194 protein-coding genes, 5 tRNA genes, 2 pseudogenes and 1 riboswitch are annotated in these 222,677 nt (G+C 72.0%); of the genes and pseudogenes, 69 read left to right on the forward strand and 132 right to left on the reverse strand.

What is annotated here, in order from left to right; genetic code table 11:
• A partial coding sequence (locus tag ACF08F_RS26260; RefSeq protein WP_392300993.1) for a hypothetical protein occupies positions 1–306 on the forward strand: 306 nt, incomplete at its 5' end.
• Positions 307–372: 66 nt separating this feature from the next.
• Here the strand turns inward: ACF08F_RS26260 and ACF08F_RS26265 are convergent.
• The 3 genes from ACF08F_RS26265 to thyX form a co-directional block, all read right to left on the reverse strand.
• A complete protein-coding gene (locus ACF08F_RS26265; protein ID WP_392300994.1) occupies positions 373–2,058 on the reverse strand; it encodes a ribonuclease J in 1,686 nt (561 codons plus the stop codon).
• Between the two features lie 100 nt (positions 2,059–2,158).
• Positions 2,159–3,058: a 4-hydroxy-tetrahydrodipicolinate synthase gene (gene dapA, locus ACF08F_RS26270; RefSeq protein WP_392300995.1), complete on the reverse strand. Its 900-nt coding sequence runs from the start codon at positions 3,056–3,058 to the stop codon at positions 2,159–2,161.
• Between the two features lie 179 nt (positions 3,059–3,237).
• Positions 3,238–3,978 carry an FAD-dependent thymidylate synthase gene (gene thyX / locus ACF08F_RS26275; protein WP_055641032.1) on the reverse strand — a complete coding sequence of 247 codons (741 nt, stop codon included), beginning with the start codon at positions 3,976–3,978 and terminating at the stop codon, positions 3,238–3,240.
• 153 nt (positions 3,979–4,131) lie between these two features.
• Between thyX and ACF08F_RS26280 the strand changes: the two genes are divergently transcribed.
• On the forward strand, positions 4,132–4,371 hold the full coding sequence (locus tag ACF08F_RS26280; RefSeq protein ID WP_392300996.1) for a hypothetical protein: 240 nt from the start codon (positions 4,132–4,134) through the stop codon (positions 4,369–4,371).
• Positions 4,372–4,425: 54 nt separating this feature from the next.
• Entirely contained in the window at positions 4,426–4,983 is a 558-nt protein-coding gene (locus ACF08F_RS26285; protein WP_392300997.1) for a PH domain-containing protein, read from the forward strand.
• On the opposite strand, the gene ACF08F_RS26290 is transcribed toward ACF08F_RS26285, so the two are convergent.
• From ACF08F_RS26290 to eccD, 6 genes are all read right to left on the reverse strand, one after another.
• Entirely contained in the window at positions 4,973–5,425 is a 453-nt protein-coding gene (locus ACF08F_RS26290) for a hypothetical protein (protein ID WP_392300998.1), read from the reverse strand. The two genes, ACF08F_RS26285 and ACF08F_RS26290, sit on opposite strands and share 11 nt — an antisense overlap.
• Positions 5,426–5,430: 5 nt before the next feature.
• Positions 5,431–6,183 carry a 4-hydroxy-tetrahydrodipicolinate reductase gene (gene dapB, locus ACF08F_RS26295; protein ID WP_392300999.1) on the reverse strand — a complete coding sequence of 251 codons (753 nt, stop codon included), beginning with the start codon at positions 6,181–6,183 and terminating at the stop codon, positions 5,431–5,433.
• Between the two features lie 28 nt (positions 6,184–6,211).
• The gene (locus ACF08F_RS26300) at positions 6,212–7,591 is read right to left on the reverse strand and encodes a M16 family metallopeptidase (protein ID WP_392301000.1); all 1,380 of its coding nucleotides are present in this window, start codon (positions 7,589–7,591) and stop codon (positions 6,212–6,214) included.
• A complete protein-coding gene (locus ACF08F_RS26305) occupies positions 7,588–9,804 on the reverse strand; it encodes a polyribonucleotide nucleotidyltransferase (RefSeq protein WP_392301001.1) in 2,217 nt (738 codons plus the stop codon). The genes ACF08F_RS26300 and ACF08F_RS26305 overlap by 4 nt, the downstream gene beginning before the upstream one ends.
• A gap of 284 nt (positions 9,805–10,088) precedes the next feature.
• Positions 10,089–10,379, reverse strand: coding sequence for a 30S ribosomal protein S15 (rpsO, locus tag ACF08F_RS26310; RefSeq protein WP_024758243.1), 291 nt, complete (start codon positions 10,377–10,379; stop codon positions 10,089–10,091).
• A gap of 298 nt (positions 10,380–10,677) precedes the next feature.
• A complete protein-coding gene (gene eccD, locus ACF08F_RS26315; RefSeq protein WP_392301002.1) occupies positions 10,678–12,153 on the reverse strand; it encodes a type VII secretion integral membrane protein EccD in 1,476 nt (491 codons plus the stop codon).
• Between the two features lie 184 nt (positions 12,154–12,337).
• Between eccD and eccCa the strand changes: the two genes are divergently transcribed.
• Positions 12,338–16,291, forward strand: coding sequence for a type VII secretion protein EccCa (eccCa, locus tag ACF08F_RS26320; protein ID WP_392301003.1), 3,954 nt, complete (start codon positions 12,338–12,340; stop codon positions 16,289–16,291).
• 78 nt (positions 16,292–16,369) lie between these two features.
• Positions 16,370–16,645, forward strand: coding sequence for a DUF397 domain-containing protein (locus ACF08F_RS26325; protein ID WP_150265520.1), 276 nt, complete (start codon positions 16,370–16,372; stop codon positions 16,643–16,645).
• 65 nt (positions 16,646–16,710) lie between these two features.
• Here the strand turns inward: ACF08F_RS26325 and ACF08F_RS26330 are convergent, their stop codons facing one another.
• The 4 genes from ACF08F_RS26330 to eccB form a co-directional block, all read right to left on the reverse strand.
• A complete protein-coding gene (locus tag ACF08F_RS26330) occupies positions 16,711–16,998 on the reverse strand; it encodes a WXG100 family type VII secretion target (protein ID WP_390482975.1) in 288 nt (95 codons plus the stop codon).
• A gap of 53 nt (positions 16,999–17,051) precedes the next feature.
• Positions 17,052–17,402 (reverse strand): WXG100 family type VII secretion target, encoded by a 351-nt coding sequence (locus ACF08F_RS26335; RefSeq protein WP_392301004.1) that lies wholly within the window; start codon positions 17,400–17,402, stop codon positions 17,052–17,054.
• 190 nt (positions 17,403–17,592) lie between these two features.
• Entirely contained in the window at positions 17,593–18,876 is a 1,284-nt protein-coding gene (gene mycP / locus ACF08F_RS26340; RefSeq protein ID WP_392301005.1) for a type VII secretion-associated serine protease mycosin, read from the reverse strand.
• Between the two features lie 12 nt (positions 18,877–18,888).
• Positions 18,889–20,451, reverse strand: a complete 1,563-nt coding sequence (gene eccB / locus ACF08F_RS26345) for a type VII secretion protein EccB (protein WP_392301006.1) — start codon at positions 20,449–20,451, stop codon at positions 18,889–18,891.
• Positions 20,452–20,641: 190 nt separating this feature from the next.
• On the opposite strand from eccB, the gene eccE reads away from it, so the two are divergent.
• The 8 genes from eccE to ACF08F_RS26385 all read left to right on the forward strand — a co-directional run bounded on the left by eccE (position 20,642) and on the right by ACF08F_RS26385 (position 32,400).
• The gene (eccE, locus tag ACF08F_RS26350) at positions 20,642–21,946 is read left to right on the forward strand and encodes a type VII secretion protein EccE (protein ID WP_392301007.1); all 1,305 of its coding nucleotides are present in this window, start codon (positions 20,642–20,644) and stop codon (positions 21,944–21,946) included.
• Positions 21,946–22,758: a hypothetical protein gene (locus tag ACF08F_RS26355; RefSeq protein WP_392301008.1), complete on the forward strand. Its 813-nt coding sequence runs from the start codon at positions 21,946–21,948 to the stop codon at positions 22,756–22,758. Before eccE ends, ACF08F_RS26355 begins: the two co-directional genes overlap by 1 nt.
• A gap of 216 nt (positions 22,759–22,974) precedes the next feature.
• The gene (locus tag ACF08F_RS26360) at positions 22,975–26,391 is read left to right on the forward strand and encodes an SCO5717 family growth-regulating ATPase (RefSeq protein WP_392301009.1); all 3,417 of its coding nucleotides are present in this window, start codon (positions 22,975–22,977) and stop codon (positions 26,389–26,391) included.
• A gap of 180 nt (positions 26,392–26,571) precedes the next feature.
• On the forward strand, positions 26,572–28,449 hold the full coding sequence (locus tag ACF08F_RS26365) for an ABC transporter substrate-binding protein (protein ID WP_392301146.1): 1,878 nt from the start codon (positions 26,572–26,574) through the stop codon (positions 28,447–28,449).
• Between the two features lie 3 nt (positions 28,450–28,452).
• Positions 28,453–29,514 (forward strand): ABC transporter permease, encoded by a 1,062-nt coding sequence (locus ACF08F_RS26370; protein WP_392301010.1) that lies wholly within the window; start codon positions 28,453–28,455, stop codon positions 29,512–29,514.
• Entirely contained in the window at positions 29,511–30,422 is a 912-nt protein-coding gene (locus tag ACF08F_RS26375; protein WP_392301011.1) for an ABC transporter permease, read from the forward strand. The genes ACF08F_RS26370 and ACF08F_RS26375 overlap by 4 nt, the downstream gene beginning before the upstream one ends.
• Entirely contained in the window at positions 30,419–31,393 is a 975-nt protein-coding gene (locus ACF08F_RS26380; protein ID WP_392301012.1) for an ABC transporter ATP-binding protein, read from the forward strand. The genes ACF08F_RS26375 and ACF08F_RS26380 overlap by 4 nt, the downstream gene beginning before the upstream one ends.
• Positions 31,390–32,400, forward strand: a complete 1,011-nt coding sequence (locus ACF08F_RS26385) for an ABC transporter ATP-binding protein (protein WP_392301013.1) — start codon at positions 31,390–31,392, stop codon at positions 32,398–32,400. Before ACF08F_RS26380 ends, ACF08F_RS26385 begins: the two co-directional genes overlap by 4 nt.
• Positions 32,401–32,475: 75 nt before the next feature.
• On the opposite strand, the gene ACF08F_RS26390 is transcribed toward ACF08F_RS26385, so the two are convergent.
• The 9 genes from ACF08F_RS26390 to rimP all read right to left on the reverse strand — a co-directional run bounded on the left by ACF08F_RS26390 (position 32,476) and on the right by rimP (position 44,686).
• A complete protein-coding gene (locus ACF08F_RS26390; protein ID WP_392301014.1) occupies positions 32,476–33,441 on the reverse strand; it encodes a bifunctional riboflavin kinase/FAD synthetase in 966 nt (321 codons plus the stop codon).
• 40 nt (positions 33,442–33,481) lie between these two features.
• Positions 33,482–37,609 (reverse strand): trypsin-like peptidase domain-containing protein, encoded by a 4,128-nt coding sequence (locus ACF08F_RS26395; protein ID WP_392301015.1) that lies wholly within the window; start codon positions 37,607–37,609, stop codon positions 33,482–33,484.
• Positions 37,610–37,779: 170 nt separating this feature from the next.
• Positions 37,780–38,679, reverse strand: coding sequence for a tRNA pseudouridine(55) synthase TruB (gene truB, locus ACF08F_RS26400; protein ID WP_392301016.1), 900 nt, complete (start codon positions 38,677–38,679; stop codon positions 37,780–37,782).
• The gene (gene rbfA, locus ACF08F_RS26405; protein WP_392301017.1) at positions 38,676–39,116 is read right to left on the reverse strand and encodes a 30S ribosome-binding factor RbfA; all 441 of its coding nucleotides are present in this window, start codon (positions 39,114–39,116) and stop codon (positions 38,676–38,678) included. Before rbfA ends, truB begins: the two co-directional genes overlap by 4 nt.
• Before the next feature lie 30 nt (positions 39,117–39,146).
• Positions 39,147–39,440: a DUF503 domain-containing protein gene (locus tag ACF08F_RS26410; RefSeq protein WP_019889861.1), complete on the reverse strand. Its 294-nt coding sequence runs from the start codon at positions 39,438–39,440 to the stop codon at positions 39,147–39,149.
• 150 nt (positions 39,441–39,590) lie between these two features.
• Complete coding sequence (gene infB / locus ACF08F_RS26415; protein ID WP_392301018.1) at positions 39,591–42,686, reverse strand: translation initiation factor IF-2; 3,096 nt, start codon at positions 42,684–42,686, stop codon at positions 39,591–39,593.
• 148 nt (positions 42,687–42,834) lie between these two features.
• Positions 42,835–43,116 (reverse strand): YlxR family protein, encoded by a 282-nt coding sequence (locus tag ACF08F_RS26420; protein WP_150265552.1) that lies wholly within the window; start codon positions 43,114–43,116, stop codon positions 42,835–42,837.
• A 74-nt stretch (positions 43,117–43,190) separates the two neighbouring features.
• Entirely contained in the window at positions 43,191–44,186 is a 996-nt protein-coding gene (nusA, locus tag ACF08F_RS26425) for a transcription termination factor NusA (RefSeq protein ID WP_055641058.1), read from the reverse strand.
• Between the two features lie 2 nt (positions 44,187–44,188).
• Positions 44,189–44,686, reverse strand: a complete 498-nt coding sequence (rimP, locus tag ACF08F_RS26430; RefSeq protein WP_392301019.1) for a ribosome maturation factor RimP — start codon at positions 44,684–44,686, stop codon at positions 44,189–44,191.
• 169 nt (positions 44,687–44,855) lie between these two features.
• On the opposite strand from rimP, the gene ACF08F_RS26435 reads away from it, so the two are divergent.
• The 4 genes from ACF08F_RS26435 (at position 44,856) to ACF08F_RS26450 (ending at position 47,932) form a co-directional block, all read left to right on the forward strand.
• On the forward strand, positions 44,856–45,458 hold the full coding sequence (locus tag ACF08F_RS26435; RefSeq protein WP_392301020.1) for a hypothetical protein: 603 nt from the start codon (positions 44,856–44,858) through the stop codon (positions 45,456–45,458).
• Positions 45,455–45,871 (forward strand): ferritin-like domain-containing protein, encoded by a 417-nt coding sequence (locus ACF08F_RS26440; RefSeq protein ID WP_392301021.1) that lies wholly within the window; start codon positions 45,455–45,457, stop codon positions 45,869–45,871. The genes ACF08F_RS26435 and ACF08F_RS26440 overlap by 4 nt, the downstream gene beginning before the upstream one ends.
• Positions 45,872–45,942: 71 nt before the next feature.
• Positions 45,943–46,842 carry an aminoglycoside phosphotransferase family protein gene (locus tag ACF08F_RS26445; protein ID WP_392301022.1) on the forward strand — a complete coding sequence of 300 codons (900 nt, stop codon included), beginning with the start codon at positions 45,943–45,945 and terminating at the stop codon, positions 46,840–46,842.
• 67 nt (positions 46,843–46,909) lie between these two features.
• Positions 46,910–47,932: a slipin family protein gene (locus ACF08F_RS26450; protein ID WP_392301023.1), complete on the forward strand. Its 1,023-nt coding sequence runs from the start codon at positions 46,910–46,912 to the stop codon at positions 47,930–47,932.
• 73 nt (positions 47,933–48,005) lie between these two features.
• On the opposite strand, the gene ACF08F_RS26455 is transcribed toward ACF08F_RS26450, so the two are convergent.
• The 10 genes from ACF08F_RS26455 to ACF08F_RS26500 all read right to left on the reverse strand — a co-directional run bounded on the left by ACF08F_RS26455 (position 48,006) and on the right by ACF08F_RS26500 (position 61,279).
• Positions 48,006–49,709, reverse strand: a complete 1,704-nt coding sequence (locus ACF08F_RS26455; protein ID WP_392301024.1) for a proline--tRNA ligase — start codon at positions 49,707–49,709, stop codon at positions 48,006–48,008.
• Between the two features lie 108 nt (positions 49,710–49,817).
• Positions 49,818–50,363 (reverse strand): GNAT family N-acetyltransferase, encoded by a 546-nt coding sequence (locus tag ACF08F_RS26460; protein WP_392301025.1) that lies wholly within the window; start codon positions 50,361–50,363, stop codon positions 49,818–49,820.
• 28 nt (positions 50,364–50,391) lie between these two features.
• Positions 50,392–51,237 (reverse strand): GNAT family N-acetyltransferase, encoded by an 846-nt coding sequence (locus ACF08F_RS26465; RefSeq protein WP_392301026.1) that lies wholly within the window; start codon positions 51,235–51,237, stop codon positions 50,392–50,394.
• Between the two features lie 125 nt (positions 51,238–51,362).
• Complete coding sequence (ispG, locus tag ACF08F_RS26470; protein ID WP_392301027.1) at positions 51,363–52,520, reverse strand: flavodoxin-dependent (E)-4-hydroxy-3-methylbut-2-enyl-diphosphate synthase; 1,158 nt, start codon at positions 52,518–52,520, stop codon at positions 51,363–51,365.
• A 114-nt stretch (positions 52,521–52,634) separates the two neighbouring features.
• Positions 52,635–53,942 carry a M50 family metallopeptidase gene (locus tag ACF08F_RS26475; RefSeq protein ID WP_392301028.1) on the reverse strand — a complete coding sequence of 436 codons (1,308 nt, stop codon included), beginning with the start codon at positions 53,940–53,942 and terminating at the stop codon, positions 52,635–52,637.
• Entirely contained in the window at positions 53,939–55,189 is a 1,251-nt protein-coding gene (dxr, locus tag ACF08F_RS26480) for a 1-deoxy-D-xylulose-5-phosphate reductoisomerase (protein ID WP_392301029.1), read from the reverse strand. Before dxr ends, ACF08F_RS26475 begins: the two co-directional genes overlap by 4 nt.
• A 34-nt stretch (positions 55,190–55,223) precedes the next feature.
• Positions 55,224–56,459 carry a 3-phosphoshikimate 1-carboxyvinyltransferase gene (gene aroA, locus ACF08F_RS26485; protein ID WP_392301030.1) on the reverse strand — a complete coding sequence of 412 codons (1,236 nt, stop codon included), beginning with the start codon at positions 56,457–56,459 and terminating at the stop codon, positions 55,224–55,226.
• A gap of 144 nt (positions 56,460–56,603) precedes the next feature.
• A complete protein-coding gene (locus tag ACF08F_RS26490) occupies positions 56,604–58,529 on the reverse strand; it encodes an acyl-CoA dehydrogenase family protein (RefSeq protein WP_392301031.1) in 1,926 nt (641 codons plus the stop codon).
• 138 nt (positions 58,530–58,667) lie between these two features.
• A complete protein-coding gene (locus ACF08F_RS26495) occupies positions 58,668–60,113 on the reverse strand; it encodes an aldehyde dehydrogenase family protein (RefSeq protein ID WP_392301032.1) in 1,446 nt (481 codons plus the stop codon).
• A gap of 188 nt (positions 60,114–60,301) precedes the next feature.
• Positions 60,302–61,279: an EamA family transporter gene (locus ACF08F_RS26500; protein WP_392301033.1), complete on the reverse strand. Its 978-nt coding sequence runs from the start codon at positions 61,277–61,279 to the stop codon at positions 60,302–60,304.
• 153 nt (positions 61,280–61,432) lie between these two features.
• Here ACF08F_RS26500 and ACF08F_RS26505 point away from each other — a divergent pair, with 153 nt between their 5' ends.
• Positions 61,433–61,645, forward strand: coding sequence for a hypothetical protein (locus ACF08F_RS26505; protein WP_392301034.1), 213 nt, complete (start codon positions 61,433–61,435; stop codon positions 61,643–61,645).
• A 203-nt stretch (positions 61,646–61,848) separates the two neighbouring features.
• Here ACF08F_RS26505 and ACF08F_RS26510 read toward each other — a convergent pair whose 3' ends face one another.
• Together ACF08F_RS26510 and ACF08F_RS26515 are read right to left on the reverse strand one after the other, a co-directional pair.
• A complete protein-coding gene (locus tag ACF08F_RS26510) occupies positions 61,849–63,402 on the reverse strand; it encodes a PucR family transcriptional regulator (protein ID WP_392301035.1) in 1,554 nt (517 codons plus the stop codon).
• 84 nt (positions 63,403–63,486) lie between these two features.
• The gene (locus tag ACF08F_RS26515) at positions 63,487–65,706 is read right to left on the reverse strand and encodes an ATP/GTP-binding protein (protein ID WP_392301036.1); all 2,220 of its coding nucleotides are present in this window, start codon (positions 65,704–65,706) and stop codon (positions 63,487–63,489) included.
• Positions 65,707–66,104: 398 nt separating this feature from the next.
• Between ACF08F_RS26515 and gabT the strand changes: the two genes are divergently transcribed.
• From gabT to ACF08F_RS26535, 4 genes are all read left to right on the forward strand, one after another.
• Positions 66,105–67,439, forward strand: coding sequence for a 4-aminobutyrate--2-oxoglutarate transaminase (gabT, locus tag ACF08F_RS26520; RefSeq protein ID WP_392301037.1), 1,335 nt, complete (start codon positions 66,105–66,107; stop codon positions 67,437–67,439).
• Positions 67,440–67,641: 202 nt separating this feature from the next.
• Entirely contained in the window at positions 67,642–68,460 is an 819-nt protein-coding gene (locus tag ACF08F_RS26525) for a phosphatase PAP2 family protein (protein WP_392301038.1), read from the forward strand.
• Complete coding sequence (locus ACF08F_RS26530) at positions 68,403–70,919, forward strand: AAA family ATPase (RefSeq protein WP_392301039.1); 2,517 nt, start codon at positions 68,403–68,405, stop codon at positions 70,917–70,919. The genes ACF08F_RS26525 and ACF08F_RS26530 overlap by 58 nt, the downstream gene beginning before the upstream one ends.
• Complete coding sequence (locus ACF08F_RS26535) at positions 70,903–72,198, forward strand: McrC family protein (RefSeq protein ID WP_392301040.1); 1,296 nt, start codon at positions 70,903–70,905, stop codon at positions 72,196–72,198. Before ACF08F_RS26530 ends, ACF08F_RS26535 begins: the two co-directional genes overlap by 17 nt.
• Before the next feature lie 45 nt (positions 72,199–72,243).
• On the opposite strand, the gene ACF08F_RS26540 is transcribed toward ACF08F_RS26535, so the two are convergent.
• Positions 72,244–74,049 carry a chitinase gene (locus tag ACF08F_RS26540; RefSeq protein WP_392301041.1) on the reverse strand — a complete coding sequence of 602 codons (1,806 nt, stop codon included), beginning with the start codon at positions 74,047–74,049 and terminating at the stop codon, positions 72,244–72,246.
• Between the two features lie 288 nt (positions 74,050–74,337).
• A complete protein-coding gene (locus ACF08F_RS26545; RefSeq protein ID WP_392301042.1) occupies positions 74,338–74,817 on the reverse strand; it encodes a hypothetical protein in 480 nt (159 codons plus the stop codon).
• A gap of 240 nt (positions 74,818–75,057) precedes the next feature.
• Between ACF08F_RS26545 and ACF08F_RS26550 the strand changes: the two genes are divergently transcribed.
• Positions 75,058–77,445: an MMPL family transporter gene (locus ACF08F_RS26550; protein ID WP_392301043.1), complete on the forward strand. Its 2,388-nt coding sequence runs from the start codon at positions 75,058–75,060 to the stop codon at positions 77,443–77,445.
• Between the two features lie 52 nt (positions 77,446–77,497).
• Here ACF08F_RS26550 and ACF08F_RS26555 read toward each other — a convergent pair whose 3' ends face one another.
• The 6 genes from ACF08F_RS26555 to ACF08F_RS26580 form a co-directional block, all read right to left on the reverse strand.
• A complete protein-coding gene (locus ACF08F_RS26555) occupies positions 77,498–78,916 on the reverse strand; it encodes an NAD(P)/FAD-dependent oxidoreductase (RefSeq protein WP_392301044.1) in 1,419 nt (472 codons plus the stop codon).
• A 37-nt stretch (positions 78,917–78,953) separates the two neighbouring features.
• Complete coding sequence (locus ACF08F_RS26560) at positions 78,954–79,748, reverse strand: ABC transporter permease (RefSeq protein ID WP_392301045.1); 795 nt, start codon at positions 79,746–79,748, stop codon at positions 78,954–78,956.
• Complete coding sequence (locus ACF08F_RS26565; protein ID WP_392301046.1) at positions 79,748–80,683, reverse strand: ABC transporter permease; 936 nt, start codon at positions 80,681–80,683, stop codon at positions 79,748–79,750. The genes ACF08F_RS26560 and ACF08F_RS26565 overlap by 1 nt, the downstream gene beginning before the upstream one ends.
• Positions 80,684–80,774: 91 nt before the next feature.
• Positions 80,775–81,944, reverse strand: a complete 1,170-nt coding sequence (locus tag ACF08F_RS26570; protein ID WP_392301047.1) for an ABC transporter ATP-binding protein — start codon at positions 81,942–81,944, stop codon at positions 80,775–80,777.
• A gap of 43 nt (positions 81,945–81,987) precedes the next feature.
• The gene (locus ACF08F_RS26575) at positions 81,988–83,235 is read right to left on the reverse strand and encodes a PotD/PotF family extracellular solute-binding protein (RefSeq protein ID WP_392301048.1); all 1,248 of its coding nucleotides are present in this window, start codon (positions 83,233–83,235) and stop codon (positions 81,988–81,990) included.
• Positions 83,236–83,285: 50 nt separating this feature from the next.
• Complete coding sequence (locus tag ACF08F_RS26580; RefSeq protein ID WP_392301049.1) at positions 83,286–84,800, reverse strand: gamma-aminobutyraldehyde dehydrogenase; 1,515 nt, start codon at positions 84,798–84,800, stop codon at positions 83,286–83,288.
• A gap of 175 nt (positions 84,801–84,975) precedes the next feature.
• Here ACF08F_RS26580 and ACF08F_RS26585 point away from each other — a divergent pair, with 175 nt between their 5' ends.
• Positions 84,976–85,524, forward strand: a complete 549-nt coding sequence (locus tag ACF08F_RS26585; protein ID WP_392301050.1) for an NADAR family protein — start codon at positions 84,976–84,978, stop codon at positions 85,522–85,524.
• A gap of 78 nt (positions 85,525–85,602) precedes the next feature.
• Here ACF08F_RS26585 and ACF08F_RS26590 read toward each other — a convergent pair whose 3' ends face one another.
• A complete protein-coding gene (locus ACF08F_RS26590; RefSeq protein ID WP_392301051.1) occupies positions 85,603–86,268 on the reverse strand; it encodes a DUF4190 domain-containing protein in 666 nt (221 codons plus the stop codon).
• A 75-nt stretch (positions 86,269–86,343) separates the two neighbouring features.
• Between ACF08F_RS26590 and ACF08F_RS26595 the strand changes: the two genes are divergently transcribed.
• The 9 genes from ACF08F_RS26595 to ACF08F_RS26635 all read left to right on the forward strand — a co-directional run bounded on the left by ACF08F_RS26595 (position 86,344) and on the right by ACF08F_RS26635 (position 93,383).
• The gene (locus ACF08F_RS26595; protein WP_392301052.1) at positions 86,344–87,375 is read left to right on the forward strand and encodes an adenosine deaminase; all 1,032 of its coding nucleotides are present in this window, start codon (positions 86,344–86,346) and stop codon (positions 87,373–87,375) included.
• A 19-nt stretch (positions 87,376–87,394) separates the two neighbouring features.
• A complete protein-coding gene (locus ACF08F_RS26600) occupies positions 87,395–88,084 on the forward strand; it encodes a glycerophosphodiester phosphodiesterase (RefSeq protein ID WP_392301053.1) in 690 nt (229 codons plus the stop codon).
• Positions 88,081–88,860: an SAM-dependent methyltransferase gene (locus ACF08F_RS26605; protein ID WP_392301054.1), complete on the forward strand. Its 780-nt coding sequence runs from the start codon at positions 88,081–88,083 to the stop codon at positions 88,858–88,860. The genes ACF08F_RS26600 and ACF08F_RS26605 overlap by 4 nt, the downstream gene beginning before the upstream one ends.
• Positions 88,861–88,889: 29 nt before the next feature.
• Positions 88,890–90,047 carry a sensor histidine kinase gene (locus tag ACF08F_RS26610; RefSeq protein WP_392301055.1) on the forward strand — a complete coding sequence of 386 codons (1,158 nt, stop codon included), beginning with the start codon at positions 88,890–88,892 and terminating at the stop codon, positions 90,045–90,047.
• Entirely contained in the window at positions 90,044–90,721 is a 678-nt protein-coding gene (locus ACF08F_RS26615; protein ID WP_392301056.1) for a response regulator, read from the forward strand. The genes ACF08F_RS26610 and ACF08F_RS26615 overlap by 4 nt, the downstream gene beginning before the upstream one ends.
• Positions 90,722–90,849: 128 nt before the next feature.
• Positions 90,850–92,022, forward strand: coding sequence for a serine hydrolase domain-containing protein (locus ACF08F_RS26620; RefSeq protein WP_392301057.1), 1,173 nt, complete (start codon positions 90,850–90,852; stop codon positions 92,020–92,022).
• 80 nt (positions 92,023–92,102) lie between these two features.
• On the forward strand, positions 92,103–92,768 hold the full coding sequence (locus ACF08F_RS26625) for a Crp/Fnr family transcriptional regulator (RefSeq protein WP_392301058.1): 666 nt from the start codon (positions 92,103–92,105) through the stop codon (positions 92,766–92,768).
• A gap of 95 nt (positions 92,769–92,863) precedes the next feature.
• Positions 92,864–93,025, forward strand: a complete 162-nt coding sequence (locus ACF08F_RS26630) for a hypothetical protein (protein WP_392301059.1) — start codon at positions 92,864–92,866, stop codon at positions 93,023–93,025.
• A gap of 34 nt (positions 93,026–93,059) precedes the next feature.
• The gene (locus ACF08F_RS26635; RefSeq protein ID WP_392301060.1) at positions 93,060–93,383 is read left to right on the forward strand and encodes a hypothetical protein; all 324 of its coding nucleotides are present in this window, start codon (positions 93,060–93,062) and stop codon (positions 93,381–93,383) included.
• Positions 93,384–93,453: 70 nt separating this feature from the next.
• On the opposite strand, the gene ACF08F_RS26640 is transcribed toward ACF08F_RS26635, so the two are convergent.
• From ACF08F_RS26640 to ACF08F_RS26650, 3 genes are all read right to left on the reverse strand, one after another.
• Entirely contained in the window at positions 93,454–93,999 is a 546-nt protein-coding gene (locus tag ACF08F_RS26640) for a hypothetical protein (RefSeq protein WP_392301061.1), read from the reverse strand.
• A gap of 67 nt (positions 94,000–94,066) precedes the next feature.
• The gene (locus ACF08F_RS26645) at positions 94,067–95,230 is read right to left on the reverse strand and encodes a spermidine/putrescine ABC transporter substrate-binding protein (RefSeq protein WP_392301062.1); all 1,164 of its coding nucleotides are present in this window, start codon (positions 95,228–95,230) and stop codon (positions 94,067–94,069) included.
• A gap of 147 nt (positions 95,231–95,377) precedes the next feature.
• Positions 95,378–96,814 (reverse strand): gamma-aminobutyraldehyde dehydrogenase, encoded by a 1,437-nt coding sequence (locus ACF08F_RS26650; protein WP_392301063.1) that lies wholly within the window; start codon positions 96,812–96,814, stop codon positions 95,378–95,380.
• Between the two features lie 190 nt (positions 96,815–97,004).
• On the opposite strand from ACF08F_RS26650, the gene ACF08F_RS26655 reads away from it, so the two are divergent.
• From ACF08F_RS26655 to ACF08F_RS26675, 5 genes are all read left to right on the forward strand, one after another.
• Entirely contained in the window at positions 97,005–97,511 is a 507-nt protein-coding gene (locus ACF08F_RS26655) for an Lrp/AsnC family transcriptional regulator (protein ID WP_189510954.1), read from the forward strand.
• Positions 97,496–98,875 carry an aspartate aminotransferase family protein gene (locus ACF08F_RS26660; protein ID WP_392301064.1) on the forward strand — a complete coding sequence of 460 codons (1,380 nt, stop codon included), beginning with the start codon at positions 97,496–97,498 and terminating at the stop codon, positions 98,873–98,875. Before ACF08F_RS26655 ends, ACF08F_RS26660 begins: the two co-directional genes overlap by 16 nt.
• Before the next feature lie 235 nt (positions 98,876–99,110).
• Positions 99,111–99,839, forward strand: a complete 729-nt coding sequence (locus ACF08F_RS26665) for an ABC transporter ATP-binding protein (RefSeq protein WP_392301065.1) — start codon at positions 99,111–99,113, stop codon at positions 99,837–99,839.
• On the forward strand, positions 99,821–100,972 hold the full coding sequence (locus tag ACF08F_RS26670) for a hypothetical protein (protein WP_392301066.1): 1,152 nt from the start codon (positions 99,821–99,823) through the stop codon (positions 100,970–100,972). The genes ACF08F_RS26665 and ACF08F_RS26670 overlap by 19 nt, the downstream gene beginning before the upstream one ends.
• 177 nt (positions 100,973–101,149) lie before the next feature.
• Positions 101,150–102,127: a hypothetical protein gene (locus tag ACF08F_RS26675; protein ID WP_392301067.1), complete on the forward strand. Its 978-nt coding sequence runs from the start codon at positions 101,150–101,152 to the stop codon at positions 102,125–102,127.
• Positions 102,128–102,152: 25 nt separating this feature from the next.
• Here the strand turns inward: ACF08F_RS26675 and ACF08F_RS26680 are convergent, their stop codons facing one another.
• From ACF08F_RS26680 to rpsB, 9 genes are all read right to left on the reverse strand, one after another.
• Positions 102,153–103,193, reverse strand: coding sequence for an ABC transporter ATP-binding protein (locus tag ACF08F_RS26680; RefSeq protein ID WP_392301068.1), 1,041 nt, complete (start codon positions 103,191–103,193; stop codon positions 102,153–102,155).
• A complete protein-coding gene (locus tag ACF08F_RS26685) occupies positions 103,193–104,806 on the reverse strand; it encodes an ABC transporter permease (protein WP_392301069.1) in 1,614 nt (537 codons plus the stop codon). The genes ACF08F_RS26680 and ACF08F_RS26685 overlap by 1 nt, the downstream gene beginning before the upstream one ends.
• A 47-nt stretch (positions 104,807–104,853) precedes the next feature.
• The gene (locus ACF08F_RS26690; RefSeq protein ID WP_392301070.1) at positions 104,854–105,969 is read right to left on the reverse strand and encodes a thiamine ABC transporter substrate binding subunit; all 1,116 of its coding nucleotides are present in this window, start codon (positions 105,967–105,969) and stop codon (positions 104,854–104,856) included.
• An 83-nt stretch (positions 105,970–106,052) separates the two neighbouring features.
• Positions 106,053–106,163, reverse strand: a riboswitch (TPP riboswitch).
• 29 nt (positions 106,164–106,192) lie between these two features.
• Positions 106,193–107,305, reverse strand: a complete 1,113-nt coding sequence (rlmN, locus tag ACF08F_RS26695) for a 23S rRNA (adenine(2503)-C(2))-methyltransferase RlmN (RefSeq protein ID WP_392301071.1) — start codon at positions 107,303–107,305, stop codon at positions 106,193–106,195.
• Positions 107,306–107,513: 208 nt separating this feature from the next.
• On the reverse strand, positions 107,514–108,617 hold the full coding sequence (locus tag ACF08F_RS26700) for a phosphatidate cytidylyltransferase (RefSeq protein WP_392301072.1): 1,104 nt from the start codon (positions 108,615–108,617) through the stop codon (positions 107,514–107,516).
• Positions 108,617–109,174, reverse strand: a complete 558-nt coding sequence (frr, locus tag ACF08F_RS26705; RefSeq protein WP_055641105.1) for a ribosome recycling factor — start codon at positions 109,172–109,174, stop codon at positions 108,617–108,619. The genes ACF08F_RS26700 and frr overlap by 1 nt, the downstream gene beginning before the upstream one ends.
• A 97-nt stretch (positions 109,175–109,271) precedes the next feature.
• Complete coding sequence (gene pyrH, locus ACF08F_RS26710; protein WP_055646001.1) at positions 109,272–110,036, reverse strand: UMP kinase; 765 nt, start codon at positions 110,034–110,036, stop codon at positions 109,272–109,274.
• 164 nt (positions 110,037–110,200) lie between these two features.
• Positions 110,201–111,037 carry a translation elongation factor Ts gene (tsf, locus tag ACF08F_RS26715; protein WP_392301073.1) on the reverse strand — a complete coding sequence of 279 codons (837 nt, stop codon included), beginning with the start codon at positions 111,035–111,037 and terminating at the stop codon, positions 110,201–110,203.
• Between the two features lie 102 nt (positions 111,038–111,139).
• Positions 111,140–112,012: a 30S ribosomal protein S2 gene (rpsB, locus tag ACF08F_RS26720; protein WP_392301074.1), complete on the reverse strand. Its 873-nt coding sequence runs from the start codon at positions 112,010–112,012 to the stop codon at positions 111,140–111,142.
• A gap of 265 nt (positions 112,013–112,277) precedes the next feature.
• Between rpsB and ACF08F_RS26725 the strand changes: the two genes are divergently transcribed.
• Positions 112,278–112,775 carry a murein hydrolase activator EnvC family protein gene (locus ACF08F_RS26725; protein ID WP_392301075.1) on the forward strand — a complete coding sequence of 166 codons (498 nt, stop codon included), beginning with the start codon at positions 112,278–112,280 and terminating at the stop codon, positions 112,773–112,775.
• Here the strand turns inward: ACF08F_RS26725 and ACF08F_RS26730 are convergent.
• The 17 genes from ACF08F_RS26730 to ACF08F_RS26810 form a co-directional block, all read right to left on the reverse strand.
• Positions 112,756–113,304 carry a TetR/AcrR family transcriptional regulator gene (locus ACF08F_RS26730; protein WP_392301147.1) on the reverse strand — a complete coding sequence of 183 codons (549 nt, stop codon included), beginning with the start codon at positions 113,302–113,304 and terminating at the stop codon, positions 112,756–112,758. The two genes, ACF08F_RS26725 and ACF08F_RS26730, sit on opposite strands and share 20 nt — an antisense overlap.
• A gap of 72 nt (positions 113,305–113,376) precedes the next feature.
• A complete protein-coding gene (gene whiG / locus ACF08F_RS26735; RefSeq protein WP_392301076.1) occupies positions 113,377–114,213 on the reverse strand; it encodes an RNA polymerase sigma factor WhiG in 837 nt (278 codons plus the stop codon).
• A gap of 251 nt (positions 114,214–114,464) precedes the next feature.
• Entirely contained in the window at positions 114,465–115,616 is a 1,152-nt protein-coding gene (gene dprA / locus ACF08F_RS26740; RefSeq protein ID WP_392301077.1) for a DNA-processing protein DprA, read from the reverse strand.
• Positions 115,613–117,226, reverse strand: coding sequence for a YifB family Mg chelatase-like AAA ATPase (locus ACF08F_RS26745; protein WP_392301078.1), 1,614 nt, complete (start codon positions 117,224–117,226; stop codon positions 115,613–115,615). Before ACF08F_RS26745 ends, dprA begins: the two co-directional genes overlap by 4 nt.
• Positions 117,226–117,591, reverse strand: a complete 366-nt coding sequence (locus ACF08F_RS26750) for a YraN family protein (RefSeq protein ID WP_392301079.1) — start codon at positions 117,589–117,591, stop codon at positions 117,226–117,228. The genes ACF08F_RS26745 and ACF08F_RS26750 overlap by 1 nt, the downstream gene beginning before the upstream one ends.
• A gap of 104 nt (positions 117,592–117,695) precedes the next feature.
• On the reverse strand, positions 117,696–118,004 hold the full coding sequence (locus tag ACF08F_RS26755) for a DUF2469 domain-containing protein (protein ID WP_005311352.1): 309 nt from the start codon (positions 118,002–118,004) through the stop codon (positions 117,696–117,698).
• 55 nt (positions 118,005–118,059) lie between these two features.
• Positions 118,060–118,581: an NUDIX hydrolase gene (locus ACF08F_RS26760; protein ID WP_392301080.1), complete on the reverse strand. Its 522-nt coding sequence runs from the start codon at positions 118,579–118,581 to the stop codon at positions 118,060–118,062.
• Positions 118,578–119,393 (reverse strand): signal peptidase I, encoded by an 816-nt coding sequence (lepB, locus tag ACF08F_RS26765; RefSeq protein ID WP_392301081.1) that lies wholly within the window; start codon positions 119,391–119,393, stop codon positions 118,578–118,580. The genes ACF08F_RS26760 and lepB (ACF08F_RS26765) overlap by 4 nt, the downstream gene beginning before the upstream one ends.
• Positions 119,394–119,446: 53 nt before the next feature.
• Entirely contained in the window at positions 119,447–120,319 is an 873-nt protein-coding gene (lepB, locus tag ACF08F_RS26770) for a signal peptidase I (RefSeq protein WP_392301148.1), read from the reverse strand.
• 67 nt (positions 120,320–120,386) lie between these two features.
• Positions 120,387–121,325 (reverse strand): signal peptidase I, encoded by a 939-nt coding sequence (lepB, locus tag ACF08F_RS26775; protein ID WP_392301082.1) that lies wholly within the window; start codon positions 121,323–121,325, stop codon positions 120,387–120,389.
• Positions 121,318–122,070 carry a signal peptidase I gene (lepB, locus tag ACF08F_RS26780; RefSeq protein ID WP_392301083.1) on the reverse strand — a complete coding sequence of 251 codons (753 nt, stop codon included), beginning with the start codon at positions 122,068–122,070 and terminating at the stop codon, positions 121,318–121,320. The genes lepB (ACF08F_RS26775) and lepB (ACF08F_RS26780) overlap by 8 nt, the downstream gene beginning before the upstream one ends.
• A 68-nt stretch (positions 122,071–122,138) precedes the next feature.
• A complete protein-coding gene (gene rplS / locus ACF08F_RS26785; RefSeq protein WP_015036473.1) occupies positions 122,139–122,489 on the reverse strand; it encodes a 50S ribosomal protein L19 in 351 nt (116 codons plus the stop codon).
• A gap of 127 nt (positions 122,490–122,616) precedes the next feature.
• Positions 122,617–123,438 carry a tRNA (guanosine(37)-N1)-methyltransferase TrmD gene (trmD, locus tag ACF08F_RS26790; protein ID WP_392301084.1) on the reverse strand — a complete coding sequence of 274 codons (822 nt, stop codon included), beginning with the start codon at positions 123,436–123,438 and terminating at the stop codon, positions 122,617–122,619.
• Positions 123,435–123,992: a ribosome maturation factor RimM gene (gene rimM, locus ACF08F_RS26795; RefSeq protein ID WP_392301085.1), complete on the reverse strand. Its 558-nt coding sequence runs from the start codon at positions 123,990–123,992 to the stop codon at positions 123,435–123,437. Before rimM ends, trmD begins: the two co-directional genes overlap by 4 nt.
• Positions 123,993–124,109: 117 nt before the next feature.
• Positions 124,110–124,349 carry an RNA-binding protein gene (locus ACF08F_RS26800; protein ID WP_005311361.1) on the reverse strand — a complete coding sequence of 80 codons (240 nt, stop codon included), beginning with the start codon at positions 124,347–124,349 and terminating at the stop codon, positions 124,110–124,112.
• A gap of 2 nt (positions 124,350–124,351) precedes the next feature.
• Positions 124,352–124,795, reverse strand: coding sequence for a 30S ribosomal protein S16 (gene rpsP / locus ACF08F_RS26805; protein ID WP_030325634.1), 444 nt, complete (start codon positions 124,793–124,795; stop codon positions 124,352–124,354).
• Between the two features lie 155 nt (positions 124,796–124,950).
• A complete protein-coding gene (locus ACF08F_RS26810; RefSeq protein ID WP_024755886.1) occupies positions 124,951–125,544 on the reverse strand; it encodes a hypothetical protein in 594 nt (197 codons plus the stop codon).
• 389 nt (positions 125,545–125,933) lie between these two features.
• On the opposite strand from ACF08F_RS26810, the gene ACF08F_RS26815 reads away from it, so the two are divergent.
• On the forward strand, positions 125,934–126,671 hold the full coding sequence (locus ACF08F_RS26815; RefSeq protein WP_392301086.1) for a methyltransferase domain-containing protein: 738 nt from the start codon (positions 125,934–125,936) through the stop codon (positions 126,669–126,671).
• Between the two features lie 24 nt (positions 126,672–126,695).
• On the opposite strand, the gene ftsH is transcribed toward ACF08F_RS26815, so the two are convergent.
• The 6 genes from ftsH to ACF08F_RS26845 form a co-directional block, all read right to left on the reverse strand.
• The gene (gene ftsH, locus ACF08F_RS26820) at positions 126,696–128,618 is read right to left on the reverse strand and encodes an ATP-dependent zinc metalloprotease FtsH (protein ID WP_392301087.1); all 1,923 of its coding nucleotides are present in this window, start codon (positions 128,616–128,618) and stop codon (positions 126,696–126,698) included.
• A 183-nt stretch (positions 128,619–128,801) separates the two neighbouring features.
• Positions 128,802–130,355, reverse strand: coding sequence for a signal recognition particle protein (gene ffh / locus ACF08F_RS26825; RefSeq protein ID WP_392301088.1), 1,554 nt, complete (start codon positions 130,353–130,355; stop codon positions 128,802–128,804).
• 119 nt (positions 130,356–130,474) lie between these two features.
• The gene (locus ACF08F_RS26830) at positions 130,475–132,967 is read right to left on the reverse strand and encodes a [protein-PII] uridylyltransferase (RefSeq protein WP_392301089.1); all 2,493 of its coding nucleotides are present in this window, start codon (positions 132,965–132,967) and stop codon (positions 130,475–130,477) included.
• A 20-nt stretch (positions 132,968–132,987) separates the two neighbouring features.
• Entirely contained in the window at positions 132,988–133,326 is a 339-nt protein-coding gene (locus ACF08F_RS26835) for a P-II family nitrogen regulator (RefSeq protein WP_015036464.1), read from the reverse strand.
• Positions 133,323–134,669 (reverse strand): ammonium transporter, encoded by a 1,347-nt coding sequence (locus tag ACF08F_RS26840; protein WP_392301090.1) that lies wholly within the window; start codon positions 134,667–134,669, stop codon positions 133,323–133,325. The genes ACF08F_RS26835 and ACF08F_RS26840 overlap by 4 nt, the downstream gene beginning before the upstream one ends.
• A 357-nt stretch (positions 134,670–135,026) precedes the next feature.
• Positions 135,027–136,502, reverse strand: coding sequence for a hypothetical protein (locus ACF08F_RS26845; protein WP_392301091.1), 1,476 nt, complete (start codon positions 136,500–136,502; stop codon positions 135,027–135,029).
• 426 nt (positions 136,503–136,928) lie between these two features.
• Between ACF08F_RS26845 and ACF08F_RS26850 the strand changes: the two genes are divergently transcribed.
• Positions 136,929–137,582, forward strand: a complete 654-nt coding sequence (locus ACF08F_RS26850) for a bifunctional DNA primase/polymerase (protein WP_392301092.1) — start codon at positions 136,929–136,931, stop codon at positions 137,580–137,582.
• A gap of 160 nt (positions 137,583–137,742) precedes the next feature.
• Here the strand turns inward: ACF08F_RS26850 and ftsY are convergent, their stop codons facing one another.
• Entirely contained in the window at positions 137,743–138,969 is a 1,227-nt protein-coding gene (gene ftsY, locus ACF08F_RS26855; protein ID WP_392301093.1) for a signal recognition particle-docking protein FtsY, read from the reverse strand.
• A gap of 86 nt (positions 138,970–139,055) precedes the next feature.
• Between ftsY and ACF08F_RS26860 the strand changes: the two genes are divergently transcribed.
• Together ACF08F_RS26860 and ACF08F_RS26865 are read left to right on the forward strand one after the other, a co-directional pair.
• Entirely contained in the window at positions 139,056–140,513 is a 1,458-nt protein-coding gene (locus tag ACF08F_RS26860; RefSeq protein ID WP_392301094.1) for a cytosine permease, read from the forward strand.
• A 57-nt stretch (positions 140,514–140,570) separates the two neighbouring features.
• The gene (locus ACF08F_RS26865) at positions 140,571–141,542 is read left to right on the forward strand and encodes an LLM class flavin-dependent oxidoreductase (RefSeq protein ID WP_392301095.1); all 972 of its coding nucleotides are present in this window, start codon (positions 140,571–140,573) and stop codon (positions 141,540–141,542) included.
• A gap of 40 nt (positions 141,543–141,582) precedes the next feature.
• Here ACF08F_RS26865 and ACF08F_RS26870 read toward each other — a convergent pair whose 3' ends face one another.
• The 4 genes from ACF08F_RS26870 to ACF08F_RS26885 form a co-directional block, all read right to left on the reverse strand.
• The gene (locus tag ACF08F_RS26870; protein WP_392301096.1) at positions 141,583–143,016 is read right to left on the reverse strand and encodes a sugar porter family MFS transporter; all 1,434 of its coding nucleotides are present in this window, start codon (positions 143,014–143,016) and stop codon (positions 141,583–141,585) included.
• 192 nt (positions 143,017–143,208) lie between these two features.
• Entirely contained in the window at positions 143,209–146,772 is a 3,564-nt protein-coding gene (gene smc / locus ACF08F_RS26875; protein WP_392301097.1) for a chromosome segregation protein SMC, read from the reverse strand.
• 254 nt (positions 146,773–147,026) lie between these two features.
• Positions 147,027–147,245 carry a hypothetical protein gene (locus ACF08F_RS26880; protein WP_055641131.1) on the reverse strand — a complete coding sequence of 73 codons (219 nt, stop codon included), beginning with the start codon at positions 147,243–147,245 and terminating at the stop codon, positions 147,027–147,029.
• Between the two features lie 388 nt (positions 147,246–147,633).
• The gene (locus tag ACF08F_RS26885) at positions 147,634–147,915 is read right to left on the reverse strand and encodes an acylphosphatase (RefSeq protein ID WP_189510888.1); all 282 of its coding nucleotides are present in this window, start codon (positions 147,913–147,915) and stop codon (positions 147,634–147,636) included.
• 225 nt (positions 147,916–148,140) lie between these two features.
• Here ACF08F_RS26885 and ACF08F_RS26890 point away from each other — a divergent pair, with 225 nt between their 5' ends.
• From ACF08F_RS26890 to ACF08F_RS26900, 3 genes and pseudogenes are all read left to right on the forward strand, one after another.
• A complete protein-coding gene (locus ACF08F_RS26890) occupies positions 148,141–149,112 on the forward strand; it encodes a CAP domain-containing protein (protein ID WP_392301098.1) in 972 nt (323 codons plus the stop codon).
• A 171-nt stretch (positions 149,113–149,283) separates the two neighbouring features.
• Positions 149,284–149,387 (forward strand): annotated as a pseudogene (locus ACF08F_RS26895) (NADPH-dependent FMN reductase); the annotation flags it as partial.
• Between the two features lie 74 nt (positions 149,388–149,461).
• On the forward strand, positions 149,462–149,848 hold the full coding sequence (locus ACF08F_RS26900) for a winged helix-turn-helix transcriptional regulator (protein WP_392301099.1): 387 nt from the start codon (positions 149,462–149,464) through the stop codon (positions 149,846–149,848).
• Positions 149,849–149,872: 24 nt separating this feature from the next.
• Here ACF08F_RS26900 and mutM read toward each other — a convergent pair whose 3' ends face one another.
• The 9 genes from mutM to ACF08F_RS26945 all read right to left on the reverse strand — a co-directional run bounded on the left by mutM (position 149,873) and on the right by ACF08F_RS26945 (position 158,887).
• Positions 149,873–150,733 (reverse strand): bifunctional DNA-formamidopyrimidine glycosylase/DNA-(apurinic or apyrimidinic site) lyase, encoded by an 861-nt coding sequence (gene mutM / locus ACF08F_RS26905; protein WP_392301100.1) that lies wholly within the window; start codon positions 150,731–150,733, stop codon positions 149,873–149,875.
• 136 nt (positions 150,734–150,869) lie between these two features.
• On the reverse strand, positions 150,870–151,682 hold the full coding sequence (gene rnc / locus ACF08F_RS26910; protein WP_392301101.1) for a ribonuclease III: 813 nt from the start codon (positions 151,680–151,682) through the stop codon (positions 150,870–150,872).
• A gap of 20 nt (positions 151,683–151,702) precedes the next feature.
• Positions 151,703–151,876 carry a 50S ribosomal protein L32 gene (gene rpmF, locus ACF08F_RS26915; RefSeq protein ID WP_015036448.1) on the reverse strand — a complete coding sequence of 58 codons (174 nt, stop codon included), beginning with the start codon at positions 151,874–151,876 and terminating at the stop codon, positions 151,703–151,705.
• 2 nt (positions 151,877–151,878) lie between these two features.
• Complete coding sequence (locus tag ACF08F_RS26920; protein ID WP_189511089.1) at positions 151,879–152,532, reverse strand: DUF177 domain-containing protein; 654 nt, start codon at positions 152,530–152,532, stop codon at positions 151,879–151,881.
• A gap of 127 nt (positions 152,533–152,659) precedes the next feature.
• Positions 152,660–153,700, reverse strand: a complete 1,041-nt coding sequence (locus tag ACF08F_RS26925; protein ID WP_392301102.1) for a cell division initiation protein — start codon at positions 153,698–153,700, stop codon at positions 152,660–152,662.
• 110 nt (positions 153,701–153,810) lie between these two features.
• Positions 153,811–154,290: a pantetheine-phosphate adenylyltransferase gene (gene coaD, locus ACF08F_RS26930; protein WP_328947070.1), complete on the reverse strand. Its 480-nt coding sequence runs from the start codon at positions 154,288–154,290 to the stop codon at positions 153,811–153,813.
• A 26-nt stretch (positions 154,291–154,316) separates the two neighbouring features.
• A complete protein-coding gene (rsmD, locus tag ACF08F_RS26935) occupies positions 154,317–154,901 on the reverse strand; it encodes a 16S rRNA (guanine(966)-N(2))-methyltransferase RsmD (protein ID WP_392301103.1) in 585 nt (194 codons plus the stop codon).
• Positions 154,902–154,968: 67 nt separating this feature from the next.
• Positions 154,969–157,170 (reverse strand): ATP-dependent DNA helicase RecG, encoded by a 2,202-nt coding sequence (recG, locus tag ACF08F_RS26940; RefSeq protein WP_392301104.1) that lies wholly within the window; start codon positions 157,168–157,170, stop codon positions 154,969–154,971.
• A gap of 40 nt (positions 157,171–157,210) precedes the next feature.
• Positions 157,211–158,887: a DAK2 domain-containing protein gene (locus tag ACF08F_RS26945; protein WP_392301105.1), complete on the reverse strand. Its 1,677-nt coding sequence runs from the start codon at positions 158,885–158,887 to the stop codon at positions 157,211–157,213.
• Between the two features lie 269 nt (positions 158,888–159,156).
• Between ACF08F_RS26945 and rpmB the strand changes: the two genes are divergently transcribed.
• Positions 159,157–159,342 (forward strand): 50S ribosomal protein L28, encoded by a 186-nt coding sequence (rpmB, locus tag ACF08F_RS26950; protein ID WP_003957616.1) that lies wholly within the window; start codon positions 159,157–159,159, stop codon positions 159,340–159,342.
• Positions 159,343–159,479: 137 nt separating this feature from the next.
• Here the strand turns inward: rpmB and thiD are convergent, their stop codons facing one another.
• The gene (gene thiD / locus ACF08F_RS26955; protein WP_392301106.1) at positions 159,480–160,304 is read right to left on the reverse strand and encodes a bifunctional hydroxymethylpyrimidine kinase/phosphomethylpyrimidine kinase; all 825 of its coding nucleotides are present in this window, start codon (positions 160,302–160,304) and stop codon (positions 159,480–159,482) included.
• A complete protein-coding gene (locus ACF08F_RS26960; protein WP_141303005.1) occupies positions 160,301–161,263 on the reverse strand; it encodes a thiamine-phosphate kinase in 963 nt (320 codons plus the stop codon). Before ACF08F_RS26960 ends, thiD begins: the two co-directional genes overlap by 4 nt.
• A 233-nt stretch (positions 161,264–161,496) precedes the next feature.
• Here ACF08F_RS26960 and ACF08F_RS26965 point away from each other — a divergent pair, with 233 nt between their 5' ends.
• Together ACF08F_RS26965 and ACF08F_RS26970 are read left to right on the forward strand one after the other, a co-directional pair.
• Positions 161,497–161,730, forward strand: a complete 234-nt coding sequence (locus tag ACF08F_RS26965) for an Lrp/AsnC family transcriptional regulator (RefSeq protein ID WP_015036438.1) — start codon at positions 161,497–161,499, stop codon at positions 161,728–161,730.
• Positions 161,731–161,753: 23 nt separating this feature from the next.
• A complete protein-coding gene (locus ACF08F_RS26970; protein ID WP_392301149.1) occupies positions 161,754–162,248 on the forward strand; it encodes a DUF3515 domain-containing protein in 495 nt (164 codons plus the stop codon).
• A 223-nt stretch (positions 162,249–162,471) separates the two neighbouring features.
• Here the strand turns inward: ACF08F_RS26970 and ACF08F_RS26975 are convergent, their stop codons facing one another.
• From ACF08F_RS26975 to ACF08F_RS26985, 3 genes are all read right to left on the reverse strand, one after another.
• Positions 162,472–163,611, reverse strand: a complete 1,140-nt coding sequence (locus ACF08F_RS26975) for a D-alanine--D-alanine ligase family protein (RefSeq protein ID WP_392301107.1) — start codon at positions 163,609–163,611, stop codon at positions 162,472–162,474.
• Positions 163,612–163,712: 101 nt separating this feature from the next.
• On the reverse strand, positions 163,713–164,714 hold the full coding sequence (locus ACF08F_RS26980; RefSeq protein ID WP_392301108.1) for an NAD(P)H-dependent glycerol-3-phosphate dehydrogenase: 1,002 nt from the start codon (positions 164,712–164,714) through the stop codon (positions 163,713–163,715).
• Positions 164,711–165,463, reverse strand: a complete 753-nt coding sequence (locus ACF08F_RS26985; RefSeq protein WP_392301109.1) for a lysophospholipid acyltransferase family protein — start codon at positions 165,461–165,463, stop codon at positions 164,711–164,713. Before ACF08F_RS26985 ends, ACF08F_RS26980 begins: the two co-directional genes overlap by 4 nt.
• A gap of 126 nt (positions 165,464–165,589) precedes the next feature.
• Here ACF08F_RS26985 and cofC point away from each other — a divergent pair, with 126 nt between their 5' ends.
• Positions 165,590–166,237: a 2-phospho-L-lactate guanylyltransferase gene (gene cofC, locus ACF08F_RS26990; RefSeq protein WP_392301110.1), complete on the forward strand. Its 648-nt coding sequence runs from the start codon at positions 165,590–165,592 to the stop codon at positions 166,235–166,237.
• A gap of 10 nt (positions 166,238–166,247) precedes the next feature.
• The gene (locus tag ACF08F_RS26995) at positions 166,248–166,457 is read left to right on the forward strand and encodes a hypothetical protein (protein WP_392301111.1); all 210 of its coding nucleotides are present in this window, start codon (positions 166,248–166,250) and stop codon (positions 166,455–166,457) included.
• A gap of 99 nt (positions 166,458–166,556) precedes the next feature.
• On the opposite strand, the gene ACF08F_RS27000 is transcribed toward ACF08F_RS26995, so the two are convergent.
• The 4 genes from ACF08F_RS27000 to leuC all read right to left on the reverse strand — a co-directional run bounded on the left by ACF08F_RS27000 (position 166,557) and on the right by leuC (position 169,761).
• A complete protein-coding gene (locus ACF08F_RS27000; RefSeq protein ID WP_392301112.1) occupies positions 166,557–167,261 on the reverse strand; it encodes an HU family DNA-binding protein in 705 nt (234 codons plus the stop codon).
• Between the two features lie 143 nt (positions 167,262–167,404).
• Positions 167,405–167,632, reverse strand: coding sequence for a hypothetical protein (locus ACF08F_RS27005; protein WP_015036430.1), 228 nt, complete (start codon positions 167,630–167,632; stop codon positions 167,405–167,407).
• 104 nt (positions 167,633–167,736) lie between these two features.
• Entirely contained in the window at positions 167,737–168,330 is a 594-nt protein-coding gene (leuD, locus tag ACF08F_RS27010; protein WP_392301113.1) for a 3-isopropylmalate dehydratase small subunit, read from the reverse strand.
• Positions 168,331–168,336: 6 nt separating this feature from the next.
• Positions 168,337–169,761 carry a 3-isopropylmalate dehydratase large subunit gene (gene leuC, locus ACF08F_RS27015; protein ID WP_150265726.1) on the reverse strand — a complete coding sequence of 475 codons (1,425 nt, stop codon included), beginning with the start codon at positions 169,759–169,761 and terminating at the stop codon, positions 168,337–168,339.
• A 140-nt stretch (positions 169,762–169,901) separates the two neighbouring features.
• Between leuC and ndgR the strand changes: the two genes are divergently transcribed.
• A complete protein-coding gene (gene ndgR / locus ACF08F_RS27020; protein WP_017235973.1) occupies positions 169,902–170,618 on the forward strand; it encodes an IclR family transcriptional regulator NdgR in 717 nt (238 codons plus the stop codon).
• Positions 170,619–170,766: 148 nt separating this feature from the next.
• On the opposite strand, the gene ACF08F_RS27025 is transcribed toward ndgR, so the two are convergent.
• From ACF08F_RS27025 to ACF08F_RS27065, 9 genes are all read right to left on the reverse strand, one after another.
• Positions 170,767–170,839, reverse strand: a tRNA-Glu gene (locus ACF08F_RS27025).
• Positions 170,840–170,878: 39 nt separating this feature from the next.
• A tRNA-Gln gene (locus tag ACF08F_RS27030) sits at positions 170,879–170,950 on the reverse strand.
• Positions 170,951–170,964: 14 nt separating this feature from the next.
• Positions 170,965–171,037, reverse strand: a tRNA-Glu gene (locus ACF08F_RS27035).
• Between the two features lie 84 nt (positions 171,038–171,121).
• Positions 171,122–171,194: transfer RNA gene (locus ACF08F_RS27040), tRNA-Glu, on the reverse strand.
• Positions 171,195–171,236: 42 nt separating this feature from the next.
• Positions 171,237–171,308 (reverse strand) — tRNA-Gln (locus ACF08F_RS27045).
• 95 nt (positions 171,309–171,403) lie between these two features.
• Positions 171,404–172,126, reverse strand: a complete 723-nt coding sequence (locus ACF08F_RS27050; RefSeq protein WP_392301114.1) for an HAD family hydrolase — start codon at positions 172,124–172,126, stop codon at positions 171,404–171,406.
• A 160-nt stretch (positions 172,127–172,286) separates the two neighbouring features.
• Positions 172,287–173,801 carry a glutamate--tRNA ligase gene (gltX, locus tag ACF08F_RS27055; protein ID WP_392301115.1) on the reverse strand — a complete coding sequence of 505 codons (1,515 nt, stop codon included), beginning with the start codon at positions 173,799–173,801 and terminating at the stop codon, positions 172,287–172,289.
• Positions 173,794–174,579 carry a fumarylacetoacetate hydrolase family protein gene (locus ACF08F_RS27060; RefSeq protein ID WP_392301116.1) on the reverse strand — a complete coding sequence of 262 codons (786 nt, stop codon included), beginning with the start codon at positions 174,577–174,579 and terminating at the stop codon, positions 173,794–173,796. The genes gltX and ACF08F_RS27060 overlap by 8 nt, the downstream gene beginning before the upstream one ends.
• 91 nt (positions 174,580–174,670) lie before the next feature.
• Positions 174,671–174,883 (reverse strand): hypothetical protein, encoded by a 213-nt coding sequence (locus ACF08F_RS27065; protein WP_392301150.1) that lies wholly within the window; start codon positions 174,881–174,883, stop codon positions 174,671–174,673.
• Between the two features lie 572 nt (positions 174,884–175,455).
• Between ACF08F_RS27065 and ACF08F_RS27070 the strand changes: the two genes are divergently transcribed.
• From ACF08F_RS27070 to ACF08F_RS27105, 8 genes are all read left to right on the forward strand, one after another.
• Positions 175,456–179,355: a nitrate- and nitrite sensing domain-containing protein gene (locus ACF08F_RS27070; protein ID WP_392301117.1), complete on the forward strand. Its 3,900-nt coding sequence runs from the start codon at positions 175,456–175,458 to the stop codon at positions 179,353–179,355.
• 9 nt (positions 179,356–179,364) lie between these two features.
• Positions 179,365–179,778: a roadblock/LC7 domain-containing protein gene (locus ACF08F_RS27075; RefSeq protein ID WP_015036421.1), complete on the forward strand. Its 414-nt coding sequence runs from the start codon at positions 179,365–179,367 to the stop codon at positions 179,776–179,778.
• Positions 179,779–179,910: 132 nt separating this feature from the next.
• Positions 179,911–180,315 (forward strand): DUF742 domain-containing protein, encoded by a 405-nt coding sequence (locus ACF08F_RS27080; protein ID WP_017235980.1) that lies wholly within the window; start codon positions 179,911–179,913, stop codon positions 180,313–180,315.
• Positions 180,296–180,877 (forward strand): ATP/GTP-binding protein, encoded by a 582-nt coding sequence (locus ACF08F_RS27085; RefSeq protein ID WP_116158662.1) that lies wholly within the window; start codon positions 180,296–180,298, stop codon positions 180,875–180,877. The genes ACF08F_RS27080 and ACF08F_RS27085 overlap by 20 nt, the downstream gene beginning before the upstream one ends.
• A 372-nt stretch (positions 180,878–181,249) precedes the next feature.
• A complete protein-coding gene (locus tag ACF08F_RS27090; RefSeq protein ID WP_392301118.1) occupies positions 181,250–184,570 on the forward strand; it encodes a nitrate- and nitrite sensing domain-containing protein in 3,321 nt (1,106 codons plus the stop codon).
• Between the two features lie 7 nt (positions 184,571–184,577).
• Complete coding sequence (locus ACF08F_RS27095) at positions 184,578–184,991, forward strand: roadblock/LC7 domain-containing protein (protein ID WP_026057603.1); 414 nt, start codon at positions 184,578–184,580, stop codon at positions 184,989–184,991.
• Positions 184,992–185,083: 92 nt separating this feature from the next.
• Entirely contained in the window at positions 185,084–185,638 is a 555-nt protein-coding gene (locus ACF08F_RS27100) for a DUF742 domain-containing protein (RefSeq protein WP_392301119.1), read from the forward strand.
• Positions 185,619–186,200, forward strand: a complete 582-nt coding sequence (locus ACF08F_RS27105; RefSeq protein ID WP_017235983.1) for an ATP/GTP-binding protein — start codon at positions 185,619–185,621, stop codon at positions 186,198–186,200. The genes ACF08F_RS27100 and ACF08F_RS27105 overlap by 20 nt, the downstream gene beginning before the upstream one ends.
• A 149-nt stretch (positions 186,201–186,349) precedes the next feature.
• Here the strand turns inward: ACF08F_RS27105 and ACF08F_RS27110 are convergent, their stop codons facing one another.
• The 5 genes from ACF08F_RS27110 to ACF08F_RS27130 form a co-directional block, all read right to left on the reverse strand.
• Entirely contained in the window at positions 186,350–186,544 is a 195-nt protein-coding gene (locus tag ACF08F_RS27110; protein ID WP_392301120.1) for an acyl-CoA carboxylase subunit epsilon, read from the reverse strand.
• Between the two features lie 14 nt (positions 186,545–186,558).
• Entirely contained in the window at positions 186,559–188,142 is a 1,584-nt protein-coding gene (locus ACF08F_RS27115; RefSeq protein WP_392301121.1) for an acyl-CoA carboxylase subunit beta, read from the reverse strand.
• A 153-nt stretch (positions 188,143–188,295) separates the two neighbouring features.
• Complete coding sequence (locus tag ACF08F_RS27120; protein WP_392301122.1) at positions 188,296–190,617, reverse strand: polysaccharide lyase 8 family protein; 2,322 nt, start codon at positions 190,615–190,617, stop codon at positions 188,296–188,298.
• Positions 190,618–190,749: 132 nt separating this feature from the next.
• The gene (locus ACF08F_RS27125) at positions 190,750–194,625 is read right to left on the reverse strand and encodes an endo-alpha-N-acetylgalactosaminidase family protein (RefSeq protein ID WP_392301123.1); all 3,876 of its coding nucleotides are present in this window, start codon (positions 194,623–194,625) and stop codon (positions 190,750–190,752) included.
• Positions 194,626–194,801: 176 nt separating this feature from the next.
• Entirely contained in the window at positions 194,802–195,311 is a 510-nt protein-coding gene (locus ACF08F_RS27130; protein ID WP_392301124.1) for a hypothetical protein, read from the reverse strand.
• 229 nt (positions 195,312–195,540) lie between these two features.
• Between ACF08F_RS27130 and ACF08F_RS27135 the strand changes: the two genes are divergently transcribed.
• Positions 195,541–196,152, forward strand: a complete 612-nt coding sequence (locus tag ACF08F_RS27135) for a YceI family protein (protein ID WP_392301151.1) — start codon at positions 195,541–195,543, stop codon at positions 196,150–196,152.
• A 259-nt stretch (positions 196,153–196,411) separates the two neighbouring features.
• Here ACF08F_RS27135 and ACF08F_RS27140 read toward each other — a convergent pair whose 3' ends face one another.
• A complete protein-coding gene (locus ACF08F_RS27140) occupies positions 196,412–197,569 on the reverse strand; it encodes a serine hydrolase domain-containing protein (protein WP_392301125.1) in 1,158 nt (385 codons plus the stop codon).
• A 33-nt stretch (positions 197,570–197,602) separates the two neighbouring features.
• The gene (locus tag ACF08F_RS27145) at positions 197,603–197,854 is read right to left on the reverse strand and encodes a hypothetical protein (RefSeq protein WP_392301126.1); all 252 of its coding nucleotides are present in this window, start codon (positions 197,852–197,854) and stop codon (positions 197,603–197,605) included.
• Here ACF08F_RS27145 and dnaN point away from each other — a divergent pair.
• A complete protein-coding gene (gene dnaN, locus ACF08F_RS27150; protein WP_392301127.1) occupies positions 197,853–199,016 on the forward strand; it encodes a DNA polymerase III subunit beta in 1,164 nt (387 codons plus the stop codon). The genes ACF08F_RS27145 and dnaN overlap by 2 nt on opposite strands.
• 36 nt (positions 199,017–199,052) lie before the next feature.
• Here the strand turns inward: dnaN and ACF08F_RS27155 are convergent, their stop codons facing one another.
• From ACF08F_RS27155 to sigJ, 5 genes are all read right to left on the reverse strand, one after another.
• Positions 199,053–200,405, reverse strand: a complete 1,353-nt coding sequence (locus ACF08F_RS27155; protein WP_392301128.1) for a hypothetical protein — start codon at positions 200,403–200,405, stop codon at positions 199,053–199,055.
• Between the two features lie 67 nt (positions 200,406–200,472).
• Entirely contained in the window at positions 200,473–202,104 is a 1,632-nt protein-coding gene (cimA, locus tag ACF08F_RS27160) for a citramalate synthase (RefSeq protein ID WP_392301129.1), read from the reverse strand.
• Positions 202,105–202,386: 282 nt separating this feature from the next.
• Positions 202,387–203,727, reverse strand: coding sequence for an MFS transporter (locus tag ACF08F_RS27165; RefSeq protein ID WP_392301130.1), 1,341 nt, complete (start codon positions 203,725–203,727; stop codon positions 202,387–202,389).
• A gap of 75 nt (positions 203,728–203,802) precedes the next feature.
• Complete coding sequence (locus tag ACF08F_RS27170; RefSeq protein WP_392301152.1) at positions 203,803–204,348, reverse strand: TetR/AcrR family transcriptional regulator; 546 nt, start codon at positions 204,346–204,348, stop codon at positions 203,803–203,805.
• Between the two features lie 96 nt (positions 204,349–204,444).
• Entirely contained in the window at positions 204,445–205,356 is a 912-nt protein-coding gene (gene sigJ / locus ACF08F_RS27175) for an RNA polymerase sigma factor SigJ (RefSeq protein WP_392301131.1), read from the reverse strand.
• Positions 205,357–205,482: 126 nt separating this feature from the next.
• Between sigJ and ACF08F_RS27180 the strand changes: the two genes are divergently transcribed.
• A complete protein-coding gene (locus ACF08F_RS27180; RefSeq protein ID WP_392301132.1) occupies positions 205,483–205,878 on the forward strand; it encodes a hypothetical protein in 396 nt (131 codons plus the stop codon).
• On the opposite strand, the gene ACF08F_RS27185 is transcribed toward ACF08F_RS27180, so the two are convergent.
• On the reverse strand, positions 205,853–206,869 hold the full coding sequence (locus ACF08F_RS27185; RefSeq protein ID WP_392301133.1) for an agmatine/peptidylarginine deiminase: 1,017 nt from the start codon (positions 206,867–206,869) through the stop codon (positions 205,853–205,855). The two genes, ACF08F_RS27180 and ACF08F_RS27185, sit on opposite strands and share 26 nt — an antisense overlap.
• A gap of 303 nt (positions 206,870–207,172) precedes the next feature.
• On the opposite strand from ACF08F_RS27185, the gene ACF08F_RS27190 reads away from it, so the two are divergent.
• A complete protein-coding gene (locus ACF08F_RS27190; RefSeq protein WP_392301134.1) occupies positions 207,173–208,594 on the forward strand; it encodes a cytosine permease in 1,422 nt (473 codons plus the stop codon).
• 40 nt (positions 208,595–208,634) lie between these two features.
• Here ACF08F_RS27190 and ACF08F_RS27195 read toward each other — a convergent pair whose 3' ends face one another.
• The 4 genes from ACF08F_RS27195 to ACF08F_RS27210 form a co-directional block, all read right to left on the reverse strand.
• Positions 208,635–209,726, reverse strand: a complete 1,092-nt coding sequence (locus ACF08F_RS27195) for a branched-chain amino acid aminotransferase (RefSeq protein ID WP_392301135.1) — start codon at positions 209,724–209,726, stop codon at positions 208,635–208,637.
• A gap of 260 nt (positions 209,727–209,986) precedes the next feature.
• Positions 209,987–211,027, reverse strand: coding sequence for a 3-isopropylmalate dehydrogenase (locus tag ACF08F_RS27200; RefSeq protein WP_392301136.1), 1,041 nt, complete (start codon positions 211,025–211,027; stop codon positions 209,987–209,989).
• A 126-nt stretch (positions 211,028–211,153) separates the two neighbouring features.
• Positions 211,154–211,285 carry a hypothetical protein gene (locus tag ACF08F_RS27205; RefSeq protein WP_390483465.1) on the reverse strand — a complete coding sequence of 44 codons (132 nt, stop codon included), beginning with the start codon at positions 211,283–211,285 and terminating at the stop codon, positions 211,154–211,156.
• Positions 211,286–211,548: 263 nt separating this feature from the next.
• Positions 211,549–212,436 carry a LysR family transcriptional regulator gene (locus ACF08F_RS27210; RefSeq protein ID WP_392301137.1) on the reverse strand — a complete coding sequence of 296 codons (888 nt, stop codon included), beginning with the start codon at positions 212,434–212,436 and terminating at the stop codon, positions 211,549–211,551.
• 98 nt (positions 212,437–212,534) lie between these two features.
• Between ACF08F_RS27210 and ACF08F_RS27215 the strand changes: the two genes are divergently transcribed.
• From ACF08F_RS27215 to ACF08F_RS27225, 3 genes are all read left to right on the forward strand, one after another.
• The gene (locus tag ACF08F_RS27215) at positions 212,535–213,539 is read left to right on the forward strand and encodes a zinc-binding dehydrogenase (protein ID WP_392301138.1); all 1,005 of its coding nucleotides are present in this window, start codon (positions 212,535–212,537) and stop codon (positions 213,537–213,539) included.
• Between the two features lie 113 nt (positions 213,540–213,652).
• Positions 213,653–213,994, forward strand: coding sequence for a PadR family transcriptional regulator (locus ACF08F_RS27220; RefSeq protein ID WP_024756281.1), 342 nt, complete (start codon positions 213,653–213,655; stop codon positions 213,992–213,994).
• Positions 213,991–214,737 (forward strand): hypothetical protein, encoded by a 747-nt coding sequence (locus tag ACF08F_RS27225; RefSeq protein WP_392301139.1) that lies wholly within the window; start codon positions 213,991–213,993, stop codon positions 214,735–214,737. The genes ACF08F_RS27220 and ACF08F_RS27225 overlap by 4 nt, the downstream gene beginning before the upstream one ends.
• A 14-nt stretch (positions 214,738–214,751) precedes the next feature.
• Here the strand turns inward: ACF08F_RS27225 and ACF08F_RS27230 are convergent, their stop codons facing one another.
• The 3 genes from ACF08F_RS27230 to ACF08F_RS27240 form a co-directional block, all read right to left on the reverse strand.
• Entirely contained in the window at positions 214,752–215,291 is a 540-nt protein-coding gene (locus tag ACF08F_RS27230) for a GNAT family N-acetyltransferase (protein ID WP_392301140.1), read from the reverse strand.
• A 94-nt stretch (positions 215,292–215,385) separates the two neighbouring features.
• Positions 215,386–217,017: an L-glutamate gamma-semialdehyde dehydrogenase gene (pruA, locus tag ACF08F_RS27235; protein ID WP_392301141.1), complete on the reverse strand. Its 1,632-nt coding sequence runs from the start codon at positions 217,015–217,017 to the stop codon at positions 215,386–215,388.
• Positions 217,018–217,050: 33 nt separating this feature from the next.
• On the reverse strand, positions 217,051–217,977 hold the full coding sequence (locus tag ACF08F_RS27240; RefSeq protein ID WP_392301142.1) for a proline dehydrogenase family protein: 927 nt from the start codon (positions 217,975–217,977) through the stop codon (positions 217,051–217,053).
• 184 nt (positions 217,978–218,161) lie between these two features.
• Between ACF08F_RS27240 and ACF08F_RS27245 the strand changes: the two genes are divergently transcribed.
• Positions 218,162–219,274, forward strand: coding sequence for a PucR family transcriptional regulator (locus ACF08F_RS27245; protein WP_392301143.1), 1,113 nt, complete (start codon positions 218,162–218,164; stop codon positions 219,272–219,274).
• Between the two features lie 119 nt (positions 219,275–219,393).
• Here ACF08F_RS27245 and ACF08F_RS27250 read toward each other — a convergent pair whose 3' ends face one another.
• Together ACF08F_RS27250 and ACF08F_RS27255 are read right to left on the reverse strand one after the other, a co-directional pair.
• Positions 219,394–220,725, reverse strand: a complete 1,332-nt coding sequence (locus ACF08F_RS27250; RefSeq protein ID WP_392301144.1) for an MFS transporter — start codon at positions 220,723–220,725, stop codon at positions 219,394–219,396.
• A 115-nt stretch (positions 220,726–220,840) separates the two neighbouring features.
• On the reverse strand, positions 220,841–221,755 hold the full coding sequence (locus ACF08F_RS27255; protein WP_392301145.1) for a class I SAM-dependent methyltransferase: 915 nt from the start codon (positions 221,753–221,755) through the stop codon (positions 220,841–220,843).
• Between the two features lie 428 nt (positions 221,756–222,183).
• Here ACF08F_RS27255 and ACF08F_RS27260 point away from each other — a divergent pair.
• Positions 222,184–222,677 (forward strand): annotated as a pseudogene (locus tag ACF08F_RS27260) (RiPP maturation radical SAM protein 1); the annotation flags it as partial.

The following is a 222,677-nucleotide window of genomic DNA, read 5'->3' on the forward strand; positions in this document are numbered from 1 at the left end:
CCGAAGATGGACGGGGTATCAACTAATCTGGCGTTGATTTTTGGCACGCTGTTGAGTTCTCAAGGTGCGGACGCTTCCTTTGTACTCACCCTCGCAGGCTTTCCTCCGGGCTTTTCCTTCGTTCCGAAGCCTATCAGATGTTTTCCATCCGATTTCCTCGGCGCTTTCCGGTCCCTTTTGTTTTCACTCCGGGGGCCTTTCGGCGTTTCCGACTTTATCAGAAGTTCTGAGTCGGATTTCCCGCCTCCCGGAGAACCGTTCAGGCGCACGAAGGCGCCGGGGGTTCCCGATCTGGCGGAGCCGTAAACGTACTGGAGCGGGGCGCCCCGATGCAAATCGAGGGGCCCCGCTCCGGTGTGGCGCAGGTCAGGGTCAGACCTCGACGACGACCGGGAGGATCATCGGGCGCCGGCGGTAGGTGTCGGAGACCCACTTGCCGACGGTGCGGCGGATCAGCTGCTGGAGCTGGTGGGGTTCCACGACGCCGTCCTGGGCGGACCGGTTCAGGGCCTGGTCGACCTTGGGGATCACGGCGTCGAAGGCCGAGTCCTCGATGCCGGAACCGCGGGCGTGGATGTTCGGACCGCTCACGATCTTGCCGGTTGAGGAGTCCACGACCACGAAGACCGAGATGATGCCCTCGTCGCCGAGGATCCGGCGGTCCTTGAGGTGGGCCTCGGTGACGTCGCCGACCGAGAGGCCGTCGACGTACACGTACCCCGCCTGGACCTTGCCGACGATCTTGGCCTTGCCGTCGATCAGGTCGACGACGACGCCGTCCTCGGCGATGACGATGTGGTCCTTGGGGATTCCCGTCATCGCGCCGAGCTCGGCGTTGGCGCGCAGGTGGCGCCATTCGCCGTGGACCGGCATGAGGTTCTTCGGGCGGCAGATGTTGTAGAAGTACAGCAGCTCGCCGGCCGAGGCGTGGCCCGAGACGTGGACCTTGGCGTTGCCCTTGTGGACCACGTTCGCGCCCCAGCGGGTCAGGCCGTTGATCACGCGGTAGACCGCGTTCTCGTTGCCCGGGATGAGGGACGACGCCAGGATGACCGTGTCGCCGGGGACGATCCGGATCTGGTGGTCGCGGTTGGCCATGCGGGACAGCGCCGCCATCGGCTCGCCCTGGGAGCCCGTGCAGACCAGCACGACCTCGTCGTCCGGCAGGTCGTCGAGGGTCTTGACGTCGACGACGAGGCCGGCCGGGACGCGGAGGTAGCCGAGGTCACGGGCGATGCCCATGTTGCGGACCATCGAGCGGCCGACGAAGGCGACCCTGCGGCCGTACTCGTGGGCGGCGTCGAGGATCTGCTGGATGCGGTGCACGTGGCTGGCGAAGCTGGCCACGATGATGCGCTTCTGGGCGTTCGCGAAGACGTTCCGCAGGACGTTGGAGATGTCCTTCTCCGGCGGGACGAAGCCCGGGACCTCGGCGTTCGTGGAGTCCGAGAGGAGGAGGTCGATGCCTTCCTCGCTCAGACGCGCGAACGCGTGGAGGTCGGTGAGACGGCCGTCCATCGGGAGCTGGTCCATCTTGAAGTCGCCGGTGGCGACGGCCATGCCCGCAGGGGTGCGGATGGCCACCGCGAGGGCGTCCGGGATGGAGTGGTTGACCGCGATGAACTCGCAGTCGAAGGGCCCGAGGACCTCGCGGTCGTCCTCCTTCACCTCAAGGGTGTAGGGACGGATCCGGTGCTCCTGGAGCTTGGCCTCGATCAGCGCGAGGGTCAGCTTGGAGCCGATGAGCGGGATGTCCGGCTTGAGCCGGAGCAGGTAGGGGACGGCGCCGATGTGGTCCTCGTGGCCGTGCGTGAGCACGATGCCTTCGACGTCGTCGAGACGGTCCCGGATGATGCTGAAGTCGGGCAGGATCAGGTCGACGCCCGGCTGCTCCTCCTCGGGGAAGAGGACGCCGCAGTCGACGATGAGCAGGCGGCCGTCGAATTCGAAGACCGTCATGTTCCGGCCGATCTCGCCGAGCCCGCCGAGCGGGGTGACGCGCAGGGCGCCCTTCGGGAGCTTCGGCGGCGCGCCGAGTTCAGGATGCGGATGGCTCAAAAGACTCTCCTCACCACGCGCGCCACGTGCCGGTCGGGCACGTGGCGCGCATGACATTCGTGCACTTGCTGTTGTCAGTGTTCAGTTGTGAAGTCCGTTGTCAGAGTTCTACCCCGCCGGCGGCCAGGTCGACCTTGAGCTGCTCGGTCTCCTGGGCGGAGAGCTCCACGAGCGGGAGGCGCAGCGGGCCGGCCGGGAGGCCCTGGAGGGCGAGGGCGGCCTTGGTGGTCATGACGCCCTGGGTGCGGAACATGCCGGTGTAGATCGGCAGGAGGCGCTGGTGGATCTCGGTGGCCTTCTGGGGCTCGCCCGCCAGGTGGGCTTCGAGAAGGGCGCGGAGGTCCGGGGTGACGATGTGGCTGACGACCGAGACGAAGCCGCAGGCGCCCACGGAGAGCAGCGGCAGGTTGAGCATGTCGTCGCCGGAGTACCAGGCGAGGCCGGAGCGGGCGATGGCCCAGCTGGCGCGGCCGAGGTCGCCCTTGGCGTCCTTGTTGGCGACGATCCGGGGGTGCTCGGCAAGGCGGACGATCGTCTCGGTGTCGATCGGGACGCCGCTGCGGCCGGGGATGTCGTAGAGCATGACCGGGAGCTCGGTGGCGTCGGCGATGGCCGAGAAGTGCCGGTAGAGACCCTCCTGCGAGGGCTTGTTGTAGTAGGGCGTCACGGCGAGCAGGCCGTGGGCGCCGTCGCGCTCGGCGGCGCGGGCGAGCTCGAGCGTGTGGTGGGTGTCGTTGGTGCCGATGCCGGCGACGATGTGTGCGCGGTCGCCGACCGCCTCCAGTACAGCCCGTACCAGCTCCGATTTCTCCGCGTCGGTGGTGGTGGGGGACTCGCCGGTGGTGCCGTTGATGACGAGGCCGTCGTTGCCTGCGTCCACCAGATGGGTGGCCAGTCGCTGGGCACCGTCGAGGTCGAGTGCGCCGTCCGCCGTGAAGGGCGTGACCATGGCGGTGAGGACCCGCCCGAAGGGGGTCTGCGGAGTGGAGATCGGAGCCATGGGTAACACGCTACTCGCTGCTCAGCGCCGGGTGTCCCTGAGGGGGACAGGAAGAAGAGGAGCCCGGCACTGCCTGCTCGGGGGTTCAGGCAGTGCCGGGTCCGTTTGATCAGCCTAGATGAACTTCTCGAAACGCCGCAATACGGACACTTCGCGCGAGTGGCTCGGACATGTGTGCTCTACGGGGCCACACGGCCGTTCTTGTTGAAGGCGGCGTGGGTCAGCGGCATCAGCCGGGCCCAGTGCTCCTCCATCTTCTCGCCGACCATCTCGATCTCCCGCTGCGGGAAGGACGGGACCGCGGCCAGCTCGTGCTGGGTGCGCAGGCCCAGGAAGTGCATCAGCGAGCGAGCGTTGCACGTGGCGTACATCGAGGAGAAGAGGCCGACGGGGAGGACCGAGCGGGCGACCTCGCGGGCGACGCCGGCGGCCAGCATCTCCTGGTAGGTGGCGTAGGCCGTCCGGTACGACTCCTCCATCGTGCGGCTGACCACGTCGTGCTGTTCCTGGGTGCCCTCGACGAAGACGTACTTGCCGGGACGGCCCTCCTGGACCAGCTTGCGGGAGGTGTCGGGGACGTAGAAGACCGGCTGGAGCTCCCTGTAGCGGCCCGATTCCTCGTTGTACGACCATCCCACGCGGTGCCGCATGAACTCGCGGAACACGAAGATCGGGGCGCTGATGAAGAAGGTCATCGAGTTGTGCTCGAAGGGGCTGCCGTGGCGGTCCCGCATCAGGTAGTTGATGAGGCCCTTCGAGCGCTCCGGGTCCTTCTGGAGCTCTTCGAGGGACTGCTCCCCCGCCGTGGACACACGTGCGGCCCAGAGGACGTCGGAGTCGGTCGCCGCGCTCTTGACCAGATCAACGGTGACGTCGCTCCGGAAGTCGATCTTCACGTTCTCGGTGGGGGTGTCGGTCACCAGCGGTCCTTCCAGTCGGCTGTTGCAGCGCCCACTCTAACGACGTCCTACCGGAGGATGAGATTCGGCCGCTTTGGTGAAATAGGGCACCAAACCCCCGGTTCTGTCGTCTGTCTCTGTGAAGGACGACGACTACCGAGGAGAGTGGCCCTGATGTTCCGCCGGCGAGAGGCCGTACCGTTCGCGTTCGTCGCGGAGGCCGACCACTTCCGCAGTAACGTCACTCCGCCACCCCGGGAGCGCCCCAGCGCCTCGCAGATCGTGGGTCGTACGCTGCTCGGGCTGACCGTCGTCGCGGGGCTCGCCGGGTCGCTGATCTTCGGTATGCCCTCCCTCCAGTCGGGGGACGCCGCCACTCGTCAGCAGCAGTCCGAAGCCTCCGACAACCGCTGAGGTAGCCTCACCGGGCACCGCCCCTTCGAGCGTGCTTGTGAGTGAGGACCTGTCGTGCCCCTGCCCTTCCTGACGGCCGACCGTGCTTTTGACACGACCGACCACGTCGCCCTGCCGTTCGACGACCACGATCAGTGGCGCCGTCCCTACCGGCCGGGGTCGTGGCGGGTCGGGGCCGCGGCGCTCGCGCTGCTGCTCGCCTCGTTCGTGCTGCTCGCCGCCGTGATCATCGTCGCCGCCGGTGGCTTCGCCGCGGCCGGTGTCACCTTCGGCATCGCCGTACTCGTCATCGTCTCCGCCCTGCGGATGCTCCGCGTGGGCACCTGGGTGAGCCGCGCCGGTGTGCGACGCGTGGCCTTCTTCCGGACGTCCACCGTGCCGTGGGCGAAGGTGGCCTCCGTGCGGACCGTGCAGCAGCCGGTGCGCTGGCTGGGCCTCCCCCGGACCGTCCAGGGCCAGGCCCTGGTGCTCGACCGGCAGGGTGGTGAGCAGCTGCTGCTGCTCACCGACCACAATGCCGACTTCCTCTCCCGGGTCGAGGCCTTCGACCGCGCGACCGACACGGTCGAGGCCTGGAACGCCGAGTACGGCGTCGTCCCGGCTACGCGCTGACCGCACGTCCCTCGTGGAGGGCGATGGCCCGGAGCATCGCCTTGCGGGCCCGGGGGGTGTCGCGGGCGTCGTGGTACGCGACCGCGAGCCGGAACCAGCAGCGCCAGTCCTCCGGGGAGTCCTCCGCCTCGGCCTTGCGCCGGGCGAAGACCTCGTCGGCCGAGTCCCGGTCGATCCGGCCGCCCTGCGTGCGCTTCAGCTCGTCGACGGGCAGGCCGCCCTCGGCCTCCAGCTCCGCGGCCAGGCGGTTGGCCCGGCGCGCGAAGCGGGTGTTCTTCCAGAGGAACCAGCCGCCCACGGCCGGCAGCAGGAACGCCACCGCGCCCATGCCCATGGCCGCGGGCTCGCCCGTCAGGAGGAGCAGGACGCCCTCCATCGCCACCACGCCGAAGACGAGGACGAGGACGGTGGCGAGGAAGACGTACGTGATCTTTCCGCCCATGACCGTCAGCCCAGGTCCAGGAAGTGCTCCAGGCCGAAGGTGAGGCCCGGAGCGGTGGTCACGCGGCGGGCGCCCAGGAGGATGCCCGGCATGAAGCTGGAGTGGTGCAGGGAGTCGTGGCGGACGGTGAGGGTCTCGCCCTCGCCGCCGAGCAGGACCTCCTGGTGGGCGAGGAGGCCCGCCAGGCGCACGGAGTGCACGCGGACGCCGTCGACGTCCGCGCCGCGGGCCCCTTCGAGGCCGGTCTCGGTGGAGTCCGGCTGGGCGCCGAGGCCGGCCTCGGCGCGGGCCGCGGCGATCAGCTGAGCCGTGCGGGTGGCGGTGCCCGAGGGGGCGTCCACCTTGTGCGGGTGGTGCAGCTCGACGACCTCGACCGACTCGAAGTACGGGGCCGCGATCTGGGCGAACTTCATGGTGAGGACCGCGCCGATGGAGAAGTTCGGCGCGATGAGGACACCGGTCTCCGGGGAGTCGGCGAGCCAGGTCCGCAGCTGCGCGAGGCGGTCCTCGTTCCAGCCGGTGGTGCCGACGACCGCGTGGATGCCGTGGCGCACGCAGAAGTCGAGGTTCTCCATCACCGAGCCGGGGGTGGTCAGCTCGACGACGACCTGGGCGCCCGCCTCGGTGAGCGTCTCCAGCTTGTCGCCACGGCCGAGGGCCGCGACCAGTTCCATGTCCTCGGCGGCCTCGACGGCCCTGACCGCCTCGGAGCCGATACGGCCCTGGGCTCCGAGGACCGCCACGCGCAGCTTGCTCATTGGTCTTCTTCCTTAAAGGGGCTCGGGGTCAGGAGACCGCTTGGTGGAGGCGGTCCGCCTGCTTGTCCTTCAGCGGTCCTATCACCGACAGGGAGGGCCGCTGGTCCAGTACATCGCGGGCGACGGCCCGGACGTCGTCCGGGGTGACCGCGGCGATCCTGGTGAGCATGTCGTCGACCGACATCTGGGTGCCCCAGCAGAGCTCGCTCTTGCCGATGCGGTTCATGAGGGCACCGGTGTCCTCCAGGCCGAGGACGGTCGAGCCGGAGAGCTGGCCGACGGCGCGGACGATCTCCTCGTCGGTGAGGCCCTCGTTCGCGACCTTGTCGAGCTCGTCCCGGCAGATCCTCAGCACGTCGTGGACCTGGCCCGGCCGGCAGCCCGCGTACACCCCGAAGAGGCCGCAGTCGGCGAAGCCCGAGGTGTACGAGTACACGCTGTAGGCCAGGCCGCGCTTCTCGCGGACCTCCTGGAAGAGCCGGGAGGACATGCCGCCGCCGAGGGCGGTGTTCAGCACGCCGAGGGCCCAGCGGCGCTCGTCGGTGCGGGCCAGGCCCGGCATGCCGAGGACCACGTGGGCCTGCTCGGTCCTGCGGTTCAGGTGCTCGACGCGGCCCGCCGTGCGGATGACGCGGTGGCCGTCGCGGGGGGCGACGGGCACGGCGTCGGTACGGGTCAGGGCGCCGGCCTTCTCGAAGGCGCGGCGGACCTGGCGTACCACCGTGGCGTGGTCGACGTTGCCCGCGGCGGCGACCACCAGGTGGGTCGGGTCGTAGTGCTTCTTGTAGAAGCGGGCGATCTGGCCGCGGGTGAGGGCGTTCACCGTGTCGACGGTGCCGAGGACCGGGCGGCCCAGCGGGGTGTCGCCGAACATCGTCTGCGCGAACAGGTCGTGCACGACGTCGCCGGGGTCGTCCTCCGTCATCGCGATCTCTTCGAGGATGACTCCCCGCTCGGCGTCCACGTCCTCCTCGAGGACGAGTGCGCCGGTGAGCATGTCGCAGACGACGTCGATCGCCAGCGGCAGGTCGGTGTCGAGGACCCGGGCGTAGTAGCAGGTGTACTCCTTCGCCGTGAAGGCGTTCATCTCGCCGCCGACCGCGTCGATCGCGGCGGAGATGTCGAGGGCGGACCGCTCGTGGGTGCCCTTGAAGAGGAGGTGCTCCAGGTAGTGGGTGGCGCCGTTGAGGCTCGGCGTCTCGTCCCGGGAGCCGACGTGGGCCCAGATGCCGAAGGTGGCGGAGCGCACGGACGGGAGGGTCTCGGTGACGATCCGGAGGCCGCCGGGGAGGGTCGTACGGCGGACCGTGCCGATGCCGTCCTTGCCCGGGAGAAGCGTTTGGGTACGGGCGACGGCCCGCCCCTCCGAAGAGGGGCGGGCCGTCGTCACGGAACTACGGGACGTCACTGGTCGGTGTCGTCCTTCGCGTCGGAACCGTCCTCGTCCGCGATCACGGGGATCAGGGAGAGCTTGCCGCGCTGGTCGATCTCGGCGATCTCGACCTGGACCTTGGAGCCGATCGCCAGCACGTCCTCGACGTTCTCCACGCGCTTGCCACCGGCGAGCTTGCGGATCTGCGAGATGTGCAGGAGGCCGTCCTTGCCCGGGAGCAGGGAGACGAAGGCACCGAAGGTGGTGGTCTTGACGACCGTACCCAGGTAGCGCTCGCCGACCTCCGGCATGGTCGGGTTGGCGATGCCGTTGATCGTGGCGCGGGCGGCCTCGGCCTGCGAGCCCTGGGCGGCACCGATGTAGATGGTGCCGTCGTCCTCGATCGTGATGTCGGCGCCGGTGTCCTCCTGGATCTGGTTGATCATCTTGCCCTTGGGGCCGATGACCTCACCGATCTTGTCCACCGGGATCTTGACGGTGATGATGCGCGGCGCGTTCGGGGACATCTCGTCCGGAACGTCGATCGCCTCGTTCATCACGTCGAGGATGTGCAGACGCGCGTCACGGGCCTGCTTCAGCGCGGCGGCCAGGACCGAGGCGGGGATGCCGTCGAGCTTGGTGTCGAGCTGGAGCGCGGTGACGAAGGTCTTCGTACCGGCGACCTTGAAGTCCATGTCGCCGAACGCGTCCTCGGCGCCGAGGATGTCCGTGAGGGCGACGTAGTGCGTCTTGCCGTCGATCTCCTCGGAGATCAGACCCATGGCGATACCGGCGACGGGGGCCTTCAGCGGCACACCGGCGTTCAGCAGCGACATGGTGGAGGCGCAGACCGAGCCCATGGACGTCGAGCCGTTGGAGCCGAGGGCCTCGGACACCTGACGGATCGCGTAGGGGAACTCCTCGCGGGTCGGGAGGACCGGCACGATGGCGCGCTCGGCGAGCGCGCCGTGGCCGATCTCGCGGCGCTTGGGCGAGCCCACGCGGCCGGTCTCGCCGACGGAGTACGGCGGGAAGTTGTAGTTGTGCATGTAGCGCTTGCGGGTCACCGGGGAGAGGGTGTCCAGCTGCTGCTCCATGCGGAGCATGTTGAGGGTGGTGACGCCCAGGATCTGGGTCTCGCCACGCTCGAACAGCGCCGAGCCGTGCACGCGCGGGATGGCCTCGACCTCGGCGGCGAGGGTACGGATGTCCGTGATCCCGCGGCCGTCGATGCGGACCTTGTCCTTGATGATGCGCTCGCGGACCAGCTTCTTGGTCAGCGCGCGGTACGCACCGGCGATCTCCTTCTCGCGGCCCTCGAAGGCCGGGAGGAGCTTGTCGGCGGCGAGCTCCTTGACGCGGTCGAGCTCGGCCTCGCGCTCCTGCTTGCCGGGGATGGTGAGCGCCTGGGCGAGCTCGCTCTTGACCGCGGCGGTGAGGGCCTCCAGGACGTCGTCCTGGTAGTCGAGGTAGACCGGGAACTCGCCGGTGGGCTTGGCGGCCTTGGCGGCGAGGTCCGACTGGGCCTTGCAGAGGACCTTGATGAAGGGCTTCGCGGCCTCGAGGCCCGCGGCGACGATCTCCTCGGTCGGCGCCTCGGCGCCGCCCTTGACGAGCTCGATCGTCTTCTCGGTGGCCTCGGCCTCGACCATCATGATCGCGACGTCGCCGTCCTCCAGGACGCGACCGGCGACGACCATGTCGAAGACGGCGTCCTCGAGCTCGGTGTGCGTCGGGAACGCGACCCACTGGCCCTTGATCAGGGCGACGCGGGTGGCGCCGATCGGGCCGGAGAAGGGCAGGCCCGCCAGGATCGTGGAGGCGGAGGCGGCGTTGATCGCGACCACGTCGTACAGGTGGTCGGGGTTGAGCGCCATGATCGTCTCGACGATCTGGATCTCGTTGCGCAGGCCCTTCTTGAAGGAGGGGCGCAGCGGGCGGTCGATCAGGCGGCAGGTGAGGATCGCGTCCTCGGAGGGGCGGCCCTCCCGGCGGAAGAAGGAGCCGGGGATCTTGCCGGCCGCGTACTGCCGCTCCTCGACGTCCACCGTGAGGGGGAAGAAGTCGAGCTGGTCCTTGGGCTTCTTCGAGGCGGTGGTCGCGGAGAGGACCATCGTGTCGTCGTCCAGGTAGGCGACGGCGGAGCCGGCGGCCTGCTTGGCGAGACGGCCCGTCTCGAAGCGGATGGTGCGGGTACCGAAGGTGCCGTTGTCGATGACGGCCTCGGCGTAGTGGGTCTCGTTCTCCACTAGTGGGTTCTCCTACGTGTTCGTCTTTGCGTCCGGGGCCCGTGTGGCCGGGGACGGTGTCGACGGGGGCGGAGAGACGCGCCTTGGGTGCGGGCCGGTCTTCGATCGAAGCACCCGGCATGTTCCGGGGGCCACTACCGAGGACCGGCGGCGAGCCGGCGGCTCCCTCGCTTCGTCCGTCGTATGGGGTTGTGCGACCAGACTAAGTGCCTGTGTGCACTTTGTGCACGTACAGCAAAGGGAGCGGCCCCCTGAAAGTGGGAACCGCTCCCTTCACGGCGTCCTTACTTGGCGCCGCCGGCCGCACCGCGGCGGATGCCGAGGCGGTCGACCAGGGCACGGAAGCGCTGGATGTCCTTCTTGGCCAGGTACTGCAGCAGGCGGCGGCGCTGGCCGACCAGGATCAGCAGGCCACGACGGGAGTGGTGGTCGTGCTTGTGCTGCTTGAGGTGCTCGGTCAGGTCCGAGATGCGACGGGAAAGCATGGCGACCTGGACCTCGGGGGAGCCGGTGTCGCCCTCCTTCTGGCCGAACTCGGTCATGATCTGCTTCTTGACAGCGGCGTCGAGAGCCACGCTGGTCTCCTCTTAGGTGTTCGTGCGCCCGCGAGTGCCCCTGGTCTAGGTCTCAGGGGAAGCTTCTGTGACTCGGCGGGCGAAGGTCCGATGGGCGCAGCTTCCAGAGGCTTCCCGAGCATGTCGGGGGCTTTCCGGGAGCGCGTACACAAACGGCCGTCACACAGCGTACCAGTTCGCCGGAGCGGAGCCGGTGCCGGGTGCCTGATGCCTGATGCCGGGTGCCGGGTGCCGGGTGCCTGGTGCCGGGTGCCTGGTGCCAGTGGTGACCTTCGCCGTCCGCCGGGGGGGCCGGTCGCTACTTGCTCGTGAGGGAGCGGACCGCCATGAAGACGTCGAGGACGGCGAGGCAGAGGGGGACGAGGGAGAGGAGGACGAAGCCCTCGGCGAGGTCGAGGAGGCGGCCCCAGAAGGGCGAGAGGCCCTTCTTCGGGATGATCAGGCCGATGGCGGTGATCAGCGCGGCGCCGGCGGCGACGGAGGCGGTGAGCCAGATCGTACGGATGTCCAGGCCGCCGCGGTCCCCGTACATGAGGAGGTCCTTGACCAGGTCGACCGGCGGGTTGAGGGAGAGGCCGAGGACGAGCAGCGCGATGGCGGCGATGCCGGCGACCAGGACGCAGGCGACCTGCGAGGTGTAGCGGAAGAGGCGGGCGCGGAGCAGCATCGCGAGGCCGGAGGCGAGGGCGAGGAGCTGGCCCCAGAGGTTTCCGGCGAAGCCGAGGACGGCGGCGGAGCCGACGACGACGGCGGCGCAGCCGCCGACCAGGCCGAGGAGCATCTCGTGGCCGCGGCGGGCCTGGAGGGCGATGCGCTCGCCGTCGACGGGCTGGGCGTCGTCGCCGGACTGCTGGTGGTCGCCGAGGAACTCGTCGTCGGCGGCGCTGCGCGGTGCGGCGTAGCCGATGGGTAGCCGGGCGAAGCGGGCCGAGAGGCCGGGGAGGAAGGCGACCATGCCGATGGCGACGGGGGCGCAGACCGCCGCGGTCTCGGTGGCGGAGCTCTCGGTGAGGATCATCACGAAGGTGGCGAGGGTGCCGACGGTCGCGAGGAAGGTCGCGGCGACGAACGGGGCGTCTCCGCTGGGGGTGAGCGCCACGAGCGCGACGGAGGCGACGAGGACGGTGACGCAGCCCAGCAGGAACTGGAGGCGGCCGGGGCCCGCGCCCGCGTCGGGCCCGATGATGCCGGAGCCGGCGATGAGCAGCAGCGGCAGCGCGCCGAGGCCGAGGGCGACGGCGGTCGCCCGGTCTCCGTAGACACGGGCGCGGACGCCCGCGAAGGCGGTGAGGAGCAGGCCCGCGGCGCCCGCGATGATCCCGGGGAGGCTGTGCATGTCGTGGAAGACCGGGTCCGCGAACCAGAGGACGAAGCCCATGAGGACGAGGAGCAGGACGCCGCCGACGAGTCCGGCGCCGCGCAGCAGCTCGTCGCCCCACAGGTGCCGGTCGCGGGTGACGGCGGAGGCGACGGCGTCGGAGACGTCGTCGTAGACGGCGGGCGGCAGGGACTGGGCGAAGGGGCGCAGGGAGAGCACCTCGCCGTCGAGGACCTGCTGGCCGGCGAGTGTGCGGGCGCCGTCCAGGACGGAGCCGTCGCGGCGGACCAGGTGGTAGCCGGTCGGGGTGCCCGCCGTTTGCGTCTGCCCGGTGAGCCGCAGGATCTCCGGATAGACGTCGGCGACGGCGATGTCCTCCGGGAGCGCGACGTCGATGCGGCTGTCCGGCGCCACGACGGTGACGCGGCAGAAGCCGGTCGCTGCGGTCGTACTCACGTGTGTGGACCCCCTGATTCGCGGTTGCGCACGATGCGCGCGCCACCCTACCGGGGACGGCCGGTGGGGGCTGCAAGTAGGATCGCCGTCCCATGGGGGAAGTCCGCGCGCCCGGCCGCCGACCGGGGTGCCGGCGCGGAAGCTCCCGCCACGAGCCCGCCTCCTACGAGGGATTGATGCGCCGGTGAGCCAGATCGTCGTCAAACGCCCACCGAGGGCGCTTCCGCCGGAAGTGCCCGGTGAGGAACTGGTCCTGGAGTCTCCGCCGGAACTTCCGCGGGGGCAGCAGGAGTCGGCGTTGATGCAGCTCCTGCCGATGCTCGGCATGGGTTCCTCGGTGGTCTTCTTCTTCATGACGCCGTCGCCGATCATGCGGATCATGGGCGTGCTGATGCTGGCGTCGACGGTCGCGATGGCCGTCGCCCAGTTCGTCAGATTCCGTCGCGGTACGCAGGGGCAAATGGCCGATGTCCGCCGCGACTACCTCAAATACCTCGCGCAGACGCGGCGTACGGTCCGGCGGACGGGGCGCAAGCAGCGCGACGCGCAGTTGTATCTGCACCCCTCCCCCGAGCAGTTGTGGTCGGTCGTGGCCGAGGGCTCGCGGGTCTGGGAGCGCCGGGTCGGCGACCATGACTTCGGGCAGGCGCGGATCGGTCTGGGGGCGCAGCAGTTGGCGACCCCGCTCGTGGCGCCGGACACGGCTCCGGTGGACGAGCTGGAGCCGCTGTGCGCGGGCGCGATGCAGCAGTTCCTCGCTGTGCACGGCACCTTGGACGGGCTGCCGATGGCGGTCTCGATGCGGGCCTTCTACCACGTGACCGTGTCGGGCGAGCCCGAGTCGGCGCAGGCGGCGGCGCGCGCCCTCGTGGCGCAGCTGGTGACGCTGCACTCCCCCGACGACCTGATGGTCGCGGTGGTGGCGGCGCGGGCCTCGCAGGAGCGGTGGGACTGGACGAAGTGGCTGCCGCACACGCAGGTGCCGGGTCAGGTCGACGGGGCCGGTACGAAGCGGCTGTTCGGTGACGACCTCGGCGAGCTGGAGAACCTGATCCGCTCGAAGCTCGAAGGCCGGACGCGGTTCTCCCGGGACAGCCAGCCGGTGCTCGACCAGCCGCACGTGGTCGTGGTCCTGGACGGCGGCATGGTGCCGCCGGACTCGCTGCTCGCGGCGGCCGAGGGCCTCCAGGGCGTGACGATCGTGGAGGTCGTCTCGGGCGAGCTCGACGAGCCGCGCGGCGGTCTGTCCGTGGTGGTGCGGCCGGGGCGGCTCAGCCTGGAGTTCGGCGGCGGATTCGCGTACGAGGGGCTGCCGGACGGGATCTCGCTGCCGGCTGCCGAGGCGCTGGCGCGGCAGCTGGCGCCGCTGCGGATGGGCGGCGGGGACGACGACGAGCCGCTGCTCGCCAATCTGGACTTCACGGATCTGCTGAACCTCGGGGACGCCGAGTCGGTGGACGTGGCGCGGACGTGGCGGCCGCGGACGGTGGCCGAGCGGCTGCGCGTGCCGATCGGTGTCGGCGAGGACGGCCAGCCGGTCATGCTGGACCTGAAGGAGGCCGCGCAGGAGGGCATGGGCCCGCACGGTCTGTGCGTGGGTGCGACGGGTTCCGGCAAGTCGGAGCTGCTGCGGACGCTGGTGCTGGGTCTCGCGGTGACGCACTCCTCGGAGACGCTGAACTTCGTCCTCGCGGACTTCAAGGGCGGTGCGACCTTCGCGGGCATGTCGCAGATGCCGCACGTGGCGGCGGTCATCACCAACCTGTCGGACGACCTGACGCTGGTCGACCGCATGGGCGACGCGATCCGCGGCGAGCTGCAGCGGCGGCAGGAGCTGCTGCGCTCGGCCGGCAACTACGCCAACATCCACGACTACGAGAAGGCGCGGGCCGCGGGCGCTCCGCTGGAGCCGCTGGCCTCGCTCGTCCTCGTGATCGACGAGTTCTCCGAACTCCTCACCGCCAAGCCGGACTTCATCGACATGTTCATCCAGATCGGCCGCATCGGCCGCTCGCTGGGTGTGCATCTGCTGCTCGCCTCGCAGCGCCTGGAGGAGGGCAAGCTGCGGGGTCTCGACACGTATCTCTCGTACCGGATCGGTCTGCGGACCTTCTCCGCGGCGGAGTCGCGGACGGCGATCGGTGTCCCGGACGCCTACCACCTGCCGTCGGTGCCCGGTTCGGGCTATCTGAAGTTCGGTACGGACGAGATGACCCGCTTCAAGGCGGCGTACGTCTCGGGGACGCACCGGCCGGGCGGGCCGCGCCTGGAGATCGGGCATCTGCCGGTCGAGCGGCGCCCCGCGCTGTTCACGGCGTCTCCGGTGCCCGTGGTGTACGCGGCGCCCGACCCCGCGTATCTCACCGAGCGGCGCTCCGAGGAGGACGACGCGCTCGCGGACACGGTCCTCGACGTGATCGTGCGCCGCCTGGAGGGTCAGGGCGTGCCGGCGCACCAGGTGTGGCTGCCGCCGCTCGACCAGGCGCCTTCGCTGGACCAGTTGCTGCCGGGGCTCGCGCAGACGGCGGACCGTGGTCTCACGGCGACGGAGTACACGCGCCAGGGCGGGCTCACGGTGCCGCTCGGGCTCATCGACAAGCCGTTCGAGCAGCGCCGTGAGGTGCTGTACCGGGACTTCTCCGGCGCGGCCGGTCACATGATGGTGGTCGGCGGGCCGCAGTCCGGCAAGTCGACGCTGATGCGGACGCTCGTCTCCTCCTTCGCGCTGACCCACACGCCGGCCGAGGTGCAGTTCTACTGCCTCGACTTCGGTGGTGGCGGCCTGGTGTCGCTGGCCGATCTGCCGCATGTCGGCGGCGTGGCCTCGCGACTGGACCCGGAGCGGGTGCGGCGGACGGTCGCGGAGGTGCTGGGGGTCCTCAACCGGCGGGAGGAGTTCTTCCGTGCGCACTCCATCGACTCGATCGCGACCTACCGGCGCAAGCGGGCCGCGGGTGAACTCCCGGGCGAGGCCTGGGGCGACGTGTTCCTGGTCGTGGACGGCTGGGGCAGCTTCCGGAACGACTACGACACGCTGGAGCCGTTCGTCTCCGACATCGCGGCGCGCGGTCTGGGCTACGGCATCCACGTGGTGATCACCGCCGCCCGGTACATGGAGGTGCGGGCGGCGCTGAAGGACCAGATGCTGGGCCGGCTCGAACTGCGGCTCGGTGACGTCATGGACTCCGAGTTCGACCGCAAGGTCGCGGCGAACGTGCCGACCGGGGTGCCGGGGCGCGGCCAGGTCGCGGAGAAGCTGCACTTCATGGGCGCGCTGCCGCGGATCGACGGGTCGAGCTCGGCCGCCGACCTGGCGGAGGGCACGTCGGCGTTCGTCCAGGCCGTGCGGGCGAGCTGGACCGGGGCTCCGGCACCGGCCGTCCGGCTCCTGCCGCGCAGGCTGCCGGCGGAGCAGTTGCCGAAGGGCTTCGAGTACCCGCAGCACGGCATCGCGATCGGCATCGACGAGACGAACCTGGAGCCGGTGTTCGTCGACTTCGAGTCGGATCCGTTCTTCCTGATCTTCGGTGAGAGCGAGTCCGGCAAGACGGCGCTGCTGCGGCTGATCGCCAAGCAGCTGTGCGAGCGGTACACGCCGGAGCAGGCGCGGATCGTCGTGGGTGACTACCGGCGGACGATGCTGGAGGCGGTCGCGCCCTCGCATCTCCTGGAGTACGCGCCGATGGCCTCGGCCATGCAGATGCACATGGACGCCATCAACACGGTGATGACGAAGCGGGCGCCCAAGCCGGACATCACGCCGCAGCAGCTGCGGGACCGCAGCTGGTGGACGGGTCCGCAGCTCTTCGTGCTGATCGACGACTTCGAGCTGGTGGCCACCAACTCGGGCAATCCGCTGGCGGTTCTCGTCGAGAACCTGCCGTTCGCGCGGGACGTGGGCATCCGGTTCATCGTGGCGCGGAGCCAGGCGGGTGCCTCACGGGCGATGTACGAGCCGTTCATGCAGCGCGTCCGGGAGCTGGGGGCGCAGGGCGTGATCCTCTCCGGCGATCCGCAGGAGGGCGACATCCTCAGCAACGTCCGGGCGCGGCCGATGCCTCCGGGCCGGGGCACGTTCGTCTCGCGCAAGCGGGGGACGCCGCTGGTGCAGCTGGGCTGGCTGCCGGAGCAGCACTGAGCGGATTCCCTCCGTCCGGGTGCGGCGGTCCCACTACTGTGGCAGGGACCGCCGTACCACCGCGAAGGGAAAGCGCCGATGACCGACGCACACGCCACCACGACCGACGAGTCCCTCGCCGCCGAGAAGCAGCGCCAGAAGGACGAGTTGTACGCGCTCGACATCTCCGGCGTCGAGTGGGAGGGCGCCCCGGGCACCAGCCCCGACGAGGAGCGGGTGGAGATCGCGCGGCTGCCCGAGGGGGCGGTGGCGATGCGTTCGTCGCTCGACAAGGAGACGGTGCTGCGCTACACGAAGGCCGAGTGGGACGCGTTCGTCCTCGGCGCGCGGGACGGCGAGTTCGACCTGCGGTAGCGGTGAGTACGCGTGAGGGGGTGGCCCGTGGAACGGGCCACCCCCTCATGTGCGTACGCCGGATGTCACATGCGGAAACGGGCGGCGTTGCCCTTGTCGGTGTCCTGGTAGCCGACGACCGACTCGTCGAGGAGCTGGGCGATGCGCGCCAGGTCCTGGTTCATGCCGGCCATGTCGCGGGTCAGGCGGTCCTGGGTCTCGCGGTACGCGATCTTGGCCTCACCCTCCCAGTTGTTGGCGACGCGGTTGACCTCGGCCATGAGGTCGTCGAGCTTCTGGGTGAGGGTGGTGGAGGTCAGGCGGGTGTCGGCCGCCGCCTGCGTCACGGTGTCGTAATTGACCGCAGTGGTCATGGTGTTGACTCCTGGAGTGAGAGTGGCGCGGAGGACTGGTCGAGCCGGTGGGCTCAGACGCCGAGGATGGCGCTCTGGTTGCCGCCGCCGCCGGCGCCGCCGCTGGTGTCCATCGTGCGGAAGGACCGCAGACGGTCCTCCTCCTCGCGCGAGAACCCGTCGGCGCTCATGCGCATCATCTCTTCGAGCTTGGAGAGCTCCTGACGCATGCTGCGCAGACGCTGGTTCAGGTCGTTCTGGACCCGGTCGTACTCCTTGCTCGCAGCGCCCTGCCAGCCCGCCTGGACGCGGTCGACCACGCCGTTGAGGTTGGTGATGCGGGACTGGAGCTCGTCGGAGAAGTCCTGGATCCGGCCGGCGAGCCGAACCTGTTCGGCACTGGTTACGTTCAGGTCTTTCGACATCTTGCCCCTTCTTCCTTCGGTGGCGTCGACGGCCGGGCCGTCGGGCCATCCGGTCGTGATGCGGACGGGAATCTTCTGATGCCGCCCCCGTGCTGGGTTCGCACTGCCGTGCGCCCGACGGTCACTTTAGCCATTGGCGGCGGCAGTTCCAACTGCAAAGGAGGCACCGGATACTTGGCTCTCGCGCTGTTCACCGGACCCCTCTCCTGCGGCGGCTGTCGCGGATCACGACGGCCGTTCCGGCGACCACGGCCACCAGTACACCGCCGATCCCCAACGCATAGGTGGCGAGCCGTTCGGAGCGCTCCTGGGGAGTCTCCGACAGCGCCAGACGGGCCGGTTCGGGCGCCGGCGGTTTCGGTGGTACGGGGTCGGGCGTGGGCGTGGAGGGCGGTGTGCCCGGCGGCGCGTCGGCGAGCGCCTTCACCGGGTCGACCACTCCCCAACCGACGTAGTTGTCGCGGCCGTTGACCGAGCGGACGGCGGTCTGCTCGATCCGGGTGACGATCTGGGCCGCCGACCAGTCGGGGTACTTGGCCCGGAGCAGGGCGGCGACGCCGGCGACGTACGGGGCGGAGAAGCTCGTGCCGTTGTCGACGCACTGGCCGCCGCCGGGGACGGTGGAGACCATGTCGACGCCGGGGGCGGCCACGCCCACGAAGGTGCCAGGCTGCGAGAAGGCGGCCCGTTCGTTGTTCCGGTCGGACGAGGCCACGGCGAGAACACCGGGGAAGGCGGCCGGGTAGGTCGTCTTGAGCTTGCCGTCCATGCCGTCGTTCCCGGCGGAGGCGACGACCACGACCTTCCTCTGGATCGCCTTGGCGATCGAGACCGCCATGGGCGAGTCGGCCTCCAGCTTCTGGGTGGTGTCCTGCGAGATGTTGATGACGTGCGCGCCCTTGGCGACGGCCCAGTCGATCGCCTTGGCCATCGTGTCGGACTTGCCGCTGTTCTTCTCGTCGTTCTGGCGGATCGGAATGATCGTCGCCTCGGGGGCGAGGCCGACGAATCCGGTGCCCGTGCGGGGGCGGGCCGCGATGATGCCGGCGACCTTGGTGCCGTGGCCGACCTCGTCGACGGTGCCGTCGGTCTTGCCGCGCTTCTCGTCGCCGAAGCCGGGGTTGTTCTTGTCGGGCTTGAGGAAGTCCTTGCCCGCCTTGGCGTCGACGGCCTTGAGCAGCTGCGGGTTGACGTTGTCGACCCCGGTGTCGATGACGGCGACCCTGACGCCCTTGCCCTTGGTGTGCTGCCAGAGCTCGTCGAGGAGGACCCGCTGGAGCGGCCAGGGGGTGCCCTCGATCTGCTTCTTCATGGGGAAGGTGCACTCGCCGCTGCCGTCGAGCGTCCAGGCGTCGGGTGTGGCGGGCGCGGGCGCCTCCGCCGCCGCGGGAGCCGCCGCCGCGGGCGCCGCGAGGAGGCCCGTCAGGGTAGCGGCGGTCAGCAGGGCGGCCGCCGAGCGGTACGTCGTCGTCACCGGTGCCACCCCCTAGGAACCCTGCGGCTGACGCGCGCTGTTGGTGTCGAGTCGCGGCCCCTTCGACAGGAACTCCGACCATTCGATCGGGACGAGGACCGGCATGACCTTCTCGTAGCCGAGACGCTTCTGGGCCTCGGAGGGTTCCGGGCGTCCGTCGGTCTGCTTCTCCTGGTCCCCGGTGCCGATCTCGGAGCGGGCCGCGTCGCTGTCGCCGTTGGCCTGGACGGCGTACCGCAGTCCGGTGTCGGTGACGAGGAAGAGGGAGCCGTCGGGCGTCTTCTGCTGTCCCTGGCCCTGGACCTGCATGTAGAGCAGGCCGCTGCCCGGGGTGACGTACGTGCTGGTGCCGCCGGCCGTGATCTCGGCCGGGTACTTGGGGCCGGCCCAGGTGGCGAGGGTGGTCTCGCCCTTCTCGTCGACGTCGGTGAGGACGCTGCAGACGGTGTCGCGGGCGGTGTCGCCGGTCGTGGAGTTGACCGGGTGGGACCTCTGCTGCGGCCAGCGCACGTCCCCGTTGAAGACCTTCGGGTCCGGGACGAAGGAGGAGGCGTCGACGGTGGTCGCCTCGCCGTCCATGTCGAGCGAGCCCGTCTCCGGGGAGTTGATGAGCAGCCAGGCGGTGAACGCGGAGACGGGCTGGACCCGGCCGGGCAGCACGACGTAGTGCTGGGGCCCGGAGCCGGTCTGGGCGACGAGCACCAGGCCGATCCTGTTCTCGGTCCCGTCGAGCGTGCTGCCGGGGATCTCGGTGGGGGTGCCGACCTCGCCTTCGAGGCGCGGGAAGTCGACGGTGTCGCCGGTCTTCAGGGTGGCGAGCCAGTCGTCGGTGACGGGCTGCGGCTCCTTGACGAGGCCGTTGTCGAGGCCGACGAGGGCGGAGAGCAGTCCGGGTCGGTCGGCCTTCACCGGGTACTTGGTTCCGGTGTGGTCGACGATGAACTGGGCGGATCCCTTCTGGCCCTTGACGTACAGGATCTCGCCGTCGTCGAGCTTGTTCGCGCCCTCGGTGCGCGCGAGGTCGCGCTGGGCGAAGAGGAAGGTCGCCTTCTGGACGCTGGCGCCCTTGCCTCCGCCGGGCTGCTCGCAGACGGCCCAGCGCTTCTCGGTGCCCGCGTCGTCCGCGCCGGGCAGCCGGTCGGGGGCGTAGGGGATGCCGAGGATCGGACCGCGCTGCTTGTCCTGGTCGAGCTTCTTGTCGTCGACCTGGATCACCTGGAACTGGTCGGGGTTGAGCAGGAGACGGGCGGAGGCGAGGTTGAGGACGGGGTGGAGCAGCGTCTTCGCGTCCTTGCCCTTGCCGGTCTCCAGGACGACGTACCGGGTCGTCGACTGCTTGCCCACGATCACCCGGGTGCCGGGGACGTCCCAGCCCTTGGGCGCCCGCGGGCTGAACATGCCCCAGGCCCCGAAGCCCGCGACGACCAACGCGGCGACGATGAGGCCGGGGACGATCGCGCGCAGCGGCCTCGGCGCCCCCTCCTCCGTACCGGAGGGCGAGGGTTGGAGGAATGCCGCCACCGTGCGCTTCTTCGCAAAGGTGTACGCGTTGAGCTCGTCCCGGCGCGATGCCATGAGTCCCCATTCTCGTCAGGCGCAGTCTTCGCGCGGGATCCGGGGGAGGTGACACCCGGGCCCCGGCTGTCGGACCGGCCCCCTACTATGCCTGCTGTCCCGTGGGGTTCGTGGGGCGGGTAGGGTGATCCGGCCGCCAAAGCCCTGGCGGGCCAGGGTGATCGGGACGAATTGAGGGGGATTCTCCATCATGGCTTCCGCCACGCGGACGCGGCCCGGCGCGGCCACAGCTTCCGCACCCCCTTCCACGGGAACCGTTTCCTCGGTCGCACCGAGACTCCAGGCACGTCCCGGACACTTCGGTTCGTTCCGATTGCAACAGCTCGTACTGATAGAGGTGGCGGCGGCGTTGCTCGCCGTCGCCTGGGTCGTGGACCAGCTGATGCTGGTGCCCGCGGGCGTGGTCGCGGTCGTGCTCGTCCTGCTGGCGCTCGTACGCCGGCACAAGAGGTCCCTGCCCGAGTGGCTCGGCACCTTCCTGGCGCTGCGCGCCCGTTCGCGCCGGGCTGCCTCCTTCACCGTGCCGGAGGGCACGGAGCCGGGGCTCGCCCCGGTCGTGGAGTGCGACCCCGCGCTGCGGACGTACGCGTACAGCGACCGTGACCGCCGACCGGTCGGGATGATCGGTGACGGCACCTTCCTGACCGCCGTGCTGCGGGTCGAGTCGGACGGCACGGCGCTGCGGCCGGACCGTGCCGCGCGGCCGCTGCCCGTCGGCCTGGTGCGGGACGTCCTGAGCGTGGACGGCATCCGGCTGGAGTCCGCGCAGATCGTGCAGCACACGCAGCCCGCTCCCGCGCCGCACCTGCCGGCGCAGTCGATGGCGGCGCGCAACTACGGGCCGCTCCAGGCGCAGACGGGTTCGCCCGCCGTCCGGATCACCTGGATCGCGCTCAAGCTGGACCCCGAGCTGTGCCCGGAGGCGGTCGCCGCGCGCGGCGGCGGCATGACGGGTGCGCAGAAGTGCGTGGTGCGGGCGGCCGACCAGCTGGCGAGCCGTCTGGCGGGCGCCGGATTCCGGGCGAGCGTGCTGACCGAGCAGGAGCTGACCTCGGCGCTGGCGACCTCGACCTGCGCGAGCCCGATGGCGATCGCGCAGGCGGGCCGGGGGCAGGCGCAGTCCCGGCGGACGCAGGAGACCGCGCGGACCTGGCGGGTCGACGACCGGCGGCACACGACGTACTGGGTGGGGCGCTGGCCCCAGTTGGGCGGTCCCGGCGGCAGCGCGGGCGCCTCGATGCCGCAGCTCGTGGCCCTGCTGACCTCGCTGCCCGCGCTCGCGACGACGTTCAGCCTGACGCTGAGCGGCGGGGACCGGCAGGAGGTGACGGTGACCGGACACGTGCGGATCACCGGGCGCAGCGACGAGGAACTGGTCGCCGCGCGGCACGAGCTGGAGCGCGCGGCGCGCGGGGTGCGGACGGGCCTGGTGCGGCTCGACCGGGAACAGGTGCCGGGCATGCTCGCGACGCTGCCGCTGGGGGGTGCGCGCTGATGTCCCACTCCTTCGGTACGCCGTCGGGTGCCGGCGCGCCCTCCGGTGCGTCGCCCTCCCGCCGTGACTCCCGCTCGTCCCGCGCCGCCGGGCGTACGGGGCGGGAATCGCGGCCCCGGTTCGGCTTCGGGCTCGTCGGTCCGCGCCGTGACCGGCACTCCGTCCCCGTCGACCTGCTCGACGCGCTGGCCCTGCCCGTCGGCGACGACGGTGTGGTGATCGGCGTGGACGCCGAGAGCCGTCCCGCCGTGCTCGGCATCAACCGGCCCGTCCCCTACGACGTCACGCTCATCGGCGGTCTGTGGACCGCCCAGGTGCTCGCGCTGCGCGCCGCCGCCACGGGCGCGCGGGTGGCCGTCGAGACCGGCCGCGCGCAGGCGTGGACCCCGCTCGCGCAGGCGGCGGGCGGCGGGCAGCCGTGCGTCTCGCTGCACGACGTGGGCCGGGTGCCGCCGCAGGGCGCCTCGGCGGGCAGTCCGGTGGTCGTGGTGCGCGACTGCGGCATGCGGCCGCCGCGCGGCCGTGTCGTGTCGGCGCCCTGGCAGTCGGTCGTGACGCTGCTTCCGTACCTGAGCCCGGTCGCGCCCCGGCTCCTGGAGAAGTCCTCGCTGGTCGGCGTCCAGCGGGTCTCCCCGGACGAGGCCGCGCAGATCGGCCGCATCATGAGCCTCCCGCGCCACGAGTACGAGGCGCTGTCGACGCTCGCGGACGGGGTGACCCTCTGGTGCACCCCCGGCGACCGGCAGTTCGTGATGACGCAGGCGACGGACGCCGAGACCGGATTGTTGGGCGGCGCGCGCAGAATGGACTGAGCGGCACGAAGTCGTTCAAGTACGTCCGTTTTTGCATCGTTTTGAACGGTCGGGGTTCTCACTCTGCGGCGCGACCGGGTCACTTGGGGGCCTGACCCGGTCGTCCCGGCGGTCGCGGAGCGGCTGCCGGGCCTGCCCGCGGGATGCCGCGCCGATTAGGCTGGAAGAGCCCCGCCCACAACGGCACAAGGGTGCTCGACCACACCAGGAGGCAAAGTGAACGGCGATCGCGACGAGATCCACGGGGGTTGGAATCCGCCCGCCGACGATCAGTCCGACGCGGATCCCGCCGAGATGACGGGTGAGTTCACCATCGACTACACCCCGCCCGCCTGGTACACGCAGAACGCGTCCGGCGGTACCGCGGGGGGCGGGGTCACTCCCCCGCCGCCGAGCGGGGCGCCGGTCGCGGTCCCCGGACTCCCGGCGGGAAGCGGCTTCGAGCCCGGCTGGGGCGCGCAGCAGCCGCCGGCGCCGGTGCATCCCGTGGCTCCGGCTCCGATCGCCCCCGTGTCGCCCGTGGCTCCTGCCACTCCCCCTGCCTCTACTACTCCTGCGGCGCCGGGTGCTCCTGTGGCGCACGAGACGGGTGCGCCGGAGATGCCGGCGGCCGTGGTGCCGCCCGCGCCGCTGCCCGTGCCGGGACATGTGCCTGCCCCCGCTCCGGCGGCTGTGCCCGCGCCTCTGCCGATTCCCGCGCCCGCTGCCGAGTCGGCCGCGTCGGCTGGGGCGACCCCGGCCGGCGGTGTGCCGTTCGGCGGGGGCGACGTGGAGAGCGGCGCGACGATGCGCTTCTCGCCCGCCGCGCTCAAGCGCGAGATGGAGGAGCGCGCGGCCGAGGCCGCCGCCACCCCGTCTCAGCAGAACCCGGACGAGGACACGCCGGGCGCGGAGGGCTCCGAGGAGACCGACGGCTCGGCGTCCGCCGAGGCGGCAGCGGCGGCGGACGCCCCGGTCGCCGACGCCCAGCCGGAGGCCGCCGTCGACGCGGAAGCGGGCGCGGGCGCGGGCGCGGACCTGGCTGCCGCGTCGGGCGACAGCGCGGACTCCGGGTCGGTCGTGGACGCGAGCGCCGAGGTGTCCGGCGACGAGGCGCGTGCGGAGTCGGACGTCGACTTCTCCGGCCCGGACTCCGGCCCGGACTCCGGCTCGGACTCCGATTCCGGCGTCAGCTCCGGCTCCGACGACGTCGAGGCGGGCGGCTCTTCGGCCGCCGTGGCCGAGGCCGGAGCCGAGGACACGGGCACGGGCACGGGCACGGGCAGCGGTACGGAGCAGGGCGTCGGTCCCGCGCCGGCCGGGCTCCCCGTGGCGGACGCCGCCCAGGCGGACTTCGCGCAGGCGGCCCCGGGACCCTACCCGGGCGTCGCGCCGCAGGCCCCCTCGGTGCCCGGCGGCTACCCGCCCGCCGCCCCGCAGGGCGGAGCCGGCCTGCCGCCGTTGCCGCCGTCGTTCCAGCCGGCCGCGCCCGCAGCCGCACAGCAGTGGCCCGCGCAGCCCCTTCCGGGTGCCCAGCCGGTGCCGCAGGCAGCACCGCTGCCGCCCACCGCCGCCTGGCCCGCCCCCGCGACGCCCGGCGCCCCGGCTCCCGGCACCCCCGCTCCCGGCACCCCCGGCACCCCCGGACCCGGCGCCCCCGCGCCCGTACCGCCGCAGGCTCCGGGTGCGTACGGATACCCACAGCCCGGCGCCGTACCGCCGCAGACTCCGCAGGCTCAGCAGGGCGGCTACGGCTTCCCGCACCCCGGCACTCCCCCGCAGCCGGCGCAGGGCGGTTACGGCTACCCGCAGCAGCCCGGCGCAGCGGGCCTGCCGCCGCAGGCGCAGGCGCCGCAGGCAGCCGACGGGTACGGGTACCCGCATCCCGGTGCCGTACCGCCGCAGGAGGCGCAGCCGCCCGTCGACCCGCGGACCGGGGCCGCCTGGCCCTCGCCCGTGACGCACGATCAGCGCGAGCGCTCCGTGCCGGGCGCGCCGCTGGGCTACAACGCGGCCGTGGAGCTGTCCTCCGACCGGCTCCTGCGGAACAACAAGCAGAAGGCGAAGTCGAGCCGCAACCCCGGCGGCGCGGCGCGCTTCAAGCTCGGCGGCAAGAAGGAGGAGGCGGAGCGTCAGCGGAAGCTGGAGCTGATCCGCACGCCCGTCCTCTCCTGCTACCGGATCGCGGTCATCTCCCTCAAGGGCGGTGTCGGCAAGACCACGACGACGACCGCGCTCGGCGCGACCCTGGCGACCGAGCGGCAGGACAAGATCCTGGCGATCGACGCCAACCCGGACGCCGGCACGCTCGGCCGCCGCGTGCGGCGCGAGACCGGGGCGACCATCCGCGACCTGGTGCAGGCGATCCCGTACCTGAACTCGTACATGGACATCCGCCGGTTCACCTCGCAGGCGCCCTCCGGTCTGGAGATCCTCGCCAACGACGTGGACCCGGCCGTGTCGACGACGTTCAACGACGAGGACTACCGGCGTGCCATCGACGTCCTCGGCAAGCAGTACCCGATCATCCTCACGGACTCGGGCACGGGCCTGCTCTACAGCGCCATGCGGGGCGTGCTCGACCTCGCCGATCAGCTGATCATCATCTCCACGCCCTCCGTGGACGGCGCCTCCAGCGCCTCGACGACGCTGGACTGGCTCTCCGCGCACGGTTACGCGGACCTGGTGCAGCGCTCGATCACGGTCATCTCGGGGGTCCGTGAGACCGGAAAGATGATCAAGGTCGAGGACATCGTGCAGCACTTCCAGACCCGCTGCCGCGGTGTCGTGGTCGTGCCCTTCGACGAGCACCTGTCGGCCGGTGCCGAGGTCGACCTCGACATGATGCGGCCGAAGACGCGCGAGGCGTACTTCCACCTGTCGGCGATGGTGGCCGAGGACTTCGTCCGCGCCCAGCAGGCGCAGGGGCTGTGGACCGGCGACGGCCAGGGCGGGCTGCCGCCGCACATGGCCCCGCCGATGCCGGGCCAGCCGATGCCGGGCCAGCCGATGCCGGGCCAGCCGATGCCGGAGCAGTACGCGCCGGGTCAGTACCCGCCCGAGCAGTACGGGGGCGAGCAGTACGGGGCGGGGCGGCCGCTGCCCGGCCAGTTCCCGCCCGGTCAGTTCCCCCCGGGTCAGTTCCCCCCGGGTCAGCCCGCGCCCGGACAGCCGGCGCCGGGGCAGCCCGCGCCGGGGCAGTACGCCCCCGGACAGCCCCTGCCCGGACAGCCGGCGCCCGGACAGCCCCTGCCGGGGCAGTACGCTCCCGGGCAGCCCGCACCGGGTCAGCCGTACGCGCCCCAGGCTCCGCAGCCCGGACAGGCCTACGCTCCGCAGGGCCAGCAGCCCGGGCAGCCGTACCCCCAGCCGGCGTACCCCCAGCCGGGTCAGCCGGTGCCGGGCCAGCCGGTGCCCGGCCAGTACGCGCCGGGCCAGTACGCGCCGGGGCAGCCCGCTCCCGGGCAGCCGTACCCGGGCCAGGCCCCGCAGCCGTATCCGCAGCAGCCGGGTCAGCCCGGTCAGCCGGGTGTGCCGCAGGCCTGGCAGCAGCAGCCTCCGCAGGATCCGGCGCAGCCCCAGCCCGGGCAGCCGCTGCCCCCGCAGGCCGACCCGCAGGGGCCCGGGCAGGTACCGCCAGCCCCTCAGCAGTAGGGCGTCACAGGCTTAGACCAATGAGGCTCCGTATCGGTCGTCCGATACGGAGCCTCTTGGCATTCCCGCAGACCACAAGGGGTTTGACGCATCGTTGACGCGGTCGGCCGCCGCTGATAGACCTTCGCTTCACCAGTTGGCGCCCCCAAGATCCACGACACGAGGTCACGTCCTATGGTCATGGTCACGAAGGTCCCCTCCCGTCCGGCCGCCCCCCGAAGACTCCTCCGGCTGCTTCTCGCCACGGGTGTCGCCGCCACCGCACTCTCCGCCGTCCCCCAGGCCGCACAGGCCACACCGGCGGCCCCCGCCGCTCCCGTCGCACAGGCCACCGCCGATGACGCCAAGACCGGCGGCGCGACCCTCACGGTGGCCGTCTCGCAGAGCATCGACTCGCTGAGCCCGTTCCTCGCCCAGAAGCTCACCTCGACCAGCATCCACCGTCTGGCCTACGAGTACCTGACCAACTACGACGCGAAGGACGCCCGGACGATCCCGGGTCTGGCGACCGCCTGGTCGCCCTCGGCGGACAAGCTGACGTGGACGTACACGATCCGCGAGGACTCGAAGTGGTCCGACGGGAAGCCGGCCACCGCCGAGGACGCGGCCTGGACCTTCAACAAGATGATGACCGACCCGAACGCGGCCACCGCGAACGGCAGCTTCACCGCCAACTTCAGGAAGGTCACCGCCCCCGACCCCCGGACGCTCGTCATCGAGCTCAAGAAGCCGCAGGCGACGATGACCGCGCTCGACGTGCCGATCGTGCCCAAGCACGTCTGGGAGAAGGTCGGCGACTTCTCGAAGTTCAACAACGACCAGGCGTTCCCGATCGTCGGCAACGGCCCCTTCGTCATCACCGACTTCAAGGTCGACCAGTACATCAAGCTGAAGCCGAACAAGACGTTCTGGCGGGGCGCACCCAAGTTCGACGAGCTGGTGTTCAAGTACTACAAGGACGGTGACGCCGCCGTCGCCGCGCTCCAGAAGGGCGAGGTGTCCTTCGTACCGAACCTGACGCCCGCCCAGGCGGCGGCGCTGAAGACGCAGAAGAACATCAGGGTGAACGACGCTCCCGGTCGGCGCTTCTTCGCCATCGCCACCAACCCGGGCGCCCGCTCCCAGGACGGGAAGACCTTCGGCAACGGCCACAAGGCGCTGCTCGACCCGGCGGTGCGCAAGGCGCTCTTCCTCGCGGTCGACCGGACGACCATCGTCGACAAGGTCTTCCAGGGCCACGCCGTCGAGGGCGAGGGGTACATCCCGCCGCGCTTCGGCTCGTACTTCTGGAAGCCGGAGGCCGCCCAGAAGCGGGCCTACGACCCTGCCGCGGCGGCGAAGGTCCTCGACGCCGCCGGTTACCGGAAGAACGGCGCGGGCAAGCGGGTCGGCAAGGACGGCAAGGCGCTGGACTTCCGGATCCTGTGTCACGCCACCGACCCGAACGACAAGGCGATCGGCAAGTACCTCCAGGAGTGGTGGGGCGCGCTCGGCATCGGGCTGAAGGTCGAGTGCCTGGACAGCGTCTCCGACCCGTGGGTCAAGGGCGACTACGACCTGGCCTTCGACGGCTGGTCGGTCAACCCGGACCCGGACTACGTGCTGTCGATCCACACCTGCGGCACGCTCCCGGCGACGCCGAAGGACAGCGGCGCGACCGACAACTTCATCTGCGACAAGGAGTTCGACACGCTCTACGCGCAGCAGGCGGTGGAGTACGACGCCGCCAAGCGGGCGGATCTGGTCAAGCGGATGCAGTCCCGGCTGTACGACACGGGGTACATGAACATCATGGCCTACCCGAACGCCCTGGAGGCGTACCGCACGGACCAGATCAAGTCCATCACGACCATGCCGGAGGCCGCCGGCAACCTGTGGGGGCAGGACGGCTACTGGAGCTGGTGGTCGGCCGTGCCCACCGCCGCCGCCTCCGACGACACGGACGAGAGCTCCTCCCCCGGGGTGTTCATCGGCGTGGGCGCCGCGGCGGTGGTCCTGGTCGGAGCGGGTGTCTGGGCCGCCCGGCGCCGCCGCACGAGCGCCGACGACCGCGAGTAGTCCGTGACGACGGCAAGCACCCCCGCCGACGTGGCGCGGGCCGAACAGGCCCGCGTCACGGACGGCGCGACCCGCACCGGTTCCTCCCTCGGCTACCTCCGCCACGCGGCGGGGAAGCTGGGCGGCGCACTCGTCTCGCTCCTCGCCGTGCTGGTCACCAGCTTCTTCCTCTTCCGGATCATCCCCGGCGACCCGGTGAAGGCGATGACCCACGGCGTGCCCACCACGGCCGAGCAACTCGCCACACTCCGGCGCCAGTTCGGGCTCGACCTGCCGCTCTGGCAGCAGTTCACCGACTACTGTGCGAAGGCGCTGAGCGGCGATCTCGGCACCTCCTTCCAGTTCCGCGCCCCCGTCGGGGAGCTGATCGCGGAGAAGCTGCCCGCGACGCTGTTGCTGACCGGGGTCGCCGTGGTGATCTACTCGGCGCTCGGCCTCTGGCTCGGCACCCGCTCGGCCTGGCGCCACGGCCGCCTCGGCGACAAGCTGAACACCGGGATCGCGCTGACCCTGTGGTCGGTGCCGTCGTTCTGGCTCGGGCTGCTGCTCATCATCGTGTTCTCGGTCGGTATGGGTCCGATCCCGGGGCTCTTCCCGACCGGCGGCATGGAGTCCGGCACGGGCGAGACCGGCTTCGGGTACGTCCTCGACGTCGCCCACCACCTGGTCCTGCCCGTCGTGACGCTGGTGGCCGTGGGGTATGCGCAGACCCTGCTCGTGATGCGCTCCTCGCTCCTCGACGAGATGGGCGGCGACTATCTGACGACGGCGCGGGCGAAGGGGCTGCGGGACGACGTCGTACGGCGCCGGCACGCCGTGCCGAACGCGCTGCTCCCGACCGTCACCATGATCTTCATCAACCTGGGTCATGTGGCGGCCGGCTCGATCCTGGTGGAGACGGTGTTCTCCTGGCCGGGGCTCGGCGGGCTCTTCTACCAGGCGCTCAGCGTGCCCGACCTGCCGCTCGTCCAGGGCCTGTTCGTGGTCTTCGCCGGCGCGATGATCCTGATGAACCTGATCGCCGACCTGCTCTATCCGCTGCTCGATCCCCGGGTGGGCCGATGACGACCGCGAAGACGCCCGCCGCCACGACCTCGCTGGTGTGGCAGCGCCGCCGGGCCTCGGTGGCCCGCTTCTGGAAGCAGTACCGCACCCACCGCGCCGGGCTCTACGGCCTCGCCGCGCTCGCCGTGATCGCGCTGCTCGCCCTCACCGCCCCGCTGACCGTCGGCGCGGACGTCCAGTCGGTGACGGCGGCGCCCGGCGGGCCGCTGGAACCGCCGAGCGCCGAATTCCCCCTCGGAACAGACCAGTTCGGGCGCTCGCTGCTCGGGCTGCTGATCTGGGGAGCCCGGATCTCACTGCTCGTGGGGCTGCTCGCGGCGGCCCTCTCGGTCGCCATCGGCACCGTGGTCGGGGTCGTCGCCGGGCACTACGGCGGCTGGTTCTCGACGGTCGTCATGCGGATCACGGACTGGTTCCTGGTGATGCCGACTCTGGTCCTCGCGATCGTGCTCGCCACCGTCATGTCCCGGTCGATGTGGACGGTGGTCGTGGCGATCGGCGTGACCGCCTGGCCGACGACGGCCCGCCTGGTGCGGGCGCAGACGATCGCGGTCGAGTCCCGCCCGTACATCGAGCGGGCGACAGCGCTCGGCGGCGGCCACGGGCACGTCATGAGCCGGCACGTCCTGCCGAACGTGATGCCGCTGGTGCTCGCGCAGACCACGCTCGGCATCTCGACGGCCATCCTCACCGAGGCGACCCTCGCCTTCCTCGGGCTCGGGGACCCGACGGTGGTCTCCTGGGGCGGGATGCTCCAGGACGCCCGGGAGGCGGGCGCGGTCTCCTCCGGCCACTGGTGGTACCTGGCTCCGCCCGGCATCGCGATCGCGCTGGTCGCGCTCGCCTTCACCCTCTGCGGCCGGGCCGTCGAGGCCGTTCTCAACCCGAAGCTGGGGGTGGGGCGTTGACCGCCCGAAGCCTGCTCGAGATCAAGGACCTGCGGGTGACGTACGGCTCCGGCGCCGCGGCCGTGCCCGCCGTGCGCGGGGTCGACCTGACGCTGGAGGCGGGGAGCAAGCTGGGGGTGGCGGGCGAGTCGGGCTGCGGCAAGTCGACGCTCGCGCTCGCGCTGCTCCGGCTCCTCCCCTCCTCGGCGCGCATCGAGGGCGAGGTGCTGCTCGACGGGGAGGACGTCCTCGCGATGTCGTGGGGGCGGCTGCGGGCGGTGCGCTGGGCGGGCGCGTCGATCGTCTTCCAGGGCGCGATGCACTCGCTCAACGCGGTGCACCGGATCGGGGACCAGATCGCCGAGCCGCTGCTCGTGCACGGCAGGTCGACCCCGGCGGCGGCCCGCCGGCGCGTGGGCGAGCTGCTGGAACACGTGGGCCTGCCCGCCGCGCGCGCGGCCGCCTACCCGCACGAGCTGTCCGGCGGCCAGCGGCAGCGCGTGATGATCGCGATGGCGCTCGCCTGCGACCCGCGGCTGATCGTCGCCGACGAGCCGACGACCGCGCTCGACGTGATGATCCAGGCACAGATCCTGCGGCTGATCGAGCGGCTCGTCGCCGAGGAGTCCATCAGCCTGCTGATGATCAGCCACGACCTGGCCGTCCTCGCCGACACCTGCGACCGGCTGGCCGTGATGTACGCGGGGCGGGTCGTCGAGGAGGGGCCCGCGCGGGCCGTGTACGAGGCGGCCGAGCACCCGTACGGGCGGGCGCTGTCCTCGGCGTTCCCCCGGATCGGGGACCTCGCGTCCCGGCGGGCGCCGCGCGGCCTGCCGGGCGACCCGCCGGACCCGGCCGACCTGCCGGGCGGCTGCGCGTTCCATCCGCGCTGCGCTGTGGCGGTGGACGCCTGTACGGAGCTCGACCAGGAACTACGGGAGGCGGGCGCGGGCCATCGGGCCGCGTGCGTCCATGTGGGGAGCACGCCATGAGTACGGACACGGCCGTGGGCACGAGGACGTCGACGAGGTCGCTGCTCTCGGCACGCGGGCTGCACGTCACCTTCCCGGGGCGGCGGGGCGCGCCGCCCGCGCGCGCGGTGGACGGCGTGGACCTCGACGTCGGCGCCGGCGAGATCGTCGCGCTCGTCGGCGAGTCGGGGTGCGGCAAGACGACGCTGGCCCGCTCGCTCCTGGGCCTGGTGCGGCCCACCGCGGGCACGGTCGCCTTCGACGGGAAGCCGCTCGCGTACACCTCCGGGGCGCTCAAGGCCTACCGGAAGCGGGCGCAGCTGGTCCTCCAGGACCCGAGCGGTTCGCTGAACCCCCGGCACACGGTGTACGACGCGGTGGCGGAGGGGCTGCGGATCCACGGGTACGCGGGGGACGAGCGGGCGGCGGTCGCCGGCGCCCTCGCGCGGGCCGGGCTCCGGCCGCCGGAGCGGTTCTTCCTGCGCTATCCGCACGAGCTGTCCGGCGGCCAGCGGCAGCGCGTGGTCATCGCGGGCGCGCTCGTCCTGGAACCCGAACTGATCGTCGCCGACGAGCCGGTGGCCTCCCTCGACGCGTCCGTACGGGGCGAGATCCTGGCGCTGCTGCTGCGACTGCGGGACGAACTGGGGCTCTCGGCGCTGGTGGTGACGCACGACCTGGGGCTCGCGTGGAACATCGCGGACCGGGTGGCGGTGATGTATCTGGGCCGGGTCGTGGAGACGGGTCCCGTGGAGACGGTCCTGGCGGCCCCCCGGCACCCGTACACACAGGCGCTGTTGTCGGTGCTTCCCGAGTCGGCGGGCGCTCCGGTCGTCCTGACCGGAGAGCCCCCGGACCCCTCGCGCATCCCGTCCGGCTGCCGCTTCCACGCCCGCTGCCAGGTCCTCGCCTCGGGCGAGGCGGCCCCGGTCGCGGACCTCTGCCGGGGCGAGAACCTGCCCGTCCTCGACGGCGGAGGGGCACGCGCGGTGGCGTGCCACTGGGTGGCCCGGGAGACGACGGCCTGAGCCCGCCGCCTCGGGCACGGGCCCGCCGGAGGCGGCCCATCGGGCTCGCGGCTCCTGGAGTCCGACGTGCCGCCGCTACGGGGCGGGGTTCTCCCGGTCGTACGTCTCCGTCAGCTCGCGGCTCCGCTTCACGTCCGCCGCCATCGCCTGGAGCAGGTCGTCGAGGGTGTCGAACTTGAGCATGCCGCGCACGTACGCCAGGAAGTCCACGGCCACGTGGAGCCCGTACAGGTCGAGGCCCTCGCGGTCGATCGCGTACGCCTCGACCGTCCGCTCCGTGCCGTCGAACTGCGGGTTCGTGCCGACGGAGATCGCCGCCGGCATGCGCTCGCCGTCGGCGGTCAGCCAGCCGGCGTAGACGCCGTCCGCGGGGATCGCGGTGTGCGGCAGGGTCTCGACGTTGGCCGTCGGGAAGCCCAGCTCGCGACCGCGCTGCGCGCCGCGGACGACGATGCCCTCGACGCGGTGCGGGCGGCCGAGGATCTCGGCCGCCCCGGCCATGTCGCCCTCGGCGACGAGCCGGCGGGTGAGCGTGGAGGAGAAGGGCTGGCCGCCGCCGGCCGAGCCGCTGACGTACAGGTCGATGACCTCGACCTCGTAGTCGTAGGTCTCGCCCAGCTCGGCGAGGAACGCCACGTTCCCGGCGGCCCGGTGGCCGAAGCGGAAGTTGGGGCCCTCGATGACCGCCTTGGCGTGCAGCTTGTCGACGAGGACCTTGACGATGAAGTCCGCCGGGGAGAGCTGGGAGAACTCGGCGGTGAACGGCAGCACGAGCACCGCGTCGACCCCGAGGCCGCCGATCAGCTCGGCGCGCCGGTGGTGCGGGGCGAGCAGCGGCGGGTGGCTGCCGGGCCGCACGACCTCGGAGGGGTGCGGGTCGAAGGTGACCACGACGGAGGGGACGCCGAGCTCCCGGGCGCGCTCGACGGCACGCCCGATGATCAGCTGGTGTCCGCGGTGCACCCCGTCGTAGGAGCCGATGGTGACGACGCTGCGCCCCCAGTCCTGGGGGATGTCCTCCAAGCCACGCCAGCGCTGCACTGTGACCGCTCCTCGTCCGCCTGTTCGCCCTGTTCGCCGATTACGCAGGTCTAAGACTGCCATGCCCGCGCCCGTCGGTCCGCATCGGCATGGAAGTGCCGGGACTCCGCAGCACCCGGAGGGTCTCGGGACCGAGCAGCGGAGCCCACTCCCCCGGTACGGCGACGGTCCAGACGACGAGGAGCCCGGCGAAGCCGGGGCGTTCGCCGGCGAGCCCCGCCAGGACCCGGTCGAGCCGTCCCGCGCCTTCGGGGGTACGGGTGTACAGGGCGGCGGCCCGGTGGACGAGCTCCCGTGTGCGGGGCTCGCTGCGCAGCCCGGCGCCCTCGGCGGCGGCGGTCAGGAGCGCGTCCAGGACGGAGAGCTCCCCGGCCTCGGCCTCGTACCGCTCGTGGTCCAGGAGTACGTCGAGCAGCTCGGCCCGCAGATGGCGGGAGGCGCCCGTGCCGGGGGCGGCGAGCACGGGGGCGAGGGCGCGGCGGACCACGGCGGGGCGGCCCCGGATCAGCCCGGAGACCAGGGGGAAGAGGACGGCGCGGGCGGCCGGGCCGTCCTCGAACCGCCGGTCCACGTAGCCGGCGACGTGCGCGGCGCCCTCGGGGAGGCGGGCGACGTAGTCGCGGACGAGGGCGGCGACGCGCCGGGTGAGCGCGGGGGTGTCGATCTCGGCGAGGGCGCGCAGCGCGCCGGCGGCCTCCTCCCCCGTGCCGTGCAGCCGGGACCGGAAGGCGGTGAGGACCGGTCCCGGGTGGGTCGCGAGGGCCTCGGCGAGGGCGGCGGCGGGCACCCGGGGTTCGGCGATGGCGCGGGGCAGATGGCGGGCCCGGGTGTGCGGGTCGCGGACGAGCAGGCCGAGGGCGGGGCCGTGGAGGGCCTGGTCGCCGGGGCGGGCGAGCAGGGCGAGGGCGGCGTAGCGGAGGAGCTCGCGGTCGGCGGGGGCGGTGAGGCGGTCGGCGACCAGCTGTCCGTACGCGGCGGCGGCGACCCGGCGCTCGGGGCGGCCGTCGTCGTGGGCCCAGCGGTCGACGGCGCGGCAGAGCGCGGAGGGCTCGTCCTCGGCGAGGGCGGCGAGCAGGCCGTCGGCGAGCGGGTGGGCGGTGGAGACGAGCGCCTCGCAGAGGTCGTCGACGGCGAGTCCCCGGTGGGTGTGCAGGAGGGCCTGGGCTGCGGTGGCGACGGTCGCGTGCGGGGCGGCGGGCAGGGGGCGTTCGTCGCCGAACCAGCGGCACAGCAGCGGCTGGACGCCCCGGGGGTCGGCGACGAGCAGCGCGGCGACGGCGTCGAGGCTCCGGTCGCCGTCTCCCCCGGGCGTCCCGGCCTGGGGCGGGTCGGCGGGCACGAGCCGCCGCAGCAGGTCGATCCGCTCGTCCTCGCCGAGCGGGAGCCCCTGCCAGAAGGCCACGCCGAAGCCGGCGAAGACCGGGTGGGGCGCGGGGCGGCCGCCGATTCGGTCGGCGAGGAGCCGCAGGACGGGCAGGTACGGCCGGGGGTCGGGCACCCGGCGTGCGGTCTCCCCGAGGAGCCGGACCGCCCACCAGACGGCGTCGGCGTACGGGTGGGGGGCGCCGGTCCGGTCGCCGCCCCGCGCTCCCGCGTCCGCGAACCGGTCGAGGGACTCCACGAGCGCGGCGAGGCGCGGGGCGAGCGCGCCGGGCCCCTGCTCGCGGTGGAGGCGCAGCAGCGCCTGGAGGACGGGGCCGATGCGGTGGCGGGGCACGGGCAGGTGCTCGGCGGCGGGCTCGCCCGTCGCAGGGGTCCGCTGGCGGGGGACCTCGGCGCCGGAGCGGGCCACCGGAGCGGCGGGCTCCCGGCGGGCCCGGCGGGCCCGGCGGCGCCCGGTCGGCGCCGGGGGGACGGGGTCCTCGTCGGACGGCCGCGCGGGAGGTACGGCGCCGGGCTGCCCCGTCAGGGGCACGAGCGCCCCGTCGCTGGCGCCCGCCGGGGAGGCGCCGCCCCAGGCCGCCGCACCCGGGCCCGAGGCGGAGCCGGACGGAGTTCCGGAACCACCGCCCGGTCCGCCGTCGGGCGGTCCGCCGCTGTCCGGTCCGCCACAGGGCGGTACGTCGGAACCGGCCCCGGCCCAGGCACCGGCGCCCCGCGCGGAAGCGGAACCGCGCCCGGGACCCTGCCCGCGCCCCGGCTCCCGACCGCGCACGGGATCGCGCCCCGGCTCCCCACCGCGCACGGGTTCCTGCCCGCGCCCCGGCTGCCCATCGCGCCCGGGTTCCTGCCCGCGCCCGGAATCATCCTGCTCGTGCCACGTGGTGGAACCGGGTCCCGGGGTGGCACCCGGGCCCGGCGCGAAGCCCGCGCCCACGGCCGGGTCCATGGCCGTGGCCCGGCCCGCGAGGTCTGCCGTGGCCGCCGTCCCCCCGGCCTCCGCCCGGGACCGGGCGGGTGTCGGGGGGACGCTGCTGTGGACCAGGGCGTGGAGGGCGGTGTCCAGGTCGAGGTGGGCGGCCTGGAGCCAGTCGGCGAGTTCCTCGTGGGCGAAGCGGTAGCCGGAGCCGGCGGGGACGAGGAGGCCTTCGGTGAGGACGGCCGAGGCCCAGCCCTCGCGCCAGGGGAACAGCTCCTCGAAGGAGGCCCGGTCGAGGACGCCGTGGCCGGGGCCGAGACAGCGGCGGGCCGCCTCGTGGACCTGGCCGGCGACCCGGGCGGCGAGCAGCCGCACGGCGGTCCCCCGGGGGAGGGGCCGGGAGCCCGCGGCGACCCGGACGGCGACGCGCAGGCACATCAGGTCGACGTGGGCCGTGAAGATCTCCTCCCGGCCCGGCCGGCCCGGGACCTCGCCCGGGAGCGCCGCCCGGACCTCGGCGAGCAGCCGGAGGGCGAGCGGATGGCGGGCGTCCGCCTCGGCGAGGTCGGTCTCGCCGATCCCGTACCCCTGTCCGACGGCCCGGGCCTCGGTCTCGGTGTACGGGCCGAGCACGAGGGCGGCGGGCAGGTCGTCTCCGTTGCCCTGGGCCGGCCGGTGCAGGGCCCCGGGGCCGTAGAGCGCGCCGGCGAGGTCCCAGTGCTCGGGGCGGCAGGCGGTGACCAGGCGGGCCCCGTGGTCGCGCAGCCACCGCTCGGTGGCCCCGGTCCAGTCGGCGAGGCGGTGGGCGAGGAGCGGCGGCATCTCCTCGGGGCCGTCGAGGACGACGAGCAGGGGGCGGCCCGCGTCGCGGGCGAGGGCGGCGGCGCGCTCCGGGGTGGCGGTCGCGGTGTCGCCGAGCGCCCCGGCGGCGGCGACGATCCGGCCCGCCTGGCGCAGGGCGCGGCCGACGGCGTCGGCGAGCGAGCGGTCCTCGGCGCGGAGGTCGGCGCCGCGCAGCCGGACCGTGGGGGCGGGTGCGGCGCCCTGGGAGCGGCGGGCGCAGAGCGCGGCGAGGGCGGTGGTGCGGCCGGTGCCGGGGGCGCCGACGAGCGCGAGAACGGGTGCCTCGCCGGCCGTGAAGCGGGCGAACTCCCGGGCGCACTCGGGGCGTTCGACGGGCTCGGGCCAGGGGTCGGGTTCCCGCGCCGGGCCGGTGGAGGTGGCGGTGAGCTCCAGGATTCCGGCGAGGTTGAGGTCCGGTCCGTAGGCGGGGACGGTGGCCGCGTTGCGCCGCAGGAGGGCGGCGAGCGGGCCGTCGGGGCGGAGCGGCACCGCGTATCCGGCGGCCGGGCGCCTTCCGTGCAGGGCGGTGCCGAGGACGGCGACGACGGTGCCGGTGGCGGTGTCGAGGACGGGGCCGCCCGCGGCCCGGCCGCCGCGGCGGAGGGCCTCGGCGCCCTCGGTGCCGATGGCGAGTTCGAGGGCGTCGGCGAGGAGGTGGAAGCGGTCGGCCGCGGCGTAGGTGACGGCGGCGGGGCCGAGGACCCGGGCCTCGCGCCAGCCGTGGGCGGCGATCCGGACGTAGGTGCCGGGCTCGATCTCGGGGCGGGTCGCGAGCGCGACGGGGCGGATGCCGAGCCCCTCGGTCCGTACGAGCGCGAGGCCGCTCTCCGGCAGGGGGGTGACGGCCTCGGCCTCGGCGAGCCAGGTGAGGTCGCCTGGGGCGTGCAGGACGAGACGCGCGAGCCCGTCGACCGCTTCGTGGCTGGTCACGACCGTGCCGTGATGATCGGCGAGGAATCCGGTGCCGCGCGGCCGGCCCGCCGGATCACGGATTTCCACCAGCGTCGCCAGGTCCCCGCGTCCCATGGTGTCGACGGTAGGTCGACGGTGATCACCCGGAGAACCGAGTCGGGAAACGCGCCCCCCGACGCTCCCCCGTTTCACTCCGAGCGCCTCCCCGATGGGGTGAAATATCTCGGAAGACACGTGTAGGGCGGACACGCGTGCGTGTCCGCCCTACACGCGACGATCAGACCTCAGCCGAAGACGGCGAGGCTCTTGGCCTTCCCCCGCTGCGCCTCGACCAGCGCGAGGAGCTTCCCTTCGGGCCCGAAGACCGCGACGGGACCCGTCGGGTACTCCGGCATCTCCAGCCGGACCCCGTTCAGGAGCAGCCTGGCCCGCTTCTCGTCGACGTCCCAGCGCGGGAACGCCGCCGTGGCCGCCTCGGCGACCGGCATGACCGTGAGCTCCTCCTGGAGCTGGTCGAGCGTCCGGGCCGCGTCGAGCTTGTACGGGCCGACCCGGGTGCGGCGCAGCGCGGTCAGATGGCCGCCCACGCCGAGTCCGGCGCCGAGGTCCCGGGCGAGCGCCCGGATGTACGTACCGGAGGAGCAGACGACCGAGACGACCAGGTCGACGACGGCGGTGCCGTCCTCGGCCGTGGCTTCCCGGACGTCGTACACCTGGAAGGAGGAGACGGTGACCGGGCGGGCCGGGATCTCGAACTCCTCGCCGCCGCGGACCCGCGCGTACGACCGCTTGCCGTCGATCTTGATCGCGGAGACCTTCGACGGCACCTGCATGATGGCGCCGGTCAGCTCGGCCACGCCCGCGTCGATCTGCTCCCGGGTGACCTTCGAAGCGTCGACCGACGCCGTGATCTCGCCCTCGGCGTCGTCGGTGATCGTGGTCTGGCCCAGGCGGATGGTGCCCAGGTACTCCTTCTCGGTCAGCGCGAGGTGACCGAGGAGCTTGGTCGCCCGCTCCACGCCGAGGACGAGGACGCCCGTGGCCATGGGGTCGAGCGTGCCCGCGTGGCCGACCCGGCGGGTCTTGGCGATCCCGCGCATCTTGGCCACGACGTCGTGCGAGGTGAAGCCCGACGGCTTGTCGACGATGACCAGGCCGTCGGGCGTCTTTGCTGCGTTGCTCATTCGGAGGCTTCGTCCTCGCCCGGCTTCTTGTAGGGGTCGGCGTCGCCGGCGAAGGAGGCGCCCGAGGAGGCCTCCCGCACCTGGGCGTCCGAGGCCCGCGCCTTGTCGAGGAGGTCCTCGATCGTCCGCGCGTTCTCCGGGAGGGCGTCCGCCATGAACGTCAGGGTGGGGGTGAACTTGGTGCCCGCCGCCCGGCCCACGGCCGAACGGAGGATGCCCTTGGCGCTCTCCAGGCCGGCCGCGGCGCTCGCCCGGTCCTCGTCGTCGCCGTAGACCGTGTAGAAGACCGTGGCCTCCCGCAGGTCACCGGTGACGCGGGTGTCCGTGATGGTCACGTGCGTACCCAGGCGCGGGTCCTTGATGCCGCGCTGCAGCTTCTCGGCGACCACCTCCCGGATGAGGTCTGCCAGCTTCTTCGCCCGCGCGTTGTCGGCCACTGGTCCTTCTCCTTCTTCGCCTTGCTCAAATCAGTCTTCATCAGTGTGGAGCCTGCGGCGCACCGACAGCAGCTCCACCTCGGGACGCGCGGCGACGAGCCGCTCACAGCGGTCGAGCACGTCCGATACGAACCCCGGGTCCCCGGACACCAGCGCGACGCCCAGCCGGGCCCTGCGGTGGAGGTCCTGGTCGCCCACCTCGGCCGCGCTCACAGAGAACTTGCGCTGGAGCTCGGCGACGATGGGGCGGACCACGGAGCGTTTCTCCTTCAGCGAGTGGACGTCGCCGAGGAGCAGATCGAAGGACAGAGTCCCCACGTACATGCGGTGCCGGATGTCCCGCCGGTTCGGGTTCGGTGGCCTGCCGGGCCGTCGCTCGGCAGGGACACCAGAACCGTACACGCAACGGCCGGGGCCGATCGACGGAATAACTTCCACCGACCGGCCCCGGCTCACTGCTGCGATCGGACGCGATCAGGCGCGGGGCTTCTCGCGCATCTCGTACGTCGCGATGACGTCGTCGATCTTGATGTCGTTGAAGTTTCCGAGGTTGATACCACCCTCGAAGCCTTCGCGGATCTCGGTGACGTCGTCCTTGAAGCGGCGCAGACCGTGGATCGTGAGGTCCTCGGCGATGACCTTGCCGTCGCGGACGAGGCGCGCCTTGGTGTTGCGCTTGACCTCGCCGGAGCGGATGAGGACACCGGCGATGTTGCCCAGCTTGGACGAGCGGAAGACCTCGCGGATCTCCGCCGTACCGAGCTCGACCTCTTCGTACTCCGGCTTGAGGAGACCCTTCAGGGCCGCCTCGATCTCCTCGATGGCCTGGTAGATCACCGAGTAGTACCGGACGTCGACGCCCTCGCGCTCCGCCATCTGCGCGGCACGGCCGGCCGCACGGACGTTGTAGCCGATGACGATGGCGTCGGAGCCCATGGCCAGGTCGATGTCCGACTCCGTGACCGCACCCACACCGCGGTGCAGGACGCGGATGTCGACCTCTTCGCCGACGTCGAGCTGGAGCAGCGAAGCCTCGAGGGCCTCGACCGCACCGGACGCGTCGCCCTTGATGATGAGGTTGAGTTCCTGGACGAGACCGGCCTTGAGCACCTTGTCGAGGTCCTCGAGGGACACCCGGCGGACGCGCTTGGCGAAGGCGGCGTTGCGCTCACGCGCAGCGCGCTTCTCGGCGATCTGACGCGCCGTACGGTCCTCGTCGACCACCAGGAGGTTGTCGCCGGCACCCGGCACGTTGGTGAGACCGAGCACCAGGACGGGAGTCGACGGGGTCGCCTCCTCGACGTTGTTGCCCTTGTCGTCGAGCATCGCCCGGACGCGGCCGTACGCGTCGCCGACCACCACGGTGTCGCCGATGCGCAGCGTTCCGCGCTGGACCAGGACGGTCGAGACGGCACCACGACCACGGTCGAGGTGGGACTCGATGGCAATACCCTGCGCGTCCTGGTTCGGGTTGGCCCGCAGGTCGAGCGAGGCGTCGGCGGTGAGGACGACGGCCTCCAGCAGGGAGTCGATGTGCAGACCCTGCTTGGCGGAGATGTCGACGAACATCGTGTCGCCGCCGTACTCCTCGGCCACCAGACCGAACTCGGTCAGCTGACCGCGGACCTTGGTCGGGTCGGCACCCTCGACGTCGATCTTGTTGACCGCGACGACGATCGGGACGCCGGCGGCCTTGGCGTGGTTGAGCGCCTCGATCGTCTGCGGCATGACGCCGTCGTTGGCCGCGACCACGAGGATCGCGATGTCGGTCGACTTCGCACCACGGGCACGCATGGCGGTGAACGCCTCGTGACCCGGGGTGTCGATGAAGGTGATGCGACGCTCTTCGCCGTTGACCTCGGTACCCACCTGGTAGGCACCGATGTGCTGGGTGATGCCACCGGCCTCGCCCGCGACGACGTTCGTCTTGCGGATCGCGTCGAGCAGTCGGGTCTTACCGTGGTCGACGTGACCCATGACGGTGACGACCGGGGGACGGGAGACCAGAGCCTCTTCGCCGCCCTCGTCCTCGCCGAACTCGATGTCGAAGGACTCGAGGAGCTCGCGGTCCTCCTCCTCCGGGCTGACGATCTGGACGACGTAGTTCATCTCGTCGCCGAGCATCTGCAGCGTGTCGTCGGAGACGGACTGCGTGGCCGTGACCATCTCACCGAGGTTCATCATCACCGCGACGAGCGACGCCGGGTTGGCGCCGATCTTCTCGGCGAAGTCGGTGAGGGAGGCACCGCGCGACAGGCGGATGGTGTCGCCGTTGCCGCGAGGCAGCATCACGCCGCCCACGGACGGGGCCTGCATGGCCTCGTACTCCTGGCGCCTCTGACGCTTCGACTTGCGACCACGACGCGCGGGACCGCCGGGGCGACCGAAGGCGCCCTGCGTGCCACCACGTCCGCCCGGGCCACCGGGACGCCCACCGAAGCCGCCGGGACGACCGCCGAAGCCGCCGCCACCGCCGCCGGGACCACCCGGACGACCGCCGCCGCCACCGGGACCACCGGGACGGCCGGCGAAGCCGCCGCCGCCACCGCCGGGACCGGCCGGACGACCGGCGAAGCCGGGACGACCGCCACCGCCGCCGCCGGGACCACCCGGACGGCCGCCGGGGCCACCGGGACCACGGCCGCCAGGACCGGGGCGCGGGCCGGCAGCGGGACGCTGCGGCATCATGCCCGGGTTTGGACGGTTACCGCCGGGCGCGCCGCCCGGACGGGGAGCCTGCGGACGCGGCATGCCACCGGGGGTGGGACGCGCGCCGCCCTGGCCCTGCGGACGCGGGGCGCCACCGGGGCCGCCCTGCGGACGCGGAGCGCCCGGAACGGCGCCGGGGCCGCCCTGCGGACGCGGGGCGCCGCCGCCGGGACGGGGCGCCTGCGGGCGCGCCATTCCGGTGGAGCCACCCGAGGTGAAGGGGTTGTTGCCCGGACGCGGACCGGCCGGACGGGCACCGCCCGGACGGGGAGCACCCTGGCCCTGCGGACGCGGGGCACCCTGACCCTGACCCTGCGGGCGCGGGGCCTGCTGGGCGGGGCGGGCGGCCGGGCGGGGGCCCGGGGTCGCGCCGGCGGGACGCTGGGCGGCCGGGGCCGCCGGAGGCGCGGTGAACTCCGGGGTCGTCGGAGCCGGGGAGGCCGGCGCCGGCTTCGGCGCGGCCGGGGGCTTCGGACCCGGGGTGGGACGCGAGCCCGGAGTGGGCGCCGCGGCGGGCTTCTCCGCGACCACGGGCTTGGGCGCCGCCGGGGCGGGTGCTCCAGGCTTCGGGGCGGAGGGACGTACAGCCTGCGCCGGGGACGGCGCGGCGGGGGAGGCCGGCGCCGGCTTCGGCGCGGCGGGGGAAGGCGCTGCCTTGCGGGGCGCGCCGGGCTTGGCAGCGGTCTTGCCGGCGTTGCCACCGGGACCCTGCAAAGCGTCAGTCAACTTGCGCACGACCGGCGCCTCGATCGTCGAGGACGCCGAACGGACGAATTCACCGAGTTCTTGGAGCTTGGCCATGACGACCTTGCTCTCCACGCCGAACTCCTTGGCGAGTTCGTATACCCGGACCTTAGCCACTTCGCTCCTTTGAGGTCCGGTTACCGCCGGACCGTCGCTACTTCATGGGCGTACTCATCGCGTACTCATCGAGTGCTCATCGCAATCTCGACCTACTTCCAACTCGCGAGGTACCTGACCGCACGGTGATCCGTGCCGTACATCTTCATCACTGCGGTGCCGATGGCTCGACGTGGTGACGGAGTTCCGCGGTGTCGAGCGGGCCCTGGACCTTGAAGGCCCTGGGGAACGCTCGGCGGCGGACCGCCAGGTCGAGACAGACCACGGCGGGGTGCAGGTACGCACCCCGGCCGGGCAGCGTACCGCGATGATCCGGAACACACTCGTCCTTATTCACCACGATCCGCAGCAGATCGCTCTTGGCCGCTCGCTCCCGACATCCCACACAGGTTCGTTCAGGGCATACGCGGGCTTGCGTCCGGCCAGACACGATTAAGTCTACCTCCCCGTACCGACCTCACCCGTTCAGGGCAAGAATCGAACAGCTGTTGGCCAAAAACGGTCTCAGTCCTGCGGACCGGTCGGCTCGGTGTCCGGACGGATGTCGATCCGCCAGCCGGTGAGGCGCGCGGCCAGGCGGGCGTTCTGCCCCTCCTTGCCGATCGCCAGCGACAGCTGGTAGTCGGGCACCGTCACACGGGCGGACCGGGCGGCCAGGTCGACGACCTCGACCTTGGAGACCCGCGCCGGGGAGAGCGCGTTCGCCACCATCTCGGCCGGGTCGTCCGACCAGTCGACGATGTCGATCTTCTCGCCGAGCAGCTCCGCCATCACGTTGCGGACGCGGCTTCCCATCGGGCCGATGCAGGCGCCCTTGGCGTTCAGGCCCGAACGGGTGGCGCGCACGGCGATCTTGGTGCGGTGGCCGGCCTCACGGGCGATGGCCGAGATCTCGACGGAACCGTCGGCGATCTCGGGCACCTCCAGCGCGAAGAGCTTCTTCACCAGATTGGGGTGGGTGCGCGAGAGGGTGACGGACGGACCGCGGACACCGCGGGCCACCCGGACGACGTACGTGCGCAGCCGCAGACCGTGCGAGTAGTCCTCGCCCGGCACCTGCTCCTGCACCGGGAGGATGGCCTCCAGCTTGTCGTCCAGCCGGACCAGGACGTTCTTCGGGTCCTTGCCCTGCTGCACCACACCGGCGACGACGTCGCCCTCGCGGCGCGCGTACTCGCCGAACGTCACGTCGTTCTCGGCGTCCCGCAGCCGCTGCTGGATCACCTGGCGGGCCGTGCTGGCCGCGATCCGGCCGAAGTCCGACGGGGTGTCGTCGAAGTCCTTGGGCTCCTGGCCCTCCTCCAGCTCGGAGGGGTCTTCCTTCGCCCACACCGTCACGTGACCGGTCTGCCGGTTCAGCTCCACGCGCGCGTGGCGGCGGGCGTCGGGGGTGCGGTGGTAGGCGATGAGGAGGGCCGACTCGATCGCCTCGACCAGCAGGTCGAAGGAGATCTCCTTCTCATTCGCCAAGCCCTTGAGCAGCTTCACGTCGATGTCCACGGCTACGCCTCCTCTTCCTTCTTGTCCTTGCGGTTGAACTCGATCTCGACACGCGCCTTGGCGATGTCGGTGAACTCGACCCGGCGGGCGGTGGGCTTGCGCCCCTTCACGCCCGGCACTTCGAGGTCGAGGCCGTCCTCGTCCACGGCGAGGATCCGGGCGACGAACTCCTCGCCCGCGGCGAGCTGGAGCTTGGCCAGCCTGCCGGTGGCCCGCACGTAGTGGCGGTGCTCGGTCAGGGGGCGGTCGGCGCCGGGGGAGCTGACTTCGAGGACGTACTCGCCCTCGCCCATCACATCGGTCTCGTCGAGCTTCTCGGAGATCTCACGGCTCAGCTCGGCGCAGGCGTCCAGCTCCACGCCCTCTTCCGAGTCGACGACCACGCGCAGCAGTCCGCGACGGCCTGCCCGGGACACCTCGATCTCTTCCAGATCCAGGTCCTTCGCGTCGACGAGCGGCTCAATGAGTCCGCGCAGCCTGTCGCTCTGGGTGGTGCTCATCCGGGTGACTCCTCGGCCGCGTGTGCTGTTGTGGGTTCCGTCGCGTGTCAGACCAAAGGGTATCCGGTCCCGGAGGGTGTTGCCGTCCACCGCCCCGGGGCCCGCGGGTACGCTCGCCTGCGGTGATCTCGACGATCTTCGACGACGCACGACGGACGAGGGAGAGAGCGTGACGACGACGGGCAGGCGCGCACTCCTCAGGGCGGGCGCGGCCGCGGGCGCGACGGCCCTCGTGGGCTGCACCTCCGACGCCGGGGGCGGCGGCGGTACGCGGAGGCCGAGCGCCGCCGAGCTGGAGGCCGAACGGGTGGCCCGCGCCGAGGCGGCACTGCGGCTCCGCTCGGTGACCGCCGCGCGGGGCCTGCTGGAACGTTACGACGCGGTGCTCGCCACGCATCCCGCCCTCGCGCCCCGGCTGACGCCGCTGCGCCGTTCGGTGGCGGCGCACGCGCAGGCCCTGGGCGAGGGCGGGACGACGGCGCGACCCGCGGCCGCGACCCCCTCGGCCGCCGCGCCGACGCCCGCCTCGGCCTCCCCCTCCCCCGCCACGGCGTCCCCGTCGGCCTCCTCCGGACCGAAGCCGCCGCCGGTGCCGGTGGCCGCCGATCCGCGCGCGGCACTCAAAGAGCTCGCGGCGGCCGAGCGGGAGGCCTCCGACCGGCACACGAAGGCCCTGGTCACGGCCCCGCCCGAGTACGCGCGCCTGCTCGCCTCCGTGGCGGCGGCGGGCGCCGCGCACGCCTACCTGCTGACCGAAGGAGCACCGGCATGAGCGCCCTCGACGCCGCCCAGGCGGCCCTGGCCGCCGAACACGCCGCGGTGTACGGCTACGGGGTCGTCGGCGGCCGGATCGGCACGGCGCGCAGGGCCGAGGCCACCGCCGCCTACGAGGCCCATCGGGCCCGCCGGGACGCGCTGCGCCGCACCGTGCGCGACCTCGGCGGCACGCCGGTGGCCGCGGCGGCCGCGTACGAGCTGCCGTTCCGGGTCGCCGACCCGGCCGGGGCCGTGCGGCTCGCGGCCGTGCTGGAGGACCGGGTGGCCGGGGTGTACTCCGACCTCGTCCGGGCCGGGCAGGGGCCGCTGCGGAGCGAGGCGGCCGCCGCGCTGCGCGAGGCGGCGGTCCGCGCGGTCCGCTGGCGCGGCAGCGACGTAACCTTTCCTGGGCTCGCCGAGCGGGTGTGAGCCGGGCCCCGACCGGGCCGGCCGATCGTCGGACGGACCGTCACACCGAACGTCAGAAGGACAACGCACGCATGGCTTTCGAACCGCCGCAGCGACTCGTACGGGCGCTCGGTGAGACGTACGGGGAGACCGCGGCGAACGAGTGGCTCGGGGAGCTGCCGGAGCACGCGCGGGCCGTGCTCGACCGCGCGTCCCTCGACGCCGAGCGGGTGACGGCCCCCGGCGGGCGGAGCAGTCTGGTCCTCCTCGTCCGGCGCCCCGACGACTCCCCCGCGGCCCTGAAGATCGCGCCGCCGTTCACCCGGCCCGAGTGGGAGCGGGACGCGCTGGCGCACTGGAACGGCTGGGGTGCCGTCCGGCTGCTCGACGAGACCCCCGAGGGCGGCCTCGTCCTCGAACGGCTGCACCCCGACGTCTCGCTGCGCTCCCTGCCGGAGGCGAAGGCGCTCCTGGAGGCCGCCGGGACCGTGCGGAAGCTGTGGGTGGATCCGCCGGCCGGGCACGGTTTCGAGTCGGTGGCCGAGCGGACGGAGCGGCAGGCCGCGGCGATGGAGCCGTACCGCGCGGACCCGGCGGCGGCCGGGCTGACGGCGGCGGCGCTCGCCGCCCGCGAGGAGCTGGTGGCCGCCCCGGGCGAGTCGCTGCTGCTGCACGGCTGCTTCCGCCAGGGCAAGGTGCTGGGCGGCGACCGGGCCCCCTGGCTCGCCGTCGGGCCCGAGCCGCTCGTCGGCGAGCGCGCCTACGACCTGGCGCGGCTCGTCCGCGACCGGGTGGAGGACCTGGTGGGCGCCTCGGCGGGGGCCTCGATCGCCCGACGCCGGGTGAACAAGCTGGCGGACTCGCTGGACGTGGACCGGGAGCGGCTGCGCGGCTGGACGCTGTTCCGCGCGGTCGAGTCGGGGACGCGGGCGCTCGCGGCGGGGCGGCGGCAGGACGCGGAGCTCCTCATGGAGTTCGCGAGCTGGCTGTAGGGGAATACCCTTCTTGTAACGTTCGCCGGTCCTCGGCGTACGGCCGGCTCGGCTCCAGGGGGCCGTGATGATCGAAGAGCTGCTGATGGCGGCGGCCGCCGCGGCCGCGACGGCCGGGGTGTACGCGGCCGCGGCGGCGCGGGTCGTGAAGCAGTACGAGCGCGGGGTCGTCTTCCGCTTCGGGCGGCTGCGCGAGGAGATCCGCTCGCCCGGGTTCACGATGATCGTCCCGGTCATCGACCGCCTCCACAAGGTCAACATGCAGATCGTCACGATGCCGGTGCCGGCCCAGGAGGGCATCACCCGGGACAACGTCACGGTGCGGGTGGACGCGGTCGTGTACTTCAAGGTGGTCGACGCGGCGGACGCGCTGGTGCGGGTGGAGGACTACAAGTTCGCGGTCTCGCAGATGGCGCAGACCTCGCTGCGGTCCATCATCGGCAAGAGCGACCTGGACGATCTGCTGTCCAACCGGGAGAAGCTCAACCAGGGCCTGGAGCTGATGCTGGACAGCCCGGCGATGGGCTGGGGCGTCGCCATCGACCGGGTCGAGATCAAGGACGTGTCCCTGCCGGAGACGATGAAGCGCTCGATGGCCCGGCAGGCGGAGGCGGACCGGGAGCGGCGGGCCCGGGTGATCAACGCGGACGCGGAGCTCCAGGCGTCGAGGAAGCTGGCGGAGGCGGCCGAGGTGATGTCGGAGCAGCCGGCGGCGCTGCAGCTGCGGCTGTTGCAGACGGTGATGGCGGTGTCGGCGGAGAAGAACTCGACGCTGGTGCTGCCGATCCCGGTGGAGCTGCTGAGGTTCCTGGAGCGCGCGACGCCGGTGTCCGGGGCGTCCGGCGAGGAGGCCGAGGCGGTGTCGCCGGCACCGGACCGGAATCTCGCTCCGGCACCGGACCAGACCCTCGCCCCGGCACCGGACCAGACCCTCGCCCCGGCACCGCACCAGGCACCGCCGCATCAGGCACCCGCTCCGGCCCTGCCGCTGAGCGAGGCGTATCTCAGGGGCCGGGCGGCGGCGGTGGACGCGATCGAGGACCTGACGGGCGCCTCGGTGGATCCCGTGGCGCACGAGGACGCGACCTGAGACCTCCGGGCATGCCGGAGGGGCGGGGCCCGCGGCCCCGCCCCTCCGTCGCGTCAGGTCACGTGCCCCGCGGTCAGGCGGTGAGGCGGGCGATCGCCTCGTCGACCGTGAGCTCCTCGCGCTCGCCCGTGCGGCGGTCCTTCAGCTCCACGACCCCCTCGCCGGAGCGGCGGCCCGCGACCAGGATCTTCGGGACGCCGATGAGCTCGGCGTCCGTGAACTTGACGCCCGGGGAGACGCCCGCGCGGTCGTCGGTCAGGACGCGCAGGCCGGCGGCGGCCAGCTTGTCGGAGACCTCCAGGGCCAGCTCGGTCTGGAGGGCCTTGCCGGCGGCGACGACGTGGACGTCGGCCGGGGCGACCTCGGCGGCCCAGCACAGGCCCTTCTCGTCGGCGGTCTGCTCGGCGAGCGCGGCCACGGCGCGGGTGACGCCGATGCCGTACGAGCCCATGGTCACGCGGACGGGCTTGCCGTTCTGGCCGAGGACGTCGAGCTTGAGGGCGTCGGCGTACTTGCGGCCCAGCTGGAAGATGTGGCCGATCTCGATGGCGCGGTCCAGCTTGAGGCCGGTGCCGCACGCGGGGCACGGGTCGCCCTCCTGGACGACGACGACGTCGACGTACTCCTCGACCTCGAAGTCACGGCCCGCGACGACGTTCTTCGCGTGCATGCCCTCCTTGTTGGCACCCGTGATCCAGGAGGTGCCGGGCGCCACGCGCGGGTCGGCGAGATAGGTGACCTTCTCCAGGCCCTGCGGGCCGACGTAGCCGCGGACGAGGTCGGCGCGCTGCGCGAAGTCCTCCTCCGTCACCAGCTCGACCGTGGCCGTGGGGCCGAAGTGCTCCTCGACCTTGTCCATGTCGACCTCGCGGTCGCCGGGGACGCCGATGGCGACGATCTCGCCGTCGACCTTCACCAGGAGGTTCTTGAGCGTGGCGGAGGCCGGCACGCCCAGCGAGGCGGCGAGCGTCTCGATGGTGGGGGTGTCGGGGGTCGGGATCTCCTCGGCGGCGGGGACCGCGCTGCCGTCGACCGGCTTCACGGCCTGGTAGACGGCCTCGGTGTTCGCGGCGAAGTCGCAGTTCGGGCAGTCGGCGAAGGTGTCCTCGCCGGCGCCGGCCGGGGCCAGGAACTCCTCGGACTTCGAGCCGCCCATCGCGCCGGCGGTCGCGGCGACGATCCGGTAGTCGAGGCCGAGGCGCTCGAAGATCCGCTGGTAGGCCTGGCGGTGCAGGGCGTAGGACTGGGCGAGGCCCTCGTCCTCGGTGTCGAAGGAGTACGAGTCCTTCATGAGGAACTCGCGGCCGCGCAGGACGCCGGCGCGGGGGCGGGCCTCGTCGCGGTACTTGTTCTGGATCTGGTACAGGATGACCGGCAGGTCCTTGTAGGACGAGCACTGGTCCTTCACGAGGAGGGTGAAGATCTCCTCGTGGGTGGGGCCGAGGAGGTAGTCGGCACCCTTGCGGTCCTGGAGGCGGAAGAGCTCCGCGCCGTACTCCTCCCAGCGGCCGGTCGCCTCGTAGGGCTCGCGGGGCAGCAGCGCGGGCAGGAGGACCTCCTGCGCGCCGATGGCGTCCATCTCCTCGCGGACCACGCGCTCGACGTTGGCGAGGACCTTCAGGCCGAGGGGCAGCCAGCTCCAGATGCCGGCGGCGGTGCGGCGGACGTAGCCGGCGCGCACGAGGAGCTTGTGGCTGAGGACCTCGGCGTCCGCCGGGTCGTCGCGCAGCGTCTTCGCCATCAACTTCGACATGCGCTGGACCGGTGCGTTGGCCATGGTTCTCGTACTCCTGCCGGATGTGGGTCCCCCCTGCTCGAGCGCAGCCGAGAGCTCGGGGGAGGGTGATGGCCCCGAGGTTAGCCGGGCGGCACCGGACCGGGGAAATCAGTTCCGTCGCGGGAGGGGCAGCGGGGCGCCCATGACGGCGTACGGGCGGGCCGCGCTCGGGAAGTGGACCTGGCGGGCGAGGTCGTCGTAGCCGAGGGCGCGGTAGAGGCCGCGGGCCGGGGAGTCGGTGTCGATGGCGGAGAGGATCGAGCGCCGCTCGTCGGCCCCGTCGGTGATCGTGGTGATCAGTCCGCGGCCCACCCCGCGGCCCTGGTAGGCGGGGTGGACGTGGAGCTCGGTGATGACGAACGAGCCGTCGAGCCAGTCGGCGGTGCCGGTGGCGCGCAGGTACGGCTCCACGACGGTGGACCACCAGTGCGTACGGTCGTTGGGCATGCCGTACACGAAGCCGACGAGCCGCCCCGAGGGCGTGGTGGCGCCGTAGGCCCGGGCGCCGGGGCTCATGAGGTGGCGCAGCACGATGTGGCGGCGTACGGCGACCTCGTCCTGGTCCAGGCCGAAGGCGACCGCCTGCACGGCGAGGGCCTCGTCCACCTTGGCGGCGAGATTGACCGGTCCGATCATGACCTCTGCGTCATCCATGCGGCGCACCCTACAAGCGGCCGGGGTCTCAGAACAGCACGCTCATGAAGGCGCCGGTCTCGCGGAAGCCGACGCGGCGGTACGAGGCCCTGGCGGGGGTGTTGTAGTCGTTGACGTACAGGCTGACCACCGGGGCGACGTCGGCGAGGGCGTACTGGAGCACGGCGGCCATGCCGGTCTCGGAGAGGCCCTTGCCGCGGTGCTCGGGGGCGACCCAGACGCCCTGGATCTGGCAGGCCTGGCGGGTCGCGGCGCCGATCTCCGCCTTGAAGACGACCTTGCCGTCCTCGATCCGGGCGAAGGATCGGCCGGCGCCGACGAGCTCGGCGACCCGGGCCTGGTAGAGCAGTCCGCCGTCGTTGGCGAGCGGGGAGACGCCGACCTCCTCGGTGAACATGGCCACGCACGCGGGCATGATCGTTTCCATCTCGTTCTTGCGGACGCGACGGACCAGCGGATCGGGGACGACGGTGGTGGAGGGCTCCTCGGCGATCATCAGCGGCTGGCGGGCGCGGACGTCCCGCGCCGGGCCCCAGCTGGGTTCCAGGAGCCGCCACAGCTCGCCGGTGGGCTCGGCGGGGCCGACGATCGAGGAGCAGCGCCGGCCGATCCGGCGGGCCCGGTCGGCGAAGGCGCGGACGGCCTCGGGCGTGGCGCAGATGGGGACGAGGTTGGCGCCGGAGTAGCAGAGCGAGCGCAGTCTTCCCTCGGTGTACCAGCCCCACATCTCGCCGCCGAGCCGCCAGGGGTCGAGCCCGGCGACCTGGACGCGGGCGGTCACGAAGGCGTTCTCGACGGGGGCGCTCTCCAGGACGGCCAGGGCGGCGCCGAGGTCGGCGGGTTCGAGGACCCGGGTGGTGGTCTCTGTCAGCACGAGGGGGCCTCACGGTACGGATCTGCTGGTCTCCGCACTGTACCCCCGTGTGCTGTGGCGGGGCCCGTCACAGCACACGAAACCCCTCGGCCCGGCAGGGCGGAGGGGTTTCGTGGACGGCAGTCTCAGACGCCGATGGCGACCGACGGCTCGCCGCTGGCGACGCCGTCCTTCTCCATCTGCTCGGCGATCTTGAGGGCCTCCTCGATGAGGGTCTCGACGATCTTCGACTCGGGGACGGTCTTGATGACCTCGCCCTTCACGAAGATCTGGCCCTTGCCGTTGCCGGAGGCGACGCCGAGGTCGGCCTCGCGGGCCTCGCCCGGGCCGTTGACGACGCAGCCCATGACGGCGACGCGCAGCGGGACGGTCATGCCGTCGAGGCCGGCGGTGACCTCCTCGGCGAGCTTGTAGACGTCGACCTGGGCGCGGCCGCAGGACGGGCAGGAGACGATCTCCAGGCGGCGCGGCTTGAGGTTCAGCGACTCCAGGATCTGGTTGCCGACCTTGACCTCCTCGACCGGCGGGGCCGAGAGGGAGACGCGGATGGTGTCGCCGATGCCCTCGGACAGCAGCGCGCCGAAGGCGACGGCGGACTTGATCGTGCCCTGGAAGGCGGGGCCGGCCTCGGTGACGCCGAGGTGCAGCGGGTAGTCGCACTGGGCGGCCAGCTGGCGGTAGGCGTTGACCATCACGACCGGGTCGTTGTGCTTGACCGAGATCTTGATGTCGCCGAAGCCGTGCTCCTCGAAGAGGGAGGCCTCCCACAGCGCGGACTCGACGAGCGCTTCGGGGGTGGCCTTGCCGTACTTCTTCAGCAGCCGGGCGTCGAGGGAGCCCGCGTTGACGCCGATCCGGATCGGGGTGCCCGCGTCCTTGGCGGCGTGGGCGATCTCCTTGACCTTGTCGTCGAACTGCTTGATGTTGCCGGGGTTGACGCGGACGGCCGCGCAGCCGGCGTCGATGGCGGCGAAGACGTACTTCGGCTGGAAGTGGATGTCGGCGATGACCGGGATCTGCGACTTCCGCGCGATGACCGCGAGGGCGTCGGCGTCGTCCTGGGTGGGACAGGCCACGCGCACGATCTGGCAGCCGGAGGCGGTCAGCTCGGCGATCTGCTGGAGCGTGGCGCCGATGTCGGAGGTGCGGGTCGTCGTCATCGACTGCACGGAGACGGGGGCGTCACCGCCGACGGCCACGCTGCCGACCTGGATCTGACGGCTCTTGCGCCGCTCGGCGAGCCGGGTCGGGACGGTCGGGATACCGAGAGAAATCGCGGTCATCTTTTGTGCAACCTCAAGGTTGTGCGTCGGCGGGCTCAGGTCTCCGAGGTTACCGCCCTGGGGGCGGGGGCCCCGACACCAGCGGGTCGGAGCCCCCGGGGGCTGTGTCCGGAACTACGTCAGCCGCACCGGGTTGACGATGTCGGCGGCGAGGACGAGCAGCGTGAAGCAGACGAAGACGCCGGCCACCACGTACGCGGCGGGCATCAGCTTGGCCACGTCGAACGGGCCCGGGTCGGGGCGCTTGAAGATCCGGGCCGTGTGGCGGCGTACGGACTCCCACAGGGCGCCCGCGATGTGACCGCCGTCGAGCGGCAGCAGCGGGAGCATGTTGAACAGGAACAACGAGACGTTGAAGAACACCAGGAGGTTCATGAACATGACGATGATCCGCTCCGGCGGAGCGTCGACGGTCATGAGCTCACCGGTGAGCCGGGCGGCGCCGACGACACCGACCGGGGAGTCCGAGGCGCGCTCCCCGTCGCCGAAGGTGGCGTCCCAGAGTCCGGGGATCTTGCCGGGGAGGGCGACGACCGACTCGACGCCGTTCTCCAGCAGGTCGGACATCCGTTCGGTGGTCTCGCCGAAGCTGAGGGCACCGACCTCGGTCTTCGAGGCGAAGCCGAGGTAGCCGGCGTCGATGTACCGGACGGGCTGGACGACCTGGCCGTCCTCGTCCTTCATCGGCACCTTGTTGGTGACGAGGGTGGGGTGCAGGTCGACGCGCTGCCCGTCGCGCTCGACGGTGATCGTCGCCGCGCCGATGGTGTCGCGGATGCGGTCGGAGAGCGTGTCCCAGTCCCCCACCGGCGCGCCGTTGAAGGCGACGATCTTGTCACCCTCCTTCAGGCCCGCCTTGAACGCCGGGGAGACCGGGTCGCCCTGCTGGCACTTCTCGCGCTTCTCGCTCTGCTCGATGACGCACTTCTGGACGCCGGCGACCTTGGTCGTCTGGCCCTCGATGCCCAGCGTCATCATCGAGCCGAAGAAGAGCGCCGCCGCCAGGACCAGGTTCATGAACGGTCCGGCGAACATCACGATCACGCGCTTCCACGGCTTGCGCGTGTAGAAGAGCCGGGTCTCGTCGCCGGGCTTCAGCTCCTCGTAGGACGCCTCGCGGGCGTCCTCGATCATGGAGCGCCAGGGCGAGGTGGAGCGGGCCTCGATCTTGCCGTCCTCGCCGGGCGGGAACATGCCGATCATGCGGATGTAGCCGCCGGCCGGGATCGCCTTGATGCCGTACTCGGTCTCGCCACGCCTCTTCGACCAGATCGTGGGGCCGAAGCCGACCATGTACTGCGGCACGCGGATGCCGAAGAGCTTGGCGGTCGACAGGTGGCCCAGCTCGTGCCACGCGATGGAGACGAGCAGTCCCAGCGCGAACAGCACGATGCCGAGGATGTACAGGAGCACTTCGGTCATGCGCGCGCCTCCGCCGTTGCCTTCGCCGCCAGCTCACGGGCCCGGGCCCGGGCCCAGGTCTCCGCTTCGAGGACGTCCGGGACGGTGAGGGAGGTTCCCGTACCGGGAACGCCGTGCTCCGCGACGACCGCTGTGACCGTATCCATGATGCCGTTGAACGGCAGGCGTCCGGCGAGGAACGCCTCGACGCACTCCTCGTTCGCCGCGTTGAACACGGCGGGGGCCGTGCCGCCCAGCTCGCCGACGTGCCGGGCGAGGCCGACCGACGGGAAGGCCTCCGTGTCGAGCGGGAAGAACTCCCAGGTGGAGGCCTTGGTCCAGTCGAAGGCGGGGGCCGCGTCCGGGACGCGCTCCGGCCAGCCGATGCCGATGGCGATGGGGCCGCGCATGTCGGGCGGGGTGGCCTGGGCGAGCGTGGAGCCGTCCGTGAACTCGACCATCGAGTGGACGTACGACTGCGGGTGCACGACGACCTCGATGCGGTCGAAGGGGATGTCGTACAGCAGGTGCGCCTCGATGACCTCCAGGCCCTTGTTCACCAGGGTGGCGCTGTTGACCGTGATCACCGGGCCCATGGCCCAGGTCGGGTGGGCCAGCGCGTCCTCACGGGTCACATGGGCGAGCTGCTCGCGCGTCCGGCCGCGGAAGGGGCCGCCGGAGGCGGTGACGACCAGCTTGCGGACGTCGGCCCGGGTGCCGGCGGCGAGCGCCTGGAAGAGCGCCGCGTGCTCGGAGTCGACCGGGATGATCTGCCCCGGCTTGGCGAGCGCCTTCACCAGGGGGCCGCCGACGATCAGCGACTCCTTGTTGGCGAGGGCGAGCGTGCGGCCCGCTTCGAGGGCGGCGAGCGTGGGCGCGAGGCCGATGGAGCCGGTGATGCCGTTGAGCACGGTGTGGCACGGGGAGGCGGCCAGCTGGGTGGCCGCGTCCGGGCCCGCCAGGAGCTCGGGGAGCGGCTCGGAGCCGTAGAGCGCCTTCAGTGCCTCGCGAAGCTCCGGCAGCGCCTCCTCGCGGGCGACCGCGACCGCGGCGACCTTCAGCCGGTGCGCCTGCTCGGCGAGCAGTCCGACCCGGCCGCCGGAGGCGGCCAGGGCGGTGACCCGGAAGCGGTCGGGATTGCGCAGCACCAGGTCGATGGCCTGCGTGCCGATGGACCCGGTCGAGCCGAGGACGACGATGTCCCGGCGTCCTTCGGACACGTCGAAGGCGATATGGGGGTCGGCGAGAGGAGAGGGGCGGTCGCTCATGCCCCCCATTCTTGCCCCAAACGCTGTGCGGTCTTCACGGGGTGTGGACAAACGTGTCGAAGACCCGGTGGAAGTCGGGGAAGGTCTTCTTCACACAGCCCGGGTCGTCGAAGGTGATCCCGGGGGTCCGCAGGGCCGTGACGGCGAAGGACATCACGATCCGGTGGTCGCCGTGCGTGGCGATCTCGACGGGTCCTGCCGGGGTCCCGGGGTGGATCTCGATCCAGTCGGGCCCGGTGCGGACGGTGATGCCGAGGCGGCGCAGGTTCTCGGCGCAGGCGTCGAGGCGGTCGCACTCCTTGACCCGGGTGTTCGCGACGTCCTCGATGCGGACGGGGCCGTCGGCGAAGGGCGCGAGGGCGGCGAGGGTCGGCATGGTGTCGGAGATGTCGCGCATGTTGACGGTGAGGCCGCGCAGGGTGCCGGTGGAGCGGACCGTGGTGCCGGAGTCGGTGATCTCGACCTCCGCGCCCATGCGGCGCAGGACCTCGACGAAGGCGAGGTCGCCCTGGAGGGCGCCGGTGCCGAGGCCGGGGACGGTGACGGAGCGGCCCGGTTCGAGGGCGGCCGCGGCGAAGAAGTAGCTCGCGGTGGACGCGTCGGGCTCGATGCCGTACGTCCTCGCGCGGTAGCCGGTGGGGGCGACGCGGTACGTCCGGCCCTCCTGGCGGACCTCGGCGCCGAAGGCGCGCATCATCGCGAGGGTGATCTCGACGTACGGCTCCGAGACCAGGTCGGTGACGGTGATGTCGAGGCCCTCGGCGGTGAGCGGGCCCAGCATGAGCAGGGCCGTCAGGTACTGGGAGGACTGCCCGGCGTCCAGGGTGAGCGCGCCGCCCTTCACGCCGGAGGCGTGGACGCTGAGGGGGTGGTGGCCCTCCTTCTCCAGGTGCCGCAGATCGACGCCGAGATCGCGCAGCGCGGTGCTGAGCGGGCCGAGGGGGCGGCGGCGCATCTGGGCCGAGGCGTCGAAGCGGTACGTGCCGCGGCCCGCGGCGACGAGCGTGGGCAGGAAGCGGGCGGTGGTGGCGCCGTCGCGGCAGTACACGTCGGCGGTGTCCGCGCCGGGGCCGGCGGGGCGGCCCTCGATGTGCCAGGCGCCGGGTTCGCGGCGGACGGCGTAGCCGAGGGCGGTGAGGCCTTCGGCGAAGCCCTCGGTGTCGTCGGAGACGAGCGGCCTGAGGAGGGTCGTGGTGCCCTCGGCGGCGGCGGCGAGGAAGAGCGCGCGGGCCGTGACGGACTTGGAGCCGGGGATGTCGATGACGGTCACGGCGACCATCCTGCCGTGGCCGGCGGCGCGGACGTACCACGGTCCGGTCCGTGGACGCGGGTGCCCACGGAGGGGGCGGGGGCGGGCTCGGTCGCGGGTGGGCCGGGGGCGGCAGCGGGGGTGGGCTCGATGGAGGGTGGGGGGTCAGGGGAGGCGTCGGTGGAGATCGGGCCGGGTGGTGGGGCCGGGGGTCGCGTCCGCGATCCAGGGGCCCTCGCCGCTCGGGTCGACGATGCCGGCCTCCAGCCAGGCGTACGCGCCGGAGAGGACCCCGTCGACGACCTTGCGGTCGAGGTCGTCCGTGTTGGACCAGAGGCGGCCGAAGAGCTCCTCGACGCGGAGGCGCGACTGGTGGCAGAAGGCGTCCGCCAGCTGGTGGGCCTCGCGGCCGTGGTCCGTGGTGGTGCGGAGGAGTTCGGCCCGTACACAGGCGGCGCTCATGGCGAAGAGCTCCGCGCCGATGTCGACGATCCGCCCGAGGAAGGCCTGCTTGAGCTCCATGCGGCCCTGCCAGCGGGACATCGCGTAGAAGGTCGAGCGGGCGAGCTTGCGCGAGGTCCGTTCGACGTACCGGAGGTGGCCGGCGAGGTCGCCGAACTCCCCGTACGCCCCGGGCAGCTGTCCCGCCCCGGCGACGAGTCCGGGCAGCCAGCGGGCGTAGAAGCCGCCGGCCCGCACCCCGGCCCTCGCCTTGTCGGCGAGGGAGGTGTCGGGGTCGATGAGGTCGCCGGCGACGGAGAGGTGGGCGTCGACGGCCTCGCGGGCGATCAGCAGGTGCATGATCTCGGTCGAGCCCTCGAAGATCCGGTTGATCCGCAGGTCGCGCAGGACCTGCTCGGCGGGGACGGCGCGCTCGCCGCGGGCGGCGAGGGAGTCGGCGGTCTCGTAGCCGCGGCCGCCGCGGATCTGGACCAGTTCGTCGGCGATCAGCCAGGCCATCTCGGAGCCGTACAGCTTGGCGAGGGCGGCCTCGATCCGGATGTCGTTGCGGTCCTCGTCGGCCATCTGCGAGGCGAGGTCGACGACGGCCTCCAGGGCGAAGGTGGTCGCAGCGATGAAGGAGATCTTGGTGCCGACGGCCTCGTGGCGGGCCACGGGCCTGCCCCACTGCTCGCGGACGCCCGACCATTCGCGGGCGATCTTCAGGCACCACTTGCCGGCGCCCGCGCAGGACGCGGGGAGGGAGAGCCGGCCGGTGTTGAGGGTGGTGAGGGCGATCTTGAGGCCGCTGCCCTCGGGGCCGATGCGGTGTGCGGCCGGGACGCGGACGCCGTGGAAGCGGGTGACGCCGTTCTCCAGGCCGCGCAGCCCCATGAAGGCGTTGCGCTGCTCGACCGTGATGCCGGGCGAGTCGGCCTCGACGACGAAGGCGGTGATGCCGCCCCGGTGGCCCTCGGAGGCCGGCACCCGGGCCATGACGACGAGGAGGTCGGCGACGACGCCGTTCGTGGTCCAGAGCTTCACGCCGTCGAGGACGTACTGGTCCCCGTCGGGTACGGCGGTGGTGGCCAGGCGGGCGGGGTCGGAGCCGACGTCGGGCTCGGTGAGGAGGAAGGCGGAGAGGTCCGTACGGGCGAGGCGGGGCAGGAAGGCGTCCTTCTGCTCCTGGGTGCCGAAGAGTTTCAGCGGCTGCGGTACGCCGATCGACTGATGCGCGGAGAGCAGCGCGCCGACGGCGGGGCTCGCGGAGCCGACGAGGGCGAGGGCCCGGTTGTAGTACAGCTGGGTGAGGCCGAGCCCGCCGTACTTCGGGTCGATCTTCATCCCGAGCGCGCCGATCTCCTTGAGACCGGTGATCGTCTCGTCGGGGATGCGGGCCTCCCGCTCGATGCGGGCGCCGTCGATCCGCGTCTCGCAGAAGGTCCGGAGGGTCGCGAGGAAGGCCTCCCCGCGCCGGACGTCCTCGTCGGCGGGGAGCGGGTGGGGGTGGACGAGGTCGAGGCGGAAACGGCCGAGGAAGAGTTCCTTGGCGAAGCTCGGCTTGTGCCAGTGCTGCTCGCGCGCGGCCTCGGCGGTCTGCCGGGCCTCGCGCTCGGTGACCTTGGGCGGCTGCTGGGCGGGTGCGGACATGGACACCTCCTGCTCGGGCTTCCCTGTCCGTCGTACCCGATTTCCCGGGGTCCGGAAAGGCGAGAGGCGGCCCGAACCCCCGCACAGTGGGTTCGGACCGCCTGGTCTCGCGGTCGTACGAAGACGTACGTCCGGTGGTTAGAGCGCGAGGCCCGTCAGGACCAGGACGCGCTCGTACGTGTAGTCGTCCATCGCGAACTTGACGCCCTCGCGGCCGACGCCGGAGCGCTTGGCACCGCCGTACGGCATCTGGTCGGCACGGTAGGAGGGGACGTCGCCGACGATCACGCCGCCGACCTCCAGAGCGCGGTGGGCGCGGAAGGCGGTCTGCAGGTCACGCGTGAAGACGCCCGCCTGGAGGCCGAAGTCCGAGTCGTTGACCGCGGCGAAGGCCTCGGCCTCGCCGTCGACCTTGGCGATGGTGAGGACCGGGCCGAAGACCTCGGCACGGGCCAGGGTGACGTCGGCGGGGAGCTCGGCGAGGACGGTCGGGGCGTAGGTGGCACCCTCGCGCTTGCCGCCGGTGAGCAGCTTCGCGCCGGCGGCGACGGCCTCGTCGACCCAGGACTCGACGCGCTGGGCGGCGGCCTCGTCGACCAGCGGGCCGACGTCGGTGGCGGCGTCGGACGGGTCACCGGTGACCTGGGCCTCGACGGCGGCGACGATCTTCGGCACCAGGCGGTCGTAGACCGAGGCGTCGGCGATCACGCGCTGCACGGAGATGCAGGACTGGCCGCCCTGGTAGTTGGAGAAGGTGGCGATACGGCTCGCGGCCCAGTCCAGGTCGGCCTCGGAGGACCAGTCGGGCAGCACGACGGCCGCGGCGTTGCCGCCGAGCTCCAGGGTGCAGTGCTTGTGCGGCACCGACTCCTGGATGGCGTAGCCGACCTTGTCGGAGCCGGTGAAGGAGATGACCGGGAGGCGCTCGTCCTTGACCAGGGCGGGCATGCGGTCGTTCGGCACGGTCAGGATCGACCAGGAGCCGGCCGGCAGCTCGGTCTCGGCCAGGATCTCGCCCAGGATCAGGGAGGAGATCGGGGTCGACGGGGCCGGCTTGAGGATGATGGGGGCGCCGACGGCGATGGCCGGGGCGACCTTGTGGGCGCTGAGGTTCAGCGGGAAGTTGAACGGCGCGATGCCGAGGACGACGCCCTTGGGGACACGGCGGGTGAGGGCGAGGCGGCCCACGCCGCCGGCCTCGGTGTCCAGGCGCTGGGCCTCGCCGGCGTTCCAGCGGCGGGCCTCCTCGGCGGCGAAACGGAAGACGGAGACGGCACGGCCGACCTCGCCGCGGGCCCACTTGATCGGCTTGCCGTTCTCGGCGGAGATCAGGAGGGCGATCTCCTCGGTGCGCTCGGCGAGCCGCTTCGACACGTGGTCGAGGGCGGCGGCGCGGACGTGCGCCGGGGTGGCGGCGAACTCGTCGACGACGGCGTGCGCGGCGGCGACGGCCTCCTCGACCTGGGCCTCGGTGGGCACGCTGACCTTGCCGACCAGACGTCCGTCGAAGGAGTTCGTGACGTCGAAGGTGGCCTCGCCGGTGGCCTCGCGGCCGGCGAGCCAGAAGGCGTGGGTGGTCGTCATTGCGTCCCGGCCCTTTCCGTATCGGGGATGCGAGCGATCGCTCTCGTGACACGTTAGGGCCGGGAGGGCGGCGGGGCGTTTGTCCGGTGTGGAGTGGTGGGGGTGAACCTCTGTCCGCTTTGGCCGAACGGGGCGGATCGGCTGTGGCAGGCCTGGGTCGGCGGGCGCGCCAGGCCCCCTCACTCGCGTCAGGTGCGCCGCTCGGTCGAGACGATGAGCCAGACGCCGCCGACGACGATCGCGCCGCCGAGGACGATGGGCCAGGACAGGGCCTCGCCGAGGACGAGGGCGCCGAGGGCGACGGCGACGACCGGGTTCACGTACGCGTACGTGGCGACCAGCGAGAGCGGTGCGGCCTGGAGGAGCCAGGCGTACGCGGTGAAGGCGATCAGCGAGCCGAAGACGATCAGGTACGCGAGCGCGGCCCAGGAGCGGCCCGAGACCGCGGTCACGTCGAGGCCGTGCTGCTCGCCCCGGACGAAGGCCACGGTGAGGCCGCCGAGACCGCCCGCGATCATCTCGTACGCGCTGGCGGTGAAGGGGTTGCCGGGCATGGGGAGGCGGGCCGACGAGAACGAGCCGACGGACCACAGGAGCGTCGCCACGACGACGAGGACGACGCCGCCGACCTTCACCTCTCCGCTGAGCCCCGGCAGCGTGAGCACGGCGAGTCCGACGAGGCCGAGGCCCACTCCGGCGAGTCCGCCGGTCGTCGGCCGCTGACCGTAGGCGGCCTTCAGGAGCACGACCCAGGCGGGGACGACGGAGATCAGCAGGGCGGCCAGGCCGGAGGGGATGGAGGTCTCGGCGAGGACGACGAGCCCGTTGCCGCCGAGTATCAGGAGCAGGCCGACGAGGACGGCCGAGCCGAGCTGCCGGCGGGTGACCTTGAGGGCGGCGGGGCCCTGACGCCAGGCGATGATCCCGACGAGGAGCAGTCCGGCGGTGACGAAGCGGACGCCGGCGGAGAGGAAGGGCGGCATCGTCTCGACGACGATCCGGATGCCGAGGTAGGTGGAGCCCCACACGACGTACACGATGCCGAGCGCGGCCCATACGGCGCCGGTGATCCGGCGGGCGGCGGGCGCGGCGGTGCGCGTGCCGGCCTCGCTCGTGGTGGTGGCCTGCTGCGTCTCGGGGGCCGGATCGACGGCGGGGCTTGTCATGAGCAGGAGAGTAGGCAGCCTGCGGGCCCCTGACCAAGAAAACTGCCCGTATTCGGGCAGGGATCCCGGAATCCGGATGGCTGGAACGGGGTCGGCCCTCTGCCGAGGGGGTGGGAGGATGACCCGGACCACGTCAGCGAATGGGGGAAGAACATGATCACGATCGTCCTGATCGGCGTCCTGGCGCTCGCCGTCGGAGGGTGCGTCTGCGTCGTCTGGGCATCCCGGGGCGGCCCGCCCTGGGTCCGCGCGGTGGCGAAGCTGACCCTGCTGGGCGGCGAGCTGGCACGCGACAGCCGCCGGCGGAGCCGTACGCAGCAGGGTGACGGGGGCGTGGGGGGCAGCGGGGGCGCGGCGGGCGAGTAGGCGGGCGGGGGAGTAGGCGGGCGGGGGGCCGCGCTTCGAGGGTGCGGCGGCCGGCCATCGGGATCAGCCGTGTCCTCGCCCGCGAGGGTGCGCGGCGGCCGGCCATCGGGGTCACGCCGTGTCCTCGCCCGCGTGGGTGCGGCGGTCGGCCGCCGGGTCAGGCCGTGTCCTCGCCCGCGTGGGTGCGGCGGTCGGCCGCCGGGTCAGGCCGTGTCCTCGCCCGTCGCCTTCAGGGCCAGCCACAGCTCCATCCGTACGTCCGCGTCGTCCAGCGAGCGGCCCAGGATCTCCTCCACGCGCCGCATCCGGTAACGCAGGGTGTGCCGGTGGACGCCCAGGTCCGCCGCCGCCGCGTCCCACTGGCCGTGCCGGGAGAGCCAGGCGCGCAGCGAGGCCACCAGGTCGCCGCGCCCGGTCGCGTCGTGCTCCCGCAGCGCGCGGAGCATGCCGTCGGCGAAGGCGCGCACGGCGTCGTCGGCGAGGAGCGGCAGGACCGAACCGGCGGCCAGCTCCTCGTGCTCGACGAGCGCGCGGCCCCGCCGCCGGGCCACCGCGAGCGCCTGCTCGGCCTGCTTGTACGCGGTGCCCGCCGCGACCGGTCCGGCCGGGGCCGAGAGGCCGACGACGAGCCCGGTCTCCTCCGCCTCGCGCTCCGTGTACCCGTGGCAGGCCGTGACGACGGCGCCCCCGTCCCCGGCGAGGACGACGAGCCGGCTCTCGCTCTCCGGGACCGTGAGCACCGCCTCGCCCGCCCGGGCGGCGGCCGTCTCCAGGGTCTCGGCGAGGGCCGACAGCGGGACCTCCCCCGTCGGCACGCCCCCGGCGGGCTCGGCGACGAGCAGCCGGAAGGGGGCGTCGAGCAGCCCGCCGTACACCTCCCCGGCCACCGCGCGCGCGTGGTCCGGCTGGCCGGCGAGCATCAGCTTCAGGACCGCGGCGCCGAGCCGCTGCTCGGCCGCCTGGAGCGAACGGGAGCGCTCCGTGGTGAGGGTCAGCAGCGCGATCGCCGAGTGCACCGCGTACCGCTCGGCGGTGCCGAGGGGCGCGCCCGTACCGACCGCGAGCGCCCCGCGCACGCGCCGGCCGCTCCCGAGCGACTGGAGCTCGACGCGGTCGTCCGAACCACCCACGACGGCGCTCGCGGGCGCCGGGCGGTCGCGGAGCCGCTCCACGTCGGCAGTGAGCCGGGCGGCCCGGCGGGCGGCCCACTCGGGCGAGACGGCGACGACGGTGCCGGAGGTGTCGTACAACGCGGCCCAGCCGTCGACGTGCGCGGCGAGCCGGGCGACGACGGCCTCGGGGCCTTCGGCGAGCGCGGCGCGGGTCAGCTCGCGCTGGGCCTCGAAACCGGCGGTGACGGCGCGGTACTGATCGGCGGAGATGGCCGCGGAGACCGCCTTGCTGATCGCGAGGAACGGGGTCCTGCGGGGCACCTCCAGGAGCGGCAGGTGCTCCTCGCGGGCCGCGTCGAGGAGGGCCGGCGGGATCTCCTCGTAGTTCACGCCGACGGCGAAGCCGAGCCCGACGACCCCCGCCCCGAGCAGCCGCCGTACGTAGCGCCGCATCGACTCCAGGTCCTCGGCGTCCAGCGTGAGCGCGGTGGTGAGCAGGAGCTCGCCGCCCTCCATGTACGGGACGGGGTCGGCCAGCTCGCTGACGTGGGCCCAGCGGACGGGGGTGTCGAGGCGGTCCTCACCCGCGCGGACGATCAGCTTGAGGGCGGAGTGCTGCACGAGCGAGGCGAGGGTGGGCGGCATTGGGGACCGTCGGACCTTTGGGCGAGGGGGGCGCCGCTCAGCCGAGCGGCGCCCCCGATTGTGCCAGGGCCGAAAGTCCCCCGCTCAGCCGCGGAGCTCGACGAGGAGCGGTGGGGTGTGTTCGCCGCGCACATGGGTGAGCGAGAGGACGGCGTGGCCGGGCGGCACGGCGTGCGCGAGATCGGACGCGGACCACCGCTGCCGCTCCACCTCCCGGACGGTGACGGCCTCCGCCGTGGTCGCCTTGCCGGTCACCATCCGCCGCATCGCGTGGAGCGCCTTGGTGAGGGGCTCGTCGGAGATGATCTGCCGGTTCGTGACGTCCCTCGTCTGGACCCACTCGGTGCCCCAGGTGTCCGCGAACCGTCCGCCGTCCCAGGGTGCGAGTCCCGCGAAGGCCATCCGACAGCCGACGGCGCCGAGCAGCGGGCCGCGCAGCGCCTCGGGCACGTCCTCCAGGCTGCGCAGGGCGAGGACGACGCCGGCGTGCGCGGAGCGCAGGCGCTGCACGGCGCGGAGCGCCTCGCCGGTGACGGTGTGCGTGGCGTCGTCGAGGACCAGGCAGGCGAAGAGGGAGCGGTCCCGACGTCCGAGGGCGGCCTCCGTGAACTGGGAGAGGAGCAGCCGGGAGACGATCCGGGAGGCTTCGGCGTGGCCGCGTTCGGGGAGGTCGACCCGGACCCGGAGGGGGTGTTCGAGGGCGTGGAGGGAGAACTGCGGCCGTTCGTCCGGGACCGTGGCGAAGAAGGCGGCGAAGGCGGGCCGGTCGAGGAAGGCGATCCGCTCGGCGAGGAGGACTCCGGCGTCGTCGCCGCGCTCGGCCTGGCGCTGTCGGGCATCGAGCTCGCGGAGCTGCGCCGGATGGGCGGCGACGGCCGCCCGGAGGGCGTCGACGGCGGCGGGGGTGCCGGAGAGGAGTTCGCGCAGCTCGGGGACGGCGGGGAAGCGACCGTACGCGGCCCGGAACGGGCCGATGAGCTGCGCGAGCGCGGTGGCGGCCCTGCGGCTGTCGGCCACGAGGTCGCCGACGAGCGCCTCCGCGAGGATCCGGGCGGCCTCGTCGGGGTCGTCGGTGCCGCCGTACAGGTCGAGGTCGTGGGTGGACTCCGTGCGGCCGACGGAGACGACGACGTCGAAGGCCTCGTCGGCGCCGAGCGAGGCGCCGTGGGCGGTGACGGCGACGACGGCGGCACGGTTGGCGAGGGCCTGGAGGCAGAGCGACTCGACGACGGGCCGGATCAGCCGCGCGGTCTTGCCGGACCCCGCGGGCCCGACGGCGAGCAGCGAGGTCCCGAGCACGCCCTGCTCCAGGGCGACGCCTGTGGTGCGCCGCGCGTAGGGGTTGCGGGGATGGTCGGCGGCGGTCCCGATGAGGACCTGCCCGGTGGCGAGGTCGTGAGTGGCGGTACGGACGGGAAGGTCGCGCTTGCCGGAGGGGTGACCGCAGGCGGCTGCACCCCGGGTCCGCACGGCCTCGGTAAAGGCGGGCAGGCGGTCGGGGCGGGTCCGCACGCCTTGCCAGGCACGGTTGATCCGGGCGTAGTCGACATCTCCCAACGTCCCTTGCCGAGTCGCCTCGGCAAGGTGTGCTGCGGCCTCGACCAGGCCGGCGTCGCGAAGTTCGGGCCATCCGACCGGATCGGCGGTCGGCTGTGGCGGCGCGGGGAACGCCGCGGCGGCCGGACGCAGGCGCCGTTGCACGGGGGCCCAGGTGCCGACTCGCCCCAAGACCGTGACGAACGTCGCGACCAGGAGCACGTAGTAGAGGTTGGAGACCCAGGCGAGCCAGGTGACCGTCCGGGGCATCTCGCGCCAGACACCCGGAAGAAGCACGAACAGGGGCCAGATGGGCACGCCGTAGCGCTGCCAGACCTCCCGCCAGTTCCCGACGCGGCCAAACCCGACGGCGAAGAGGCTGAGAACGACCGCGTACCAGAGATAGGTCGCCGCGATGTACAGCGCGTAGTGAGGGCTGGCCGCGGACTGCCATTCGGCGGGCACGAGCCACAGCATCGGCAGCAGCCACCAGTCGTTGACGAAGATCCACCACCCCTCCAGGTATTCGTTCCACAGCAGCGACCACAGCAGCCAGCCGCACAGGTACGCCATCAAGGAACCGGTGAGCAGTTGGCGGCCGGGGACGAGGTTCGGTGCCTGCGCCGGCCGCTCGCGGTGCCCGAGACGCCAGACGCCGGGGGCCGCGTCAGGTCGCGGGACACGGAGCCACTCGGCCACCCCGACTCGTGTGGGTGCATGTGCGGGCGGCGGCGGCACGCGGGTCTGTGCGGCTGGATGGGGTGGCATCCCCGTCTGCCCGACCAGTGGCAGTGAAGGAGGCTGAGAGGGCGGCCCGGGCGGCACCGCCGGGTGGGGTACCGCGCTCTTCCTCGTGTCGTGTGACTCGTACGTGCCGTCGGTCTCCATGTACCCCTGCCCCCTGACCAGCCAGGTCGCCGCCTCTGTGCCCTCGTCAATCTAGTGGGCCCGGAGCGACCCGGAGGGGTTTCGCCCACCCGTACGGCCGATCGCCGCCGAGTGGCGGAAACCGTCACCCTGGGAGGTGGAAACGGGGTCGCCATGTCCATCCCGGACAACGACACACCCGTTACCACTCCCGATCGGCGCATGCCTCACCCCCTCCGCCGCGCCTAGCCTGCGGAGGAAACCCGCAAGTGCGTCCAGAACACCCCCAGGAGCCCCGCATGAACGCTGTCCCGCAGGAGCGGCGCGTCGTCACCGCCATTCCCGGTCCGAAGTCGCTGGAGCTTCAGGCTCGTCGGCTGGACACCGTCGCCGGGGGCGTGGGCTCCACGCTGCCCGTCTTCACGAAGCGGGCCGGCGGCGGCATCATCGAGGACGTCGACGGCAACCGCCTGATCGACTTCGGCTCCGGCATCGCCGTGACCTCCGTCGGCGCCTCCGCCGAGGCCGTCGTCCGCCGCGCCTCCGCGCAGCTCCGGGACTTCACCCACACCTGTTTCATGGTGACGCCGTACGAGGGCTACGTGGAGGTCTGCGAGGCGCTGGCCGAGCTGACCCCGGGCGACCACGCCAAGAAGTCCGCGCTGTTCAACTCGGGCGCCGAGGCCGTCGAGAACGCGGTGAAGATCGCCCGTTCGTACACCAAGCGCCAGGCCGTCGTCGTCTTCGACCACGGCTACCACGGCCGTACGAACCTCACCATGGGCATGACGGCGAAGAACATGCCGTACAAGCAGGGCTTCGGTCCGTTCGCCCCCGAGCTCTACCGCGTGCCGGTCGCCTACGGCTACCGCTGGCCCACCGGTGCCGAGAACTGCGGCCCCGAGGCCGCCGCCCAGGCGATCGACAACATCACCAAGCAGATCGGCGCCGAGAACGTCGCCGCGATCGTCATCGAGCCGGTCCTCGGCGAGGGCGGCTTCATCGAGCCGGCCAAGGGCTTCCTGCCGGCCATCGTGAAGTTCGCCAACGACAACGGCATCGTCTTCGTCGCCGACGAGATCCAGGCCGGCTTCTGCCGTACGGGCCAGTGGTTCGCGTGTGAGGACGAGGGCATCGTCCCGGACCTCATCACGACCGCCAAGGGCATCGCGGGCGGTCTGCCGCTCGCCGCCGTCACCGGCCGCGCCGAGATCATGGACTCCGTCCACGGCGGCGGCCTGGGCGGCACCTACGGCGGCAACCCGGTCGCCTGCGCCGGTGCGCTCGGCTCCATCGAGACGATGAAGGAGCTCGACCTCAACGGCAAGGCGAAGCGCATCGAGGAGGTCATGAAGACCCGCCTCACCGCCATGCAGGAGAAGTTCCCGATCATCGGCGACATCCGCGGCCGCGGCGCCATGATCGCCATCGAGCTCGTGAAGGACCCGGCGACCAAGGAGCCGTTCGCGGAGGCCGCGGGCGCGCTGGCGAAGGCCTGCCACGCCGAGGGCGTGCTGGTCCTGACCTGCGGCACCTACGGCAACGTGCTGCGTTTCCTGCCGCCGCTGGTCATCGGCGAGGACCTCCTGAACGAGGGCCTCGACGTCATCGAGAGCGCGTTCGCCCAGATCTGAGCTCCGGTCCCGTTGCCGTGCTCGGCCCCGGGCCGAGCACGGGTCCTGGTCGAGCACGCGTCCTGGCGAGCACGCGTCCTGGTCGGGTTCCGGTCCGGTCGCGGCCGGTTCTCACACACGGTGTGAAGACTCTGTGGGGGGCCGATGGCGGGATGCCGTTCCCGCTGTCGGCCCCCTCTTCTCTGACGTACGGTTTCTGCAGATGAGAGAAACACCCCGGGCGGAGCCTCCCCAGCCCCGTCCAGACCGTGCCTTGGCGCACACCGCTGGAGCCTCGTGCTCCGGGACTCCTCACCGATCGGATGGCCGCCCGCCCCACACCCCCCGGGGCGCGCGGCAGCCCGATCCCCTCGGCCGCCCTGGAACCACCCCCCCTGTTCCAGGGCGGCCGGCTCTCTTCTCGGCGCTCGTCGCCTTCGCCGTCGTGACCTGGCAGGTGCTCGTCCACGGCCCCTTCGCCAGGCTCGACGAGCGGGTGTCCCGCTCACTGGTGGACGCGGTCCCCCGGTCCTGGAGCGAACTCGCCTCCGACCTCGGCAACATGACGGTCGCTCTGCCGGTCCTCGCCTGCGCCATGGCGTACGCGGCATGGCGCGGCCGACGGCTCGCGGCCCTGTTCGCGGGGCTGGCCATGGTCCTCGTACCGCTCCTGGTGATCCCGCTGAAGGAGTGGACGGCCCGCCCCGGACCCCTGGAGCCCTGGGCCGCCGGCTACTACCCCTCGGGCCACACGGCCACCGCGATGGTCGCCTACTTCGGCGCGGCCTTCCTCGTCTCGAACCGGCTGATCCCCCTCGCCGCCGCCCTGACGGCCGTCACGGGGACCGGTCTGGTCCTGCGCGGCTACCACTGGCCGCTGGACGTGCTGGCGAGCGTCGCGCTCTGTCTCCCGCTTCTGCGGTGGCCGGTGTTCGCCGCGCGGTACGGTCGTGCCGCGCCGGACGCCCGGCAGGAGGAGGGGACATGGGGGAAGCGGTCCAGCGGTACGCGGTCACGGTCGGAGGACGGGCCCACGAGCTGACCCCGTCGGGCGGCGAGGTCGTCCTGCCCGGCCACGGCAGCAAGCTCCACCACGATCCGGGCTGCCCCCACCTCAGCGACGGCGGGACGCTCCCCCGCTTCGCCGATCCGGACGGCGTGCTGTGGCGCAGGGTGCTCGACGCCGCCGACCCCGCCGCCCACTCCACGGAGATCGGGCTGTTCAACGGCAAGGGGCGGCCGATCACCGGCGTCTGCTCCTGCGCGCTGCGCCCCGTGACCGACACGTACGCCGAGTCCCTGGAGTACTGGCCGGTCGACGATGCCCTGAAGGTCTTCGACCGCGACCGGCACCAGGCCGCGGTCGAGGCGGCGGACCGGGACGCGGAGGCGATCAGCGCGGCCTTCCCGTGGGAGGACTGGCCCGCCATGCCGGTCGAGCGCTACGCCCTCGGGCAGCCGGACGCCGACGGCCAGGTCTACAGCCATGCCCTGGAGTACGGCAGCAAGGCGCTCGGCAGCATCACCGGCGGCTCGGCGATGAAGCACCTCGTCTACTACAGCCGCAAGGACCACGGCTGGTGGCACGACAAGGGGTACGGCGGCGTCGACGAGGCCTGGGCGGCGGTCCGGTCCGGGATCGTGGAGGCGGTCACCGCCGCGCGGCAGGGCCGGGTCCGGGACATCGACGACCTGCCGGCCGTCCGCTCCGGCATCACCGTCGTCGCCAAGACGCTGCGGGTGTACGCCCCCGACGCGATCCTGCCGATCTACGCGGACAGCTTCACGCAGCACTATCTCGACCGGCTCGCCTTCCCCGGCGCCTCGGCGACGCTCCAGCCGTTCGCCCGCAAGGAGGCCCTCAAGTCCCTGCTGGACAAGGACCCGCGCTTCGCGGGCTGGCACCCCCAGCTCGTCTGGTACTTCCTCGACTGGTGGGCGCCGGTGCGCAGGACCGCGGCCCGGGTCGTCCGGATCGGGGTGCCGGACGCCGCGCGCTGGGACGGGTTCCGGGCGGCGGGGCACATCGCCGTCGACGCCGGGACGGCCGGGGACCTGCACGGGTACGCCGACCTGGACGAGTTCAAGGCCGCGTACGCCGAGGCGCTCGCCGGCGCCGGGATGCCGCCGGAGCGGGCCGCCGAGGGGGCCGCGGGGCGCGCGGCCGACCTGTGGCGGCTGCTCGAACTGCGCGTCGGCGACCGTGTCGTGGCGGCCTCCGGCCGCAGCCGCGTCCTCGCCGTCGGCCGGGTCGTCGGGGACGGCTACGCGTGGCGGGCGGAGCTGCCGGACCACCGGCACACGGTCGCCGTGGAGTGGGACGACTCCTGCGCCGGGACGCTCGACGAGCCGGTCGCGGAGTGGGCGGGGCGGACCGTCACGGAGGTTCCGTCCGCGCTGTGGCGCCGGATCCAGAAGCTGGCCGGCGCACCGCAGAGCCCCGCTCCGGGCGCCACGGAGCCGGCCGGGGCGGCGGCCGGGGAGTACGCGGCGGACGCGGCGTACGCGGAGGACGAGGCCGAGCCGGTGGAGATCCCGCCCCTCGACGCCGACCTCCAGCGGATCGACGACGCCCTGGAACGGCGCGGGCAGGCCGTCCTGTTCGGGCCGCCGGGCACCGGCAAGACGTACCACGCGCTGCGGTACGCGGTACGGCGGCTCGGCGAGCTCTCCGACGACGTGCCCGGGGTGGATCCGCTCGCCGACCCCGGCACGCCCGCCTTCCGGGCGACCGTCGACGCCCTCACCGCGTCGGGGCGGCTGACCGTGGTCACCTTCCACCCGAGCTACGGGTACGAGGACTTCGTCGAGGGGCTGCGCCCGGTCAAGGGCTCCTCCGGGTTCTCCCTGGAGCCGGTCCCGGGCGCCTTCAAGCGGGTCTGCGAGGCGGCCGCGGCGAACCCCGGACGGCCGCACCTGGTCGTCGTCGACGAGCTCAACCGGGGCAATCTGCCCCGCATCCTGGGCGAGCTGATCACCGTCCTGGAGAAGGACAAGCGCGGGCTGCCCGTCGTCCTGCCGCTCACCGGCGAGCCCTTCAGGGTGCCGTCGAACGTCCGGATCCTCGGCACGATGAACACCGCCGACCGCTCGGTCCGGATGCTCGACGCGGCGATCCGCCGCCGCTTCGCCTTCCTCGAACTCCTCCCCGACTCCGGCCCGCTGCTCGACCGCCGGGTCGGCGAGCTGGAGCTCGCGACCTTCCTCGACGAGCTGAATCGGCGGATCCGGGGCGCACTCGACCGGGAGAAGCAGATCGGGCACGCCTTCCTGCTGCCGGAGGGCGCGCCGGTGGCCGACCCGGCGGAGTTCGCGGCGGTGGTCCGGGGCGAGATCCTGCCGCTGCTCCAGGAGTACGCGTACGACGACTACACCCTGCTCGCGGGCTTCCTGGGCGAGGAGCTCGTCGATCCCGTCACGCACACGCTGCGGGACGTGACGGACGAGCGGCTCGTGACCCTGCTCTACGAGGAGCTGCAGGTCGGTGCCGGTGAGCGGTGACCGGGTCCTCGAACTGGGCGAGTACGGGAGCGCGGTCTTCCGGGGGGTCCGCCTGACGGACGCCGACCGGCGGCTCCTCGCCGACGGCGCGCTCGACGCGCGCCTGCGCGTGCGCGAACTCGCCGGGGAGAAGGTCGAGGTGACGGCCGCCCAGTACGTGGGGTCGGTGCGCCTCGACGGCTGCGAGATCCGCGTCCGGCCGAAGTACCTGGGCACGGAGCTCGACGTGCTGCGGATGCTCGACCTGGCGTGGGGGGCGGCGCGCGACCCGCTGCCCACCGGCCAGGAGTTCCGGGACGGCGCGCCGAACCTCCGGGACCTGGTCTGTCTGATGGTCGTCGAGCACGGCGAGCGGCTGCTGCGGCACGGGGTCCGGCGCGACTACCTGACCGTCGAGGACGATCTTCCGGTGGTACGGGGGCGGCTGCTGCCGGACCGGCAGCTGCTGCGGCACCACGGCAGGCTCGACCGGCTGGCCTGCCGCTTCGAGGAGCACGAGGGCGACATCGCCGACAACCGGCTGTGCGCCGCCGCGCTCGCCCTCGCGGCCCGTACCGCCCGGGCGCCCGGGGTGCGGGCCCGGGCGCGCCGGGCGGCCGCCGGGTTCGCGGCGCACGCGCCGACCCCGCCGGGGGACGTCCGGACGCTGCTGGCCGGTCTGGCGTACCACCGGCACAACGAGCACTACCGGCCCGCGCACCGCTGGGCCGGGCTGCTGCTGTGCGGGGGCGGTCTCGACGGCCTGTTCTCCTCGGGGCCGCTCGCGGCGCGGGCCTTCCTCGTCGACATGAACCGCCTCTTCGAGTCCTTCGTGACCCGGCTGGTCGAGTGGGGCGCGGCCGGTTCCGGACTGCTCGTGAGCCCGCAGGCCGGGCGGCGGGGGGTGCTGGTCGACGAGCGGGCCGGGCGCGACCACGGTGAGGTGCGGCCGGACCTGCTGGTGTCGGGGCGGCGGGACGGGGAAGTGTTCCGGCTGCCGGTGGACGTGAAGTACAAGCTGTACGACGAGCGGAAGCTCTCCCCCGCGGATCTGTACCAGGCGTTCCTGTACGCGCGGACGCTCGGCAGCCGTCCCGGGGGAGAGCCGCCGGTCTGTGTGCTGCTCCATCCCGGCGACCGGCCGGCGGGACGGGTCCGGGTCGCGGTGCGGGAGCTCGGCGGGCCGGTGGCGGGGCGGGTGCGGGCGGTGCCGGTGGATCTGCGGGCGGTGCTCGGTGAACTCGCCGGGCCGGGGCCCTCGCGGGCCGCGACCCGGCTGTTCACCGAGCTCCTCGGCTGACGTACGGGCCGCCGGCTCCCCTTGCGGGCGTCGGCGTTCGGGCCGTCAGCTCCAGTTGTAGGCGTCGAAGTTCTGCGAGAACTGCCACTGGTTGTAGCGGTCCCAGTTGATCGACCAGGTCATCAGGCCGCGCAGGGCGGGCCAGGTGCCGTGGGTCTGGTAAGAGCCGCAGTCGGTCTTCTTCGTGAGGCAGTTGAGGGCCTTGTTGACCTCGGCCGGGCTGGTGTGGCCGTTGCCCGCCTGGGTGGAGGCGGGGAGGCCGATGGCGACCTGCTCGGGGCGGAGGGCCGGGAAGAAGCGTTCGCTGTTGCCCGCGACCGGGAAGCCGGTGAGCAGCATGTCGGTCATGGCGATGTGGAAGTCGGCGCCGCCCATCGAGTGGTACTGGTTGTCGAGGCCCATGATGGAGCCCGAGTTGTAGTCCTGGACGTGGAGCAGGGTGAGGTCGTCGCGCAGGGCGTGGATGACCGGGAGGTAGGCGCCCGCGCGCGGGTCCTGGCCGCCCCAGGGGCCGGAGCCGTAGTACTGGTAGCCGAGCTGGACGAAGAAGGTCTCCGGGGCCATCGTCAGGACGAAGTCGGCGCCGTACTTGGCCTTGAGGGTCTTGACCGCCTGGATCAGGTTGACGATGACCGGGCTCGTGGGGTTGCGGAAGTCGGTGTCGCCGGTCTGGAGCGACAGGGAGTGGCCCTCGAAGTCGATGTCGAGGCCGTCGAGGCCGTACTCGTCGATGATCTTCGACACGGAAGAGACGAAGGTGTCGCGGGCGGCGGTGGTGGAGAGCTGGACCTGGCCGTTCTGGCCGCCGATGGAGATGAGGACCTTCTTGCCCGCGGCCTGCTTGGCCTTGATGGCCGCCTTGAAGTCCACGACGGACTCGACGTTCGGGCATTCGGTGGCGGGGCAGAGGCTGAAGCGGATGTCGCCGGAGGTCACGGAGGTGGGTTCGCCGAAGGCGAGGTTGATGACGTCCCAGGAGTCGGGGACGTCGGCCATGCGGGTGTAGCCGGAGCCGTTGGCGAAGCTGGCGTGGAGGTAGCCGACGAGGGCGTGCGCGGGCAGGCCGGGGTCGTCGCCCCCGCCGCCGCTGGTCGTGGTGGCGGTCACGGCGGCCGACTTCGGGGACTCGCCGGCGCTGTTCGCGGCGGTGACCTGGAAGGTGTACGGGGTGGAGGCCGTGAGCCCGGTGACGGTGGCCGAGGTGCCGGTGACCGTCTGGACCTTCGTCGTGCCGCGGTAGACGTGGTACGAGGTGGCGCCGGAGACCGCGGCCCAGGTCAGCGGCACGGTGGTGGAGGTCGGGGAGCCCGCGGCGAGGCCGGTGGGGGCGGTCGGGAGCTGGACCGGGTCGCCGCCGGGGCCGAAGAGGGAGAGGTCGTCGGCCTGGTAGGCGGGGGTGCCGTACCAGCCGTGGGTGTAGAGGGTGACCGAGGTGGTCGAGGCACCGGTGGTGAACCTGGTGGAGAGCCGCTGCCAGGAGGGGGCGGAGGAGGTCCAGGTGGAGACGTCGGTGGTGCCGGTGCCGGAGGCGCCGAGGTAGACGTAGCTGCCGCGGACCCAGCCGCTCAGCTCGTACGAGGAGTTGGGCTTGACGGTGACGGTCTGGGAGCACTTGGCGTTGTCGCTGCCGGCCGGGGTGGCCTGGAGCGCCCTCGTCCCGCCGTGTACGGGCGACGAGACGACGACGCCGCTGCCCGCCGTGCAGGTCCAGCCGTCGAGGCCGGCCTCGAAGCCGCCGTTGCGGGCGAGTTCGGCGTCGGCGGCCACGGCGGCCACGGGGGTGAGTGCCAGGAGCCCGCCGGCGGCGAGGGCGCCCGCCAACAGCAGGGTGAGGGGTCTGGTGCGGTCCACAACTGCCTCCGGGGGTGGGGGAATTCGAGGGGGAACGAGCGCGCCACAGCATGGTCCAGACCAATCAAGTGGTCAAGACCTCTGTCTCGCGCGGGACTCGCGCGGGAGCCGGAACCCGGCTCGCGTCGGCCCCCGGACCTGGCTCGGGTCAGGCCCCTGACCCGGCTCGCGTCGGCCCCCGGCCCCGGCTCGCGTCGGCCCCCGGCCCCAGCTCGCCTCAAGCCCCCGGCCCCGGCTCGCGTCGGCCCCCGGCCCCGGCTCGCCTCAAGCCCCCGGCCCCGACTCGCCTCAAGCCCCCGGCGATCCCCCTTCGCCCCTGGCCAGCCCGCCCGCCGCCTCGTGCATCGCCAGCTCCAGGAGCGCGGCGTCGTTGAGGGTGCCCGCCCCGTCCGGTGCCACCAGCCAGCGGACACCCCCGGTCGCCCGCCCCGGGTACGGGACGACGATCCAGGTGCCGGAGCCGGCGCTGCGCACCCCGGTGCCGAGCCAGCGGGCGGCGGTGCCCGGCGGGACGAAGAAGCCGATCCGGGCGTCGCCGAAGTCGGCGAGGACCGGTCCCGGCCGGTCCACCAGGCGGCCCAGCACGTCGAGGGTGGGATATCCGAGCTCCCCCGGGAGGATCAGGACGTCCCAGCGGCGGCCGGCGGGCAGCAGCGCGACCCCGTGCGGGTTGCGCTCCCACTCCCACCGGCAGGCATCGGGATCCGGTGCCACCGATGCCAGCCAGTCCACCGCACTCCTGGCGCCCGTGGCCCCCGTACCAGTCATCACAACGATCTCCTTCCGCGTGGACACGGTGTCCACCCGGAGAGAGCGGGGTCGGCGCCTTCTCTTACGCGACTTCGGGGCACGGGTTGAAAGTGATCCGGATCACGCGGCGTACGGCGGGCGTCCGATCGGGTGGACGGCCGCGGGCCGGGTGGGCGGGCTCCCTCGGTCGCCGGGCCCTCCGTGTTCGTATGGGCCTCCGTCCTGCCCAGTCGCACCGGCCTCGTTACGGGAGTACCCATGCCGTTTCCGCAGTCATCGGGTGGTACCGCGCCGGGTGGTGCCGCACCGGCCGGCAAGGCCGCCCGCAAGGGGTTGCTGCGGCGTACCGGCGAGTGGTCGGCCCGGCACTTCGTCGTCGTGCTGGCCGCCTGGGTGGTGGCCCTGGGCGCCCTGGTCGGGCTGAACCACGCGTACGGCGGCGAGTACTCGGACAACTACGCGCTGCCCGGCACCCAGTCCCAGGACGGGCTCGACGTGCTGCGCGCACACGAGCCCGCCGCCGGCGGCTACAGCGCGCAGGTGGTGCTGTACGACGGCGCCAAGCCGCTCACGGGCGTCAGCGACCAGATCTCGTCCGCGGTCGCCTCGCTGAAGAAGCTTCCGCACGTCCTGAACGCCACGGACCCGCTCCCGGCGCCCGGCAGCACCCCGCCCTCCCCTCCCCCGGGCACCCCGAACGTCGGCCCGCTGTCCACGGACGGCAAGACCGCGTACATCACCGTCCGCTTCGACGTCCAGCCCGGCACCCTCGGCGACGACTACCTGACCGGGGTGGACAGCGCCGTGGAACCCCTGCGCGCCGCCGGGGTGCAGGTCGAGTACGGCGGTTCGCTGGGCGAGCTGGCCCGGCCCGAGGCGGACGACCGGGTCAGCGAGATGATCGGCTTCGGGGTCGCGATCGTCGTCCTGATCATCGGCTTCGGCAGCCTCATCGCCGCCGTGCTGCCCCTGGTCACCGCCCTGGTGGCGGCCGTCTGCGGCCTCGCGGTGCTCGGTCTCCTCGCCTCCGTCTGGACCTTCGCGACCGTCTCGCCGACCCTGGCCACGATGATCGGCATCGGCGTCGGCATCGACTACGCGCTCTTCCTGATCACCCGGCACCGGCAGCTGCTGATGAACGGCCAGGACCCGGTCACGGCGGCCGGCCTGGCCACCGCGACCAGCGGCCGGGCCGTCCTCGTCTCGGGCTGCACCGTCATCATCGCCCTCTCCGGACTGTGGGTCTCCGGGCTGAGCTTCATCGGACTGCTGGGCCTGGCGGCGACGTCCACCGTGGTCACGGCCGTCGCGGGCGCCCTCACACTCGTCCCGGCGATGCTCGGGCTCATCGGCCGCCGCATCGACCGGCTGCACATCGGCACCCCCGTCGCCGAGACGGACCCGACGCCCGCCGCCGCGCCCGGAGGGGCGCGGCCCGGCGCGGCGCGGGCCGGCGCCGCGCAGGCCGGTGAGGTGCAACCCGGCGAGGTGCACGGCACCTGGCACCGCTACGCGCTCCGCGTGGAGCGCCGTCCCTGGTGGTTCCTGAGCGCGGGCGTCGCCGTCCTCGCCGTCCTCTCCATCCCGCTGTTCTCCATCCAGCTCGGCCACATCGGCGACGGCGCGGACCCGGAGTCCTTCACCGACCGGCGCGCCTTCGACCTGATGTCCGCGGCCTTCGGCCCCGGCTCCAACGGGCCCCTGACACTGGTCATCGACCAGACCTCGGTCCCCGCGGCCGACCGCTCCGCCCTGGCGAGCCAGGCCCAGAAGGCGCTCACCGGTGTCCCCGACGCCGCCCTGATCACCCCGCTCACCCCGACCTCGGACGGCGACGTCCTGATCGCCACGGCCTACTCGGTCGCCGCCCCGCAGGACCAGGCCACGACCTCCCTGACCGAGCACCTGTCCGACGACGTCCTCCCGCAGGCGGTCGAGGGCACCACCGCGGCCACCTACGTCACCGGCACCACCGCCGCGCAGGTCGACTTCCTGGAGATCGTCTCCGGGCGGCTGCTGCTCATCATCGCCGTGGTCGTCGCGCTCGCGTTCCTCGTCATCCTGATCGTCTTCCGGGGCCCGCTCGTGGCGCTCAAGGCGGCGGTGCTCAACCTGCTGTCGATCGCCGCCTCGTACGGCGTCGTCGTCGCCGTCTTCCAGTGGGGCTGGGGCGGACCGGCGCTCGGGGTCAACGGCGACGTGCCCATCGAGAGCTATGTGCCGATGATGATGTTCGCCATCGTCTTCGGCCTGAGCATGGACTACGAGATCTTCCTGCTGTCCCGGGTCCACGAGGCGTGGCTGCGCACCGGCGACGCGAAGGGGAGCGTGGCGCACGCGCTGGAGATCACCGCGCGGGTCATCACCTGCGCGGCGCTCATCATGGTCAGCGTCTTCGCGGCCTTCGTCCTCAACGACAGCATCGTGATCAAGATGATGGGGCTCGGCCTGGCCGCGAGCGTGCTCATCGACGCGACGGTCGCGCGGCTGCTGCTCGTGCCCGCGGTGATGACCCTGCTCGGGAAGTGGGCCTGGTGGACCCCGCGCTGGCTGGACAGGATCCTGCCGCACGTCGACACGGAGGGCGAGGGCGAGCTGGCGCAGGCGGGCGGGAACGGCGCGGCGGGGCCACGGCGGACGCCGTGACCCCGCCCAGCCCGGGAGGACGCGCGGGTTCTGACAGCCTCTAGGACAGGTCCTAGCTGTCGAAGCCCAGGCCCAGCCGGTCCATCGTCTTCAGCCAGAGGTTGCGCCGGCCTCCGTTCTCGTCGGCGCGGGCCATCGCCCACTTGGTGATGCCGATGCCGGCCCAGGCGATCGGCTCCGGCGGGAACGGCAGCGGCTTCGAGCGGACCATGTCCAGCTCGGTGCGCTCGGTGCGCTCGCCCGCGAGCAGGTCGAGCATGACGTCCCCGCCGAAGCGGGTCGCGCCGACGCCGAGGCCGGTGAACCCGGCCGCGTACGCGACCTTGCCCTTGTGGGCCGTACCGAAGAAGGCCGAGAAGCGCGAGCAGGTGTCGATCGCGCCGCCCCAGGCATGGCTGAAGCGCAGGCCCTCCAGCTGCGGGAAGCAGCGGAAGAAGTGCTCGGCCAGCTTGAGGTAGGTCTCCGGGCGCTGGTCCATCTCGGCGTCGAGCTTGCCGCCGAAGGGGTAGATCGCGTCGTAGCCGCCCCAGAGGATGCGGTTGTCGGCCGTGATCCGGAAGTAGTGGAACTGGTTGGCGGAGTCGCCGAGGCCCTGCCGGTTCCTCCAGCCGACGGAGGCGAGCTGCTCGGGGCTGAGCGGCTCGGTCATGAGGGCGTAGTCGTACACCGGGACGGTGTAGTGCCGGACCCGCTTGACCAGCGACGGGAAGACGTTGGTGCCGAGCGCGACCCGGCGGGCGAGGACCCGGCCGTACGGTGTGCGCACACCCATGCCCGCGCCGACGGAGACCAGCTCCAGGCCGGGGGTGTTCTCGAAGATCCGGACGCCCAGGTCGAGGCAGGCCCGCTTGAGGCCCCAGGCCAGCTTCGCCGGGTTGAGCATGGCGACGCCGCGGCGGTCCCAGAGGCCGCCGAGGAAGGTCGGCGAGTCGACCTCGGCCCGGACGGCGTCCCGGTCGAGGAGTTCGAGGCCGTCCGCGAGACCGAGCCGCTCGATCTCCTCGTACACCTCGTGGAGTTCCTCGACCTGGTACGGCTCGGTGGCCACGTCGATCTCGCCGGTGCGCTCGAAGTCGCAGTCCAGGGAGTAGCGGGCGACCGCCGCCTCGATCCCGTCGAGGTTCCGCTCGCCGAGCTCCTCCAGCTTGGCCAGCTCGCCCGGCCAGCGGGCGAGGCCGTTGCCGAAGCCGTGGGTGAGGGAGGCGGCGCAGAAGCCTCCGTTGCGGCCCGAGGCGGCCCAGCCCACCTCGCGGCCTTCGATCAGTACGACATCCCGGGAGGGTTCGCGCTCCTTGGCGAGGAGCGCGGTCCACAGTCCGCTGTAGCCGCCGCCGACGACGAGGAGATCACACTTCTCGGTGCCGGTGAGGGCGGGCAGGGCTCCGGGCTTGCCGGGGTCTTCCAGCCAGAAGGGGACGGGCTGGGCGTCGGAGAGAGATTGTGCAGCGAGACGCATGGCAACTGGGGCCATGGTTTCCAACTCCTTCGGTGCCTGAGCTTCTCTTCGCTCAGGCTGTTGCTGTTTTCTTGCGCCGGTTCGTAATGATTTGCCCGGCTACCACCATGACTACCGCGAGGACGAACATCGCGGTGCCGATGACGTTGATCTGAACGGGGGTTCCGCGCTGCGCCGAGCCCCAGACGAACATGGGGAAGGTGACGGTGGAGCCCGCGTTGAAGTTGGTGATGATGAAGTCGTCGAACGAGAGTGCGAAGGCGAGCAGCGCACCGGCGGCGATGCCGGGCGCGGCGATCGGCAGGGTCACGCGCAGGAAGGTCTGCACGGGGCCCGCGTAGAGGTCGCGCGCGGCCTCCTCCAGGCGCGGGTCCATGGACATGACCCGGGCCTTGACCGCCGTCACGACGAACGACAGACAGAACATGATGTGGGCGATCAGGACCGTCCAGAAGCCCAGCTCGATGCCCATGTTGAGGAAGAGCGTGAGCAGCGAGGCGGCCATGACGACCTCGGGCATCGCCATCGGCAGGAAGATGAGCGAGTTGATCGCGCCGCGCGCCCGGAAGCGGTACCGGACCAGCGCGAAGGCGATCATCGTGCCGAGGACGAGCGCGCCGACGGTGGACCAGGCGGCGAGCTGGAGCGAGAGGGAGAGCGACTCGCACATGTCGGCGACGCCGCAGGGGTCCTTCCAGGCGTCCAGCGAGAAGCGCTGCCAGGAGTAGTTGAAGCGGCCGTTCGGCTTGTTGAACGAGAACACCATGACGACGATGTTCGGGAGGATCATGTACGCGAGCGTGAGCAGGCCCGCGACGACGACGAGGTTCTTCCGGAGCCAACGCATCAGACCAGGTCCTCCGTGCCCGCTCGGCGGATGTAGACGGTGACCATGACCAGCACGATCGCCATGAGGATGAAGGAGAGCGCGGCAGCCGTCGGGTAGTCGAGGACCCGGAGGAACTGCGACTGGATGACGTTGCCGACCATCTTGGTGTCGGTCGAGCCGAGCAGTTCGGCGTTGACGTAGTCACCGCTCGCCGGGATGAAGGTGAGCAGGGTGCCGGAGACGACGCCGGGCATCGACAGCGGGAAGGTCACCTTGCGGAAGGTCGTCGCCGGGGAGGCGTAGAGGTCCTGCGCGGCCTCGTGCAGCCGGCCGTCGATCCGCTCCAGGGAGGTGTAGAGGGGCAGGATCATGAACGGCAGGAAGTTGTACGTGAGACCGCAGACCACCGCCATCGGCGTGGCGAGCACGCGCTCGCCCTCGGTCCAGCCGAGCCAGCTGGTCACGTCGAGGACGTGCAGCGCGTTCAGCACGTCGACGACGAGGCTGTCGTCCGCCAGGATCGTCTTCCACGCGAGCGTCCGGATGAGGAAGCTGGTGAAGAACGGGGCGATGACGAGGACCAGGAGCAGGTTGCGCCAGCGGCCGGCCTTGAAGGCGATCAGGTACGCCAGCGGGTAGCCGAGCAGCAGGCAGAGCAGGGTCGCGGTCCCGGCGTACAGCAGGGAGCGGACGAACTGCGGCCAGTACTCGGTGAAGGCGTCCCAGTACGTCTGGAAGTGCCAGGTCACCTGGAAGCCCTGCTCCAGGGAGCCGGTCTGGACCGAGGTCGAGGCCTGGTAGACGAGCGGCAGCGCGAAGAAGACGAGCAGCCAGATGATGCCGGGCAGCAGCAGCCAGTACGGGACGAGCCGCTTGCGGGTGGAGGGCTTGCGCAGAACCGGTTCCTCGACCGGCGCCGCACCCTCCGTCTTCGTCAGGGTGGTGGTGCTCATGCTGCACCTCCTTCGTTCGCTTCTCCGCCCGCGAGGCGCAGAGGTGCGGCCATCGTCGTCAACTGCGGGCCGGTGGCCTCGCGTGCGTCGCTCACAGGGAGTCCTCCACCGTCTCCACGCCCGCGTCGATGTCCTGGGCGGCGTCGAGCCCGAAGGTGTGCGCCGGGTTCCAGTGCAGGACGACCTCGGCCCCGGGGCGGAGTCGCGCGTCCCTTTCGATGTTCTGCTCGTAGACCTGGAGCTCCGCGCCCGCCGGGCTGTTCACCACGTACTGCGTGGAGACGCCGATGAAGGAGGAGTCGGCGATCCGGCCCACGACCCGGTTGCGGCCCTCGGCTATCGAGCCCGCGTCGTCGGCGTGCGCGAGCGAGATCTTCTCGGGGCGGACGCCGACGAGCACCTTGCCGCCCTGGCGGACGGCGGAGGTACAGCGGTCGCCGGGGACCCGGAGCTTGCCGCCGCCGGCCGTGACCACCACGTCCGAACCGGTCTCCAGGACCTCGGCCTCGATGAGGTTCGAGGTGCCGAGGAAGTTGGCGACGAAGGTGGTCTGCGGGTTCTCGTACAGGTCGGCGGGGGCGCCGAGCTGCTCGACCCGGCCGCCGTTCATCACCGCGACCTGGTCGGCCATGGTCATGGCCTCCTCCTGGTCGTGGGTGACGTGGACGAAGGTGATGCCGACCTCGGTCTGGATCCGCTTGAGCTCCAGCTGCATCTGGCGGCGCAGCTTGAGGTCGAGCGCGCCGAGCGGCTCGTCGAGGAGCAGGACCTGCGGGTGGTTGATGAGCGCGCGGGCCACGGCGACGCGCTGCTGCTGGCCGCCGGAGAGCTGGTGCGGCTTGTGGCGGGCCTTGTCGCCGAGCTGGACGAGCTCCAGCATCTCGTCGACCTGCTTCTTCACGGACTTGATGCCGCGGCGGCGCAGGCCGAAGGCGATGTTCTCGGAGATGTCCATGTGCGGGAAGAGCGCGTAGGACTGGAAGACGGTGTTGACCGGCCGCTTGTACGGCGGGAGGTCCGTGACGTCCTTGTCGCCGAGGAAGACGGTGCCGGTGCTCGGGTCCTCCAGGCCGGCGATCATGCGCAGGGTGGTGGTCTTTCCGCAGCCGGAGGCGCCGAGCAGGGCGAAGAAGGAGCCCTGCGGGACGGTCAGGTCGAGCGGGTGGACGGCGGTGAAGGAGCCGTACGCCTTGCTGATCCCGGTGAGACGGACGTCGCCGCCGCCAGTGTTCTTTCCGGTGTGAGCAGTCTTGTCAGTCATGGGTTGCTGTCCCAGGGAGTGAGAGAGGTGGACGACGTCGGGCTCAGGCGCCGATGAGCTTGGCGAACTTCTCCTCGTACGCCGTCTCCTCCGCGCTGGTGAGCGAGCGGAAGGCGCGCGACTTCTTGGCCATGGCCTTGTCCGGGAGGATCAGCGTGTTGTTCGCGAGCTCGGGGTCGATCTTGGCGAGTTCGTCCTTCACCCCGTCGACGGGGCACACGTAGTTGATGTACGCGGCGAGCTGCGCGGCGACGGGAAGCTCGTAGTAGTGGTCGATGAGCTTCTCGGCGTTGGCCTTGTGCTTCGCCTGCGCGGGGACCAGCAGGTTGTCGCTGGAGGTGATGTAGCCGGCGGACGGGATGGCGAACTTGATGTCCGGGTTGTCCGCCTGGAGCTGGATGACGTCACCGGCCCAGGCGAGGCAGGCGGCCAGGTCGCCCTTGTCCAGGTCGGAGGTGTAGTCGTTGCCGGTGAAGCGGCGGATCTGCTTCTTGTCGACGGCCTTCTGGAGCCGGCCTATCGCCTCGTCGTACTCGGCGTCGGTGAACTTCCCCGGGTCCTTGCCCATGTCGAGGAGGGTCATGCCGACGGTGTCGCGCATCTCGGTGAGGAAGCCGACCCGGCCCTTGAGGGAGGGGTCGTCGAGGAGCTGGGTGACCGAGTCGACCTTCTTGCCGCCGGTCGCCTTGGAGTTGTACGCGATGACGGTGGAGATACCGGTCCAGGGGTACGAGTAGGCGCGGCCCGGGTCCCAGTCGGGGCGCCGGAACTGGGCGGAGAGGTTCGCGAAGGCGTTGGGGAGGTTCGCGGGGTCGAGCCGCTGCGCCCAGCCGAGGCGGATCATCCGGGCGGCGAGCCAGTCGGTGACGCATATCAGGTCGCGGCCGGTGTCCTGGCCGGCCGCGAGCTGCGGCTTGATCTTGCCGAAGAACTCGACGTTGTCGTTGATGTCCTCGGTGTACTTGACCTTGATCCCGGTGCGTTTCGTGAACGCCTCCAGCGTGGGACGCGACTTCTCGTCCTCGCTGATGTCCATGTACTCGGTCCAGTTGGAGAACGCGATGCTCTTCTCCTTGGCCGAGAGGTCGGTGGAGGCGGGACCCTGTCCCTCCCGCTTGGCCGGCGGGATACCACAGGCGCTCAGGCCGGCGAGACCGCCGACCGTGAGCGCGCCGACGCCGCCCGCGCGCAGCATCGAACGGCGGCTGAGTGCACCCCGGCCGTTCGTCATGCTGCGCCGCATCGCCGCCAGCTGCGCGGCGGACAGGCTTTCGGGCTCGTACTGCTCCATGCGCTGTGCCCTTTCGGGAGGGGTGGGCCGCTGGTCGGGCGGCGGATCTGCTATCGGTCCCCGAAGATCGTGCGGTGCCAGTCCTTCGCGGCCACCGCGGTGTTGTCGAACATCACGTGCTTGACCTGCGTGTACTCCTCGAAGGAGTACATCGACATGTCCTTTCCGTATCCCGACGCCTTGGTGCCGCCGTGCGGCATCTCGCTGATGATCGGGATGTGGTCGTTGACCCAGACGCAGCCCGCCCGGAGCTCCCGCGTGGCGCGGTTCGCCCGGAAGACGTCACGGCTCCAGGCGGAGGCGGCGAGGCCGTACGGGGTGTCGTTGGCGAGCCGGATGCCCTCGTCGTCGCTGTCGAAGGGCAGGGCCACCAGGACCGGTCCGAAGATCTCCGACTGCACGACCTCGCTGTCCTGCGCGGCGCCGGTGATCAGGGTCGGACGATAGTACGCGCCGTCCTTCAGGTCACCCCCCGGGGCTTCGCCGCCGGTGACGACGGTGGCGTAGCCGCGGGCGCGCTCGACGAAGCCGGCGACGCTGTCGCGCTGGGCGTGGCTGACCAGCGGGCCGAGGTCGGTGGCGGCGTCGAAGGGGTCGCCGACGCGGACCGACTCCATCAGTTCGGCGACGCGGGCGACGAAGGCGTCGAAGAGCGGGCGCTGGACGTAGGCGCGCGTCGCGGCGGTGCAGTCCTGGCCGGTGTTGATGAGGGAGGCGGCGACGGCTCCGTGGGCGGCGGCCTCCAGGTCGGCGTCGTCGAAGACGACGAAGGGGGCCTTGCCGCCGAGTTCGAGGTGGAGCCGCTTCACGGTGGCGGTGGCGACCTCGGCGACGCGCTTGCCGACCGGGGTGGAGCCGGTGAAGGAGGTCATGACGACGTCGGGGTGGCCGACGAGGTGCTCGCCGACGACCCGTCCGGAGCCGCTGACGATGTTGATGACGCCGTCGGGGATGCCGGCCTCGGTCGCCGCCTGCGCGAACATCAGCGAGGTCAGCGGGGTGATCTCGGCGGGCTTGAGGACGATCGTGTTGCCGGCGGCGATCGCCGGGAGGATCTTCCAGGCGGCCATCTGGAGCGGGTAGTTCCAGGGGGCGATGGAGCCGATGACGCCGATCGCCTCGCGCCGGATGTACGAGGTGTGGTCGCCGCTGTACTCGGCGGCGGCCTGGCCCTGGAGGTGGCGGGCGGCGCCGGCGAAGAAGGCGGTGTTGTCGACCGTGCCCGGTACGTCGAACTCGGTGGTGAGGCGGAGCGGCTTGCCCGCCTGGAGGGACTCGACCCGGGCGATGTCCTCGGCCCACTCGGCGAGGACGCCGGCGAAGCGGTGGAGGGCGTCGGAGCGCTCGCCCGGGGTGGCGCCCGACCAGCCGGGGAAGGCGGCCTTGGCGGCGGCGACGGCCTCGTCGACGTCGGCGACGGAGGCGAGCCGGTAGGTGTAGACGCCCTCGCCGGTCGCGGGGTTGACGATCGTGTGTTCCCGGTCGGAGGTTCCGGCCCGGAGCCGTCCGCCGATGTACTGTGCGCCGTCCGCGAAGCGGTCCGTCACCTGGAAGCGGTTGCCCATGACGCTCTCCGTTGTCCCAGCTCGAATTGAGTGCCGATCCTGACATGAGGATGCCACCCCAACAAGTGATTCCGTTGTTGCCTTTTGGTTACGCAACGGAATCGGTCGACCATGTGTCGAGGTGGCCGGAAAATCTCCGTACGGAGTGTCCGTGGCGGATGCCAGACTCGCATGCATGAAAAAGATCGACGAGCTGACGCAGCAGGTCAACGCGGGTGAGCGCGTCAAATGGCTGCACTTCTGGGGCCACCGTCCGCACCCCGACGGGCGGCTCTCGGCGAGCTGCCTGAGCCAGTGGTGGCCGGCACCCTTCGTGGTCGACGGCAAGCGGTACGCGACCGCCGAGCACTGGATGATGGCGGCCAAGGCGCGCCTCTTCGGGGACGCGGACGCCGAGCGCTCGGCGCTCGCCGCACGCACCCCGGCGGAGGCCAAGAAGGCCGGCCGACTCGTGCGGAACTTCGACGAGACGGTGTGGGAGCGGGAGCGCCTCGGCATCGTCGTCGAGGGCAGCGTCCACAAGTTCTCCTCGGACGAGGCCCTGCGGGCGTACCTCCTCGGTACGGGCACCCGTGTCCTCGTGGAGGCGAGCCCGGTCGACCGGATCTGGGGCATCGGGCTCGCGGCCGACGACCCGGCCGCCCACGACCCGGCCCGCTGGCGCGGCCTGAACCTGCTGGGCTTCGCCCTGATGGAGGCCCGGGACCGGCTGCGCAACGGCTGAGTGCGCGGCGTACCCCCGGGACATGACAAGGGCCCCGCACCTCGGTGAGGTGCGGGGCCCTGTCGGCTGCCGGTGCGGTCAGCGGGTGCTCTCGACGACCAGGCTGTTGTACGGGTCCCCGTCCGAGGAGGCCGCGCCGCCCTCGGCGATCGCCCAGATGACGAAGCCGAGGAAGACGCCGCTCACCACGATGCCGATCGAGCCGAGGACGACGCCCGCGAGCGCCATGCCCCGGTTGGTCGCCTCGCCCCGGCCGGCCTTCTTCATGCCGATGATGCCGAAGATCAGCGCCAGGATGCCGAGGACGACGCCCAGGCCGTACATGCAGAAGCCGGCCACCGCGATGATGCCGAGCACCATCGAGGCGATGCCCATGCCGTTGGCGGGCTGCTGCCAGCCGGGCGGCTGGCTCCCGGCGTACCCCGTGCCGTAGGAGGGGTACCCGTACCCCGCCCCGGCCGGCGTGGTTGCCGGGGTGCTCGCGGCGGACGGGTACCCGTAGGAACCGGCCGGCGGAGTGGCGGCCGGGTAGCCGTAGCCGGGCGTGGCCGCCGGGCCGCCGGGAGCGACCGGCGGCGGCGGGACGTCGTTCACGGCCGGCATGGACGTGACCGTCATCTGGTCGTGCACCGCCGGGGTCGACGGCGACACGGGCTTGCTCAGCTCCACGCCGTCGCGGTTCGGCGGAGCCCACGGGTCCGCCGGGTCGTACCCGCCCTGCGGCTGGTCTCGGTTGTCAGACATGGGCCTCCCCCATCGTGGTCACGCCATGCTACGACCTCCCCCCTCGGAGGGAACCGCCCGGCCTACGATGATCCGATGACCGACCTCCATCCCTTCATCGCCGGCCTCCCCAAGGCCGAACTGCACGTCCACCACGTCGGCTCCGCCTCGCCCCGGATCGTCGCCGAACTCGCCGCCCGTCACCCGGACTCCAAGGTCCCGACGGACCCCGAGGCTCTCACCGACTACTTCACGTTCACGGACTTCGCGCACTTCATCGAGGTCTACCTCTCGGTCGTCGACCTGGTCCGCACCCCCGAGGACGTCCGGCTGCTGACCTTCGAGGTCGCCCGTGACATGGCCCGGCAGAACATCCGGTACGCCGAACTGACCATCACCCCGTACTCCTCCACCCGCCGCGGCATCGACGAGCGCGCCTTCATGGCGGCGATCGAGGACGCCCGCAAGGCGGCCGAGGCCGAGTTCGGCACGATCCTGCGCTGGTGCTTCGACATCCCCGGCGAGGCCGGCCTCGTCTCCGCCGAGGAGACCGCGCGGCTCGCCACCACGGACGGGATCCGCCCCGAGGGCCTGGTCTCCTTCGGCCTCGGCGGCCCCGAGATCGGTGTCCCGCGCCCGCAGTTCAAGCCGTACTTCGACCTGGCCCGCGCCGCCGGTCTGCACTCCGTCCCGCACGCGGGCGAGACGACCGGCCCGGAGACGGTCTGGGACGCGATCAACGACCTGGGCGCCGAGCGCATCGGCCACGGCACCAGCTCCGTCCAGGACCCGGCGCTCCTGGCCCACCTGGCCGAGCACCGGATCGCCCTGGAGGTCTGCCCGACCTCCAACATCGCCACGCGGGCCGTCGCCACGCTCGACGAGCACCCGATCCGGCAGATGGTGGACGCCGGCGTCCTCGTCACGATCAACAGCGACGACCCGCCGATGTTCGGCACGGACCTCAACAACGAGTACGCGGTCGCCGCCCGGCTCCTCGGCCTCGACGAGCGCGGTGTCGCCGCCCTCGCGAAGAACGCGGTGGAGGCGTCCTTCCTCGACGCGGCCGGCAAGGCCAGGATCGCCGCCGAGATCGACACGTACACGGACGGCTGGCTGGCCCGCTGACGACGGCGAGAATGGGGCCATGCGCCCTGTCACTGCCGTTGGTCACCGCGGCGACCCGTACCGCGTCCGAGAGAACACGCTCCCCTCGATCGCCTCGGCGATCGAGCGGGGGGCGGACGCGGTCGAGGTCGACGTCCGGCTCACGAGGGACGGCGTGCCCGTCCTCCTCCACGACGACACCCTCAAGCGGCTCTGGGGCCACGACCGTCCCCTGTCCGCCCTCTCGTTCGAGCAGCTGCGCGAGCTGACGCGCGACGGGGTGCCGACCCTGCGCGAGGCGCTCCTGACCGCGGGCGAGCACCGGCTGATGCTGGACCTGCCCGGCGGGAACGAGGACTCGGTCCGCCGGATCGTCGGCACGGTCCGCGAGTGCGGCGCCGGGGAGCGCGTCTACTACTGCGCCGGGGCCGTCGCGATGCTCCAGGTGCGTGCCGCCGACCCGGCCGCCGAGATCGCCCTGACGTGGACCACCCTCGCCCCGCCCCGGCCGGTGCTGCTCGACGCCGTACGTCCGCGGTGGCTCAACTACCGTTTCGGGCTGGTGAGTCGGGCCCTGACCGAGCGGGTGCACCGGGACGGCCTGCTCGTCTCGGCCTGGACCGCGGACACCACCCGCACCATGCGTAAGCTGATCTTCAACGGGGTCGACTCGGTCACCACGAACCGGGTCGACGCACTGGCCGCCGCCCTGCGAAAGGCTCGCGCATGAACGACCGGATCCGCACCGACATCGCCCACAACGCCCGGGTGTGGAACTACTGGCTGGGCGGCAAGGACAACTATCCGGTGGACCGCGCCGTCGGCGACCAGGTCACCGCCTTCTACCCGAGCATCGGCGAAGTGGCCCGCGCGGACCGGGCGTTCCTCGGCCGGGCGGTGACGCATCTGGCCGCCGAGGCGGGCGTACGCCAGTTCCTCGACATCGGTACGGGTCTGCCGACCGCCGACAACACCCACGAGGTGGCGCAGCGGGTCGCCGCCGACTCCCGGATCGTCTACGTCGACAACGACCCGATCGTCCTCACCCACGCCCGCGCGCTCCTGACCAGCGCGCCGGAGGGGGTCACCGAGTACGTGGACGCGGACGCGCGGGACCCGGAGACGATCCTGGCGGCCGCGGGCGCGACGCTCGACCTGTCCCGTCCGGTCGCGGTGCTGATGCTCGGCATCCTCAACTTCGTCCTGGACACCGGCGAGGCCCGGGCGGTCGTGAAGACCCTGATGGACGCCCTCCCCTCGGGCAGCCACCTGGTCCTGACCCACCCGACGCTGGAGCCGGAGCTCGGCGGCGAGGGCAACAGGGCCGCGATGGCCTTCTGGAACGAGAACGCGACCCCGCCGATCACCGCCCGCGGCCGGGCCGAGTTCACCTCCTTCCTGGAGGGGCTCGACGTGCTGGAGCCGGGCATCGTGTCCTGCGCCCGCTGGCGCTCCGAGGAGGGCGACGTGGTCGCGCAGTTCGGCGCGGTGGGCCGCAAGCCGTAATGGGGGTACGGGGGGAGACGCGGGGCGGCATGGCCGGGGCCGTGCGGAGAGGGTGGGAGCGGACGCGGCGCTGGGGCGCGGCCAACCCGTGGGCGGTGGACATCGGGCTCGCGCTCCTCGTGCAGGCGGCGATGACGATGCCGTTCGTGGTGCCGCGCCCGCCCGAGCTGGAGCCGGCGACCTGGCCCGCGTACGGTCTGACGACGCTCACCGTGCTGCCGCTGGTCTGGCGGCGGCGCGCGCCCTTCGCCGTCCTGCTCGCGATCCTCGCGGCGAGCGCGCTGTACACGCTCGCGCTGGAGGGGCCGGGGCAGCCCCTGCCGTACACCGGGCTCGTCAGCGTCTACACGATCGCCGTGCTGTCCCCGCCGTGGAAGCGGTTGACGACGGCGGCCCTGCTCATGGTCGCGGTGCCCGCGTCGGTCGGCCTCAACACCCGCTCCGTGCGGGAACTGACCTTCTCCCTCTTCGTGTTCGCCGCCGCGTACGTCTTCGGCAGGCTCCAGGACGCCCGGCAGCGGGAGCACCGGATCGAGGCCGAGCGGGCCGCCGCGCGCGAACGGGCCCGGATCGCGCGGGAGATGCACGACATCCTGTCGCACGCGGTCAGCCTGATGGTGGTGCAGGCGGAGGCGGGGCCGGTGGCGGTGCGGGCGGCCCCGGAGCGCGCGGAGGCGGCCTTCGACGCGATCTCGGCGACCGGCCGCGACGCGATGACCCAACTGCGCCAGATGCTGGGGGTGTTGCGCGAGGGCTCGGAGGGCGGGGGCGCCCCGCGCGAGCCGCAGCCCGACCTGGCGGGCATTCCCGGGCTGGTCGAGCGGGTCCGGAGCAGCGGCGGCCTGGCCGTCACCTACACCACCGAGGGCGGGGTGCGCTCCCTTCCCGCGGCGACCGGCGCGAGCGCCTACCGGATCGTCCAGGAGGCCCTGACGAACGTGGTCAAGCACGCCCGCGCCCGCACGGTGGACGTCCGGCTGGCCCACGAGGAAGGGGTGTTGCGCGTGAGCGTGACGGACGACGGGCGCGGCCCGCAGGCGGGTGCGGGCGGCCACGGCCTCGTCGGCATCCGGGAGCGGGCGGCCGCGCACGGCGGTACGGCCGTGATGGGCCCGGGGCCCGGCGGCCGGGGCTTCGAGGTGCGGGTACTGCTCCCCGTACCGTCCACGACGGAGGTGGCGGGATGACGGTCCGGGTGGTGGTCGCGGACGACCAGGAGCTGGTCCGCAGCGGTTTCGCGATGATCCTGGACGCGCAGCCGGACATCGAGGTGGTCGCCGAGGCCGGGGACGGGGCGGAGGCCGTCGAGGCGGTGCGCCGGCTCGCGCCGGACGTGGCGCTGCTCGACATCCGGATGCCCCGGACGGACGGCATCGAGGCCTGCCGGACGATCAGCGCGGAGTCGCGCTGCCGGACGGTGATCCTGACGACCTTCGACACCGACGCGTACGTGTACGAGGCGCTGCACGCGGGGGCGAGCGGCTTCCTCCTCAAGGACGTGCGCAGGGACGACCTGGTGCACGCGGTCCGGGTCGTGGCGGCGGGCGAGTCGCTGCTCGCCCCGTCCGTGGCCCGGCGGCTCGTGGAGCAGTACACGGCGGGCGGCCCCCGCAGGACGGCCCCGGATCCACGGCTCGACGTGCTGACCGGCCGGGAGCGGGAGACGCTGCTGCTGCTCGCGCGCGGACTGTCGAACGCGGAGATCGCGGCGGAGCTGGTGGTGAGCGACCACACGGTGAAGACGCACGTCGGGAACGTGCTGGCGAAACTGGGGCTGCGCGACCGGATCCAGGCGGTGATCTGCGCCTACGAGACGGGCCTGGTCGCGGCGGGCTCTCCCCCGCCCGGGGGAGGCCGGTAGCGCGCCCCTCCCCCGCGTCGGCGAGAAACCCGCCCCCGCGAGACCGCCGGTACGGGCGATCCGCGGATCCTCCCTGGTCAGCAGGATGGAGCCATCGAGAACAACGGCTCACACCACGGGAGTTGACCATGAAGAAGTCCGCCCGCACGCTGCTCGCCGCCGCCCTGGTCCTGGGGGTGGCGGCGGGACCGTCGATCGTCCCCGCCACGGCCGCGACCGCGCCGCCGGCCACCACCGTCGCGGCCCCGTCCCTGGAGACGGCGATGGCGGCCGCGATCGCCGGTCTCCCCAAGGCCGACGCGACGGCGGCGCTGGTCCGGGTCGGCGGCTCCGAGGGTTCCTGGCAGGGCAGTTCGGGCGTCCACGACCTGGAGAGCGACTCCCCCGCGGATCCGGCCGGCCGCTTCCGGGCCGGTTCGGTGACGAAGGTCTTCACGGCGGCGACCGTCCTCCAGCTCGCCGCCGAGGGCCGGATCGACCTGGACCGGCCGGCCCGCTCGTACCTCCCGAGGCTGATCCCCCGCGCGTACGGCGAGGTGACCGTCCGCCAGCTCCTGAACCACACGCACGGCATCCCGGCCCCGGACTTCCGGGGCGAGACCGTCGAGGAGTGGTACGAGAACCGCTTCCAGCTCCACGACCCGGAGGAGATGGTCCGCTCGGCGACGGCGAAGCCCCGCGAGTTCGGGCCGGGCGAGAAGCAGCACTACCTCAACATCGGGTACACGATCGCCGCCCTGATCGTGGAGCGGGTCACCGGCGACACGTACGAGCGGCAGGTCGAGCGGCGGATCCTGCGCCCGCTCCGCCTCCGCGACACCTACTTCCCGGGCACGGACCCGAGGATCGCCGGTCCGCACAACCACGGCTACCAGACGATGCGGCTCGACGACGGGACGACCGGCCTGCGGGACGTCACCGTGTGGGGGACGACGGACGGCTGGGCGGCCGGCGACCTGGTGTCGACCACCGCGGACCTGGAGCGGTTCACCCGGGCGCTGTTCGCGGGCCGGGTGGTGCGCGGACCGCTCCTGGAGGAGATGTTCACCTTGCCCCGGGTCCAGGACGCGAAGTCGGGCGCCCCGGCCGCCTTCTCCGCCGGCCTGTCGATGAAGCGGCTCGGCGGGCGCGAGGTGTGGGGCAAGACGGGCGGCCGCTGGGGCTACAACGCGGCGATCGCCTCGACCCGGAACGGCGAACGGACCCTCGTCTACAGCGTCAACTCCACCGACGCCAAGGGCCAGGACACGAACAAGACGGCCCTGAAGATCATGGTGGCCGCGTACGGCCTCCCGGGGTAGACGGGCGCCCGGATCGCCGCGCCAGGGAGCCACGTACGTGTATTCGCACACACTCCCATGCACAGAACTACACTCGGATGATGCAGAAGGATGCGACATCACCCCTCGAAGACGAGAGCCAGGTCCGCGAGCTGGAGAGCCTCGGCACCCCTGTCACCTTCCAGGCCGGGCAGACGATCTTCACGGAGGGGCACCCGTCCCACACCGTCCTCCTCCTCAAGGAGGGACACGTGATCGTGAGCAAGGCCGACGAGGGCTCGGAGATTCTCCTCGCAACCCGTGGCCCAGGGGCTGTGCTGGGCGACGAGGGCGTCCTCATGTCCGAGGTGCGGTCCGCCACCATTCGCGCGCTGACCAGGGTGTCCGGCGTGGACATCTCGGCCGACAAGCTCCTCCGCTTCGTCAATGAGAAGCACCTGTGGCCGGGAATGTACCGCAGCGCGGTGAAGCGCCGCCGGGAGTCCGACGAGGAACGGACCATTCTCGCGCGACACAGCGTGAAGGTCCGCCTGGCCCGATGGCTGGTCGCCGTGGCCGAGGAGATGGGCGAGCAGACGGGCGAAAACTGGTTGATCGACGTCGCGTTCTCCCAGCAGGACATCGCGAGCCGGATCGGATCCTCACGGGAGGGAGTCGCCACGGCCCTCCGCAACCTGAGGGAGGAAGGACTGGTCAGCACGGGCCGCCAGACGCTCACCCTGCACGACATGCACGCTCTGCGCGCCACGGCACAACTGAAGGAGTAGACACACACAGGGCTCTGTGTAATTCTGCACAGACGACAGTGAACTCCTGCCGTGGAGTTCACGCCTGCACACATGGGGGAGCTTTGACTCTTCAGGTGATCGGAGCCCTGTGCATCCTCGTCGCGCTGGTCGGCGAAGGCCTCAAGATCAGCGAGGTGGAGGTTCGCCAACTCTCACGAGCCCGCGCGATCACACTGGCAGCAGCAGGGATTCTCTTCATCGCCCTGCCGCTGCTGACGGGAGGCCCGACCTCCTGACCTGCACCCCCGTCCGACGAATCCGTGGTGGACCATGACAGAACAACTAGGCCCCTTCCAAGGCATATGGGATGCATGGACCGAGGCCGAGCAAGAGATCGCCCGGAAGCCCCTGTCACACTTCGAGCGAGCCACTCAGATCCAGTTCGAAGAGCTGAAGGAGCACCTCTCCCAAGGAAACCGTGAGGCGGCGGCCCGCGAGCTCATCGACGTGGTCAGCATCGCCCTGAACAATCTGAGGAACCTCGGGTTCACCCCCCAGGAGATCGCGGAGATCGCACAGGACCGGGCGGCCCGACGGATGAAGGGCCAGGCGAAGGAGATCCTGGAGAAGTACGGGGAAACCTACGGGATCTAGCAACGCCGACGCACAGGCGACTCTCCGGATCGCGTCGCGCGATCCGGAGAGTCGCTTCACGCGGCGCCGGTCAACGCGGCGCCGGCGCACCGATCGAGGGCGAGGTCACGACCACGGCCTCCAGCCGCTTGATCATCCGGCGTACGTGGAGCAGCGGCAGGATGCCGATGACGCCGAACGACATGTCGATGACCGACCACCAGAAGGGGATGCCCCGGATCGGCCCGCAGATCAGGGCGAGCGGGACGATGCCGACGCAGGCGATCATCCCGAACTCGACGACCCAGATGTTGCGGACGGGGTCGCGGTAGGCGCCGTAGAAGGCGACCGCGATGACGAGGTGTGCGAAGGCCAGCCAGTCGGTGCCGTAGAGCAGGTACGGCGCTTGCGCGTCGGCGGTTTCGAGACCGCCCCGCACCCGCTCGATCCACTCGGCGAGCCCCGGGAAGAGGTCGGCCACCGGCGCCGCCCAGCCGTCCAGCGCGGAGTCCAGGAGCCGGAGTTCCGTGACGAGCGGGAAGGCGGTGACCCCGCTCAGCACCAGACAGACGACGAAGACGACCAGCCAGACGCGAATGCGCGTGAGAAGGGCCCTGGGCCCGTTCGTATCGCTCATGACGGCAGCCTACGCCTGACCTGAACGTGTTCAAAAATGGGGGGCGGGTACCTCGGGGCGGGCTTCCTCACAGCCCCACGATCGCGTTCCACCTCTTCGCGAACTCCTGGCGCTCGTCGGCGCGGATGTCCCGGGCGATGGCGAGGCGGCCGCGCATCTCGGCGTCCGGGAAGATCAGCGGGTCCTCGGCGAGGGCCACCAGCTCCTCGTCGCCGGAGTCCGCGAGGACGTTCTGGGCGGCGGGGACCGGGCAGACGTAGTTGACCCAGGCCGCGAGCTCGGCGGCGACCTCGGGCTCGTAGTAGTAGTCGATCAGCTTCTCGGCGTTGGCCTTGTGCAGGGCCCTGTTGGGGATCATCAGGGACTCGGCCCACAGTTCCCCGCCCTCCTCCGGGACGACGAACTCGATGTCCGGGTTGTCGGCCTGGAGCTGGATGACGTCGCCGGAGTACGCCTGGCAGGCGAGCACGTCCCCGGTGGACAGGTCCTTGATGTAGTCGTTGCCGGTGAAGCGGCGGACGTGCTTCTTCCGGACGAGGCCCTCGATCTGCTCGCACAGGGCGTGGAAGTCGTCGCGCGTCCACCGGGTCACGTCCACCCCGTTGCCCTGGAGCAGCAGGGACATGGACTCGTCGAGCCCGGACAGCAGGGTGACCTTGCCGCGCAGGTCGTCGGCCCACAGCTCCTTCGTGGAACGGAGTTCGCGGCCGAGCTTCCTGCGGTTGTACGCGATGCCGGTGATGCCGGACTGCCAGGGCACGCTGTGCAGCCGGCCCGCGTCGAAGGCGGGGTCGAGCAGCTGCGGGTTGAGGTGCTTCGCGACGTGCGGCTGCGCGGTGCGGTCCATCTCCTGGACCCAGCCGAGCCGGACGAAGCGGGCGGCCATCCAGTCGCTGACGACGATCAGGTCGCGGCCGGTCTCCTGGTGGTTCATCAGGGCCGGGCCGATCTTGCCGAAGAACTCGTCGTTGTCGTTGATCTCCTCCGTGTAGCGGACGGAGATCCCGGTGCGCTCGCGGAAGGCGTTCAGCGTCGGGCGCCTGGACGTGTCGTCGTCATCGGTGTCGATGTAGAGCGGCCAGTTGGCGAAGTCGAGCGTCCGGTCGCGCGCGGACAGGTCGCGGCCGGCCCGGTCGCGCTCGTCGACGTACGCGGCGGGGACGCCACACCCGGCGAGCGCCGCGGCCGCTCCGACACCGCCGATGCCGCGCAGCAGGGACCGGCGGGACATGGTGTTCCTGGCTATCGCTCTCACCCGGACAGCATCCACACCCGCGGCCACCTGCGGCAATGGACGCTCCGTCGAGCGACGGCACGCGGCCCCGACACCCTGTCGACCAGGGTGCCGGGGCCGCGTTCACAGGAGGAACCGAGGGCGTCAGCCCAGGGAGGTCATGACGTGCTTGATGCGCGTGTAGTCCTCGAAGCCGTACGCGGAGAGGTCCTTGCCGTAGCCGGACTTCTTGTAGCCGCCGTGGGGCATCTCGGCGACGAGCGGGATGTGGGTGTTGATCCACACGCAGCCGAAGTCGAGGGCCTTGGACATGCGCATCGCGCGCGCGTGGTCCTTGGTCCAGACGGAGGAGGCGAGGGCGTACTCGACGCCGTTCGCGTACTCCAGGGCCTGGGCCTCGTCCGTGAAGGACTGGACGGTGATGACCGGGCCGAAGACCTCGTTCTGGACGATCTCGTCGTCCTGCTTGAGGCCGGAGACGACGGTCGGGGCGTAGAAGTAGCCCTTGTCGCCGACGCGGTGGCCGCCGGCCTCGACCTTGGCGTGGGCCGGGAGGCGCTCGATGAAGCCGGCGACCTGCTTCAGCTGGTTGGCGTTGTTCAGCGGGCCGTAGAGCACGTCCTCGTCGTCCGGCTGGCCGGTCTTCGTCTCGGCGGCGGCCTTGGCGAGGGCGGCGACGAACTCGTCGTGGATGGCCTCGTGGACGAGGACGCGGGTGGCGGCCGTACAGTCCTGGCCGGCGTTGAAGAAGCCCGCGACGGAGATGTCCCCGACGGCCGACTCGATGTCGGTGTCCTCGAAGACGACGACCGGGGCCTTGCCGCCCAGCTCCAGGTGGACGCGCTTGACGTCCTTGGCCGCCGACTCGGCGACCTGCATGCCGGCGCGGACCGAGCCGGTGATGGAGGCCATCGCCGGGGTCGGGTGCTCGACCATGGCCCGGCCGGTCTCGCGGTCACCGCAGACGACGTTGAAGACGCCCTTGGGGACAATCTGCCCGATGATCTCGGCCATCAGGACGGTCGACGCGGGGGTCGTGTCCGAGGGCTTGAGGACGACGGTGTTGCCCGCGGCGAGGGCCGGGGCGAACTTCCACACGGCCATCATCATCGGGTAGTTCCACGGCGCGACCTGGGCACAGACACCGACGGGCTCGCGGCGGACGATGGAGGTCATGCCCTCCATGTACTCGCCGGCCGAGCGGCCCTCCAGCAGGCGGGCGGCACCGGCGAAGAAGCGGATCTGGTCCACCATCGGCGGTACCTCCTCGCTCCCGACCAGGGCGGTCGGCTTGCCGGTGTTCAGCACCTCGGCGGCGATGAGGTCCTCGGCGCGCTCCTCGAAGGCGTCGGCGATCTTGAGGAGCACCTTCTGGCGCTCGGCCGGGGTGCTGTCACGCCAGGCGGGGAAGGCGGCCGCGGCGGCCTCCATGGCGGCATCGACGTCGGCCTGCCCGGAGAGCGGGGAGGTGGCGTACACCTCGCCGGTGGCCGGGTTGACCACCTCAATGGTGCGGCCGTCGGCCGCGTCGCGGAACTCCCCGTTGATGTAGTTACGCAGCCGGCGCAGCTCGGTGGTCACTTGCCACCCCTCCTGTCACGTTCTGTCTTCGCACGTCCTTGTGCGGTGTCCCGATGGGCGAGACACCTCAGCCTAGTCGCTCGACAGACGCTTTCAACAGCCCCGACCCTCCGCAACTTCGGATTCGGTGAGATCCAGAGCTCTTCGCAACGAATTTCATCGCTCTGGGCTTGCATGACTGCCCATCTCGGTGCACAGTGAAGTCGTGGCCAGTCGAAGCACAGACTCCAGAACCGGAACCGGTTCGTCCCCGACGATCGATGCCGTCTCCCTGGCAATCATCGAACAGCTCCAGCAGGACGGTCGCCGTCCTTACGCGGCGATAGGCAAGGCCGTAGGCCTCTCCGAAGCCGCGGTGCGCCAACGCGTGCAGAAGCTGCTCGACCAGGGCGTCATGCAGATCGTCGCCGTCACCGACCCGCTCACCGTGGGATTCCGGCGCCAGGCGATGGTCGGGATCAACGTCGAGGGTGACCTCGATCCGGTTGCGGAGGCGCTGACGGCCATGGCCGAATGCGAGTACGTGGTGATGACCGCGGGCTCCTTCGACCTGATGGTGGAAATCGTCTGCGAGGACGACGACCACCTGCTGGATGTGATCAACAAGCGCATCCGCACCCTCCCCGGCGTGCGCTCCACCGAGAGCTTCGTCTACCTCAAGCTCAAGAAGCAGACCTATATGTGGGGAACCCGATAGCCGTGAGCAAGGACCTCTCCAAGACCGCCTACGACCACCTGTGGATGCACTTCACCCGCATGTCGTCGTACGAGAACTCGCCCGTTCCCACCATCGTGCGTGGCGAGGGCACCTACATCTTCGACGACAAGGGCAAGCGCTACCTCGACGGTCTCGCGGGGCTGTTCGTCGTCAACGCCGGACACGGCCGCCACGAACTCGCCGAGGTCGCGTACAAGCAGGCCCAGGAGCTCGCGTTCTTCCCCGTGTGGTCGTACGCGCACCCCAAGGCCGTCGAGCTCGCCGAGCGTCTCGCGGACTACGCGCCGGGCGACCTGAACAAGGTCTTCTTCACCACCGGTGGCGGCGAGGCCGTCGAGACCGCGTGGAAGCTCGCCAAGCAGTACTTCAAGCTGCAGGGCAAGCACACCAAGTACAAGGTCATCTCGCGTGCGGTCGCCTACCACGGCACCCCGCAGGGCGCCCTGTCCATCACGGGCCTCCCCGCCCTCAAGGCCCCCTTCGAGCCGCTGGTCCCCGGCGCGCACAAGGTGCCGAACACCAACATCTACCGCGCCCCGATCCACGGCGACGACCCCGAGGCCTTCGGCCGCTGGGCCGCCGACCAGATCGAGCAGCAGATCCTCTTCGAGGGCCCCGAGACCGTCGCGGCCGTCTTCCTGGAGCCGGTGCAGAACGCCGGCGGCTGCTTCCCGCCGCCGCCCGGCTACTTCCAGCGCGTCCGCGAGATCTGCGACCAGTACGACGTGCTCCTCGTCTCCGACGAGACGATCTGCGCCTTCGGCCGCCTCGGCACGATGTTCGCCTGTGAGAAGTTCGGCTACGTGCCGGACATGATCACCTGCGCCAAGGGCATGACCTCGGGCTACTCCCCGATCGGTGCCTGCATCGTCTCGGACCGCATCGCGGAGCCGTTCTACAAGGGCGACAACACCTTCCTCCACGGCTACACCTTCGGTGGCCACCCGGTGTCGTCGGCGGTCGCGATCGCCAACCTCGACATCTTCGACAAGGAGGGCCTCAACCAGCACGTGCTGGACAACGAGGGCGCCTTCTACTCGACGCTGTCGAAGCTGCACGACCTCCCGATCGTCGGCGACGTCCGCGGCAACGGCTTCTTCTACGGCATCGAGCTCGTCAAGGACAAGGCCACCAAGGAGTCCTTCAACGACGAAGAGGTGGAGCGCGTCCTGTACGGCTTCCTCTCCAAGGCGCTGTACGACGCCGGCCTGTACTGCCGGGCCGACGACCGTGGCGACCCGGTCATCCAGCTGGCCCCGCCGCTCATCGCCGACCAGGGCACCTTCGACGAGATCGAGGGCATCCTGCGGTCGGTGCTGACGGAGGCGTGGACCAAGCTGTAGCAGCGGCCTGGACCGAGCAGCACAGGTCCCCCAGGCATCACGCCGCCCTCACGGCGTGACAACGGCCCGGGCATGCCGCCATCCGAGTGGATGGCGGCGGCCCGGGCCGCGTGCTGTCCGTACAAGCGGATCTGAATCCTTACGGTGCCGAGTGACCCACAGGCCCGTCTCCTCGTTCCCCCGTACGGGGGAACACGGGGGAATACACATCAGATCCGACATCGAGGTGTACGCGATGGCCCCACCGGACAACGACGTGCTCTGGGCGCGTTCCCTGCACTGCGCCCTGGGCGGTTCGGACGCCCTCAGTGGCGTCTCCCTCGGCGTCCGCGAGAGCGAGATCCTCGCGCTCGTCGGCCCGCGCGGCAGCGGCAAGACCACCCTCATGCGCTGCCTGTCCGGGCAGCTCGTCCCCCAGCAGGGCGAGGTCTGGTTCAACAGCAGCCCCGTCCACACCCTCGGCCAGGCCCAGCGCGAACGCCTCCGCCGCGACCGCTTCGGCTGGATCGCCCCCGAGCCGGGCCTCGTCCCCGAGCTCACCGGCTGGGAGAACGTCGCCCTCCCCCTGCTGCTGCGCGGCGCCTCCCACCGGGCCGCGAAGTCCGCCGCCGTCGAATGGCTGGAGCGCCTCGACATCGGCGTCTGCGCCCGCCGGCGCCCGTACGCGCTCACCCACTCCCAGCGCCAGCGGATCGCGATCGCCCGGGCCCTCGTCACCACCCCCTCGGTGCTCTTCGCCGACGAACCCACCGCCGCGCTGCACCGGGCCGACGGGGCGCAGGTCCTGCGCACCCTGACCGCCGCAGCCCGCTCGCACGGCATCACGGTGCTCCTCGCCACCCACGACAGCGAGGTGGCGGCGCTCGCCGACCGCACGGTCGCCCTCCTCGACGGGCGCCGGGTCGGCACCGTACCCCCGGCGTCAGGGGCGGAGGGCGTCACCGCGTGCTCGCTCTCCGTCTAGCCCGCGGGGCCCACCCCCTCGTCCTGACGCGGCGGCTCCTCGTCGCCGTCGCGGCCGCGGGCGTGGGCTTCCTGCTGCTCTGCACCCTCGGATACGCCGTCGGGCACCCGGCCCAGTCCTCGGACTCCGTCCTGCGCCTGCTGTGGTGCGTCCTGCCGCTCGCGGCCACGGTCCAGTTCGCCGTGGCCGTGGCCCGCACCGACCCCAGCACCCGGCCGCGCCCCGGACTCTCGGCGGTCGGCCTCGGCCCGGTCCGGCTCACGGCCGTCGCGGCGGCGTCGACCGCCGTCGCCTGCACGCTCGGCTCGATGATCGCGCTCCTCGTCTACCTGCACCTGCGCGGCGACATCACGGGCCTGCCCTTCGACGGGGCGGCGGCCGGGCTGCTCGCCGCCGACCAGCCGCTGCCGCTGGCAGCCGCCCTCACCCTGCTGGCGGTCCTGCCGGTCGTGGCCGCCACCGCGGCGGGCCTCGCGCTGCGCCCGCGCTCCGCTCCCGCCGAGCCCGAGGGCGTCGAGCGGCCGGTGCCGTCCGGGCTTCCGTGGGGCGTCGCCCTCGTCGCGGTCGGCCTGGCCATCGAGACGTACGCGGGGCGCGGCGGCTCCGGGGACGGCCTCCCCCTGCCGGGCCGCTTCGACGGCAACCCGGCGGGCGTCCTCGCGGGCTGGGTGCTCACCGCCTTCGGCCTCGCCCTCGCGGGCCCCGGGCTCACGTACGGCTGCGGCCGGCTCCTCCAGGCCGTCCGGCCCGGCGCCACCCGGCTGCTCGCGGGCCGCGTCCTGATGGACGAGTCCCGCCGTATCGGCCGCCCGCTCGGGGTGGTCTCCGCGGTCCTCTCCGGGACGCTCGCGGCGGCCGCGCTGTACGCCTCGAACTCGGGCCCGGCCGCTTTCGGGCCGCTCACCGGACTCGGCGCCGGCCTGGTCATGGCCTGCACCACGGCGACGCTCCTCACGGCGGCGCTGGAGTCCAAGCAGTGCCGCGCGCACACCACCGAGGCGCTCCTGCGCCTCGGCGCCCCGCCCACGGTCCTGCGGACGGCGGCCCTCATGCGGGCGGGCGCGCTCCTCGCCGTCTTCCTGCCGCTCACCTGGATCGTGGCGGAGCTGGCGGCCCTCCCCCTGACGGGCTGACCGCTTCGCACCGGCCGGACCGCTCTCGGCGTCCGGTGACACCGGAGCGGCTGTCGAAGGGCGCCTCGGTGCCTGACCGGAGCCACCCCTCGGGATGTCCCCGGCTCCGCCGCGCGGCGGAGCGGGACCCGCCCACGGACGGACGCGTCCTCGGTCCCGGGCCGGAAGGCTCGGGCCATGACACCGAAGACACTGGCGGCCACGTGGCCTTCCTGGGCGGGCCGCGCCGCTCTCGTCTGGTCGCTGCTGTACGCCTCGGGGGCGGCGCCGGCCGCCGTCACGGGCCCCGCATTCGGCTACGCGCTCTTCGGCAAGGCCACCGGCACAGGACCCGAGACGGCCGCGGCGGCGCTCTACGGGACCGCGGCCGTCCTCGCGTACGTGCTGCTCCGCCGACCGGGTGTCCGGTGGCTCCCGACCGCCGCCTGGGCCGTCGTCGCACTCTGTCTGACCTCGGGCTTCGCCGTCCTCCTCAGCCCCCTCCGCCTGCTGTTCCTGCTCTCCCGCAACCAGCCGCCGGTCGACTGGGCGGCCCTGGCCAACCAGACCGTCGCCGTCCTCGGTGCGACCCTCTGGGCCTGCGCCGCCCTCGCCCACCGCCGCCGCGCTCTCGGCAGCTGCCTCCACTGCGGCCGCCACCCCCGAGGCCGTGTGCCCGCGTCCCGCTCCGGTCTCGCCCCCCGCGCCGGCCTCGTCGCCGTCGCCGCCCTCGTCCCGTACACCGCTCTGAAGACGGCCTGGGCGCTGGGCGTCACGCCGGGGTACACGGGCACGGGACGCCCCGGCATCGATCCGCGGTACACCAGCGACCTGGGCATCCGGCTGTACGACCACGGCGTGGACGTCACCGCGGTCCTGGCCCTCCTGGGCATGGTCCTCGCCCTCGCGCTGACCCGCCCGTGGGGCCGGCGGCTGCCGCGGCTGCCGCTGCTCGCGCTCGGCTGGGCGGGGGCGGGCGCGCTCGTCCCGTTCGGGATCTTCCTGGCCGCCCTCGGCGCCCTCGCCTGGACCGGCGCGGTCGACGTCGGCATGGCCGACCACGCCCCCTGGGTCGTCGCCGTCGCCTACGGTTCCTTCTCCGGCTACGGCCTCGCCCTGGCCCGCGCCACCCGCGCGCACCAGCGGGCCACCCGCAGGCCCTGCGAACGGTGCTGAGGAGTGTCCTGCCGATCAGGCCCGATCAGGGAGCTGCGCTCGTGTCCGCGGCGCCCGCCAGCACCACCACGTCCTCCACCCGGAACTCCACCGCGACCCCGGCGCCCTCGTCCGGCGCCGCGCTCAGCGGGAACTCCGCCTCCAGCGCCGGACCGTCCGCCGGCCGCAGCCGTACGGCGACCCGGTCGCCCCGGAAGGTCCGGGACTCGACCGTCCAAGTCCGGGGTCCCTCCCCCGCGAGCCGCACCCCGCCCGGCCGGACGAGCAGCCGCCGCTCGCCCTGCGGGGAGCCCTCCGGCACCGGGATCCGGCCCCAGACGGTCTCCGCGACGGTGCCGCTCACCCGCGCCGCCACCACGTTGTCGAAGCCGAGGAAGCGGGCCACGAACTCGGAGGCGGGGCGCGACCACACCTCGACGGGCGCACCCGACTGGGCGATCCGCCCGTCCCGCATCACCACGACCCGGTCGGCGAGCGCGAAGGCCTCGCCCTGGTCGTGGGTGACGGCGAGGACCGTCGTCCCGAGCCGCCCGAAGAGCTGCCGCAGCTCGACGACGAGCCGCTCCCGCAGCCCCCGGTCGAGCTGCCCGAGCGGCTCGTCCAGCATGAGGAGCCGGGGCCGCGGCGCCAGCGCCCTCGCCAGCGCCACCCGCTGCTGCTCGCCGCCGGAGAGCGCCGCGACGGACCGCCGCTCGGCCCCCGGCAACCCGACGAGTTCGAGCAGCTCCCTGACCCGCTCTGCCTGCTCCGCCTTCCCGGCCCCGCGCATCCGCGGCCCGAAGGCGATGTTCCCGCCGACGTCCCGCTGCGGGAAGAGCTGGTGGTCCTGGAACATCAGGCCGACGCCCCGCCGGTGCACCGGCACGCCCGCCTGGTCGGCGCCGGCCAGCAGCACCCGGCCGCCGTCCAGCGCCTGGAGCCCCGCGACGGCCCGGAGCAGCGTGGACTTGCCGCTGCCGCTGGGGCCGAGCACGCACACGATCTCGTGCTCGGCGACCTCCAGGTCCACGGCGTCGAGCGCGGCCCGCTCCCCGAACCGTACGGTCGCGTCCTCGATCGAAAGCATCAGAACTCCCCGGAGGTCCGGTCGGTGCGCAGCCGTTCGAGCAGGAGCAGGGACACCGCGCACACCACCATCAGAATCGTCGAGAGGGCCATCGCCTGGCCGTAGTTGAGCTCCCCCGGCCGGCCGAGGAGCCGCGCCACCGCCACCGGCAGGGTCGGGCTGTCCGGCCGGGCGATGAAGACGGTCGCGCCGAACTCGCCGAGCGAGACGGCGAAGGCGAACCCGGCGGCGATGAGGAGCGCCCGCCGCACCAGCGGCAGGTCCACCTCCCGCCAGGCCCGCCACGGTGATGCGCCGAGCACGCCCGCGGCCTCCCGCAGCCGCTCGTCCACCGCCCGCAGCACCGGCAGCATCGTCCGTACGACGAAGGGGACGCCGACCAGGGCCTGTGCCAGCGGGACGAGGATCCAGCTGGCCCGCAGGTCGAACGGCGGCTCGTCGAGCGTGATGAGGAAGCCGAAGCCGACGGTGACCGCCGACACCCCGAGCGGCAGCATGAGCAGCGCGTCGAAGCCCCGGACGAGCCTCCCGGCCCGCCGGGTGAGGGCCGCCGCCGCGAGTCCGCCGATCAGCACCGCGATGGCGGTGGCGGCCACCGCGTACCGCAGCGAGTTCGCGATCGCCTCCAGCGGCGGAACCAGGAAGGTGCCGGACTCGTCGAGCGTGCCGAGCGCCCGGTAGTAGCCGAGGCCGTAGCCCTGGGGCCCGGCGAAGGAGCGCTCCACGAGGACGCCGAGCGGCAGCAGGATCAGCAGCGCCACCGAGGCGAGGACGCCGGCGAGCAGCGCCCACTGCCCGAACCCTCGCGGCCGGCGCGCGGTCCGCTCCGGCGGCACCAGCCTCAGGGCGGTCTCCCGCCGACGTACCGTCCGGGCGTGCACGGCCAGGATCGCCCCGACCGCCGCGAACTGGACGAGAGTGAGGACGGCGGCCGTCCGCAGGTCGAGCAGCCGGGCGGTCTGCCGGTAGATCTCGGCCTCCAGGGTGGAGTACGCGTCCCCGCCGAGGATCTGCACGACGCCGAAGGAGGTGAAGGTGAAGAGGAAGACCATCAGGGCGGCCGCCGACACGGCGGGCACGAGCGCGGGCAGGGTCACCGTCCGCCAGGCCGTCCAGCGCGAGGCGCCGAGGACCCGCGCGGCCTCCTCCTGGCGCGGGTCGAGCTGCGACCAGAGGCCGCCGACGGTCCGGACGACGACCGCGTAGTTGAAGAAGACGTGCGCGAGGAGGATCGCCCACACGCTGGTGTCGAGCCGCAGCCCCCACAGCTCGTCGGTCAGGCCGCCCCGGCCGACGAGCGCCAGGAAGGCCGTGCCGACCAGGACGGTCGGCAGCACGAACGGGACCGTGACCACGGCGCGCAGCACGCTCTTCCCGGGGAAGTCGAAGCGTGCGAAGACGTAGGCGCCGGGCAGCGCCACGAGCAGGGTGAGACCGGTGGAGGCGAGCGCCTGCCACACGGTGAACCCGAGCACGTCGAGGATGTCCGGCCGGCTCAGCGTCTCGCCGATCCGGCCGAACTCCCAAGTGCCGTCGGGCCGGAGCCCGCGCTCCACGATGGAGGCGACGGGCCAGGCGAAGAAGACCCCGAAGAACGCGACGGGCAGGGCCATCAGGCCCAGCCGCGCCGCGCTCCCCCTCAGGTCGCGAGGGCCGCGCCCTACTTCAGGACGAGCGACGACCACTGCTGGATCCACGGGTCACGCTTCTCGGCGATCTTCTCGGGCGCCATGGTCTCCGGCTTCTCGACGACCACACCGTGCTTGGTGAAGAGCTCCGGCAGGGCCGCGTCCTTCGCCACCGGGTTGACGAACATCTGGAGCGGCATGTCCTCCTGGAACTTCTTCGAGATCAGGAAGTCGATCAGCGCCTTGCCGCCCTCGGGGTTCTTCGCCCCGTTCAGCAGGCCCGCGAACTCGATCTGCCGGAAGCAGGTGCCGGTGGAGACCCCGGTGGGGGCCACCTTCGGCTGCGGCTCGCCGTACAGCACCTCGACCGGCGGGCTGGAGGCGTACGACACGACGAGCGGCCGGTCGCCCTTGGCCTGCTTGCCGCCGGCCGAACCCGAGAACTCCTGGTTGTAGGCGAGCTCCCAGCTGTCGACGGTCTTCACGCCGTTGGCCTTGAGCTTCTTCCAGTAGTCCTGCCAGCCCTCGTCGCCGTACTTCGCGGCCGTGCCGAGGAGGAAGCCGAGGCCCGGGGAGGACCGCTCGGGGTTCTCGACCACGAGCAGGTCCTTGTACGCGGGCTTCGCCAGGTCGTCGAAGGTCACCGGCGGCGCCAGCTTCTTGTCCGCGAACCACTTCTTGTCGTAGTTGACGCAGATGTCACCGGTGTCGATCGGCGTGACCCGGTTCTCCTTGTCGAGGCGGTACGTGGCCGGCACCCGGTCGACGCCCTTCGCCTCGTACGGGACGAAGATCCCGTTGTCGAGGGCGCGGGAGAGCAGGGTGTTGTCGACGCCGAAGAAGACGTCGCCCTGCGGGGAGCCCTTGGTCAGGATCTCCTTGTTGACGGCCTCGCCCGCGTCGCCGGCCTTCAGGACCTTGACCGTGAAGCCGGTCTCCTCGGTGAACTCCGCCAGCACCTCCTTGGAGGCGTTGAAGGAGTCGTGGCTCACGAGGGTCACGGTCTTGGGCGCGGGGGCGCCGGACTTTCCGGCGTCGCGGTCCTTGACGGCTTCCGTGCCGCAGGCGGCGAGGGTGGCGACGCCGAGCGCCGCGACGAGCGCGACGGCGGCCCTTCTCTTCGTGCTCGCCGGGATGGTGGTGCTCACTGAGATTCCTCCTGGGTGTGACCAGGAAGAGACGCGGCCCTGCCCGCGTCCGGCGGAACCGGACGCGGGCAGGGCGCAACAGCTTGAGTTAACGACCGAACTTCCTACCCCGAATGACCGGGGCAAGGTTCAGAGGGTCTGCGGTCCTACGGTGACCGCACTCTCAGCGCTGTGGCGCTCCCCTGTCGGAATATGGAGATGTGTTCGACCTCAGAGTACAAGGTCAGCGCTCGGAGGCCGCCAGCTGTCCACAGGCACCGTCGATCTCCTGGCCGCGGGTGTCCCGGACGGTCACCGGAACACCGTGGCGGGCGATGGCCTCGACGAAGGCCTTCTCGTCCTCCGGGCGGGACGCCGTCCACTTCGAACCGGGGGTCGGGTTCAGCGGGATCAGGTTGACGTGCACCCGCTTGTTCTTGAGGAGCCGGCCGAGGAGGTCGCCGCGCCAGGCCTGGTCGTTGATGTCGCGGATGAGCGCGTACTCGATGGAGACCCGGCGACCCGACTTCTCGGCGTACTCCCAGGCGGCGTCGAGGACCTCGCGCACCTTCCAGCGGGTGTTCACCGGCACCAGGGTGTCGCGCAGCTCGTCGTCGGGGGCGTGCAGCGAGACCGCGAGGCGGCACTTGAAGCCCTCGTCGGCGAAGCGCTGCATGGCCGGCACGAGACCGACCGTGGACACGGTGATCCCGCGCTGCGAGAGGCCCAGGCCGTCGGGCTCGGGGTCGGTGAGCCGGCGGATCGCGCCGACGACCCGCTTGTAGTTGGCGAGCGGCTCGCCCATGCCCATGAAGACGATGTTCGAGAGCCGCGCCGGTCCCCCGGGCACCTCCCCGTCCCGCAGGGAGCGCATGCCGTCCACGATCTGGTGCACGATCTCGGCGGTCGACAGGTTCCGGTCGAGCCCGGCCTGCCCGGTCGCGCAGAACGGGCAGTTCATCCCGCAGCCGGCCTGCGAGGAGATGCACATGGTGACCCGGTCCGGGTAGCGCATGAGCACCGACTCGACGAGCGTGCCGTCGTGCAGCCGCCACAGGGTCTTACGGGTGGTGTCGTCGTCGCACGAGATGTGCCGGACGACGGACATCAGGTCGGGCAGCAGCTCCCCGGCCAGCTTCTCCCGCGAGGCGGCCGGGATGTCGGTCCACTGGGCGGGGTCGTGGGCGTACCGCGCGAAGTAGTGCGTGGACAGCTGCTTGGCCCGGAAGGGCTTCTCGCCGATAGCGGCGACGGCTTCCTTGCGCTCGGCGGGCGACAGGTCGGCCAGGTGCCGCGGCGGCTTCTTGGCTCCCTTGGGGGCGATGAAAGTGAGTTCTCCGGGCACTGGACGGGCCACGATCGGGTGTCTCCTCAGACGGCACGAGGTCCGGACAGCCCCGCGTCGGCGGGCAGCGCGGCATGACGATGCCGAAGCCAGGAGACCTCACTGGAGCGCCCTCGCGGCGGCGAGGACGACGGAAGGGCCCGCGGCGCACGCGCCACGAGCCCTTCCAGAGTACCCGCTGTCCGTCAACCCGTTCCGACGGACGAAACCGACCGGCCGGTCAGCTCGTGCCGACGAACAACGCCAGCAGCAGCCACACCACCGGCGCCGTCGGCAGCAGCGAGTCGAGCCGGTCCATGATTCCGCCGTGGCCCGGGAGCAGCGTGCCCATGTCCTTGATGCCGAGGTCCCGCTTGATCATCGACTCGCCGAGGTCGCCGAGCGTCGCGCTCGCCGCCACCGCGAGACCGAGGAGCAGGCCCTGCCACCAGGTCCCGTCGTCGATCATGAACTCCATGCACAGCGCGCCCGCCGCCATCGCGAAGGCCAGCGCGCCGAGGAGACCCTCACGGGTCTTTCCGGGGCTGATCCTCGGAGCCAGCTTGTGCTTGCCGAAGCGCCAGCCGACCGCGTACGCCCCGGTGTCGCTCACCACCGTCAGGATCAGGAAGGTGAGCACCCGCTGCGGACCGTCGTCCGCGGTGAGCAGCATCGCCACGAACGTCGCCAGGAACGGCACGTAGAACGCGGCGAAGACACCCGCCGTGACGTCCTTCAGGTAGCCCTCGGGGGGCTCCGTCATCCGCCAGACGAGCACCGCGAGGGCCGTCAGCGCCATCGCCACCCAGGCGCCCTCGGGGCCCCTGACGTAGCCGGCGACGACCATCGCCGCGCCGCCGACCGCGAGCGGCACGAGCGGCGCCTTGATGGCCTTGCGTTCCTGGAGGCGGGAGGTGAGCTCCCACAGACCGACGACCACGGCGACCGCGATCACCCCGACGAACGCCGGCTTCCAGATGAACAGCGAGGCGATGATGACGGCACCGAGGCCGACACCGACCCCTATGGCCGCGCCCAGGTCCCGGCCCGCGCTCTTCTTCTGCCGTGGCGCCGTCGGCGCGGGCGGCGGAGGCGGGGTGGGGCTGGACATGGGCTCCTGCGGGTGCTCGTGCGGCGTCTCGTCACGGAACAGGGGACCGCCCTGGTGAGCGGCCCCCCGGCCGTGACCGTCCTGGAATCCGCCGGCGGGAACGTCGGGCACGATGGGCATGGGCCGAGTCTGCGCCGCCTGATGCCGATCGTATGCGGGACCCGCCGGGGCAGGCCCCTGGTCGGGTCCCCGGCGGCCGGTGCCGCCCGGGGCCCCCCAGGAAGAGTCGTTCATCAGACCTCGAGCAGCTCGGCTTCCTTGTGCTTGAGCAGCTCGTCCACCTGCGCGACGTACTTCGCGGTGGTGTCGTCGAGCTCCTTCTCCGCGCGGCGGCCCTCGTCCTCGCCGACCTCGCCGTCCTTGACGAGCTTGTCGATGGACTCCTTGGCCTTGCGGCGCACCGAGCGGATCGAGATCTTCGAGTCCTCGGCCTTGCCCTTGGCGACCTTGATGTACTCCCGGCGGCGCTCCTCCGTCAGCTCGGGGAACACCACCCGGATGATGTTGCCGTCGTTGCTCGGGTTGACGCCGAGGTCCGAGTCACGGATGGCCTGCTCGATGTTGCGCAGCGCGCTCTTGTCGAACGGGGTCACCACCGCCATGCGCGGCTCCGGAACGGAGAACGACGCGAGCTGGTTGATGGGGGTGATGGCGCCGTAGTAGTCCGCCACGATCTTGTTGAACATCGCCGGGTGCGCACGGCCGGTGCGGATCGCGGCGAAGTCCTCCTTGGCGACCACGACGGCCTTCTCCATCTTCTCCTCGGCCTCGAGGAGAGTCTCTTCGATCACCACATGCTCCTGCGTGTCGTCGCTTTGTGTCCTGCACGGTGGGTACGACCGGCAGGGCTCTGTCCAGCCCCTCGCGGGGCGGTTCCCGGTTCGGGTGTCAGGCCCGGGTGCCCTGGTCGCTCACGAGCGTGCCGATCTTCTCACCCTTCACCGCGCGAGCGATATTGCCCTCGGTGAGCAGTTCGAAGACGAGGATCGGGAGCTTGTTGTCCCGGCACAGGGTGATGGCGGTGGCGTCGGCGACCTTGAGGTCGCGGGAGAGCACCTCGCCGTACTCCAGCGCGTCGAACTTCACCGCGCCGGGGTTGGCCTTCGGGTCGGAGTCGTAGACGCCGTCCACGCCGTTCTTGCCCATGAGCAGGGCCTCGGCATCGATCTCCAGGGCACGCTGGGCCGCGGTGGTGTCGGTGGAGAAGTACGGCATGCCCATGCCCGCACCGAAGATGACCACGCGGCCCTTCTCCAGGTGGCGCACGGCGCGCAGCGGGATGTACGGCTCGGCGACCTGGCCCATGGTGATGGCGGTCTGGACGCGCGAGTCGATGCCCTCCTTCTCCAGGAAGTCCTGGAGGGCGAGGCAGTTCATCACGGTGCCGAGCATGCCCATGTAGTCGGAGCGGGCCCGGTCCATGCCGCGCTGCTGGAGCTCGGCGCCACGGAAGAAGTTGCCGCCGCCGATCACCACCGCGATCTCCGCGCCGTCGCGGACGACCGCCGCGATCTCACGCGCGATGGCGTGCACGACGTTGGGGTCGACGCCCAGGCCGGTACCGCCGGAGAAGGCTTCTCCGGACAGCTTCAGCATGTAGCGGCCGGCCTTTTTGCCGTTGTTGTCGTCGCCCTGTACGGCGCCCTGGTTCATGGAGATCTCCTCGTGCACATACGAAGGAGGCCATTGCCTTGGGTCCTCTCGGTATCCCAGTACGGCAATGGCCTCCTCGTCAGATCTGCGGTCGTCCTGCGCGGGGGCGGACGACTGCCTCAGACCCTACCGGGGTCCGGTGTCCGTCGCGTTCGCGGACGGACTCAGATGCCGACCTTGATGCGGCTGAAGCGCTTCAGGGTGACACCGGCCTCGTCCAGGACCTGCTGGACGGACTTCTTGTTGTCCAGGGCGTACGGCTGGCCGAGCAGCGTGGCGTCCTTGAAGAAACCGTTGACGCGACCCTCGACGATCTTCGGGAGCGCGGCCTCGGGCTTGCCCTCGGCGCGGGTGGTCTCCTCGGCGACGCGACGCTCGGTCTCGACGACCTCGGCCGGGACGTCCTCACGGGTGAGGTACTTCGGCGCGAAGGCGGCGATGTGCTGGGCGACACCCTTGGCGACGGCGGCGTCGGCCTTGTCGAACTCGACGAGGACACCGATCTGCGGCGGGAGGTCCGGCATCGTGCGGTGCATGTACGCGAAGACGAAGCCGTCGGCGTACTGCGCGAAGCGGTCCAGGACGATCTTCTCGCCGAGGTTGGCGTTGGCCTCGTCGACGAACGCCTGCACGGTCTTGCCGGCCTCGATCTCGGAGGCGAGCAGCGCCTCGATGTCGGCCGGGGCGGTGGCGGCGACGTGCGCGGCGAGCTGGTTGGCGACGGCCTGGAACTTGTCACCCTTGGCGACGAAGTCCGTCTCGCACTTCAGCTCGACGAGGACACCGGAGGTGTTGTCGTCGGCGATGAGGGAGACCACGGCGCCGTTCTCGGCGGAGCGGCCCTCGCGCTTGGCGACGCCCTTCTGGCCCTTGATGCGGAGCGCCTCGACGGCCTTGTCGACGTTGCCGTCGGCCTCGTCCAGGGCCTTCTTGCAGTCCATCATGCCGGCGCCGGTGAGCTCGCGGAGCTTCTTGACGTCAGCGGCGGTGTAGTTCGCCATGAGTCTGTTTCTCTCTCGAAGTCTGAAAGATCGGGCGGGTCCACGGGTGGACGGCGGGGGCTTCGTGAGCCCCCGCCGTCGTCACCCGAAGGTCCTGGAGGGTCAGGCCTGCTCGGCGTCCGCGGCCGGAGCCTCGGCGGCGGCCTCGGCCGGAGCGGCCTCGGCGGCGGGGGCCTCGACGGTCTCGTCGGCCTTCTTCTCACCCTCGAGCAGGTCGCGCTCCCACTCGGCGAGGGGCTCGCCGGCGGCCTTCTCGCCCGGCTTCGAGTCGCCGGTCGCGGCGCCGGAGCGGGCGATGAGGCCCTCGGCGACGGCGTCGGCGATCACGCGGGTGAGCAGGGTGACGGAGCGGATCGCGTCGTCGTTGCCCGGGATCTTGTAGTCGACCTCGTCGGGGTCGCAGTTGGTGTCGAGGATCGCGACGACCGGGATCTTGAGCTTGCGAGCCTCGCCGACGGCGATGTGCTCCTTCTTGGTGTCCACGATCCAGACGGCGCTGGGAACCTTGGACATCTCGCGGATACCACCGAGGGTCTTCTCCAGCTTGGCCTTCTCGCGCGAGAGGACCAGGAGCTCCTTCTTGGTGAGACCCGAGGCGGCGACGTCCTCGAAGTCGATCTGCTCGAGCTCCTTGAGGCGCTGCAGACGCTTGTAGACGGTGGAGAAGTTGGTGAGCATGCCACCGAGCCAACGCTGGTTGACGTACGGCATGCCGACACGCGTCGCCTGCTCGGCGATGGCCTCCTGGGCCTGCTTCTTCGTACCGACGAACATGATGGAGCCACCGTGCGCGACGGTCTCCTTGACGAACTCGTAGGCGCGGTCGATGTACGACAGCGACTGGAGCAGGTCGATGATGTAGATGCCGTTGCGCTCCGTGAAGATGAAGCGACGCATCTTCGGGTTCCAACGACGGGTCTGGTGACCGAAGTGGACGCCGCTCTCCAGCAGCTCCCGCATCGTGACGACGGCCATGGCCGTATCTCCTTGGGTTTCTCGGTTGTATTCCTGACGCCCCGACGCGCCATGCCCACAAGGGACCGAAAGGCGCTGCCACGACCGGTGAGGGTTGTGGCGGGGCGTGCGAAGTCGACCCGGTGACCCGAGTCGCCATAGGAAGTGTACGGGACCCCGGGAGCGGCGGGTGACGGCGCTGTCCACAACCGGCGGGTAGTCCACAGAAACCGTGCCCGATCCGTGCGAAGCGGTCGCCCCGGGGAGTCTTCCCCCCATGCACCTCATGACCTTGCTCCTGACCCTCGCCGCGCTGTGGCCGGTGGGGCCCGCGGGTCCGGCGGGGGCGCCCCCGCCGGAGATCCTCCGCGGCTGGCAGCCCCCGGCGGGGCCGTACGGCCCCGGTCACCGCGGTGTCGACCTGGCGGCGCCGCCCGGCGCCCCGGTGCGCGCCCCGGTGGCGGGCACGGTCTCCTTCGCGGGGCCGGTCGGCGGCCGGGGGGTCCTCACGCTCACCCTTCCGGGGACGGGCGCTCCCCCGCTGCGCACGACCTTCTCGCCGGTGACCCCGCTGGTGAGAGCGGGCACGCGGGTCGCCGCGGGCACCCCGGTCGCCCTGGTCGCGCCGGGGACGCACTGCCCGGAGACCTGCCTGCACTGGGGTCTGCTCCGGGGCGGGACGTACCTGAACCCGCTGGTCCTGGTCAGGCGGGCGCCGTCACGGCTCCTGCCGGTCGGCGACGGGTCAGGGGGTGCCGTGCCGATCAGGCCGGGGAGCCGTTGACGCCGTGGAGCGCCATGGCGACCGCCGCCTCGGCGATCCGCGTCGGCTCCTCCGCCGCGCCGAGCTCGATGCGGCGGACGGCCGCGTCGACGACGCCCTGGAGGAGCATGGCGCCCAGGCGGGGCTCGGACTGGCCGAGGGCGGCGAGGGCTTCGACGATCATGGCGACGAGGCCGCCGTGGGCCGCGCGGATCTTCTCGCGGGCCCCGTCGTCCAGCTCGCTCGCGGAGATGGCGACGACGGCCCGGTGGCGCCGGTCCCCGACCAGCGCCAGCTGGGTCCGGACGTACGCCTCGACCTTGCCCTCGGGCGTCTCGGCGCCGGCCATGGCGGTCTCGACCTCGGCGGCCCAGACGGGGAAGTCCACGGCGCACAGCTCTTCGACGACGGCGGCGCGCGAGCGGAAGTACTCGTACACCGAGGACCGGGCCAGGCCCGTGCGCTCGGCGAGTGCGGGGAAGGTCAGCGCCTCCGTCCCGCCCTCGGACAGCAGGGAACGCGCGGCGTCCAGCAGGGCGCCTCGCTGCATCGTCCGGTGCTCGGCCACGGAGGCCGCTCGAATCCTGGGCACGGCTCCACTGTACGACCGGCCCCGGACGGGTCAGCGTCCGACGTCGGCGAGCTTGGCGCGGAGCTGGAGGACCGACTTGGTGTGGATCTGGCTCACGCGGCTCTCGGTGACACCGAGGACATGGCCGATTTCCGCCAGCGTGAGGCCCTCGTAGTAGTAGAGCGTGACGACGGTCTTCTCCCGCTCGGGGAGCGTGTTGATCGCCCGGGCGAGCAGTCGGCGCAGCTCGCGGTCCTCCGCCACCTCCACGGGGTTGTCCGCCGCCGTGTCCTCCAGGGTGTCCATCAGCGAGAGGCGGTCGCCGCCCTCGCCACCGACGTGCAGCAGCTCCTCCAGGGCCACCACGTTCGCCAGGGACAACTGGCTGAATACCGCGTGCAGTTCCTCCAGCGTGACGTCCATCTCCGCGGCGACCTCGCTCTCGGAGGGGGTGCGCCGGAGCTGCGCTTCGAGGGTCGCGTAGGCCCGTTCGACGTTGCGCGCCTTCTGTCGGACGGAGCGCGGGATCCAGTCCAGGGCCCGGAGTTCGTCGATCATGGCGCCGCGGATGCGGGTGATCGCGTACGTCTCGAACTTGATGGCCCGTTCGACGTCGAACTTCTCGATGGCGTCGATGAGGCCGAAGACCCCGGAGGAGACGAAGTCGGCCTGTTCCACGTTGGACGGCAGCCCCACGCTGACGCGTCCGGCGACGTACTTGACGAGCGGCGAGTAGTGCAGGATCAGCTGCTCCCGCAGCCGCTCGTCACCGCTGTCCTTGTACGAGCGCCACAGCTCGTCGAGCGAGGTCGGCGCGGGTGGTCGCACGGCGCCCCGGGCTGCTGGGGGCACCGCAGCGCGGTCAGACCCGGAGGTGTGCTGGGGCATGCGTTGCCTTGAGCCGTTCTGCTGTCGGGTGTGTCGGTGGAGGTGTCCTGTGGGGTGTCCTGAAGGGAATCCTGGTGAGCGTAGCGTGAGTGCGCTGTCGCGGTGCGCGAACATCGGTGGATCGCGCCGGTGCGGGTGGACGCCGTCGGCCACATCTTCGAACCCGGGCCGCGGCGCGTGTCGGCCCCTCGGATTCGGCCGAGACAACTCGGTTGTTCATCGGCTTCACCCTGTCACCCGAATGCTCCAGGTCAAGTACCGCCTCGCCGCGCGTTCGACTGCTGTGTGGCCGTGTTCGTCAACTGCCAGCCCGCTCCGTACCGCTCGACGAAGCCGAGCGAATGCAGTTCGTACAGCTTCGCGAGGGTGTCGTCGGGGGTGGTCCCGGCTCGTCGGGCGATGACGGTTGTGGGGGTGGGGCCGCGTGCGGGGACGGCTTCGAGGATGTGTGCGGCGGCGGGTGCGAGCAGGTCGCGGGGCAGGACGGGTCCGCGCCGGGCGGGGGCGAGCTCGCCCATGTCGCCGACGAGTTCGACGATCTCCTGGGCGTCGGTGACGAGGGTGGCGTCGCCCCGGAGGAGTTCGTGGACGCCGGCGGAGAGCGCGCTGGTGACGGGGCCGGGTACGCCCATGGTGTGCCGGCCGAGGCGGGCGGCTGCGCGGGCGGTGACGAGGGAGCCGCTGCGGTGCTGGGCCTCGACGACGACGGTGCCGCGGGTGAGGGCGGCGATCACGCGGTTGCGGAGGATGAAGCGGCTGGGGGTGGGGTGGCTGTCGGGCGGCAGTTCCCCGACGACGAGGCCTTGTTCGGCAATGCGGCCGATGAGCCTGTCGTGGCCCCGGGGGTACGGGGTGTCGACGCCGCAGGCGAGGACGGCGACGGTGGCTCCGTCGGCGGCGAGGGCGCCTCGGTGGGCCGCGCCGTCGATGCCGTAGGCGGCTCCGGAGACGACGACCCAGCCCTGTCGGGCGAGGCCGGTGGCGAGCTCGGCCGCGATGTGCGCGCCGTACGGGGTGCAGGCGCGGGCGCCGACGAGGGCGACGGAGCGCAGGGCCCAGGTCCGCAGGTCGGCGGGGCCGCGGAGCCAGAGGCCGATCGGTCGGGCGTGGCCGAGGTCGTCGAGCTGACGGGGCCATTCGGTGTCCCCGGGGATGACGAACCGTCCGCCGATGCGGTGGACGGTGTCGAGGTCGCGGGCGGGTTCGGCGGTGGTCGCGCGTCGTCGCCAGCTGTCGACGCGTTTCGCCCCGGTGCCGGGGAAGGGGTCGTCGCCGGGGCGGCGGAGCCGGTCGAGGAAGTCGGCGGCTCCGTGGAGGTGGAGCCAGCGGCCGGCGTGCTCGTCGCCGGGTTCGACGGTCCGGCTGAGGGTCGCGCGGGCGAGTCGCTCGTCCGTGGCGGTCATGCGCGCTCCCCCGCTCCGACGGGCACGCCGCGGGAGACTCCGGTACGCATTTCGAGCGCGAGGGCGATGTCCCCGCTGTCGGGCCGGTCGTGGCCGGCGAGGTCGGCGACGGTCCAGGCGACGCGGAGGACGCGGTCGAGGCCGCGGGCGGTGAGGAGTCCGCGTTCGATGTCGCGTTCGGCCGCGGCGAGGGCGCCGGGTGCGGCGAGGTGGCGCGTACGGAGTTCGTGTCCGGGGATCTCGCTGTTGACATTCCAGGGGGTGTCGGCGAGGCGGGCGGTGGCACGGGCTCTGGCCTCCTGGACGCGGGCGGCGACGGTGGCCGTGGTCTCACCCCGCCCGCCCTGTCCGAGGAGGTCGGCTCGGGTGACGGGTTCGACCTCGACGCGCAGGTCGACGCGGTCGAGGAGGGGGCCGGAGAGACGGGCCTGGTAGCGGCGGACGAGGGAGGCGGGGCATTCGCAGCCGGCGCCGTGCAGGGTGTGCCGCCCGCAGGGGCAGGGGTTGGCGGCGAGGGCCATGAGGAAGCGGGCGGGGAGCCGGACGACGCCCGCGGCGCGGGCGATGACGACGTGTCCGGATTCGAGGGGCTGGCGGAGGGCGTCGAGGACCTTGCCGGAGAACTCGGGGGCCTCGTCGAGGAAGAGGATGCCGCGGTGGGCCAGGGAGACGGCGCCGGGCCTGGGGAGGCCGTTGCCGCCGCCGACGAGGGACTGCATGGTCGCGGAGTGGTGGGGGGCGCAGTAGGGGGCGCGGCGGACGAGGGGTTCGCCGGGCGGGAGGATGCCGGCGACCGAGTGGACGGCGGTGACTTCGAGGGACTCCTGCCGGGTGAGGGGCGGGAGGATGCCGGGGAGCCGCTCGGCGAGCATCGTCTTGCCCGCGCCCGGGGGGCCGGAGAGCAGCAGGTGGTGGCTGCCGGCGGCGGCGATCTCCAGGGCGCGGCGGGCCCGGTGCTGGCCTGCGACGTCGGCGAGGTCGGGTCCGGCGGCGGGGCCGGCGGCGAGTCCGGTGCCGATGCCGGCGCCGGGGACGAGGAGTCCGGCGAGCATGGCGTCGGGCCGTCCTTCCTCGGTGGGTTCCTCGTCGGGGACGGGTTCGTCGGTGAGGACGGCGATCAGCTGGCGGAGGGTCCGGACGCCGAGGACGGAGATGCCGGGGACGAGTGCGGCTTCGCCGGCGGTCTGTTCGGGGACGACGACCTGCTGGTACCCGGCGTCGGCGGCGGCGAGGACGGCGGGCAGGACGCCCCGGACGGGCCGGACGCGGCCGTCGAGTCCGAGCTCGCCGATGAGGACGAGGTCGGCGATGGCGCGGGGGTCGATCCGCTCGGCGGCACCGAGGACGGCCGCGGCGACGGCCAGGTCGAATCCGCTGCCGCTCTTGGGGACGGACGCGGGGCTGAGTCCGACGGTGAGCTTCTTCTGGGGCCATTCGGCACCGGAGTTCACGACGGCGGCCCGGACGCGGTCGCGGCTCTCGCTGAGGCTCTTGTCGGGGAGGCCGACGAGGGTGAAGGCGGCGACGCCGGGTTCGAGGTCGGCCTGGACCTCGACGACGACGCCTTCGACGCCGACGAGGGCGACGGAGCAGGTGCGGGCGAATCCCATCAGGCCACCCCCTGGGCGTGGGTGAGGACGGGGGCGCCCTTGCGGGGCAGGACGATGCCGACGAGGTCGATGCGGACACCGCCCGCGGGGGCGGGGGTGCCGGTGCGGTCGAGCCAGCAGGCGGCGAGGCGGCGGAGCCGCTCGGCCTTGCTCGGGGTGACGGCGGCCATGGGGTGCTCGTAGGCGCCGTGGCGTCGGGTCTTGACCTCGCAGATGACGAGGGTGTCGCCGTCACGGGCGACGATGTCGATCTCGCCGCCTCGGCCGCAGCGCCAGTTGCGGGCGAGGATGTGCATGCCGGTCGCGGTGAGCCGACGGGTCGCCAGCTCTTCTCCGTACCGTCCGAGGGCTTGGGTCCTGTTCATGCGGTACCACCTCCGTCACCGACTGTGACGGAGCGGTCCGGACCGTGTGCGGGCCTGTGGAGGGCCGGGGCGCTGTGGAGAACTCACTCACCCCTGGGGGTGATTCAGCTGCCGGGAAGTTCGAGGTCGCTCTTGTTGAGCTCCTCGATGTTCACGTCCTTGAAGGTGAGCACGCGGACCTGCTTGACGAACCTGGCCGGCCTGTACATGTCCCAGACCCAGGCGTCGGCCATGCTGACTTCGAAGAAGACCTCGCCCTGCACCGAGTGCACCTGCATCTCGTAGTCGTTGGTGAGGTAGAAGCGCCGCTCGGTCTCGATCACGTATTTGAACAGCCCGACGACGTCGCGGTACTCCCGGTAGAGCTTCAGCTCCATCTCGGTCTCGTACTTCTCGAGGTCCTCGGCGCTCATGGCATGTTCCCCTTCAGCCGTGCGTCCACCTATTGTGCGCCAGTCGGCCGCACCCCTAAACGATTTCCGGGGCGAGAACCACCGGAGCACTCGGAGGTCCCTCGTCGAGCAGCGTGCGCAGCAGCTCGGCGAGTCTGGTCGGGTACACCGTCTCACGGGCCGCCGACAGTTCGGCGGAGGTCCACCATCTGAGGCCCGCGAGGCTGCGGGTCTCCAGCTCCGTGAGGGCCTGGGGACGGGGCTCGGCCGCGGTCCGGGGGACGCGGGCCAGGTAGTACCACTCGTCCTGGTCCCAGCGGCGCCCGTCGAAGGGGAAGGAGCAGTACCGCTGCCACAGGACCGGCCCGAGCTCGGCGTCGGTGATGCCGGTCTCCTCCGCGAGCTCGCGGAGGGCGGCCTCCGCCCGGGTCTCGTCGCCCTCCAGGCCGCCGCCGGGGGTGAACCACCAGGTGTCGGCGGGGTCGTCGGGTTCGTACCCGTGCATGAGCAGGATGCGGTCGTCGGGGTCGAGGAGGACGACCCGGGCCACCTGTCGCACCGCGGGCTCCGGTGCCTCGGGGGAGGCGTGATCCGTCATGTCCCCACCTTCTCCCCCGCCGCGGGCCCCCGCGAGGCCCCCGGCCCGGACGTTGTCCCCGACTGCTTCCCGGGCCCCGTCCCGCCGCCCGGACGCCGCGTCAGGAGGCGCGCCACGGGCCCGTACGCGGCCCCGGCCAGGATCAGCGCGGTCCCGGCAACGATCGCCGTGAAGAGGGCCGTGAAGGGCCCCGGCCGGGAGATCCCGCCCGGCAGGCCGGCGAAGCCCTGCGCGGGCTCCAGGAGGCCCTCGGCGGGCCAGGCGACGGCGTCGACCCTGCCGACGACGGCGGAGCGGGGTACGGACCCCTGTCCGGCCTCCTGCATGTGCGAACGGGAGTCGAGGGAGGTGTGGCGGTCGTCGCCGAGCAGGAAGAGGTTCCCCTCGGGGACGGTCACGGAGAACTCCTGGCCGGAGGCGACGACGGCGCCGCCGGGTCCCCGCCTCAGGTAGGGCTCGTCGACGGGCTCGCCGTTGACGGTGAGCCTGCCGTCGGAGTCGCAGCAGGCGACGGTGTCCCCGCCGACGGCGACGACCCGCTTGACCATCGGGGAGGAGCCCCACAGGGCGTCGGTGAAGACGACGACGTCACCGCGCCGCACCTCGTCACCGTCGATGCGTTCGGCGAGGACCCGGGAGCCGACGGCGATCGTGGGGGTCATGGAGTCGGTGGGGACGGTGTACGGCTGGTACACCAGCGCTCCCCAGACGAAGCCCCCGAGGAAGAGCACACAGCCGACGGCCACGGTCAGCCCCGACAGCACGCTGCCGAGGCGACCGTGGCCGCCCACTGCACTTCTGTTTCCGCTCATGCGCACCCCAGAGGTCTGTCGACGGTCCGGGACGGCAATCTACCCGCGGGTCACTACTCGGCGGTATGCCCCGCGGTGCGCTTCCTGCGGCGCCACAGCACCAGCGGAAGGGCTCCCGCCAGGGCGGTCGCGCCCAGCGGAGCGGCGGCCGCGGCCTTGTCGAGCGCGGGCTGGTCGAAGATGTCGGGCACCGGGAGGGTGGCCCAGCGGGTGACCGGCCAGGCGATCACGACGGCGCGGCCCACGACCAGGTCGTTGGCGACGGTGCCGCCGCCGGGCAGCTGCTGGTGGAAGCGCGAGTCCAGCGAGTTCTGCCGGTTGTCGCCCATGACCCAGATACGGCCCTCGGGGACCTTGATCGGGCCGAAGGAGTCCTGACAGGGCACGGAGCCGGGGTAGAGGTACGCGCTCTCGTCCAGGGCCACGCCGTTGAGGACGACCTTGCCGCCCTCCTTGCAGGAGACCGTGTCGCCGCCGACCGCGATGACCCGCTTGATGAGGTCCTTCTCCTCGGCGGACGGCATGAGGCCGATGAAGCTGAGGAACTTCTGGACGACGTTCGGCTCGGGGGTCGTCTGGCCTTCCAGCCAGCCGCCCGGGTCGTGGAAGACGACGACCTCGCCGCGCTCCGGCTCGGAGCCGAACCACGGGGTGAGCTTGTCGACGAGGACCCGGTCACCGCGCTGGAGGGTGTTCATCATCGATTCCGAGGGGATCGAGAACGCCTGCACCAGGAAGGTCTTGATCAGGAGCGCGAGCACCAGGGCGATGCCGATGAGGAGGGGCAGTTCCTTCCAGAAGGAACGCGGCTTCTTCGGGCTCGCGCCCGACCTGCCCGCCGCCTCGGCGTCGCCGCCGTCGCCGCCGCCGTCGTCGTGCGCCCGCTCGTCGTCCGTCACATCGTCACCCGTCACGTCGTGGCCGATGGCCTCATCGGCCCTCTTCTCGGGCTCATCGTGTCCGGAACGTGCGCCGACGGCCAAATCCCCCACATCAACTCCTCACTCCGTGCGATCGCCTGCCCCCGACCAGGGACAGGCCCACCACTCCCATAACGAGCAGAAGTTCCGCAGGGGTCGGGAGCCCGGGCAATCCGTTCAGATCGCGCGGGGCCACACTATGCGACAGACCGAGCGCGGACCCGGAACCCGCACGCACGTCCGGTACGGCGGCGAAGGTCTCCCGCTCCTCCAGGCTCCGCCAGTTCCCGACGGGCCAGGCGATCACGACGGCGCGCCCCACGACCTGCTCCTCGGCGATGGTGCCGTGGTCCTTCTCGTCGAGGTGGAAGCGGGAGTCGGCCGAGTTGGAGCGGTGGTCACCGAGGACGAAGATCCGCCCCTCCGGGACCTTCACCTCGAAGGGGATCGTGGACGGCTGGTTCCCGGGGTGCAGGTACGGCTCGTCCAGGGGTACGCCGTTGACGGTGAGCCGGCCGTCCTTGCCGCAGCAGCGGACGGTGTCCCCTCCGACGGCGACGACCCGCTTGATGAGGTCGCGCTCGTCGGCGGAGGGCAGCAGTCCGATGAAGGTCAGGGCCTGCTTGACCTGCTTGACGCCGATCGGGTCCTCGGAGGCCGGCGCGGTCTCCTCCTGGAGCCAGTTGCCGGGGTCCTTGAAGACGACGACGTCGCCGCGCTGGGGACGGGAGCCGAACCAGGGGGTGAGCTTGTCGACGAGGACCCGGTCGTCGATGCGGATCGTCTGCTCCATGGAGCCGGAGGGGATGACGAACGCCTGGACGAGGAAGGTCTTGAGGACGAGCGCGATGAGCACGGCGACGGTGACGAGGATGGGGATCTCGCGGATCGCGGAGCGCTGCCGTCGGCGCTTGACCTTGCGGGCGAGCCTGCGCCGCTCGGCCCGTCCCGGCAGCGGCGCGGTGCCGGGAGCCCGGGCGGCCCCGCCCGGCGGGCGGCCGCGGCTACCCACGGGGGCCCGTGCGGTGCCCGCCGGCCGGCGCGGCCGGTACGGCGTCGAAGGCCTCCGTCCCGGGCACGGTGGACCAGCGGCCGAAGGGCCAGGCGATCCAGTCGGCGCGTCCGACGACCTTGTCGACGGGGACCATGCCGCCGCCGGGACTGCCGAGGTGGTCGCGGGAGTCGCTGGACTGGCTGCGGTGGTCGCCCATCACCCAGAGCCTGCCCTCGGGGACCACGATGTCGAAGGGGACGGCGGACGGCCGGTCGCCGAGCATCACGTACCGCTCCTCGACGGGGACACCGTTGACGGTGAGCCTCCCGTCCTTGTCGCAGCAGACCACGCGGTCGCCGCCGACACCGACGACCCGCTTCACGAAGTCGGTCTCGTCGGGTTCGGCGAAGCCGAGGGCGGCGGCGGCGTCGTGCAGGAGCCCGGTGAGCGGATTGCCGCCGAGGTCCTCGCGTACGAAGGAGCCGGTGCCGTCGAAGACGACGACGTCGCCCCGGGCCGGCTCACTGCCGAAACGGTACGCCAGCTTGTTCACGAGCATCCGGTCGCCGACCTGCAGCGTCGGCTCCATCGAGCTGCTGGGGATCAGGAACGGCTGGACGACGAAGTGGCTCAGGAGCAGCAGGAAGGCCACGCAGGCCGCGCCGAGCACGCCCGTACGCCGCCAGGAAACGCGCGCGGAGCGCGACCCGTCCTCCGTGTCGGTGGAGGGGTCGCGCTCCGTGTGCTGTGCTTCGGTGTCCATCGGGGACAGAGCCTATCCGGCCCGTCTGTGCGAGGACCTCAAGCGTCGCGTGAGCGAAGAGCCGGGGCTCAGCGGTCGCGCTTCTCCTTGATCTTGGCAGCCTTGCCGCGCAGCTCACGCAGGTAGTAGAGCTTGGCGCGACGGACGTCACCGCGGGTGACGAGCTCGATCTTCTCGAAGATCGGGCTGTTCACCGGGAAGGTGCGCTCGACGCCGACGGAGAACGAGACCTTGCGGACCGTGAAGGTCTCGCTGACGCCCGAACCCTGGCGGCGGATGACGACGCCCTTGAACTGCTGGATACGGGAGCGGTTGCCTTCGATGACGCGCACGTGGACGTTCACGGTGTCGCCGGGGCGGAAGGCGGGGAGGTCGGAGCGGAGGGAACCCGCGTTGACCTGGTCGAGCAGGGAGGCCATGGAGGTCTCTTTCCTCGCTGATGCCACAGGTCATCAGCGGTACGTTCGGATGATCGGGATGCCGTGCGTCCCAGGCGGGCGTCGGTCCCCCTGTGGCAGGGGCGCGCGCCGGACGTACGACAGCGGCCTATTGTTCCACGTCGGGGAGCCTGCGCCAAAATCGGCCGCCGGGTTCGGGTGCCCACCCCATCATCGAGAGGACCTCGCGGTCCTTCTTGTCGAACGCGGCCGGATCACAGCGCTCGATGAGGTCGGGCCGGTTGGCGACCGTACGCCGGAAGGCCTCGTCGCGCCGCCAGCGCGCGATCTTCCCGTGGTGCCCGCTGAGCAGGACGTCGGGGATGCCCCGGCCGCGCCACTCGGGGGGCTTCGTGTAGACGGGCCCCTCCAGGAGGTTGGCCATGGCGCCGGGGGCGAAGGAGTCGTCGCGGTGGGACTCGGCGTTGCCGAGGACGCCGGGCAGGAGGCGGGCGACGGCCTCGGTGACGACGAGGACGGCGGCTTCCCCGCCGGCGAGGACGTAGTCGCCGATGGAGACCTCGTAGACCGGCATGCGGGTCGCGTACTCGTCCATGACGCGGCGGTCGATGCCCTCGTACCGGGCCGGCGTGAAGATCAGCCAGGGGCGCTCGGAGAGCTCGACCGCCAGTTCCTGGGTGAAGGGCCGGCCGCTGGGGGTCGGGACGACGAGGACCGGGCCGTGGGCTCCGGCCTCGTACCCGTCGACGAGCGTCTCGTCGAGCGCGTCGCCCCAGGGCTCGGTCTTCATGACCATGCCGGGGCCGCCGCCGTACGGGGTGTCGTCGACCGTGTTGTGCCGGTCGTAGGTCCAGTCGCGCAGGTGGTGGACGTGGACGTCGAGCTGTCCCCGGGCGCGCGCCTTGCCCACGAGGGAGACGTTCAGCGGTTCGAGGTACTCGGGGAAGATCGTGACGACGTCGAGCCTCATGCGTCCTCACCCGGCTCGGCGTCGCGGGAGGAGACGATCTCGGCGCGGTCGTCGATCAGGCCGGGCGGCGGGTCGATGACGGCCCGCTGCTCCTCCAGGTCGATCTCGGTGACGATCTCCGAGACGAAGGGGATCATCAGCTCGGTGCCGTCGGGCCGCTCGACGATGAAGAGGTCCTGCGAGGGCAGGTGGGAGATCTCGGTGATGCGGCCGACCTCGGTGCCGTCGGCGAGGACGACGTCGAGGTCCATGAGCTGGTGGTCGTAGTACTCGTCCTCCTCCTCCGGCAGCTCGGCGGGGTCGATCTCGGCGATGAGGAGGGTGTTGCGCAGGGCCTCGGCGGCGTTGCGGTCGCGGACGCCCTCGAAACGCAGCAACAGCTTGCCGCTGTGGACCTTGCCGGACTCGATGGTCAGCGGCCCGGCGGAGGCCGGGTCGGTGAGCAGGACGGCGCCGGGGCCGAGCCTGAGCTCGGGCTCGTCGGTGCGCACCTCGACGGTGACCTCGCCCTTGATGCCGTGGGCGCGGCCGATCCGCGCGACTACCAACTGCACTGCTCCACACTCTCCTGTCACACAGCTCGTACGACGAAAACGACAACGGGCCGGGGTGGGCTCTTAAGCCCTCCCCGGCCCGTGCCGGACATCATTCAACCGATGCGGCCGACTTGCTCAGCGGACCTGGTCCACGTCGACGAGGTCGACCCGGATCCCACGGCCGCCGATGGCGCCCACGACGGTACGCAGCGCACGCGCGGTGCGGCCGTTGCGGCCGATCACCTTGCCGAGGTCGTCGGGGTGCACCCGGACCTCCAGCACGCGGCCACGGCGCAGGTTGCGCGAGGCGACCTGCACATCGTCGGGGTTGTCGACGATGCCCTTCACGAGGTGCTCGAGAGCCTCCTCGAGCATGCTCAGGCCTCGGTCGACTCGGTCGACGCGGCCTCGGCCTCGTCAGCCTTCTTGTCGGCCTTCTTGGCCTTCGGGGTGATGGCCTCACCCTTGTCGTCGCCGCCCTCGAGGGCCTTCGCGAACTCGTCGAACGACGCGCGCTTGGCCTCCTTGGTCGCGGGGACGAGCAGCGCCTTCTCCGGGGCCGGGAGGCCCTTGTGCTTCTGCCAGTCGCCCGTGAGCTTCAGGATGGCGAGGACGGGCTCGGTCGGCTGGGCGCCGACGGACAGCCAGTACTGCGCACGCTCGGAGTCGACCTCGATACGCGACGGGTTGTACGTCGGGTGGTAGAGGCCGATCTCCTCGATCGCGCGACCGTCGCGGCGGGTGCGCGAGTCGGCGACGACGATGCGGTAGTGCGGCTGGCGGATCTTACCGAGGCGCTTGAGCTTGATCTTGACTGCCACTGGAGTGGTGTCTCCTGGTCTTGACGTGGTTGGGCACTTTGAGATGCCACGTGGGGTTGCGGTACTCGGATGCCCGATGGACGCGTCAGCCGGAGGAGAGAGGGGTCCTGTGCGACTGTCGAGTACAGCTAGCCATTGTGCCACACCGCGAGAGGTCAGCTCGCGGCGCCCACGGTCTCCGGGATACGGAAGGGCTTGCCGCAGCCGCCGCAGACGATCGGCGCCTGGGCGAGCACCGAGGGCACCACGCGCACGTTGCGTCCGCAGTCGCAGACGGCCTTGACGCGGACGCCGCCGCCGGAGGAGCCGTGCCGGGCGGCCGGTCCCCGGAAGGAGCGCTTCGTGTCGGCCGCGGTCGCGACGGTGTGGGCCTTGAGGGCGCGCTGGAGGCGCTCGATGGTGGGTCGGTACCGCCGCCGCGCCTCCGGGTTGAGCGTGACCAGGGAGAAGCCGCTGCTGGCGTGTGGCTCCTCGGGGTGGTCGAGCCCCATCTCCTCGGCGATCGCGAGGAATCTGCGGTTGTGGTAGCGGCCGGCGCGGGAGGTGTCGCGGACCCCTCGGGCGGCGGCGATGCCGTGGACTGCCTCGTGGAGCAGTCGCTCGAAGGAGAGCTCGGCGCCGCAGGCGGACGAGGACTCTCCGATCAGGGACTCGGGCGCGGCAAGATCGGGCAGCTCGGGGTGGTGCCGCTGAATGTCGGCCCACGCCTGTGCCAGCTCTGCGGCGAGAACAGGTGGTGTCGTGCTCACGTCGTGTACAACGAGCCGATGTGCCCCCGGGTTCCATTCCGGGGCATCCCAAATATTTTGCACTTACCCGTCAGTTGCCGTTGATGCGTCCTGACGAGGGCCAGTGCGCCGATCTGCGGAGAAGCCGCGCAGGAGACGTCAAGCCGGTGCGTAGTGAGGCATACGCCCCGGCGCGCAACCATGGTGCGAGCGCCCCCTGGAGGGGCTCCTGGGACGTCCCGGGACGGGCGCGGGAATCGTTGCAGGGACATTACCGGGTCGGCGTACGCGGGCGCGCATCGGCCCTCCCCCGGACGAATCGGTGCGGTGCGAGCACTGGACGCGGCCGGGGTTGCGCAGTTCCCTGACTACGGGGGGCTGTCGTCCAGGCACGGATTGGGGCTCTTTCCATGACACCTACGCTCGTCCCGCACCACCCCGCGCGCGACTGGGCCGAGATCCAGGAACGCATGCTCGTCCCGCTCTACGACGCGGTGTACGACCGCGTCGGCGTGGGTGCGCGGTCCCGGCTCCTCGGCCTCGGCTCGGGCACCGGCCTGGCCCTGCTGATGGCGGCGGCGCGGGGCGCGCGGGTGGCCGGCGTGGACCGGGACCACGCGCGCGTGGAGCTGGCCAGGGAGCGCCTCCCGGAGGACGTACCGGTCGCGGCGGACGTAGCCGGCGTACCCGCGGGCGACGCCCCGTACGACGTGATCACGGCCTTCCACGCGACGGACGGCCTGCTCCCCGAACTCGCGGCGCTCACCCGAACGGCGCAATCGGGCACCGTGGTCGTGCTGGCCGGCTGGGGGCCGCCGGAGCGGTGCGCCACGGAGCCGGTGCTGCGGGTCGCGGACCGGCTCGCGGACCGGGCGCCGTCGGTCCGGGCCGACCTGGACGGACTGGTGGCCGGGGCGGGGCTCCGGCCGGCCGGCTCGGGACGGGTGGCGTGCCCCTTCGGGTACGCGGACGGGGCCAGCGCCGTGCGCGGGCTGCTGTCGACGGGCGCGTTCGACGAGGCCGTACGGGCGACCGAGCTCTCGCAGGTGGAGAAGGAGATCGAGGAGGCGCTCGCCCCGTACGTCCGGGCGGACGGGACGGTGTGGATGCCGAACGTCTTCCGGTACGTGCTCGCGCGGGTGCGCTGAGGCGCCCGTACCGGGTCGGTCCGGTCAGTCCTCCTGGCCGGCGCGGGGGATGCCGGCCGCGCGGTAGGCCGCGTCCTCCTCCAGCGTCTCGTTCGCGAGGAGGGCGGCGGCCAGGGCGTCCAGCCGGGGCCGGTGCTCGCGCAGCTGCCGTACCGCGCTCTCGTAGCACTCGTCGACGATCCGGCGCATCTCCTCGTCGACGGTGTCGAGGGTCGCGGGGGCGGCGGAGAGGCCGTACGCCTGCTGGGCGTCGCTCGGGATGGCGGTGAGGCGGCCGACGCGCTCGCTCATGCCCCAGCGTCCCGCCATGCCCCGGGCGATGCTGGTGACCTGCTCCAGGTCGCTCTCCGCGCCGGTCGTGACGACGCCGAAGACGACCTGCTCGGCCGCCATGCCGCCGAGGGCGCCGATGATCCGGCCGCGCAGGTAGTCCTCGGTGTAGGCGTACCTGTCGGAGTCGGGCGTCGAGAGGGTCACGCCGAGGGCCCGGCCGCGCGGCACGATGGTGATCTTGCGGACCGGGTCGGCGCCGGGCTGGAGCATGCCGAGCAGGGCGTGCCCGCTCTCGTGGTACGCGGTGCGGCGCCGTTCCTCCTCCGGCATCACCAGGGGCCGTTCGGCGCCGAGCTGGACCTTCTCCAGGGCGTCGGAGAGGTCGGACCGGGTGACGGCCTTCTGGTCGCGCTTGACCGCGAGGAGCGCGGCCTCGTTGGCGAGGTTGGCGAGTTCGGCGCCGGTCATGCCCGGGGTCGTCCGGGCCACGTGCTCCAGGTCGACGTCCTTGGCGAGCGGGATCTCCCGGGTGTGGATCTTCAGGATGGCCTCGCGTCCGCCCCGGTCGGGCGGGTTCACGTGGACGATCCGGTCGAAGCGGCCGGGCCGGGTGAGGGCGGGGTCGAGGACGTCGGCGCGGTTGGTGGCGGCGAGGACGATGACGCCCTCGGAGCCGGTGAAGCCGTCCATCTCGGTGAGGATCTGGTTGAGGGTCTGCTCGCGCTCGTCGTGGCCGCCCATGCCGGAGCCTCCGCCGCGGGCGCGGCCGATGGTGTCGATCTCGTCGATGAAGATGATCGCCGGGGCGACCTTGCGGGCCTCGGCGAAGAGCTCCCGTACCCGCGAGGCTCCGACGCCGACGATCATCTCGATGAACTCGGAGGCGGAGGCGGAGAAGAAGGGCACCCCGGCCTCGCCGGCGACGGCTCGGGCCAGGAGCGTCTTGCCGGTGCCGGGCGGGCCGGCGAGGAGCACGCCGCGGGGCATCTTGGCGCCCATCGCGCGGTAGGCCTGCGGGTTCTTGAGGAAGTCCACGACGTCGTTGAGCTCGCCCTCGACCTCGTCGATGCCGGCGACGTCGGCGAAGGTGGTGCGCTTCTCCCCGGCCTCCAGCTCGACGGGTTTGGGCGGGGTCTTGCGGCCGAGCATGCCGCCCGCGCCGCCCATGCCCGAACTCATCCGGCGGGCGATGAACACCCACAGGGCGACGAGCAGCAGCATCGGCGCGAGCGAGATGAGGAGGTTGGCGAGGAAGCTGCGTTCCTGGACGACCGGCTCGGCGGTGACGGTGACGTTCTGCTTGGTGAGCTGCGCCCACAGGTCGTCGTCGGCGAAGGCGGGCCGCTGGGTGGTGAACTTGGTGTAGTCGCCGTCGCCGTCGGGGACGGGCTGCTTGTTCTTCAGCTGCCCCTGGATCGCGTCGCCCTTGGAGTAGATCTTGGTGACGTTGCCGGCGGCGACCTGCTTGTCGAACTCGGTGTACGAGATCGTCGGACCGTCGCCGTCGTTGAAGAACGACAGCACGATGTTGGCGATCAGGTACACGGCGAGCGCGGTGAGGATGAGTCCGCCCCAGCCCCCCGGCATCTTCTTCTTCGGCGAGGGCGGCTGCGGGGCCCCTTCCGAGCGCCAGGGCTGATCGGTCCGGTCGCGCGGGGGTACGGGGTTGGCCACGTGACTCTCCTCGGGGCGGCAGTGGCCCCAGTATCGAAGAGCGGGAGGAACCCGGCATCGCGGGCGGACCGGTGGGGTGAGAACGGGAGTGAAAAGGGGCCCGGGGCGGTTTCACACCGCTCCCGGGCCCCTCGTCGGGCCTCACCCGGCGCCTCGGCCTCGGCCTCGACGCCGGTTCCGGCCTCAGCTCATGAACTTCTTGAACTCGTCCGGGAGCTCGAAGTCCTTCGGGCTCTGACCCGCGGCCGGGAGACCGAAGGCGCCGCCCTGCTGTCCCTGCTCGCGTCGCTCGGCCGCGGCCTGCTCCTCGGCCTTCCGCTTCATCGGGTTGCCGCTCTTGCGCTTGCCCTTGGCCTGCTTGACCTGCTTCTTCTGCCGGCCGGGTCCGCCACCCATGCCGGGCATGCCGGGCATCCCCGGCATACCGCCGCCCTGGGCCATGCGGGACATCATCTTGCGGGCCTCGAAGAACCGCTCGACCAGGCCCTTCACGGCGCTGACCTCGACGCCCGAGCCCTTGGCGATACGGGCGCGGCGGGAGCCGTTGATGATCGTCGGGTCCTGGCGCTCGCCCGGGGTCATCGACTTGATGATCGCGGCCGTGCGGTCGACGTCCCGCTCGTCGATGTTGGCGATCTGCTCCTTCATCTGGCCCATGCCGGGCAGCATGCCGAGCAGCTTGGAGATGGAGCCCATCTTGCGGACCTGCTCCATCTGCGCCAGGAAGTCGTCGAGCGTGAAGTCCTGGCCCTTCTTCGACGCGAGCTTCGAGGCCATCTTGGCGGCCTCTTCCTCGTCGAAGGTCTGCTGGGCCTTCTCGATGAGGGAGAGCATGTCGCCCATGCCGAGGATGCGCGACGCCATGCGGTCCGGGTGGAACGCGTCGAAGTCGTCGAGCTTCTCGCCGTTGGAGGCGAACATGATCTGCTTGCCGGTGACGTGCGCGATGGAGAGCGCGGCACCACCGCGGGCGTCGCCGTCGAGCTTGGAGAGCACGACGCCGTCGAAGCCGACGCCGTCGCGGAAGGCCTCGGCGGTGTTGACCGCGTCCTGGCCGATCATGGCGTCGACGACGAAGAGGACCTCGTCGGGGCTGACGGCGTCGCGGATGTCCGCGGCCTGCTGCATCAGCTCCTGGTCGATGCCGAGGCGGCCGGCGGTGTCGACGATGACGACGTCGTACATCTTGGTCCGCGCGTACTCGATCGAGTCCTTCGCGACCTGGACCGGGTCGCCGACGCCGTTGCCCGGCTGCGGGCCGTAGAAGGCCACGCCCGCGCGGTCGGCGACGACCGAGAGCTGGTTGACGGCGTTGGGGCGCTGGAGGTCGCAGGCGACGAGCAGCGGGGAGTGGCCCTGGCCCTTGAGCCAGACGCCGAGCTTTCCGGCGAGGGTGGTCTTACCGGCACCCTGGAGACCGGCCAGCATGATCACGGTCGGCGCGGTCTTCGCGAACCGCAGGCGCCGGGTCTCGCCGCCGAGGATGGCGATGAGCTCCTCGTTGACGATCTTGATGACCTGCTGGGCCGGGTTCAGGGCCTGCGAGACCTCGATGCCGAGGGCGCGCTCCTTGACCTGCTTGATGAAGGACCGGACGACCGGCAGGGCGACGTCCGCCTCGAGCAGCGCGATACGGATCTCGCGCGCGGTGGCGTCGATGTCCGCCTCGGACAGACGGCCCTTGCCGCGGAGGTTCTTGAAGGTCGCTGCAAGGCGGTCGGAGAGGGTGTCGAACACGGCGGTCGCGGATCCTCAGGTGTCGGGGGCGGTCGGATTGCCCTCCAGGGTATCGGGCCGCTCGGAAGATGTGCCCCCGCCCACCGGATCCGGTGGGCCGGGGCGGGTCGGTCACGGCCTCACCGCAGCGCCTCCTCCAGCGCTCGCGCCAGGTCGACGGCCTCCTCGTCCGGGAGCAGGGACCCGTCCGGACGGGTCACGTAGAGGGTGTCGACGGCGTTGGCCCCGAGGGTGGAGACATGGGCACTGCGGACCCGTACCGCCGCGCCCTCCAGCGCGCGGCCGATGCGGTGCAGCAGCCCCGGGGCGTCCTGGGCGCGGACCTCGATGACGGTGGCGAGGCGGGAGTCGGCGGCGGCGACGGTGACGCGGGGCGGTGGGGCGGTGAGGCCCCGCCGGCGCGGGTAGGCCGCCTCTCGCTCGGCGAGCCGGGCGGGGATGTCGAGGGAGCCGTCGAGGGCCCGCACGAGGTCGGCGCGGAGGCGGGCGGCCTCCGGCAGGGAGCCGTACTCGGCGGCGACCCGCCAGTCCAGTACGAGGACACCTCCGGCGCCGGAGCCCGCGCCGATCCCGGTGGGGAGGTCGACGGCCCGGAGCTCGGCGGCGCGGACGGTGAGCCGGTGGAGGGCGAGGACGCCGGCGACGGCGGGGAGGACTCCGGGCCGGTCGGGGAGGGCGATGAGGAGCTCGACACCGACGGGCTCGGGCTCCTCCGGCTGTGCGCCGACCGGTTCGGTGCGCAGGGTGAGGACGGGTTCGCCGGTGCGCAGGGCCTCGATCGCGAGGCGTTCCTGTTCGGCGCTGGGCGCGGCGGCCTCGGGATCGGGGAGGGGCTCGCCCGCGAGGACGCCGGCGACCCGTTTGACCAGGTCGGCGACGAGCGAGGCCCGCCAGGAGGACCAGGCGGCGGGGCCGGTGGCGAGGGCGTCGGCCTCGGTGAGGGCGTGGAGCAGTTCCAGGGTGCCGAGGGTGCCGACGGCCTCGGCGACGGACTGCACGGTGGCGGGGTCTTCGAGGTCGCGCCGGGTGGCGGTCTCGACGAGGAGCAGGTGGTGGCGGACGGCGGTGGCGATGATGCCGGTGTCGGTGCGGTCGAAGCCGATGCGGGCGGCGAGGTCGCGGGCGATGGTCTCGCCGGCGACGGAGTGGTCGCCGGGCCAGCCCTTGCCGATGTCGTGGAGGAGGGCGGCGACGAGGAGGAGGTCGGGGCGGCCGACGCGGCGGGTGAGGGAGGCGGCGCGTACGGCCGTCTCGACGAGGTGGCGGTCGACGGTCCAGGTGTGGACGGGGTTGCGCTGGGGGCGGCACCGCACGCGCTCCCAGTCGGGGAGCAGGCGGGTGATGATCCCCTCGGCCTCCAGGGCCTCCCAGACGGGCACGGTCGACTCCCCCGCGCCGAGGAGCGTGACGAGTTCCTCGCGGGCCTCGGCGGGCCAGGGCACGGGCAGGGGCTTGGCGGCGGCCGCGAGGCGGCGCACGGCGTGCAGGGAGATCGGCAGGCCGGACTGCGCGGCGGCCGCGGCGGCCCGCAGCGGGAGGACGGGGTCGCGCTCGGGTTTGGCGGTCAGGGCGAGGACGACCTCACCGTCCATCTCGACGACGCCTTCGGTGAGGGGGGTGCGCTCGACGGGCGCTTTCGCGCCGCCCGCCCGACCGCCGGCGCCCGCCCGGCCTCCGCCGCCCCGGCCGCCGAGGAGAGAGCGCAGCCGGGGCCGGGCCGAGCGGGCCTTGAGGACGCGGTTGACCTCGCGCCAGGTGACGTCGGTGGCGTACGAGATGATCCGCGCGGCCTCGTACACCTCGCGGAGCAGGGTGTCGGCGTCGAGCAGGCCGAGCTCCTGGGCGACCGCGTCCTGCTCCTGGAGGGCGAGCCGGTCGGTGGCCCGGCCGGTCGCGAGGTGGAGGGCGTCGCGGGCGTCGAGGAGGCGGCGTCGGGCGGCGTCGAGGCCCTCGCGGGGGGCGTCGGCGAGCCAGGAGGCGGCGACCGCGCGGAGCACCTGGGCGTCGCGCAGTCCGCCCCTCGCCTCCTTGAGGTCGGGTTCGAGGAGGAACTGGAGCTCCCCCATGCGGTCGGCGCGTTCGCGGCAGAGCTCGTCGAGCTCGGGGAGGCGCCGGGGGGCCTGGTTGCGCCAGTCGGCGAGGACCGTGGTGCGCAGGGCGGCGACGAGGCCGGTGTCCCCGGCGACGTGCCGGGCGTCGAGGAGGCCGAGCTGGACCTTGAGGTCCTCGCCGGCGGTGGTGCGGGCCTCGGCGGGGGTGCGGACGGAGTGGTCGAGGGCGAGTCCGAGGTCCCAGACGGGGTACCAGATCCGGTCGGCGAGGGCGGCGACGGCGGCCTTGTCTGCGCTGCCGTCGTGGAGCAGGAGGAGGTCGAGGTCGCTGCGCGGGGAGAGCTCGGCGCGCCCGTAGCCGCCGACGGCGACGAGGGCGGTCCCGCGGGGCGGTGCGGCGGCGGCGAAGAGGCCGGCCAGCCAGTCGTCGGTGAGCCGGGCGAGGGCGGCACGGCGCGGCGGCCCGGACCGCTCCTTCTCGTGGAGGAGGAGCAGCCGGGCCGCCGCGTAACCGCCGGGTCCCGAATCTTCGTTCTTCGTACGCGCTTCGAGGCTCGTCACCCGGCGGCTCCTTCGTGTGCTTACAGTGCGTCCGGACCGCGCTCGCCGGTGCGGACCCGTACGGCGGTCTCGACCGGCACGCTCCACACCTTGCCGTCTCCGATCTTGCCGGTTCGGGCGGCCTTCACGACGACGTCGATGAGCTGTTCGGCGTCCTCGTCCTCGACGAGGACCTCGATGCGGATCTTGGGGACGAGGTCGACGGTGTACTCGGCACCCCGGTAGACCTCGGTGTGGCCGCGCTGGCGTCCGTATCCGCTGGCCTCGGTGACCGTGAGGCCGTGGACGCCGAAGGCCTGGAGGGCCTCCTTGATCTCGTCGAGCCGGTGCGGCTTGACGACCGCGGTGATGAGCTTCATGCGTCCACCTTCTTGTTCTCCGTGACGGCCGGGGCGGGGGCGGCGGTGGAGCGCGAGGACGCGCCGCCACCGGCTCCGCTGAAGTCGTACGCGGTCTCGGCGTGCTCGACCTGGTCGATGCCGGAGACCTCGTCGTCCTCGCTGACCCGCATCCCCATCGTCTTGTCGATGATCAGGGCGAGGATCGCGGAGGCGATCAGAGAGTAGGCGAGGACGGCGAAGACGCCGACGGCCTGCTTGCCGAGCTGGTCGAGGCCGCCGCCGTAGAAGAGGCCCTTGGCCTCGGACTGGACGCCGCCGGTGGCGAAGAGGCCGACGAGGAGGGAGCCGAGGACACCGCCGACGAGGTGGACGCCGATGACGTCGAGGGAGTCGTCGTAGCCGAACTTGTACTTGAGGCCGACGGCCATGGCGCAGAGGAGACCGGCGATGGCGCCGACGGCGATCGCGCCGAGGGGGCTGACGGCTCCGCCGGCCGGGGTGATGGCGACGAGGCCGGCAACCGCGCCGGAGGCGGCGCCGAGGGTGGTGAAGGAGCCGTGGCGGATCTTCTCGTACGCGAGCCAGGCGAGCATGGCGGCGGCGGTGGCGACCTGGGTGTTGACGAACATCACGGCGCCGACGCCGTCGTCGTTGCCGAGCCACGAGCCGGCGTTGAAGCCGAACCAGCCGAACCAGAGGAGACCGGCGCCCAGCATGACCAGCGGGAGGCTGTGCGGCCGCATCGGGTCCTTCTTGAAGCCGACGCGCTTGCCGATGACGAGGATCACGCCGAGGGCCGCGGCACCGGCGTTGATGTGGACGGCGGTGCCGCCGGCGAAGTCGATGACGCCCATCTCGAAGAGCCAGCCGCCGGAGCCCCAGACCCAGTGGGCGACGGGGAAGTAGACGACGGTGACCCAGAGGGCGATGAAGAGGGCCCAGGCCGTGAACTTCACGCGGTCGGCGAGGGCGCCGCTGATCAGGGCGGGCGTCAGGATGGCGAACATCAGCTGGAAGACGGCGAAGACGTACACCGGGATGGTGTAGCCGTCCCACAGCTCGGTGACGCCGATGCCGCTGAGGCCGACGTACTCGGAGGACCAGCCGATGATCGATCCGGAGTCGGTGCCGAAGGCGAGGCTGAAGCCGTAGAGCACCCAGAGGATCGTGACGATCCCGAGGCTGATGAAGCTCATCATCAGCATGTTCAGGGTGGACTTGACGCGGACCATGCCTCCGTAGAAGAAGGCGAGTGCCGGGGTCATCAGCATGACCAGGGCGGAGCAGATGAGCATGAACCCGGTGTTGGCGGCGGACAGCTCGGGGGCGTCTGCTGCCAGGGTCGTGATGGCTGGTGCCATCGGCGTCTCCTCGTCGTCGGTGCGGCCTGTGCGGGGCGGGGCCGGAGAGCGGCCGGCCGCGAGGGGCGTGGCCGGTTATGGGCCAGAGATTCGCGCAGCGCGGTTTCGGTCGATGCCGCACGATGTTTCGCGACGGTGACGAAGGGGTGTGGCGTGTTACGCGGCCGTGAACGGCCGGATCACGGGGGTACGCGCCCGGGAACGGCCGCCGGGAACGCGAAAGCCGACCGCGCCGGGCGTCCGTGTGACCTTGCGGCGGGGGAGCCGAGTCGGGCAGTACGGGACGTCCGGCGCGGCCGGGGTCTGGGGTGGGTCCGGAAGGTCCGGGGCGGGGTCCGAGGCGGGGTCCTGGGCGGGTCAGACCGCTTCGGCGGCCTCCGGCAGGAGCTGGGTGAGGCGGTCGGTGAGCTGAACGACCTCGGCGACGTCGCTGTAGTTGCGGGCGGCGTGGTCGACGGTCTTGCGGAGGCGGGTGTTGACGCGCTCGGAGCGGATGCTGCGGGCGACGCCGAGGGCCTTCTCGGCGAGGACGACGGACTGCTCGGGCTCGCGCTTGAGGAGGTGGACGGTGGCCATGCCGATCAGGTTGAGCGCGTAGGACCGCTGGTGGTCGGGGTCCTTCTCGAAGAGCTCGACGGCCCGCTCCATGACGGGCTCGGCGAGGGAGGCGTAGGTCGGGGAGCGGCCGGCGACGTAGGCGAGGTCGCGGTAGGAGTGGGAGTTCTCGCCGTTGAGCTCGGCCTCGGAGAAGAAGCCGATCCAGTCGGGCTCGGGCTCGCCGTCGAGGCCGACGTCGGAGAAGGTGTCCTCGGCCATCCGGACGGCCCGCTTGCACTTGGAGGGCTGGCCCATGTTGGCGTAGGCGCGGGCCTCCATCGCATACAGCATGGCCTGGGTGCGGGGGGTGGCGCAGTCGCGGCTGCCGTACTGGGCGAGGTGGATGAGTTCGAGGGCGTCGTCGGGCCGGCCGAGGTGGATCATCTGGCGGCTCATGGAGGACAGGATGTACGAGCCGAGGGGCTTGTCGCCGGCCTCCTTGGCGGCGTGCAGCGCGAGCACGAAGTACTTCTGGGCGGTGGGCTGGAGGCCCACGTCGTAGCTCATCCACCCGGCGAGTTCGGCGAGTTCGGCGGCGCAGGTGAAGAGGCGCTTGGCGGTGGCGGCGGGCTGGGGCTCCTGGAGGAGGTCGGTGACCTCGTGGAGCTGGCCGACGACGGCCTTGCGGCGCAGTCCGCCGCCGCACTGGGCGTCCCACTTGCGGAACATGGCGGTGGTGGATTCGAGGAGGTCGAGCTCGATGTCGGAGAGCCGGTTGGGGCGGCGGCTCTCCACGAGGGACTCGGGGCGCTCGATGTCGGTGACCGGGGTGGGGACGAGCCAGCGCTGCATCGGCTCGATGAGGGCGGGTCCTGCGGCGAGCGAGAGCGAGGAGCCGAGGAAGCCGCGCCGGGCGAGCATGAGGTCGCTGCGGGAGAACTCGCTGAGCAGGGCGACGGTCTGGGGCCCGGCCCAGGGCAGGTCCACGCCGGAGACGGACGGGGACTGGTGGGCGGTGCGCAGGCCGAGGTCCTCGACGGCGACGACGGAGCCGAAGCGCTCGGAGAACAGCTCGGAGAGGATCCGCGGGATGGGCTCGCGGGGCTGCTCGCCGTCGAGCCAGCGGCGGACCCGCGAAGTGTCCGTGGAGATGTGGTGCGCGCCCATCTGGCGCGCCCTGCGGTTCACCTGCCGTGCCAGTTCGCCCTTGGACCAGCCGCTGCGCACGAACCACGAGCCCAGCTGCTCGTTCGGGCGCTTGCCGGCAGTCGTACCGTCTGCGCCGTTGCCGCCCACTGAACGCCCCCATCCACCTGATTGCCTGTCATGCGAACCCCTATCAGAATGCCGCCTCGCACGGCCGCTCGTCCGGGGTTCTCACTCCTTCGAACTGGAAACCGGGTTGCCTCCGGCATACCCGTGCGCGTGAGCACCCCGGGGTTCGAGTACCGAAAGTAATCCTACGATCACCCCTCCGGTGAGGGCGATTCAAGAAACGCCACCATTCGCCACCCCTTCGAATGAACTCGCCACGCGCCGAACGCGATTCACTTGACATGCAACGAACCGGAGTACGGCGGACGGATGCGCGGAGAGGCGCGCGCGGCGGCCCGCACCACCCCGCCCACGACCGCACCCCACAAAGGGCGACGGACCGTGACCAAAGGTGACGACGGCACTCCGGGTCGTAACCACCGGCGCGTTCGACCCGTTGGAGGGGGCATGGGCTTCACGATCGGCGGCATTCGTGAGATGCGGTCCGGCTCGCGCCGCCGCGTACGCACCACGGAGTGCACAGCGGTGGCCGAGTACACAGGACTGTGGGGCTGGGACGTGGTCCCCGGAGCGAGGGCCGTGTCCGGCCGGTGCTCCTGCGGGGATCCGGCGTGCACGGCTCCTGGCGCGCACCCTCTCGACTTCGCCGAACCGGTGCCGGCGGGCGCCGGTCTCGACGACGCGACGAAGGCGTGGGCGGAGTACCCGGGCGCGGCGCTGATGCTGCCGGTCGGCCGGGCCTTCGACGTCATCGAGGTCGCGGAGGCGGCGGGCCGGCGGGCGCTCGTCCGGCTGGAGCGGATGGGGCTCCCGTTGGGCCCGGTGTGCGCGACCCCGACCGGCCGGGCGCGCTTCTTCGTGGCCCCTGGCGCGGCGGCCGAGCTGCCGCGGCTGCTGTACCGGATGGGCTGGGACGACGCCGATCTGGACCTGCACTGTCTGGGGCCCGGCACCCACATCACCGCTCCCCCGTCGGACCTCGGCGGGCTCGGGCCGGTGCGCTGGCTGCGTCCGCCGACGCTGGACACGGCGGGTGCGCCGCCGGAGGCGCGGCTGCTGCTCGGGACGCTGGCGTACATCTGTCACCGGACGCACTTCTGAGGCTCCGGAACGACCCGCGAACCGGCCGCCGGGACGACCCGCGAACCGGCCGCGGGGACGACCCGCGAGCCCGCCTCGGGAACGGCCGCCGACATGCGTGAGGGCCCCCGCCGGGGTACGGCGGGGGCCCTCACGCGTCGCTGACTCGCGCGGGAGTCGGTCAGTCGCCGATCAGGGCGTCGACGAAGGCGCCCGGCTCGAACGGGGCCAGGTCGTCCGGGCCCTCGCCCAGGCCGACCAGCTTGACCGGGACGCCCAGCTCGCGCTGGACGGCGACGACGATGCCGCCCTTGGCGGTGCCGTCGAGCTTGGTCAGGACGATGCCCGTGATGTCGACGACCTCGGCGAAGACGCGGGCCTGGATGAGGCCGTTCTGACCGGTGGTGGCGTCGAGGACGAGGAGGATCTCGTCGAGCGGGCCGTGCTTCTCGACGACGCGCTTGACCTTGCCGAGCTCGTCCATGAGGCCGGTCTTGGTGTGGAGGCGGCCGGCGGTGTCGATGAGGACGACGTCGGCGCCCTCGGCGATGCCCTCCTTGACCGCGTCGAAGGCGATCGACGCCGGGTCGCCGCCCTCGGGTCCGCGCACGGTGCGGGCTCCGACGCGCTCGCCCCAGGTCTGGAGCTGGTCGGCGGCGGCGGCCCGGAAGGTGTCGGCCGCGCCGAGGACGACGGACTTGCCGTCGGCGACCAGGACGCGGGCCAGCTTGCCGGTGGTGGTGGTCTTGCCGGTGCCGTTGACGCCGACGACCATGACCACGCCCGGCACGTCCGCGGGGCTCTCGGTCCTCACCGTGCGGTCGAGGTCGGGGCCGAGGAGGGCGACGAGCTCCTCGCGGAGCAGGCCGCGCAGCTCGTCGGGGGTGCGGGTGCCGAGCACCTTGACCCGCTCGCGCAGCCGCTCGACGAGCTCCTGCGTGGGGGCGACGCCGACGTCCGCCGTGAGGAGGGTCTCCTCGATCTCCTCCCAGGTGTCCTCGTCCAGGTGCTCGCGGGACAGGAGCGTCAGGAGCCCCTTGCCGAGCGAGTTCTGGGAGCGGGCGAGCCGGGCACGGAGCCGTACGAGACGGCCGGCGGTCGGCTCGGGGACCTCGATCTCCGGGGCCTCGGGCGCGGCGACGACCGGGTCCTCGACGGCGGCCGGCGTCTCGACGGCCTCCTCGGCCGTCGGGAGCTCGACCTCCTCGACCGTGCGGCGTGGTTCCTCCCGCGGCGTCTCCGCCTCCTCGCCGACGTGCGGTTCGGCGGGCGGAGCGGTGATGGTCGGCGTGGTGGACGGCGGCTCGGCGGGCGGCAGCTGCTTCTTCTTGCGGCCGCTGATCACGAGCCCGCTCGTCACGGCGACCGCGACGACCAGAGCGATGACTACAGCAAGGATGAGTTCCATAACCCGACCAGTATCGGCCACGAGGGGCACAAAGGCGGAGCACGTACTCTGGATGGCTCCCCCATCTTTCTTCACGGAGTACCCCCATGCCCCACGACGCCTCCGAAGCCGTAGGCGCGACGCACGACGGCGCGATGGAGACCCGCGGTCTCGAACCCGTCCCCGACGCCGAGCGGACCGGTCGGGTCCGCGAGCTCTTCCCGACCTGGGTCGCCGCCAACATCAGTGTGCTGCTGCTCACGATGGGCGCGGGCCTGATCGTCTTCAACGGCCTGAACTTCTGGCAGGTCCTGACCGTGGCGATCGCCGCGCCGGTGCTGTCGTACGGGATCGTCGGCCTGATCTCGATCGCGGGCAAGCGTGGCGGCGCGCCGGGCATGGCGCTGTCGCGGGCCGTCTTCGGCCAGCGCGGAAACCTCTTCCCCGGCGCGCTGATCTGGGTCGCCCGGTGGGGCTGGGAGACCATCAACGCGGTGACCGGCGCCTACGCGGTGCTGACCGTGCTCGACCTGCTCTTCGGCGTGAAGTCGAACACGCTTCTCATCGTGGTGACGCTGCTGCTCTTCGTCACCTGCACCTTTCTGGTCTCGGGTCTCGGGATCAACGCGCTGCGGGTGTGCAGCAAGTGGTCCACGTACCTCTTCGGCGCCTTCTCCGTCCTCGTCCTGGTCTACCTGGTGGCGAACACGGACTGGTCCGCGGTCTTCGACAAGCCGGCGGGTTCGACCGCGATGATGGTCGCGGGCATCGGCACGATCGCGGCCGGCGGCATCAGCTGGGTCCCGTCGGGGCCGGACTTCACCCGCTACCTGCCCCGTACGGCCTCCTCGAAGGCGATGGTCGGCTCGACGGTCGGCGGCGCCGGGATCGTGGTCCTGCCGATGGTGCTGATGGGCGCGGTCATGGCCGTGTCGACCCCGGACCTGGCCTCGGCGCAGGACCCGGTCTCCTTCATCGGTGAGCTGCTCCCGATGTGGATCTCCGTGCCGTACCTGGTGATCGCGCTGCTCGGGATGCTGCTGATCAACTCGATGTCGATGTACTCGGCCGGCTTCACGGCGCAGACCCTGGGCATCAAGGTGTCGCGTGCGGCGGCGGTCAGTGTGAACGCCCTGATCAGCCTGGTCTTCGGCTTCCTGCTGATGGTGGTGGCGACCAGCTTCATCGGTTCGTTCATCTCGTTCCTCACCCTGCTCGCGGTGGCGTTCTCGGCGTGGATCGGGGTCTTCGGCGTGGACATGCTGCGGCGCCGGACGTACGACGCGGTGGCGCTGATGGACACCACCAGGACCAGCGCCTACTGGTACCGGGGCGGGTTCGCCTGGCAGGCGATGACGGCGTGGGCCGTGGCGCTGCTCGCGGGTCTGCTGTTCACGAAGGTCGACTGGTTCGCGGGTCCGCTCGCCTCCTCGTGGATCGGCGAGAACGGCCTGGGCTGGGCGGCGACGATCGTGGTGGCGGGCGTGCTGTACGCCGTGCTGCCGCGGACGCCCGAGAAGGCTACAGCGGCACCCGCCGAGGTGCGCGAGACCGTTTCCATCTGACGCGACGTCAGATAGCGTCCCCCTTCGCCGGATCCCACGAGCGGAGGGGGACTTCCCATGCCCTTCACAGTCGTACGGTTCAACCTCGTCGACCCGCGGGCGACCCCCGTCTCCCTCGCGGCCCGCTACCGGGCGGCCGTCGAGATGGCCGCCCACGCCGACGCGCACGGGGTCGACACGGTCCAGACCGAGGAGCACCACGGCGTCGCGAACAACTGGCTTCCCTCCCCCTTCGCCTTCGCGGGCGCGGTCTTCGGCGCGACGAAGAAGATCGCGGTGACCGTCTCGGCGATCATCGGGCCGCTGCACGACCCCCTGCGGCTCGCGGAGGACATCGCGGTCCTGGACCTGCTGAGCGGGGGCCGCCTGGTGACGGTGGCGGGGATCGGCTACCGGCCGGAGGAGTACGAGGAGCGCGGGGTCGACTGGGGCCGGCGCGGGAAGCTCCAGGACCTGCTCCTGGAGACCCTGCTGACGGCCTGGACCGGCGAGCCCTTCACGTACCAGGGCCGTACGGTACGGGTCACCCCGCGGCCGCTCACCCAGCCGCATCCGATGCTCCTGGTCGGGGGCTCGTCCCGGGCGGCCGCGCGGCGGGCGGCCCGCCTCGGGCTGCCCTTCTTCCCGAGCGCGCACCTGCCGGAGCTGGAGACGTACTACCGGGAGCGGTGCGCCGAGTACGGCACGGAGGGCTGGACGATGATGCCGGCCGAGGAGACGCCCCTGCTGCACCTGTCGGAGGATCCGGACCGGACCTGGGCGGAGTACGGCGAGCACTTCCTGCACGAGGCGCGGACGTACGCCTCCTGGCAGTCGAAGGACATCCGCTCAGCGGTGCGGTCGACGGCGACGACCGTGGAGGAGCTGCGGGCGGAGGGGGTGTACCGGGTGGTGACGCCGGACGAGTGCGTGGCGCTCGGTCTGGAGAGCCTGGTGCTGCATCCGCTGTGCGGCGGGATGCCGGTCGAGGAGGGGTGGCGGAGCCTGCGGCTGTTCTGCGACGGCGTACTGCCCCGGCTCAAGGACTGAGCCGGGGCAGTTCCGTGGGTGAGGAGAGGGGCAGCGGGGTTTAGCCCATCTCCTCCAACGCCTTGCCCTTGGTCTCCTTGACGTACCTGAGCACGAAGGGGATCGAGAGCACGGCGAAGACCGTGTAGATGACGTAGGTGCCGGAGAGGTTCCAGTCCGCGAGGGACGGGAAGCTCGCGGTGATGGCCCAGTTGGCGATCCACTGCGCGGAGGCGGCGACGCCGAGGGCGGCGGCGCGGATCCGGTTGGGGAACATCTCGCCGAGGAAGACCCAGACCACGACGCCCCAGGAGAGGGCGAAGAAGAGCACGAAGACATGGGCGGCGACGAGCGCCACGACGCCCTGGGTCTCGGGGAGCTTGCCGTCGACGAGGTCGGCGGAGAAGGCCCAGGCCTCGACGGCGAGGGCGAGCGCCATGCCGACGGAGCCGACGAGGGCGAGCGGCTTCCGGCCGACGCGGTCGACCAGGACCATCGCGATCACGGTGCCGATGATGTTGATGATCGACGTGGTGAACGAGTAGAAGAACGAGCTCGACGGGTCGATGCCGACGGACTGCCAGAGGGTCGCGGAGTAGTAGAACGCGACGTTGATGCCGACGAGCTGCTGGAAGACCGAGAGCCCGATGCCGACCCAGACGATGGGCAGCAGCCGGTACTTGCTGCCGGCGACGAGCAGGTCCCCGAAGGTGGACTTGTGCTCGCTGCGCATGGCCCGGTCGATCTCCTCGACGCGCGCGTCGAGGTCGACCCCGTGGCCCTCGACCTCGGCGAGGACCTCCTTGGCCCGGTCGGTCCTCCCGACGGAGATGAGGAAGCGCGGGGACTCGGGGATGGCGAAGGAGAGCATGCCGTAGAGCACGGCGGGGACGACCATCACACCGAGCATCCACTGCCAGGCCTCGAGGCCGCCGATCTCGCCGCGCTGGTCCCCGTCGGCGAGCTGGAGGATGCCGTAGTTGACCAGCTGCGAGATGGCGATGCCGATGACGATCGCGGCCTGCTGGAAGGAGCCGAGGCGGCCGCGGTAGGCGGCGGGGGCGACCTCGGCGATGTAGGCGGGGCCGATGACGGAGGCCATGCCGATGGCGAAGCCGCCGACGATCCGCCAGAGGGCCAGGTCCCAGAGGGCGAAGGGGAGCGCGGAGCCCACGGCGCTGACGGCGAAGAGGACCGCGGAGATCTGCATGCAGCGGATGCGGCCGATGCGGTCGGCGATCCGGCCGGCGGTCGCGGCACCGATGGCGCAGCCGATCAGGGCGATGGCGATGACCTGGGCGAGGGTGCCGGAGCCGATGTCGTAGCGGTCCCGGATCGCCTCGACGGCGCCGTTGATGACCGAGCTGTCGTAACCGAAGAGGAATCCGCCCATCGCGGCGGAGGCCGTGATGAAGATGACGTGGCCGAGGTGGTCGGGATGGGCCGCTCGCCCTTCGGACGGCGGCGGCGTGGGCGCCTGCGCGGGACTGGTCACATGGACTCCTGGGTGGGGGGCAAGCCCTTCCAGTGGCGCACAACTTCACGCCGCTCACCACGTGAAGGTAAAAGCAACGTTGCAGAGACTATGCCTTCAAGTTTCGAAGTCAATAGCCGATGTCGTATGACTTTAAGAACGCGATGGCATGTCATCGATTCAAGACTTGAAGAGATGAAGGGAGAGGGCCGCTCAGCGCAGTCGCTGGCTGATCACCTTCGAGACGCCGTCGCCCTGCATGGACACGCCGTACAGCGCGTCCGCGACCTCCATCGTCCGCTTCTGGTGCGTGATGACGATCAGCTGCGAGGACTCCTGGAGCTCCTCCATGATCCGGATGAGCCGCTGGAGGTTGGTGTCGTCGAGCGCCGCCTCGACCTCGTCCATCACGTAGAACGGGCTGGGCCTGGCCTTGAAGATCGAGACCAGCAGCGCCACGGCCGTGAGCGACCGCTCGCCGCCGGACAGCAGCGAGAGCCGCTTGACCTTCTTGCCCGGCGGACGGGCCTCCACGTCGACGCCGGTGGTGAGCATGTTGTCGGGGTCGGTGAGGATCAGCCGGCCCTCGCCGCCCGGGAAGAGCCGCGAGAAGACACCCTCGAACTCGCGGGCCGTGTCCCGGTACGCCTCCGTGAAGACCTGCTCGACCCGTACGTCGACCTCCTTCACGACCTGAAGCAGGTCGGCCCGGGTCTTCTTCAGGTCCTCCAGCTGCTCCGAGAGGAAGCGGTGCCGCTCCTCCAGGGCCGCGAACTCCTCCAGAGCCAGCGGATTGACCTTGCCGAGCTGGTGGTACGCCCGTTCGGCGGCCTTCAGCCGCTTCTCCTGCTCCGAACGGACGAACGGCCGGGCGGCCTCCGCCTCTTCGGGGTGCCCCTCGCCGTCGACGGACGGCGACGGGGGTACGGGCTGGTCGGGGCCGTACTCGGCGACCAGCGCGACCGCCTCCACCCCGAACTCCTCCAGGGCCTTGGCCTCCAGCTGCTCGATCCGCATCCGCTTCTCCGCGCCGAGCACCTCGCCGCGGTGGACCGAGTCGGTCAGCTTGTCGAGCTCGGCCTTGAGGTCCCGGGCACGGGCCCGGGCCACGGTGAGCCCCTGTTCACGATCGGCCCTCGCCGCCTGGGCCGCCACCCGCTCGCGCTCCGCGCGGCCCAGCGAGACCTCCGCGTGGGCCAGGAGCCCGCGGGCCCCGGCGGCGACGGCGCCCGCGACCCTCCGCTCGTGGCGGAGCCGGGTCCGGCGCTGCTCGGCACGCGCGCGTGCCTCGCGTTCGGCGCGGGCGGCCCGGTCGAGGGAGTCGGCGCGCCCGGCGAGCCCCTTGACCCGCTCCTCGTGGGTACGGACCTGGAGCCGCGCCTCCATCTCGGTCTGACGCGCGTTGGAGCCGTCGATCGAGAGCCGGTCGCGGACGGAGGTGTCGGGCTCGTCCTCGCCGTCCCCGTAGGCGGTGGCCTCCTGCGCGACGAGCAGCCGTTCGGCCAGCTCCTCCGCCTCCCCGACCGCCTTCTCCAGAGCCTCCTGGGCGCGGGCGACGGCCGCCGCGGTCCGCTCGGCCTCCCCCGCCGCTCCCCTGGCCTGACCGGCGAGCCGCCCCAGTTCCGTGGCGACGGCCGACTTCTCCCGCTCGGCGGCCCGGCGGCTCGCGTCCAGCTCCTCGACGAGCGCCCCGGCCCTCCGGCGGCGCTCGTCCGCCTCGCGCTGCGCGGTGGTCAACTCCTCGCACCGTACGGTCAGTTCGTCGAGCTCGGCGGCCGCCTCGGCCACCGAGGCCTGGACCTCCAGAAGGCTGGGCGCGCCGGCCGAGCCGCCGTGCGCGAAGTGGCCGCCGAGCAGGTCCCCTTCGGCGGTGACGGCGGTGAGCTCCGGCCGGGAGCGGACCAGCCGCTCGGCCTCGTCGAGGCCGTCGACGACGACCGTTCCGGCCAGCAGCCGGCGGACCGCGGGGAGGAGTTCGGCGGGGCCGCGGACCAGGTCGGCGGCGCTCGGGCAGCCCTCGGCACCGGGGCCGGGGCCGAGGCCGGCACCGGGGGGCGGCTCCGGGGCGTCGGTCAGGAGGAGGGAGGCGCGGCCGGCGTCCTGCTTGCGGAGGAGGCGCAGCGCCTCGGCCGCGGCGGCCGGTCCGGTGGCGGCGACCGCGTCGGCGGCGGCGCCGAGGGCGGCGGCCACGGGGATCTCGTACCCCGGGGTGACGGTGAGGAGTTCGGCGGCCGGGCCGAGGACGCCGGTGACTCCGGCGGAGAGCAGGGCGCCCGTGCCGTCCTTGCGGCGCAGGCCGAGGGCGAGGGTGTCGTGCCGGGCCCGGGTCGCGGCCCGGCTCCGCTCGGCGGTGCCGAGCGCCTCGCGGGCGGCGCTCAGCGCGCCCTCCGCCTCGGCGAGTTCGCGGCGGGCCGCCTCGTACCGCTCACCGTGCTCGCCGTCCGCGGCGTCGAGGCCCTCGACCTCCGCCGTGAGCTGCTCGTACTCCTCCTGGGCGGCGACCGCCCGGTCGGCCGCCTCGTCACGGGCGGCGGTCAGCCGGTCGATCTCGGCCTGGGCGGCGGCGGCGCGCGAGCGGGCCGCGTTCACCTGGCCGTGCAGGCGGGCGAGGCCCTCGCGCCGGTCGGCGATCGCGCGGGCGGCGTCCTTGAGGCGGCGCTCCTCCGCCGCGAGCTCGCGTTCGAGCTCGGCGCGGTGGGCGACGGTGTCCTCCAGGGCGCGCTCGGCGGCCTCCAGGGCCGCTTCCAGCTCGGCCTCCTGCTCGCGGACGCGGGCGGCCTCCCGCTCCAGGTCCTCGGGGTCGCGGCCGCGCCGCTCCTCGGCGGGGGCGTCCTCGGCGCTCTTCACGCGCGCGTCGGCGAGGGAGACCGTGCCGCGGACGCGTTCGGCGAGCTGGGAGAGGGCGTACCAGCTCTGCTGGGCTCGTTCGAGGCGGGGGGCGAGGGCCTGGACCTCCGCCTCGAGTGCCGCCTCGCGGGCGAGCGCCTCCCGCAGCTCGGCCTCGGTGGCCTCCTTGCGGGCGAGGAGCGCCGCCTCGTCGGCGACTTCGGCGGTGAGGGCCCGCTGGAGCCGTTCCAGGTCGTCGGCGAGGAGCCGGAGGCGGGCGTCGCGGAGGTCGGCCTGGATGACGACGGCGCGGCGGGCGACGGCGGCCTGCCGGCCGAGGGGCTTGAGCTGGCGGCGAAGTTCGTCGGCGAGGTCCTGCACGCGCGCGAGGTTGGCCTGCATCGCGTCCAGCTTCCGCAGCGCCTTCTCTTTCCGCTTGCGGTGCTTGAGGACGCCGGAGGCCTCCTCGATGAAGGCGCGGCGGCCCATCGGGTCGGCGTGCAGGACGGAGTCGAGCTGCCCCTGGCCGACGATGACGTGCATCTCGCGCCCGATGCCGGAGTCGGAGAGCAGGTCCTGGATGTCGAGCAGCCGGCAGGTGTCGCCGTTGATCTGGTACTCGCTGCTGCCGCCCCGGAACATGATCCGGGTGATGGTGACCTCGGCGTAGTCGATGGGCAGCGCGCCGTCGGAGTTGTCGATGGTCAGCGAGACCTCGGCGCGGCCGAGCGGGGGGCGCCCGGTCGTGCCGGCGAAGATGACGTCCTCCATCTTGCCGCCGCGCAGCGACTTGGCGCCCTGCTCGCCCATGACCCAGGACAGGGCGTCCACGACGTTGGACTTGCCCGATCCGTTGGGGCCCACGACGCAGGTGATGCCGGGTTCGAACCGCAGGGTCGTGGCCGAGGCGAACGACTTGAATCCGCGGAGGGTCAGGGCCTTGAGGTGCACCCCGGGGACTCTACCGGGGCCCGCGCGTTTCACTCGCGAGGGCGCAGGGCAGATCACCGGGTGAGGAGGGGTGGGCCCGGGGTGGGCCGTGGGGTGAACGGCGGGTGAAAGAAAGAAGGGACGCCGAAGCGCCCCTTGCATGTCCAGCTGCACTGCATGTCCAGCTGTTGCCTTGTCCTGCTACGCCGACGTGGGTTGCGCGGTCGGCGATGCCGGACGGAGTGTTTCCCACCTGGCCCCTGGGGGTTGAGTGATCAGGTGAGCGCAGGCTCCGCCTGGGGTACGTCGAGATCGATGCTGTCGAGCAGCGACTCTCCCTGGTGCTGAGCGGCGGCAGCCGCGAGCGTGTCGTTCTCGGACTGGATCCGTACCAGCTCGGATTCCAGGTCCTGGACGCGCTGCTGAAGCCGTCGCATCTCGGCGAGGAGTCGCGGGTCGGAGCCGCCGACGTAACCGAGAAGCGCCTTTGCCATGATGGATGGTCCTCCACACTGAGTGACCGACCGATTGCGGTGTGGGTCGTGAGGGATTCGCACCCGCGGTGCTCGGCAGTGCGATCGTGCCGGTTCTTACTGCCAAACAGCTAAGGTGCGCGGGGATTCCAGCGTCTCACCAAAAAGTTTGACGGTCAACACGATCACGCCCCGTTCGAAGGGGCGCCCGGGGAGTCGGCGCCCGCGCGACAAGCCGCGGCGCCTCTCGACCCGGCACCTCGGGGCGTGGCGATCATTCTTCATGGGCAGCCTTCCACGGCGCGCACTTCTTGGCAACCACCAGGCACTTCTCCCTCCCCGCCCTCGTCACGGGGTGTCCCCCGGGCACCCCTCCCGGTCACCGGGAGGGGTTCTTCCGTGGAGGACGTCAGCGGATCGCGAAGGACTCGTAGCCCCCGCGCGGTGTGCCCCATATCTCCGTGACTCCGTCCACGCGGCCGGGCGTGTCGCCCGTCCGGAGCCAGTCGAGAAGACGGTGGCAATTCTCACTCGGCCCTTCGGCCACCACCTGGACCCGGCCGTCGTCGAGGTTCAGGGCGAAGCCCACGAGGCCGCCGATCTCCAGTGCGTTTGCCCTGGTGAACCAGCGGAAGCCCACTCCCTGTACCCGGCCGCGCACCCAGGCGGTCATCCGTACGTCGTCACTCATGGCTGCACGCTAACCGGCGGATTGCCCGATGAGCACGTCGCCCCGGCGTCTCATCGCGTACAGTCCCGACGGAATGCGACTCACCCGTTCGGGCGCGCACCATTCGGCAGTCGGTCCGAAAAGCACCGACAGCAAAGATCAGCAAAGACGCAGCAAAGACCGGCACACGCATCAGCAAGGGTCCGCAGGGAACGGCGGAGCTCGCAGAGGAAGGCAGGGCAGTACATGGGACGCCACCGTCGCTCCGGCTCCGCACCCGCGGCAGAAGACTACGCGGCCGGTTCGGACCACCGACACCGGGGTGAGCGCCGCAAGCGGCGGACCGTGCGCACCGGACTCCTCGGCGCCTCCGCGGCGGTGGCGGTGGGAGCCGTGGCCGTCGCCTCGGGCCTCCTGCCCGGCGGGGACACCTTCACCGTCGGCAACGCCGGCTCTGACGAGCGCCAGATCCAGTCCCGGCAGGCCCCCGAGCTGACGACGCAGGGCGGGGCGACCCAGACCCCGGCCGACGGCGGCCCGGGCGGCGGCACGTCCACCACGGCGGGCTCCGGTGCGGGTACGAGCCCGAGCGCGCGCCCCAGCGCGAGCGCGAGCAGGTCCGCCTCGCCCTCGGCCACCCCGTCCTCCGCGAAGCCGAGCCCGAAGCCGACGCCCACCAGGACGACGGCACGCCCCAAGCCCGTGACCCCGAAGGTCACGGCCGCGCCCACGACGAAGCCGGCTGCGCCCACGACCAGGCCGGCCGCGCCGCGGCCCACCCCGGACCCGACCACCGAGGCGCCGGTCGAGACCCCGGCCGCGCCCTCCACGGCCGGCCGGGGCGAGGCCGCCGAGGCCGAGGTGCTCCGACTGGTCAACGTCGAGCGCGCCAAGGTGGGCTGCACCCCGGTCCGCGCGGACGGGCAGCTCGCGGTGCTGGCCGGGGCGTTCAGCGCGGACATGGCGGCGCGCGGCTTCTTCGACCACACGGACCCGGACGGGGACACCCCGTGGGCGCGCGCCGAGCAGGCGGGCATCACGGGCCTGGGCGGCGAGAACATCGCGCGCGGCCAGGCGGACGCGGCGGCCGTGATGGCGTCGTGGATGGACAGCGACGGCCACCGCGCCAACATATTGAACTGCGACTTCACGACGCTGGGCGTCGGCGTGCACTTCGGTGACGGCGGCCCCTGGTGGACCCAGGACTTCGGCCGCTGAGCCGTCCGTCCGTTCCCGTACGCGGAAGGGCCCCGTCACCACTCAGGTGAGGGGGCCCTTCCGGTTTTGCGGGAGGCGATGCGGGAGGCCACTCGGATCCGGCCAGGGATCGGCGGTCAGGGATCGCGGGTCAGGCGGGGACCTTGCCGGCGTCGGTGAACCCGGGAGCCGCTCGACTCCTCCGACGCGATCTCTTCGGCTCCCCGACCTACGTGGGTACTGCCTCGGGCGCCTTCCACCGGTTCGCCGAGGCCACCTCGAAGCGCCGGAGTACTATCTTTTTGAGAGCGCAAGCATGGGGTTAGCGCACTACAGACGGAAAGCGCTGTGCGCGAGTACGGTGGAGGGCATGACTGACGACCTCGCCTACGACGTCTTCGCGCGGGCCTGCCCCTCGCGCGGCACGCTGGAGCACGTGACGGGCCGCTGGGGCAGCCTGACCCTGGGCGCCCTGCACGACGGGACGTTCCGCTTCAACGAGCTGCGGCGCCGGGTCGACGGCGTGAGCGAGAAGATGCTGTCGCAGACGCTCCACGCGCTGGAGCGGGACGGTCTCGTCCACCGGGACGCGCAGCCCACGAACCCGCCGCGGGTCGACTACCGGCTCACCCCGCTCGGCCGCGAGATCGCGGAGCGGCTCATCGGCCTGATCGAGCTGGTGGAGGGCCGCATGCCGCAGGTCGAGGCGGCACGCGAGAACTACGACGCGGAGCGCGCGGCTCCGGTCACGGGCTGAGGGTCGGCCCGAGGGTCCGCCCCGTCACACGCCCGGGCGCGGCGGGCGCTGGCAGCGCGGGCAGAAGTAGCTGGAGCGGTTCATCCAGGGGCGCCGGCGCATCGGCGTACCGCAGCGGTGGCAGGGCTCGTCCTCGCGCCCGTAGGCGTCGAGCGAGCGGTCGAAGTAGCCGGACTCGCCGTTGACGTTCACGTACAGGCTGTCGAAGCTGGTGCCGCCGACCGCGAGGGCCTCGTTCATGACGTCCCGGGCGTGCCCGAGGAGTTCCGCCGAGCGCGGCCGGGTGAGTGTGGCGGTGGGCCGGTCGTAGTGCAGCTTGGCGCGCCAGAGCGCCTCGTCCGCGTAGATGTTGCCGACGCCGCTGATCAGCGACTGGTCGAGCAGGGCCCGCTTGACGGTCGTACGGCGCAGGCGGAGCGCACGGTGGAAGGCGGCCTCGTCGAACTCGGGGTCCAGCGGGTCGCGGGCGATGTGCGCGATGACGTCGGGCAGCCCGTCGGGGGTCTGGTCGTGCAGCGAGAGCCCGCCGAAGGTCCGCTGGTCGACGAAGCGGAGCTCGGTCCCGGCGGCGTCGTCGAAGCGGACCCGGATGCGGAGGTGCTTCTCGTCGGCGGCGTCCTCCGGCTGGACGAGCAGCTGACCGCTCATGCCGAGGTGGCCGAGCACGGAGGTGCCGGTGCCGGCCAGCGGCAGCCAGAGGTACTTGCCGCGCCGCCGTGCCACCTCGAACCGCTGCCCCTTCAGCCGGGCCGCGAAGTCCGCGCCGCCGGCCGGATGGCGCCGTACGGCCCTCGGGTGCAGCACCTCGACCTCGGTCACGGTCCGCCCGGCGACCCAGCGCTCCAGTCCGCGGCGGACGACCTCGACCTCGGGCAGCTCGGGCACGGCACTCCTCCGGACGACGTCGATCGACAGCGACTCAACCCTACCGGCGCAACGGCACCGGGTGGACGCCCGGGGAAAAGACGAGAACCCCGCCCTGGGGCGGGGTTCTCGGGAAGCGGTGGAGAGGGGAAGGCCGTCAGGCCGTCGCCCCGTCCGTGGTCGGAGAGGGGTCGGCGACCTCTCCCTCACCGGCATCGGCAGCGGCCTTGGCCGCCGCCACGCGCTCGTCCGCGGCCGCGCGAATCGCGCGCCACGCGGACTCCGCCGCCTGCTGTTCCGCTTCCTTCTTGCTGCGGCCGGTGCCGGTGCCGTACGAGACACCACCGACGCGGGCGGCAGCAGTGAAGACCTTCTCGTGGTCCGGGCCCTCTTCGGAGACGAGGTACTCCGGCACACCCAGGCCCTCGGCCGCGGTGAGCTCCTGGAGACTGGTCTTCCAGTCCAGGCCGGCACCGAGGCTTGAGGACTTCTCGATCAGCGGGTCGAAGAGCCGGTGAACCAGCTCGGACGCCGCGTCGAGGCCCTGGTCGAGATAGACCGCGCCGATCACCGCTTCAAGGGTGTCGGCGAGGATGGACGCCTTGTCCCGGCCGCCCGTGCCCTCTTCGCCCCGGCCGAGCCGGATGAAGGAGCCGAGTTCGAGGCCGCGACCGACCTCCGCAAGTGCGCGAGAGTTGACCACCGCGGCCCGCAGCTTGGCCAGCTGGCCTTCGGGCAGGTCGGGGTGGGTGCGGTACAGCGTGTCCGTGACCACCAGGCCGAGCACGGAGTCCCCGAGGAACTCCAGGCGCTCGTTGGTGGGCAGGCCGCCGTTCTCGTACGCGAACGAACGGTGGGTCAGTGCACGCACCAGAAGGGCGGACTCGAGCCGATAGCCGAGCCGCCCTTCCAGAAGCGTGTGGGACGAGGCATGGTCCGTCTTGTCGTCCGTCTTGCGGGACTCAGACATTGCGCCTCTCACCAGCCCAATCAGACCGAGAGGACCTGGCGCTTGTTGTAGGTGCCGCAGCTCGGGCACGCGATGTGCTGCAGCTTCGGCTCCTGGCAACGCTCACACGAAACCAGGGTGGGGACCGCAGCCTTCCACTGCGACCGGCGGTGGCGCGTGTTGCTGCGCGACATCTTCCGCTTCGGAACAGCCACGGCTACTTCTCCTGCTTCTCGGCGGCGCTTCGGACGTCCCCGTCAGAGGCTTTGCCGCTCATGTTGTCCTTCTCATCGGTTCCCAGCGAACCGGCGAGTCCCTGCAATGCCGCCCAACGGGCGTCGACGGCATCATGGTGGTGGTCCGGGTCCTCGTTCAGGTTGGCTCCACACTCGGAGCACAGACCCGCACAGTCGTCCCGGCACACCGGCTGCATCGGCAGTGCGAGCACCACCGCATCACGCAGCAGAGGTTCGAGGTCGAACATGCCGTCCTCGAGGGGGATCATGTCCTCGTCTTCCTCGGCTTCGTCGTCCGCGGCCGCCTTGGAGCGGCCCCGGTCGTCGGAGTCGGGGTACGAGAACATCTCCTGGAAGTCCACGTCGAGCTCCAGCTCGACGGGCTCCAGACACCTTACGCACTCCCCCTCGGCCGATGCACGGGCGGTGCCTGTGACAAGCACCCCTTCCATGACCGATTCGAGACGGAGATCGATTTCCACCGGAGCGCCCTCGGGCACCCCGATGACCCCTTCGACACCGAGGGCCGCGGGGGCCTCTACGGAGCGCGAGAGCCGCTGGAGGGCACCAGGACGCCGCCCCAGCTCGTGTGTGTCGAACACGAGGGGGTTGCGGTGGTCGAGGCGCGTGCTCAGGGCTCTTCCTGCTTTCGAATCGTGAGGGGGCCGCCAGAAGTGGGCAGCAAGGATCGCGGAACAGGCGCGACCGAAGAGCCAGGATACTGGACGCTTCGCTCAGGGCCCAATCCGGGCCCCGTGCCCCTCAGTGCCCCTGCTCGTACCGGCGCAGCTGCTCCAGGTCGATCATGCTCGTGTCGAAGAAACTGGTCTCGTCGAGCGCGGCGGCCTGCTGCTGCGGAGCCTGGGGCTGGTATTCGTGCTGCTGGTGCTGCGGCTGCTCGTAGCCGTACTGGCCCTGGTAGGCGTACGGGTCGGGCTGCTGCTGATAGCCGTACGGGTCGGGCTGCTGCTGATAGCCGTACCCCGGGTCCTGCTGGGGGTAGCCGTACGGGTCGGGCTGCTGCTGGGCCGGGATCGGCGCGGGGGCCTGCGCTGCGACGGGGGCCGGCTGGGGGTCGGCGAGCTCCGCGAGCCCGGCGAGGTAGTCGGCGTCGCTCGTGTGCACCGTCCCGCCGAGGCCGTCCTGCGCGGCCATGTGCTCGCCGAGGTCGTCGGTGGCGATCCGGCCGTGCAGCTTCTGCCGGCCGCGTCCGACGGCCTCCAGGGTCTTGCTGAGCACCGCCTCGAAGGCGCCGAGCTTGGCGTCCACGTACTCGTCGGCCCGGCTGATCAGCGTCTGCGGGTCCGCGCTGTACTCGGGGGCGTCCTCGTCGGGGTAGCCGTCCTGGTCGAGGCCCGGGCCGCGGCCGAGGAGCTTCTCGCGGCCCCGGTCGACGGAGCCGATGGTCTTGTTGAGGACGACCTCGAAGTTGGCGAGCTTGGAGTCGACGTAGTCGTCGGCCTCGGCGCGGACCTCCTCGGCCTCGCGGCGGGCCTCGGCGAGGATCCGGTCGGCCTCGCCCTGCGACTCCCGGGCGACCTGGGTGTCGGAGACGATCGAGCCCCGCTCGGCGTGGGCCGCCTCGATGATCCGCTCCGCCTCCTGGCGGGCCTGCTCGACCAGCTGCTCGCGGCCGCCGATCAGCTCCTGGGCCTGGGCGAGGGAGCCCGGCAGGGCGTCCCGTACCTCTTCGAGCAGGGCGAGCAGCTCGGCGCGGTTGACCACACAGGATGCCGACATCGGCATGGAACGGGCGCCCTGCACGGTCGCGACGATCTCGTCGAGCTTCTTCTGCACGTCCACCGGGTGCTCGCCACTCTCTACAGCTGGATGGAGACGGACGGGACGACTGTAAGGGCAGTCGGCTCCCGTCCGACACCAGGTGACGGAGCGTCAGCGGCGGTGGCCGCGCGTCACTTCTGCGCCAGGCGCTCGGTCAGCCGGGGCAGGACCGTCGGCGGGACCAGGTGGGAGACGTCGCCGCCCCAGGCCGCGACCTCCTTTACCAGCGAGGACGACAGGAAGCTGTAGGTCGGGTTGGTGGGGACGAAGAGGGTCTCCACGCCCGTGAGGCCGTTGTTCATCTGGGCCATCTGCAGCTCGTAGTCGAAGTCGCTGACGGCGCGCAGGCCCTTGACGATGGCGGGGATGTCCCGCTGCTTGCAGAAGTCGACGAGCAGTCCGTGGAAGGACTCCACCTCGACGTTGCCGAAGTCGGCGGTCACCTCGCGGATCAGCTCGATCCGCTCCTCGACCGTGAACAGTCCCTTCTTGGACTGGTTGATCATCACCGCGACGTGTACGACGTCGTACAGCTTGGAGGCGCGGGCGATGATGTCGAGATGTCCGTTGGTGATGGGGTCGAATGACCCCGGACAGACGGCGCGGCGCAACTTGGGTCCCTCGCTCTCCGGTCCGGTCATCGTGCGTCTTCGCACGTAGAGGCGGCGCGACCGTACCAAAACGTTCCCTCGCCGTAACGACGGGACCGCAGTGGTTCGAATCCGGCCGGCCAGCCGAACTCCCCGCCTCGGGTGCTGCGCTCCACGGTGACGAGGGCGTCGTCCGTGAGCCAGCCTTCCGAGCGGAGTGTGAGGAGGATCTCGCGAAGATCGTCGTCCGCCACGACGTACGGAGGGTCGAGGAAGACCAGGTCGTACGGGTCGGCCGGGGCCGGTCCCGTGACGATCTGCTCGGCCTTGCCGGTCCGGAGTTCGGCGCCGGGCAGGCCGAGTGTCCGGATGTTGTCGCGGATCGTCTTCGCGGCGCGCGGGTCGGCCTCGACGAGGAGCGCGTGGACCGCGCCCCGGGAGAGGGCTTCGAGCCCGACGGCGCCGGAGCCCGCGTACAGGTCGGCGACCCGGGTCCCGTCGAGGGTGCCGAGGAACGCCTCCCAGGTGGAGAAGAGGCCTTCGCGCGCCCGGTCGGAGGTGGGTCGGGTGCCGTTGCCGGGGGGTACGGCGAGTCGGCGTCCGCCGGCGGTGCCGGCGATCACGCGGGTCATCGGTTTCCTCGTTCTCCATGAGCCATTGCGTACGCATCAGCTTATGGCGGTTGCGCCCGCGGCGGGGTCAGCCCTTCTCCAGGTACTCCTCCCGGTCCTTGTCGAGCAGGGCTTCGAGGGCGGTGCGGAGTCCGGGGTGGGCGGTGAGGTCCGGGTCGGCGAGGACGAGGGCGGTGGCCTCCTCGCGGGCGGCGGCGATGACCTCCTCGTCGTCGATGACGGTGAGCACCTTCAGGGAGGAGCGGACGCCGGACTGGGCCTGGCCGAGGACGTCGCCCTCGCGGCGCTGTTCGAGGTCGATGCGGGAGAGCTCGAAGCCGTCGAGGGTGGCGGCGACGGCGCCGAGGCGCTGCCGGGCGGGGCTCGCCTCGGGCATCTCGGTGACGAGGAGGCAGAGGCCGGGGGCGGATCCCCGGCCGACGCGGCCGCGGAGCTGGTGGAGCTGGGAGACGCCGAAGCGGTCGCCGTCCATGATCACCATCGCGGTGGCGTTGGGGACGTTGACGCCGACCTCGATGACGGTGGTGGCGACGAGGACGTCGAGCTCGCCGGCGGCGAAGCCCCGCATGACCTCGTCCTTGTCGTCGGGGTGCATGCGGCCGTGCAGGACGGCGATCCGCAGGCCCGCGAGGGGGCCGGTACGGAGCTTCTCGGCGACCTCCAGGACGGCGAGCGGCGGGCGCTTCTCGGCCGCGTCCTCGGCGGACGCCCCGGCCTTCTTCTTCTGGTCCTCCTCGTCGCCGATCCGGGGGCAGACGACGTAGGCCTGGTGGCCGTTCTCCACCTCCTCGCGGACCCGCTCCCAGGCGCGCGCGAGGAAGTGCGGCTTGTCGGCGGCGGGGACGACGTGGGTGGCGATCGGGGAGCGGCCGGCGGGCAGCTGGTCGAGGACGGAGGTCTCCAGGTCGCCGAAGACGGTCATGGCGACCGTGCGCGGGATGGGGGTGGCGGTCATCACGAGGAGGTGGGGCGGCTGCTTGCCCTTGCCCCGGAGGGCGTCGCGCTGCTCGACGCCGAAACGGTGCTGTTCGTCGACGACGACCAGGCCGAGGTCGTGGAACCTGACCTTGTCCTCGATCAGCGCGTGCGTGCCGATGACGATCCCGGCCTCGCCGGTGACGAGGTCGAGGAGGGCCTGGCGGCGGGCGGCCGTGCCCATGGAGCCGGTGAGCAGGACGACCTTGGTGGCCCGCTCGGCGCCGCCGAGCATGCCGCCCTCGGCGAGCTCGCCCATCATCTCGGTCACCGAGCGGTGGTGCTGCTGGGCGAGGACCTCGGTGGGGGCGAGCATCGCGGCCTGCCCCCCGGCGTCGACGACGGCGAGCATGGCGCGCAGGGCCACCATGGTCTTTCCGGAGCCGACCTCGCCCTGGAGGAGGCGGTGCATGGGGTGTTCGGTGGCGAGGTCGTCGAAGATCTCCTCGGAGACCCTCCGCTGGCCGTCGGTGAGGGTGAAGGGGAGCTTGGCGTCGAAGGCGTCGAGGATGCCGTCGGGGACGGGCCGGCGGGCGACGGCGGGGAGTTGGGTGTCGGCGTGCCGTCGGCGCGCGAGGGCGACCTGGAGGACGAAGGCCTCGTCCCACTTGAGCCGGTCGCGGGCGTCGGCGATGTCCGCCTTGGTACGGGGGCGGTGGATCTTCCGCAGGGCCTCGGGCAGTTCGGCGAGGCCGCGGCCCTCGCGCAGCGCGGGGGGCAGGGGGTCGACGGCGTCCTCGGCGTGCGGCAGGACGGCGTCGACGGCCTTGGCGATCTTCCAGGACTCCAGCTTGGTGGTGGCCGGGTAGATCGGGATGAGGGCCCCGGCCCAGGTGCCGACGCTGTCGGCGGCCTCGTCGCCGTCGCCGCGGAGGAGTTCGTACGCGGGATGGGCGAGCTGGAGGCGGCGGTTGAAGAGCGAGACCTTGCCGGAGAACATCGCCCGGGTGCCGGGGAGCAGGTCCTTGTGCGGCTTGTGCACGCCCTTGCCGAAGAAGACCAGTTGGAGTCGGCCGCTGCCGTCCGTGATGGTCACTTCGAGGCGCTGGCCGCGTCCCTTGGAGCCGTTGAAGGTGTGGACACGGGCGTCGGCGACCTGCGCGACGACGGTGACGTGCTCGTCGAGCGGCAGGTCGGAGAGCGTGGTCAGCTCCCCGCGCTCGGCGTACCGGCGGGGGTAGTGGTGGAGCAGGTCACCGACCGTGTGCAGGTCGAGCGCCTCGGCCATGACCTTGGCGGTGGCGGGGCCGAGGGACTTCTTGAGTGGTTCGTCGAGCGCGGGCACGCGTTCCATTGCACACCACGGGACCGACAGTCGGGTGGTTCCCCTCGGGTCATTCCACTCCGATGAGCAGCGGCGGGGCTCCTTCGCCCGCGTGGTACGTGGTCGTGTCGACGGCCAGGTAGCCGCGGCGGACATGGCGTTCGAGGGTGGCGGCGAGGTCGGGCGGGGTGCCGTCGGCGACGATCAGGGTGACGAGTTCGCCGCCCGCCGAGAGCATCCGGTCGAGGACGGTGCGGGCGGTCTCGGTGAGGTCCTCGCCGATGACGGCGACGTCGCCCTCGATCAGGCCGAGGACGTCGCCGGCCTGGCAGACGCCGGCCGAGGTGAAGGACTGGCGCTCGGCGACGGCGAGTTCGGCGTAGCGGGTGGCGCCCGCGGCGGCCGTCATGGCGACGACGTCCTCGTCGAAGCGGCGGTCCGGTTCGTGGACGGCGAGGGCGGCGATGCCCTGGACGGCGGCCCGGGTCGGGATGAGGGCGACGCGGATGCCCTCCGCGCGGGCCCGTTCGGCCGCGGCGGCGGCCGTCTGGCGGAGCTCGGTGTCGTTGGGCAGGAGGACGACCTCACGCGCGTGCGCCCGGCGGATCGCGTCGACGAGCTCGTCGCCCGCGGGCTGTTCGCCGGGGCGTGTCTGGACCGTGGTGGCGCCCGCCTCGGCGCACAGTCCGGCCAGGCCCTCGCCGGGGACGACGGCGACGACCGCGCGCTGGGCCCGTGCCCCGCGCGCGTCGGTGTCCGTCTGCGCCGCGGCGCTCGCGAAGTGGGTGATGCGGATCCGGTGGGGGCGCCCCGCCTCGACGCCGGCCTCGACGGCGGCGCCGGCGTCGTCGACGTGCACGTGGACGTTCCAGAGTCCGTCGCCGCCGACGACGACGAGGGACTCCCCCAGCGCGTCGAGGCGGGACCGCAGCAGGTCCACGGCCGCGTCCCCGGCCTCCAGGAGGTAGATCACCTCGTACGCGGGGCCGTCCGCGGGGCCGCAGGCCTCCGGCGCGGCGGGCCCGACCGGCACGAGCACGCCGTGCGGGGCCGGCTCCGGCCGGTCCGGCGCCCGGCCGGTCACGGTCTCCACGAGCGCTCCGAGGACGGTCACCAGGCCCTGTCCGCCGGCGTCCACGACCCCGGCGCGGGTGAGGACGTCCAGCTGGCCCCGGGTGGTCGCCAGGGCGGTCCTGGCCCCCTCGTAGGCGCTTCCGGCCACCTCCGCGAGGCCGCCGCCGGCGGCGCAGGCCCGCGCGGCGGCGGAGGCGACCGTGAGGATCGTGCCCTCGACGGGGTGGGCGACGGCCCGGCGGGCCGCGTCGGCGGCCTCCGCGAGGGCGCGGGCGAGGTGATCACCGTCACGTCCCTCGGCGAGGACGGCCGCCATGCCGCGCAGCAGCTGGGCGAGGATGGTGCCGGAGTTGCCGCGGGCCCCGAGCAGGGCGCCGTGCGCCATGGCCCGTACGGCCTCGGCGGCGGCCGGCGGGGCGGCTCGCGGCCCGCCGTCGGTCCCGGCGGCGTCCGGCCCCGCGGCGGCGAAGAGGGCCTCGACGGCCTGGTGGGCGGCTTCCGCCGTCAGGTACAGATTGGTGCCGGTGTCCCCGTCCGCGACCGGGTAGACGTTGATCGCGTCGATCTCCTCGCGCTCCCGCCCGAGGGCGTCCAGCGCCCGTACGGACCAGGTCCGGAGCGCTTCGGCGTCGAGCTCGACGAGCTCCTCGAAAGGCTGAAGGGCTCGCGACAACAGGGGCCTCCTTCGGCGGTGAGCTCACCGCAGGGTAGACCCGGGGTGTCCTTCCCCCAAGCTCTCGGCTTCGCTCGAGCAGGGGCCCCAGTGACCTGGGCCGGGGGCGAGGTCCGCGCAGACCGTGGTAGTTTCGTTCCACCGGAGCAGGCGTTGTATGCTGCTTCGGTTGCCCGGTTCACACCGGGCCATCCCCCGGCAAGCCACTTCAGACTCCTGATTCCGGTGCGCCGGATTTCACTGTAATTCTGAAGTCTTTGGAGTGACCCGTGGCTGCCAACTGCGACGTCTGCGGCAAGGGGCCGGGCTTCGGCAACAACATTTCGCACTCGCACCGCCGTACGTCCCGTCGCTGGAACCCGAACATCCAGCGCGTGCGTGCCGTGGTCGGTCGGACGCCGAAGCGGCTCAACGTCTGCACCTCGTGCATCAAGGCCGGCAAGGTCTCGCGCTAATTGCGACGTTCCGTCGTAGCGCAGCCCCTGCGGTTGCCTTGAGAGGCCGGTTCACCTAGGTGAACCGGCCTCTTGCCATGCCCGGAAACATCCCCGGAAGCCCGGCGGCCGGGAGTCCCGGCCGCCCCGCCCCGTGACTACGTCCTGAACCGCCAGCCGTGGTCCACCGGCCCGATGCCCGAGCCGAGGGCGAATCCGGCGGCGATGGCCCCGGTCACGTACTCCTTGGCCCGCCGTACCGCCTCCGGCACCGCGAGGCCCTTCGCGAGCCCCGAGGCCACGGCCGAGGCGAGCGTGCAGCCCGTGCCGTGCGTGTGGCGGTTGTCGTGCCGGGGCGCGCGCAGCCAGTGCTCCTCGGTGCCGTCCGTGAGCAGGTCCACGGCCTCCCCGCCCGTGGGCAGGTGCCCGCCCTTGATCAGGGCCCACTCCGCCCCGTACGACAGGATCGCCTCGGCGGCGACCCGCATGTCGCTCTCGCGGACGACGTGGACGCCTGTGAGCTGCGCCACCTCGTCGAGGTTGGGCGTGGCGACGGTCGCGACCGGCAGCAGCTTCGTCCGGACGGATTCGAGGGCGGAGGCGGCGAGCAGCGAGTCACCGTGCTTGGAGACGCCGACGGGGTCCACGACCACCGGGGCCGGCGTCCCGGCGAGCAGATCCGCCACGGTCTCGACGAGCCCGGCGGAGGCCAGCATGCCGGTCTTCACGGCCTGGACGCCGATGTCGTCGACGACGGCCCGGTACTGGGCCCGTACGGCCTCCTCCGGCAGTTCCCAGGCGCCCTGGACGCCCCGCGAGTTCTGGGCGGTGACGGCGGTGAGCACGCTCATGCCGTGGACGCCGAGCGCGAGCATCGTCTTCAGGTCGGCCTGGATGCCGGCGCCGCCGCCGGAGTCGGATCCGGCGACGGTGAGCACGAGCGGCGGCACCGGGGCGGGCGCACGCGGTGGCGGAGCGGTCACTCCGTCTCCCCGAAGTGGTCCCAGCCGCCCGTGCTGTGCCAGGGCGCGCCGTCCACGGTGACCTGCGGCAGCGCCGAGGGGTGGAGGACCTCGCCGATGACCTTCCAGCGGGCGGGGAGCTTCACGTCCGGCGGGAAGGTGGCCACGATGGCGTGGTCCTCTCCCCCGGTGAGCACCCACTGCATGGGGTCGACGCCGACGGCCTGGCCGATGTCGTTCATCTGGGTGGGGATGTCGATGAGCCCGGAGCGCAGGTCGATGCGGACCTTGCTGGCCTCGGCGATGTGGCCGAGGTCGGCGATGAGGCCGTCGCTGACGTCGCACATGGCGGTGGCGCCGAGTCCGGCCGCGGCGGGGCCCGCGTGGTACGGCGGCTCGGGCCTGCGGTGGGCCTCGACGAAGGCCCGGGGCGAGCGGAAGCCCCGGGAGAGGACGGCGTAACCGGCGGCGGACCAGCCGAGCCAGCCGGTGTACGCGACCACGTCGCCGGGCTGGGCGCCGCCCCGGGTCACCGGGTCGTGGTTGCGCAGGTCGCCGAGGGCGGTGATGGCGATGGTGATGGTGTCGCCCCGGACGACGTCGCCGCCGACGACGGCCGCGCCCGCGACCTGACATTCGTCGCGCAGTCCGTCCATGAGTTCGACGGGCCAGGTGGCGGGGAGTTCGGCGGGGACGACGAGGCCGAGGAGGAGCGCGGTCGGGACCGCGCCCATGGCGGCGATGTCCGCGAGGTTCTGCGCCGCGGCCTTGCGGCCGACGTCGTAGGCCGTCGACCAGTCGCGGCGGAAGTGACGTCCTTCGAGGAGGATGTCCGTGCTGGCCACCACGCGCCGGTCGGGTGCGGAGACGACCGCGGCGTCGTCGCCGGGCCCGATCCGTACCGCCGGGGTGGAGGTGAGCCGGGACGTGAGCTCTCTGATGAGCCCGAACTCGCCCAGCTCTCCGACTGTGCCCTTCACCGCGTCTCACCTCGTGTCTTCGTGCCGGCCGGCGGGCGGGGGCGCGCCTGTGCGCGCCGCGGGTCGCGGGCCGTCACCGTGCTGGGTACCGTCAAGTAGACCGTCAACTTCTGTCGTGCGTACGCCACAACGCGAGTGCCCCGGGACGCGCGGGTCTCCCCGTGGCCCGCGGCGACGCGGTACCGTGGCGTCCCTTTCTCCCACAAGATCCTCGTGGTCGCCCTGGAGGTTCCGTGGTACAGGCGTACATCCTCATCCAGACCGAGGTGGGCAAGGCGTCGACAGTCGCCGACACCATCTCCAAGATCCCGGGGGTGCTTCAGGCCGAAGACGTGACCGGTCCCTACGACGTGATCGTGCGCGCGCAGGCGGACACCGTGGACGAGCTGGGCCGCATGGTGGTCGCCAAGGTCCAGCAAGTGGACGGCATCACGCGCACCCTCACCTGCCCGGTCGTTCATCTGTAGCCCCCGTCTACGCTTGGCCGGTGATGTCATCCCACCGGCCCTTCGGCCTGCCCGCCGCCGTCTCGGCGGCCGTCCTGCTGCTGGCCGCCACCGGTTGCTCCTGGACGGACGCCGGGGCGTCCGTGGCGGTTCCGCGCCCCCCGACGACGGAAGCAGCCCTCTGCCAGGCGCTGGACAAGGAGCTGCCCGACACCGTGGCGGGGCTGGAGCGGACCGATCCGGAACCGGGCTCCGAGCTGACCGCCGGCTGGGGTGACGGTGCGATCGTACTGCGCTGCGGGGTCCCCCGGCCCGAAAAGATGAGCGATCCGAAGTCCCAGGCCGTCGAGGCGAACGGCGTGAACTGGATGCTGGAGCGTCCGGAGGCCGGCGGGACCCGTTTCACGTCGGTGTACCGGAAGACGTACGTCGAGGTGGCGATGGACGAGCGGTTCCGGCACGACGCGACTCCGCTCGCGGATCTCGCCGCCGCCGTCTCGGGGACGATCCCCTGCGGACTGGATCCGGAGTGCGTCTAGGGCGTGTTGCGAAAGTAGCGCCGGCCGCCCGCAGGGCGGGCCCGACGGCGTCTGGTGCGTGCGATCGCAAGGCGGAGGGTCACCCCGATACTGGATGTATCGGGGTGATCCCGACAACGCGGCGAGCGTGCGTGCCAGGCGCCGTCGGGCAGGCGGGACTTTCGCAACACCCCCTAGGGCGTGTTGCCCTAGACGCACCCCGGACCGCCCCTGTCCGAGGTGCCTAGCGCAGGCCCGTGGAGCGGGTCAGCGCGGCCTGGATCAGCCGGTCGACGAGCTCGGGGTAGCCGACGCCGCTCTCCTGCCACATGCGCGGGTACATGGAGATGGGCGTGAAGCCCGGCATCGTGTTGACCTCGTTGATGACGAAGTCGCCGTCCTCGGTGAGGAAGAAGTCGGCGCGGACGAGACCCTCGCAGGAGATCGCCTCGTAGGCGGCGACGGCCAGGCGCTGGATCTCGGCGGTGGCCTCGTCGCCGATCGGCGCGGGCACGATGCCGGAGGCCGAGTCGATGTACTTGGCCTCGAAGTCGTAGAAGTCGTGGTCGGTGACCGGCGGGATCTCGGCCGGCACGCTGGCGCGCGGGCCGTCCTCGAACTCCAGGACGCCGCACTCGATCTCGCGGCCGCGCAGGAGCGACTCGACGAGGATCTTGGGGTCGTGGCGGCGGGCCTCCTCGATGGCCTCGTCCAGGCCCGAGAGGTCGTCGACCTTGGTGATGCCCATGGACGAACCGCCGCGGGCCGGCTTCACGAAGAGCGGCCAGCCGTGCTCGGCGGCGAACTCGACGATCTTCTTGCGGGCGGCGGCCGGGTTCTGCTCCCACTCGCGGGGCCGGATGACCTCGTACGGGCCGACCGGCAGTCCGAAGGAGACGAAGACCCGCTTCATGTACTCCTTGTCCTGGCCGACGGCGGAGGCGAGGACGCCCGCGCCGACGTAGGGGACGCCGGAGAGCTCCAGGAGGCCCTGGAGGGTGCCGTCCTCGCCGTACGGGCCGTGCAGCATGGGGAAGACCACGTCGACCTCGCCGAGGGCGCGCGGGACGGCGCCGGGCTCGGTGAGGACGACCTCGCGGTTGGCGGGGTCGACGGAGAGGACGACACCGCCCTCCTCGGACTCGGCCAGGTCGGCGACGTTGGGCAGGGCGCGGTCGGCGATGGCCATCCGCTCGGGGGCGTCGGCGGTGAGCGCCCAGCGCCCGTCCGTCGTGATGCCGATGGGCAGCACGTCGTACTTGTCCCGGTCGATGGCGCTCAGGACGGCGCCCGCCGTGACGACGGAGATGGCGTGCTCGGAGCTGCGACCGCCGAAGACGACGGCCACGCGCGGCTTGCGGGGGCTCTGGGTGTTCTCGCTCATATCGCGATGAGCGTACCTTGCGGCTCCCGAACTCCTGAGCGCCCCGCTGCCGCCGCGCGCGTACGGCGCAGCGCCGGCGGCGCCGCGCCGTCCCGCACGGGTCAGCGGCGCTCGGACTTCGCGCTGCGGGACATCAGCTCCTTGAGGGCGACGACCGGCGGCTTGCCGTCGTGGACGATCGACACGACCGTCTCGGTGATGGGCATGTCGACGCCGTGGCGGCGGCCCAGATCGAGCACCGACTCGCAGGACTTGACGCCCTCGGCGGTCTGCTTGGTGGCCGCGATGGTCTCCTGGAGGGTCATCCCGCGGCCGAGGTTGGTGCCGAAGGTGTTGTTCCGGGAGAGCGGCGAGGAGCAGGTGGCGACGAGGTCGCCGAGGCCCGCGAGGCCGGAGAAGGTGAGCGGGTCGGCGCCCATGGCGAGGCCGAGCCGGGTGGTCTCGGCGAGGCCGCGGGTGATGAGCGTGGCCTTGGAGTTGTCGCCGAGGCCCATGCCGTTGGCGATGCCGACCGCGAGGCCGATGACGTTCTTCACGGCCCCGCCGAGCTCGCAGCCCACCACGTCGGTGTTGGTGTACGGGCGGAAGTACGGGGTCATGCAGGCGGTCTGGAGGCGCTGGGCGACCGTCTCGTCGACGCAGGCGACGACGGCTGCGGCGGGCTGCCGGGCGGCGATCTCCTTGGCCAGGTTCGGGCCGGTGAGGACGGCCACGCGCTCGACGGGCACCTCGGCGACCTCGGTGACGACCTCGCTCATCCGCTTCGCGGTGCCGAGTTCGACGCCCTTCATGAGGGAGACGAGGACGGTGTCGGGGGCGAGCAGCGGCTTCCAGGCGGCGAGGTTGCCGCGCAGGGTCTGCGAGGGGACGACGAGGACGGTGAAGTCGGCGTCGTGGGCGGCCTCCGCCGGGTCGGCGGTGGCCGTGATCGACCGCGGGAGCTCGACGCCCGGCAGGTAGTCGGGGTTGACGCGGGAGGCGTTGATCTCCTTCGCGAGCTCCGCGCGGCGGCCCCAGAGGCTCACCTCGCAGCCCGCGTCGGCGAGCACCATGGCGAAGGCGGTGCCCCAGGATCCGTTGCCGAAGACGGCTGCCTTGGTCACTTGGTGCCTCCCTCGGCGGCCTTGCGCCGCTGTTCGAGGCGGGCCTTGCGGTGGTCGTACGGTTCGGCGGGCGCCTTCTCGCCGCGGATCTCCTCCAGGAGCGCGGTGATGGCGGCCATGATGACCTCGGTGGCCTCGCGGAGCACCTCGGGGGTCGGCTCCAGGCCGTCGAAGCGGGAGAGGTCGACCGGCGGACCGGCCTGGACGGTCAGCGTCTTGCGGGGGAACAGGCTGAGCTTGTTCTCCCGGGCGTACGGCGGCATCGCGAGGTTGGCGCCCCACTGGGCCACCGGGATGACCGGGACCTTGGTGAGGAGCGCGACGCGGGCGGCGCCGGTCTTGCCCGCCATGGGCCACATGTCGGGATCCCGGGTCAGGGTGCCCTCGGGGTAGAAGGCGACGCACTCGCCGCGCTCGATGGCGTCGACGGCGGCGCGGAAGGCGTCCAGCGCGTTGGTGGTCTCGCGGTAGACGGGGATCTGCCCGGTGTTGCGCAGCATCATGCCGACGAAGGGGCTCTTGAAGAGGCCCGCCTTGGCAAGAAGGCGCGGGACGCGGCCGGTGTTGTACTGGTAGTGCGCGTAGGACAGCGGGTCCAGGTACGAGTTGTGGTTGACCACGGTGATGAATCCGCCGTCGGCCGGAATGTGCTCCATACCGCGCCAGTCCCGCTTGAACAGAACCACCAGGGGGGGTTTCGCGATGACCGCCGCGAGGCGGTACCAGAAGCCGATTCTGCGGCGGGGCACTCGGACACCTTTCTCCGGGACTGGCTGGCAGGGGGTCAAGTGTCGCCCCATGCTCCTGGTCTGTCGAGGACACGGTACGCCCCGGGGCCCCCGGCGGACCGCGCGGGCGGGACAGAATGGGCCACGATGAACAGTGACGCGAACGACGACTGGCACCTCGTGTTACCGCTGAAGCCCCTTGCCCTGGCGAAGTCCAGACTGGCCGCGGCGACGGGGGCCCTGCTGCGCCCCCGGCTCGCCCTGGCGTTCGCCGAGGACACGGTGGGCGCGGCCCTGAACTGCGCGCGCGTACGGGATGTGGTGGTCGTCACGGACGACCCGGCGGCCGGCGCGGCCCTCGCGGCGCTGGGGGCGCGGATCGTGCCGGACCTCCCGGCGGCCGGGCTCAACGCGGCGCTGGAGCACGGGGTCCGCGCGATACGGGAGCGGCGGTCGCACGCGCGCGTGGCGGCGCTCAACGCCGACCTGCCGGCGCTGCGGACCACCGAGCTGACCCGTGTCCTGGACACCGCCCGGAATTTTCCCCGGGCATTTCTCGCGGATGCCACCGAAATAGGTACGACATTCCTCTCGGCAGGTCCGGGGGTGGAATTGGAACCGGCATTCGGAGGCGCGTCGAGACTGCGCCATTTGTCGACGGGCGCGGTGGAAATCCGGCTGACCGGGGTGGATTCCGTACGCCGGGACGTGGACACCGGCGAGGATCTGGCGGAGGCCCGGGCGCTGGGGCTCGGCCCGCGGACGGCCGCCCGGTGGCTGCCGGCGGCCGGATAGGCTGCGGTCCATGCAGGCGACCGCGTTCACGTACGACTCCGAGACCCGCAGCGGAAGTGTGCTGCTCGACGACGGCACCCCGGTGGGTTTCGGGGCGGAGGCCTTCGACGCGGGCGGGCTGCTGCTGCTCCGGCCGGGACAGCGGGTGCGGATCGAGGCGGAGCCGGGGACGTCCGGGGCCGGCCTGCGGATCACCCTGGTGACGCTCCAGACCTTCTGAGCCGCCGGGCCTCCGGGCTCCCGGGGTGTCCGGCTCCGAACGCGCCGCGGGCCGGGCTCTCCTGGTGGGGAGCCCGGCCCGGCGGTGGTACCGCTCGCCCTACTTCTTGGCGGCGGCCTTCTTGGCGGTCGTCTTGCGCGCCGTGGTCTTCTTCGCGGGCGCCTTCGTCGCCGTGGCCTTCTTCGCGGCCGGCGCGGTCTTCTTGGCCGTGGTCTTGACGGCCTTCTTCGCCGCGGCCGTGGTGGTCTTCTTGGCGGCGGCGGTGGTGGTCTTCTTCGCCGCCGTCGAGGCCTTCTTCGCCGCGGCGGTGGTCTTCTTCGCCGCCGCGGTGGTGGTCTTCTTCGCCGGGGTCGCCTTCTTCGCGGCGGCCGTCGTGGCCTTCTTCGCGGGGGTCGCCTTCTTCGCGGCGGCCTTCTTGGCGGTGGTGGCCTTCTTGGCCGCGGCCTTCTTCACGGTCGCGGAGGCGCCACCGGTGAGGCTGCCCTTGGGGGCCTTCTTGACGGAGACCTCGCCACCCTTGGGGAGCTTCTTCGAGCCGCTGACCAGGTCCTTGAAGCCCTGACCTGCCCGGAAGCGCGGCACCGAGGTCTTCTTGACCCGGACGCGCTCGCCCGTCTGCGGGTTGCGGGCGTAGCGGGCCGGACGGTCGACCTTCTCGAACGAGCCGAAGCCCGTGACCGAGACCCGGTCGCCCGCGACCACGGCACGCACGATGGCGTCGAGCACGTGGTCGACGGCTTCGGCGGCCTGCTGGCGACCGCCCATCTTGTCGGCAATCGCTTCTACGAGCTGCGCCTTGTTCACGTCTTCCCCTTCGGAGACATTGCCAGAACGAAAGTGTTCAAGCTTTTTCGCACGTTAGGCATGTATATACCGCAAATCAAACACGAAACGGGCTAATCACCCTAGTGCCGCAACGCAAAAGACCCGCTGCGGAGTTCCTGGTGTCAGTCGTCCTCTGGGAATCGGCCCTCGTCGAGGTCCTTCATCAACCGGTCCAGACGCGTTGCCGCGTCCTTGAGATCGTGCTTCGCCGCAGCCGTCACGACCAGCAGCTTCCGGGACAGCGCCATCCTTACGCCCTCCGGGACTTGCAGTGAGCGCACTCTTGTGTGCGCTTCCTTCAATCGGGCGGCGACTGCCTCGTAGAGCTCGAGTTGGCTGTCGCGTTCCATGCACCGATTGTGCCATCTAGGGCGAGTTGTCGCCCGACAGGGTCCCAACAAGCGACTGCGCCCCCCACCTGTCGGTGGGGGGCGCAGTCTTGGAAAAGCGCTGCTCAGACCGTAATTGTACGGGGCTTGTGGGACGGTCGCGCCGCCTCGTAGGCCGCGATGTCGGCTTCGTTCTGAAGGGTGAGGCTGATGTCGTCGAGTCCGTTCAGCAGACGCCAGCGGGCGTTCTCGTCGAGCTCGAAGTCCGCGTCGATCCCGGCCGCCAGGACCTTGCGGCGCTCCAGGTCGACGGTGATCTCGGCGGTCGGGTCGGCCTCGGTCAGCTCCCAGAGCGCGTCCACCGTCTCCTGCGGCAGGACGACCGTGAGCAGGCCGTTCTTCAGCGAGTTGCCGCGGAAGATGTCGGCGAAGCGGGCGGAGATGACCGCCTGGAAGCCGTAGTTCTGGAGCGCCCAGACGGCGTGCTCACGGGAGGAGCCGGTGCCGAAGTCGGGGCCGGCGACCAGGACCGAGGCGCCCTGCCGCTCGGGGCGGTTGAGGACGAACTCGGAGTCCTTGCGCCAGGCCTCGAAGAGACCGTCCTCGAAGCCGTCGCGGGTGACCTTCTTCAGCCAGTGCGCCGGGATGATCTGGTCGGTGTCGACGTTGCTGCGGCGCAGCGGGACGGCCCGGCCGGTGTGCGTGGTGAAAGCTTCCATGGTTCCTCAGACCCCCGCGGTGGTGGCGACGTCGGACAGATCGGCCGGGGAGGCCAGGTGGCCCAGGACGGCGGTGGCGGCGGCGACCTGGGGGGAGACCAGGTGGGTGCGACCGCCCTTGCCCTGCCGGCCCTCGAAGTTGCGGTTGGAGGTGGACGCGGAGCGCTCACCGGGGGCCAGTTGGTCGGGGTTCATGCCCAGACACATCGAGCAGCCCGCGTGCCGCCATTCGGCGCCGGCCTCCTTGAAGACCTTGTCCAGGCCCTCCTCCACGGCCTGCAGGGCGACCCGGACGGAGCCGGGGACGACCAGCATGCGGACGCCGTCCGCGACCTGGCGGCCCTTGAGGAGGTCCGCGGCGTTGCGCAGGTCCTCGATGCGGCCGTTGGTGCAGGAGCCTACGAAGACGGTGTCGACCTTGATGTCGCGCAGCGGCTGGCCGGCGGTCAACCCCATGTACTCCAGGGCCTTTTCGGCGGCGAGGCGCTCCGAAGCGTCTTCGTACGAAGCCGGGTCGGGGACGTTCGACGAAAGCGGCGCGCCCTGGCCGGGGTTGGTGCCCCAGGTGACGAACGGCGCCAGGGAGGCGGCGTCGATGACGACCTCGGCGTCGAAGACGGCGTCCTCGTCGGACTTCAGCGTCTTCCAGTACGCGACGGCGGCGTCCCAGTCCTCGCCCTCGGGGGCGTGGGCACGGCCCTCCAGGTAGGCGAAGGTGGTCTCGTCGGGGGCGATCATGCCCGCGCGGGCGCCGGCCTCGATCGACATGTTGCAGATGGTCATCCGGGCCTCCATCGAGAGCTTCTCGATGGCGGAGCCGCGGTACTCCAGGATGTAGCCCTGGCCGCCGCCGGTGCCGATCTTCGCGATGATCGCCAGGATCAGGTCCTTGGCGGTGACGTCCTCGGGCAGTTCGCCGTCGACCGTGATGGCCATGGTCTTCGGGCGGGCCAGCGGCAGCGTCTGGGTGGCGAGCACGTGCTCGACCTGGCTGGTGCCGATGCCGAAGGCCAGCGCGCCGAAGGCGCCGTGCGTGGAGGTGTGCGAGTCGCCGCAGACCACGGTCGTGCCCGGCTGGGTCAGGCCCAGCTGCGGTCCCACGACGTGGACGACGCCCTGCTCGACGTCGCCCAGCGGGTGCAGCCGGACGCCGAACTCGGCGCAGTTCTTCCGCAGGGTCTCCAGCTGGGCGCGGGAGACGGGGTCCGCGATGGGCTTGTCGATGTCGAGGGTCGGGGTGTTGTGGTCCTCGGTGGCGATGGTGAGGTCGAGGCGCCGCACCTGCCGGCCGTTCTGGCGCAGGCCGTCGAAGGCCTGGGGGCTGGTCACCTCGTGCAGCAGGTGCAGATCGATGAAGAGGAGGTCGGGCTCGCCCTCGGCGCGCCGGACGACGTGGTCGTCCCAGACCTTCTCCGCGAGTGTCCTACCCATCGCTTTCCCTCCGGCCGACGTCTACGCCGGCACAACTAGAGACCCGTTTCGCGGGCCGTTGTGCGGCCGCATCACCAGAGTGCCAAGGTCCTCGGAAAATTGAACTTGCGTTTCACAGAGTGAGACGCGAATATCGTTGCATGGACAACTCTAGCGGCGTAGGCGTTCTCGACAAGGCAGCCCTTGTCCTGAGCGCCCTGGAGTCCGGTCCGGCCACCCTCGCAGGACTGGTCGCGGCGACGGGACTCGCACGACCCACGGCACACCGACTGGCCGTGGCACTGGAACACCACCGGATGGTGGCGCGTGACATGCAGGGCCGGTTCATCCTCGGACCGCGCCTCTCGGAGCTCGCGGCCGCGGCCGGCGAGGACCGCCTGCTCGCGACCGCCGGCCCCGTGCTGACGCATCTGCGCGACGTCACCGGCGAGAGCGCCCAGCTCTACCGGCGCCAGGGCGACATGCGCATCTGCGTGGCGGCGGCCGAGCGGCTCTCGGGCCTGCGGGACACCGTCCCGGTCGGCTCGACGCTGACCATGAAGGCCGGCTCCTCCGCGCAGATCCTGATGGCCTGGGAGGAGCCCGAGCGGCTGCACCGCGGCCTCCAGGGCGCCCGCTTCACGGCGACGGCCCTGTCGGGCGTACGGCGCCGCGGCTGGGCCCAGTCGATCGGCGAGCGGGAGCCCGGCGTGGCCTCCGTCTCCGCGCCCGTACGCGGCCCCTCGAACCGCGTCGTGGCCGCCGTGTCGGTCTCGGGTCCGATCGAGCGCCTGACGCGCCACCCGGGCCGTATGCACGCCCAGGCGGTCATCGACGCCGCCGCCCGTCTCTCCGAGGCGCTCCGCCGCAACGGCTGACGTCTCCGCCCTCCTGGCACCTCTCCCGCCGATCCGCCCGAACGAATCCGGCCCACCGCTTCAACGCCGCAGCGGTGGGCCGGAGTTGCGCGTCCGACGCAGAACAGCGAAGAAGCCCTCCCCCGAAGGGAAGGGCTTCCTCGTTCTGTACCCCCGACCGGATTCGAACCGGCGCTACCGCCTTGAGAGGGCAGCGTGCTAGGCCGCTACACAACGGGGGCCTTGCGGATCAGATCCGCGGTGCAGATGAGCTCTGCGAGCTGGCCTACCTGGACTCGAACCAAGACTAACGGAACCAGAAACCGTCGTGCTGCCAATTACACCATAGGCCATGGTGGTTGCACCGTACCCCCGACCGGATTCGAACCGGCGCTACCGCCTTGAGAGGGCGGCGTGCTAGGCCGCTACACAACGGGGGCCCTAGCGATCCCACCCGGCATGAGCCGGGTGATGTCACCGCGGAGGCACCGGGAGCTACCCAGGTGTTCCGCGGGATGGATCAGTACCCCCGACCGGATTCGAACCGGCGCTACCGCCTTGAGAGGGCGGCGTGCTAGGCCGCTACACAACGGGGGCTTTGTGGATGCCATCCACAGGTTGCAGATAAAGCTCTGCGAGCTGGCCTACCTGGACTCGAACCAAGACTAACGGAACCAGAAACCGTCGTGCTGCCAATTACACCATAGGCCACCGTGGCAACCTCCCCCACCAGGGGGGATCTTGTCTCGGCTTGCGCTTTCCGGGTTCTTGCCTTTCGGCTTGTTCCCCTCGGCGCAGAAAGAACATTACCTGAAGGTGGACGGTGCTCCAAAACGGGTATGCCCGCGGAGCAGCGCGGGGAGCTGACGGAGGTCCGTGATCCGTCGCAGCTCGGGCCGTCCGCCGGTGTCCGCGCGGTCCAGCCAGATGCCCAGGAGCCCCGCCTCGGCCGCGCCCCGGGCGTCGGTGTCGGGCTGGTCCCCGACGTACGCGATCTCCTCCGGGGCCAGGCCCAGGGCCGTGCAGGCGGCGTGGAAGGCCTCGGGGGCCGGTTTGGCGACACCGAGCTCGGCGGCGCACAGGACGGCCTCGAAGCGGTCGCGTACGCCCAGGGCGCGGAGCTTGGGCTCCTGGGCGTGGATGCTGGAGTTCGACAGCACCGCGTGCCGGTAGTCGCCCGCGAGCAGGTCGAGGACGGGCAGGGCGTCGGGGAAGAGCTCCCAGGCCGCCCGGTAGTGGGTGACGTACCGGTCGAACCAGTCGTCGGCACCGGCGGCGGTGAGCTCCGGCGCCCCGAGGAAGTCCCTGACCCGGGCCCGCCGCTGGTCCTGGAAGTCGCCGCCCTCGGTCTCGAAGCGGCGCCAGTGCAGTTCCGTGAGCTCCGCCCAACGCGCGAGGGCCTGGTCGACGGAGTCGAACCCGTCGAGCAGGCCCTCGGCCGTCAGGTGCGCGCTCATACCGGCGCGGTCGGCTGTCGCGTAGTCGAAGATCGTGTCGTCCACGTCCCACAGGACGGCGCGGATGCTCATGCCACGACCGTACCGCCGTGCCCCATTCCCCCGCGGTCGTTTCCCCGGCGCCGGGAAAACGCCCCCGGGGGCGGGGGGGGGGGGGGGCCGCCCCCCCCCCCCCCCCCGGGGGGGGGGGGGCGGGCCCCCCCCCCGCCCCCGGGGGACGGAAGGGCGGGGCTCAGCCCGCGAGCTTCGCCAGGGTCGCGTCGATGCGGGCCAGGGACTTCTCCTTGCCCAGGATCTCCAGGGACTCGAAGAGGGGCAGGCCGACCGTGCGGCCGGTGACGGCGACGCGGACGGGGGCCTGGGCCTTGCCGAGCTTGAGGCCGTGGGCCTCGCCGGCGGCCAGGACCGCGTTCTTGAGGGACTCCGGGTCGCTCCAGTCGGCGTCCACGAGCTTCTCGCGGGCCGTGGTGAGGAGCGCGGCCGGCTCGCCCTTCATCGCCTTGTCCCACGAGGGCTGGTCGAAGACCGGCTCGGGGAGGAAGAGGAAGTCGACGTTGGCCGTGATCTCCGAGAGGACGGTCATCCGGGTCTGGGCGTACGGCGCGATGGCCTCCCAGGCGGCGCGGTCGAAGTCCTCGGGCGCCCAGTTGGCGTGCGGGGCCTGCAGCCAGGGCTCGCAGGCCTCGGCGAAGGACTTCACGTCCAGCATGCGGATGTGGTCACCGTTGATCGACTCGGCCTTCTTGAGGTCGAAGCGCGCCGGGTTGGCGTTCACGTCGGCGATGTCGAACTTCGCGACCATGTCCTCGATCGAGAAGACGTCCTGGTCGGCGGAGAACGACCAGCCGAGGAGCGACAGGTAGTTCAGGAGGCCCTCGGGGAGGAAGCCGCGCTCCCGGTAGAGGTTGAGGGAGGCCTGCGGGTCGCGCTTGGAGAGCTTCTTGTTGCCCTCGCCCATGACGTACGGCAGGTGACCGAACTGCGGGATCTCCTTGGCGACGCCCAGCTCGATCAGCGCCTTGTAGAGCGCGATCTGGCGCGGGGTGGAGGAGAGCAGGTCCTCGCCGCGCAGGACGTGGGTGATCTCCATCAGGGCGTCGTCGACCGGGTTCACCAGGGTGTACAGCGGGGCGCCGTTGGCGCGGACGATGCCGTAGTCGGTGACGTTCTCCGGCTGGACGGTGATCTCACCGCGGACCAGGTCGGTGAAGGTGGTCGCCTCGTCCGGCATCCGGAAGCGGACGATGTGGCTGCGGCCCTCGGCCTCGAACGCCTGCTTCTGCTCGTCGGTGAGGTCGCGGCAGTGGCCGTCGTAGCCGGAGGCGCGGCCGGCGGCGCGGGCCGCCTCGCGGCGCTCGTCGAGCTCCTCGGTGGTGCAGTAGCAGGGGTACGCGTGACCGCCGGCGAGCAGCTTGTCGGCGACGTCCTTGTAGATGTCCATCCGCTGCGACTGGCGGTACGGCGCGTGCGGGCCGCCGATCTCGGGGCCCTCGTCCCAGGTGAAGCCGAGCCAGCGCATCGAGTCGAGCAGCTGCTGGTACGACTCCTCCGAGTCGCGCGCGGCGTCGGTGTCCTCGATGCGGAAGACGAACGTGCCCTCGTTGTGCTGGGCGAAGGCCCAGTTGAAGAGAGCGGTGCGGACCAGGCCCACGTGGGGGTTGCCGGTCGGCGAGGGACAGAAACGGACGCGAGGGGGTACCCCCTGCTTGAGCGCGTTCGAGAGCTTGGGGGAGTTCGCGTTAGCCACGCTTGATCACCTTATTGGTGAGAGTGCCGATGCCTTCGATGGTGACGGCGACCTCGTCGCCGACGTTGAGGGGGCCGACCCCGGCGGGGGTGCCGGTGAGGATGACGTCGCCGGGGAGCAGCGTCATGGCCTCGGTGATGTGGACGACCAGGTCCTCGATGGAGCGGATCATGTCGCTCGTCCGACCCAGCTGGCGCTGTTCGCCGTTGACCGTGGCCTGGATGGCCAGGTCGCTCGGGTCGAGGTCGGTCTCCACCCAGGGGCCCAGGGGGCAGGAGGTGTCGAAGCCCTTGGCGCGGGCCCACTGCTTCTCGCGCGCTTGCGCGTCGCGGGCGGTGACGTCGTTGGCGCAGGTGTAGCCGAAGACGACGTCCTTCACGCGCTCGCGGGGCACCTCGCGGCACATCCGGCCGATGACCACGGCCAGCTCGGCCTCGTGGTGCAGCTCGTTGGAGAAGGAGGGGTACTCGATGGCGTCGCCGGAGCCGATCACCGAGGTGGTGGGCTTGAAGAAGGCGACGGGGACGTCGGGGACCTCGTTGCCGAGTTCGGCGGCGTGCTCCGCGTAGTTGCGGCCGATGGCCACGACCTTGTTGGGGAGCACGGGCGGCAGGAGCCGTACCTTGCTGAGCGGGACCTTGGTGCCGCTGAGCTCGAAGTCGGTGTACGGGATGCCCTTGATGATGTCGAGGACGAGGCCGCCGGACTCGACGGTTCCCTCGCCCTCGACGGCGCCGAAGGCCACATTGCCGTCGATGGAGAATCTGGCGATGCGCACGAGTGCTGTCGCCCCTCACTTGGTACTGGCTGGAGTCTGACGCTCCAGGCTAACGCGGCGAGGGGGCGGCCGACCGGCGGTATCGGCGGTGTCAGCGGGAGGCGGACACGTACGGAGCCGGCTCGAAGGGGGCGGGGGCGGTCATGAGGACCGTGCGGCGCGGGTTGGCCGTCTGTCCCGGGAGTTCGGTGGCGTACTCGGGCAGGGCGGGCCGGCCGAGCTGTGCGGCGTCCTCGAGGTGCGCGAGGGTGGAGCGGCGCGGGTTGGCCGTGGTGAGCAGCTGCGCGGTCTTCGTGGGGTTCATGGCGTTGTTCTGACCCTGTCCCGGGAGGGGCGCCCGTGCGGGCGCGAGCATCGTGTAAAGCGTCAGGCTAAGCATGCGATTCCCTTCGAATGCATGGCTAAGACATCGATCATCGTGTGAGTTTGCTCACCAATCACTCCACATTCCCGGCATTACGGACTGCCGCGAGCCGTCACGGAAACGGGCATTACGGCACTGAATGCTCCATTCCGCTCCTGATCATCGCGACTGGGACACACGGGCACGCGCTGCCATTGGACCGGAAAAGTCCGAATCCTCCGTGATCATCTTCTACATGGGGTGACGCGGCGGGCACACGTTGTCATCCCGTCCGAGGTCCGACACGCGGCCCTTGTTGGAGGTCCGGCACTGTGCTGGAATTCCACGCACCGTCGCGGGTTTCAAGCCGGCGCGCAGGGGGCGCAACGCAGCGCCGGTTCCGAGTGGCGGGGAAGGGGGAACTGCGCCGGTCACCGACGACCACCATGGGCCGCATCACGCGGTCCATACGACGCCGACACCGTCCTCTCCGTTCACCCGGAAGGACGCCTGGTCCAGAGGTTGCGACGCTAGTGCAGGGACGTTTCAAGAGGGATGGCTCGGGGTCTCCCCAGGCCCGTCAGGGCCGAGCCGAAGCTCCGGCGGAGCAGGAACCGCGTGCCGGGACCGACCGCGGTCCCTCGGCCTCGCACACCCCCAACCAGGGTCAGGGACCGTCCGGCGACGGCGGTGACGGCAGGCGCGCGAGCGCCGGCGCCGCACCGGCCGACGCCGCCGCGGCTCCCGACAAGGCCAAGGCCAAGCCCGAGAACCCGGTCGGCCCCCGAATAGCCCTGCGCAACTGGCGCATCTCCACGCGCCTGGTCGCCCTGCTGACCCTGCCCGTGGTCGCGGCCACCTCGCTGGGCGGTATCCGTATCAGCGAGTCGCTCCAGGACATCGAGCAGCTCGACCACATGCAGCTGCTGACCAAGCTGACGCGTGAGGCGACCGACCTCGCCCAGGCCCTCCAGGCCGAGCGTGACCTCTCCGCCGGCCCCCTGGCCAACGGCAGGCCCACCAGCGACTACCAGGTCGCGAACCCGCGCAAGAAGACCGACCGCGAGTACAAGGCCTTCCTCGACGCCACCGAGGAGATCCCGAGCACCGAGGACGACGAGGCGCTGCGGAGCATCCGCCAGAACGTCAACCAGATCGCCTCGCAGGTCATCGGCCTCCACACGATCCGCGGCAACGCCTACGAGAAGGGCGTCTCGCACTCGGTGACGGTCGAGGCGTACAGCCGTCTCATCCGCTCGCTGCTCAGCCTGTCCCAGGACATGGCCCAGGCGACCAGCAACCCCGAGATGATCAAGCGGACCCGGGCGCTCGCCGCCTTCTCGTCCGCCAAGGAGTACGCCTCCATCCAGCAGGCGATCATCGCCGGCGCGCTCCCCCCGAACGACCGGACCCCCGGCAGGATCCAGCAGGGTGACCGCCTCTACGGCGAGGCCGCCTTCAACTCCGAGGGCGTCGAGCTCAAGTCCTTCCAGGCGATCTACGAGTCGACCGGCGGTGACGCCGAGGAGATGACCGCCTTCCTCAACAACGGCGACCCGTCGATCACCGCCGCCGACAAGTACGCCGAGCGCGTGCTGAAGTCGGACGAGGCGATGCCCGGCACCACCAAGCGCGGTCACCTGAACTTCACCGACGAGTACGGCACCAAGATCACCGCCATGAACCGCACCGAGAACATCCTTCTCGGCAACATGGAGACCATGGCGCGTGAGCTGCGGCAGGAAGCCCAGCGCGACGCCATCATCAACGGTGCCCTGATCCTCCTCGTCCTCGGCGTCTCGCTCATCGGCGCCTTCGTCGTGGCCCGGTCCATGATCCGCTCGCTGCGCCGCCTCCAGGACACCGCGACCAAGGTCGCCCAGGACCGGCTGCCCGAGCTCGTCAAGCAGCTCTCCGAGTCGGACCCGCAGGACGTCGACACCACCGTCGAGTCCGTCGGTGTGCACTCCCGGGACGAGATCGGCCAGGTGGCCGCGGCCTTCGACGACGTGCACCGCGAGGCCGTGCGTCTCGCCGCCGAGCAGGCCCTCCTCCGGGGCAACGTCAACGCGATGTTCACCAACCTCTCGCGCCGTTCCCAGGGCCTCATCCAGCGTCAGCTCTCGCTCATCTCCGAGCTGGAGTCCCGCGAGGCCGACCCGGACCAGCTGTCCTCGCTGTTCAAGCTCGACCACCTCGCGACCCGTATGCGCCGGAACGGCGAGAACCTCCTCGTCCTCGCCGGTGAGGAACCGGGCCGTCGCTGGACCCGCCCCGTCCCGCTGGTCGACGTGCTCCGTGCCGCCGCCTCCGAGGTGGAGCAGTACGAGCGCATCGAACTGGCCGCGGTCCCGGCGACCGAGGTCGCCGGCCGGGTCGTCAACGACCTCGTGCACCTCCTCGCCGAGCTGCTCGAGAACGCCACCTCGTTCTCGTCCCCGCAGACCAAGGTCCGTGTGACCGGTCACGCGCTGCCCGACGGCCGCGTGCTCGTCGAGATCCACGACACCGGCATCGGCCTCTCCCCCGAGGACCTCGCCGCGATCAACGAGCGGCTCGCCTCGCCGCCCACCGTGGACGTCTCCGTCTCCCGCCGCATGGGTCTCTTCGTGGTCGGCCGCCTGTCCCTGCGACACGGCATCCGCATCCAGCTGCGCCCCTCCGACTCGGGCGGCACCACCGCGCTCGTCATGCTGCCGGTCGACGTCGCCCAGGGCGGCCGGAAGCCCATGCCGAAGCCCGGCGGCGCCGGCCAGGGCGCGATGCCCCCGGGTGCCCAGGCTCCCGGCGGCCGGCTCCCCGGCGGTCCCGGCGCGGCCGGCGGCCCCGGCGGCGGACGTCCCGGCGCTCCGGGCGGTGCCCCCTCGTCGGCGGCCGGCCGGCTCGGTGCCGCCGCCGGTGCCGCACGCGGCCAGGTCGGTGCGGGCGCGCAGCGCGCGGCGCTGCCCGGCCGTGAGGGCGCCCCGCTGACGGGCGGCCCCCAGCCGTCCCGCACCCAGCAGCCGCAGCAGGCCCAGCTGGACCAGACCGGGCAGCTGCCGCAGGTCCCCCAGGCGCCGCAGGCGCCCCAGGGTCCGCAGCAGGACCCGCTGCGTCCGGCGCCGGGCGCCGGTGGTCTCATCGGCGGTGCGGCGAGCGCCATCCCGTCCCGCACCGACGTGTGGGGCAGCCAGGGCAACCAGTCCGCGCAGGGCAACCAGGGCGGCCGGCAGGCCGGCCCCGGCGCTCAGCAGCAGGGCGAGCAGGCCGGTTACGGCGCCCCGCGCGCCGAGCTGCCGGGCGGCAACCCGCAGGCTCAGCGTCCGCAGGCCGCGAGCTGGGGCAACGACCCGGCGCAGCAGCCGGTCCGGCGCCCGCAGCAGGAGATGACCCCGCTGGACGCCCCGCGCGGCCACGAGGACCCGGAGACGGCGGGCCGGTACGCGGCTCCCGGCGCGCCCCAGGGCCCCGGCTCCACGGGCCAGTTCCCGCGTCCCGACTTCGGCGCGCCGCAGCAGGGACAGCAGCCGCAGGCCCCGCAGATCCAGGCCTACCCGGGCGGTGTGCAGGACCCGGCGTCGACGGCGCAGTTCCCGCGTCCCGACTTCAACGCGCCCCAGGGCCCCGGCTCCACGGGTCAGTTCCCGCGGCCGGACTTCGGCGCCGCGCAGGGTCCGGGCTCGACGGGCCAGTTCCCGCGCCCCGACCTCGGTGCGCCGCAGCACGCACAGCAGCAGCAGCAGCCCCAGGGCTACCAGGGCGGCCAGCAGCAGCAGTTCGGCCGGCAGCCCTACGTGCCGCAGGCGCAGCAGCAGGCCCCGCAGGCTCCGGCTCCGCGTCAGCGGACCGGCGGCCCGGACCTCGGCGCCCCGCGCCCGGGGAACGAGCAGGGCGAGCAGCCGCGTCAGCCGCAGCTCCAGCAGCCCCGCCGTCCGGAGGCGCTGCCGCCGGCCCCGGGCTCGGGCGACGGTCGTACCCCGCTGTACGACACGCTGGAGACCAACTGGTTCCACCAGGAGCAGGCCCAGCAGCAGGCCGCGCAGCAGGGTCAGGCCCCGGCCGCCCCGCAGGCGCAGGCCCCGGCCGCTCCGGTGGCGCAGCGTCCGGCCGGAGGCCCGGCCGGTGCCGGTGCCGGTGACGGCCGGCAGAACGGCGGGGCCGCCTGGCGGACCTCGCCCAACGACGAGCTGGTGCGTCAGGCCGAGCGGGTGCGCAAGCCCGCGGCCGGCGGCGTCACCACCTCCGGCCTCCCCCGGCGCGTGCCGAAGGCCAACCTCGTACCCGGGACCGCACAGGAGCAGGCGCACACCGCCGGCCCCCAGGTCTCGCGTGCACCCGACGACGTCCGCGGCCGGCTCACCAATCTGCGCCGCGGCATCCAGCAGGGCCGCCAGGCGGGCAACTCGACCACGGGTAACCACCACCTCGGCCCGAACCATCAGCAGGAGCGTTAGTTGAACGCGATGAGCCAGGCGGCGCAGAATCTGAACTGGTTGATCACCAACTTCGTGGACAACACCCCCGGGGTGTCCCACACAGTGGTGGTCTCCGCCGACGGACTCCTGCTGGCCATGTCCGAAGGATTCCCCCGTGACCGTGCCGACCAGCTGGCGGCGGTCGCGTCCGGACTGACCTCGCTGACCGCGGGCGCGTCCCGGATCTTCGAGGGCGGTCCTGTCGCGCAGACCGTGGTGGAGATGGAGCGCGGCTTCCTCTTCCTCATGCAGGTCTCCGACGGTTCCTCACTGGCCGTGCTCGCCCACCCCGAGTGCGACATCGGCCTCGTGGGCTACGAGATGGCGCTGCTGGTCGACCGGGCCGGCAGCGTCCTCACCCCGGATCTCCGCGCGGAGCTCCAGGGCAGTCTGCTCCACTAGCGGACCGACATCACCGACAGGGCGGTACGCCCCTCCGTACCGCCCTGAACATGTTCATCGTCCGGCCGCCCCACCCGGCCCCCCACCGGCCCCATCCGACGGCGGAAGTTCGCTGTCACGCCCGGAGGATTCATGACCCCGCCCCCCGCCTCTCACGATCCGTACGGCGCATCAGTCGACGAGTACGGACATGAGGGCGACCAGCCGCTGGTGCGTCCTTACGCGATGACCGGCGGCCGGACCCGGCCGCGCTACCAGCTCGCCATCGAGGCGCTGGTCAGCACCACGGCCGACCCGGCGCACCTCGCCACCCTGCTGCCGGAGCACCAGCGCATCTGCCACCTGTGCCGTGAGGTCAAGTCGGTGGCCGAGGTGTCGGCGCTGCTGTCGATGCCGCTCGGCGTCGCCCGGATCCTCGTCGCGGACCTGGCAGAGGCCGGCATGGTGGCGATCCACCAGCCGGGCAACGGAGAGACCGGCGGCACGCCGGACGTGACACTGCTCGAAAGGGTGCTCAGTGGACTTCGCAAGCTCTAGCGGCGGTGCAGCCCGCTCAACCACCAGCGCGAAGATCGTGGTGGCGGGCGGCTTCGGCGTCGGCAAGACCACGTTCGTCGGCGCCGTCTCGGAGATCAACCCGCTGCGTACCGAGGCCGTCATGACCTCCGCCTCGGCGGGGATCGACGACCTGACCCACACCGGGGGCAAGACCACCACGACGGTGGCGATGGACTTCGGCCGCATCACGCTGGACCAGGACCTGATCCTGTACCTCTTCGGTACGCCGGGCCAGGACCGCTTCTGGTTCATGTGGGACGACCTGGTCCGCGGCGCCATCGGCGCCGTCGTCCTCGTGGACACCCGCCGTCTCGCCGACTGTTTTCCCGCGGTCGACTACTTCGAGAACAGCGGCCTCCCCTTCGTCATCGCCCTCAACGGCTTCGACGGGAACCAGCCGTACCAGCCGGAGGAGGTCCGAGAGGCCCTTCAGATCGGTCCGGACACGCCGATCATCACGACGGACGCCCGCCACCGCGCGGACGCCAAGAGCGCGCTCATCACGCTGGTCGAGCACGCCCTCATGGCCCGTCTGAAGTAACGGGCGACGGGTCGGCAGGGACCGCCGGACAGCCGACGGGCCCATGCTTGTGTCATATGCCTGCCGTGCGGGGTGATCTGTGTCCTTCGACACGACCGCCCCCGCGTTCATAACGTTTCGACAGAGAATTGGGGCGCCTCGGACACCCGATGCATCCGATCGGTGTCACTGCGCTCACATGAGCCCCGTCATTTGGCGGGGCTCGCTCTTTATGCCCGTTTTATGTCGTCGCTGGATCACGGAAAGCGGTCGCTTCCCACTGTTTGGAACGGACCCCCTTCACGTGCTGCAATTCATGAACTCCCGAGTAGTACGGCCCTGAACGAAACACCGGCACAACGTAGGTGCCGACGCCGAGAGGTTGTTGGTCGAGTGAGGCGCAGCAAGGAAAGCTCCGCGGAGCAGGAGACACGGGGCAACTTCACCCCGCCGTCGCGCACAGCGGTGGCACCCGCGGACGTGCCCGTGACGCCGCCGCCGACGGTGGCCGCCCCGGGCAACTCCAGCAAGCTGTCGCCGCGGAACTGGCGGGTGCCCACCCGTCTGAACGCGATCCTGCTCATACCCGTGCTCGTCGGCCTCGTCATGGGCGGCTTCCAGGTCAAGGGTGCGATCGACACCTGGCAGGAGGCGCAGGACGCCGAGAAGACGGCCCTCATCGTGCGGGCCGCCTCGGAGTACAGCACCGCGCTCCTCAAGGAGCGCGACCTCACCGCCGGTCCCCTGCTGGCCGCGAAGACCCCCGAGGACCGCAAGGCCGACGAGGTCGAGCAGGCGTACGCCGCGACCGACGCCGCCCGTCTCAAGTTCGACGAGGCCGCCAAGAACCTTCCCTCGGGCCAGGGCCTGGAGCGCCGTCTCCGGCTCTTCAAGGACGAGGAGCCGAAGCTCGAAGCGCTCCGCAAGGCCGCGTACAGCCGCTCCCTCGACCCGGTGAACACCCAGCTCGGGTACACCGGCGTCCAGCACTACCTCACCGAGTTCTCCAACGAGCTCGGCCTCGGCACCGGCAACGTCACGACCTACGGCCGCAGCGTCTACGCCGTCCAGCTCGCCAAGGGCGCCGAGTCGCTCCAGCGCTCGATCGGCACGCAGCTCCTGGTCCGGCCCAGCCGCACCGAGGAGGTCTTCGCCCAGCAGTCCGTGGCGTTCAACTCGTACAACTACCTGGAGCAGATCGCCCTCGGCGAGTACGGCTCCGGCGCCCTGCCCGAGGACGTCGACCTCCTCAAGAAGGTCATGGCCGGCAAGGCCGCCGAGGGCGCGAAGCAGATGCAGGCCGCCGACGTCGAGCTGCCCAAGGGCAAGGACGGCTCCGTCTACTCCGGCGTGGCCTCCGCGATCGGCACCGCCAAGAGCCCCGAGGCCCTCGCGGCCCTGAAGTCGAAGGGCATCACGGCCGAGAGCTGGATGGCCGTGGCCACCGCCAAGTTCGACGGCTACACCGAGGTCGAGAAGGCGCTCGTCGACAAGGCCGTGTCCGAGGCCGCCAAGATCTCCTCCGACGCCAAGACGGACGCCTGGGTCATCGGCGCCATCGTCGTCGTCGCCCTGCTGACCGCCTTCATCCTCGCCGGGATGATGGCGCGCCAGATGAGCCGCTCGATGCGCGAGCTGCGCACCGCCGCCTTCGGCATCGCCGAGCAGCGCCTGCCGATGCTCGTCGACCAGCTGTCCCGTACCGAGCCCGGCCGGGTCGACACCCGCGTTCAGCCGATCCCGATCGACTCGCAGGACGAGATCGGCGAGGTCGCCCGCGCCTTCGACCAGGTCCACCGCGAGGCCGTCCGGCTCGCCGCCGAGCAGGCCATGCTCCGGGGCAACGTCAACGCGATCTTCACCAACCTCTCGCGCCGCAACCAGTCGCTGATCGAGGGCCAGCTGACCCTCATCACCGACCTGGAGAACAACGAGGCCGACCCGGACCAGCTGGAGAACCTCTTCAAGCTGGACCACCTGGCGACCCGTATGCGCCGCAACGGCGAGAACCTCCTCGTCCTCGCCGGCGAGGAGCCGGGCCGCCGCTGGGACCAGCCGGTCCCGCTGGTCGACGTCATGCGCGCCGCCTCCTCCGAGGTGGAGCAGTACGAGCGCATCGAGCTGGCCGGCGTGCCGGACGCCGAGATCCACGGCCAGGCCGTGACCGACCTCGTGCACCTGCTCGCCGAGCTCCTGGAGAACGCCACCACGTTCTCCTCCCCGCAGACCAAGGTGCGCGTCACCGCGACCCGTCTCCCCGACGGCCGCGTGATGGTCGAGATCCACGACAAGGGCATCGGCCTCACCGCCGAGGACTTCGCGGACATCAACCACAAGCTGGCCAACCCGCCGACCGTGGACGCCGCCGTCTCGCAGCGCATGGGCCTCTTCGTGGTCGGCCGCCTCGCCGACCGGCACGGCATCCGCGTCCAGCTGCGCCCCTCGGGCGAGCAGGCCGGGACGACCTCGCTCGTCATGCTGCCGGACGCGATCACCCACGGTGGCGGTGGCGAGCAGCCGGTCCAGGACGACTTCACGGTCTCCCAGATCATTCCGCGCCAGCAGCAGAGCGCCTTCGAGGCCCCGGCCCCGCAGGCGATGCTGACCGCGGCCGACCTCGGCTTCGACGACTCGCGCTACGAGGAGCAGGGCGAGGGCGAGCAGTCGCTCGACCCGGTCAACCGCTCCCTGAACCGCGAGGACCGGCGTGCGACGCTCAGCGACCGCGCGCAGGGCGGCGACCGGCCGCTGTACCGCGACGAGCCGGAGGCCGCTGCGCAGGAGTACGCGCAGGGCCAGGAGTACGGCCAGGGCCAGGAGTACGCGCAGACCGAGGCGTACGGCGGCCAGGAGTACACCGGCGAGTACGCGCAGCACCAGGAGCAGCCGCAGGAGTACGGGCAGCACCAGGAGTACGCGCAGCAGCCTCAGCAGCAGTACGGCCAGCCTCAGGGCCAGGGTCAGGAGTACGCCGGCGAGTACGCGCAGCAGGGTTACGAGGCGTACCCCCAGGCCGGCTATGCGGAAGCCTCGTACGAGTCTTCGACGGTCGAACACCAGCAGTACGGCAATGCGTTCGACGGTCAGGCCCACCAGGGTGAGTGGCAGGATCAGAGCGCTTACCAGGGTGGCTACGGACAGCAGTACGGAGCGGAACCGGAATCTGCTCCGCCCGCTCCCGAACAGGCCCGCGACCGCGTAGGCTTCGACCGTCCGGGTCCCACTCCGAACCCCGCCCCGGACGCCGGCCACGCACTGACCGACGCAGGTCTGCCGCGCCGCGGCAGCGTCGCCCCGCAGACGCAGCAGGCGCCGCGACAGGCACCGCCCGCGCAGACGCGGCAGCCCGCGCAGGCCCCGCAGCCGGCGCAGGCCGAGCGGCCGGCGGGGTCGGGAGAGCAGGGCGAAGCCGAAGGCTCCGACGCGTGGCGCTCGACCAACGACGAGCGCTGGCAGCGGGCCGGGAAGCTGAAGGACCCGAAGGCGGGCGGGGTCACCTCGTCCGGTCTTCCCCGCCGGGTCCCCAAGGCCAACCTGGTCGAGGGCACGGCGGAGCAGACGCCGCAGGGCGGCCCCCAGGTCTCCCGCGCACCCGAGGACGTACGGGGCAGGTTGAGCAACCTGCGCCGCGGCGTCCAGCAGGGACGCAGCGCGGGAACGGACACGAACGGATCGGGCCTCGGCCCGGGCAGTACCTACAACCAGGAGCGTTAGTGTGAGCATGAGCCAGGCGGCGCAGAATCTGAACTGGTTGATCACCAACTTCGTGGACAACACCCCCGGGGTGTCCCACACCGTGGTGGTCTCCGCCGACGGACTCCTGCTGGCGATGTCCGAGGGTTTCCCCCGGGACCGCGCCGACCAGCTGGCGGCCGTCGCCTCCGGACTGACCTCGCTGACCGCGGGCGCGTCCCGGATCTTCGAGGGTGGGGCGGTCAACCAGACCGTCGTGGAGATGGAGCGCGGCTTCCTCTTCATCATGTCGATCTCGGACGGCTCCTCGCTGGCCGTGCTCGCGCACCCCGAGGCGGACATCGGCCTCGTGGGCTACGAGATGGCCCTGCTCGTCGACCGGGCGGGCACGGTTCTCACTCCTGACCTCCGGGCGGAGCTTCAGGGAAGTCTTCTCAACTAACAGACAGACAGTGCGTTTCACGTCACCGCACCGTAAGGTGCGGTGGCGCGGTTCCAAGGGACATGGACCGCGAGGCAGTCGGAGGAGGAGACGTGGGAACACCACCGGGCGCAAGCCACTACAACGGGTACGACGCGCACCAGGCGCCGCTGGGCGACACCGCGCAGAACCGGTTCAACTTTCCCTCCACCCCGAGCAGACAGGGCGCGTCGCAGCCCTATCAGCAGCCGCAGGCCCAGCAGCACACGCCCGCGGGTTCGCCGAGCGCCCCGCGCGCCTCGTCCTCCGCGGGCGGTTCGGGCGGGCACAACCCGCTCGTGCGTCCGTACGCGATGACCGGCGGCCGGACCCGGCCGCGCTACCAGCTCGCCATCGAGGCGCTGGTCAGCACCACGGCCGATCCGGCCAGGCTGCACGGGCAGTTGCCCGAGCACCAGCGGATCTGCCGGCTGTGCATCGAGATCAAGTCGGTCGCCGAGATCTCGGCCCTCCTCTCCATTCCTCTCGGCGTCGCCCGGATCCTCGTCGCCGACCTGGCGGAGGCCGGACTTGTCGCCATTCACCAGCCAGGCGGCGACGAGGCCGCCGGCGGCCAGCCAGCCGTGACACTGCTCGAAAGGGTGCTCAGTGGACTTCGCAAGCTCTAGCGGCGGTGCAGCCCGCTCAACCACCAGCGCGAAGATCGTGGTGGCGGGCGGCTTCGGCGTGGGCAAGACCACGTTCGTCGGCGCCGTCTCGGAGATCAACCCGCTGCGTACCGAGGCCGTCATGACGTCTGCGTCCGCGGGCATCGACGACCTCACGCACACCGGCGACAAGACGACGACGACCGTCGCCATGGACTTCGGCCGCATCACCCTGGACCAGGACCTGATCCTGTACCTCTTCGGTACGCCGGGCCAGGACCGCTTCTGGTTCATGTGGGACGACCTGGTCCGCGGCGCCATCGGCGCCGTCGTCCTCGTGGACACCCGCCGTCTCGCCGACTGCTTCCCCGCGGTCGACTACTTCGAGAACAGCGGCCTCCCCTTCGTCATCGCCCTCAACGGCTTCGACGGACACCAGCCGTACCAGCCCGAGGAAGTCCGCGAGGCGCTCCAGATCGGCCCGGACACCCCCATCATCACGACCGACGCCCGCCACCGCGCGGACGCCAAGAGCGCGCTCATCACCCTCGTCGAGCACGCCCTCATGGCCCGCCTGCGGTAGTCCCGACGGACGTCCGTACGGATTCGTCACGCGAAGGCCCCGCGCACCGACCGGTGCGCGGGGCCTTCGCCTTGCCGGCTCCGGCCGGACACGGGTACGCCGAAGGCCCCCGCTCCGGGTGGGAGCGGGGGCCTTCGGTGGGGAGGGGGTCAGCCCTGCCAGGAGTGGGAGGGGCGGAAGCCCGACTGGCGCTCCAGACGGCGCCAGCCGGCCGTGGAGCGGCGGTCGTGCGTCTCGGTGGGCTGGGCCGACGCGCGGGCGAGCAGGACCGCGGTGATGGCGGCGAGCTCCTCGGGGTCGGCGTGGCCCTTCTCGACGCGGAGGAGGTTGGCAGGGGTGGTCACGAGTGTGGCTCCTCTTACTGAGGCGGGTTGCCGTGCTTGCGGGACGGCAGGTCGGCGTGCTTGGTGCGGAGCATCGCGAGGGACCGGATGAGCACCTGTCGGGTGTCCGCGGGGTCGATGACGTCGTCGACCAGGCCGCGCTCCGCCGCGTAGTACGGGTGCATCAGCTCGGCCTTGTACTCCTTGACCATGCGGGTGCGCATGGCCTCGGAGTCCTCGGCCTCGGCGATCTGCTTGCGGAAGATCACGTTGGCGGCGCCCTCGGCGCCCATGACCGCGATTTCGTTGGTGGGCCAGGCGTACGTCAGGTCGGCGCCGATGGACTGGGAGTCCATGACGATGTAAGCGCCGCCGTACGCCTTGCGCAGGATCAGGCTGATCCGGGGCACGGTCGCGTTGCAGTACGCGTAGAGCAGCTTGGCGCCGTGCCGGATGATTCCACCGTGCTCCTGGTCGACGCCCGGCAGGAAGCCGGGGACGTCCAAAAGGGTGATGATCGGAATGTTGAAGGCGTCGCACATCTGCACGAAGCGCGCGGCCTTCTCGGAGGCCTCGATGTCCAGGACACCGGCCAGCGACTGGGGCTGGTTGGCGACGATGCCGACGACCTGGCCGTCGAGCCGGGCCAGGGCGCAGATGATGTTGCGCGCCCAGCGCTCGTGGATCTCCAGGTAGTCGCCCTCGTCGACGAGCTCCTCGATGACCTTGTGCATGTCGTACGGGCGGTTGCCGTCGGCGGGCACCAGGTCGAGCAGGACGTCCGAGCGGCGGTCCGCCGGGTCCTCGGAGGCGACGGTCGGCGGGTTCTCGCGGTTGTTCTGCGGGAGCATCGACAGGAGGTAGCGGACCTCCGCGATGCAGGTCTCCTCGTCGTCGTACGCGAAGTGCGCGACGCCCGAGGTCTCGGCGTGCACGTCGGCGCCGCCGAGGCCGTTCTGGGAGATCTCCTCGCCGGTGACCGCCTTGACGACGTCCGGGCCGGTGATGAACATCTGCGAGGTCTCGCGGACCATGAAGACGAAGTCGGTCAGGGCGGGGCTGTAGGCCGCGCCGCCGGCACACGGGCCGAGCATCACCGAGATCTGCGGGATGACACCCGAGGCCTTGGTGTTGCGCTGGAAGATGCCGCCGTAGCCGGCGAGCGCCGAGACGCCCTCCTGGATACGGGCGCCGGCGCCGTCGTTCAGGGAGACCAGCGGGGCGCCGGCCGCGATGGCCATGTCCATGATCTTGTGGATCTTCGTGGCGTGGGCCTCGCCCAGCGCGCCGCCGAAGATCCGGAAGTCGTGCGCGTAGACGAAGACCGTGCGGCCCTCGACCGTGCCCCAGCCGGTGATGACACCGTCGGTGTAGGGCTTCTTCGCCTCCAGGCCGAAGCCCGTCGCCCGGTGGCGGCGCAGCTGCTCGACCTCGCTGAAGGAACCGGCGTCGAGAAGCAGCTCGATGCGCTCGCGAGCGGTCAGCTTGCCCTTCGCGTGCTGCGCCTCGGTGGCGCGGTCACTCGGGCCGCGGAGCGCCTGCTCACGCAGGACGTGCAGCTCGGCCACTCGGCCACGGGCATCAGCGGGCTCGCTCGGGATCTGGTCCACAACGGTCATGTACCGACCCTACGAAGTCGAGGAAGAAAACTCCGCCGTCGACTCCGTACAGTCTCCCGTGTCGATTCCTGGTGGGGCTGGACAGAACCGTCGCCCGTCCAGCCCGAGTCAACAGCCGGACACCCCCCGTGTTTGTGGGGTTCTCACATAGCGCTAGAGAAGGACCTCGCAACGGTGCGTGGCTCCGGCCGTACCGGGGGTGATCCGCAGACGGAGCGCCGCGCCCGCGCCGAGCACCTCCACCGAGGGGTCGTGGGCGAGCACCCGGCGGACCGGACGGTTCCAGACCAGCTCCAGCTGCAGGCCCGTGCGGGGAGGTTCGGCGAGCCTCAGGTCCAGGACCGAGCGGCGCCTGCGGGCGAGGACGCTCGCCGGGGCGGTGACCGTGAGGGGCCCCACCGTACCGGCCGTCCAGAAGTTCGCCGCGGTCAGTCCGAGGGACGGGACGGCGACCGCCTGGCGCTCGGCGGTGTTGTCGAGAACCTGCAGCCAGTCCGGGTCGGCGGCGCGGGCGGCGACCCGGTACCGGGAGGCCCCCGGCATCAGGAGGTACGCGTACGAGGCCGCGACCGGGTCCGTGCCGTGGTCCAGCCAGAGCGTCCGGTAGCGGCGGGCGCGGCGCTCGGTCGAACCGGTCGTGTTGATGTCGCTCCAGGCCCCGGTGCGGTCCTCCTGGACCGTGCGGAGGTTCCCGGTGCCGTCGGGGAGGACCCAGCCGCCGTGGCCCTCCAGGTGCGCCCAGCGGGCGCCGGTGGCGAAGGCCCGGGTGCCGGACTCGCCGAGGAGCCGGTTGTCGACGACCGTCTCGACGGGCACGCCGTCGGTCGCGGTGATCCCGGCGCCGAGGCAGATGACGGCGTCCGCCGCGCAGAACCAGGACTTGCGGGCCTCCAGGGTGGAGCCCAGGCCCTTGAGGTGCTGGCCGACGGCCGCGTACTCGCCGTCGGTGGCCCCGCCGACCCAGCGCACGGCCGGCCGGGGCGCGCCCCACTCGCCGCCCGCCCGGTCGGCGAGGCGCTTCGTGGAGACGGTGGTGCCGGGGAGGCGGTACGGGTCGACGGTGGGCCAGAACCAGTCGGTGTACTGGTCGCCGAGGCCGGGGGCCCACCAGGAGAGCATGCCGGCGCCGGTGTGCCAGCCGCGTGGGTTCTCGCCGTTGCCGCACTCGTAGTACGAGATCCGGTCCGAGGCCATGGCAATGTTCGCGGCCCAGCCGGGGCGGCGGTGCACGGCGCGGTCCATGGCGGTGAAGAGCCGGTGCCCGGTGGGTTCGGGGGCGGCGGGGACGGGGGCGGCTGCCACGGCGTGCAGCCGGGCGAGGTCGGCGACGCCGAACTGGCGGGCGGCGAGGACCGGGGAGACGGTGTCCCGCTGGATCCACCCCTTCACGCGCGCGTGCCAGCGGTCGCGCTCGGCGGGCGAGGCCCCGCCGGCGAGGAGGGCGATCGCCGCGATCACGCCCTGGCCGTGGAAGTGGTCGGAGCGCAGGATCTGCCGGTCGTCGTTCTTCAGGAGGCCGCGGCTGATCGCGCGGCCGTTGACGCTGTCCATCATCAGGCCGTCGTGGATGAGGGGCGCGTACGCCTTCTCGACGCTGTCGAGGACGATCTGCCGGTTCGGGTCGGTGACGGCCCAGGTGGACCCGGCGAGGAGCGAGAAGAGGCGGCCGAGGCCGTCGAGCATGACCTGGCCGTAGGTGCCGGAGTAGGCGACCCAGGTGTGCTGGACGAAGGAGCCGTCGGCGTAGAGGCCGTCGCCCTTGGTGACGTACGGGAAGACGGGCGAGAGGGCGTCGCGGGCCAGGGCGATCTTGGCCGGGTCCGCGCCGAGGACCCCGCGCAGGGCGACCGAGCGGCACAGGTCCACGCGGTTGGCGCCGGTGGAGGTGCCCGTGTAGTCGCCGAGGACCGAGTCGGGCACGAAGTGGTCGACGGCGGCGCAGGCGGCGGCGATCCGTTCGGCGCCGAGGTGCGGGTGGAGCGCGGCGACGACGTCCATGAGGAGGCGGGGGCTGCCGATCTGCCACTCCCACCAGTTGCCGTAGCGGGGGGCGCCCGCGCGGTAGACCGTGGCGGAGAGGTGGTCGAGGCCGCGCAGGACGTCGTCGAGCAGTCCGGCGTCGCCGGTCAGCCCGGTGCCGGGCTGGACGTACGCCTGGGTCATGGTCCACAGGCGGCTGTAGCTCTGGGTGATGCCGGCCGGCGGGTCGAAGGGGACCCCGGGCCAGAGCGAGGCGGGCGCCGGGGCCATGGCGGCGCGGAACGTCCGGGCGAGCGTGCCCGTCTCGGCGAGGCGGGAGGCGTAGGGCTCGGCCCCGGCGTCGAAGCCGGAGCCGAGCTGGAGGTCGAGCCAGCGGAGGCGGAGGACCTTGAACTCGTCGTCCGCCGCGGCTGCGGGGAGCGGGAGTCCGAGGGCCGCCGCCGTGGCGGACGCGGTGATCAGGAACGTACGGCGGGACCAGGCGGGGACGGGCACGGGAGCCTCCCGGGGGAAGTGGTGGAGACCGTTCGGCGCCTGGTGTAACACCGGTTTTCCGACGCAATCAATGAGCACGGCAGGGCTTGCGGCCGGACTGGGCGAAAGCGCTTGCTGCCTTCTGGCGCCCGGTCAGGGCGCGCAGTGGAAGCGGGCGTTCCCCCAGTCCGCGTGGTCGTTGCCGTTCCCGTCGCCGCCGTCGTCCACCACGAGCTCGACGTAGGAGGCGCCGGTGACGTCGGCGGTCAGGGCCCAGGCCGCGTCCGTGGCCTTGAGGACCGGGGACTTCGCCTTCTCCGTGCCGTCCGCGAGGACGCTGAACCGGACGGTGCCCCGGCTGGTCTGGACGTCGTCGACCCCGACCTCGGCGGTGAGGGAGGTGCACCTGCCGCCCAGGTAGTAGCGGACCTTGGCGGGGGCGTGGCTGCCGAGTCCCTTGGCGTACGCGACTCCCCCGATCCGCAGCGGGGAGCCGTCCCCTGTGCCGGTCTCGCCGTTGGAGAGGTCGCGCTCGACGGGGCCCCAGCCGTTGGTGGCGGAGGTCCAGTCGAGGTCGCTCGCCCAGCTGTCGGCGGTGGGCGGCGGGGGCAGGGTGCGGACGGTGGTGGCGGCGGTGAGCCTGCGGGCCGCTCCCCCGAGGTCGTACGAGACCTCGGCGCCCAGCGTGTACGGCCGGTAGGCGGCGTCCACGGGCGGGGTGACCCGCCAGGCGACGGTGGTGGTGCCGCCCGCCGCGACGGGGTCGAGGGCGACGGGCGCGGCCGGTTCGGCGCTCCAGCCCTCGGGGAGGGTGAGCGTGGCGCGGGCGCCGGTGACCGCGGCGGCCTCGTCGTTGGTGAAGGTCGCCCTGACCTCGTTGGCGCGGCCGGGCTCCAGGGTCTCCGGGGCGGTGACGGCGAGGGTGCCGCAGGCGGCCCGCTCGGCGGCCGGGCCGAGGTCGGTGACGGTGAAGGCGTCGAGGACGAAGTCCGCGCCGTCGGGGGCGTCGCCGCGCTTGCGGAGCCCGGTCCAGGTGTCGCCGCAGCCGGCCGTGACGGTCTCGGTGAAGTGCCCGGTGGTCCGCTGCTGAGGGATCGGGGTGCGGCGGGTCTCGACGGCCGGCCCGTCGCCGCTCGTCCGGTCGTAGCCGGTGACCCACTCGTACGCGCCCGCGTGGCTGGACTGGTAGTCGTACTCGACGCGGTAGCTGTGTCCGTCCTTCATCGGGACGGTCCAGGGTGCGGTCCGGTAGACGAGGCCGCTGTTCTCGTCGTGGGACTTGAGGGACTCGGCGCCGCCGATGACGTCGTCGGTCGGCTTTCCGTTCCAGCCGGCCTGGGTGTACGGGGCGTGCAGCTGGGCGATGTGGGTGCGCGGGTCGGTCGTCCCGCCGGAGTCGCCCTTGAGGAAGGGGCCCCAGCCCTGGTCGACGGCCTCGAAGTCCTCGAAGGCGGCGGCTCCGGCCTTGGTGGCCGGGGCGTTGGCCACGATCCGTACGTCGTCGATCCGGACGGTCGCCGCGCTGCCGGAGGCGGCCTCGATCCGCAGCGGGACGGAGCCGTCGGCGGGGGCGGTGAAGGTGACCTTGGCGCGCTGGAAGCGGGTGCCGTTCCAGTCGGAGGCGGCGACCCGGTCGTCGAGGGCGGAGCGCTGGACGGTGACGGCCCGGCCGCCGGCGGAGAGGGTGGTGGGGCGCGTCTTTCCTCGCTCGACCTCGACGAGGGCGGAGGCGGTGTAGCGCGCGCCGGGGGTGAGTCCGGTGATCCGCTGGCGTACGGAGGCGGCGGCCGCGCCGCCGAGCTTCGCGCTGTTGCGGCCCTGCGCGTCGGTGTCGCGGGTGACGGCGCCCGCCGTGGTCCAGGCGCCGAGCGCGGCGTCGTTGAAGCCGGGGTCCTTCACCGGGGTGCCCTGGCCCCATCGCGCGGGGCGCTGCTCCGGGGCGCGGTCGGGGTACAGGACGTAGGGCTGTCCGGCGACGGCGTCGAGGGTGATCCGCCCGCCGACGGGCCGCACGGTGGCGGTCTTCACGCGGCCGTTGTCGGTGAGCCGGTACACGGTGTACGAGCGGGTGCCGGCGGGGACGGCCCAACTGGTCGTGCCACCGGTCTTGTTGTAGTGGTAGAGCTTCTTCCCGCCGTCCCAGGGCAGCAGGTAGGTCTCCCCGTCGAGGACCTTGCGGCCGTTCTCGTGGAAGGTGCGGCGGCCGTTCTCGACGGCGCCGCGGACGCCGCCGGTGAAGGTGAGGTCGTTGCCGTCCCAGCGGGTGATCTTCTGCTGCTGGAGGTACTTGGCGGGCAGGTTGCGCTGCCAGATGTTGGCGGTGAAGTCGTTCCAGTCGGTCTCGCCGGTCCAGCCCTCGAAGTCGACGAGGGCGGTCTGGCCGAGGACCGGGTGGTTGTTCCAGACGTCCTTCTCGCCGTTGCGGACGAAGCGCACGATCTGGGAGTTGAGGCCCTTGTTGGTGGCGCCGCCGTAGTCGAGGTCGTTGGCCCAGTGGGACCAGAGGGAGGCCCGCTCGAACTTCTCGGACCATTCGGTGGCGACGTTCCAGCCCTGCGCCTGGACGGCCTGCATCGTCTTGTCGGCGATCCAGCCGTGCGTGTAGTAGACGTCGATGTAGAGCATCGACAGGTTGGGGTCGGTCTCGTCGCGCAGCTGCTGGAAGCGGCGGGCGAGGTCGCCGCTGTTCACGTCCCTGCGCTGGTCGATGTAGTAGCTCTGGTTGAGCCAGTTCCAGCCGGGCTTCGTCTTGTCGACGAGGGTCTCGCTGAAGTTCTTCGCCTCGGGGTACGACTCGGTGGCGTTGACGTGGACGCCGAAGCCCGCGCCCCACTTCCGGCCTTCCTTGAGGAGGGTGTTGAGGTCGGCGAGGCCGCCGGCGCGCTTGTTGTAGTTGCCGCCGTAGTCGGGGTGGGCGGAGTCGTGGCCCTCGGAGCCGTACCCCTTGAGCAGGGCGAACTGGCCGAGTCCGTCGGTGGCGAGCGAGATGCGCTTGACGTCGTCGAGGGTGCGCAGGAAGGGGTGGGTGGCCTGGGAGGCGAAGTTGAACGGGATGTGGGCGACGACCCGGTCGGGGGTCTGCTCGCTGCCGGGTGCCTTGATCCCGATCGTACGGAAGGCGATGGCGCCGTCCTGCCAGTCGGTGGCGCCGTCGGCGTTGGCGTCGGGGGTGACGACGACCTTGGCCCAGGGCATGCCGTCGCCGGTCTCGGGCGCCGGGGCGCCGCCGCCGCGGTAGGTCCACTGGCCTGACCAGACGCCGACGCGGGTCTCCGTTCCGCTCTTGCGGGCCTGGTGCCAGAAGCGGGCGCCGTCGCGGGCGGAGGCGCCGGCGGGCTTGTCGTAGCTGGAGTTGGACTCGACGGCGGCGGCCAGCCGCCCGGTGCTGACGATCGCGTAGCTCGCGCCGACCGGGTTCGCCTCGGCGGCGGTGGCGTCGGTGACCTGGGCGAAGACGTCGGCGGTGCGGGTGGAGTCCGGGTCGAGGCGGGTGAAGGCGGTGGCGGCGCCGCCGTCCGCCGAGCCCACGGAGACGAGGTCGTGGCCGGGGATGTCGAGGGTGCCGACGCGGAAGGTCTCGGTGTCGCGGACGGCCGTGACCCGGAAGGTGGTGGTCCGGCCCTCGACGCGGAGGCTCGCGTCGATCTCGACGCCGGGCAGGTCCGGGAAGGCGAGGGTGTACGCGGCGGCGGAGCCGGTCAGGATCGGGGCTCCCTTGGCCCGGACGGCGTGGGGGGTGCCGTTGAGGACGACCTGGGTGACCGGGGCCGTACTGCCGAGGAGGCGGGCGCCGGTCGCGCGGTCGGTGTACGCGAGGACGCGGGGGAAGTCCTCGGCGACGGCGACGGAGAGCTGGGCGGAGGTGAGGGCGGGGCCGGCCGTGGGGACGGGGCCGGCGGGACCGGCCGCCGGGGCCGTCGCGGCCGTGGCCGCGTCGGCGAGGGCGGGCCCGGACAGGGCCAGCACGGTGGCCGAGGCCACCGCGAGGGCGCAGGCCGCACGGATTCTTCGCGAAGGGGGGAGGGACATGCGGACCAGTCAGCCGCGCCCCGGCGGCACCGTCAACGAGATCGCGCCGCGCGGGCCCCTCCAGTCCAAGAACCCCCTCCGGTTAGTCCAAGTGACCACCGGAGGGGGCTCCTTGAGGGGCCCTGCGAGGCGCTTCACGAGGTCGCCCGCGAGGCGCCTGCGCGTTCCGGGAGCGGTCAGCAGCCGCCGCAGTTGTAGAAGGTCACGTCCCAGTGGTTGCCCTCGTCGGCGTAGACGTTGCCCGCGCCCGAGCGCCACTGCGGGGCGCCGTCACCGCGGACGCCGATGTAGGTGAAGGTGTTCTTGATGTAGTTCCCGACGCACGTGTACTTGCTGAAGTCGAGCTTGTAGCCGTTCCAGTGGGAGTACGTGCCGCTCGCGTGCCCGGTCTCGGTGCCGCCGGTGATGTTGAGGGCGCAGCCGCTGGCGCTCCTGAGGGTCTGGGCACCCTGGGCGGTGGCGAGGTTGAGCTGCTCGAAGGACGTGCAGGTCGCGTTGTTCCTGTTGGAGCAGTTGCCCGAGGACGACCAGGTGATGCCGGAGGAGCGGAACATCGAGGTCGCGGTGGCATGGCTGATCTTGGTGACCGCGTGGGCGTCGGTGGCGGTGGAGAGGGCGCCGAAGCCGGGGGCGAAGAGGGCGCCGAGGACGAGGGCGAGTGCGGTGAGGACGGAGCGGAGCTTCACGGGGGATTCCTCCTGCTGGTGACCGTGACGGGTGGGGACGGCTGTGCAGGTGGTGCTCGTCGCGCAGGGAGATGGTGCCGCAGTTCTACGCGCGTCCGATAGAGGGCCTCGGGCGACTTTCGGAGCCGTACGGGTGAACATCCTCCACAGAAGTTGAAACTTGAACGGAATAGGTCTACAGTCGTTCTCGTTGAAGGTTCAACAAACACCGATCAAGGAGCTGAACGTCATGGGTCTCTTCAACCGCAAGAGCAACGAGTCCGCCGTCGCCGTCGCCACCCTCCCCGTGGACCCGGCCCTGGCCGCCCTGACCGGCGACTACAGCATCGACCCCGCGCACAGCAGCATCGGCTTCACCGTCCGCCACGCCATGGTCACCAACGTCCGCGGCACCTTCGCCGAGCACGAGGGCGCGCTGAAGCTCGACGGCTCGAACCCGGGCGCCTCCACCGCCTCGATCGACATCAAGATCGCCTCCATCGACACCGGCATCGGCGACCGTGACGGCCACCTGCGCAGCGGTGACTTCTTCGACGCCGAGCAGTTCCCGCTGATGACCTTCCGCTCCACGGAGGCCGCGCAGCTGGGCGGCGACAAGTACCGGGTCACCGGTGACCTCACGATCAAGGACGTCACCAAGCCGCTCTCCATCGACCTGGAGTTCAACGGCTCGGCCACCGACGTCTACGGCAACGAGCGCGTCGGCTTCGAGGGCTCGGCCGAGATCCTGCGCTCCGAGTGGGGCCTCACCTGGAACGCGGCGCTGGAGACCGGTGGCGTGATGGTCAGCGACAAGGTCAAGCTGAACTTCGACATCTCCGCGATCAAGAACGCCGCCTGACCCCGGACGCCCTTCCGGACACACGAGCGCGCCCGCCCTCCGCAGCAGCGGAAGGCGGGCGCTCGGCGTTTCCCGGGCGGGGGCGGACGGCCCTCCACCCGGCGGACGCGGGCGGCCTCCGCCGGACGGGGCTCAGGGGGCCTGCCGGACGAGGCTCAAGGCCGCCCTCCGCCGGACGGGGCTCGGGCGCCCTCCGCCGGACCGGGCTCGGGCGGCCTGCGCCGGACGGGGCTCGGGCGGCCTGCGCCGGACGGGGTGCTCAGGCGGCCTTCGCCGCCGCCTCGACGACCGCCGGGACCAGGCGGGCGTTCTCCGCCGCGCCCGGGCCCGCCAGGAAACCGAAGCGGCGGCGGGCGTAGCTGTACGCGAGGCCGGTCGCCGGGTCCGCGAAGGACTGGGAGCCGGGGGCGCCGCTGTGGCCGACGGCGGCCGGGCTCAGGGAGGGGTAGCGGGTGGCCAGCGGGACGAAGCCGAGCCCGAAGGCGTTCTCCTGTCCGGTCACGAGGTCCTTGCCCGCCGAGTGGACGCGGGCGAACTCGGCGAGGGTGCCGGCCGCGAGGAGCGGGGGCCGGCCGTCGAGCTCGCCGGCGATCGTCGCGTACATCCGGGAGAGGCCGCGCGCGGTGCCGACGCCGCCGCCGGAGAGCGGCGCCCGCTCCCGCACCGCACGGGAGTTGGCGTAGCCGACCATGTCGAAGGGCGGGTCGGCGTGGAAGTTGAACGCGATGGCCATGAGGCTGTCCGGGGCGATCGGGTTCGCCTCCAGGAACGCCTGCTCGACGGAGGTGGGCAGCATCGGCAGCGCCGTACGGAAGCGGGGCTCCAGCTCCTCGGGCAGGCCGAGGTGGTAGTCGATGCCGTACGGGGCGCGGACCCGCTCCTCGTAGAGCTCCTGGACCGTCCGCCCGGTGGCCCGCAGGACGACCTCGCCGACCAGGGCGCCGATGACCAGGGCGTGGTAGCCGTGCCCGGTGTCCGGCTCCCAGTGGGGGCGCTGCCCTGCGAGGCGGGCGGCGGTCAGACGGTCGTCGGCGAGCTCCTCGGCCGAGAGGCCGCCGTCCGCGCCGATCACGCCGGAGCGGTGGGCGAGCAGCTGGCGGAGCGTGATCCGCCCCTTGCCCTCGGCGGCGAACTCGGGCCACCAGAAGGCGACCTCGCGGTCGAGTTCGAGGACGCCCTCCTGGACGAGGAGGGCGGTGATCAGGGCCATGGCGCCCTTGGAGGAGGAGTAGAGCGCGAGCAGGGAGTCCCCGTCGACGCCGTCACCGCCCCAGAGGTCGACGACGAGGCGGCCGCGGTGGTGGACGGCGAGCTGTGCGCCGCCGTCCCGCGCCTCGTTCGCGGCGACCGCCGCGAACACCTCCCGTACGGACTCGAATCCGGGCTCCACGGTGCCGTGGACGCGGGCGTCGCTCATGGTGCCTCTCCCCCTTGCGTGCTGTCGTCGTGGTCAGACCGTAGAACGATCAAGGGCGGCGTTCCCTTCCCGCGCGGCCGGACCGCCGGCCGGCCGGGTCGCGGCGCCGTGGGCCCGCCGGCGGGCGGACTCGACCCCGGCGCCCTCGCCGAACTCGTCTGGAGCGCCCTGCACGGCCTCGCCACCCTCGACGCCGCCGGACGCCTCCGCCCCTAACTCGCCGAAGGACGCCTGGAACTGCTGGTCGACGCCGTTGTCAGTGGCGGCGTCTAGCGTCGGTGGCATGGAATTCCGTATCGACAGCGCTGTGTTGACCGACGCCGTGGCCTGGGCCGCGCGCGTCCTGCCGGCCCGTTCCCCGATGCCCGTGCTCGGCGGGCTGCTCCTTGAGGCGGCGGAGGGACGGCTGCGGGTGTCCGGGCTCGACCACGAGGCCTCCGCCCGCGTCGAGGTCGAGGCCGACACGGTCGTCGAGGGGCGGGCCCTGGTCCTCGGGCGAAGACTGCTCGACATCTGCAAGGTGCTCCCCCGGGGGTACGCCGGGCTCGCCGTCGAGGACGCCCGCCTCTCGGTGACCTCCGGTGACGCCCGCTTCGGCCTGTCCCTGCTGCCGCTCGACGACTACCCGGCCCCGCCTTCGCTGCCCGAGTTCCGGGGCCTGGTCGACGGTGACGCCTTCGCCGCGGCGGTCGGGCAGGTGGCCGTGGCGGCGGGCCGGGACGACTCGCTGCCCGTTCTGACGGGGATACGGCTCGCCCTGGACGGCCCGACGATGACGGTGGCGGCCACCGACCGCTACCGGTACGCGGTCCGCACCCTGGAGTGGTACCCGGACCTCGGCGTGGCGGCGGGCGGCCCCGGCGACACGACCGGCCAGGCCGACACGACCGGCCCCGCCGCCGGCTTCGGCGAGCCCGCCGACGTGGTCGTCCCCGCCCGTCGGCTCACCGAGATCGCCCGCTCCCTCGCGGGCGGCGGACCGGCCCGCCTCGCGCTCGACTCCGGGTCGATCGGCTTCGAGAGCGGCGGCATGCGCACCACCACCCGGCTGCTCGACGGCCGGCTCCCCCGCCACGACAAGCTCTTCGCCCTCGGCGACCACGCCCTGGCGGTGACGGAGCGGTCGGCGCTGACCGAGGCCGTCAAGCGGGTGGCGGTGGTCGCCGAGGGCGACAGCCCCGTCCAGCTGACCTTCACCGCCTCGGGGGTCCACCTCCAGGCGGGCTACGAGGACGACGTGGCCTCCCAGCGCCTGCGGGGCGGTCTCACCGGGGCCGAGTCCATGACGGTCGCCTTCAACCCCGGCTACCTCCTGGACGCGCTGACCTCGCTCGACGCCGCAGAGGTCCGTTTCCATCTCCTCGGCCCCGGCCAGCGGGCCCTGCTCACCGATGCCGAGGAGCCCGCCCACCGGCACCTGCTGATGTCGGTGAAGCCGCTGGTCTGATCACCCGGCCCGGCACGGCACGGCGTCACACCGCGGTCAGAAGCCTCCGCCGCCGTCGAAGCCGCCGCCCCCGCCGAAGTCACCGCCGCCGAAGCCGCCGCCCGAGCCGAAGTCACCGCCGGAGAAGTCGGAACCCGAGAAGTCGGCGCCGGAGAAGTCACCGCCGCCGAAGTCACCGCCGCCGTACTCGGAGGCGTACGCCGGGGTGGACAGCGCCGAGCCGAGCATCGTGCCCACGAGGAGGCCGGGGAGGAGGCCGCCGCCGAAGTAGCCGCCGGCCCAGGGGCCGTAGGCGGGGCCCGCCTCCCAGTAGGGGCGGCGGCCCGAGTCGGTGTCGACGGTGCGGGCGAGCGGGTCGAGCCCGTCGTCGAGGCGGGCGGCGTCGGCGGCGCAGACCGGGACCTCGCGGGGGGCGCTGCCGGACGGCCGCCAGGTGCGGTCCTCGGTGGAGAGCCCGTGGCGCGGGTCGAAGAAGCAGGGGGCGCGCCGCTCCGGCAGCGGGCGGGACTCGCGGCGGGCGGCGAGGAGGGCGAGCGAGAAGCGGCCGTCGTCCAGGGCCTGGGTGACCCCGCGGACGTCGTGCGGATGGGCCGCGGAGGCCATGAGCGACTTGGCCTTGTCGTACGAGTCGAGGGCGCGCTCGTAGTCGCCGCGCTTGGCGTCGTCGGCGCCGGGTTCGGCGGGGTGGAAGTCGAGGCGTTCGAGCTCCTCGCCGAAGGCGGTGATGTCCTCGTCGACGACGACGCGCAGCCTGTCGAGGGCCTCCCGCTCCTCGGCCTCCTTGCGGAGCCTCTTGCGGCGCACGACGGCGTAGGCGGCTCCGCCGCTCACGGCGACGACCGCGCCGAGGGTGACGAGTCCGGCGACGGGGACCCCGGAGTCCGTGCCCACGGAGCCCCAGGAGGCGGGGGCGGAGCCGCGGAGCGTGGGGAGGGCCTGGTCGGCGAAGTTGTTCAGCTCGGTGGCCGCGTCCACGCCCGGCTGGCGCACGGAGGTGACGAGGTTCTGCACGGCCTGCTGCGACATGACCGAGGAGTCGGCCTTCGCGTCGAAGCCGTCGCCGAGGCGGATCGCGTACAGACCGGTGATGCCGGTCTCGGTGCGCAGGTTCTGGAAGAGGTCCTCCGGCGGGAACTCGGCGTTCGCCGGCAGGACGGCCATGAAGAGCGGCTTGTCCGCGTCCTTGATCTTCTGGGCGAGGGCGTCGGCGTCGGCCTGCGAGAGCTGGTCGGCGGCGCCGGGGTCGACGTACACCGGGCCCTGCTTCAGGGCGGCGGCCGCGTCGGAGATCCCCGAGGCCCTGGCGCCCACGGAGGGGGCCAGGGCCAGGAGCAGCAGAAGGATCAGCCCGGCGAGGGCCGACAGGAGGGGAAACGGCCTGGTCCTCATGTATTGAAGCTACCCGAATGGCGCCAAACAAGACATAGGTGGCGAATCCACTTCTCCTCCGAGGCGGCTACTCGGCGGGGTTGACCCCGGCCCGCAGCAGCCCGTACGTGAAGGCGTCCTCCAGGGCCTGCCAGGAGGCGGCGATGACGTTCTCGCCGACGCCGACCGTGGCCCACTCGCCGTTCCCGTCGCTGGTGGTGATCAGGACGCGGGTCGTGGACTCGGTACCGTGGCGGCCCTCCAGGATGCGGACCTTGTAGTCGACCAGCTCGAACTTGGCGAGCTGCGGGTAGATCCGCTCCAGCGCCACCCGCATCGCCAGGTCGAGGGCGTTGACCGGGCCGTTGCCCTCGGCGGTCGCGACGATCCGCTCACCCTTGGCCCAGAGCTTCACGGTGGCCTCGTTGGCGTGGGTGCCGTCGGGGCGGTCCTCGACGATCGCGCGCCAGGACTCCGTACGGAAGTAGCGGCGGGCCCGGCCCTCGGCCTCCTCACGGAGCAGCAGCTCGAAGGAGGCGTCGGCGGCCTCGTACGTGTAGCCCTGGAGCTCGCGCTCCTTGACCCGCTCGACGACACGGGCGACGAGGGCGCGGTCGTCGCCCAGGTCGACGCCGAGCTCCTTGCCCTTGAGCTCGATCGAGGCGCGGCCGGCCATGTCGGAGACGAGCATCCGCATGGTGTTGCCGACGAGCTCGGGGTCGATGTGCTGGTAGAGGTCGGGGTCGACCTTGATCGCGGAGGCGTGGAGCCCGGCCTTGTGCGCGAAGGCGGAGACGCCGACGTACGGCTGGTGCGTGGAGGGCGTGAGGTTGACGACCTCGGCGATGGCGTGCGAGATCCGGGTCATCTCGGCGAGGGCGCCCTCGGGGAGGACCTTCTTGCCGTACTTGAGCTCCAGGGCCGCGACGACCGGGAAGAGGTTGGCGTTGCCGACCCGCTCGCCGTAGCCGTTGGCGGTGCACTGCACGTGGGTGGCGCCCGCGTCGACGGCGGCGAGGGTGTTGGCGACGGCGCAGCCGGTGTCGTCCTGGGCGTGGATGCCGAGGCGGGCGCCGGTGTCGGCGATGACGGTGGAGACGACGGCCTGGATCTGGGCGGGGAGCATGCCGCCGTTCGTGTCGCAGAGGATGACGACGTCGGCGCCGGCCTCGTGCGCGGCGCTGACCACGGCCTTCGCGTAGGCGGGGTTGCCCTTGTAGCCGTCGAAGAAGTGCTCGCAGTCGACGAAGACGCGGCGGCCCTGCGAGGTCAGGTACGCGACGGTGTCGCGGACCATCTCCAGGTTCTCCTCCAGCGTCGTCCGCAGCGCGAGTTCGACGTGCCGGTCGTGGGACTTGGCGACGAGGCAGATCACCTCGGCACCCGAGTCGAGCAGCGCCTTGACCTGCGGGTCCTCGGCGGCGTTGCCACCGGCCCGGCGGGTCGCGCCGAAGGCCACGAGCTGCGCGTTCCTGAACGCGATCTCCTGGCGGGCGCGGGCGAAGAACTCCGTGTCGCGCGGGTTGGCGCCGGGCCAGCCGCCCTCGATGAAGCCCACGCCGAAGTCGTCGAGGTGGCGCGCGATGGTCAGCTTGTCGGCGACGGTGAGGTTGATGCCCTCACGCTGCGCCCCGTCGCGCAGCGTCGTGTCGAAGACGTGGAAGCTGTCGTCGACATGGCGGCCGTCGAGGCGCGGGCTCTCGTCGTTCTCCGTGGTCATGACTGTGATGGCTCCTGTCGGATGTGGCTCCGGAAGGTCTGGATCCACTTGCCCCCATTCTCACGCGCTGTCCGTTTCCGGCGTGGGTGGGGCCGGAAAACGAAAAAACCCCTCGCGGGTGCGAGAGGTCTGCGCGCGGGTCTGAGGCACGGTGTCCACTGCCGCGGGGGTTGTGCCGCGGTTCAGTGGCCACTGCGGACCGGCGCGCTGCTGCCGATAATCATCGTGGTAGCAAGCACGCCGGAAGTCTGACACAGGTGGGGGGCCGCCGGTTCGGCGGTCTCACGATACGGGCAGCTGATCCCGCTTCTGTCCGGGCAGGGTGCCGGGGCCGCCGGATCCGGAGCCGCCGACCCGGCCGAGGTCGATGTCGCGGGTCTCCCGCATCGAGAGGTACACGACCAGGGAGACGGCCGCGCAGCCGGCCACGTACCAGGAGAAGCCGGACTCGACGCCCGCGTTCTTGAACCAGAGCGCCACGTACTCGGCGGTGCCGCCGAAGAGGGCGTTGGCGACGGCGTACGGCAGGGCGACGCCGAGGGCGCGGATGCCGGTCGGGAAGAGCTCGGCCTTCACGCAGGCGTTGATGGAGGTGTAGCCGGTGACGACGAGCAGCGCGAGCAGGGAGAGGCCGAGGGCGGGCCAGAAGGAGCCCGCGTGCTTCAGCATCGCGAGGATCGGCACGCTGAGGAGCGTGGATCCGACCGCGAAGGTGATGAGGAGCGGGCGGCGGCCGATCCGGTCGGAGAGCCGGCCGGCCAGCGGCTGCAGACAGGCGAAGACGATGAGGGCGCAGAAGGAGACCAGGGTCGCGGTCTGCTTGGGCAGTCCGGCGGAGTTCGAGAGGTACTTGGTGAGGTAGGTGGTGTACGTGTAGTAGGCCACGGTCCCGCCCATGGTGAGGGCGACCACGAGGAAGGCCTCGCGGCGGTGCGCCCAGAGCGCCTTGAGGGTGCCCTGCTCGCCGGCGGCGACCCCGTCGCCCGCGCTCTCCTCGTACACCTCCGTCTCCAGCATCGCGCGGCGCAGGTAGAAGACGACGGCCGCGGCGAGGGCGCCGATGACGAACGGGATGCGCCAGCCCCAGCTGTGCAGGGCCGCGTCGGACATCGTGCGCTGGAGGACGATCAGCAGGCCGAGGCCGAGGATCTGTCCCGCGGTCATCGAGACGTACTGGAAGCTGGAGGCGAAGCCGCGGTGCTCCGGCGCCGAGGCCTCCGTGAGGTAGGTGGCGCTGGCCGCGTACTCGCCGCCGACGGAGAGGCCCTGGAGGAGGCGGGCGACCAGGAGGACGGCGGCGCCGCCGTAGCCGGCGACGGCGTAGGTGGGGGCCACGGCGATCAGGAGCGCCGAGGCGGACATCAGGGTGACGGTGAGGGTGAGCGCCGTCTTGCGGCCCTTGCGGTCGGCGACCCGGCCGAGGAGCCAGCCGCCGACGGGCCGCATGAAGAAGCCGACGGCGAAGATGCCGGCGGTGTTCATGAGTTTGGCGGTGTCGTTCCCCTCGGGGAAGAAGGCCCCCGCGAAGTAGGTGGCGAAGCTCGCGTACACGAACCAGTCGAACCACTCGACCATGTTGCCGGCGGAGCCGACCCAGATCTTCTTCCACTGCTCTCGTCCCATGGACCGGAACCGTGCCGGAGATCACGCGCGGGCAACAAGGCTGTAGCGCACAACGATCCTGTGTACTTACGTGCGTTACGGTCGCGGCAGCAGTTCCTGATCGATGAACTCCCGTACGTGTTCCAGGACTTGCTCGCGTCCCGTGCCCGGGATCCCGACCGCCACATGCACACTGAAGCCGTCGAGCAAAGCCCTCGTCCGGGTGGCGAACCGGTCCGGGTCGACCGGCCGGAACTCGCCCCGCGAGACCCCTTCGGCGAGGATCGCGACCAGGTCCCGGTGCCAGGCGCCCTCGATGGCGGCCTGCCGGACCCGGGCGTCGTCGTCGGCGTTCTGCGAGCGGTTCCAGACCTCCAGCCACAGCGTCCAGTGCGGGTCGCGCGGGCCGGCGGGCACGTACACCTCGACGTAGCCGTCGAGCCGCTCGCGCGCGGTGCCCGGCCGGGCGAGCAGCGCGCTCCGCGCGGCGCCGAGCCGGCCCTCGCTCCACTCCAGGGTCTGCAGCAGCAGCTCGTCCTTGGTGCGGAAGTAGTAGAGCAGGTGCCCGCTGCTCATCCCGACCTGCCGCCCGAGCCCGGCCATGGTCAGTCCGTCGAGCCCGCGCTCGGCGATGGTGTCCATGGCGGCGGCCAGGACGTCCTCGCGGGGCGGGGCGGCCTGGTTGCGGCGGCGGGGGTGGAGTGGGGTCGGGTCGCTGCTCTGACTCACCCGTATGTTCTACAGGATCGCCCGGGCGGGGCCGTTCCCGGTCCACGCGCGGAGCTTCTCCGGGTTGCGGACGGCCCAGATGCGGGTGACGCGGTCCCCGTCGAGGTCGAACGCGGCGACGGTCACGGTCACCCCGGTGTGCTGGGCGACGAGCCCGGGCCGGCCGTTGACCGTCCGCTCCAGGAGCCGCAGCCCCGGGGCCTTGTCGGCGATGTGGATCAGGTACGCGGCGATCTGCTCGCCGCCCTCGACCGGGTGGAGGACGGTGCCGACCAGGCCGCCGCCGTCGGCGACCATCGCGGCGTCGGGGTCGAGGAGACCGACGAGCGCCTCGATGTCCCGGGCCTCCCACGCCTCCTTGAAGTGCCGCACCAGACCGGCCTGCCCCGCCGACGGGGCCGCGGGGGTCCGCTCGGCGCCCATGCGGCGGCGGCCCGAGGAGGCGAGCTGCCGGCAGGCCGCGGGGGTCCTGTCCAGGGTCTCGGCGATCTCCGCGAAGGAGTACCGGAAGACGTCGTGGAGGACGAAGGCCACGCGCTCGGCGGGGGTCATGGACTCCAGGACGACGAGGAAGGCCATGCTCAGCGACTCGTCCAGGGCGACCCGGTCGGCGGGGTCGTCCGCGCCGCCCCACTCCGCGCGGTCGGGGAGCGGCTCGGGTATCCACGCCCCGACGTACCGCTCGCGCCGCGCCCGCGCCGATCCGAGCACGTCGAGGCAGACGCGGCCGACGACCGTGGTGAGCCAGGCGCCGGGCGAGGCGACGGCCTCCCGTCGCGGCGGGGACATCGCGTACCAGCGGGCGTACGCCTCCTGCACGGCGTCCTCGGCCTCGGCGAGCGAACCGAGCAACCGGTAGGCGACACCGGTCAGATGACGCCGTTCGCCGGCGACGGCGCCCGGATCCGACTGCGTGCTCATGATGGCGACCGCTCCCCCACGTCTCCCCGTGGCCCGACGCCCCGCCTCACATTCCGCGGGGCTGTGTCGTCGGACTGTCGAGAGCGTACCGAGCCGCCGCCACGCGGCAGAAGAGAGGACCACATCATGGCCGTACAGACGACTCCGGCACCGGGCAGGTTCACGTTCGCGCAGGTCGCGATCGCCTTGCAGACCCTGGCTCTCTTCTTCCAGGCCGTCACCGCCGGGGCCCTGCTGTCCTCGTCCCTCGGCTACCAGCTGCACGACATCGGGTCGAAGGTCCTGTACGGCGCCTCGATGGTGTACGTGCTCGCCGCGGTCCTGGCGTGGCGACCGGGCGGGGGCTCCCCCCGCCCGGTCCTGTACGCCTCCGGCTTCCTCGCGCTCGCCACGGTGCAGGTGGTGCTCGGTGTCGCGCACATGTCGGCGTTCCACGTCCCGCTGGGCATCGTGATGTTCGCCCTGAGCGTGCTGGCCCTGGCGGCCGCGCTGCGTCCTACACGCGCGGCTGCTGCTGGGTGATGCAGTGGATGCCGCCGCCGCCCGCGAAGATCGTGCGGGCGTCGACGAGCGTGACGGTGCGGTCCGGGAAGAGGCGGCGGAAGATCTCGGCGGCGAGTTCGTCGTGCGGGTCGTCGAAGGCGCACAGGATCACGCCGTCGTTGCAGAGGTAGTGGTTGATGTAGGAGTAGTCGACCCACTCGCCCTCCTCGTCCCTGAGGACGGTGGGGGCGGGGATCTCGACGACCTCCAGGGGGCGGCCCTGGGCGTCCGTCTGACCGCGGAGGATGCTCACGTACATGCGCGAGCGCTCGTAGTCCGGGTGGGCCGGGTCCTGCTGGCTGTGGACGAGGACCGTGCCGGGGCGGGCGAAGGCGGCGACGATGTCGACGTGGCCCTGGGTGCCGTAGAGGCCGTAGTCGCCGGCGAGTCCGTGCGGGAGCCAGATCGCCTTGGTGGTGCCGAGCTTGGCGTGGATCTCGGCCTCGACCTGCGCGCGGGTCCACTCGGGGTTGCGGCCCGCGCCGAGCTGGACGGTGTCGGTCAGCAGGACCGTGCCCTCGCCGTCGACGTGGATCGCCCCGCCCTCGTTGACGAGGGGGGAGGACAGGACGGGGACGCCGGCCGTGTCCGCGACATGGCGGGCGATCTTGGAGTCGTGCTCCCAGCGGGCCCAGTCCTGGCCGCCCCAGCCGTTGAACACCCAGTCCACGGCGGCCAGTTCGGTGCCGTTCGTGACGAAGGTCGGGCCGATGTCGCGCATCCAGGCGTCGTCGAGGTCCCGCTCGACCAGGTCGACGTCCCCACCGAGGAGGGCGCGCGCGGAGTCGGCGTCACCGGGGGCGACGACCATCGTCACCGGCTCGTGGCGGCGTACGGCCCGGGCCACGGCCGCCCAGGCGGCGCGCGCCTCGGCGAGCTCCTCCTCGTTGGTGAAGGTCGGGTTGGGGCCGGGCCAGGCCATCCAGGTGCGCTCGTGCGGCATCCATTCGGCGGGCATGCGGTACGTCATGGTTCTGGTCCTAGCGGAAGTAGCGGCGGTTGAGGAAGGTCCGGCGTACGGTCTCGCCGGTCCTTCCCCACCCCTGGGCGTTCCGGTCGCGTTCCATGGGAGTCGGTCGCACGTCCGAAACATCTCCTGTTTGAGCGCCACTCTAAATGTTGACGAGCGTGATGCCAAGCATTGACGCGACCGGCAGCCATGGGCCACATTGAGCGTCACTCTAAATGTGCGAGCTACTCGCGTCCCGCTCCCCCGGGCCACCCGTGTCCCGCCCCCGGGCGCTCGCCCCCGCTCCCCTCCCCAGGAGTCCTCATGCCGATAGAACAGCGCGGAGTCGACACCGTCCCCGAGGCCGAACGCACCAGCGGCCCCCGTGACCTCGTGGCGATCCTGCTCGGCTCCAACCTCTGTCTGGGGGTGATCGTCTTCGGCTGGCTCCCGGTCTCCTTCGGCCTCGACCTCTGGGGTTCGGTCACCTCCGTCGTCACCGGAACCGTCGTCGGCGTCGCCGTCACCGCCCCGCTCGCGCTCGTCTCCCTCCGCACCGCCACCAACCTCTCCACCTCGTCCGGCGCCTTCTTCGGCGTCCGCGGCCGGCTCGTCGGCTCCGTGGTCGGACTGCTGCTGTCGCTCGGCTACACCGCCCTGACGCTCTGGATCGGCGGGGACGTCATGGTGGGCACGCTCGCCCGGCTGGTCGGCCTGCCGACCGGCAGCGCCTCGCACGCCGTCGTGTACGCCCTGCTCGCCGCCGGCACGGTCGTCGCCGCGGTCTACGGCTACCGGCTGCTGCTCAGGCTGAGCAAGGCGCTCGCCGTCGGCATGACCCTGCTCCTCGCGATCGGGCTCTTCGCGTACGCCGGGGACTTCACCACCGCCGCCGTACCGGACACCCCGTACCTGCTCGGCTCCTTCTGGCCGACCTGGCTGCTCTCCGCCGTCGCCGCCGGACTCAGCGGCCCGGTCGCCTTCATCACCCTGCTCGGCGACTACACGCGGTACGTCTCGCCCGCCCGGCACAGCGCGAAGAAGGTCTGGTACGCCACCTGTCTCGGTCTGCTCGTCGGCCTGCTGGTCCCCCAGCTCTTCGGTACGTACACGGCGCTCGCCGCCCGCGGTGCCCTCGACTACGCGGGGCCTCTCGTCGCCGCCTCCCCCGCCTGGTACCTGGTGCCGCTGCTCCTCGCGGCGACGGCCGGCTCCGTCGGCAACGCCGGGCTGATGCTGTACTCGATGGGACTCGACCTCGACGCGATCCTGCCCCGCGCCACCCGGGCGCGCGCCACGCTCGTGGTCGCCGTGGTGGCGACGGCCTTCGTCTTCCTGGGTCATTTCGCCTCGGACGCCCAGACGGCGATGACCTCGTTCGTCCTGCTGCTCACCGCGATCGGCACGCCGTGGGCCGTGATCACCCTGATCGGGCACGCGCGCTGCGGCGGGACGTACGACCCGGAGGCGCTCCAGGTCTACAACAACCGCTCGCGCGGCGGGATCTACTGGTTCTCGGCGGGCTGGCACCCGCGCGCCACCGCCTCCTGGGCGATCGGCGCGGCGGTCGGCCTGGCCGGGGTGTCGACGCCGCTCTACGAGGGGCCGCTGCTCGCCCTGACGGGCGGGGTCGACTGCAGCTTCGTGCTGTCGGGCGTGGTGGGCGGCGCGCTGTACGCCGTACTGACGCCGAACAGGGCCTCCGGGACCGTCACGGCCCCGGAAGCCCTGGCTGCCGCTGAGTAGCGGCTGCCCCTCCGGCGGAGGGGCAGCCGCTGCGGCGTGGCTACTGGCCCAGCTCGTGCATCCAGCCGTGGGTGTCCTCGGCCCGGCCGGTCTGGACGGCGAGCAGCGCGTCGCGCAGCTTCATCGTGACCTCGCCGGGCTCGCCGCCCGACTGCTGCCACTCGCCCCGCTCGGACTTGACCGTGCCGACCGGGGTGATGACGGCGGCGGTGCCGCAGGCGAAGACCTCGGTCAGGGTGCCGTTGGCGGAGTCCTCCTGCCACTGGTCGATGGAGACGCGGCCCTCCTCCGGCTTCAGCCCGAGGTCCGCCGCCAGCTTGAGCAGCGAGTCACGGGTGATGCCGGCGAGGAGCGAGCCGGTGAGGGTCGGGGTGACCAGCTTGTCGCCGTACACGAAGTACAGGTTCATGCCGCCGAGTTCCTCGACCCACTTGTGCTCGACGGCGTCGAGGTAGGCGACCTGGTCGCAGCCCTTCGCCGCCGCCTCGGCCTGCGCGAGCAGGGAGGCCGCGTAGTTGCCGCCGGTCTTGGCGTCGCCGACGCCGCCGGGGACGGCGCGGACGCGGTTCTCGGAGAGCCAGATCGAGACGGGCTTCACGCCGCCCGGGAAGTACGGGCCGGCCGGGGAGGCGATGACGACGAAGAGGTACTCGTTGGCCGGGCGGACGCCCAGGCCGACCTCGGTCGCGATCATGAACGGGCGCAGGTAGAGCGAGGCCTCGCCGCCGTGCTCCGGAACCCACGCCTTGTCCTGCTTGACCAGCAGGTCACAGGCCTCGACGAAGGTCTCGACGGGCAGCTCCGGCATGGCCAGCCGACGGGCCGAGGCCTGGAAACGGCGGGCGTTGGCGTCGGGGCGGAAGCTGGCGACCGAGCCGTCGGGGCGACGGTAGGCCTTCAGACCCTCGAAGATCTCCTGCGCGTAGTGCAGGACGTTGGTGGCCGGGTCCAGGTGCAGCGGGCCGTACGGCACGAGCTGGCCGTCGTGCCAGCCGCGGCCCTCGGTCCAGCGGATGGTGACCATGTGGTCGGTGAAGTGGCGGCCGAATCCCGGGTTGGCCAGGATCGCCACGCGCTCCGCGTCGGACAGCGGGCTGGAGGAGGGCTTGAGCTCGATCGTGGGCGTCGTCATGTCTGCGTGTCCTTCACCGGTTGTGTGTGTAGGACCGCGTGCACGACTCGGTCATCGACCGAAGTCCATGACTGCGTGGACGTCCGAGCATGCCCGTATGCCACGGCCCCACGTCCGATTATCGCTCGCGGGGACCGGTGCGGAAAACGGGTGAACGCGGTCCAGGGTTCGATGGTGGCACCCTGCGGCCGCACAGGTACAGCCGCCGGGTGCAGGTTGCGACCCGGCGGCTGCTGTCAGATGTCAGTCGGCTGCGCGGGTCAGCTCGCTACTCGCGCGGCGAGCGCGTCGCCGACCTCGGCCGTCGTACGGACGGCGGTGCCACGCTCGGTGAGGTCGGCCGAGACGGCCTCCTCGACCCGGACGGCCTCGGCCTCGTGGCCGAGGTGGCGCAGCAGGAGGGCGACGGAGAGGACGGTGGCCGTGGGGTCGGCCTTGCCCTGGCCCGCGATGTCCGGCGCGGAGCCGTGGACCGGCTCGAACATGGACGGGAACTCGCCGCTCGGGTTGATGTTGCCCGAGGCCGCGACGCCGATGCCGCCGGAGACGGCCGCGGCGAGGTCGGTGATGATGTCGCCGAAGAGGTTGTCGGTGACGATGACGTCGAAGCGGGCCGGGTCGGTGACGAGGAAGATCGTCGCCGCGTCGACGTGCAGGTAGTCCGTGGTGACCTCGGGGAACTCCGCGGCGACCTTGGTGAAGATGTTCGTCCAGAGGTGGCCGGCGAACGTCAGCACGTTGTTCTTGTGGACCAGCGTCAGCTTCTTGCGCGGACGGGCCTGGGCGCGGGCGAAGGCGTCCCGGACGACCCGCTCGACACCGAAGGCGGTGTTGACCGAGACCTCGGTGGCGACCTCGTGCGGGGTGCCCTTGCGGATGGTGCCGCCGTTGCCGGTGTACGGGCCCTCGGTGCCCTCGCGGACCACGACGAAGTCGATCTCGGGCTGTCCGGCGAGCGGGGTGGCGACGCCGGGGAGCAGCTTCGAGGGGCGCAGGTTCACGTGGTGGTCGAAGGCGAAGCGGAGCTTCAGCAGGAAGCCGCGCTCCAGGACGCCGGACGGCACCGACGGGTCGCCGATGGCGCCGAGCAGGATGGCGTCGTGCTTCTTGAGGGAGGCGAGGTCGGCGTCGGTGAGGGTCTCACCGGTGGCGTGGTAGCGCTTGGCGCCGAAGTCGTACTCCTCGGTCTCCAGCTTCACGTCCTGGGGAAGGACGGCCGAGAGGACCTTGAGGCCCTCGGCCACGACCTCCTGGCCGATGCCGTCGCCGGGAATGACTGCGAGATTGATGCTGTGAGACATGTCGGCACCCTACTCTTCGTCCCATCGTCTGACACGTTCCGTCCATCATGTGGACGAACGGACAGCCCGAACGGGCGACCGGAGCTCCGCCGGGGTCCCGTGCGGGGGACCCGGCGGAGCTGCGGATCAGTGGCCGGTGGAGCCGCCGTTGTCACGGCGGTCGAGGGCGCGCTGGAGGGCGGCGGCGGCGTTCTGGCGGGCTTCGTCGCTGGTGCGGGCGGCGGAGTGGCGGACGCGGCGGGCGGTCTGAGTTGCCATGAGGGATCGACTCCTAGAGATCAGTGATGATCCGAAAGTGCGGAGATCAGTGATGATCGAAGGCGCCGGCAGGGGCGGGGAGCGCCGCCGCAGGGGTTGCCTGCACAGGGGCGTCGCGCTCTCGACCGCCATTCGCTGATGTAGCGAGACGTTCGGCTTCTACAAAGCTAGGGCAGAGCAACGCATCTGTCTCCACAGTTACTCGGACTTCCTACTATCTGAGACGGCGCGGGACCGAGAGTCCTCCCGGGGTCTCACGAGGGTCACCCCGCGGCGGCGCGCAGCTCCCGGATGAGCGCCCGTACGGCGAGCGAGGCGGCCAGCTCAGGGGTGGTGACGTAGCCCACGGAACGCGTCGGTCGCTCCGGGCCGAGGTCGGTGACCTCGACGGAGGGCGGTGCGCCGACCAGGGAGAGCTCGGGCATCACGGCCATCCCGTAGCCGGTGCTCACCAGCGAGAGCACCGCGCCGTCGTCCTCCGCCTGCACCGTCGCGGGCGGCAGCCACTCCTGCCCGGCCCACCATTCCCTGGTGTACGAGGTGCAGTTCTCGGTCCAGTCGACGAGCGGCAGCGAGCGCGGCGCCGGGTGCCCGGCGGGGTGCACCAGCGCGTACCCCTCCTCCAGCAGGACTCCCCCGACCAGCTCGGGCGGCACCGGCGAGGTGGTCCCGATGGTCGCGATCCCCAGGTCCGCCCGCCCGTCGAGGACTTCGCCGGCCGTGCCGCGTCCGACCTCCCGCACGATCCGCACCTCGGGCACGAGCTCCGGGTGGCGCGCCGTCAGCCGCCCGAGGACACGCGGCAGCAGATGCAGCGCCGCGCTGCGGAAGGCCGCGATGCGCAGCGGCCCGGCGAGGACGTCGGGCTCGGCACCGCTCCGAGCGCCGCGCACCTCGGCCGCCATCACGTCCAGGAGCCGGAGCACCCGCCGGGCGTGCGCGACGGCCCGCCCGCCCGCCTCCGTCGGGGTGGCGCCGCTCCGCCCGCGCTCGAACAGGACGGCGCCCAGCTTGCGTTCGCTGCCGCGCACCGAGTGGGAGACGGCCGACTGGGTCATGCCGAGGGCGACGGCGGCGGCGGAGAAGCCGCGCTCGCGGTCGACGGCCACCAGGACGCGCAGTTCGCGCGGGGCCAGGTCCTCGGTCGTCACGGTTCCCACCTCGTCGTATGAGCGGCGTTCATGGATGGGCCGCTGCCATCGACGCTACCCCCTGCCCGGGCCCCGAACTGCCTCCTACGGTCTGGTCCATGACGAACGACACCATGATCACCGTCCAGCAGACCGCCCGCCCCGACGGCTTCCCGAGGCCCGACCACTTCGCCTTCGTCGAGGCCCCCGTCCCGGCACCGGAGCCCGGCACCGCCCTCGTCGAGAACGTCCTGTGGTCCGTCGACCCGTACCACCGCGAGGCGATGGACTCGGACGAGATCTGGACCCTGGACTCCCCGATGGAGGGCCGCACCCTGGGCCGGGTGCTCGACTCCCGCGACCCGGCCCTGCGCCCCGGCGACCTCGTCCTGCACCGCAAGGGCTGGCGCACCCACGCCCTGGTCACGAGGGACGAGGCGCGCCCCGTCCCGGACCTCGGCCCCGGCGTCCCGCTCGCCGCCCACCTGAGCCTGCTCGGCGGTACGGGCCTGTCGGCCTACGTGGGCCTGACCCGGATCGCGCGGCTCCAGCCGGGCGAGGACCTCTTCGTCTCCGCGGCGGCGGGCGGGGTGGGCGCGGCGGCGGGGCGGCTCGCCCGGCTGCTGGGGGCGGGGCGCCTCGTGGGCAGCGCGGGCTCGGCGCGGAAGGTGGCGTACCTGACGGAGCGGGTGGGCTTCGACGCGGCCTTCGACTACCACGACGGTCCGGTCGGCGAGCTGCTCGCGAAGGCGGCCCCGACGGGGCTCGACGCGGTCCTGGACGGGGTGGGCGGCGATCACCTGGAGGCCTCGATCGCGGCGCTGCGGCCGTTCGGCCGGATCGCCTGGGTCGGCGCGGTGGGCCAGTACCACTCGCTCTCCGCTCCCCCGCCGGCCCCGCGCAACCTCTTCGACCTGGTCGGCAAGAGCATCCGGCTGGAAGGCTTCCTCGTCAGCAACCACACGGACGCCCTGGAGGAGCTGTACGACCTCGCCGTCCCCCACCTGCGCAGCGGGGCGCTGCCCCTGGACGTGACGGTGGTGGAGGGCTTCGGGAACATCGTCGAGGCGTTCCTGGGGATGCTGCGCGGCGAGAACCTCGGAAAGATGCTGGTCGCAGCGTAGGCCCGACACCCACACCCCGACACACACCCCGAAACCCGCCCCGCCCCTCCACCCCTCACCTCTCCACTCCTACCTAGTTTGCATTCCTACCTAGCTGGTGCTCCAATACAGCCATGGCCGCAGACCGCAGATCCAGCTGGCTCAAGGGAGTCCTCGACCTGCTCGTCCTCTCCCGCCTGACCGACGGCGAGAGCTACGGGTACGAGATCGCCAAGGCACTCGCCGAGGCGGGACTCGGCGAGATCAAGGGCGGCACGCTCTATCCCGTGCTGAACCGCCTGGAGGAAGCCGGTCTGGTGGAGGCCGAGTTCCGCGCCGCCGAGCGCGGGCCGGGCCGCCGCTACTACCGGCTCACCGAGCGGGGGCGCGAGCACCTCGCCGCCGAGAGCCGCGACTGGCTGCGCTTCCACCGCGCCGTCGAGACCACGCTGCACCCAGGGGGAAGAACGACATGAGCACGAGCACGGACTCCGAGCGGTACTTCACCGAGCTGGCCGAGGCCCTGCGCGCCGCGGGCGTGCCGGAGGAGCAGATCACCACCACGGTCGAGGACCTCCGCGGACACCTCGCCGAGACGGGGGCGCACCCGGAGGAGGAGTTCGGCCCGGCCGCCGCCTTCGCGGCGCAGCTCGGCGGGATCGCCCCGCGGCCCGCCGAGCCGGACGAGCGGGCGGAGAACTGGACCTGGACGGCCGACATCTTCAACGACGTCCGCATGCTCGGCGTCCACGGCGACGAGGGCTGGGAGGTGGAGTCCCTGGACTCGCTCGGCCGGTTCGTCTGCCGTCGCTCCACGACCGCGGCGCTGCGCTGGGAGTACCGCCGCGAGGTCGTCACCGGCCGGCGCCGGACGAAGGTCCTGGCCGAGCTGGAGCCCGAGGGCTGGGAACTGTGCGGCGAGTGGCTGGTGTACGGCTACTTCAAGCGGCCCCGCGCGGCGACGGCGGGCCCGGCGGGCGCCCTGCAGGCCCCGCCGGACACGCCTCTCCGGACGCTGTTCCTGAGCCGCCGCGGCAAACTGGCGCTGGCGGTGTGGCTCGTGCTGGTCAGCGCCGCCGCGGCGGCCTGCTTCATCGGGGTGCTGGGCACGGGCGGGATGGCGATCACGATCGCCCTCGTCTCCATGTTCTCGTCCCTGTACACGTCCCGCCTGGAGACGAGCAAGGGACACGAGGAGCAGCGCCGCCCCGCGTCCTGACGCTCCCTCTCGCCTCACATGACGTCGCCGTCCCGCCAGTCGAAGACGAGCGGGGCGGCGCGGTCGGGCAACGGGCGCCCTGCGGCGGGGCGCAGGAAGGTCGACCCCTCCTCCCCCGCGAGCCGGACGATCCCCTCGGGAGCCAGGACCTCGATCCGCCCCTCCCAGACCTGCCAGCCGCGCGACCGGTAGAGCGCGGCGCCCTCGTCCGAGGCGCTGAGCGCCCCGAAGGCGTACGCGCCGTCGATGACCCGCTCAAGACCGTCCATGACGGCCCCGCCGAGCCCCCGCCGCCTGAGGTCACCGCGGACGGCGACCCCTTCGACGTACCCGATCCGGTACGAACGCCCCTGGTGGAGCACCCGCCGCAGGACGACGGCACCGTGCGCGGCGATGCCCCGCCCGTCCTCGATCCAGGCGTGGACACCGCCGAGGGCGTGGTCCCAGTCCTCGTCGGCGAAGTCGCCGTCGAAGGCGGAGTCCAGCATCGCGCGGACGGAACGGAGCCGGTCGGCCCCGAGCTCGTGGGTGGGAGCGATCCTCAGGTCGGCCATCCCCCCACCCTCCCACGCATGAGAACCGCCCCCGTCCTCAGTTGGGGGACCGAGGAGGGGGGCGGTGATCAGGGGCCTCTGGGAGGCGGGGGCGTCAGCCCATGTGGGGGTAGCCGTACTCGGTCGGCGGGACCAGCGTCTCCTTGATGGCGCGGGTCAGCGTCCAGCGCATCAGGTTCTGCGGGGCGCCGGCCTTGTCGTTCGTACCCGAGGCACGGCCGCCGCCGAAGGGCTGCTGGCCGACGACGGCGCCGGTCGACTTGTCGTTGATGTAGAAGTTGCCTGCGGCGAAGCGGAGCTTCTCCATCGTGTACGCGGCGGCCGCGCGGTCGCCGGAGATGACCGAGCCGGTGAGGGCGTAGTCCGAGACCGACTCCATCTGGGTCAGCATCTCGTCGTACTTCTCGTCCTCGTAGACGAGGACGGCCAGGATCGGGCCGAAGTACTCGGCCTTGAAGACCTCGTTCTCCGGGTCGGTGCACGCGATGACGGTCGGGCGGACGAAGTAGCCCACCGAGTCGTCGTAGGTGCCACCGGCGATGATCGTGCAGGTCGGGTCGGCCGCGGCGCGGTCGATCGCGGCCTTGTTCTTGGCGAACGAGCGCTCGTCGATGACGGCGCCGATGAAGTTCGACAGGTCGGTGACGTCACCCATGGTGATGCCGTCGACCTCCGCCGCGAACTCCTCCTTGAAGCCGTCGTTCCAGATGGAGGCCGGAACGTAGGCGCGCGAGGACGCGGAACACTTCTGGCCCTGGAACTCGAAGGAGCCACGGGTCAGCGCGGTCTTCAGGATGGCGCGGTCGGCGCTCGGGTGCGCGACGACGAAGTCCTTGCCGCCGGTCTCGCCGACGATCCGCGGGTACGAGCGGTACTTCTCGATGTTCGTGCCGACGGTCTTCCACAGGTGCTGGAAGGTCTTGGTCGAACCCGTGAAGTGGATGCCGGCCAGGTCGGGGTGGTTCAGGGCCACCTCGGAGACGGCGATGCCGTCGCCGGTCACCAGGTTGATGACGCCCTTCGGCAGGCCGGCCTCCTCCAGGAGCTCCATGAGGAGCACGGCGGAGTGGGTCTGCGTCGGGGACGGCTTCCAGACCACCACGTTGCCCATGAGGGCGGGGGCGGTGGGCAGGTTGCCCGCGATGGCCGTGAAGTTGAACGGCGTGATCGCGTAGACGAAGCCCTCCAGCGGGCGGTGGTCCAGACGGTTCCACACACCCGGGGAGTTGGCCGGCGGCTGCTCGGCCAGGATCTGGCGGGCGTACGCCACGTTGAAGCGCCAGAAGTCGACGAGCTCGCACGGGGTGTCGATCTCGGCCTGCTGGGCGGTCTTCGACTGGCCGAGCATCGTGGACGCGGCCAGCGTCTCGCGCCACGGGCCGGCGAGCAGCTCGGCGGCGCGCAGGATGATCGCGGCGCGGTCGTCGAAGGACATCGCGCGCCAGGCCGGAGCCGCGGCGAGGGCGGCGTCGACGGCGTCCTGGGCGTCCTGCGTGGTGGCGCCGCGGAAGGTGCCGATGACGGCCCGGTGGTTGTGCGGCTGGACGACCTTGAACTCCTCGCCGCCGCCGAGGCGCTTCACGCCGCCGATGGTCATCGGCAGCTCGCGCGGGTTCTCGGCCAGCTCCTTGAGCTTGACCTCGAGACGGAGGCGCTCGGGGGAACCGGGGGCGTAGCTGTGCACCGGCTCGTTGACCGGAGCGGGGACCTGGGTGACAGCGTCCATGAGTCGCAGTACTCCTTGTGAGAGGTGGGGGGCTCAGCCCTTGGTGAGGATGGAGCGGACGAAGAAGAGCAGGTTGGCCGGCTTCTCCGCGAGACGGCGCATGAAGTAGCCGTACCAGTCGGTGCCGTAGGCGGTGTACACGCGCATGCGGTGGCCCTCGGCCGCGAGCCGGTTCTGCTCCTCGCTGCGGATGCCGTACAGCATCTGGAACTCGTACTCGTCCAGCTTGCGCCCGGCACGGCGGGCCAGCTCCTGGCCGATGGAGATCAGACGCGGGTCGTGGGAGCCGATCATCGGGTAGCCCTCGCCGTCCATCAGGATCTTCATGATCCGGACGTACGCCTTGTCGATCTCGGGCTTGTCCTGGATGGCGACGGAGGCGGGCTCCTTGTAGGCGCCCTTCACGATCCGGACGCGGGAGCCGTTCTCGGCGAGGCGCCGGGCGTCGTCCTCGGTGCGGAAGAGGTAGGCCTGGATGACGCAGCCGGTCTGCGGGAAGTCCTTCCGCAGCTCCTCGTGGATGGCGAACATCGAGTCGAGGGTGGTGTGGTCCTCGGCGTCCAGGGTGACCGTGGTGCCGATCTCGGCGGCGGCCTCGACGACCGGGCGGACGTTCGCGAGGGCCAGCTCGTGGCCGCCCTCCAGCGACTGGCCGAACATCGACAGCTTGACGGACATCTCGGCGCGGGCGCCGAGGCCCAGCTCCTTGAGGCGGCCGATGAGCTCCAGGTACGCGTCCCGCGCGGCGTAGGACTGCTCGACGGTGGTGATGTCCTCACCGACGACGTCGAGGGTGACCTCCAGGCCGCGGTCCGTCAGCTCCTGGACGATCGGGACGACGTCGCCGACCGTCTCGCCGGCGATGAAGCGGGCGACGACCTGCTTGGTCCCGGGGGCGGCCGACACGAGTCGGCGCATCTTGTCGCTGCGCGACGCAGCAAGGATCACGGGACCCAGCACGGGGCACCTCCAGAAGGACAGGGTGACGAAGAGTGCTCTACCCGATCTTTCGGAAGAAAACGGGAACAGCACGGAGAACCACCGTGAAACCTATGGATCGGTCCGATCCTCTGCCATCGACAGCTGTCACGCATCCGTACGCGGCATCTCATACACATGTCTGAAGGGGTGCGAGAATGGCGCTGTGAAGGGCGATTACCAAGAACTGGTCGACGAGATCTCCGCGCTGCTGGGCGCCCCCGCGACGCTGGAGAACCGCGACTTCGGGCTGATCGCCTTCGGGGCGCACGACAGCGACGACGACACCGCGATGGACCCCGTCCGGACGCGGTCGATCCTGACCCGCAGGTCGACCCCGGCGGTCCGCGCCTGGTTCGAGGGCTTCGGCATCACCCGGGCGACGGGCCCGGTCCGCATCCCGGCGGCCCCGGACGCCGGGGTCTTCCGGGACCGGATCTGCCTTCCCGCACGTCATCGGGGTGTCGTCCTCGGATACGTCTGGCTGCTGGACGCCGAGCCCGGCCCCGCGCCCGCCCAGCTCACGGCCGCGATGGAGGTCGCCACCCGGATCGGCGGGCTCCTCGCCGACGAGGAGCGGGCGGACGCCGACCTCTCACGCGAGTTCGCCGCGGTCCTCACCGCCGGGCGCGGCTGGCAGAGCGACATGGCCGTGGCGGCGCTCCGGGCGGCTCTGGGCCCCAGCGCGGACGGGCTGCACACCCTCGTCTGCGTGACCCCCTGGCAGGGCGAGGCCCCCTCGATCCGGGCCGTCCCCGGCGCGGCGGCGGTCGCCACCCTCCCGGAGGCCGAGTCCCTCGCCGTGCTCGTGCGGCTGCGCACGGCGGAGGACCTCTCCCCCGCCCACACGGCCGCGGAGCGGCTGCGCGGCGCGGTGCCGGCCGGCATCGCGAGCCCGCGCCGCGGCCTCGCGGAGCTCCCGGCGGCCTGGCGCGAGGCCAGCACGGCGGCCCGGGCGGCCACGGCGCAGCCGACGCTCGGCCCGGTCGCGGAGTGGGCCGGGATCGGCCCGTACCGCCTGCTCGCGGCGCTCTACCACCCCGAGATCGACCCCGTCGTCGCGCCGCTGCTCGCCCCCGCCCACAGCGAACTGGCCCGCACCGCCGAGGTTTTCCTCGACAACGCGGGCCAGGCGGGCCGCACGGCCGCGGCCCTGGGCATCCACCGGCAGACGCTCTACTACCGGCTGTCCCGGGTCGAGCAGCTCACGGGCCTGGACCTGGACGACGGCGAGGACCGCCTGCTGCTCCACATGTCGCTGAAGTCCGCGAAGCTGTAGCCGGCACGGTCGCCGACGGCCCGACGGCCCGACGGGCCCCGGCCGTACGGACCTTGGCCCGACGGATCTTGGCCCGACGGGTCTTGGCCCTGCTGACCTCGGCCCGGCGGCCGGCGTGCTCAGCCGGTACGGCCGGCGGCCGGGTCCGGGCCCGCGGTGGCGGCGGCCTGCGGGACGTCGGAGCCGGGCGCCTGCGAGGGAACCGGGGGCGCCGAGGCGCCCGGACCGGACTTCGGGCCGTCCAGCCGGCGCAGCGCCGGCACGACGAGGAGGAGCACCGAGACCGCGCACCACGCGACGGCGAGGGCCACGCCCGTCTCGCGGAGTCCGGCCCACTCCACCACCAGACCGGCGAGCAGCGTGCTCACCGGCACGGCCGTCATGGACACGGCGTTCTGGAGGCCGAGGACCCGGCCCCGGACGTCCTCCGGGATGCGCTCGCTGACCAGGACGAGGAACAGCGCGGGCAGCGGACCCGCGCCGATGCCGGCGAGCACCGCGCAGGCGACGAGCACCGGCACCGGAGGGAGCAGGGCGAGCCCGGCCACGCCGACGGTCGCGACGAGCTGCGAGACGACGAGAACCGCGCGGCGGGAGAGCTTCGGCCCGATGGCCGCGTACAGCACGGAGCCGGCGATGCCTCCGACGGCCAGACAGGACACGACCAGACCGAACCCGCCCGGGGAGTCCTCGCCCACCAGGTGGACGGGGAGGACGAGGTTCTGGAGCGGGGCGAGGACCGCGATGCTCGCGGCCGACACGAGGGTGATCGTGGCGATGGTCCGGTCGCCGCGCAGCACGCCGAGGCCTCGGCGGAAATCGGCCCACGGCCCGGAGGACCCTTCGGAGCCGGGCCCGACGGCCCCGGTGGCTTCGGTGGCTTCGGTGCGGCGGCCGAGGCGCTTGGGCAGGGTGAGGGTGACCAGTCCGGCGAGGGCGGAGCAGGCCGCGGTGACCCACAGCACGGTGCTGGGGGCGACCAGGAGGATCAGGCCGCCGGCCGCCGCCGGGGCGACGACCACGACGGCACCGCCCACGCCCTCGCGGAGCCCCGCCAGACGGGCCATGTCCACCCCGGCGGCCTCGGCCACGTCGGGGGCCAGGGCCTCGCGGGCGGTCATGCCGGGGACGTCGATGAGCGCCCCGGCCGCGCCGAGGACGACGAACCAGACGAGGGTCAGTCCGATCAGGCCGTCGACCACGGGCAGCGCCGCGACGCAGAGGGCGGAGGCGAGGTCGGCGCAGACGGAGAGCCGGCGGCGGCCGACCCGGTCGATGAGCACACCGCCGACGACGGCGGAGAGCAGCATCGGGACGGCGCAGGCGGCGGCCACGAGGCCGACGGCCGACGCGTCACCGGTGCGCTGGAGCACCAGCCAGGGGAGGGCGATGCTCGCCACGGTGTTGCCCAGCAGGGACAGTCCGTGGGAGAGGAGGTAGGCGATCAGCATGGGAACTTTCTGGCGAACCGGCCGTGACGGCCGGTCGGATCGATGGACGACGGGAGGAATCGAAGAGAGGTCGAGGGAGCGGGTCGGGGGCGGCGAACGAGGGACGGGGGGCGGCTCAGCCCCGCCGTGGCACCCCGAAGGAGTGGCGGGAGAGATGGCCGACGCTGCCGAGGACCGGAAGCCGGGCCATGATCTGCGTGTCGACCAGCATCCGGGCGCGCAGCTTCGCCGGCAGTCCGCTCAGGTCGACGCCCTTGGCGGTGCCGTAGGCGCTGACCGATCCGACGAGACGCAGCCCGGCCACCTGGGCGGGGAGTTCGCGGGGGTGGTCGACGCCCCAGGCGAGCTGGGCGCCGGTGCGGCGGAAGAGGGCGAAGCGGCGGGTGGAGCCGACGGCGAACCGCGAGTACGTGTCGAGGACGAGTTCGCCGTACGGGAAGCGGGCGACGATCCGGCGCAGCGCGCGCGGGCCCTCCTCCGCCTTCAGGTACATGGACAGGCCCTCGGCGACGACCAGGACGGGGCGGTCCGTGGGTATGCGCTCGGGCCAGTCCGGATCGGTGACGGAAGCGGCGAGGGTGTGCCTGCGCGGGTGTTCGGGATGGACGCGCCGGTGGAGGTCGATGACCTCCGGCCGGTCGAGGTCGTACCACGCGACCCGGGGGCCGGGGCCGAGGCGGGTGTACCGGTCGTCGAGGCCGCAGCCGAGGTGGACCACGGTGGCGGCGGGGTGCGCGGCGAGGAAACGGCGTACCTGACGGTCGAACCAGAGGGTGCGCAGGGCCACGCCGACGGCGTTGGTCTCGTTGATCCCGAGGCGGCCGAATTCGTAGTCCGTACGGGCGACCAGCTCGGCCGCCGCGAGGTCGGCGAGCAGGGGGTGGGGCGATCGGGCGTCGAGCGCCCGCGCGTACAAGGGGGCCAGCAGGGTCTCGGCCACGCCGGTGAAGGTGATCCGTACGGGGTCGTCCGCGGAATCCGGGACGGCACCCCCCGCGACCTGCCGTAATCGGTGAATCGGCTCGGACACGCGCTCTCCTCGTTCCTCATGACGCCGGGCGGCGAGTGGCAGGAAAGGGCCGCACCGGAATACGGGTAAAGGGATTCCCAAGGCGCAGCAGTCGGTGGACCCTATGGCGCGCCCCGGCCCGCCGCAAGCGGATATCCCCCTCCCCGGCCGGCCCTCCGTTCCCGCCCCGGAGCCCGAGACAGCACTTCTGGCCTGCGAAAACGCACAGAACGCCGACGCACCCGCCCACCACCGGAAGCAGTGGTTCCTTCACCCCTCCTTCACATGTGCGCTTCCGTGATGACGTTTGTTTTCAGCCGTTGCTTTGCCAGCGCTTTTGACTGCCTTGACATGCCTCTGCGCCACCGCAGAAGCTTTCGAGGTATTGCCGAAACGAACACCTGAGGGGAGATTCCGTGCCTGGCGAACGAAAGGCCACACTGGTTTCGATGCCGTGGAACAGTGCGGTACGCCCTTCGATTCAGGTCGGTATTCTCCGGTCGGTGGCGGAGGCCGAAGGATGGGAAGTCAGCGCGCACTACGCGTATCTCGACTTCTACGGCCTCGGCCGCTCCTCGCTAGGCCTTTCCGACGAGGTGTGGGCGGACGCCTACGAAACCGTGTCGGAGAAGCTCTACCATCTGGCGGCCGGCGACTGGGTGTTCGCCCGGCGCCATGCGGAGGCCGCGGAGCGCGACGCCTATTTCGAGGTCCTGCGCGCCCACCGGGCCGACGAGAACACCATCGAACTGATCGATTCCCTCAGGGCGGTGGCGGAGGCGCACGTGGAGCGGACGGCCCGGGCACTGCTCGCGGAAGAACCCGCCGTCATCGGATTCACCTCCATGTTCAGCCAGAACGGGCCGACGCTCGCGGTCGCCGAACGACTGCGCGAACACGGCTACACCGGCGTCATCGTCATGGGCGGCAGCAACTGCGAAGG

Origin of the sequence: Streptomyces sp. NPDC015130 (genome assembly GCF_043080005.1) — a bacterium.
GTDB lineage: Bacteria > Actinomycetota > Actinomycetes > Streptomycetales > Streptomycetaceae > Streptomyces.

Excerpts from the sequence above, each read along its gene's own strand:
- dapA (WP_392300995.1), bottom strand. The coding sequence starts at position 3,058 with ATGGCTCCGATCTCCACTCCGCAGACCCCCTTCGGGCGGGTCCTCACC.
- ACF08F_RS26280 (WP_392300996.1), top strand. The coding sequence starts at position 4,132 with ATGTTCCGCCGGCGAGAGGCCGTACCGTTCGCGTTCGTCGCGGAGGCC.
- ACF08F_RS26290 (WP_392300998.1), bottom strand. The coding sequence starts at position 5,425 with ATGGGCGGAAAGATCACGTACGTCTTCCTCGCCACCGTCCTCGTCCTC.
- dapB (WP_392300999.1), bottom strand. The coding sequence starts at position 6,183 with ATGAGCAAGCTGCGCGTGGCGGTCCTCGGAGCCCAGGGCCGTATCGGC.
- ACF08F_RS26325 (WP_150265520.1), top strand. The coding sequence starts at position 16,370 with ATGACCGACGCACACGCCACCACGACCGACGAGTCCCTCGCCGCCGAG.
- ACF08F_RS26330 (WP_390482975.1), bottom strand. The coding sequence starts at position 16,998 with ATGACCACTGCGGTCAATTACGACACCGTGACGCAGGCGGCGGCCGAC.
- ACF08F_RS26335 (WP_392301004.1), bottom strand. The coding sequence starts at position 17,402 with ATGTCGAAAGACCTGAACGTAACCAGTGCCGAACAGGTTCGGCTCGCC.
- eccB (WP_392301006.1), bottom strand. The coding sequence starts at position 20,451 with ATGGCATCGCGCCGGGACGAGCTCAACGCGTACACCTTTGCGAAGAAG.
- eccE (WP_392301007.1), top strand. The coding sequence starts at position 20,642 with ATGGCTTCCGCCACGCGGACGCGGCCCGGCGCGGCCACAGCTTCCGCA.
- ACF08F_RS26355 (WP_392301008.1), top strand. The coding sequence starts at position 21,946 with ATGTCCCACTCCTTCGGTACGCCGTCGGGTGCCGGCGCGCCCTCCGGT.
- ACF08F_RS26365 (WP_392301146.1), top strand. The coding sequence starts at position 26,572 with ATGGTCACGAAGGTCCCCTCCCGTCCGGCCGCCCCCCGAAGACTCCTC.
- ACF08F_RS26375 (WP_392301011.1), top strand. The coding sequence starts at position 29,511 with ATGACGACCGCGAAGACGCCCGCCGCCACGACCTCGCTGGTGTGGCAG.
- ACF08F_RS26385 (WP_392301013.1), top strand. The coding sequence starts at position 31,390 with ATGAGTACGGACACGGCCGTGGGCACGAGGACGTCGACGAGGTCGCTG.
- ACF08F_RS26395 (WP_392301015.1), bottom strand. The coding sequence starts at position 37,609 with ATGGGACGCGGGGACCTGGCGACGCTGGTGGAAATCCGTGATCCGGCG.
- truB (WP_392301016.1), bottom strand. The coding sequence starts at position 38,679 with ATGAGCAACGCAGCAAAGACGCCCGACGGCCTGGTCATCGTCGACAAG.
- ACF08F_RS26410 (WP_019889861.1), bottom strand. The coding sequence starts at position 39,440 with ATGTACGTGGGGACTCTGTCCTTCGATCTGCTCCTCGGCGACGTCCAC.
- rimP (WP_392301019.1), bottom strand. The coding sequence starts at position 44,686 with ATGAGCACCACCCAGAGCGACAGGCTGCGCGGACTCATTGAGCCGCTC.
- ACF08F_RS26440 (WP_392301021.1), top strand. The coding sequence starts at position 45,455 with ATGAGCGCCCTCGACGCCGCCCAGGCGGCCCTGGCCGCCGAACACGCC.
- ACF08F_RS26445 (WP_392301022.1), top strand. The coding sequence starts at position 45,943 with ATGGCTTTCGAACCGCCGCAGCGACTCGTACGGGCGCTCGGTGAGACG.
- ACF08F_RS26450 (WP_392301023.1), top strand. The coding sequence starts at position 46,910 with ATGATCGAAGAGCTGCTGATGGCGGCGGCCGCCGCGGCCGCGACGGCC.
- ACF08F_RS26455 (WP_392301024.1), bottom strand. The coding sequence starts at position 49,709 with ATGGCCAACGCACCGGTCCAGCGCATGTCGAAGTTGATGGCGAAGACG.
- ACF08F_RS26460 (WP_392301025.1), bottom strand. The coding sequence starts at position 50,363 with ATGGATGACGCAGAGGTCATGATCGGACCGGTCAATCTCGCCGCCAAG.
- ispG (WP_392301027.1), bottom strand. The coding sequence starts at position 52,520 with ATGACCGCGATTTCTCTCGGTATCCCGACCGTCCCGACCCGGCTCGCC.
- ACF08F_RS26475 (WP_392301028.1), bottom strand. The coding sequence starts at position 53,942 with ATGACCGAAGTGCTCCTGTACATCCTCGGCATCGTGCTGTTCGCGCTG.
- dxr (WP_392301029.1), bottom strand. The coding sequence starts at position 55,189 with ATGAGCGACCGCCCCTCTCCTCTCGCCGACCCCCATATCGCCTTCGAC.
- ACF08F_RS26490 (WP_392301031.1), bottom strand. The coding sequence starts at position 58,529 with ATGTCCGCACCCGCCCAGCAGCCGCCCAAGGTCACCGAGCGCGAGGCC.
- ACF08F_RS26495 (WP_392301032.1), bottom strand. The coding sequence starts at position 60,113 with ATGACGACCACCCACGCCTTCTGGCTCGCCGGCCGCGAGGCCACCGGC.
- ACF08F_RS26500 (WP_392301033.1), bottom strand. The coding sequence starts at position 61,279 with ATGACAAGCCCCGCCGTCGATCCGGCCCCCGAGACGCAGCAGGCCACC.
- ACF08F_RS26505 (WP_392301034.1), top strand. The coding sequence starts at position 61,433 with ATGATCACGATCGTCCTGATCGGCGTCCTGGCGCTCGCCGTCGGAGGG.
- ACF08F_RS26510 (WP_392301035.1), bottom strand. The coding sequence starts at position 63,402 with ATGCCGCCCACCCTCGCCTCGCTCGTGCAGCACTCCGCCCTCAAGCTG.
- ACF08F_RS26515 (WP_392301036.1), bottom strand. The coding sequence starts at position 65,706 with ATGCCACCCCATCCAGCCGCACAGACCCGCGTGCCGCCGCCGCCCGCA.
- gabT (WP_392301037.1), top strand. The coding sequence starts at position 66,105 with ATGAACGCTGTCCCGCAGGAGCGGCGCGTCGTCACCGCCATTCCCGGT.
- ACF08F_RS26525 (WP_392301038.1), top strand. The coding sequence starts at position 67,642 with ATGAGAGAAACACCCCGGGCGGAGCCTCCCCAGCCCCGTCCAGACCGT.
- ACF08F_RS26530 (WP_392301039.1), top strand. The coding sequence starts at position 68,403 with ATGGGGGAAGCGGTCCAGCGGTACGCGGTCACGGTCGGAGGACGGGCC.
- ACF08F_RS26545 (WP_392301042.1), bottom strand. The coding sequence starts at position 74,817 with ATGACTGGTACGGGGGCCACGGGCGCCAGGAGTGCGGTGGACTGGCTG.
- ACF08F_RS26550 (WP_392301043.1), top strand. The coding sequence starts at position 75,058 with ATGCCGTTTCCGCAGTCATCGGGTGGTACCGCGCCGGGTGGTGCCGCA.
- ACF08F_RS26555 (WP_392301044.1), bottom strand. The coding sequence starts at position 78,916 with ATGGCCCCAGTTGCCATGCGTCTCGCTGCACAATCTCTCTCCGACGCC.
- ACF08F_RS26560 (WP_392301045.1), bottom strand. The coding sequence starts at position 79,748 with ATGCGTTGGCTCCGGAAGAACCTCGTCGTCGTCGCGGGCCTGCTCACG.
- ACF08F_RS26565 (WP_392301046.1), bottom strand. The coding sequence starts at position 80,683 with ATGAGCACCACCACCCTGACGAAGACGGAGGGTGCGGCGCCGGTCGAG.
- ACF08F_RS26570 (WP_392301047.1), bottom strand. The coding sequence starts at position 81,944 with ATGACTGACAAGACTGCTCACACCGGAAAGAACACTGGCGGCGGCGAC.
- ACF08F_RS26575 (WP_392301048.1), bottom strand. The coding sequence starts at position 83,235 with ATGGAGCAGTACGAGCCCGAAAGCCTGTCCGCCGCGCAGCTGGCGGCG.
- ACF08F_RS26580 (WP_392301049.1), bottom strand. The coding sequence starts at position 84,800 with ATGGGCAACCGCTTCCAGGTGACGGACCGCTTCGCGGACGGCGCACAG.
- ACF08F_RS26585 (WP_392301050.1), top strand. The coding sequence starts at position 84,976 with ATGAAAAAGATCGACGAGCTGACGCAGCAGGTCAACGCGGGTGAGCGC.
- ACF08F_RS26590 (WP_392301051.1), bottom strand. The coding sequence starts at position 86,268 with ATGTCTGACAACCGAGACCAGCCGCAGGGCGGGTACGACCCGGCGGAC.
- ACF08F_RS26595 (WP_392301052.1), top strand. The coding sequence starts at position 86,344 with ATGACCGACCTCCATCCCTTCATCGCCGGCCTCCCCAAGGCCGAACTG.
- ACF08F_RS26600 (WP_392301053.1), top strand. The coding sequence starts at position 87,395 with ATGCGCCCTGTCACTGCCGTTGGTCACCGCGGCGACCCGTACCGCGTC.
- ACF08F_RS26605 (WP_392301054.1), top strand. The coding sequence starts at position 88,081 with ATGAACGACCGGATCCGCACCGACATCGCCCACAACGCCCGGGTGTGG.
- ACF08F_RS26610 (WP_392301055.1), top strand. The coding sequence starts at position 88,890 with ATGGCCGGGGCCGTGCGGAGAGGGTGGGAGCGGACGCGGCGCTGGGGC.
- ACF08F_RS26615 (WP_392301056.1), top strand. The coding sequence starts at position 90,044 with ATGACGGTCCGGGTGGTGGTCGCGGACGACCAGGAGCTGGTCCGCAGC.
- ACF08F_RS26620 (WP_392301057.1), top strand. The coding sequence starts at position 90,850 with ATGAAGAAGTCCGCCCGCACGCTGCTCGCCGCCGCCCTGGTCCTGGGG.
- ACF08F_RS26625 (WP_392301058.1), top strand. The coding sequence starts at position 92,103 with ATGCAGAAGGATGCGACATCACCCCTCGAAGACGAGAGCCAGGTCCGC.
- ACF08F_RS26635 (WP_392301060.1), top strand. The coding sequence starts at position 93,060 with ATGACAGAACAACTAGGCCCCTTCCAAGGCATATGGGATGCATGGACC.
- ACF08F_RS26640 (WP_392301061.1), bottom strand. The coding sequence starts at position 93,999 with ATGAGCGATACGAACGGGCCCAGGGCCCTTCTCACGCGCATTCGCGTC.
- ACF08F_RS26645 (WP_392301062.1), bottom strand. The coding sequence starts at position 95,230 with ATGTCCCGCCGGTCCCTGCTGCGCGGCATCGGCGGTGTCGGAGCGGCC.
- ACF08F_RS26665 (WP_392301065.1), top strand. The coding sequence starts at position 99,111 with ATGGCCCCACCGGACAACGACGTGCTCTGGGCGCGTTCCCTGCACTGC.
- ACF08F_RS26675 (WP_392301067.1), top strand. The coding sequence starts at position 101,150 with ATGACACCGAAGACACTGGCGGCCACGTGGCCTTCCTGGGCGGGCCGC.
- ACF08F_RS26680 (WP_392301068.1), bottom strand. The coding sequence starts at position 103,193 with ATGCTTTCGATCGAGGACGCGACCGTACGGTTCGGGGAGCGGGCCGCG.
- ACF08F_RS26685 (WP_392301069.1), bottom strand. The coding sequence starts at position 104,806 with ATGGCCCTGCCCGTCGCGTTCTTCGGGGTCTTCTTCGCCTGGCCCGTC.
- ACF08F_RS26700 (WP_392301072.1), bottom strand. The coding sequence starts at position 108,617 with ATGAACGACTCTTCCTGGGGGGCCCCGGGCGGCACCGGCCGCCGGGGA.
- pyrH (WP_055646001.1), bottom strand. The coding sequence starts at position 110,036 with ATGAACCAGGGCGCCGTACAGGGCGACGACAACAACGGCAAAAAGGCC.
- tsf (WP_392301073.1), bottom strand. The coding sequence starts at position 111,037 with ATGGCGAACTACACCGCCGCTGACGTCAAGAAGCTCCGCGAGCTCACC.
- rpsB (WP_392301074.1), bottom strand. The coding sequence starts at position 112,012 with ATGGCCGTCGTCACGATGCGGGAGCTGCTGGAGAGCGGCGTCCACTTC.
- ACF08F_RS26725 (WP_392301075.1), top strand. The coding sequence starts at position 112,278 with ATGACCTTGCTCCTGACCCTCGCCGCGCTGTGGCCGGTGGGGCCCGCG.
- ACF08F_RS26730 (WP_392301147.1), bottom strand. The coding sequence starts at position 113,304 with ATGCAGCGAGGCGCCCTGCTGGACGCCGCGCGTTCCCTGCTGTCCGAG.
- whiG (WP_392301076.1), bottom strand. The coding sequence starts at position 114,213 with ATGCCCCAGCACACCTCCGGGTCTGACCGCGCTGCGGTGCCCCCAGCA.
- dprA (WP_392301077.1), bottom strand. The coding sequence starts at position 115,616 with ATGACCGCCACGGACGAGCGACTCGCCCGCGCGACCCTCAGCCGGACC.
- ACF08F_RS26745 (WP_392301078.1), bottom strand. The coding sequence starts at position 117,226 with ATGGGATTCGCCCGCACCTGCTCCGTCGCCCTCGTCGGCGTCGAAGGC.
- ACF08F_RS26750 (WP_392301079.1), bottom strand. The coding sequence starts at position 117,591 with ATGAACAGGACCCAAGCCCTCGGACGGTACGGAGAAGAGCTGGCGACC.
- ACF08F_RS26755 (WP_005311352.1), bottom strand. The coding sequence starts at position 118,004 with ATGAGCGCCGAGGACCTCGAGAAGTACGAGACCGAGATGGAGCTGAAG.
- ACF08F_RS26760 (WP_392301080.1), bottom strand. The coding sequence starts at position 118,581 with ATGACGGATCACGCCTCCCCCGAGGCACCGGAGCCCGCGGTGCGACAG.
- lepB (WP_392301081.1), bottom strand. The coding sequence starts at position 119,393 with ATGAGCGGAAACAGAAGTGCAGTGGGCGGCCACGGTCGCCTCGGCAGC.
- lepB (WP_392301083.1), bottom strand. The coding sequence starts at position 122,070 with ATGGACACCGAAGCACAGCACACGGAGCGCGACCCCTCCACCGACACG.
- rplS (WP_015036473.1), bottom strand. The coding sequence starts at position 122,489 with ATGGCCTCCCTGCTCGACCAGGTCAACGCGGGTTCCCTCCGCTCCGAC.
- trmD (WP_392301084.1), bottom strand. The coding sequence starts at position 123,438 with ATGAGGCTCGACGTCGTCACGATCTTCCCCGAGTACCTCGAACCGCTG.
- ACF08F_RS26800 (WP_005311361.1), bottom strand. The coding sequence starts at position 124,349 with ATGCTCGAGGAGGCTCTCGAGCACCTCGTGAAGGGCATCGTCGACAAC.
- ACF08F_RS26815 (WP_392301086.1), top strand. The coding sequence starts at position 125,934 with ATGACACCTACGCTCGTCCCGCACCACCCCGCGCGCGACTGGGCCGAG.
- ACF08F_RS26835 (WP_015036464.1), bottom strand. The coding sequence starts at position 133,326 with ATGAAGCTCATCACCGCGGTCGTCAAGCCGCACCGGCTCGACGAGATC.
- ACF08F_RS26840 (WP_392301090.1), bottom strand. The coding sequence starts at position 134,669 with ATGGCACCAGCCATCACGACCCTGGCAGCAGACGCCCCCGAGCTGTCC.
- ACF08F_RS26850 (WP_392301092.1), top strand. The coding sequence starts at position 136,929 with ATGGGCTTCACGATCGGCGGCATTCGTGAGATGCGGTCCGGCTCGCGC.
- ftsY (WP_392301093.1), bottom strand. The coding sequence starts at position 138,969 with ATGGAACTCATCCTTGCTGTAGTCATCGCTCTGGTCGTCGCGGTCGCC.
- ACF08F_RS26860 (WP_392301094.1), top strand. The coding sequence starts at position 139,056 with ATGCCCCACGACGCCTCCGAAGCCGTAGGCGCGACGCACGACGGCGCG.
- ACF08F_RS26865 (WP_392301095.1), top strand. The coding sequence starts at position 140,571 with ATGCCCTTCACAGTCGTACGGTTCAACCTCGTCGACCCGCGGGCGACC.
- ACF08F_RS26880 (WP_055641131.1), bottom strand. The coding sequence starts at position 147,245 with ATGGCAAAGGCGCTTCTCGGTTACGTCGGCGGCTCCGACCCGCGACTC.
- ACF08F_RS26885 (WP_189510888.1), bottom strand. The coding sequence starts at position 147,915 with ATGAGTGACGACGTACGGATGACCGCCTGGGTGCGCGGCCGGGTACAG.
- ACF08F_RS26890 (WP_392301098.1), top strand. The coding sequence starts at position 148,141 with ATGGGACGCCACCGTCGCTCCGGCTCCGCACCCGCGGCAGAAGACTAC.
- ACF08F_RS26900 (WP_392301099.1), top strand. The coding sequence starts at position 149,462 with ATGACTGACGACCTCGCCTACGACGTCTTCGCGCGGGCCTGCCCCTCG.
- rnc (WP_392301101.1), bottom strand. The coding sequence starts at position 151,682 with ATGTCTGAGTCCCGCAAGACGGACGACAAGACGGACCATGCCTCGTCC.
- rsmD (WP_392301103.1), bottom strand. The coding sequence starts at position 154,901 with ATGACCCGCGTGATCGCCGGCACCGCCGGCGGACGCCGACTCGCCGTA.
- recG (WP_392301104.1), bottom strand. The coding sequence starts at position 157,170 with ATGGAACGCGTGCCCGCGCTCGACGAACCACTCAAGAAGTCCCTCGGC.
- ACF08F_RS26970 (WP_392301149.1), top strand. The coding sequence starts at position 161,754 with ATGTCATCCCACCGGCCCTTCGGCCTGCCCGCCGCCGTCTCGGCGGCC.
- ACF08F_RS26975 (WP_392301107.1), bottom strand. The coding sequence starts at position 163,611 with ATGAGCGAGAACACCCAGAGCCCCCGCAAGCCGCGCGTGGCCGTCGTC.
- cofC (WP_392301110.1), top strand. The coding sequence starts at position 165,590 with ATGAACAGTGACGCGAACGACGACTGGCACCTCGTGTTACCGCTGAAG.
- ACF08F_RS26995 (WP_392301111.1), top strand. The coding sequence starts at position 166,248 with ATGCAGGCGACCGCGTTCACGTACGACTCCGAGACCCGCAGCGGAAGT.
- ACF08F_RS27005 (WP_015036430.1), bottom strand. The coding sequence starts at position 167,632 with ATGGAACGCGACAGCCAACTCGAGCTCTACGAGGCAGTCGCCGCCCGA.
- leuD (WP_392301113.1), bottom strand. The coding sequence starts at position 168,330 with ATGGAAGCTTTCACCACGCACACCGGCCGGGCCGTCCCGCTGCGCCGC.
- leuC (WP_150265726.1), bottom strand. The coding sequence starts at position 169,761 with ATGGGTAGGACACTCGCGGAGAAGGTCTGGGACGACCACGTCGTCCGG.
- ndgR (WP_017235973.1), top strand. The coding sequence starts at position 169,902 with ATGGACAACTCTAGCGGCGTAGGCGTTCTCGACAAGGCAGCCCTTGTC.
- ACF08F_RS27050 (WP_392301114.1), bottom strand. The coding sequence starts at position 172,126 with ATGAGCATCCGCGCCGTCCTGTGGGACGTGGACGACACGATCTTCGAC.
- ACF08F_RS27065 (WP_392301150.1), bottom strand. The coding sequence starts at position 174,883 with ATGAACCCCACGAAGACCGCGCAGCTGCTCACCACGGCCAACCCGCGC.
- ACF08F_RS27075 (WP_015036421.1), top strand. The coding sequence starts at position 179,365 with ATGAGCCAGGCGGCGCAGAATCTGAACTGGTTGATCACCAACTTCGTG.
- ACF08F_RS27080 (WP_017235980.1), top strand. The coding sequence starts at position 179,911 with ATGACCCCGCCCCCCGCCTCTCACGATCCGTACGGCGCATCAGTCGAC.
- ACF08F_RS27095 (WP_026057603.1), top strand. The coding sequence starts at position 184,578 with ATGAGCCAGGCGGCGCAGAATCTGAACTGGTTGATCACCAACTTCGTG.
- ACF08F_RS27115 (WP_392301121.1), bottom strand. The coding sequence starts at position 188,142 with ATGACCGTTGTGGACCAGATCCCGAGCGAGCCCGCTGATGCCCGTGGC.
- ACF08F_RS27125 (WP_392301123.1), bottom strand. The coding sequence starts at position 194,625 with ATGTCCCTCCCCCCTTCGCGAAGAATCCGTGCGGCCTGCGCCCTCGCG.
- ACF08F_RS27135 (WP_392301151.1), top strand. The coding sequence starts at position 195,541 with ATGGGTCTCTTCAACCGCAAGAGCAACGAGTCCGCCGTCGCCGTCGCC.
- ACF08F_RS27140 (WP_392301125.1), bottom strand. The coding sequence starts at position 197,569 with ATGAGCGACGCCCGCGTCCACGGCACCGTGGAGCCCGGATTCGAGTCC.
- dnaN (WP_392301127.1), top strand. The coding sequence starts at position 197,853 with ATGGAATTCCGTATCGACAGCGCTGTGTTGACCGACGCCGTGGCCTGG.
- ACF08F_RS27145 (WP_392301126.1), bottom strand. The coding sequence starts at position 197,854 with ATGCCACCGACGCTAGACGCCGCCACTGACAACGGCGTCGACCAGCAG.
- ACF08F_RS27155 (WP_392301128.1), bottom strand. The coding sequence starts at position 200,405 with ATGAGGACCAGGCCGTTTCCCCTCCTGTCGGCCCTCGCCGGGCTGATC.
- cimA (WP_392301129.1), bottom strand. The coding sequence starts at position 202,104 with ATGACCACGGAGAACGACGAGAGCCCGCGCCTCGACGGCCGCCATGTC.
- ACF08F_RS27165 (WP_392301130.1), bottom strand. The coding sequence starts at position 203,727 with ATGGGACGAGAGCAGTGGAAGAAGATCTGGGTCGGCTCCGCCGGCAAC.
- ACF08F_RS27170 (WP_392301152.1), bottom strand. The coding sequence starts at position 204,348 with ATGGACACCATCGCCGAGCGCGGGCTCGACGGACTGACCATGGCCGGG.
- sigJ (WP_392301131.1), bottom strand. The coding sequence starts at position 205,356 with ATGAGCACGCAGTCGGATCCGGGCGCCGTCGCCGGCGAACGGCGTCAT.
- ACF08F_RS27180 (WP_392301132.1), top strand. The coding sequence starts at position 205,483 with ATGGCCGTACAGACGACTCCGGCACCGGGCAGGTTCACGTTCGCGCAG.
- ACF08F_RS27185 (WP_392301133.1), bottom strand. The coding sequence starts at position 206,869 with ATGACGTACCGCATGCCCGCCGAATGGATGCCGCACGAGCGCACCTGG.
- ACF08F_RS27190 (WP_392301134.1), top strand. The coding sequence starts at position 207,173 with ATGCCGATAGAACAGCGCGGAGTCGACACCGTCCCCGAGGCCGAACGC.
- ACF08F_RS27195 (WP_392301135.1), bottom strand. The coding sequence starts at position 209,726 with ATGACGACGCCCACGATCGAGCTCAAGCCCTCCTCCAGCCCGCTGTCC.
- ACF08F_RS27200 (WP_392301136.1), bottom strand. The coding sequence starts at position 211,027 with ATGTCTCACAGCATCAATCTCGCAGTCATTCCCGGCGACGGCATCGGC.
- ACF08F_RS27205 (WP_390483465.1), bottom strand. The coding sequence starts at position 211,285 with ATGGCAACTCAGACCGCCCGCCGCGTCCGCCACTCCGCCGCCCGCACC.
- ACF08F_RS27215 (WP_392301138.1), top strand. The coding sequence starts at position 212,535 with ATGACGAACGACACCATGATCACCGTCCAGCAGACCGCCCGCCCCGAC.
- ACF08F_RS27220 (WP_024756281.1), top strand. The coding sequence starts at position 213,653 with ATGGCCGCAGACCGCAGATCCAGCTGGCTCAAGGGAGTCCTCGACCTG.
- ACF08F_RS27225 (WP_392301139.1), top strand. The coding sequence starts at position 213,991 with ATGAGCACGAGCACGGACTCCGAGCGGTACTTCACCGAGCTGGCCGAG.
- ACF08F_RS27230 (WP_392301140.1), bottom strand. The coding sequence starts at position 215,291 with ATGGCCGACCTGAGGATCGCTCCCACCCACGAGCTCGGGGCCGACCGG.
- pruA (WP_392301141.1), bottom strand. The coding sequence starts at position 217,017 with ATGGACGCTGTCACCCAGGTCCCCGCTCCGGTCAACGAGCCGGTGCAC.
- ACF08F_RS27250 (WP_392301144.1), bottom strand. The coding sequence starts at position 220,725 with ATGCTGATCGCCTACCTCCTCTCCCACGGACTGTCCCTGCTGGGCAAC.